Here is a 224344-nt window from a genome sequence, read left to right on the forward strand (position 1 = left end):
ACCGACGATGCGTTGCTGCGCTGCCTGGAGAACCATCCCCATCTGCTGCTCACCTGGGGCGAGGACCGTTATCTGCTGGGGGCGCCGGAGTTGGCGGATGCGGTCGGTGAGCTGCCGGACGTGGCAGCCGGGATGAGCCGCACCTTCCAGCCCGGCGCCGCGCTGAGGGTCGCCCAGCGCGAGGCGCTCTGGGCGGTCTCGAAGGCCGTGGAGTCCGGCCGCCCCGTCGTCCGGTACGGCGACGACTCGACGGGCCGGTGGCTGCCCGACGACCCCGGCGTCCTGACCGCCCTGGTCGAGCACGTGCTCGGTGAGGTGCTGCGCTACGACGCGGCCCACGACTCGCAGCTGCTGGTCTCCGCCCGTACCTGGATGGAGCGCGACCGCCGCACCGAGACGGCCGCGGCGGCGCTGCACATCCACCCCAACACGCTCTCCTACCGGTTGCGCCGCTTCGGCACGCTCGCCGACCGCGATCTGACCTCGACGGGTGCGTTGGCGGAGGTCTGGCTGGCGATCCAGGCGGCGGGGGCACTGGGTCTCACGGACTGACCGGCCCCGCGGCGCACCGGAACGTGAGGACGGCCGGCCGAGTCCGTTCCGAGATCCTTGGTCAACAGGCTGGCATCCCCAAATGCCCTTTGCCTAGGATGTATTGTCTGTCAAGCCAAGCCACCTGAAGCAGCTTGGAGCTGGGGGAACGATGCAGGCTGGAAAGCAGTTGTCCACGAAGATCGACGCCACGGTGCCCACCGCCGCTCGCATGTACGACCACTATCTGGGCGGCAAGGACAACTACGCTGCGGACCGGACGGCCTGCGCCGAGCTGGACAAGGTCGTGCCGAGCACCCGCGCCCTGGCGCTGAACAACCGGCGCTTCCTGCAGCGGGTCGTCAGGACGCTGGCAACCGACTACGGCATCCGGCAGTTCCTCGACCACGGGTCAGGCCTGCCCACCCAGGACAACGTCCACCAGGTCGCCCAGCGCGTCGACCCCGAGTCGCGGGTCGTGTACGTCGACAACGACCCGATGGTGCTGGTGCACGGCCGGGCGCTGCTGGACCAGAACGACCGCACCACGGTCATCCACGCGGACCTGCGCGAGACGGACAAGATCTTCTCCCACCCCGACACCCAGCGCCTGATCGACTTCTCGCAGCCGGTGGCCGTGCTGTTCAACTCGGTCTTCCACTGCATTCCGGACAGCGAGACCGACGGCCCTCTGGCCGTGTCCCACCGGGTGGCCGAACGGCTGGTGCCCGGCAGCTGCATGGTGATGTGTCAGCTGGTCAGCGAGGACGCGAAGGTCCGGGAGTTCGTCACCGATTTCATGGACCAGGCGACCCAGGGGCATTGGGGCAGGGTCCGTGAGGAGAAGGACGTGGCCGAGTGGTTCGAGGATCTCGACGTCCTTGACCCCGGCCTGGTGGAGGTGTCCACCTGGCGGCCCGACAATGAGGTGGCGCCCCGTCAACTGACCCAGGAGTGGGTCGAGTTCGGCGGCGTCGGACGACTCAGGTAAGAAAAGACAGGTCCTACACGCTTCGGCTCCACCGGCTTCGCGGCCGGTGGAGCCGAAGCGCTTTCACGAGGCGGAATACCGTTCGTCGGCCGTCTTCTGAAGCAGCGTCAGCGTTTCCCGCGGGGTGAGAGCCTCGTCTCCCAGCCGGTCCAGGGCCAGGCGGTACTCCTCGGTCTCGTCCCGGTCCTCCAGGAAGTTCGCGCTCCTGATGTGCTCCAGGTACACGATGTCGGGCAGGTCGAGACCGCCGAAGCGCAGGTAGGTGATGGGGATGGCGGGCGCGGACGCGTTCGTCACGTCCAGGGGAACGATCTGCAGCGTCACGTGGGGGCGCTGCGCCATTTCGACGAGGTACTGCAGTTGCTCGCGCATCACCTCGCGGCTGCCCAGCACACGCCACAGGACCGACTCGTCGATGACCGCCCACAGTTGTGGGGCGTCCTCACGACGCAGCAGTTCACGGCGGCGCGTGCGCAGCTCCACCCGCCGCTGCACCTCACCGGCCGGTGCCGTGGGCAGACCTCGTTCCACAACTGCCTTGGTGTAGGCCGGAGTCTGGAGCAGCCCGGGGACGTACTGGATCTCGAAGGTACGGATGGCGGCAGCGGCCTCCTGCAGCCCCACCAGCCGGTCGAACCACTCGGGCATCAACCGCTTGTCGTAGCGCTGCCACCATCCCGGCTCGCCGGCCCGCTGCAACAACTGGAGCAGGACCGACGCCTCGTGGCCGTCGGTGTCATAGAGGTCCAGCAGTGCGCGGACGTCCCCCTCCGTCGGAGGCCTACGGCCTTTGCCCGCCTCGATGCGCGACAGCTTCGCGGGACTGAATCCGATGGCACGAGCGGCCTGATCCTGCGAGAGGCCGACATCCTCGCGGATACCCGCGAGTTGGACGCCGACCAGCATCTTCAGCAGGGTCGGAGCCGGCTCGGTCCGCTTCAGATACGGTTCGAGGCGGGAGATACGAGGTGACTCGGCGGACATCCTTACTCCCTGTGGACCGGCAGACGAGAAGACCCATCCTCGCATCCTCAGGCCCTCTGCCGCATACTCCGGCAGAAGTGGAACCGTATGCCTCCGCTTCACACCAGGTGATCGAACTCCCCGTCCTTCGCTCCGGCCAGGAACGCGGCCAGTTCGGCGGCCGTGTAGATGAGGGCCGGTCCGTCCGGGTCGCGCGAGTTGCGCAGCGCCACCTCTCCTTCGTCCAGAGGTGCCACCTCGACGCAGTTGCCCTCGGCGTTGCTGTGCCGGCTCTTCACCCAGCGGACCCCCAGCGAACTGGCCCGCGTTCCGTTTCGCACTGATGGCACCGGACTCTCCTTGCTCACGTTCCACCACGGTGTACACGTCGGCCGCCCTCAGGGTCGGACCGATCCCGCGCGGTCCTGTTCCAGCCACACCCGTGCAATTTCCCGTGAAATTGCACGACGGGCGTCGACAGGATGGATAATAGCTCGGGCGTCAACCGCACCGTTGGCGCACCGGACCTGACGTCAGATCAGGGAGATGTCGTGTCGTTATCCGCACGCCAAGCACCAAGTCCCGCAGGCGGAACGGCCACGCCGTGGGCGGGTCGGACAACTCCGTCCGGTTCGCCCTCGGACGGAGCGGCCGCCCGCGTCCAGGGACAGGAGCAGCCCGGGAGAAGCGATCCCGCGGGCAACGTGCCCAGATCCGCGAGCCTGCGCATCAGTGAATCCCCCCAGGGGTTCACCCAGGCGCGCGACTTCACCCGCCGCACGCTTGGCCGCTGGGCGCTCGGCGACCGCAGTGACGACGCCATCCTCGTCGTCACCGAACTGGCCACCAACGCGGTGCTGCACGCGGCTCCGCGGGCCGGTGCCGGGCAGACGGGAGTGTGGCTGAAGCTGACACTTCGCCGCACCCACCTCGTGTGTTCCGTCACCGATCAGAGCGACAGTCCGCCCATGTGTCCCCGCACGGACGGCGCTCTGGAGGTCCACGGCCGCGGACTGCGGATCGTCGAAGCGCTGTCCGAGCACTGGGGCTGGACCCGCTCGCCGGCGGGCAAGACCGTCTGGGCCATGCTGCCGACACCTCCTCGGCCGACACCGCCTGCCTGGCAGGGCCCGGTATGACACACGTCGCGGCGGAGCGTCCCGCCAAACCTCATCACGGAACTCCTCGCGCGGGAGCGGACATGGAGACAGCTCTGAAAGACCTCGAACACGTTCCCTGGCGCGAGCTCCAGGACTCCACCGGAGCGGCCACGGCCATCCCCTCCCTGCTCACCGCCATCACGTCGGGCGATGAGGCCACCGCCGTCGACGCACTCGCGCGACTGAGGCAGCGCATCTGCCAGTACGGCTTCGTCGTGGACCAGGCGACCGCCGCGACGGTCCCCTTCCTGTGGGAGCTCGCGCAGCTTCCCCAGGTCGCCTGCCGCGTGCAGATCCTCCGGCTGTTGAAGAACATCGCCGACGCCCGGCAGTGGGAGAGCACGGCCATGGCCTACCCCAAGCTGCTCAACCGGCGGGAGAACTACGTGGGTTGGGAGCGCGAGGCGCGCCGCGCCGTACGGGACCACCGCGGGACCATCCAGCGCCTGCTCGCGGAGCCGGACAAGGAAGTCGTGCAGGCGACGAGGGAACTCGCCTCCGCCCTGACCGACTGACACGCCGTTCGCGTGACGACCCCACTGATCACTGCACGTCGGGGCTCAGCGGACCCTGTCGCCCGGCGCCATCCGGTACGTCTCCCGTACTCGGGCGGCCGGCGGCCACGCGATCAGCAACCGGGAGCCACCGACGCAGGTGCCCACCGGATCCGCGTCCCGGCTCGGGCATCGGGCGCCAGGCACCAGGCACCAGGCACCAGGCACCAGGCACGGTCCTGCGTCCACCACGGGTCCGGCGACTCGGCGAACTCGCGCTCGCCCCAGAACCCGGGCAGACCGTGCTCGGCGGCGTTGTGAAGGTCACCGTCAGCTCCGGTCGGCTCGTGTCGGTCCGTGCCGGCGCCATGAGGCGAAAGCCGTCCCGCAGTGACTCCGCCTGGTCGCAGCCCGGCGTGCGCCGGCACACCGGGCGTTCCCGCTCCGGGTCACAGGCCCTCGGCCGCTCGATGCGTCAGCGCACGACGACGACGGGGGCGATGTCGATCGTCCCGTCGTGGTTGTCATAGAGACAGAAGGTCGTCTTCGTCGGGATGTCGAAGACGACGCCCCCGGTCGCCACACACTCGGCCTTGGTGACCGCGGGCCGGGAGGCGGCGTCGGCGGCCGCCCCCGTGGCGAGGATGAGCCCGGCAGCCCCGAGAGTCGCCGCCGTGGCCGGGGCGGCAAAGCGAGAGCGCATATCTGTCTCCTTCTCCTGATGATCCGTACTTCGGCAGGAGACAGCCTGCGGCACCCGTCACGATGAATTCCCTCGTGTGGGAGCACGCGGGGCGGCCGGGCACGTCATGCCCGGGAGCGACCGCTTCCGCCCGTACCCGGCCGAGGGCCGTCGACAAGCGGGCCGCCGACAGCCGGAGCGGGCCGGGTCTGTGACGCGTGTCCAACAACGCGGACACCAGCCGGTCGACGGCAAGGCACCGTCGTCCGCACCCGGACCATCGCCACCCGCACGATCGTCGACGGCACCGAGCAGACCCCGGCTCGGGCCGGCTGAGCCGGGGGGCTCGCTCCTGCCGTCGGCGTGGTGCACCGGGTCGTCGGTACCCGGTGCACCACGTCATGGCCGGCGGCGCGCCCCGCCGCCGGTGCGGGTCAGTGTCCGGACGCCGAGGTGAGGGCTGCCCGAGCGGCTCTCTCCACCAGCGCGACACCGTCCTTCATCGAGGGGCTGCCGTCCGAGAGGACCGCGACGAGATAGTGGTGTCCGTCCACGACGATCCGTCCCACGCTGTTGACGTCCCAGAGCCCGGACGTGCTGCGCTGCAGCCAGCCGTTCTTCAGAGCCCACCCGGAGCCCCCGGCCGCCGAGACACCCCACGCCTGCTCGGTCGCGACGCCGGCCATCAGAGTCCGGACATAGGTCCGGGACTCCTGGTTCAGCGCGGTGGCGCCCCCGTCCGGCTTCCCGCCCGTGCCGAACACCGCGCGCAGCAGGCGGATCTGGTCACTCGCCGTCGTGCGGGTCAGTCCCCAGCGAGTGCCGGATCCGCCCTTGGTCTCGGTCAGGCCCAGGCGCCTGTTCGCCGCCTCCAGACCCGGTGCCCGGCCGATCTCGCGCCACAGCGCGTTCGCCGCCGCGTTGTCGCTGTGCCGGATCATCGGTTCGGCATGCGCGCGTTCCTGCGCGGTGAGGCGGCGTCCCGCGTCCTGCGCCTGAAGCAGCAGTGTCGCGAGGATGTCGACCTTGATGATGCTCGCGGTGTCGTACGTGACGTCGTCGCCGTAGACCGTGGGCACCCGGCCCGTGCCGTCGAGGTCGAGCACCGCCGCCGTCACGCGTGTCGTGTTGCGGGGTTCGGCCGCTGCCGGAGGTCCGGTCTCGGCTCCGGTCTGTGCGGAAGGCCTTCCGACGGCGGCGGCCGCGGGTGCCGCGTGTGCCGTGCCGCCCGCGAGAAGCGCCGTCGACAGAGCCAGGAGGACACCGGCGCCGGCGAAGGCGCGCCTGCCTCGGTGTCCCGCCGGGGACTCCGGGTGCTGCGGGGGGCGCGGTTGGTTGGGCATCTTCAAGCGAGCCTCGACAAGTGGTGTGGAAGGGTCACTGAAGAGCGAACATAAACAAATCGCGCACAACTCGGGGTGACCGGGGTCACCACGGGCCTCTTCCCGGCCGGAATGTGAAAAGAGCCATAGGGGCGCCATCGCCTCGGGCGGTCGTCAGGACCGAGCGCCCCGCCCTTGATCCTGAACGCGCCCTGCGGACCGCCCTGGCCTGCTCACGCCACCCCGCCACCTGTGGAGAGCGACGCGGCTCCCGCCCCTCTCAGCCCGAAGACGCCGCGTTCCGCGCGCGGGCCGGCAGAGCCTGCTCCCCGGTGCGGCGGATGGCGATGAGGGCGGCGTCGTCGCCGAAGCGTCCGCCCGCGTGGGCGAGCAGATCCCCCTGCACGTCCTGGAGCAGAACGTCGGGCGGATGACCGACCCACTGGGCGACCCGTTCCATGAGCGGATAGAAGACACCGCGGCGGTCACGGGCTTCGACCACACCGTCGGTGAACAGGAGCAGGGTGTCGTCCACGGCGAACGGCAGCACGGCGACCGTGACCTCGCCGGGATCGGTGAGACCGACGCCGAGCGGAGGCGCGGGGGCCAGATCCGGGGCGCTCACCGCGCGGCCCGGCCGCAGCAGCAGCGGCGCCAGGTGGCCACAGCTGACCATCCGGACGACGGGATCGTCGTCCGGGATCTCCAGCAGGAGCGCCGTGACGAAGCGTTCCCCCGCCTCGTCCGTGGGCTCGAAGTCGTCGAGGTATCTGCTGAGGCTCCGCTCCAGGGAGCCGGCCAGCGCGGGCAGCGCGGCGTTCTGGTGCACGGCCTCGCGGAAGGCGCCGAGCAGGAAGGCCGCCTCACCGATGGCCGGCAGACCCTTGCCGCGCACGTCGCCGATCACGACCCGGGTGCCTTGCGGACTGCGGGCGGCCGCGTAGAGGTCACCGCCGATCTCGGCCTCCTCTTCGGCGGGCAGGTAGACGCAGGAGAGCCGCAGGCTGCCGAGTCGGCTCGGCAGCGGCCAGAGCAGTACCCGCTGCGCGGCTTCGGCGACCGACCGTACCCGGGCGAGCTCACGGCTGTGCCGGTCGCGGACCACGGACAGGATGACGATCAGCGCGGAGAGCACGGCCAGGGCGAACAGCTGCACCAGCACGTTCCGGGAGAGGAGCAGGCCCGAGCGCCAGCCGATGAACGCCTGGGCCGCCATCGCCGCGGCCCCGACACAGCCCGTGACCAGGGGGCCCTCGCCCCATGCGGTGATCGCGGGCGCGATGACCAGCAACGGCCCCAGCACGATGTCGGAGGGAGCGACGATGTCGGCGACCGTGATGAGGACGATGAGCGCCACCGGAATCAGCAGCAACAGACGGCTTGTCCGGCCCGCCTGCGCAAAGCCCCGATTCCACGCCGTCATGGTTTCCACAGTGCACCGCGGCGGGCGGGGTCGCGAACCCGAAGGGCACTTGAAGCCGACGATGTCTTCCTGACTTCTTACCTGACGTGACCGCCCCTCTCACGTGGCGTGACCGCTCGTCGCCCGGCACGACCACTCGCGGTCGTCGCCACACCCTCCACACCACGAACGCGGCGCTCGCCCGGGGCGGACGACTCCGATCCCGTCCCTCCGGACCTGAAGGTAAGAGTCGGGTGAGGGACGATGCCGGCAGCCGGGCCGGACCTCCCGATTTCGTACGCGGCCGCGCCGTCCTCGTTGACGCCGGTGGTGGCGCATGGGCGCGCGCGTGGAGTTCCGGCCGGCCCCGGGACACCGGCCGCTCCCCCAGCCGGACGGCCCCCGGACCACCACGAGCGCGATCAGCGTGTCGACGGCAGGCGGCGGGGGCGTACCCCTCATCGGCGCGGAGCAGGCGTCGGCTTCCTGGCGGCAGTCTCAACCCGCATCTCCAGCAAGGGCGTTGCGGACGCCGTTACCCCGGGATCCGGACCGGCCGGGCAGTTGCCGTGCGCACCGGGGCGCGAACTCCGGTTGCGTACGACGGGGCAGCCGCGTCGTCGGCCCCTGCCGTCATGGCACAGCGGCGCCGTCTGCCCTGCGGAGCCGTACGGCTCGTCCCGTTCCGACCCCTGTCGGGATGCCCGCCCGGGATGGCCCGCGCCCGCCGGCGAGCTGCGGGCCATCGACGTACGACTTCGCGTGGGCGGGTCATGTCGTCACTGGTGCCGACGCACCCCGTTGACGACCGTCCCGCTTCCCGATTCCCCATCCCGGCTCCCGGCTCCCGGCGCTCAGGCTCCGGGCTGCCGCGCGGAGAGACGGTACGCGCGGTGCCGTCCGGCTCAGCCGCCGCTCTTGCGGCGGAACGACCGCTGGCTGGATGCCGGTCCGTGTGCTCCGCGGATCTTCGACGCGTCCGGTTTGCCGTTGCCCCCGGTGCCGTCCGTCTGGATCCCGCGCTTGCGCGCCAGAGCCTCCCGGAACTTGCGCTTCAGGTCGTACTGGCCGTCGTCGTCGGGCGTCAGTGCGGGGCTCTCGGCCTCGGTGGGCTCCGAACCTTCTTGTGGCTGTGACTCGGCAGTCATGCTGACCTCCTGGGTTCGGGCGCTTGAAGGTACAGCTTGTCATGCCGACACCGCGCGGACCGCCGCCGCCGATACCGGAGCCCGGCCGGCCGAGCGTGCGTCCGCTCTCCGGGCTAGCACGTCGGGTCCCGGCGCGTCACCCGGGGAGGTGTGTGCCATCGGAGAACGAAGAGATGTGAGGATGTCTTCATGAGCGACAACGTCTACTTCGACATCACCATCAACGACGAGCCCGCGGGCCGGATCGTCTTCAAGCTGTTCGACGAAGAGGTTCCCAAGACCGCGAGGAACTTCCGCGAGCTGGCCACGGGCGAGCACGGCTTCGGCTACGAGGGTTCGAGCTTCCACCGGGTCATCCCGGACTTCATGCTGCAGGGCGGCGACTTCACCCGGGGCGACGGCACGGGCGGCAAGAGCATCTACGGCGAGAAGTTCGCCGACGAGAACTTCCAGCTCAAGCACACCAAGCCCGGCCAGCTGTCGATGGCGAACGCGGGGCCGAACACCAACGGCTCGCAGTTCTTCATCACCACCATCGTGACCGACTGGCTGGACAACAAGCACGTCGTCTTCGGCGAGGTCGTCGAAGGCATGGACATCGTCAAGCAGGTCGAGTCCCTCGGCTCCCGCAACGGTTCCACCAAGGCGAAGATCACCATCGCGAAGTCCGGCGTCGTCGGCGCCTGACCACCGCCGTTCGCCGTCTCCCCCGAACCCGGCCCCGGACAGCCCGTCTGTCCCACACGGGCGCCGGGTTCGGGGGCCGCCGAACATCAACCGGTCGCGCGGTCAGGTGACTTCGCCGACCCGGCCAAGGACGACGTCCGCGCCCGGGAGGGCTCGCGGGAGCGGGCCGGCGTGTTTCAGGACTCGACGGGATGACCGCCGTCGCCGTCGACGACGATACGGTCCTCGCCCGGCTCTTCGGCTCGTTCGACCATCGTGACGTCCACCTCCCCGTCGCCCGTCGTGTCGAACTGGTAGAGGTCGGCCTTGCCGTCTCCCGTGGTGTCGGTCATCCACACATCGGGCTTCCCGTCACCATTGGTGTCGGCACTGAGGACGACATGGTGTTCGTCCCCCCGGGTTTCGATCACTTCCGCCTGATCTTCGCCGTTGTTCATAGCGGCCGGTTGCCCGCACCCGCGCATCCGAAACAGCCCGCGCCGGAACGTGGCCCGCGGCTCACGGCGGACACCGACGACGACGAAGGCACGTGCGCGGCCCGCGACCGGGGACCCAGGGATTGAAACCGTTCAATCGGTCGCGTCGCGAGCGCCTCAGGAACCACCCCAAGCCCGTTCCATGGTGATGGCCCGTCAAGAAAATCCCTGCACACTCATTGACCCTCACACCGTGCACCCCTACGTTCGCCTCAGTCCACCGATGTGAATCGATTCATCATTCCTACGTGAGGGGCCGCAGTGATCAGTAGGAGGAACATCCTGGCGGGCGCGGCGGCCACGGTGGGTGCCGTGGTCTCCGGAGCCGGACCAGCCCTGGCCGCACCGTCCTCGTCCGCCGCGACGGGGGCCCGACACGGCGCCCCGCACGTCACGGTGCCGACCGTCGAGTACGTTCAGCACCCGTTGGGCATCGACGTGCAACACCCCCGGCTGAGCTGGCCGGTGGCCTCGGACGAGCCGGACATGCGCCAGAGCGCGTATCAGATCCGCGTCGCCTCCAGCGCCTCGGGCCTGTCGCACCCGGACGTCTGGGACAGCGGAAAGGTCGTCTCCGGCGACTCCGTCCTCGTCCCCTACGCGGGCCCCCGACTCGAGCCGCGGACACGCTACTTCTGGAGTGTGCGCGTGTGGGGCGCCGATGGCCGGGCCTCCGGCTGGAGCGAGCCGTCGTGGTGGGAGACCGGTCTCATGGACGCCGCGCAGTGGTCCGCGGAATGGATCTCCGCGCCCCCGGTCCTCACCGACGCTCCGTCCCTCGAAGGCGGCGCCTGGATCTGGTTCCCCGAGGGCGACCCGGCCAACAGCGCCCCGGCGGCGACCCGTTGGTTCCGTCGTACGGTCGATCTGCCGGCCGGGATCACGGCGGCGACACTGGCCATCACCGCGGACAACGTCTACGCCGTGTCGGTGAACGGCACCGAGGTGGCCCGCACCGACCTGGAGACGGACAACGAGGGCTGGCGCCGTCCGGCCGTCGTCGACGTGCTCGCCCAGCTGCGTTCCGGCCAGAACGTCCTCGCGATCGCGGCGACCAACGCGAGCGAGGGACCCGCCGGTCTGGTGGCCGTCCTCGCTCTCCACACCGCGTCCGGCGAGCAGCGGATCCTCACCGACGCCTCCTGGAAGTCGACGGACAAGGAGCCCGCCGGGGCCTGGCGCGACGCCGGTTTCGACGACAGCGCCTGGCCCGCGGCGAAGGAGGCGGCCGCGTGGGGAGCCGGACCGTGGGGCAGGGTCGTCCCCGCGTCGTACGCCGCCAACCAGCTGCGGCACGAGTTCAGGCTGCCCCGCAGGAAGGTCGCCCGCGCGCGCCTGTACGCCACGGCTCTCGGCCTGTACGAAGCCCACCTCAACGGCCGCCGCGTGGGCCGCGACCACCTCGCCCCCGGGTGGACCGACTACCGCGAACGGGTCCAGTACCAGGCGTACGACGTCACCACGCTGCTGCGGTCGGGCGGCAACGCCCTCGGCGTGTACGTGGCGCCGGGCTGGTACGCCGGCAACGTCGGCATGTTCGGGCCCCACCAGTACGGTGAACGTCCCGCGCTGCTGGCCCAGTTGGAGGTCGAGTACGCCGACGGGACGAGCGAGCGGATCACCTCGGGCGCGGACTGGCGGGCCGCCTCCGGACCGATCGTCGCCGCCGACCTGCTGGGCGGCGAGACGTACGACGCGCGCAAGGAGACCGCCGGCTGGACCTCTCCCGGCTTCGACGACCGGGCCTGGCTCGCCGTCCGCGGCGCGGGCGACGCCGCTCCCGCCCGGATCGTCGCGCAGGTGGACGGCCCGGTCCGGGTGGCCGAGGAACTCGCGGTCAAGAAGGTGACCGAACCCCAGCCGGGCGTCTTCGTCCTCGACCTGGGCCAGAACATGGTCGGCTCCGTACGGCTGCGGGTCTCCGGCAAGGCGGGGACGACCGTACGTCTGCGGCACGCCGAGGTCCTCAACCCGGACGGCACCCTCTACACCGCCAACCTGCGAACCGCCGCGGCCACCGACTCGTACACCCTCAAGGGCGGCGGCGAGGAGACGTACGAGCCCCGCTTCACCTTCCACGGGTTCCGCTACGTCGAGCTGACCGGATTCCCCGGTACTCCCTCGGCGAAGGCCGTGACGGGACGGGTCATGCACACGTCCGCCCCGTTCACCTTCGAGTTCGAGACGAACGTCCCGATGCTCAACCAGCTGCACAGCAACATCACCTGGGGTCAGCGCGGCAACTTCCTCTCCGTCCCGACGGACACACCCGCGCGCGACGAGCGGCTGGGCTGGACCGGTGACATCAACGTCTTCGCGCCGACCGCGGCCTACACGATGGAGTCGGCCCGTTTCCTCAGCAAGTGGCTCGTCGACCTCCGCGACGGGCAGACCTCGGACGGCGCGTTCACGGACGTGGCGCCCATGGTCGGCACGGTCGGCAACGGCGTCGCGGGCTGGGGCGACGCGGGCGTCACGGTTCCCTGGTCCCTGTACCAGGCGTACGGGGACCGGCAAGTGCTGGAGGACGCCTGGCCGTCCGTCCGGTCCTGGCTGAAGTACCTCGAGAAGAACAGTGACAGCCTGTTGCGGCCGGCCAGTGGATACGGCGACTGGCTGAACGTCGGCGACGAGACGCCGAAGGACGTCATCGCCACCGCGTACTTCGCGCACAGTGCCGACCTCGCGTCCCGGATCGCCCGGGAGATCGGCGAGGACGACGCCCCCTGGCTCGATCTCTTCGGCCGGATACGCGAGGCGTTCCGGAACGCCTACGTCACCGCCGACGGCAGGGTGAAGGGTGACACGCAGACGGCGTATGTCCTCGCCCTGTCGATGAACCTGCTGCCGGACGCGCTGAGAACAGCCGCGGCCGACCGTCTCGTCGCCCTGATCGAGGCCAAGGACTGGCATCTGTCGACGGGCTTCCTCGGTACGCCCCGGCTGCTTCCCGTCCTCACCGACACCGGGCACACCGACGTCGCCTACCGGCTGCTGCAGCAGCGCTCCTTCCCCAGCTGGGGCTATCAGATCGACCAGGGCTCCACCACGATGTGGGAACGCTGGGACTCCATCAAGCCCGACGGAAGCTTCCAGACCCCGGACATGAACTCCTTCAACCACTACGCCTACGGCTCGGTCGGCGAGTGGATGTACACGAACATCGCGGGCATCGCGGCGGGCCGGCCCGGGTACCGCGAGATCGTCGTACGGCCCCGCCCGGGCGGTGACGTCACCTCCGCCCGCGCCACGTTCACCTCGGTCTACGGCCCGGTCTCCACACAGTGGCGCACACGGTCCGGCCGCTTCGCCCTGACCTGCAGCGTGCCTCCCAACACGACCGCGGAGGTGTGGATCCCCGCTGCCGACCGGCGGGCGGTCACCCACGACCACGGCACCTTCCTGCGCGAGGAGGACGGCTGCGCGGTGTACCGGGTCGGTTCCGGCACCCACCGCTTCAGCGCGTAGCGCGCGGGACCGGCCGCGCCGCGGACAAGGTGGCTCCGGCCCTTCACACCCCGGTCGATCGACCGGGGTGTGAAGGGGTACGGGGAGGGCTCGGGGTCGTCGCACACAGGAACGGCACGTTGCCACCGAACGCCTGGTGTGTGCAGCTGAACCACTGGTCGCCGTTCCCGCGCATGCCCGCGACGCGGTCGGACTCGGTCAGGGTTCCGTCGAGGATGACCTGAGTCATGCCCTATCTGCGGTCGCGTCGGGCGACGGTGGTCGACCAACCCTGGTCGAGCAGGAGACAGGCCTGGTCGACGGCTGCGACGGGGTCGGGGCGGGAGTCGGCGAACGCGAGGATTTCGAGGGTGAACCGGGCGTAGGCGGCGCAGACGAGGTCGCCGTGCGGCAGCCCTGTCTGGTCGGCGAGAGCGCGGGCCAGAGCGTGTTCATGGCGCAGCCACATCGTGCGGGAGTACTCGCGCAGCGCCGGGGTCTCCTGGACGAGCCGCTGGAAGTCGGCGAAGCGGGGGTCCCTGGTGTGGGCCGAGTCGACGAAGCCGGTGAGGTGGGCGCGCAGAGCCTGGGGGACGGTCTGACCTGGTGGTCGGTCGGTGACCGCGCGGACCAGGGCGGCCTCGTTGCGGGCGTCCTCATCGAAGACCAGGGCCTCTTTGCCTCGGGGGAAGTAGTTGAACAGGGTCGACACTGACACGTCGGCGCCCTCGGCGATCTCGCGGACGCCCACCTGCTCGTAACCACGTTCCAGGAACAGTCGCAGCGCCGTGTCGGCGATCGCCTGGCGAGTGGCGGCTTTCTTGCGTTCGCGCCGCCCGCCCGTTCCTGCGCGGTCGATCGTCTCTGCCATGTCTTCAACCCTACCCGGCGTCGAGCAAACTTGGAATGGTTGTATGTTTGTATCGGTTGCAAAAAATGGCGGTGCCTGACGGGTCCGCGGCACAGGGCCGCGCCCATGATCCGGCGCCGGCGAGAGGAACACCATGAACCACGTAGCACCCGCCCAGGCCAGGATCAGCATCATCGGCGCCGGACCCGGCGGGCTGACCTGCGCCCATCCTCCAGCGACACGGCATCGCGGTCACCGTCCACGACCGCGCACCGGGTCCCGACGCCCGCGATCAGGGCGGCACCCTGGACCTGCACGCCGACAACGGCCAGATCGCCCTGCGCGAGGCGGGCCTGCTCGAGGAGTTCTTCGAGCTGGCCCGCCCCGAAGGGCAGGAGATGCGGCAGATGGACCCGACCGGCACGATCACGTCCCACACGGTCCCGGAGGCCGACGAGCTCTTCAAGCCGGAAATCGACCGCGGCCAGCTGCGCGACCTGCTGCTCGACTCCCTGCAGCCGCGAACCGTGCACTGGGGACAAGCCCTTGACACGATCAGCGGCCCCGCCGACGGGCCCCGACACCTGCACTTCACCGACGGCACGACCATCGAGACCGATCTGGTCATCGGCGCCGACGGCGCCTTCTCCCGGGTACGCCCGGCCGTGTCCCCCGCCGTCCCCGAGTACACAGGGGTGAGCTTTCTGGAGGCCTGGTTCTCCGACGTCGAGAACCGCCACCCCGACATTGCCGAGCTGGTCGGCCCGGGCGGCGCCCATGCCGCTGACGGCGATCGCGGCCTCTTCGCCCAGCGCAACAGCGGAGAACACATCCGCGTCTACATCATCCAGCGAGTCCCGGTCGACTGGATCAGCCGGAGCGGCCTGACCACCGACGACACCGACGGCATCCGCGCCCTGCTCCTCGACAGGTACGCCAACTGGTCGCCCCGGATGCGCCAGATGATCACCGACAACGACGGCCTCTACGTCGACCGCCCGATCTTCGCCCTGCCCGTCCCGCACACCTGGGAGCACGACCCGACCGTGACCCTGCTGGGCGACGCCGCCCACCTCATGCCCCCGCTCGGCGTCGGCGTCAACCTCGCCATGCTCGACGCCGGCGAACTCGCCCTCGCCCTCGCCGACTCCGCCACCGTCGACGACGCCGTCCGGACCTACGAGAAGACCATGCTCCCCCGTTCCACCGGAACGGCAAGGATCCTCGAAGGCGGCGCCGAGCACCTGCTGTCCGCCGACATCCCCGACTTCGGCGAGGACCACGACGCCCAACCCTGAGCCCCCGTCCGCGGGAACAAGCGCACCCCGGAGAAACCATCGGGCGGTCAAGCCGCGGGACTGAGTGGTTGGTCCGGATCGGCGACATCGCCCGCGCCGCCGTCGTCCTCAACGGTCGACGGAAGGGACAGTCAACCCTTCGGCGCCCGGCGCCCTTCGCAGGATTCCGAGTTCTCCACCGTGGGGCTGTGTTCATCGGGGCGTCGACGCACACCTCGCATCGGCGACGGGGCGGACGAGCGCCTGGCGTTCCAGGCGTCCTCCTCACCGTGGTGGCGCGTGGAGTGATCCCGGAGCCCCAGCCGAGACCAAGCACTGAGCAGTCACCGAGATCGATGGCGCCGGCCGGGAGCCGGTGTTTCCAACCGGCTCGGTTGAATCGGTGGAAGTCGGTCTGGGCGTCGCCGGAGACCATTCGCAGGAAGGGAACTCGGCGGCAGCGGGGGCCTCTTGTTCCCCAGAGTCTCGACGAGACCGTTCGTCCCGGCGAACCCGGCGAACACGCCGAACCCGCTCCCCCGGGGACCACTCGGAGGTCGAGTAGCCGTCCACCCCGCACACAAATAGCCTGGTACCAGACGTTCCGACCGGTCTGGGCGCCACGCGCACCGCAGGGGGATGCCTTCTCGTCAGGAGTCCAACGTGATGTCCACGCCCCGCTCGCACACGGCCCGCGCGCTCGCCGCGGGTGTCCTGTCCGCCGCTCTGCTGTCGGCCGGCACGGCCGGCGCCTTCGCCGCCGGACAGGCCGCCGCCTCGAACCCCGCTCTCACCAGAACCAGTAGTACGAAGGCCACACCGTCCGACAAGAGCTCGATCACCATCAAGGCCGACAAGACTCAGGTGAGGGCGGGAGAGTCGGTCACCTTCACCGGCCACTCCAAGGGCCTGAAGATCCACACCAAGGTGACGCTCCAGCACAAGAAGGACGGCAAGTGGAACTCGCTGAAGGCGAGCACCACAATCAAGAACGGCAGCGGGTACACCCTGAAAGCCAAGCTCAACGCCAAGGGCAAGGAACAGCTGCGCGTCAAGGCGGGCAAGACCGTCTCACCGGCTGTCACCGTCACCGTCACCGTCACCGTCAGCAACCCGGTCCGATAGCACCGTTCACTCCGCTGACCTATGATCCGAGGCGCCGATTCCCCCGCCGCGCTGCCGCAGTGCGCGCCGCCCGCGAAAAGTAGGTCTCCCCGTGACCAGGCTCGCCAGTACGCCGCCATGGCTCCTTGCCCGCTTCGCACAGGGCGCGATAGCCGTCGCAGGTGTCGCGGAGGTGTTCCGGGCAGTGACTGTCCGGGCCCACCACCTGCATCCCTCGGACGCTCCGTCGAGGGACTCGGGTCGATGGTGTTCGTCTATGTCATGACGGGGACGTTCGCCGTCTTCCTGACGTGGTTCAGCCGCTGCTGGGCGAACGCGCGGGCACTCTCGTCCGAAACCGGAACCGGAACCGGAACGGGCACGGGCACCGCCATGGGGGCCGTCACCGGGTCCGGCACCTGGGCCGTGGTCGCCTGGCTCGTCCCGGTGGTCAACCTGTGGGCCCCGCGCCGACTCGTTCTCGCCGTGGACCACGCGAATGCCGCGCGCGGGGCCGATCGGGGACGAAACGATCTCCTGGTGAACGTCTGGTGGTCGGCCTGGACCGGGTACGCGGTGGTCACCGCGATCTCGCAGACCGGTCAGGGAACCTCGATGCCCCTCCTCGTCGCTTCGGGAGCGCTCGACATCGCCGCGGCGGTCCTCGCGATCCTCGTCATCCAGCGCATCACCGCGGGACAGCGCGCCGCGCTCCGGGCCGACTCGGCCGTCGAACCACTCACCCCCGCCTGACCGCACCGGCGACGATCGCGCCGGTGGGTCACGGGGCCGCGAGGCGCCGGTCGGCGCGTCGTGCCGAAGTCCTGGGTCCAGTAGCTGCCGGGCTGCGCGAGGCCGACGCCGATCTCCCTGAACGCGCACGTCAGGATGTTGTGTCGGTGGCCGGGGCTGGACATCCAGGCCGCCATGACCGCCGCGGAAGTGGCGTATCCGTAGGCGACGTTCTCGTCGTACGCACTCCAGTCGTAACCGGCACGCGTGATCCGCCGGCCAGGACCAGAACCGTCGGATCCCCTGCGCGACATGTTCCGGTGGCGCGCCATGTCCGCACTGTGGTGTCGCGCGGCCTTCGAGAGCTTCGCGTTCAGGGCCACCGGGGAGCAACCGGCCCTGTGACGGGCTCTGTTGACCAGGGCCACGAGGTGAGCCACGGCCACGTGAGCCGGGGCCGCCGCGCCAGGGGCGCTCAGGGGCGCTCCACCCCTGGCCCCCGGGGCGGACGGTATCGCCAGCGCGCTCAGCGCGATCGCGGCGATGGCCGCCGTCCGGTGGCGCGACTTCCTGCGGTACTTCCTCAAACGGACCTCGCCGGGTGGTCACGGGGCGTCTCCCGGCGAGATCTGCGCCGCGTGGACGCCGTGTCCGAGCCGCGGGGACACCTGGTGGGACGTGCTGGTCGGAACCTGTGGGAGTGAGGGTGACGAGCATCAGCACTACCCGCCCCCGTGGCGCACGGCGACGTCGGCATCGGGTGCGCTGGTGCGCGGGCCCGGCTCGCGGGAGCGTGACGCCGACGGGGGCATCCAAAGGACGCCCTGTACACGCGACGAGGAGCGTGATCCGGTACAGCCGGCCAACCTGGGCGGAACACAGGCCTGTTGAGGAATCACGGCGCCGGGAGGCCTCTGCGGCGCCGCGGGTTCTCATCGAGGAGGACGCGCGGTCACCGCGTCCCCGACGGCACGGGGTGGAGCGTGGCCGGGGTGAAGTCCGGTCGGCCGGCCGGTCGGAGGCGGGACGCGAGGGAGGGGTGGCCCCCCTCGCAGGCTCGCCCGGGTCGGGGGTGAGGACCGCTGCGCTGCCCTCACCCCCGGCCCCGGGCGACGCCCGTCAGACGTTGACGCCGAAGTCGGCGGCGATCCCGGCCAGACCGGAGGCGTACCCCTGACCCACGGCGCGGAACTTCCACTCCGCGCCGTTGCGGTACAGCTCTCCGAAGACCATCGCGGTCTCCGTCGAGGCGTCCTCGGACAGGTCGTAGCGGGCGAGTTCGGTGCCGCCGGCCTGGTTGACCACCCGGATGAAGGCGTTACGGATCTGTCCGAAGCTCTGTCCGCGGGACTCGGCTTCGTGGATCGACACGGGGAAGACGATCCTGTCGACGTCGGCGGGTACGGCGGCGAGGTTCACCTTGACGCTCTCGTCGTCGCCCTCGCCCTCACCGGTCAGGTTGTCGCCGGTGTGCTCGACGGAACCGTCCGGGCTCTTCAGGTTGTTGTAGAAGACGAAGTGCTGGTCCGAGACGACCTTGCCCGACGCGTTCAACAGGAGCGCGGAGGCGTCCAGGTCGAAGTCGGCGCCGGTGGTGGTCCGAACGTCCCAGCCCAAGCCCACCAGCACCGCGGTCAGACCCGGCGCCTCCTTGCTCAGCGAGACGTTGCCGCCCTTGCCCAGGGAAACACCCATGGCTGATCCCTCCACGTAGTCGGTCGGTTCGGGCCCGCAGAACGGACCCGGTCAGAATCTACAACACTGTAGAAATCGCAGCTGGGGCAGCGTGTGCCACCGCGACGACAGTGCGGCAGCGAGAGACCCGAGGTGGCGGCCGGGTGTTGAACGCCGCACCGTCCGGGAGCGTAACTCCCTCGACAAATGCGTAGAGTTCAAGGCTCACGTGGCAGGACGGTCGTGAACAGCGTGGCAGCGGAGCGGGCGATCGGGCCGGAGGTGGTCGGGGTGGGGCAGCGGGGCGTACAGCGATCGGGGGGTACGCGCAAAGGACGGCGCCGAACACTGCTGTGGGTCACGGGAGTTCTGTCGGCGATACTCCTCGCCGTCGCCGGCGTCGGCGCGTGGGTCTACAAGGATCTCAACGACAACATCCAGGCCGCGGACCTCGACAACAAGCTCGGTGAGGGCCGGCCCGCCAACCTCAGCCCTGGCTCCAAGAACATCCTGCTCGTCGGTTCGGACACCCGCGCGGGCGGCAACGCCAAGTACGGCAAGGATCTGACGACCATGCAGTCGGACACCCTGATGGTGCTGCACATCGCCGCCAACCGGAAATGGGCCACCGCCGTGTCCTTGCCCCGCGACTCCTGGGTGCGGATCCCGGCCTGCGACAAGGGCGACGGCAGCACGTCCACCGTCCACCGCTTCAAGATCAATGAGGCGTTCGCGATCGGCGGGAGCAAGGGGAAGGTCGCCGACGCCGCCGCCTGCACCATCAAGACGGTCGAGCGGAACACCGGACTGCGCATCGACCACTTCATGTCCATCGACTTCCAGGGCTTCAAGGGCATGGTCAACGCGCTGGAGGGTATCGAGGTCTGTCCCAAGCAGGCCATCCACGACACCAAGGCCCATCTCGACCTGAAGGCCGGCTGCCAGACCGTCAAGGACGAGAAGGCGCTCGGTTACGTCCGCGCCCGCTACAGCGTCGGCGACGGCTCCGACCTCGGACGCATCGGCCGCCAGCAGGAGTTCATGCAGGCCCTCGCGGAGAAGGCGCAGTCGAAGCTGACCAGTCCCGGTTCCCTGTACGGCTTCCTGCAGTCGGCGACCAAGTCGCTCACCACGGACAAGGACCTGGCCGGCATCAAGCCTCTCTACGGCCTGGCCTCCCAGGTCAAGGGCATCCCGAGCGACCGTCTCGCCTTCCTGACCGTGCCGAACTACCCGCGCGAGGCCGACGTGCCCACCGACCAGGCCAACGTCGTGTGGCAGTACCCGCAGGCCGCCGACCTGTTCACCGCGCTGGCCAGGGACCACGAAGTCCGTAAGAAGCAACTCCAGGCGGACACCAGGGACTTGGTGTACGCGTCGTCCGTGCGCGTCCAGGTCCTCAACGGCACGGGTGTCGGCGGGCGAGCCGCGGCCGTCGCGGAGCAGCTCCGCGAGGTGGGCTTCACCGTCGTCGCCACCGGCAACGCGCCCTCTCCCGTCCGCACGACGACGGTCAGCCACCCGCCGGGACTCGACCGGCAGGCCGCCGTGCTCGTCTCCCGGCTTCCCGGGGTCTCCGCGGCACGGAACAACAGCACGGCGACGGGCGGCGCGGTGACCCTGGTGGTCGGCCCGGACTTCGAGCTCGACACCGTCCGATAGCGGCCCCGGGCCGTGTGAGACAAGCCGGATCAGCCGTACGGGACGAGCCGGATCAGCCGCGTGGGACGAACCGGATCGGCGGAGACAGCTCGCCCGGCGGGGGCGGCAGGTCGCGCATCCTGGGCCTCGGTCAGCTGCCGACGTAGTTCGCGAGGTGCTCGCCCGTGAGCGTGGAACGGGCGGCGACCAGATCGGCGGGGGTGCCCTCGAAGACGATTCGGCCGCCGTCGTGACCGGCGCCGGGACCGAGGTCGATGATCCAGTCGGCGTGCGCCATGACCGCCTGGTGGTGCTCGACGACGATGACCGACTTGCCGGAGTCGACGAGTCGGTCGAGCAGGCCGAGCAACTGCTCGACGTCGGCGAGGTGAAGGCCGGCGGTCGGCTCGTCGAGGACGTACACACCGCCCTTGTCGGCCATGTGCGTGGCCAGCTTGAGCCGCTGCCGTTCACCGCCGGACAGGGTGGTGAGGGGCTGGCCGAGGCTGAGATAGCCGAGCCCCACGTCGGCGAGGCGCCCGAGGACGCGGTGCGCGGCCGGTGTGCTCGCCTCGCCGGCGCCGAAGAACTCCTGGGCCTCGGTCACCGACATCGCGAGGACCGCGCTGATGTCGCGGCCACCGAGGTGGTACTCCAGCACCGACGCGTCGAACCGCTTGCCCTCGCACTCCTCGCAGGTGGAGGTGACGCCGGCCATCATCGCCAGGTCGGTGTAGATGACGCCGGCTCCGTTGCAGGTGGGGCAGGCGCCCTCGGAGTTGGCGCTGAACAGGGCCGGCTTCACGCCGTTGGCCTTGGCGAACGCCTTGCGGATCGGGTCGAGCAGTCCGGTGTACGTCGCCGGGTTGCTCCGTCGCGAGCCGCGGATCGCGCCCTGGTCGACCGACACCACGCCCTCACCGTCGGGGATCGATCCGTGCACGAGCGAGCTCTTGCCGGAGCCCGCGACGCCCGTGACGACGGCGAGCACGCCGAGCGGGATGTCGACGTCGACGTCCCGCAGGTTGTGCGTCGTCGCGCCGCGGATCTCCAGCGTCCCGGTGGGCTTGCGCACCGTCTCCTTGACCTGGGCCCGGTCGTCGAAATGGCGGCCGGTGATGGTGCCGCCCGTCCGCAGGCCCTCGACGGTGCCCTCGAAGCACAGGGTGCCGCCCGCCGTACCGGCGCCGGGACCGAGGTCCACGACGTGGTCGGCGATCGCGATCACCTCCGGCTTGTGCTCCACGACGAGCACCGTGTTGCCCTTGTCCCGCAGGCGCAGCAGCAGGCCGTTCATGCGCTGGATGTCATGCGGATGCAGCCCTGTGGTGGGCTCGTCGAAGACGTAGGTGACGTCGGTGAGCGAGGAGCCGAGGTGGCGGATCATCTTGACGCGCTGCGCCTCGCCGCCGGACAGGGTGCCCGAGGGACGGTCGAGCGACAGGTAGCCGAGGCCGATCTCGGCGAACGAGTCGAGGGTGTGTCCCAGCGCGGCCAGCAGCGGCGCGACCGACGGTTCGTCCACTCCTCGTACCCACTCGGCCAGGTCGCTGATCTGCATCGCGCAGGCGTCGGCGATGCTGATCCCGGCGATCTTCGACGAGCGGGCCGCCTCGCTCAGCCGGGTGCCGTCGCACTCGGGACAGACGGTGAACGTCATCGCGCGCTCCACGAACGCGCGGACGTGCGGTTGCAGGGCGTCGACGTCCTTGGACAGCATCGACTTCTGGATCTTCGGGATCAGTCCCTCGTACGTCAGGTTGACGCCGTCGACCTTGATCTTGGTCGGCTCCTTGTGGAGGAGGTCGTGGAGCTCCTTCTTGGTGTACTTGCGGATCGGCTTGTCCGGGTCGAAGAAGCCGCAGCCCTTGAAGATGCGGCCGTACCAGCCGTCCATGCTGTAGCCGGGGATCGTGAGGGCACCCTCGTCGAGGGACTTGCTGTCGTCGTACAGCTGGGACAGGTCGATGTCGGTGACCGTGCCCCGGCCCTCGCAGCGGGGGCACATGCCGCCGAGGCGGTTGAAGGTCGCCTTCACCGCCTTCTTGGCACCCCGCTCGACCGTGATCGCCCCGCTCGCCCTGACCGAGGGCACGTTGAAGGCGAACGCTCCCGGCGAGCCGATGTGCGGCTGCCCGAGCCGGCTGAAGAGGATGCGCAGCATGGCGTTGGCGTCGGTGGCGGTGCCGACCGTGGAGCGGGGGTCGGCGCCCATGCGCTGCTGGTCCACGATGATCGCGGTGGTCAGGCCTTCGAGTACGTCGACCTCGGGCCGCGCCAGCGTGGGCATGAAGCCCTGGACGAAGGAGCTGTAGGTCTCGTTGATCAGGCGCTGCGACTCCGCGGCGATGGTGCCGAACACCAGGGAGCTCTTGCCCGAGCCGGAGACACCGGTGAACACGGTCAGGCGCCGCTTCGGGATCTCGACGCTGACGTCCTTGAGGTTGTTCACGCGCGCGCCGAGCACGCGGATCAGGTCGTGGCTGTCGGCACCGTGCGGCGCAGGCGACTGCGTGCCCGTCCTCGTGACCTTGCTCATCGTGTCTCCATCTGTTGCGCGGGGCCGCGCTCACGGTCCCGGGCGGCGTCGCCCGGCTCGATCTAATCACCTTCGAGCACTACGTCTGGATCGGTCCCGCTCCGGCCCGTGGGCCCCGGATCCCGGCCGCACGGAGTGCCGTTTTTTCGTGGTGTCCGGGCCGCCCTCGGCCGATGCGTCGTCCGGGAGGAAGCCCGCGCGAGGGGTGCCGTCCAGGACCGTCACGCTAGCCGCGGCTCAAAGGTCCTGGCTTCTCGATTCCTGATCGATCCGGCCGCACGGGGCCGAGGGGCCGGTGCCGCCGGTGCGGAACACGTACGAGCGCCACGGCGTCCCGGGCCGGCCTGTCTCCCCGGGCGACCGGCGACCGGCCGGTGCGCGGCGGGCGAGGTGTCGCGACGGCAGGGTGGACGCGGCAGCGCGTGAGACGGACGCGCCGCCCGGCGGACCCGCGGACGGACCGTGCGGAGGCCGGCCGGACGACCGGTCACCGGGTGCGGCGGTCAGCTCTGCGGACCGCCGCCGGTGATGCGGTCCCACAGGGACCGGGTGGCGCCGAAGCCGCTCTCGTGCACCCAGACATGCGTGCACGACGGGCACTGCAGGTGGAGCAGGCTGCCGGTGTTGGTGAGCAGGTAGCGCCAGTGCTCGGAGCACGTGCGCCGCTGCTCGCACGGCTCGCATCCGCGGCTGTCGTCGCAGTTCGGGCAGGCCACCCAGGCGCGGCGCCCGAGGTCCGCCTGCGGGTCAAGCGGCAGCATGGCCGTCGCCTCGCCGGGGCAGCACACCGGCGGCGACGAGTTCGTCGTACGCCCGTTGCTGCTCGTCGTCGAGACCGGAGTACAGGAGGTCGTACGCCGCCTCCTCACCGTGCAGCGCCTCCACCGGGCTCCAGTCGGAGCCGAGCGCGTCCAGGACGTGGGCCTGCCGGAGCACCTCCTGCGAGGTGAGGTCGACGGCGAAGTCCACCAGCTCGGGGTTCTGCGATCGTCCGGCTTCGGGCGTGGGCCGGCCGGCGGCCTCGTCCGGGCCGTGCGGATGCGGGGGGTTATGTGAAGCCATGACACTGAACTTAGGGTTGCCTTTCTTCCTACGGCAAGAGGGGGTGGGGGAAGTCACAGCAGGTCAGCGACGCCGGCGGTACTCCTCGTCACCCACGGCGACGGGCCCGCCGACGCCTCGCGGCGCCCGCGACGCCGACGGCCGATCGGCTCCCCGCGCCGCCAGGGGCTGAGGTCAGGCTGCTCCGCACACCGCCGCTGCCTGCCATCGACGACAGGGCCGGAACGCTGAGCAGCCGTCAGAAAGCCGCGCCACGCGACCTCTTCCGGTTCCGGGACGGGCGGGACCGTGCACCTGGGGCGCTCCGTGCCGTACCGGCACCCTCCCGGTCCCGCGGCAACCGGCATTGTCCGACGCGGACGTGCTCTCGTGACAGGGAACCGGCCGAACGACCAAAAGATATGAGAAGAGTGCTAGGTCACAGCCGCGCCCTCTGCTGCCCGTTTGTGGGTCTGCCCTAGCATCCGAGCATGACGGTCCTGCCTGACGACGAGTTTTCGCTGGCCGCCGAGTTTCCTGAAGCGACTCATGAGCAGTGGCAGCGCCTCGTGGCAGGCGTACTGCGCAAGTCGGGGAAGGAAGTCTCGGGCTCAGCGGCCGAAGACGCCCTGTCCACCACGGTGGAGGACGGGCTCACGACGCGTCCCCTCTACACCGCGCTCGACTCCGCGCCCGATCCCGGCTTCCCCGGCTTCGCTCCCTTCGTACGCGGAGGCCGTGCCGAGGGGAACACCGTCGGCGGCTGGGACGTACGCCAGCGGCACGGGGCGGTCTCGGACGGCGCGGTGCTCGCGGATCTGGAGAACGGCGTCACCTCGCTCTGGCTGCTCGTCGGTGAGAGCGGCGTTCCGGTGTCGTCGCTCCCGCGTGTGCTGGACGGCGTCTACCTCGATCTGGCGCCCGTCGTCCTGGACGCGGGGCCCGAAACCGAGTCCGCGGCACAGGAGTTGCTGGCGCTGTACGAGAAGCGTGGTGTCGCGGCCGGAGACGTGCGCGGCAATCTCGGTGCCGACCCGTTGGGCCACGAGGCCCGTACGGGGAAGGTGTCCGGCTTCGCGCCGGTGGCCGAACTCGCACGGCGGTGCGCCGCGGAGTACCCGGGACTGCGGGCGCTCACCGTGGACGCGCTGCCGTACCACGAGGCCGGTGGCTCCGCCGCGCAGGAACTGGGCTGCTCACTCGCCACCGGCGTCGCCTATCTGCGGGAGCTGACCGCGGCGGGGGTACCCGTCGAACTCGCCTCCGGCCAGCTGGAGTTCCGCTACGCGGCCACCGCCGACCAGTTCCTGACCATCGCCAAGCTACGGGCCGCACGCAGGCTCTGGGCTCGCGTCGCCGAGGTCTGCGGGGCGCCCGGAGCGCAGCTCCAGCACGCCGTGACCTCACCGGTGATGATGTCGCGCCGCGACCCGTGGGTGAACCTGCTGCGCACGACGGTCGCCACGCTGGCCGCCGGAGTCGGCGGCGCCGACGCGGTCACCGTGCTCCCCTTCGACGACGCGCTCGGCGTGCCGGACGCGTTCGCCCGGCGCATCGCCCGCAACACCTCGACGATCCTGGTCGAGGAGTCGCATCTGGCCCGGGTGATCGACCCGGCGGGCGGGTCCTGGTACGTGGAGCGGCTCACCGACGAACTGGCCCACGCGGGCTGGGAGTTCTTCCAGCAGATCGAGCGGTCGGGCGGCCAGGCGGCCGCTCTGCGCTCGGGCCGGGTCGGCGAGGACCTGGCGAAGACCTGGGCCGCGCGCAGCGCGAAGCTCGCCAAGCGGCGCGAACCCGTCACCGGTGTCAGCGAGTTCCCGCACCTCGCGGAGCGGCTCGTCGAACGCGCACCCGCGCCCGCGCCGCCGTCCGGCGGCCTCCCCCGAGTGCGGCGCGACGAGGCGTACGAGACGTTGCGCGCCCGCTCCGACGCCCATCTCGCGGCCACCGGCAGCCGGCCGCGGATCTTCCTGGCAACCCTGGGCCCCGCCGCCGCCCACACCGCTCGGGCGACCTTCGCGTCCAACCTCTTCCAGGCGGGCGGCATCGAGCCGGTCACCGGAGAGCCCACCGCCGAGGCGTTCCGCGCCGCCGGTGCCACCGAGGTCTGCCTGTGCTCCAGCGACGCGCTGTACGAGGAGCAGGCCGAAGCGGCGGCCGAGGTGCTCAGGTCGGCGGGCGCACGGCATGTGTTCCTCGCCGGGCGCCCCGGGCAGTACACCGATGTCGACGCGTACGTGTTCGCGGGCTGCGACGCCGTGGACGTACTCTCCACCACCCTCGACCGCATGGGAGTGTCCTGATGGGAATCCCCGACTTCTCCGGGATCGAACTGGGGACGCCCACCGCCGAGGGCGGCTCCGACGAATGGCGCGCCGCCGTCAAGGGCGCGGCCGGAGGTGACGACCTGCTCTGGGAGACGCCCGAGGCCATCGCGGTCAAGCCGTTGTACACCGGCCGCGACCTGGAGGGCCTGGACTTCCTGGGCACCTACCCGGGCATCGCGCCGTATCTGCGCGGCCCGTACCCGACGATGTACGTCAACCAGCCCTGGACGATCCGCCAGTACGCGGGCTTCTCCACCGCCGAGGAGTCCAACGCGTTCTACCGGCGCAATCTGGCGGCCGGTCAGAAGGGCCTGTCCGTCGCCTTCGACCTGCCGACCCACCGCGGCTACGACAGCGACCACCCCCGGGTGACCGGTGACGTCGGTATGGCGGGCGTCGCCATCGACTCGATCTACGACATGCGTCAGCTCTTCGACGGCATCCCGCTGGACAGGATGACGGTGTCGATGACGATGAACGGCGCGGTGCTGCCCGTGCTCGCGCTGTACATCGTGGCCGCCGAGGAGCAGGGTGTCCCGCCCGAGAAGCTGGCCGGGACCATCCAGAACGACATCCTCAAGGAGTTCATGGTCCGCAACACCTACATCTATCCGCCGAAGCCGTCGATGCGGATCATCTCCGACATCTTCGCCTACACCTCCCAGCGGATGCCGCGCTACAACTCCATCTCCATCTCCGGCTACCACATCCAGGAGGCGGGCGCGACGGCCGACCTGGAGCTGGCCTACACGCTCGCGGACGGCGTGGAGTACCTGCGGGCCGGGCAGGAGGCCGGGCTGGACGTGGACGCGTTCGCTCCCCGCCTCTCGTTCTTCTGGGCGATCGGCATGAACTTCTTCATGGAGATCGCCAAGATGCGGGCCGCCCGGCTGCTGTGGGCCAGGCTGGTCAGGCAGTTCGACCCGCAGAACGCCAAGTCCCTGTCCCTGCGCACGCATTCACAGACTTCGGGGTGGTCCCTCACCGCGCAGGACGTGTTCAACAACGTGACGCGTACGTGTGTGGAGGCGATGGCCGCCACCCAGGGCCACACGCAGTCGCTGCACACCAACGCCCTCGACGAGGCGCTCGCCCTGCCCACCGACTTCTCGGCGCGCATCGCCCGTAACACCCAGCTGCTGATCCAGCAGGAGTCGGGCACGACGCGGGTGATCGACCCGTGGGGCGGCAGCGCGTACGTGGAGAAGCTGACGTACGACCTGGCGCGCCGGGCCTGGCAGCACATCGAGGAGGTCGAGGCGGCGGGCGGCATGGCGCAGGCCATCGACGCGGGCATCCCGAAGCTGCGTGTGGAGGAGGCCGCGGCCCGCACCCAGGCCCGGATCGACTCGGGCCGTCAGCCGGTCATCGGCGTCAACAAGTACCGGGTCGACAGCGACGAACAGATCGACGTCCTCAAGGTCGACAACTCCTCCGTACGGACTCAGCAGATCGAGAAGCTGCGGCGGCTGCGCGCGGAGCGCGACGAGTCCGCGTGCCAGGACTCGCTGCGCGCGCTGACGGCGGCCGCCGGGGGCACCGGCAACCTGCTGGAGCTGGCGGTGAACGCGGCCCGCGCCAAGGCCACCGTCGGTGAGATCTCCGACGCTCTGGAGAAGGTGTACGGGCGGCACGCGAGCCAGATCCGTACGATCTCGGGTGTGTACCGCAACGAAGCAGGCGAGTCGCCGTCCGTGGAGCGCACCCGCACCCGGGTGGACGCCTTCGAGGAGTCCGAGGGCCGCCGGCCGCGCATCCTGGTGGCCAAGATGGGCCAGGACGGCCACGACCGCGGGCAGAAGGTCATCGCCACCGCCTTCGCCGACCTCGGCTTCGACGTGGACGTCGGCCCGCTGTTCCAGACCCCGGCCGAGGTGGCACGGCAGGCCGTCGAGGCCGACGTGCACATCGTCGGGGTGTCCTCGCTGGCCGCCGGGCACCTCACCCTGGTCCCGGCGCTGCGGGAGCAACTGGCCGAGGAGGGGCGCGAGGACATCATGATCGTGGTGGGCGGGGTGATTCCGCCGCAGGACGTGCCGACGCTGCTGGAGATGGGCGCGGCGGCCGTCTTCCCACCCGGAACGGTGATCCCGGACGCGGCGTACGACCTGGTGGAACGGCTGGCCACCGGTCTCGGACACGGCTGAGGCCCATGGCGATCGACCTCGACTCCTATGTGAAGGGCGTACTCGACGGGAAGCGTGCGTACATCGCACGGGCCATCACCCTCGTCGAGTCGACCCGGGCCGACCACCGGTCCCTGGCGCAGGCCCTGCTGACCCAGTTGCTGCCGCACGGCGGCAACGCCCGGCGCATCGGCATCACCGGGGTGCCGGGTGTGGGCAAGTCGACCTTCATCGACGCGCTCGGCACGATGCTCACCTCGCTCGGGCACCGGGTCGCGGTGCTCGCCGTCGACCCCTCGTCGACCCGTACGGGCGGCTCGATCCTGGGTGACAAGACCCGGATGGAGCGCCTGGCGGTGGACCCCGCCGCTTTCGTACGCCCCTCCCCCACCGCCGGCACCCTCGGCGGCGTGGCGAAGGCGACACGGGAGTCGATGGTGGTGATGGAGGCGGCGGGCTACGACGTGATCCTGGTGGAGACGGTGGGCGTCGGCCAGTCGGAGACCGCGGTGGCGAACATGGTCGACTCCTTCCTGCTGCTCACGCTGGCCCGCACCGGCGATCAGTTGCAGGGCATCAAGAAGGGGGTCCTGGAGCTCGCGGACGTGATCACCGTCAACAAGGCGGACGGCCCGCACGAGCGCGACGCGCGTTCCGCGGCACGGGAGTTGGCGGGCGCCCTGCGTCTGATGCACCCGGTGGACGCGGCCTGGACTCCCCCCGTGCTGAGTTGCAGCGCCCGCGAGTCGACCGGCCTTGACACCGTCTGGGAACGCCTCGAACAGCACCGCGTCCTGCTCGACTCGACGGGCCGCCTCGCCGCCAAGCGCCGCGACCAGCAGGTCGACTGGACCTGGACGATGGTCCGCGACGAGCTCCTCGGCCGGCTGCACGCGGATCCGGCGGTACGGGCCCTCACACCCGCCCTCGAACAACAGGTCCGGGACGGGGAGTTGACGGCCACACTGGCGGCGGAACGCATCCTGGGCGTGTTCGGCGGCGTGGCCGACTGACTCGTCGCGACACTCCGGCCGTCCATGGCGGGAACCGGCACCGTGTCCGTCGGGCGGACACGGTGCCCACCCGGGCCGCCGAACGGCTGTGGGTCAACCCCGACTGCGGCCTGAAGACCCGCGCCTGGCCGGAGGTGCGGGCCGCGTTGGAGAACCTGGTGACGGCGGCCCGCGAAGTCCGCGGCGACCTGGCGCCGACGGTTTCCTGACACCGGTGTGGCCGGGGCAAACCATCTCGGTCCGCCCCGGCCGTCCGCCGTTCCCGCAGGACGCTCGCCGGGATCACCAGCCCGTTCACGAACCCGCGTTGAGGCTGTCGGCCCACTCCTCGACGGTGGTGACCTCGCCGCGCCGGCTGAGGACGTCGTTCACGAGCGTGTGGTGCAGTGCGGTGTCGGGGTCGGCGCAGGCGTCGGACAGGACCGTGACCTTGTAGTCGAGGTCGGCTGCCTGCAGGGCCGTGGACAGGACGATGCCGCCCGTGGCGATGCCGGCCAGGACGAGATGGTCGATCTCCTGGACGGCCAGGATCTGCTGGAGATTGTTGCCCGCGAAGGCGCTCACGCGGTTCTTGTGGACGACGATCTCGCCCTCCGCGGGGGCGACATCGGGATGGATGGCGGCACCGGGGTCGTCCGCGGTGAAGAGGTGCGACGGAAGGGAGCCGAAGATCTTGTTGCGGGGGTGGGCGTCCAGGTGACCGGGACGCAGTCGCAGTGCCACGTGGATGACGGGGACGCCCGCGGCGCGCGCGGTGCCGAGTGCCCGTACGGCGTGCGGCAGGTAGTCGTCGGGTGTGTGGGCGACGTGGTTGAGCTGGAGATCCATCAGGAGGAGGGCGGTGCGGGGCATGGGTCTGCGCTCTCGTTCAGGTGTGGTGGGAGTCAACGTGTGGACTACGACGTCCGCGGCACTTCGGCCGAGGTGTCCCCGGCCGTCGCGCGGCCGAGCGTGCGGTCGAAGGCGGTCAGGAGGAGGTAGAGCACGCCCGCGCCGAGCATGACCCAGGCGAGGTGGTGCATGCCGCCGGTGTCCGCGCGCCGCCCGAAGGAGGCGGCCGTCGTGGAGGAGGCGACCATCGATCCGACGTAGGCGAAGGTGCGCAGCAGGCCGGCCGAGGAGGCGGTCCGCTCGGGATCGGCCTGGAAGTAGACGGAGTTCTGCAGGGCCAGGCTGTTCAGGCCCTGCGGGACGCCGAAGACCAGGGCGACGAGAACCAGCGCCCACACGGGGCTGTCCCCGGTGAGTGTAAGCATCACCACACACGCGACGACCTGCCCCAGCCCGCCGACGAGCAGCTTGCCGCGCACGCCCTTGCGCCGTCCGGAGACGATCGAGACACCGATGGCCACCAGGAACATGGGGATCTGCGCCAGCCCGGCATGGAAGGGCGAGAGCCCGAAGCCCTCCTCCGTCCACTGGGTGAACCCATAGAGGAAGGCGTAGGAGACGACGTAGGCGACCAGCGCGCGCCCGTAGGTGGCCAGCAGGGGTGTGTTGCCGCCCAGCACCCGCAGGTCGATGAAGGGGGTGGGGGCCCGTAGCTCCCGGGCCACGAACACGGCGCTCGCGGCGACGGCGGTCACCAGCAGGTACCAGTCGCGCAGGTGCAGGTTCATCAGGAACAGCAGCAGCGAGATGAGCGTGACGGCGAACAGTGCCATGCCGGGCAGGTCGAGCCGGGCCGCGAGGCGCCCGCGCTGCGGGGACTCCCCCGTACCGGTCTCCTTGGGCAGCCGGAGCAGCCCCAGCAGCACGGCCGCGGCGGCCAGCGGCACGTTCAGCGCGAAGGTGGCGCGCCAGCCGCCCAGACCGATCAGGAGGCCGCCCAGCAGCGGGCCGATCACGGCGATGGTCTGGTTGGTGACCGCGAGCGCGGTCAGCACCCCGCCGGGGCTGTCCCGCCCGGTGCGCGTGGCCTCGCTGCGCAGCAGCGCCATCGCGGCGGGATACCCGGCGCAGGTGCCGAAGCCGAGCAGGACCCGGGAGGCGATCAGCACGCCCAGGTTCGGCGCGAGGGTGCCGACGACGCCGGCGACCCCGACGAGACTCGTGCTGAGGAGGAAGAGCCTGCGCGGCCCGAAGACGTCGATGAGCCGGCCGACGACGGGCTGCCCGAGAGCGGTGGCCAGGTAGAGGGCGGAGACCAGCCACGCGGTCTGGGAGGGCGGTGCGCCCAGCGCGTCGCCGATGGGTACGAGCGAGACGGCGATGATCGTCGAGTTGACCGGGTTGAGGACGGAGCCCAGCATCATCGGCGGCAGCAGCCGCCGGTCGAAGCCCGCCGTCGCCGCCGTGCTCCGCGCCTCTGTCCTCGGTTCACTCATGGGTGAGGCGCTCCAGCACCGTCATGGCGGCCATCACGGTCCGTCGTTCCTCTTCCGTGCACTTCTCCTGGAGTTGACCGGCAAGCCATTCCTGCCGGACCTGGCGCCCCTCCTCCACCCGCCTGTGCCCTTCCTCGGTCAGCGCGATCAGCAGACGGCGCCGGTCGTCGGGGTCGGGGTGCCGTTCCACCAGTCCCAGGGCGGTCAGCGACGCGATCGTCGTGGTCATCGACTGGTGGCGCACCCCCTCGGCCGCGGCGAGCTCGCTGGCCGTGACGCCCGGCTTGCCGGACAGGTGAGTGAGTACGGACGCCTGCCCGAAGGTGATGTCCTCGGCTTCGGCGGCGTTCAGGATGCGGCGCCGCAGGCGGCTGATGACCGTTCGGACCTGTCGCGAGGCCTGAACCGCCGAGGGCGTGGGGCGCGGGGTCTCCTTCATGCGTTCCACAGTAGAACCCGCAGCTTGAGTTGTACAGTTTCAGCTGTACAGCTCAGGCTGCTTGAGGGGCTCAACTCCGCGGGGCAGTTCGGGCCGGGCCGTTCGCGCCTCCGGGCCGCGTCCTTCTGAGATGCGGCGGCGTCCCTGGAGGTGGAGAGTGGGAACATGTCACAGCCATTGGTGCCACCGGGCGAAACCCCTCCGGTCGAGGGTTCGATCGCCGAGGCACATCAGGAACGGCCGGACGGCGGGATCTGGGAGCACCCCCTGTGGTGGCTCGGACTGATTGTCATCGGGGCGATCATCGTGGCGGCCTATTTCGCCGCTCGCATCATCGGCTACTGAGGCCACCGGGACCCGCCCCGCGTGGAGCGCGCTCCGTGCGGTGCGGGCGCTCCAGGTCCCGGGAGTCCGCGTGTCCGACGCGTGGGGCACGCGGCGTCCTCACTTCCGCTCCGCTCCTCACTCCCCTCGCCCGGGCCGGCCTCGGGTGTGGCCACCTTCGCGTGGCTCGACCGCACCTGTGCGACGCCACTCCCTGAGGCATCCGCTCCTCCCTTGGCGCGAACAACCGCTGGAGGCCAACAAGGGATGCGCATCATGACATCTGAACCCGATGGTTTCGTCTGCGACCCGACCCTCGGCACGAGCGCCGCACGCCGGAACGTGCGCAGCCGTCTCAGTCAGTGGCACGTCGAAGGGCTCGCCGACGACGCCGCGCTGGTACTCAGCGAACTGCTGTCCAACGCCCTGCGCCACGGAGCACCGCCCGTCCGGGTCTCCGTGACCCTTCGACGTACGCGCCATGACGGCCCCACCGTGCACATCGAGGTCGCCGATGCGGGCCACACCCTCAACTGCGGTGTCACGCGGTACCGTTGGGGACACCCCGCTTGCACGATGGACGAGAACGGCAGGGGCCTGTGCCTCGTCGACGCGCTCTCCTGTCGCTGGGGCGACGAACCGACGCCACAGGGGCACACGGTCTGGGCCGATCTCGCCTGCGATGCCGGGAGGGCCACCTGAATCCCGTGGAGGAAGGCCGACACCGGCCGCGGCGGCGTCGCCCGCTGCCTCATCGTCGTCAGGGACGTGAAGGACGGCCGCAGTTCCTTCGAGGTCGTCATCGGCACCAGGACGACCTGCCCCCCCCGATGACAGGGGGGCTCCGCTCGCGCGTGACGCGTCGTCGGCACGGGCGGACCCCGGTCGTGCCCGCCACCCGACCTCGGTCAGCGAGGTCGCGCGCTCGGGCCGGGCAGGACCGTGACCTCCGCCGGGGTGAGCGCGACGTGTTCGTCGGCGCACTCCACCACGACCCGCACCGGTGCCGCGCACTCACTGTGCCGGATGTCGAGAACCGGGCCCTCCGGATCCGCGACGTACGCCTCGCCCCACTGTCTGAGCGCCACCAGGACGGGCCACAGGTCCCGGCCCTTGCGGGTCAGGCGGTATTCGTGCCGCGTACGGCTGCCCGCTTCCCGGTACGGCTCGGTCCGCAGGATCCCGGACGCCACCAGCTTGCGGAGCCGGCCGGCCAACACCGCCTCCGAGAGCCCCACATGACGGCGGAAGTCGTCGAATCGGCGGACGCCGTTGAAGGCGTCGCGCAGGATCAGCAGCGTCCACTTCTCGCCCACCAGGTCGAGCGTGCGCTGGACCGTGCAGTTCTCCGTGCTCACTTCGAGCCAGTCCATACCCGCATCATAGGCGCGCTGGCTTCGCCATTGACAGTCAGCTGCGGCCCCGGCTAGCTTCGATTTACGCAGTCAGATGAGGAGCGCGGACATGGGCCGGTCACGTACGTACGAGTGGGAAGACCCCTCGGTCTCGGCCTCAGAGGTCGGACGGACCAGCGGGCTCGACTTCCTGCGCGCGATGATCGCCGGGCGGCTGCCCAGCCCTCCCCTCGGCGCCACGCTCGGGTTGGTGCTCGAAGAGGTCGATCACGGGCACGCGGTGTTCTCGCTGGAGCCCGGCGAGGAGCACTACAACCCCATCGGAAGCGTCCACGGCGGGATCTACGCGACCCTGCTCGACTCCGCGGCGGGGTGCGCCGTCCAGACGACGCTTCCGCAGGGCATGGCCTACACCTCGCTCGACCTGACCGTGAAGTTCCTGCGCCCGATCACGGTGGACACCGGCAAGGTCCGCGCCGTGGGCACCGTCCTGAACGGCGGCCGCCGCACCGCGCTGGCCCAGGCCGAGCTGTACGACTCCACCGACCGGCTGCTCGCCCACGCCACCAGCAGCTGTCTGCTGTTCCCGGCGCCGGCGGCCTGAACCGCGTACGGCGCGTCGGGGCCGTCTTCGCTGGAAGGCCTCCGGAAGCGGCGAAGGCGTCGTCCTGAGGTCCTCGCGAGCTGTCTCGGCATCGCCGCCCGGCTCCCCCGGTCCGCTCGGGGTGCGGGACTCGCTCTGGCCTGCACCGGAGGGCGCTCTGGCCGGGACCGGCGGGCGCCGTGGCCCAGGTTGGCCGCGGGCCACGCGATCACAGCGCGAGTCGTTCACGGCTGCTCGGAGGCCGGTTCGCCGTGCCGGGAAGTCACCGCGACCCGGATACCGTTCGCCGCGGCCAGGAAGTCACCGCGACCCGGATACCGTTCGCCGCGGCCAGGAAGTCGCTCTCCCCTCGGTGAGGGAGTCGACTCACCGCGGCCCGGAAATCGGTCCGGAAGCGGCGGGTCGGGGGCCGTAGGCGGCCTGGGCGCGTGTCGCGCCCCTGGACCAGCCGTGTCGCCCCTGAACCTGCCTCCGGGACCGGGACCGCCCGTGCCCGCGGAGTCTGCGCTCCGCAGGCACGGGCATGCCGCCCTGCCGTAGGTCAGGCGGGGGTGATGTTCTCGGCCTGGGGGCCCTTCTGGCCCTGGGTCACGTCGAACGTGACGGCCTGGCCTTCCTGGAGCTCACGGAAACCACTCGAGTTGATGTTCGAGTAGTGCGCGAAGACGTCGGGGCCGCCGCCGTCCTGCGCGATGAAGCCGAAGCCCTTTTCCGAGTTGAACCACTTCACGGTTCCGGTGGCCATGTCAATGCCTCTCAGTCGATTTCGGATCCGCACCGCGCGAATCCGGAGGTGATCGCCCTGGTCCTCAGGCACTGCACAGCAAAAAGCCCGCACCGGAGCGCGGGCAGGTACTGCGAACCACGACATCTGCGAGCGACGCTACACGGCGAATCCGCGTACCACCAGAGAGCAACGGCCATCAGGAGATGGAGCCGCCCCGGCCCGGGCGTGGCAAAGGCCCGCAGTTCGGGCCGTTTCACACCAGGGGGTGACGGCCGAACGATGGGCGGCACGCGCCTCCACGACGGGCGGCACGGGCGTCCGCCACCTCTTCGCACCCCCGGCCGGGTGAGCGAGCCGCTCGGAATCCCCGCGCGCTCGCCCCCCGGCGACTCCATGGCAAGGCGACCGCGGCCCGAGTGGTTCAGGAGGGCGCGCCGGTCAGGACTTCCACTTTGCCGGTGTCGAGCGAGTAGTAGGCGCCGACCACGGCGAGGGTGCCCTTCTTCACGAGCGGCGCGAGGTCCTTGTTGGAGCCCAGGTCGTCCGCGGTCAGCTTCACCTGGGCGCGGGCCATGGTCTCGACCGGGTCGGACCCGCCTTCCCGGGCCGCCCGGTCGTACGCCGGACGCAGGGCCTCGACGATCGCCTGCAGATTGCCGGGCAGTGGTTTGCTGTCGCGAATCGACTTGTACGCCGCCTCGACCGCTCCGCACCGCTGATGTCCGAGGACCACGATGAGCGGAGTGCCGCTCGTCATGGGCCCGTATTCGACCGAACCGGTGACGACCGGGCCGATCGCCTCCCCTCCCGTGCGCATCACGTAGAGGTCGCCCAGTCCGGTGTCGAAGAGCAGTTCGGGCGGCACCCGGGAGTCGATGCACGAGAGGACCGAGCCGAAGGGCACCTGCTCCTGGGCGACGAGTTCCCGCCGGTCGGGATCCCGGTCGGGGTGCTCGAGCTCTCCGCTCACCCAGCGCCTGTTCCCGTCCATGAGTCGCGCGAAGGCCGCGGCGGGCGTCGTCGGCCGTGCCGCGGGCGAAGTGCCGGTCGCCGGCGAGGTCCCGGGCGCCGACACCACGGCCTCCGTGGCGGAGGAGCAGCCGGCGACCGCGGCCGCCGCCACCGCGAATCCGCCGGCGAGAAGCACTCTGCGTGCCGGGCGTTCCGGACGTCCGGTTCTGTCCATCGTCTTTCCCCTCGCCGCCACTCGGACACGTCTCCGCGTCTTGACCAGGGCGATTGTTCAGCGCGGCGCCAGTATCCCGGCGGCAGGCGCAAGCGGGCACGGACCGCATTGCCACCAACGGCCCACACATCCGGGTCGGACCGCGGCCTGGGCACCCCCTGCCGACGCCGCGCCTCGCACGGAACGGCACCTCACTGCCGCGCCGGCACCACCCGGCTGTTCGCCCAGCTGTGCGCCTGGCATCGACCGGCGAACGCCGGTTTCCGCCCGGGCCGCGGTCACCGGCCGGGCGATCCGCCGCCCGGCACGGCCGGGTCACCAGGGTGGCGGTGCGCGCCGACGGGACCTGTCCGGGCCAGCAGCAAGGTCGTGTCGTCGGACGGCGAGGGGGTGCGGCGGGCGGCGAAGGCCCTTTCGCCCAGTTCCTCCAGGGGCAGCCTCGGGTGGGACAGCGCGGCGGCGAGGCGACGTATCCCGAACTCGATGTCCTCGGTGGGGAATTCGACCAGTCCATCGGTGTACAGGGCGATCAGACTGCCGTCGGGGATCTCGATCCGGACGGATTCGAAATGCCCCAGACCCAGGCCGATCGGGACTCCGGCGGGAATCTCCGTGACGGTCGCCGTGCCGGCGGGGCTGACCATGATGGGTGGAAGGTGTCCGGCTCCGGCGATGTCGACGTGCCGTCCGGCCGGGTCGTAGACGACGTACAGACAGGTCGCGCCCACGCCGGAGACGGTGGCGCCCGGGGAGTCCGCGTCCTCCTGCGTCAGGCGGCCGACCGTGCGGTCCAGGCTCGTCAGAAGCTCGACGGGCGGCAGATCCATGTCCGCGAGCGTGCGCAGCGCGGTGCGGAGCCTGCCCATCGCGGCCGCCGCCTGGATGCCGTGCCCGACCACGTCGCCGACGACCAGGGCGACCCGGTCGCGGGGCAGCGCTATCACGTCGTACCAGTCGCCCCCCACGCCGTGGTCCAGGTCGGCGGGGACATAGCGCGAGCTCACCTCCAGGGCGGGCCCGCCGGACAGGCGGGCCGGGAGGAGGTTGCGCTGCAGGGCCAGGGCCGCGGTGTGTTCGCGGGTGTAACGATGGGCGTTGTCGAGGCTCAGCGCGGCACGGTCGACGAGTTCCTCCGCGAGGACCAGATCGTCCTGCTCGAACGGGGCGGGATTGTCCGTCCGCACGAAGACGGCGATACCCAGTGCGACGCCCCTCGCCTGGATCGGCACCATCATCACGGTGTGCATGTCGGTCATACGGATGACCCGGGAGCGCTGCGGGTCGCACTGCAGCCAGGTGGCCAGGGATTTCCGCAGCAGCGGCTCGATGTAGGACTTCCCCGTGGTCAGTACCTGGGTGAACGGCGAGGCCGGCGGGACGAAGACGGGCTCGCCGCGGCCCCACAACGCCTCCGGGTTGCCTTCGTGGATCGACGCCAGCCCCGCCCGGCGGAAGACGGGGATGCGTCCGGCGTCCCTTCCCAGCCGCGCGAGGGGCTCCTCGCCGAGGGGTACGGACTCCGCCAGGTCCACGGTGACGTAGTCGGCCAACCGCGGGACGGCGAAGTCGGCCAGTTCCTGCCCGGTCTGCATGACGTCGAGAGTGGTGCCGATCCGGGTGCTGGCCTCGCTCAGCAGGGCGAGGCGCTCGCTCGCGAGCCGTCGGCGGGCGTCGGGATGAGCGTCGAACGCGGCCAGCCACCGGGGCGCGCCGTCCCGTGCGGCCAGTCGGGAGATGCGCAGTTCCACCTCCAGCCGGTGCCCGCGGCGGTGCCGCAGCTGAGCCGAGCCCGTGGGCGCCAGCAAGTCCGCGAACGGCCGGCCGATCACCTCCTCGGCCGCGTAGCCCAGGAGTCGTTGGGCGCCCAGAGTCCAGCCCGCGACGGCCCCGTCCGCGTCGATGACCGCCGCTGCCATGCCCTCCGTCTCGACGGGCGTGCCCCACAGTCCGTCGCGGCGGTCGTCGGCGGCTCCCTCGTCGGTGGTCATGGCATTCTCCCGGTGAGCGGACCGGTCACTGCCCCGACGGTGCCGGACCAGCGTCTGCCGTGGTCACCGTGACGCGGGGGTCGTGAAGCCGAACTCGGCGCCGTGTACGCGTTCCTGAGGCAGCCGCGCTCATGGAGGGCCTGCGGTGATCAAGGGGTGAGACCGAGCTGGCGCAGCATGCCGAGCTCATCGCTGCTGCCCCAGCGCTCGACCATTTTCCCGTCGGCGAACCGGCTGATCTGCATGCCCCGGTAACTCACCGTCCTGCCGGTCGCGCTGTGCCCCATCAGTTCACCGAGATGTGTGCCCGTGATCGTGTACGCGAAGGCGATCTCGTCGTCGGTGGCCATGACGTGCTCGACCTCGACGTGCAGATCGGGGAAGGCCCGTCTCATCGTGGCGAACATCTCCTCATAGCCCTCGGGTCCCGGAACCTGGCCCGGCGCCGGGTCGTGGTCCACCGAGCCGGGTGCGACGTATTCGTCGAGCTCGCCGAGGTGGTCACTGTTCACCGCTGATCCGAAGTTCTCCAGGACGGCGAAGTTGCTGCTGCGCGACATGACGCGCTCCCTGAGGTCGGGGTGGTCGGTCTCGGGCGCACACACTCGCGGGGTGTGCGGTCGCATGTTCCTCCCCTCCACGATAGGTCTGGCGGACTGGGGTGGCCTGCTGGAACCGGCGGCGACGACCCCCTCGCGCGTCCGGCGGCACGGACGTGGAGGACACCGAGCCGGGCGACGCCGCCGAGCGGCCCGGCGGCATCCGGCTCACCCCCGAGTGCCCTGCGCCGCCGTGCTCCGGAAACGGGCCCGGTAGACCGTGGGTGCGATGCCGATGATGTGCTGGAAGCTGCGTCGCATGGATTCGGCGGAGCCGAAGCCGGACCGTTCGGCGACGGCGTCCACCGAATCGTTGCCGCTCGTGAGGAGCGCCCGCGCGGCCTCGACGCGCACCAACTCCACGTACCGTCCAGGTGTCATGCCGACCTCCGTGCGGAAGAGCCGGCTCAAGTGCCGGGTGCTGACGCCCGCCTGCAGCGCGAGCGCGTCCATGTGGTGGGCCTCCGCCGGGTCGGCCACGATGGCGTCCATGACCCCGCGCAGCACGGGGTGTCCGGAGCCGCGGGGGGTCATCCGGGCACTGAACTGGGACTGACCGGCCGGCCGGGCCATGAAGACCACGAGTTGCTGGGCGACGGCGCGTGCCAGGTCCGCCCCGTGATCCGCCTCGACGAGCGCGAGCGCCAGATCGATGCCGGTCGTGACGCCCGCCGAGGTCAGGACAGGGCCGTCCTGGACGAACACGGGATCGGCCTCGACGCGCACGCGGGGGTAGCGCGCGGCGAGTTCGCCCGCGAGCCGCCAGTGCGTCGCGGCGCGGCGGCCCTCCAGGATCCCGGCCTCGGCCAGCAGAAAGGCGCCCGCGCAGACGGACGCCGTGCGGGACGAACGCGTGGAGAGCTCCGTGACCAGGTCCACCAGTTCACGGTCGTCGACCGCCCGCCGCCAGTCCGGGCGGCCGGGCACCACGAGGGTCCCGAGCCGCTCGGGCAGTTCGGCTGCCGACGTGTCGGCGCTGAGCCGCACCCCGGAGGAGGTACGGATGCCCGCCCCGGTCTCCGACACGATGTGTACGTCGTAGTCGGCACCGTCCTCGTTCGCGGTGGTGAACACCTCGGCGGGACCGGCGACATCGAGCAGCTGCACTCCGTCGAAGGCGAGCACCGCCACCGTGTGAGGCGAACTCGGGCCGCCCGTGCGGGGATCGGCACTCACTCGGGCCATGGAGAGTCCAGGATGGTGCTGACGAAGTCTCCGCGCTCGAACCCGGGGACGTAGTGGGCGAGGACGTCGGCCTTGACGTTGCCGAAGGTGGTCTCCGGCTTGTTCCGGACGCCTTGGGTGAAGGAGTCGAGGATGCGGCGCTTGAAGTCGGGCCGGGGATGCAGGGCGGTGATCGCCGCGCGGTCCTCGTCGGAGACGTCGGCGTAGCCGATACCGAGCACGTCGTACTCGACCCCCGCGGTCACCAGGGCGACCTCGGGTTCCATGAACTGCGGTACGCCCGGGGTGGTGTGCAGGGCGATGGCCGTCCAGACCCTGCGGATGCTGTCCTCGGGCACGTCGTGCGTGCGCAGGAACCGCCGGGCCTCGTCGGCGCTGTCCACCTCGAACCGGCGGCCGCTGTGGTGGAAGCGCTCGCCGAGTCCGAGGTCGTGGAACATGGCCCCGATGTACAGCAGCTCGGGATCGAAGCTCAGGTCCCGGTTGCGCCCCTGCAGGCTGCCGAACCAGAACACCCGGCGCGAGTGGTGGAAGAGGAGCTCGGTCGAGGTGTCGCGCACCAGCTCGGTGGCTTCGCGCGCCAAGCGCGTGTCGGGCACCGTCACCCCTGCCGCTGTGTCTGTACGACTCGACATCACATCCGCCTCCTTTTTGCCGTCCACCGGTCCGGGCCGGGGATCTTCCGTGTTCCTCGTTCCTCCTCAAGGTTCCGCTCGGATCGCGGGAGCCGCCATGGCGCTGGAGCCATATGCCCCACAGATCCGGACACCGGCGTCCGGGACACCACGGACGATCCGATCCGGGGACTTTGCATGATCATGCGTTTCAATGCATACTCTTTCTATGTCTAAGGTCCTCACCTCCCTTCCCGCCGACGAGCGCGTCGGCATCGCCTTCTCGGGCGGTCTCGACACCTCGGTCGCGGTCGCGTGGATGCGCGACAAGGGAGCGATCCCGTGCACCTACACCGCCGACATCGGCCAGTACGACGAACCCGACATCGCCTCGGTGCCCGGCCGCGCGAAGACCTACGGTGCCGAGATCGCGCGCCTGGTCGACTGCCGCGCGGCACTGGTCGAGGAGGGCCTGGCGGCGCTCACCTGCGGGGCGTTCCACATCCGCTCGGGCGGCCGCGCCTACTTCAACACCACCCCGCTCGGACGTGCCGTCACCGGCACCCTGCTGGTCCGGGCCATGCTCGAGGACGACGTACAGATCTGGGGCGACGGCTCGACGTTCAAGGGCAACGACATCGAGCGTTTCTACCGGTACGGCCTGCTCGCCAACCCGCACCTGCGGATCTACAAGCCCTGGCTGGACGCGGACTTCGTGACCGAGCTCGGCGGCCGCAAGGAAATGTCGGAGTGGCTCCTCGCCCACAACCTGCCCTACCGCGACAGCACGGAGAAGGCGTACTCCACCGACGCCAACATCTGGGGTGCCACCCACGAGGCCAAGACGCTGGAACACCTCGACACGGGCGTGGAGAGCGTGGAGCCGATCATGGGCGTCCGGTTCTGGGACCCCTCGGTCGAGATCGCCGCCGAGGACGTCACGATCGGTTTCGACCAGGGCCGCCCGGTGACGATCAACGGCGAGAAGTTCGCCTCCGCCGTCGACCTGGTGATGGCGGCCAACGCGATCGGCGGCCGGCACGGCATGGGCATGTCGGACCAGATCGAGAACCGGATCATCGAGGCCAAGAGCCGCGGCATCTACGAGGCACCCGGCATGGCCCTGCTGCACGCCGCGTACGAGCGCCTGGTCAACGCGATCCACAACGAGGACACCGTCGCCCAGTACCACAACGAGGGGCGGCGCCTCGGCCGGCTGATGTACGAGGGCCGCTGGCTGGACCCGCAGGCACTGATGGTGCGTGAGTCGCTGCAGCGCTGGGTCGGCGCGGCCGTCACCGGCGAGGTGACCCTGCGGCTGCGGCGTGGCGAGGACTACTCGATCCTCGACACCACGGGCCCCGCGTTCAGCTACCACCCGGACAAGCTGTCCATGGAGCGCACCGAGGACTCGGCCTTCGGTCCCGTGGACCGGATCGGCCAGCTCACCATGCGCAACCTCGACATCGCCGACTCGCGCGCCAAACTGGAGCAGTACGCCGGGCTCGGCCTGATCGGCACCTCGCCCGCCATCGGTGCCGCGCAGGCGGCCGCCACCGGACTGATCGGCACCATGCCGGAAGGCGGCGCCGAGGCCATCGCCTCCCGTGGCGAGGTCTCCGAGGACGAAGAGATGCTGGACCGGGCCGCGATGGAGTTCGGCACCGACTGACCCGGCTGGTCGAACGCGGCGTCAGCACCCCCTGGGACGCCGCGCGTCGGGAGGGACGGGCCGGGCCCGCCCCTCCCGACGATTACAGCGGGACGGCACAACGGCGCGGCGCACCGGGCGGGTTGGCGCTCCGATCGAAAACTCCTGGCGCATCGCCGACAGGGAACGCTACGATCCCGGCGATGACGACTCACTCTGTTCACAGATTGGGGGCCCCGTCCGCGCAAGGTGAGTGCTGATGCTCACTCGGACCGCGAAATGGGATTCCCGCCTTTCCCTCTGGCTGCGCGTGCGCGAGTTCGCCGTGCCGCCCTCCATGATCGAGACGTCGACCGCCCGCCGCCGTGCCGGCGACTGGGCGGGGGCCTGTGCCGCCGCGCGGATCGACATCGAGTTCAGTCCCCGTTCGGTGGCACGCACCCATGGCCGGGACCTCGCCGCCCGGATCCGGGCCGATCTGCGCCATCTCGCTCCAGACCTGCTGCGCTGGCACATGCCGAGGATCGCCCCCGACGGCCTGTTGCGGCCGGGTCTGACCATCGCTCTGGCGCGGTACGACGAGTCGGGGCGGCACGGTACGGGCCCGGTGCACCTGGTCGCACGGACGCCGCCGGCCTGGGCGGACGCCGGTCAGCGGATCAGCCTCGCGCTCTGGGACGGCTCCCGCTCCGACGTCAGCGCCCGTCGCCACCCCCACCCCCATCCCGACCGGCGGTTCCGTCTCGACCTCCACCGGCATCTGTGGGACGCGCGAAGGACGGACGAGCTGCGGATCCGTTCCGGCGCCGAGCAACCGCCGCCGGACACCCGCCTTGTGGTGGATCCGGACGCGTGGGCGAGGGTGCCGCAGGGACACCGGTGCGCCGTCGACCGATGGGCGGCCGAGGCGGCGATCGTGCTCCGCGCCGAAGGGCGACCCGACGACGCCGTCGTCGCCGTGCGGATCGGGGCCCGGCACCGAGTGGTCCTGAACCTGGTCACGGACGGGGACGGCGCCGGCCCACCCGCGTTGCGGATCACGTCAGTACCCACACAGGCTGACACCTCCACGCTGCCGGTCCTGCCCGACGCGGCGACCTGGGTGCTGCCCGACCTGGAACTGGTCCGCGCCGGCGCGATCGAAGTGGATCGGCTGCACCCGCTGGTCGCCTCGGCACTGGCGCCGGGGGCACCGGGCCGGTCGGCGGTCCGCACGTCCCTCACCGTGGACCGGCCAGGACAATCGCACCTCGTCGACTGCCGGGGAGCCCGGCACCGGATCGGCCTCGTCGACGGAGCCCTGGCCCCACTGGACCACGACCCGGACGAGATCCGCCGCGAAGAACTGCTGGCCGCGCTGACCGGTACCCCACTCCCCTGCCTGCGGGCCATCGATGTGGCGCACCGTCATCCGGACTGCATCGCCGGCGTCCGTGAGCGGCTGGACCACGGCGACACCGCCGGTGCGCTGACCGTCGTCGAAGATCTGCTGGGCCCCGACGCGCTGCTGCGCAAGGGCGCCCTGCGGGACGAACTGGAGGCGGCGGCGCGGCGGCGGATCACGTACGGGCTCTACAGAGCAGGGCTCATCGGCCCCGGACCGGACACCGGCGCCGCGCCCGGATTCGGCACGGGCGCCGGCACCGGCACCGGCGGTATCCGCCCCGACCGTCGTCACACCCACTCCCGCCGCCCGCACCCGCGCCACGCGACCTTCCGCTGACCCGGGCGTTCCTCCTCCGCACCTCCCCGCCGCCCCGGTCTCCGTCCTCTGCGCCCTCTTCGGGCCGTCACACATCCCAAAGGTGATCACACACATGTCCACACACACCCGTTCCCGGACAACCGACATCCGCACGACCCCGCCCCCTCCCGCCCAGCTCGATGTCGCCGGCGCGTTGCTGACCCTGCTGCGCGACACGTCGACCGAACCGCGCCCCGACATCCAACTGGAGGCCCTGACCCTGGCCGTGGCCGCCGACCTGCCCGTACTGCTGTGGGGTGAACCGGGGATCGGCAAGACCGCGGCGCTGACACAGCTCGCGGACGCCCTCGACCTGCCGTTGACCACGGTGATCGCCAGCGTGCACGAGCCGTCCGACTTCTCGGGGCTGCCCGTCATCGGCGACGATCCGGCGGAACAAGGGGTGCCCATGGCCCCGCCGGACTGGGCGGTGCGGCTGGTCCGGGCCGGCCGGGGACTGCTGTTCCTGGACGAACTGTCCACCGCGCCGCCCGCCGTGCAGGCCGCCCTGCTCCGCCTCGTCCTCGAACGGCGGATCGGCGCCCTGCAACTGCCGCCCGGGGTCCGGATCGTGGCCGCCGCCAACCCGCGGGCCTCGGCGGCCGACGGCTGGGAGCTGAGCCCGCCGCTCGCCAACCGGTTCGTCCACCTTCAGTGGACCCACGACCACGAGGTCGTGGTCCGCGGCCTCGGTGGGACCTGGCCCCGGGCCACACTGCCGCGGCTCGACCCCGAGCGGTTGCCGGCAGCGGTGGACTTCGCCCGCCGTGCGGTGTGCGGACTCCTCGCCGCCCGCCCCGGGCTCGTACACCGGCTGCCCAGCAACGAGACGCGCAGGGGCGGCGCCTGGCCGTCTCCCCGGAGCTGGGAGATGACACTGTGTCTGATCGCTTTCGCGACCGCGGCCGGCTCTTCCCGCGAAGTGCTTTCCCTGCTCGTCAGGGGCACCGTGGGGGACGGTCCGGGGCTGGAGTTGCTGGCCGGCCTGGACCGGATGGACCTCCCGGACCCCGAGGTCCTGCTGGCCGACCCGGCCAGTGCCGCCCTGCCGGAACGGGGGGATCTGCGGCAGGCCGTGCTCGACGGCGTGGTGGAGGCGGTCCGCAAACGCCCGGAGAGGTCGCGCTGGGAAGCGGCCTGGGCGCTCCTGGTCCGGGCGGTGGAGGCCGGAGCACCCGACCTGGTGGTCGTGCCCGCGAACACACTCGCCTCGCTGCGCCACGAGGACTGGGACGTTCCGGCGTCGATCGAGAAGCTCGCCGGAGCGGTCTCCCTGTCCCGGCGGGCCGACCGCGCGGCGGCCCGGACCGCGGTCGCCGCATCGGCCGGCCGATGAACGCGGACACACCGAGGACGCCGCCGGCCGTACCGGAGCCCCCGGGCACGCCTGCGGCACCGGACGCACCCGGGACAGCGGACGCACCCGGGGCGCTGGACCGCGACAAGCTCTTCGCCGCCCGGCTGCACGCCGCCCGGGTCCGGCCCTACCTGGCGACGGCGCTCTTCGCCCTGCAGACCGTGGAGTCGCGGCAGGTGCCGACGATGGCCGTCGACCGGTACTGGCGGTGCTATGTGTCGCCGCCGTTCGTGGACCGGATGTCGGTGGAGGAGCTGGCCGGAGTTTGGGTGCACGAGGTGTCGCACCTGCTGCGCGACCATCACGGGCGCAGTGACCGGGTCGCGCGCGAGCGCGGGCTGACCGGCCCGGGGGAACGGCTGCGGATGAACATCGCGGCGGACTGCGAGATCAACGACGACGTGTTCGGCGAAGGGCTCCTCCAGCCCGAAGGCGCTGTCACACCGGAGGCCTTGGCGCTGCCCGAGGGTGAGCTCATGGAGGACTACCTGCGCCGGTTCCGGCTGGGGCCGCGCACGCAGAGTCTGGTCTGGCTCGACTGCGGCAGTGGCGCCGACGGACTGGACCGGGAATGGGAACTCGGACCGGACGGAGCGTACGGCCTGAGCGACCAGGAACGGGACGCCGTTCGGTTCCGCGTGGCGCAGGGCATCACCGCGCGTCCGGGAGACGCCCCCAGGGGGTGGCGGCGATGGGCGGAGGAGGCGTTCCAGCCGCCGCAGCCGTGGCGGAACCTGCTGGGAGCGGCCGTCCGTTCGGCGGCCTCCGGCTCCGGAGCGGGTGAGGACTACACCTACGGCAGGCCGTCGCGGCGCTCGGCCGGGGTACCCGGCGCCGTGCTGCCGAGCCTGAGGCGCAGACCGCCTCGGGTCTCCGTGATCATCGACACCTCCGGGTCGGTCAGCGACGCCGAACTGGGCAGCGCGCTGCGCGAGGTTGCGGCGATCTCCCGTGCCGTGGGCGGCCGTCGTGACCTCGTCACCGTACTGCCGTGCGACGCGTCGGCCCAGATCGTGCACTCGCTCTGCCGAGCCGAGGGAATACCGCTGGTGGGCGGTGGGGGCACCGACCTGCGTACGGGCTTCGCCCGAGCCCTCCGAAAGGGACCCCGACCGGATGTCGTCGTGGTACTGACCGACGGTCAGACGCCCTGGCCGAGCAACCGGCCACCGTGCCGGACGGTGGTCGGCCTGTTCCCCCGACACCACTCGTCCTCCTCGTGGGACGAGGAGGATCCCGACTACGTCCCTGACGCACCGCCCGAGTGGGCGCGGGTGGTCGTCATCGAATCGGATCCCGCCGCTCGGTGAGTTCTTCGAGGCCTCTCAGGACGGGAGGAGGCAGGAAGAGGCCTGCCGGAGCGTTCTGACTCGGGCGGCCGGCGTGGGTTCGAGGGTCGCGAGGGGTCAGCGGGACCTGATCTCGTCGGCGTCCAGACCGCGGTCGACGCCGTGGGGGACGACGTTCTGGCCGGGCTCGATCTCCAGCCGCCGGCCGTCGAGACGGACCTCGACCCGGTCCGGCTCGAAGGAGACCATGTCGGCTATGCGGCCGACCTCGCCGTAGGCGTTGCGGTACGACCAGGCGGCGCGGTGTGCGGTGCCGATGTCGTAGTAGTCGCACAGCCCCTTGTACGGGCAGAAGGTCTGCCCTTCGACGGGGCTCAGGCGGCTCTCGTCGATGTCCGCGCGCGGGACGTACCAGCGCGGGGCGAAGCCGGACTCGTAGAGCACGACCGGGTGCTCGGAGCGGGCCACCACGGTGTCGTCCAGGCGCACTTCCAGCGTGCGGGAGGTGTCGCGGATGTCGATGCGGTGGTACGGGTCCGCCGCGTGTCCCAGGATGCGTTCGTCCTCCTCGTAGAAGGCGTCCATCGCCCGCCAGGCGAAGGCGATACGGTCCTCGAACGCGGCGGCGTGCCCGGGCGGACCGGTGAACTCCCAGGCGGCGCGTTCGGTGGTGCGGTCGCCCACGCGCGCGGCGTACCAGATGGTTTCACCGAGATCCTGATGCCGGGTGACCTTGTCGCTCCTGACCAGGACCTGCGAGTCCACGTCGGCGCGGGGATAGTAGGCGACCGGGTAGCGGCCCGGCTCGTGCAGCAGCAGTACGTTCTCGCTGTCGGCGATCCAGGTCCCGTTGAACCGCACGCGCATACGGCGGCGCAGCGGCTCGGCGAACAGCAGGCGCTGCGGCAGGGGTTCGGGAGTGAGGAAGCGTCCGATCGCGCTCGCCGAGAGGGGCCCTTGTTGCCAGGACAGTCCCATGGCTCGTTCCTTCCGGGTGCGGGGTGGCAGGGTGCCGGGCGCGGCGGACACCTGTGCCCCGAGGGGGTGTTGTCGCGGTCCGCTCCGGCTCTGCGGGAGCGGCGCATGCCCGCGGGAGGTGCCCACGGGAGCAGGGGCCGGCCGTGGCCCGCGCGGCGCCCGCGCCGCTCCGGTCGCCCCGGCCCTGGCGCGTCAGGCGACGACGCGGCCGAGGAAGTCGCGGATGTACTGGGTGATGTTCTCCAGGTGGCTCTCCAGCGCGAAGTGCCCCGATTCGAGCAGATGGACCTCGGCCTCGGGCAGGTCCTGGCGGAACGCCTCCGCGCCCGCGGGACCGAAGATCTCGTCGTTGGCGCCCCAGACCGCGAGCACCGGCACCTGGGAGTCGCGGAAGTACTGGTGGACCTTCGGGTAGAGGTCCACGTTGGTGGGGTAGTCGCGGAAGAGTTCGAGCTGGATCTCGTCGTTGCCGGGCCGGTCCAGCAGGGCTTGGTCGTGGACCCAGTTGTCGGGGCTGACGAGGCTGGGGTCGGCGACGCCGTTGACGTACTGCCAGCGGGTGATCTCGGGTGTCAGGGCGCCGCGCATCGGGGCTTCTGTCTCCGGTCCGGGCGCCTCGGCATAGGCGAACACGCCGTCCCAGAAGGGTTTGACGAAGCCCTCGACGTAGGCGTTGCCGTTCTGGGTGACGATCGCGGTGACGCGGTCCGGGGCCTGCAGCGCGAGCCGCCAGCCGATGGGAGCACCGTAGTCCTGCACGTACATCGCGAAGCGGTCGACACCCAGTTGTTCGAGCAGGTCGGAGGTGACCTGGGTGAGGGCCTCGAAGGTGTAGGGGAAGTCCCTCGGAGAGGGCATCGCCGACTGGCCGAAGCCGATGTGGTCGGGGGCGATGACGTGATAACGGTCGGCGAGCGCCGGGATCAGGTGACGGAACATGTGCGAGCTGGTCGGGAAGCCGTGCAACAGGACCAGGGCCGGCGCCTGCGGGTCGCCGGCTTCCCGGTAGAAGACCTCGAGGCCACTGACGGTGGCGGTGCGGTGATGGACTACGGAAGTCATCTGTCTAACCTCTCACTTCACCTTTAAGGGTTACGTGATCAGTCGACCACGCTTCGCTCTAACCTGTCAATGCACTTTTACCGGCTAGATTGACGCGGGTCCGCCCTCCGGGGCTGGAGCCGGCCGGGCCCTCACCTCAAGCGTCCGCCCGCGAGCGCCCCCGGGCCACCGAGCCGGTACGGGAGCGGACGAGGAACTAAAATCGGCCATGGCGCAACAAGAGCCACAGAGGAGTTGCTCCCAGCCGGCCACCCACGCAGGAGTACCGCAATGGCGACGCTGCTGTCCGTGAACGTAGGGAAACCCAAGGACGTCCCGTGGCAGGGAAGGACCGTCCACACGGGCGCGTGGAAGGCACCCGTGCACGGCCGCCGGATGGTGCGGCACCTGAACATCGACGGAGACGGCCAGGGAGATCTGGCAGGGCACGGAGGCGAGAACCGGGCGGTCCTCGTCTACCAGCTGCAGTCCTACCAGTACTGGGAGAACGAGCTGAGCCGCCGGGACCTCACGCCCGGCAGCTTCGGAGAGAACTTCACCGTCGACGGGCTCCCCGACGACGAGGTGTGCATCGGCGACCGCTACCGCATCGGCGAAGCGGAGTTCGAGGTCACCCAGCCCCGCGTCACCTGCTACCGCGTGGGGATGCGCCTGGGCGAACCCGCCATGGCCTCCCTCCTGGTCGCCCACCACCGCCCCGGCTTCTATCTGCGCGTCATCACCGAGGGGCATGTGCAGGCCGGCGACGACATCACCCGCACCCGGCGGGGCCCGGAAGTACTCAGCGTCGCCGACATCGACGCGCTGCTCTACCTCCCCGGCCGTGATCCCGAGAAACTGCGCAGAGCGCTGAGCATCCCCGCCCTGAGCCCCGGATGGCAGCAGTCGTTCCGTGAACTCGCGCAGGACGAGTCACCGAAACAGGAGGAACCGGGATGGCCCGGCTTCAGGACCCTGCGCGTGGCCCGCGTCGTCCCCGAAACCCCCAGCGTCACGTCGTTCCACCTCGACGCCACCGACGGCACTCCGCTGCCCGAGGCCCGGCCCGGTCAGTACCTGTCCGTCCGGCTCACCACGGGGAAGGGCGCCCCCGCCGTACGAAGCTACTCCCTGTCCTCCGCGCCGGACGCCGGCACCTACCGCATCAGCGTGAAACGCGAGCCCCACGGCCAGGTCAGCGGCTACCTCCACGCATGCCTCCACCCCGGGGACCTCGTGGACATCGCGAGCCCCCGCGGTACGTTCGTACTCGACGAGGGCACCGGCCCGGTCGTCCTCGTCTCCGCGGGGATCGGCGCCACCCCCGTGCTGGCGATGCTCCACCGGCTCGCCGCAGCCCGGGACCCCCGCCCGGTGTGGTGGATCCACACAGCCCGGGACCACACGCAGCATGTCTTCGCGGCCGAGACCCGGGTGCTGCTCGCCCGGCTCCCCCACGGCCGCGCGTACATCTCCTACACCGCGGCCGGCGAAGTCACCCAGGGCGACGATGCCGCCCACATCCGCCAAGGGCGGCTGACCGCCCGAGCACTGGCGGACATGGCCATTCCCGCGGACGCCGACGCCTACCTCTGCGGCCCGCCCGCCTTCATGGACACCCTCGGAGGCCATCTGCGCGCGCAGGGGCTGAAGCCCGAGCGGATCCACACCGAGGTGTTCAGCGCCCTGCCCGCCATCAACCCCGGCGTCACGGCCACGCCGGCGGTCAGGCCGCACCAGCCGGCCGATCCCGTGGCCACCGGATCCGTGGCGACCGGACCGCTCGTCACCTTCGCCCGCAGCGGCATCACCACCCCCTGGTCACCGCAGCGCGCGTCTCTCCTCGACCTCGCCGAGGCCTGCGACGTCCCCACCCGCTGGTCCTGCCGCACCGGGGTGTGTCACACCTGTGTCACCCCCATCGTCTCGGGCGACATCGCCTACACCGCCCAGCCCCTCGAACCTCCCGAGGCCGGCACCGTCCTGATCTGCTGCAGCCGACCGGCCACCGAAGTCGTCCTCGATCTCTAGGACTTGGGTGCGGTCCGGGCGGTGTGCGAGGTGCGGCACGCAGCCGCCTCGCGGGCGGGGTGTCCGCTCGAAAGGCCCTGAACGGGTCACTCTCGGTCACCGGCCACGACATGCGTGCTACGCCATACGGGCCCATACTCGAATAGCGGCACCACGGCGGCCCACAGCTTGACTACCCCCTGGGGAGGTCCTGTGATCATGCTTGCTTTGCTAGCGCCGGGTCTCATGATGGCGTTCCTCTTCGGGATGGACGCCCTCGAAGATCGGCTCATCCCGCGACCGGTCCCGCTCCCGAGCGACGACGGGGACGGCACTCCGGTCCCGGACGACGTACCACCGCCCTCGCCCTCGCCCTGACGGCATCCCCCGAGGTGGGGGCCCACGACCGCGGAGACTCCGCGGGAAGCGGCCCCACCGCATTGGTCCACCGCACCTCCGTCCCAGGCCGTCGAGCGGGCGCGCTCCACGCGCCCGTGCCGGGCAGAGACGAGGAGGCATCCCCATGGCGAAACTTCTGTTCGTGATGACCGGAGCGACGTACTGGACGCTCAAGGACGGCACCCGGCACGCGACCGGTTACTGGGCCGAGGAGTTCGCGGCCCCGTACAAGGCGCTCACCGGAGCCGGACATCAGGTCACCGTCGCCACCCCCGGCGCGGTGGTGCCGAACGTGGACATGATGAGCCTGCGGCCCGAGATGGCGGGCAGCGCGCAGACCGCTCTCGATCTGGAAGCGATCATCCGCTCCGCGGAGGAGATGCGGCGGCCCATAAAGCTGGCCGATGCCCGCCTGGAGGACTACGACGCCGTCTACTTCCCCGGCGGTCACGGTCCGATGGAGGACCTGTGTGTCGACGCCGACGCGGGCCGGCTGCTGACCGCGGCGCTCGCCTCCGGCAAACCCCTCGCCGTGGTCTGCCACGCCCCGGCCGCCATGCTGGCCACCAGGATCCGCGGCGTCTCGCCCTTCGCCGGTTACCGGGTCTCGGCCTTCACCAACGACGAGGAGAACGCCGTCGGGCTCGCCTCCAGGGCCAGGTGGCTGTTGGAGGACGAACTCAACGACCTGGGCGTCGAGTTCACCCGCGGCGAGATGTGGAAGCCGTACACGGTGGTGGACCGCAATTTGTTCACCGGGCAGAACCCCGCTTCGGCCGCCGTCCTGGCGGAGCGGTTGCTCAAGGCCCTCTGACAACCCGGAGGGCGACGCTCGTGGCGCCGCTGACTCGGACGGCGGGGCGGCGGGCGGCGGCCGGGTCCGTCAGCGGCGCAGGACGCCCTCGGCCGCGAACGGCGCGAGGGTCGGACGACTGACCGGTACGTCGCCGAGCGCCGCGTCGACGGCGGCCAGCACGTCGTCCGTGAGGTGCACGCCCGCGGCCGCGGCGTTGGCGCGCACCTGCTCGGGTCGCGAGGCTCCGGTGATCGCCGACACCACCTCACCGCGGCGCAGCACCCAGGCCAGCGCCAGGGTCGGCAGGCTCACCCCCGCGCCCTCGGCCACGGGAACGAGCCGCTGCACGGCCTCCAGGGCGGCGTCGTTGAGGACGAGGTCCTTGGAGCCGCTCATCGCGTCGTTGGCGAAACGGCTGTCGGCGGGGAGCGGCTGTCCCGGCTTGTACTTGCCCGTGAGCACACCCTGTGCCAACGGGGACCAGACGATGTGGGAGATGCCGTTGGCCCCGCACACCGGGAACACCTCCGCCTCGGGCGCCTGCCACAGCATCGAGTACTGGGGCTGCGACGAGACGAACAGCTCCGGCCCCGCGATGTCGACGGCCGCCTGGATCTGCTCGGGAGTCCACTCGCTGAAACCGAGGTAGCGGGCCTTGCCCTGCCGCACGACCTTCTGGAGCGCCTCGACCGTCTCCTCGATCGGCACCGTCACGTCGAAACGGTGGGCCTGGTACAGGTCGACATGGTCGGTTCGCAACCGCTTCAGCGAGGCGTCGATCTGCTTGCCGATCTGGTCGGCGGACAGGCCCTGGTCGGTGTCCGACATCTGCCCCCAGACCTTGGTCGCCAGGATGTACGAGTCACGGGGGTGCTCGGAGAGGATCTCGCCCCAGGCCGACTCGGCCGCGCCCCGGCCGTAGACATTGGCCGTGTCGAAGAAGTTGGGGTCTTCGAAGTTAGGCGGGGTGGGTGAGCCTTCGTCCTCCGGGGTTCTCACGGAGGGTAAGCGTGGGGGTGGTCGGCTCGTGGGTGCAGGGCGTCCGTGGTCATCGGCGATCATGACTGTTCTCCGGCAGTTTGATCACCAGAAACCACGGGCTTGGACAACGATACGGCGGTGCTGCTCGACTTGGACGGCCTTGCCGTCGAGAGCGTTGAGCGGCTGATGGACGGCACCCGGCGGGTGCATCTGACCACAGCGGACGAAGCCGCCCGGGCCTGTCCCTCCTGCGGCGTGTTCGCGTCACATGTGAAGGGCCTCGTGTACACCCGTCCACGTGATCTTCCTTACGGAGAACGGGGATTGGAGTTCGTGTGGTGCAAGCGGCGTTGGTATTGCCGGGAGTCCGGATGCGAGCGGAAGTCGTTCACCGAGCAGGTTCGGCAGATACCGGCCGGGGCCCGGATCACCGGCCGGCTGCGCCGGGCTGCCGCCCTGCGGGTGCGGGATGCTGCTTCCACCGTGGTCCAGGCCGCCCGTGACCTGCACGTGTCCTGGCCGACGGTGATGGACGCCTTCCGCGCGGCCGCCCGCGAGGTCACCGAGGCGCCGCTGCCGGAAGTGGAGGTGCTGGGCGTCGACGAGACCCGGCGCGGACGGCCGCGCTGGGAACAGGATGCGGACACCGGCAAGTGGCACCTGGTGCGCGAGAGGTGGCACACCGGGTTCGTCGACGCGCTCGGGGCCGGTGGCCTGCTCGGGCAGGTCGAGGGCCGTGCCGCCGCCGACGTCCTGGCCTGGCTGTCCACCACCCCTTTGGAGTGGAGAAAGAACATCCGCTACGTCGCCATCGACATGTCAGCCACCTACCGGGCCGCGATCCGCACCGGCCTGCCCGATGCCATCGTGGTCGTTGACCACTTCCACATCGTCCAGCTCGCGAACAAGATGCTCTCTGCTGTACGGCGTCGCACCACCGCCGAGATCCGGGGCCGGCGTGGACGCGCCACCGACCCGGAATGGAAGGCCCGTCGACGGCTGCTGCGCAACCGTGAGGACCTCACCGACCAGCAGTTCGCCACGATGTGGAACGCGCTGCTGGACGAGGGGCCGATCGGGCAGACGCTGCTGACCGCCTGGATCGCCAAGGAGAGCCTGCGCACCCTCCTCGCCCTGGCCCGAACCGGCGCCGACCGCGAAGAAGTAGGCCACGCCCGATGGAAGTTCCTCACCTGGTGCGCGGACTCAGACATCCCCGAAGCCTGCACCCTCGCCACCACCGTCGACCGCTGGTGGCCCGAGATCGCCGGGTTCATCGACACCGGCCACAGCAACGCCAAGAGCGAAGGCATCAACCGCGTCATCAAGCTCGTCGCCCGCAACGCATTCGGCTTCCGCAATGCCGACAGCCAGCGCCTACGCACACGCTGCGTCACCACCCGCCGAGCCCGCGGACACCTCAACCCCGCCTAACTTCGAAGACCCAGAAGTTGATGCCCGCGTCGAACGCGGCCTCGGTGCAGGCGCGCGTCTGCTCGGCCTGGATGCCTCCGGAGTAGGTGAGCCAGGACCCCAGGGAGATCTCCGAGACCTCCAGGTCCGAGCTGCCGAGTTTCCGAAAACGCATGACGGTTCCCTTCCGTGGTTCCTTCGACGAAGTGGACGATCACCATGTAATGCGCAAACGTCCTGGCGTGGAAACCGCGCCCGACACAGGAAGGGCGGCCGGCGGTGCTCTCCTGCCCACGCGCCCCGTTCCGCACGTCCGTCGTTCACTCGGCGGCGTCGTACCAGGAGTTGCCCGCCGCCCAGTGTCCGACCCAGCCCGCGAAGCCCGGATCGGCGGTCGTGTGACCGAACGGTGCGCCGAAGGGGTTCGCGCCCTCGCCCATGACGTTCCAGATGTGTCCCCGGTGCGGACCGGTGACGACCAGGTGCCAGTTCATGCCGCAGCCGTCGGTTCCCAGCACGATCGAGCCGTGCCTGAAGACCTGGTCGAGGATCGGTTCGAGCTCTTCGGCGGGACGGGGGTCGTCCTCCCACAACCACGCCTCGGTCAGCGGGAACGGCCGGCCGAGGACCTGCCCGCGCCCCTCGTCGGTCCCTTCGCCGTCGGGGTGGTCGGCAAGCCCCACCAGTCCGTGGTCCGGTGGACCGGCGTAGGACCCGTCGGTCACCTCGGCGACGAACGTCCGGTAGGGCTCCGGCAGCACGATGCCGTGTTCGTTCTCGAAGGCATGCACCGCCGGCCAGCCGAGCGCCGACGCGCCGTCGTCATCGACGTCGAAGGCCGCGCGAAGCGCCTCGATCTCCTCAGGGGCGGCATGATCCGTGTTCATGCCGTCCATGGATATCACTCGCCTGCGACAGCGGGACCTCTCGGTGGCGGCGTGGAATCTGGAGTGCTTCTCGGCGGCGGCGGGGGATGTGCGGAATCAGGAGTCTTCTCGGCGCCGGCGCCGGCGCGGAATGCGCGGAATCAGGAGTACTTCTCGGCGGCGGCGCGGCGCTGCCGCTTGCCCAGGGGTGCCAGGGAGAGGTCCTCGGCGGTGGACCGCAGGTTCTTGTAGGGATAGCCGCGCTGGGTCAGCCACGCCTTCGCCGCCTCTTCGGCGCGTTCGGTCGCCTCCAGGATGTCCTCCTCCTCTTCGCCCGAGTCCAGGAAGCGGAAGGTGAAGGCGGACCGTGCGGCCAGGTCGTAGCTGAGGTGCCCCTCCGCGGTGAACGCCGCGCGCAGCACGTCGTGCTCCGCCGCCCGGGCCAGGAGCTCGGAGCGCTGATCGGTGCCGAGTCCGTCGAAGACACCGCGCACGGTGACACGGAAGGTACGAGTGCTCATTCCGCGACCCTAGCCAGTGACGCCCCCGGGGCTCCAGCGCATTTCCGTCCGCAGCGCCCCGCGGGCCGGGCGCCGTCGCGCGGTGTCGAGGGCGGGGCGCCGGCCGAGTACGTCCCGGGTGTCGTGGACGCCCGTGCACCGCCGCGGCGAACTGCCGCAGCCTGCGCCGGGACGGCCCGAAACCCTAGATGGCCTGGGCCGAATACGGCTATGGGGTCAACCTCCGCCTGGCGGACTTCACCGCCGAGCGGACCCTGTTGGCCACCCACCACAACGGTGAGCCACTCACCGCCGAGCACGGCTTCCCGCTGCGCCTGGTCGTGCCGCACCTCTACGGCTACAGGAGCGCCAAGTGGCTGCGCGGCATCGAGTACATGACCGAGGACCGGCGCGGTTTCTGGGAGCGCGGTTACCACAACCTCGCGGACCCCTGGAAGGAGCAGCGCTACTCCCACCAGGAGCAGGAGGGCGACGGACCGGCCGGGCGGCGCCCGCGACGCACGGCCGGCGGAACGCCGCCGCACCCCGCCGACAAGGCTCACGGTGGGGGCGCCATCGGCGGGAGGACATCATCATGGGGAGATGATCCGCGGCGTCGGGAGAGCACATGGATCTGCGGCAGATGGAGGTCGTGGTCGCGGTGGCGGAAGAGGGCGGCTTCACCGCGGCGGCGCAGCGGCTGCACGTCGTGCAGTCCGCCGTGTCGAGCACGGTGCGCGCGCTGGAGCGTGAGCTGGGGACGGCGCTGTTCGACCGCACCACGCACCGGGTGTCGCTGACCCCGGCCGGCGAGGCCTTCGTACCGGCGGCGCGGGCGACCCTGCGGGCCGCCGAACAGGCCCGGTCGGCGGTCGACGTGGTCCAGGGACGGCTACGGGGACGGGTGACGGTCGGCACGATGCAGGGCGTGTGGGCCGATCTTCACCTCCCGCTGGCCGCGCTGCGGGCGGAGCATCCGGAGGTCTCGGTCCGGCTGCGGCAGGCGGCGGTGACCGACATCCGGCAGGCGCTGCGCGAGGGCACGGTGGATCTGGCCGTGGTCGCCCTCGACCGCCAGCAGCAGCGCGGGCTGGTCACCCGGTTGCTGTCCCGCGAGGAGATGGTCCTGGTGTCCGCGCCGGAGCGGGCACTCGCCGGGTCCGGCGCGGAGGGGACGGTCACGCTCGCCGAGGCCGCCCGGCTGCCGCTGGTGGACTTCACGCCCGGCTGGGCGATCCGGCTCTCCGTGGACCGGGCGTTCCGTGCGGCCTCCGTCGAGCGCGAGCCGACCTTCGAGGTCAACGACATCGTGGCGGCGTCCGAGCTGGTCCGCAACGACCTGGGCGTCTGTGTCATGCCCGGCTCGATCGCCGCCCGGTTCCCCGACCTGCGGACGCACCGGTTCGACCGGCACGCGCCGAGCTGGAAGGTGATGGTGGTCCGGCCGCGGGGCGAGGCGCCGCCGGCCGTCGCCGCACTGCTGCGGCACATGACCTGAGCGGAGCCGGCGGCGCGCGTCCCGCCGTGCGCGCTCGTCCCTCGCCGCACCCTGGGCACACCCATCTCTCTTCGAGATGACAGACATCTTCGATCATCGCCATGACGGGGGAAGCAATGAGGCTGCTGCGGCGCTGAGGCAACCATGCGAACGACATGGAAGCCGTTCCGCCGCCACCCGGTCCGTCCCCGAACCGCCCACCCGGTTCCCCTTTCCGAGAAGGTGCCCGTGTCCGTATCCCCTGAACTCAAGCGCTCGGACCCGACCGCCACCGGTACGACCGCGCAGGGCGTGCCGGGATGGCTGGTCGCCCTCTTCGCCGTCGCCTCCGGCATGACGGTGGCCAACCTGTACTACGCCCAGCCCCTGCTGTCCTCACTGCGCGACGTCTTCCACGTCGGCACGGCGGCCGCCGGCGGACTCATCACCCTCACCCAGGTCGGTTACGTCCTGGGCATGCTGTTCCTGGTGCCGCTCGGCGACCGGCTGGAGAAGCGCAAGCTGATCACCGTGCTGCTGACGGTCACCACGCTCGCGCTGGTCGCGGCCGGTCTCGCCACGAACTTCCCGATGCTGCTGATCGCGTCCCTGATCAGCGGAGGCACCTCGGTCGTCGCCCAGATCCTGATCCCCTTCGCGGCGAGCCTCGCCCCGGATCACGCCCGCGGCCGGATCGTCGGCCGGGTGATGAGCGGCCTGCTCACCGGCATACTGCTCTCCCGCACCCTGAGCAGTCTGGTCTCCGACGTGGCCGGCTGGCGCGTGGTCTACCTCGGCTCCGCCGTCCTGATGGCGCTGCTGGCCCTCGCCCTGCGCGCCGCCCTGCCGCGGCACGCGCCGACCACGACCATCCCGTACGCCCATGTCCTGCGCTCGACTCTGCAACTGGTGCGCACCCACCCCGTGTTGCTGCGCCGCGGTCTCTACCAGGCGGCGATGTTCGGTGCGTTCAGCGCGTTCTGGACGACCGTGTCCTACGTCCTGACGGGCCCCCACTTCCACTACTCCCCCGTCGGGGTCGGCCTGTTCGCCCTGGTGGGTGCCGCCGGTGCGGCCGTCGCCCCGCTCGCCGGGCACTGGGCGGACCGAGGGTACGTACGTCCCGTGACCGGCATCGCGTTCGTCGTCGCGGCCCTGGCCTTCGCGGTCGCGGGCTTCGGTCAGGGCTACGTGGCCCTGCTCGCGGTGGCCGCGGTCCTGATCGACATGGCCGTCCAGACCACACTGATCCTCGGCCAGCACACCATCTACCAGCTCGACGCGAACGCCCGTGCCCGGCTCAACAGCGCCTTCATCGCCACGTTCTTCGTCGGAGGCGCGCTCGGGTCCCAGTTCGGGTCGATCGCGTACCACGCGGCGGGCTGGACCGCAGTCAGTGTCCTGGGCACCGCACTGCCCGTCCTGGCCCTCCTCTACTGGACGACGGAGCGCCGTGCCGCCCGCCGTGCCGCCGCCGCGGCCTGACCGGCAGGCTCAGGACGACCCGACGGACCGGGCCGACCGGACGAGCCCCGCGACGCTCGCACCGCCTGTCAGGATCCGGCTTCCTTCCTGAGGAAGTTGCTCACCTGGCAGGCGAGGCTGTCCCCGCCGAGGTCGGCGCGGGTGTCGGCGTCGGCGGAGCCGTCGGACAGATCGATACCGCCCGCCCAGAGGTACCGGTCGGTCCACTCGTCGTCGACCTTCAGCTGGATCTGGATGTCCACGCGGGGCAGTGAGGCGTCCGGGCCCGCGGCGTAGAGGACCGCGGTGGCCCGGCGCAGCGGGTAGACGTCATAGCCCTCGATGAACTGGGAGTTGCGCCAGTCCAGGAGGGCACTCTCGCCGTCGGGGCCGATACGGATGTCGATCTGGCCGTCTTCGAGGTGGATGCCGAAGTGTTCGCCGGCGCGGTTCTCGACGGTCACACGGCAGCGGAAGTAGGTCAGTCCTTCGGCGGCGTCGTCGCGTCCCCGCGGCGGTTCCGCCGTCTCCACGCCGTGGACGCGGACACGCAGGCCGGCATGCTCGTCGTACTCCTGCCAGTCCCCGACCACGTTCGGCTCGTGCACAGTCCACCTCTCCACCTCAGAGAGCTGTTTCCTATCTGTGCCCTCAACTGGGTGTCAAATGAGCGGAACATGCCGTGGCCAGCGTTTTTGCCCTCGTTGATCGGCGATCAAGCCGTGCCCAGCCAGAACCCGGGCCCGTGCCGTCGAGGGACATTTCCGCGCGTGCTGCACATCACGTTTCTCAGGCGTCGCGCGGCGCCGTCCGCATCCGCTCGTCGAGCGGAACCGGACCGACGTCGCGACGCCGCTCGTCCGCGCTCTTCCATGATCGAAGATCGTCACCCGCGACGGTCAGCGGGACGCGGGGAAGCCCAGGTCCGGACCGGCCGCGGTCTCGGCGGGGTCCGGCCAGTGGCTCGTGATGACCTTGCCTCGCGTGTAGAAGTGCACGGCTTCGCCGCCGTACATGCGGTGGTCGCCGAAGGCCGAGTCCTTCCAGCCACCGAAGGAGTGGTAGCCCACCGGCACGGGCATCGGCACGTTCACCCCGACCATGCCGGTCTCGACCTCCAGCTGGAAGCGGCGGGCCGCGCCGCCGTCGCGGGTGAAGACGGAGCCGGCGTTGCCGAACGGGGAGCCGTTGATGATGTCCATGGCCTCCTCGTAGGTCTCCGCGCGGACCACGCACAGGACGGGACCGAAGATCTCGTTCCGGTAGGCGTCCGAGTCGGTGTTCACCTTGTCGAGGAGCGAGATGCCCATCCAGTGTCCGTTCTCGAGGCCCGGGACCGTGAAGTCCCTGCCGTCGAGCACCACGTCGGCTCCCTGGGCGGCCGCGCCCGCGACGTAGGCGGCGACCTCGTCGCGGTGTGCCCTGGTGACGAGCGGGCCCATCTCGGACGTCGGGTCGTTGCCCGGGCCGATCTTGACCTTCGTGGCCCGCTCGGCGATCCGGGGCACCAGCGCGTCGCCCGCCGAGCCGACCGCGACCACCACGGAGACCGCCATGCAGCGCTGGCCCGCGGAACCGAAGGCGGCGGTCGCGGCGGCGTCGGCGGCCGCGTCGAGGTCGGCGTCGGGCAGGACCAGCATGTGGTTCTTCGCGCCGCCGAGGGCCTGGACCCGCTTGCCGGCGGCGGACGCCCTGCCGTAGACGTGGCGGGCGACCGGCGTGGAGCCCACGAACGACACGGCCGCCACGTCCGGGTGGTCGAGCAGCGCGTTCACCGCGATCTCGTCGCCGTGCACGATGTTGAGCACACCGTCGGGCACCCCGGCCTCGGCCGCGAGTTCCGCGAGGAGCATGGACGCGGACGGGGCTTTGCTGCTCGGCTTGTGGACGAAGGTGTTCCCGCAGGCGATCGCCATGGGGAACATCCACATGCTGATCATCGCCGGGAAGTTGAACGGTGAGATGCCGACGATCACGCCGAGCGGCTGACGGACGGACGCCACGTCGATGCGGCCGGACACCTCCGTGGACGTGTCGCCCTTGAGCGCCGTGCCGAGCCCGCAGGCCAGTTCGACGATCTCCAGGCCCCGGGCCACCTCGCCCAGCGCGTCCGCGTGGACCTTGCCCTGCTCGGCGGTGATCAGCGCGGCGAGGTCGCCGCGGCGCGCGTTCAGCAGCTCCCGGTAGCGGAAGAGGATCGCGGTCCGCTGCGCGAGCGAGGACGTGCGCCAGGTGGCGTACGCGTCCTTCGCCGCGGCCACCGCCGCGTCGACCTCGTCGGCACCCGCCATCGCGACCAGCGTGGTGACCTCACCGCTCGCCGGATCGGTCACCGGGCCCCAGGTGCCGGCGGCCGTCGATCCATCCCCGTAGGGCTTGCCACCGATCCAGTGGGTGACGGTCTTCATCGGCGGAACTCCTTCGCTGAGGGTGGGGGGCTGCGAGGTCGTCGGTGGACCTCGCGGGCCTCGACCGCGGCCGGACGGTCTCGGCCACGGGCACGTCCCACCAGGTCTGCGGGCGGGACTGCTGGTTCAGCATCCCTCCGCGCAGAGGCCGAAAGCGGCTCCGGAGCCCCTCGCAGCCCGAAGTGCCTCACCCAGGTCCCGTTCCGTCGTGGTGCGGATCACGCGTGCGCCGGGGGGTGCCGTGTGGCCTGATGACAACGGACAAAGGCCCACTTTCTTGCGCAAGTCTTCCCTCGGTCCTACCCTTGGCCGGAATGAGGCTCCGCTCACCAGGGCATACCGAGTCGCCGGCATCCCGGCGCCCCGGACAGCGCAGGCTCACCCTGCGGCCCCTGATGCTCGGGTGCCTCGTTACGGGCGCTCGCCCCCACACCGGAGTCCCGACGACTGTTTCGTGGGTCATCGACCGTGCGGGCCGAACGCAGCGGCCGCGGTCGAGCAGCGCGCAGGAAACGCTGCCGCTCCTCCGGTCGCCCAGACGTACGGCCATGCGTACGCGATTGTCCGCGCAGGCCAGTCGTCCCATTGATCGCCGTAGCGGAGATACAGATGGTGGACCATGCCGGGCCTCGTCGCACCAGAGCCCACAAGAGCCGCTCTGAGTACCGCCAGAGCCGCGCCGGGACTGCTCGCTTCGACGAGACCCCACGGTTTCCGACACGTACCGCCCGACTCCTGCGCCTCGCGTACACGGAGCGCCGCACGGCCCCGCCCCGCACGGCGCGATCGGCTCGCATCAGGGCCGCCGGGCACACCGTGACCGCCAGCCGCTACGGGCCGTTCCTTTTCGCGATCGCCATGATCGCCGCGATTCTGGGCTTCGGCTTCATGCTGCCCACGTCCGAACACCTCGGCTCACTCATGGCCACGGTTCCCGCGGCAACGGCCGCGCTCGCCGGAGCGCGAGTCACCGCCACCGTCGCCGGCCTCTCCTGTGCGGCGTGCGTCGTGCTCGACGCGCACGACGGGCTCTTCGGCACCTCCACGTTCGTCGTGCACCTCGTGTCGATCGCTCTCGTCTCGCTGTGCGTCATCACCTTTCGCGCCCTGCGGGAACGGTCCACCCGTGAACTGCTCGGAGTACGGGCCGTCGCCGAGGCGGTTCAGCGAGTCCTGATACGTCCGATGCCACCCTCCATCGGTTCGCTGCGCATTCGGGCGGAGTACCAGGCCTCCCACCCCCAGGCGCGCGTGGGGGGCGACCTGTACGCCGTCGCTTCCGCCGACGGCGCGGTCCGCTTCCTCATCGGAGACGTCAAGGGAAAGGGCCTGGCGGCTGTCGACGACGCGGCCGCGCTTCTGGGGGCATTCCGCAGTTCATCGCGCCGGACACCGTCTCTGGCCGAGCTCATGGCCCTCCTCGATGAAGCCGTGCAGGCTCACTTCGAAGAAGTGGCCGCCACCGACCCCGACGTCGCGGAGCGCTTCATCACCGCGCTCCTGCTGGAGATACCCGCGGACGGTTCGTGCGTGAGGATGATCAACTGCGGCCACCCTCCGCCCCTCCTCGTCGAGGGAGGCACCGTCCGGTCCGTTCCGGCGCAGCGGCCCGCGCCGCCCCTCGGTCTGAACAGCAGCGGCACACAGGACTACGCCACGACCGTGCAGCCACTGGCGGAGGAGGCGCTGTTGCTCCTCTACACCGACGGCGTCATCGAAGCCCGTGACCCGAAAGGCAACTTCTTCGACCTCGAGGGCCGGATCGCCGCCTGGCCGGGCAGCGACCCGGATGCGCTGCTCCCGTACATTCTCGACGGTCTGACCGCCCACGTGGGCGGGAACATGCGCCTGAACGACGACGCCGCCATGGTCACGGTCCGGCGTCTGGGCAACAGCATCGTTCGGCGGCAGCACGACGGCGGGAACGTCGACCTGGCCACCCTGGTGAACCCGGCCCGGGTGGGATGCCGCTGACCGACCACAGCAGGCGGTCCCACCGCTGACGCGTCGGGCCGCGTGCCCGCGTGCACGGCCCCGGCCGGGGCGGTGTCGGCGGTGCGTGCGACGGTGATCGACGCGGCGTGGGCCTGCGATGCTGAGATCATGCTGAGAGTCCAACTGCAGCCCTTGAGCACCGTGGTGGGGCAGGTCGTCGTGTGCGAGGTCGACGGACCGGGCAGTGCCCCGCACACCCATGTCTACGTGGCCGTGGTCACCAAGCCCGAGCTTCACTACCGGGGCGGGCGGCTGGCGATGATCCTCACGATCCATCATCCGAACGAGGCCCCGCGGTGGTTTCGTGAGGACCCTCCGCCGGGTGTGACCTGGCTGCGTGATCCACCGGACCCCACCGTCGCGAACGTTTATGCCCGCCCCCCCTTCCGGGTGCCAGGAGTCCCACAGGACCGGCCCGCCGTGCGGGTCGGGTGCCAACTCGTCGGAGAGGGACTGCTCGGACGGCATTCGACGTCCCGGTCGGTCCGGGGAAGTCAGTGGGCCGAGGCGGTCGGCGGGAAGATCCCGCCTGTCGAGGACGACGCCGTCGCCCCGGGGTTCGACTCCTGGGCGGAACGCGAACTGGACAGGCTGGAACGGCAGTCGTGGTGGCATGACCTGTAGGACGGAGACGGAGGGGTCGCCCCGTCTCTTCCCGGGAGAGGCCGGCTCGCTTTTCCGGAGAGGTCGGCGCCGCGCCGATCGCGGGCACCCACGGCGACTTGGGGGGCAGGGCAACCGTGGTTCTCGTCCCGGCACGAGCACAATGAAGACGCCGTCGAAGGACGCCCGACTACCGCTGTGCGGCCCCGGATCCCCGTCGACGCCTACATGGCAAGAATGGAGAAGGAATGACCAGCGACAAACGTGACTGGCTGTTCTTCACCGCCTGGCTCCTGACCGGGTCCGGCTACTTGCTCGCCCTGCTGACCGTGCTGTCGATCGGGGTGTTCATCCTGCCGATCCCTCTGATCGCCACCGTAGTGCTGGCGACGCGACGCGGTGCCCTTCGATGCCTGCCCGGCCTGGTATCGAGTGCGAGCCTGCCGCTGTTCCTTCTCACCTACCTCAATCGGCACGGTCCCGGTACCTACTGCACCGCCTCTGCCGGCGGCGGGAGCTGCACGGAGGATCTCCTCAGCCCGTGGATCCTCCTCGCCGCCGGCCTACTCGTCCTCGCCGCTGGAATCGCACTGTTCCTCAGGATTCGGCGCCGGCCGGTCACCACCCACGTGCCGGGCACCTCTGCGTGACGTGGCGAGCAGGTCGGTCGAGGGTGTGCTGTTCCCCCGTGTCCGCGTGCGAGTCGGGCGCGTCAGCGACTCCGTCGGCGCCCTGGTGGTGCAGGCTGCCGTGTCGCCGAGGGGAACCCGCCCGAAGACGATGGGGTTCTACAATCGCGGTTCATGGCGACTCCCGACTGCTACCCATGCAGCATGGAAGCGGGGTTCGACGGCCTCCCCCCACGCGAGTGCGTGGCACACGACCAACTCTGGCGGGTGGCCCACGTCTTCGACACCACGGTGCGCGGCTGGCTGGTACTGCTGCCTCGACGCCACGTCACCGCGGTTCATGACCTCACCGACGCGGAGGCATCCGCCCTGGGGGTGTGGCAGGTCAGGCTCTCCCGGGCTCTGCGAAGCGTGACTGGTTGCGCCAAGACGTACGTGGTCCAGTTCGCCGAAGCGGAGGGCTTCGCGCACGTGCACTTCCACATCGTGCCGCGCATGGCAGATCTGCGGCCAGAGCATCGCGGGCCGGGTATTTTCGAGCTGCTCCGAGGACCGGAGCAGGAGCGGGTGACGGCTGAGCAAGCAGACCAGATGGCCCGCTCACTGCGAGCTCACCTTCACGAGCACCCGAACGCTCGGTAGACCGGTCACATGTCGAACCGGGGCCCGAGAGCGGAGATCAATCGCAGGTCGGCTCGTTAGGGTCGGAGGCATGACGACATCCCTTGCCGGCAGTTCCTTCGACTCGCTCCGTCTCGACGCCGTACCGGACCAGGAGGCGTTGCGCCGGGTCTACGAACTCCCCGGCGACGCGGCCGTCCGGAAACAGATGACCGAACTCACCGAGCAGACCCGGCGGTTGATCGGCTGCTCATCGCTGGTCCTGGTCGCCAGCACGGACGCCGAGGGCAACTGTGACGTCTCCCCGCGCGGCGGCCCCGCCGGTTTCGTCGCCGTCCTGGACGCACGCACGGTGGCGATACCGGACGCGACCGGCAACAAGCGTCTGGACACCCTGCAGAACGTCGTCGCCACCGGACGGGCCGGGCTGCTGTTCCTCATCCCGGGGCGCACCACGACGCTCAGGGTGAACGGCCGGGCCTGCGTCTCCACCCGCCCGGAGCTGCTGTCGCAGCTGACCGCCGTGGGCAGGCCGCCGGCCAGTGCGCTGGTGGTGGGGATCGAGGAGGTCTACCCGCACTGCCCCAAGTCGCTGCTGCGCAGCGGGGCCTGGAAGCCGGAGCAGTGGCTGTCGGCGGACGCCCAGCCGACCTCGGCCGAGGTGACGCTGGCCCAGCTGCGGATGCCGGAGCTGACGATCGCCGACATCGAGCAGGCGGAGGCGGACTCGCTGAAGTACCGGTACGAGTAACGGCCGACCCGCGATCACTGAGCCATCAGCCGGCCGAACCCCGGGTCGAGTGCGTGGCCGGCGAACGAGCTGTCGTCAAGGCTCCACGTCAGGACCGGGGGGCGAGGACGCAGAACTCGTGGCCCTCCGGGTCGGCCAGGCACGTCCACGGCACGTCGCCCTGGCCGAGGTCGAGGTCGGTGGCGCCGAGGGCCCGCAGCCGGGCCACCTCCGCCGCCTCGTCGTCACCGGGGTACGGCAGCAGGTCGAGGTGGACGCGGTCCAGCGCGGTCTTCCCGCCGGGCGTGCGGAGGAACTCGAGATACGGGCCGACGCCCTGCGCGGAGCGCCACACCGCATGATCGTCGGTCACCTCGTGCAGGTTCCAGTCCATGGCCCCGTCCCAGAACCGGGCCATGGCCCGCGGATCCGCGCAGTCGACCACCACCGCGGCGATCGGCCCGGTGTCCCGGTAGATCTCCCGCGGCTCCAGCACGCAGAACTCGTTGCCCTCCGGGTCGGCGAGGACCGTCCACGGCACATCGCCCTGGCCCACGTGAGCGGGCGTCGCACCGAGAGCCTGGAGGCGCGCGACCAACTCCCTCTGATGGGCCGCGGAGGTGGTGGCGAGATCGAGGTGCACTCGGTTCTTCGTTGCCGTCTTGGGTTCAGGGACGGTGACGACGTCGACGCAGACGGCGACCGGGTCCGGCCAGACGAAGCCGCCGCCCGGTTCGACGTTGGTCACGCCGGTGCCCTCGCTGGAAACACTCCAGCCGAGCGCCTCCGCCCAGAACCGGCCGACCGCCGAGTCGTCAAGAGCCTTGATGTTCACCTGCACGGGTCGCAGCGCCATGCCGGCAATCCTAGGTTCGCGGCGGGACCGCACGGCGTCCGGGACCCCCGCAGTCGGAGGACCACCGTCTGTTGACGGCGCTCCGTGCGGTCACCGGGAATCGACGCCCGTTACGACCCGCCAGTTTCCCGCGGGGCCATGACTCACCGCTGTTATCTCCATCATCGAACCACAGTTGTCACAACGCTACTTGCTCTGATCACGACCGGGTCACTAGAGTTCACATCCGAACCTTTGCTCGGATGTTCGCTCGTTGGGAGTGACGGCGGAGGGGGCACCGCCCGTCGGCGTCTCGGCAGGCGGGCGGAGGAAGAAGGAGCTCGCCTTCGTGGCGTCCCACCGTCGACCCAAGCAGCCGAGCCGCACCCGTGTGACCGTGCTCACCACCGTCGCCGCGGCCGCCGTGGCCCTCAGCGCCAACGCCGCCAACGCCGCGCCCAGCGAGAAGCCGGGCAAGGACGAGGTCAAGGCGAAGGTCGACGCCCTCTACGAGCAGGCGGAGCAGGCCACCGAGAAGCTCGACGGGGCCAAGGAGAAGCAGGACAAGCTGGAGAAGCAGATCAGCACCCTGCAGGACAACGTCGCCCGCGGCCAGGAAGACCTCAACGAGCTGCGCGACGCTCTCGGTTCGATGGCCAGCGCCCAGTACCGCACCGGCGGCATCGACCCCTCCGTGGCGCTGTTCCTCTCCTCGAACCCGGACGACTACCTGGACAAGGCGTCCGCGATGGACCAGCTGAGCGGTCAGCAGGTCGAGGCGCTGAAGAAGGTCCAGGAGAAGCAGCGCGAGCTCGCCCAGCAGCGCCAGGAAGCGTCCGAGAAGCTCAAGGACCTCTCCGACACCCGCGCCGAGCTCAAGAAGAAGAAGCAGGAAGTCCAGGGCAAGCTCGCCTCCGCGCAGAAGCTCCTCAACTCCCTGACGGCCAAGGAGAAGGCGGCTCTCGCGGCCCAGGACCAGGAGCGTGCCACCCGCGCCAGTGAGCGCGTCGATCTCGGCAACTCCAAGGCCGCCTCCGGGCGCGCGGCCGCCGCGTTCGCCGCCGCGCAGAGCGTGATCGGCTCCCCGTACGACTACGGCCACGCCGGTCCCAGCACCTTCGACTGCTCAGGCCTCACATCCTGGGCCTACGCCCAGGCCGGCGTCTCCATCCCGCGCACCTCGGAGGTCCAGGCCAACGCGGGCACCCGCATCTACTCGCAAAGTGATCTGCAGGTCGGCGACCTGGTCATCTTCTACGGGGACCATCACCACGTCGGGCTCTACGCGGGCGGCGGCCAGGTGCTGCACGCCCCGCACAGCGGCGCGCTCGTCCGCTACGAGTCGATCGGCAACATGCCTTTCCAGTTCGGAGTCCGCATCTGAGCCGTACCGCTCGAGCGGATGCCACCGACGACCGTCGCCTCGCACGGCGAACCGTCAGGCGTCGATGGCGAAAGAGAGCGGCCAGGGTGAGCTCCCGAGGAACCGTTCGCGGTCGGGGGGCCCGGCCCGCGAGGTTCAGCCGCTCAGGTCTGGCATTGCTTCGTGGACGCGGGAGACCAGTTGCTCCAGGCGGCACCGTCGGCCCGGGCGTGTACACGGATCTCCACCTTCACGGGGCCGCAGACCCGGGTGGTGCTTCCCACTTCGGCAGGGCCGATGGCTTCGCCCGCCCTCACATAGGAGCGACCGCTGCCCAGTTTCACCCAGTGGCCGCCGTCGACAACCCGGAAAAACGCCTCGTACGAGACATTGAGCCCTCTGGTTCCCGTGTTGCGCGCCTTGATGTGTGCCGTGATCTCTCGGGTGGGGATTCTGCCGACAGATCCCCGCTGGGCGCTGATGCAGCCATTGATGGCCACACGTCCGGTCGACACGCCTCCGCCGCAGGCGACTGATGCGGCGTGAGCGTCGGCGGGGACTGCCGAGATGATGAGCGCCACTGTGCCCAGAATCGTTCCGATACGCCTCAACTGCAATGCCCCGTTTCCTCCGTCAAGCCTTGCTTCCTTGAAGAGACCATGGCTCGCCCCGGGGCACCGTGAGCGATTTCATCGAGCTTTTCACCCTAATGAGCAGCCGTAGCCTTTGATATGACAGGCGTTTCCGCGCTCGACGATGGCATTCGTCCCGCCGCGGGAAAGGGACGGCGCGATGACCATGGCTCGGACCGCCCCGAGTGCGGCCATGACCCTGACCGGAGGGAGCGGCATGCGCACCGGCCCCTGTTCCGAGGTGCGGGGATGACCCTCCACCAGGCTCCGCATCAGGCCCTCCACGAAGCGCTCCGCCAGGCCCTCGCGGCGTGCCGGACCCTCGTCGTCGAAGGCCCCGACGGCATCGGCCGTGGCGCCCTGATCACCCAACTGGCCCGCCAGGGATTCCTCGTCCGGCGCGCGAGCGGACCGCTGCACCATGTGGACCCCACCCAGCCGTACCGCGAACTCCTCGCCGCGCCCGGCCGGTTGGCCGTCGACGCCAGCCTCGTCCATGAACTGGTCTACGGTCCGCTGCGCCGCGGGCGCTCCCGGGTGACCTGGATCCAGGCCCTCGATTTCGCCCAGGCGGTGGCGGAACGCGACGGGGCCCTCCTTCATGCGACGGGAGAGACGGACGACGCCGAGGCCGTGGAGGGATTCCGACGCGCTCTGCGAACCCTCGGCCAGCACATCCCCGTCATCACCCTCGACGCCCGGGACGTCGGCCTCCCGGTCCGCGAAGCCGCCCGCACACCCACCGGCAACCAGGTGCGCCCGCAGGCGAATTGACGGCTGGGCGGCGACCGATCGCGTGGCGAACGGCAGGAGGCACCGCGTGGCGGACAACCGGCCCGGCTCCGGTCGGGAGGGTGCGGCCCCCGAGCCGTGCGTCAGGACCCCCGCACCGGCTGGATGTTCTGGTTGACCCGGAAGAGGTTGTCCGGGTCGTAGGCGGCCTTGGTCCGGGCGAGGCGGAGGTGGTTCCCGCGGTAGCCGGCCCGTACCCTCTCCTGACCTTCGTCCATGATCATGTTCACGTAGGCGCCGCCCGCCGAGTACGGGTGCAACGCGTCGGAGTACTCGACACTCCACCGCTTCACGAGTTCCGCGTTGGCCGGGTCGGAGTCGACGCCCGCGAAGACGGAGGCCCAGCCCGTGTCGCGATAGGCCCAGGCGGTGTCCGTCGGCGCGAGGTCGTGGACGGCGCCGTCGATCGGGTACAGGTGCATCGTCGATTTCCAGGTCGGCGGCGCGGCACCGAACCTGGCATGCAGCTCGACGGCCTCGTCGGGGATGTCGTCGACGAAGTCCGCGCGCCAGTACCACTGGTCACCGGGGGGATAGACCGCGTCGAAGGCGGACTGCAGCGCGGGGTGGGGCATCGGCGCCGGCGCGTGCAGCAGCGGCGCGGGCAGCGCGGCGAGCAGGGGTGCCATCTCCGCCGCCGCGAGTTCCGTGTCGTCCCCGACGCGGCACCACATCACGCCGCAGATCCTGCGCAGACGGATCTCCTCGGGGAACGGCGGGCCGGGCGGGACGGATCCGAACAGGAAGAAGCCGTTCAGCTCGCGGGGGGCGTGCGGGATGAAGTCGCGGTAGGCGGCCAGGACGTCGGCGCCGAGTTCGGCGGGCCAGAACGTGGGGCCGGCGACGACCGTGCTCACCTCGTGCAGCCGGAACAGGAACGAGGTGACGACGCCGAAGTTGCCCCCGCCCCCGCGGATCGCCCAGTACAGGTCGGGGTTCTCGTTGGCACTCGCCCGCACCCGCTCGCCGCTCGCCAGGACGAGGTCGGCCTCCAGGAGGTTGTCGACGGTCAGCCCGTGGGCGCGGGTGAGATGGCCCAGACCACCGCCCAGCGTGAGGCCGCCGACGCCCGTCGTGGAGATGATGCCGGCGGGCGTCGCCAGGCCGTGCTCGTGGGTGGCGCGGTCGACCTCGCCCCACACACAGCCGCCGCCGACGCGTGCCGTGCGGGCCTTCGGGTCGACCTCGACGTCCTTCAGCGGTGCGAGGTCGAGCACCACGCCGTCGTCGCAGACTCCCAGACCCGCGCCGTGATGGCCCCCGCCGCGCACGGCGAGGCGCAGCCCGTGACGGCGGGCGAAGCCGACGACGGAGGACACGTCCTCGGGGTCGGCGCAGCGCGCCACGAGGGCGGGCCGCCGGTCGATCATCGCGTTGTAGACGGTGCGCGCCCGGTCGTACCCGGGGTCGTCGGGTCCGGTCAACCGACCCTCGAATCCGGTCAGCTCCTGTCGCGCTGCCTGTGCCGGCGTGATGGACATGTGCATCCCCCGGGTCCGGGGACGGGTACGGGGACCCCGGTGGCCGGGGGCCTCATTTCCAGTGTCCCTCCGCTGGGCGCGCCGCGCCCGTTCTGCTCGGGCCCGCCCCTCAGCTGTCGGCGGCGGCCCGGGGGGACCTGGACAGCAGCAGCAGGCTGCGGGCTTCGAGCCGGACGTCGGTGTCGGCCTTGCGCTCCCGCTCGTCGGGGAGGCCCGCCGGATCGGCGGTGTCGATCCGTGCCGTCCATCGCTCGCCGTAGTCGGCACCCGGAAGGCGGAATACGACCGGCTCCCAGTAGCTGTTCAGGAGCAGCAGGAAGGAGTCGTCGACCACCGGGCCGCCGTACGGGTCGGGCTCGGCGATCGCGTCACCGTTGAGGAAGACGGCGACGGCGTGTGCGTCGGCGCGCTGCCAGTCCGCGTCCGTCATCTCGCTCCCGTCCGGCCGCAGCCACACCAGGTCGGGAAGCGGCTGACGCTCGTGCGTGGCCGTGTCGCCGAGGAAGAAGCGGCGGCGACGCAGAACGGGGTGGGCGGCGCGCAGCGCGACGGCACGCCGGGTGAAGTCGATGAGTTCGCGCTGCTCGTCGTCCAACCGCCAGTCGATCCAGGAGAGTTCGTTGTCCTGGCAGTAGGCGTTGTTGTTGCCCCGCTGGGTGCGGCCCAGTTCGTCGCCGTGCGCGAGCATCGGGATGCCCTGGGAGAGCAGCAGGGTGGCGAGCAGGTTGCGCTGCTGACGGGCGCGCAGTTCGAGGATTCCTTCGTCGTCGGTGGGACCCTCGGCACCGCAGTTCCAGGAACGGTTGACGCTCTCGCCGTCCCGGTTGCCCTCGCCGTTGGCCTCGTTGTGCTTGTCGTCGTACGAGACGAGGTCGCGCAGGGTGAATCCGTCGTGCGCGGTGACGAAGTTGATTCCCGCCCGCGGCCTGCGCCGGTCGTGCTGGTAGAGGTCGGCGGAACCGGTCAGGCGGGAGGCGAACTCACCGAGCGTGTGTTCGCCGGAGCGCCAGAAGTCCCGTACCGCGTCCCGGTACTTGCCGTTCCACTCCGACCACAGGGGCGGGAAGCTTCCGACCTGGTAGCCGCCGTCGCCGAGGTCCCAGGGTTCGGCGATCAGTTTTACCCGTCCGACGACCGGATCTTGCTGGATCAGGTCGAAGAACGCCGAGAGCCGGTCCACGTCGTGGAACTGCCGCGCGAGTGTGGCCGCCAGATCGAACCGGAATCCGTCGACGTGCATCTCCGTCACCCAGTACCGCAGCGAGTCCATGATCAGCTGCAGTACGTTCGGGTGCCGCGTCAGCAGGCTGTTCCCGGTACCGGTGGTGTCGTAGTAGTGTGCCGCGTCCCCCTCCACCAGACGGTAGTAGGAGGCGTTGTCGATGCCGCGGAAGGAGAGAGTGGGGCCGTTCTCGTTGCCCTCGGCGGTGTGGTTGTAGACGACGTCGAGGATCACTTCCAGGCCCGCCTTGTGCAGCGCCTTGACCATCGACTTGAACTCGGTGACCTGCTCTCCGCGGGTGCCGTGCGCCGCGTAGGCGTGGTGCGGGGCGAAGAAGCCGATCGTGTTGTAGCCCCAGTAGTTGGACAGTCCCCTGTCCCGCAGGAAGCCGTCCTGGGTGAACTGGTGGACCGGCATCAGCTCGACCGCGGTCACACCCAGCGAGGTCAGATGCCCGACGATCGCCGGATGGGCCAGGCCCGCGTACGTGCCGCGCAGTTCGACGGGAACGTCCGGGTGGGTGCGGGTCAGACCGCGCACATGGGCCTCGTAGATCACCGTCTCGGCGTACGGCCGCAGGGGTGGCCGGTCCTCACCCCAGTCGAAGGCCGGATCGGTCACCACGCCGAGCATGGTGTGCCCGGCGCTGTCCGCGGGATCGGGCCCGTCGGCCGCCCGCTCGTAGAGCGAGGCGTCGTTGTCGATCTGTCCGTCGACCGCTTTCGCGTACGGGTCGAGGAGCAGTTTCGCCGGGTTGCAGCGGTGTCCGGCCCCCGGGTCCCACGGTCCGTGGACCCGGTAGCCGTAGCGCCGGCCCGGCCCGACGTCGGGCAGTCGGCAGTGCCACACGTATCCGTCGACCTCGGTCATCGTGACGGTGCGCGAGGCACCGTCGTCATCGACGAGAACGAGGTCGACCCGTTCGGCGGCTTCGGTGAACAGGGCGAAGTTGGTGCCTTCGCCGTCGTATGACGCCCCCAGCGGGTACGGGCGTCCGGTCCAGGTGCGCACGTGATCACCGTACGGCGGTCACGGCCTCGGTGTCCTCCCGTGCCGCCGCGAAGGCGGGTACGGGCAACGACAGCGCCCGGGGCATCCGGCACGCCTCCCGCAGGCTCGGCACGGGGCCGGCCGGGACCAGCGGAGCGCGTTCGGCGGAGCGGGCCCGCCAGGAGAACCAGATGATCTTGCCGCCGGCGCCCGTGGCACAGCAGCCCCAGTTGTCACTCAGGGCGGCGATTCGTGCGAGACAGCCCTGGGGTGCGTTGTGCGGGCGGATGTCCTGGTCGTTGTCCGAGACGGCGGTGATGAGGTGCTTGCCGTTCCACCACATCTCGACGGTCGTGTTCTTGTCGGCCGAGTGCTGGGCGATCGTGTCCAGCAGCGCTTCGGCGCAGTGGCAGACGGACTCGACGAGGAACTCGAGGTTCCAGTACCGGAGATGGGCGGCCAGAATGCGTCTGACCTGTCCCACTCGGTCCGGGCTGACCTCGACGTCGAGGTGGTAGTAGCAGGGAACTGCAGGTTTCATCTTCGTTGGCTCCTCACCGGCGAAGCTCCCGCTCCCTCTCTCGCCCTTTCCGGACGAGCCCCGAATACGAAGCGTGAGTGTTGGTCGCTCCTGAGTAAGTTCAAGGATGCGAGTGCTACTCCGTTCGTGCAACACGAGAGCACTCCTGACCGCTCCTGGTGTAGTTGAAGAGCCAACAAGACGCTTGGTGATGACACAGGCACCATGGGTGAGGGCGCCGGCCTCGATGACAGGTCGGTGCCCCTCTGTACACGCCCGCCCCGCACCAGCCGGACGGGCCCGTGCGCAGTCCTGGAGAGTGGAAAGGTGACCAGCGCCATGCTGCTGCCTGCCAAAACCGAGGTCGCCAGGCATCTGGAGCAATACCGGGCCTGGGAACGTCTGCTGCTCGTGGCCCCCATGGACCACGCGGTGCGGGGAAACTTCGAGAACTCGGGGTACACCCTGTGCGTACTGATGGGGAAGCGCTGCGCGCGGGAGGCCGTGGACGCGGCCGAGCAGTATCTGCGCGGCGGTGCGCGGGCTTCGGGCGCTTCGAAGGCGTCGCCCGCCCCCTCGTCGGCGACGGCCTCGGCCTCGGCCACCACGTCCGTGGCGGGTGCACGACGTCCGCGAACTCCCGGCGCGGTCACGGCCTTCCGGCCGGCCGAACAGGCCGTACGGCCCGGGGGTGTCCCTGAAACGGGACAGTGATGGGCAGGTTCCGGAACAGCTCTGAACGGCAGGCGCGATCGAGAACGGCGGAGGCGAAGGACATGGACGCACACCCGGCCGACGGCCGTGACCCGATCGACCCCACTCCGGTCGACCGTATCCCGGTCGTCGACGTCCGCCCGGTGGTCGAGTGCGGGCGTCGCCCCGCCAAGGCCGTCTGCGGGGAGAGCTTCCAGGTCACCGCGACCGTCTTCGGTGAGGGCCACGACCTGGTCGGCGCCAACGTCGTCCTGCGTGATCCGACGGGGCTGGCCGGTCCCTGGACCCCGATGCGCGAACTCGCCCCCGGGACCGACCGCTGGGGCGCCGAGGTCACGCCGGATTCCGTGGGCCACTGGACCTACCTGGTGGAGTCCTGGAGCGACCCCGTGGCCGCCTGGCGCCTGGCCGCCGGCATCAAGGTCCCGGCCGGCATCGACACGGACCTGATCCTGGAAGAGGGCGCCGCGCTGTTCGAGCGCGCCGCGGCCGGCGTACCGGACCCGGACGGACGGTCGGCGGTACGGGCCGCGGCCGAAGGACTGCGCGACGCGTCGCAGCCACCGTCCGCCCGTCTCGCGGCCGCCCTGACCCCGGAGGTGACCTCCGTTCTGTCCGCGCACCCGCTGCGCGAACGGGTGTCGCACTCGCTGCCGCTGCCTCTGCTCGTGGAGCGCGAGCGGGCGCTGTACGGCTCCTGGTACGAGTTCTTCCCGCGCTCGGAGAGCGGCCTGCAGGATCCGTCCGCCCACGGCACGTTCCGTACCGCCGCCGAACGCCTGCCCGCCATCGCGGAGATGGGCTTCGACGTCGTCTACCTCCCGCCGGTCCACCCCATCGGCACGACCTTCCGCAAGGGCCCCAACAACAGTCTGTCGGCGAGCCGTCGGGACGTCGGCGTGCCGTGGGCGATCGGTTCGCCGGAGGGCGGGCACGACGCGGTCCACCCGGATCTCGGCACCATCGACGACTTCGACGCGTTCGTACGCCGGGCGACGGATCTGCGTCTCGAAGTCGCCCTCGACTTCGCGCTCCAGTGCTCTCCCGACCACCCGTGGGTGGAGAAGCACCCGGAGTGGTTCCGGCACCGCGCCGACGGCACGATCGCGTACGCGGAGAACCCGCCGAAGAAGTACCAGGACATCTACCCGATCGCCTTCGACGAGGACATGCCGGGGCTGATCGCCGAGTGCGTGCGGCTGCTGCGATTCTGGATGGACCACGGGGTCCGGATCTTCCGCGTGGACAACCCGCACACCAAGCCGGTGGTCTTCTGGGAACGGGTCATCGCCGAGATCAACCGCAGGGATCCGGACGTGATCTTCCTGGCCGAGGCGTTCACCCGGCCGGCGATCATGGAGAGGCTGGCGACGGTCGGCTTCCAGCAGTCGTACACGTACTTCACGTGGCGCAACACCAAGGACGAGCTGACCGACTACCTCACCGGGCTGTCGGGCGAGACGGCCGCCTTCATGCGGCCCAACTTCTTCGTCAACACCCCGGACATCCTGCCCGGCTACCTCCAGCACGGCGGCCGGCCCGCCTTCGAGGCACGGGCCGTACTGGCCGCCACCCTGTCGCCCGCATGGGGCGTCTACGCCGGATACGAACTGTGCGAGAACACCGCGGCCGCGCCGGACAGCGAGGAGTACCTCGACTCGGAGAAGTACCAACTGCGTCCGCGGGACTGGGAGTCCGCAGCCCGTGAGGGCACGACCATCGCCCCGCTGATCACGCGCCTGAACCGGATCCGCAGGCGCCACACCGCCCTGCACGCACTGCGCAACCTTCACTTCCATCAAGCCGACAACGATGCCCTGATCGCGTACAGCAAGCGCACGGGCTCGGACACGGTGGTGGTCGTGGTCAACCTCGACCCCCACCACACCCAGGAGGCCACCGTCTCGTTGGACATGCCGCAACTCGGCCTGGACCGGGACGAGTGCGTGCCGGTGCATGACGAGCTCACCGGCGAGACGTACTACTGGGGCAGGACCAACTTCGTCCGACTGGAGCCGGGCAGTGCACATGTGCTCGCCGTCGGACCGGCACCGCAGATCGGAGGGTCACCCACCATATGATCGTCAACGAGCCCGTACCGGACACCTTCGAGGACACTCCGGCCAAGGACCGCGACCCCGAATGGTTCAAACGCGCCGTCTTCTACGAGGTCCTGGTCCGCTCCTTCCAGGACAGCAACGGCGACGGCGTCGGTGACCTCAAGGGCCTCACCGCGAAACTCGACTACCTCCAATGGCTCGGCGTCGACTGCCTCTGGCTGCCCCCGTTCTTCAAGTCCCCCCTGCGGGACGGCGGCTACGACGTCTCCGACTACACCGCCGTGCTGCCCGAGTTCGGCGACCTCGCCGACTTCGTCGAGTTCGTCGACGCCGCCCACCAGCGCGGCATGCGCATCGTCATCGACTTCGTCATGAACCACACCAGCGACCAGCACCCGTGGTTCCAGGAGTCCCGCTCGAACCCCGACGGCCCCTACGGCGACTACTACGTCTGGGCCGACGACGACAAGCAGTACCAGGACGCCCGGATCATCTTCGTCGACACCGAGGCCTCCAACTGGACCTTCGACCCGGTCCGCAAGCAGTACTACTGGCACCGCTTCTTCTCCCACCAGCCCGACCTCAACTACGAGAACCCGGCCGTCCAGGAGGAGATTCTCGCGGCCCTCCGCTTCTGGCTGGATCTCGGCATCGACGGCTTCCGCCTCGACGCCGTGCCCTACCTCTACCAAGTGGAAGGCACCAACTGCGAGAACCTCCCGGCGACCCACGAGTTCCTGAAGCGGGTGCGCAAGGAGATCGACACGCACTACCCGGACACGGTGCTGCTGGCCGAGGCGAACCAGTGGCCCGAGGACGTCGTCGACTACTTCGGCGACTTCCCCTCCGGCGGCGACGAGTGCCACATGGCCTTCCACTTCCCCGTCATGCCCCGCATCTTCATGGCCGTCCGCCGCGAGTCCCGCTACCCCGTCTCCGAAATCCTCGCGAAGACCCCCGCGATCCCGAACAACTGCCAGTGGGGCATCTTCCTGCGCAACCACGACGAGCTCACCCTCGAAATGGTCACCGACGAGGAACGCGACTACATGTACGCGGAATACGCCAAGGACCCGCGCATGCGCGCCAACATCGGCATCCGCCGCAGGCTCGCCCCCCTGCTCGACAACGACCGCAACCAGATCGAGCTGTTCACCGCCCTGCTGCTGTCCCTGCCCGGCAGCCCGATCCTCTACTACGGGGACGAGATCGGCATGGGCGACAACATCTGGCTCGGCGACCGCGACGCCGTCCGCACCCCCATGCAATGGACCCCCGACCGCAACGCCGGCTTCTCCTCCAGCGACCCCGGCCGCCTCTTCCTCCCCACGATCATGGACCCCGTCTACGGCTACCAGGTCACCAACGTCGAAGCCTCCATGTCCTCACCCTCGTCACTGCTGCACTGGACCCGCCGCATGATCGAGATCCGCAAACAGAACAAGGCCTTCGGCCTCGGCACCTACACCGAACTCCCCTCCTCCAACCCCGCCGTCCTCGCCTTCCTGCGGGAGTACAAGGACGACCTGGTGCTGTGCGTGCACAACTTCTCCCGCTTCGCCCAGCCCACCGAACTCGACCTGCGGACCTTCAACGACCGCCACCCCGTCGAGCTCATCGGCGGAGTCCGCTTCCCCGCCATCGGTGAACTCCCCTACCTGCTCACCCTCGCAGGCCACGGCTTCTACTGGTTCCGGCTCCGCCGCGCGGTCGCCCCGGGCGCCGTCAAACGGTCCTGAGCCATCGCCCGGCAAAGATCGCCTGCCTCTGAAAGGACGTGTCGCCATGCCGAAGACCGCGTTGCACCGTCCGGGCCGCCACGCCCCCGCCGCGCTGCTCACCTCCCTCGGTGATCTGCTGCGGGAGTGGCTGCCGCGGCAACGTTGGTTCGCGGGCAAGGGACGCCCCGTCACCGGCCTGAGCGTGGCGTCGTCGACCGAGCTGTACCCGGGCTGCCTGCATCTCCTGGTACACACCGAGCACCTGGGCCGGACCACCCACAGCGGATCCGGCACTCCCCCGCCGGACGACTGCTATCAGCTCCTCCTCGGCGCGCGGAAGGTCCTGCCGCCCCGGCTCGCCCATGCCTTCATCGGCCGCGCGAGCGCGGGACCCCTGGCCGACATGAGCGTCTACGACGCGCTCCACGACCCGCGGGCGACGGGGCTGCTCCTGGAGCGGCTGCGTACTCCGGGAACAGCGGGGCCGCTGCTCTTCGAGCGCGACCCACGCGTGACGGTCCCGGCCGGCCTCGCTCCCCGGCTGCTCGACGCCGAGCAGTCGAACTCCTCGCTGGTGTACGGGGACTCCTTCATCCTGAAATTCTTCCGCCGCGTCCAGCCGGGCATCAACCCGGACCTGGAACTGCCGTGGGCGCTGGCCCGTCAGGGCTGCACCCGGGTACCCGCCCCCGCGGCATGGTTCGGCACCTCGCAGCCTCGGGAGGCGACGCTGGGAGTGCTCCAGCCTTTCCTGCCGGACGCTGCCGACGGCTGGACCCTGGCACTGCAGTCACTCGCCTCGGAACGGGAGTTCACCGAGGAGGCCTACGAACTGGGACGGGCCACCGCCGAGGTTCACCTGGCACTGGCGACAGCCTTCCCCGTCGACGCGCCGAGTCCGCTCCAGCACGAACAGCTCGCCGCCGCGATGACCGAGCGCCTCGACGCCACGGCCCGCGCGGTACCCCAACTCGCACCGTACGTAACGGGGTTGCGTTCCGCCTTCGACGCCCTCGCCGCACTCGACGTCGCGGCGCGCCCGTCCCAGCGGATTCACGGCGACCTCCACCTCGGCCAGGTGCTGAGGGCCGGGCGCCAGTGGTCCGTCATCGACTTCGAGGGCGAGCCGGCCCGTCCGGTCCTCGAGCGGCGGCGTCTGCAGTCGCCCGTCCGCGATGTCGCGGGCATGCTGCGCTCCTTCGACTACGCCGCGCGTTCCCGCCGCCCCTGGCGCCCGGAGTGGGCGCACCGCTGCAGGGAGGCGTACGGCGCCGGCTACGCCGCCGCGGCCGCCTGGGATCCGCACGAGGATCCCGAGCTGCTGCGCGCGTACGAGACGGACCGGGCCGTGTACGAAGTGCTGTACGAGGCGCGGCACCGGCCCGACTGGCTGCCTGTCCCGATGGCGGCGGTCGCTCGTCTCGCCGAAGGTCTCTGAGAACCAGCCCCGTTCCGTGTTCGCTCTTGAGGAGGATGAAGCCGTGGCCGTTTCCACCACTGCTGTCGGCGCGGGGCCGGTGGCCCCGCTGGACGCGGCGGACCGCGCGCGCCTGTTGTCGGGTGCCCACCACGATCCGCACGCCCTGCTCGGCGCTCATGAGGTGCCGGGTGGTGTCGTGTTCCGGGTGCTGCGTCCGTACGCCGAGGCCGTGGCCGTGGTGGTCGACGGGCGGCGTACCGCGCTGACGGACATCGGCGACGGACTGTTCGCCGCCGTGCTTCCTCTCGACACGATCCCCGCGTACGCGGTGTCGGCGACGTACGCGGGCCGCGAGTTCGAGGTGCAGGACCCCTACCGATTCCTGCCCGCGCTGGGCGAGACGGACCTGCATCTGATCGGCGAGGGGCGCCACGAGGAACTCTGGCGAGCGTTGGGCGCTCACCCCATGACCCATCAGGGCGTGACCGGCACCCGCTTCACGGTGTGGGCCCCGAACGCCCGGGGGGTGAGGGTCTGCGGGCCGTTCTCGCACTGGGACGGCACGGGGTATCCGATGCGCTCGCTCGGCTCCAGCGGCGTCTGGGAGCTGTTCGTGCCCGGCATCGGCGAGGGCGAGCTCTACAAGTTCGAGATCACCCGCCCCGACGGCTCCCGTACTCTGCGCGCCGACCCGATGGCCCGCCGCACCGAGGTCCCGCCGGCGACGGCCTCGATCGTGACACGGTCGTCTCACGTGTGGGAGGACGACGCGTGGATGGCGAGCCGCGGGGAACGTCCCGTGCACGAGGCGCCGTTCTCCGTCTACGAGGTGCATCTCCCGTCCTGGCGACCGGGCCTGACCTACCGCCAGCTCGCCCAGCAACTCCCCGCCTACGTCTCCGACCTCGGCTTCACCCACGTCGAACTCATGCCCGTCGCCGAACACCCCTTCGGCGGCTCCTGGGGATACCAGGTCACCGGCTTCTACGCCCCCACCGCCCGCCTCGGCACCCCCGACGACTTCAAACACCTCGTCGACGCCCTCCACCAGGCCGGCATCGGCGTCCTCATGGACTGGGTCCCCGCCCACTTCCCCCGCGACGAATGGGCCCTCGCCGAATTCGACGGACGCCCCCTCTACGAACACGCCGACCCCCGACGCGCCGCCCACCCCGACTGGGGCACCCTCGAATTCGACTTCGGACGCCGCGAAGTCCGCAACTTCCTCGTCGCCAACGCCGTCTACTGGTGCCAGGAATTCCACATCGACGGACTCCGCGTCGACGCCGTCGCCTCCATGCTCTACCTCGACTACTCCCGCCAACCCGGCCAGTGGACACCCAACGAACACGGCGGCCGCGAAGACCTCGACGCCGTCGCCTTCCTCCAGGAGATGAACGCCACCGTCTACCGCCGCAACCCCGGCGTCGTCACCATCGCCGAGGAATCCACCGCCTGGGACGGCGTCACCCGGGCGACCTCGGACGGGGGGCTGGGGTTCGGGCTGAAGTGGAACATGGGGTGGATGCACGACTCGCTGGAGTATCTCCAGCACGAGCCGGTGCACCGCAAGTACCACCACCACGAGATGACGTTCTCCATGGTCTACGCCTACAGCGAGAACTACGTCCTGCCCATCTCCCACGACGAGGTCGTCCACGGCAAGAGGGCACTCGCCTGCAAGGCACCCGGCGACTGGTGGCAGCAACGCGCCACCACCCGCGCCTACCTCGGCTTCATGTGGGCCCACCCCGGCAAGCAACTCCTCTTCATGGGACAGGAGTTCGCCCAGGGAGCCGAATGGTCCGAAGCCCAGGGGCCCGACTGGTGGCTCCTCGACCCCGCGTACGGGGCCGAAGCCGACCACCGGGGGATCAGGGACCTGGTCCGCGAGCTCAACACCGTCTACCGCCAGGAACCCGCTCTCTGGCAGCGCGACACGGACCCCGCCGGCTTCGCCTGGATCACCGGTGACGCCGCGGACGACAACGTCTTCGCCTTCCTGCGTCACGACGGGGACGGCAACCCGCTGCTCGCCGTCAGCAACTTCTCCCCCGTCGTCCGCCACGCCTACCGCCTCGGCGTCCCCGACTCCGTCCCCGCCTGGCGCGAGACCCTCAACACCGACAGCGCACGGTACGGCGGAAGCGACGTCACCAACCCGGACGTCGTCAAAGCCGAATCCCGCCCCGCCCACGGCCGGTCGGCGAGCATCCGGCTCACGCTCCCCCCGCTCAGCACCCTCTGGCTCCGGCCCGCCTGACTCCGGCCGCGCCACCCGCCCACCCGAAGACTCGCCGCCCGACGCCGGACGGGACAGGAGCCTTCAGGGTGGGGGAAACGCGGTTCAGGGAGAGGACGGCTTGCCCGCCGTACCGATCCAGGTGTGGAACAGCGCGTGGAGGTCCTTGCCGGACAACCGCTCGGAGAGCCGGACGAACTCGGCGGTGGTGCCGTGCCCGGCACGGTGCTCGGTGGCCCAGGTGCGCAGGACGCGGAGGAACGTCCTGTCACCTACGGCCGTGCGCAGCTTCTGCAGGGCCATGGCCCCACGCGAGTAGACGGGCGTCTCGAAGATGTGCTCGCCACTGCCGGGATCGGCCGGCGCGAACGCCCACAGGTCGTTGCCGGCCGGCTTGGCGTACAGGGCGTCGAAGGCCTGCTGCGCGGTCCTGCCGCCGTGCTGCTCGGTGTAGAGCCACTCCGCGTACGTCGCGAAACCCTCGTTGAGCCAGATGTCCTTCCAGGTGGTGAGGGCGACGGAGTCCCCGAACCACTGGTGGGCGCTTTCGTGGACGAGCGTGCTCAGGTCCGGCGCCGAGTCGTACAGGGGCCGCGTCTGGGTCTCCAGCGCGTACCCGACCTGCGGAGCCCGGTCGACGATGGCCCCGGCGGCGCGGAACGGGTAGGGGCCGAAGACGGCGCTCTCCCAGGCGAGCACGGAAGGCAGCTTCTTCAGCACGGGCGCCGCGGCGCTCGCCTCACGGGGGTCGACGGCGTTGTAGACCTTGAGGCCGTCGGCGGTGGTGTACTGCTCGACCTTGAACTTTCCGACCGTCGCCGTCGCGAGGTAGGCGGCCATCGGCTCGGACTGCCGCCAGCGGAAGGTGGTACGGCCGTGGCTCGTCGTCCGCCCGCGCAGAACGCCGTTGGCCACGGCGGTCGTTCCGTCGGGGACGGTGATCGTGAAGTCGTAGGAGGCCTTGTCCTTGGGGTGGTTGTCGGCGGGGAACCAGGTCATGGCACCCTGCGGCTCACCGGCCACGAACGCGCCGTCGTCGGTGGGGATCCAGCCGTCCGGGGAGCCGTCCGGGTCGGTGACCGGCTTGGGGGTGCCCGAGTAGGTGACGGCGACCCTGAACTCCTGGTTCCCGCGCAGGGCGTGGCGCGGGGTGATCACCAGTTCCTGTCCGGCACGACGGTAGGACGCCTTGACGTGGTCGACGGTGACGGCGGTGACCTTCAGCCCCGAGAGGTCGAGGTCGAAGCGGGTCAGCCGTTCGGTGGCCCGGGCGGTGACGACCGCAGTGCCGTCGAGGTGGCGGCTGTGGGGGTCGTAGCCGAGGGTCAGGCCGTAGTGCCCGACGTCGTAACCGCCGTTGCCCGCGAGCGGGAAGTACGGATCCCCCGCGCCGGAGGTGCCCACCGGACCGGCCGCCGCCGGTCCGGCCGCTACGAGCAGGGCCGCGACGGCGGCCGGGATCGCGGCGACGACGGCCTCCCGGCGAAGGACGCTGCTGCGTCTGGTGACCTGCTGCGGGCGTGACGTCACGTTGACTCCTCCTGGGCGACAGTGATCACTGGCGCACAGCCTATGAGGCCGCCCGGCCGTAAACCCTCTCCTTCTGGTCAAGTTACCTGGCGTGGCCGCCCGTCAGAGGCCCCGGTGCCCATCCGGTCAGCGGGCCAGGCGGCCCAGCAGCGACGAGGCGGACAGGATGCCGAGGGCCGCGGCCACGACGAGGACCCCGTAGTCGAGGGCCAGGTGCGCATGGGTGCCGAGCAGCAGGCCCCGCAACGCGTCCACCTGGTAGCTCAGGGGGTTCACCTTGCTGATGGCCTGTAGCCAGCCGGGCATGACGGCCACCGGGTAGAGGGCGTTGGAGCCGAAGAACAGCGGCATAGTGATCGCCTGGCCGATCCCCATCAGCCGGTCCCGGGTGAGCACGATGCCCGCGATGGTCATCGAGAGGCAGGAGAAGAAGGCGGAGCCGAGGACGACGGCCACCGCGACGCCGAGCAGCCGCAGCGGGTTCCAGGTCATCGCGACGCCGAGCAGCGCGGCGATGACGACGACCACGAGCGCCTGGATCAGCGCCTTCACCCCGGCGGCGAAGGCCTTGCCCGTGATGAGCGCCGAACGCGGAGTCGGTGTGACGAGGAGTTTGGTGAGGATCCCGGCGTCCCGTTCCCAGATGATCATGATGCCGTAGAAGATGGCGATGAACATCGCGGACTGGGCGATGATGCCAGGTGCCAGGTAGTCGAGGTAGGGGATGCCGCCGGTGGGTATCGCCTTGATCCGGGTGAAGGTCTCGCCGAAGATCAGCAGCCACAGCGCGGGTTGCACCGCCCGGGTGTACAACTCGGTGCGGTCGTGCCGGAGTTTCTGCAGCTCGACCGCGCACATCGCGCCGACCCGGGCGGGCAGCACCCGCCATCCGGTACGGGCCCGGGGCGGGACCACGAGCAGGTCGAGACCGCCCGGGTGAGCCAGGTCAGCCGACACGGGACGCGGTACGGCGGGTGCTTCGGACATCGCTGAAGTCTCCTGACTTGTCGTCGAGGCCGCTGCCGGCGATGTCACGGAAGACGTCCTCCAGCGTGGGCTGTTCACCGCTCCCGGCGCCGCGACGTTCGGCGAGGCCCGTCCTCAGTTCGTCGGGGGTGCCGAGAGCACGGACGCGGCCGCGGTGCATCAGCGCGACCCGGTCGCAGTACTGGTCGGCCTCGTCCATGTAGTGGGTCGTCACGAGGACGGTCATTCCGGTGGCGGCGCGTACGGCGTTGATGTGCTCCCACACGCTCGTCCGGGCGATCGGGTCGAGGCCGATGGTCGGCTCGTCGAGGATCAGCAGCCGGGGCGCGCTGACCAGCGCCTGGGCGAGTTCGAGACGGCGGACCATGCCTCCCGAGTACGTCTTGGCCAGCCGGTCGGCCGCGTCGACGAGGTCGACCGCCGCGAGCGCCTGACCGACGCGTGCCGCGCGCTCCCGGCGGGAGACGTCGAAGACGCGCGCGAACAGCTCCACGTTCTCCCGGCCGGTGAGTCCGGAGTCGGCGGAGAGCTGCTGCGGTACGTAGCCCAGCAGGCGGCGTACCGCCATGCGTTCGCCGGCGGCGTCGTGTCCGAAGACACGGACCGTGCCGGCCGGGACCGGCAGCAGGGTGGTGATGCAGCGGATCGCCGTGGTCTTGCCGGCGCCGTTGGGCCCGAGCAGTCCGAACACCTCGCCGTCGCGGACGGAGAGTTCGAGTCCGTCGACCGCTGTCGTGTCGCCGAAGGCGTAGGCGAGCCCCGTGCAGGTCACGGCGTCCGTCCGGGACGCCTCCACGGTGTCCGCCACGGCGTCCGTCACGGCGGCCTGCGGGCCGGGCCCGCCCGGCCCGGCCGGAGTGCGTCCGGCGTCCGGTCCCGCGGTGGGCGCGTCCCCGCCGTGCCCGGGATCCTCGCCGTCCGTCGTGTGGCGCGTCATGTCTCCTCGGCCTCCTCGTGCAGGTTCGCCGCCAGCTTGCGCAGGGCAGGAAGAGCGGCCTCCAGGGCCGCACGGTCGGCTTCGTCGAGACGGGCGACCTGGTTCCGTACGAGGACCGCGCGCCGCTGTCGCCAGTCGCGCAGCCGTGCGTCCGCCGCCGGTGTGGGCATGAGCCGCGCGGCGCGCCGGTCGGCCGGGTCCGTCTCCCGGATCAGATAACCGTCCCGCGCCAGCTGGTTGACCAGCGTCGAGACCGAATTGCCCGCCAGGTACAGCTCCTTGGCGGCCTCGGACACGCCGATGCCCGGGCGGGCCATGACCAGGCGCAACAGGTCGACCTCGGCGCCGCGCAGCCGCGGGGCGGTCATGCCGCCGCGCAGCCGTCGGCGGATCAGCCGCTGCACCCCGGCCAGGGTGTCGGCGAGTGCCTCGGGAAAGCTCTCCGGTTCCACATCACGAGAATAGCTCTGTGTTAGAGGTAATTCGCCCAAAGGGAGGGTCAAGAAGAGGCGTACAGGGGTGCGCCGTGTCCTGGTCCGGCGCACCCCTGCCTCGCGGGCGACCCGACGACCGTTCCCCTCTGGTCGAGACGGCGGACCTCGTGATGGAGTTTCCCCACCCGACGCCGGGCACCAGCCGAAGGAGAACCACCGTGACCGCGACAGCAACCGGCCCCTCGCTTCCGTGGACCCATGAACCGGTCAGGGTCGGTCTGGTCGGCGCCGGGCCCTGGGCGCGGGCCGTGCACGCCCGCGTCCTCGCCGCCGGCCCCGAGACGCGTCTGACGGCGGTGTGGGCGCGGCGTGCCGAAGCCGCCCGCGAGACGGCGTCGCCCTACGGAGCCGACACGGTCGCCCGTTTCGAAGAGCTGCTAGACGGCTGCGAGGCGGTCGCGTTCGCCGTTCCGCCCGCCGTGCAGGCGGAACTCGCGCCCCTGGCCGCGAAGGCGGGCAAGGCGCTGCTGCTGGAGAAGCCGCTCGGGGTGGACCTCGCGTCGGCGCGGCGGGTCGCCGACGCCGTCGCCGAGGCGGGCGTCGTCTCCCAGCTCGTCCTGAGCAATCGCTATCACCCGGCCACCCGGGAGTTCCTGAGCGCGGCGCGGGCGATCGAGGTCACCGGAGCGCGTTCGTGTCTCCTGCACGGAGCCTTCCTGGGCGGCGAGTTCGCCACGTCCTGGCGTTTGGAGCACGGCGCCCTGCTCGACCTGGGTCCCCACCTGCTCGATCTGCTGGACGCGGCCGTCGGGACGATCGTCCGGGTCCGCGGTACCGGCGACCCCCGCCGCTGGATCGAGCTGACCTGCGAGCACGCCAGTGGGGCCGTCAGTCAGGCGTCGCTGTCGGGGTCGGTCGACATCGAGCGCGGCAGCACCCGGATCGAGCTCTTCGGGCCGCAGCCTCCGCTGGTGTTCGACGCCGCCGGACTCGACGGTGAGGAGATCTGGCCGGTACTGCGCCGGGAGTTCGCGACGGCCGTGCGTACCGGGGTGTCGGGAGCGCTCGACGCCCGCCGGGGGCTGCACCTGCAGACACTGATGGACCAGGCCACGCCGAGCTGACGTTGCTCCGCCTGCCCACCCCGGGGCGCGGACCGACCGGGGTGCCCGGCCGAAGGACGGGCCCGGGCACCCCTGCGCCCTTGCCGGTCAGGCCGTGTACCGCCGCAGCGCCGGCGTCGCGGCGGCCAGGCCCAGCGTGGCGACGATCACCAGCAGACCGCCGCCCGCGACGGCCGCGCGGGCCCCCAGGAGGGAACCGGCCGTTCCGTGCAGGACGTCGGCGAGGCGCGGGCCGCCCGCGACCACCACGGTGAACACTCCCTGCATCCGGCCGCGCATCTCGTCGGTGGCGGCCGACAGCAGGATCGCCCCGCGGAAGACCATGGAGACCATGTCGGCGACCCCGGCGACGGCGAGGAACGCCACGGCCACCCACAGGCTGCCGCTGAGACCGAACCCGGTGATGGCGGCGCCCCAGGCCAGCACCGCGACGATCACCATGAGGCCGTGCCGGCGCGCGCGGGAGAACGTGCCCGACATCAGTCCTCCGATCACCGCGCCGATGGGGATCGCCGCGAACAGCAGTCCGAGCGCGAGGCCCTCGCCGTAGGGCGCGTACGTCTCGGCGGCGAGCTGCGGGAACAGCGCCCGGGGCATGCCGAAGACCATGGCGATGATGTCGGCGAGGAAGGACAGCAGCAGCACCTTGTGCAGGGCGATGTAGCGGAACCCCGCGACGACCTCGCGCCAGCCCGCGCGGCGGCCCACCGCTCCCGTCAGAGGCGGCAGCGAGGGCAGACGTACGACCGCCCACACGGTGACGCACAGCGCCAGGGCGTCGATCAGATACAGCTCGCTCAGGCCGATCACCGGAATCAGGGCACCGGCGAGCAGGGGTCCGGCCACCAGGCCCGTCTGCATGACGGTCGAGCCGAGCGCGTTCGCCGCGGGCAGCTCGTCCTCGGGGACCAGCCGGGCGATCGAGGCGTTGCGGGCCGGTGCGTTCAGGCCGAAGAAGGCCTGCTGGAGGGCGAGCAGGACCATCAGGACCAGTACGGAGTCGAGTCCGATGACGGCCTGTATCCAGAAGAGCAGCGAGGTGACGGCTATTCCGGTGTTGGTGACGAGGAGCAGCTTGCGCCGGTCCATGCTGTCGGCGATGGCGCCGCCCCAGAGGGCGAAGACCACGAGCGGCAGCAGACCGGCGAGGCTCGCGTAGCCGACCCAGGCCGAGGACCCGGTGATGTCGTAGATCTGCTTGGGGACGGCGACGGCGGTGAGCTGGCTGCCCACCGACGTGACGATGGTGGAGGACCAGAGCCTCCGGTACGCCGGGCGTCGCAACGGGCGGGTGTCCATCGTCCAGCGGCGCCAACCACTGCGGTCCGGCCGGCCGGGGTCCGCCGCCCCGGCCGCCCCGGCCCGCGGTGCCGGTGCGCCGTCCGTACTGCTCTTGCTCGTGTCCACGACCGTCCTGGCTGCTCGATACATCTTTCGGTGTCAGGGTTCACTATCGCGGAACAGGAGCGTGCGGAATCCCCGTGGGTCCCCCGCGGTCGGTCGCACCGGTCCCCCAGGGGCCGTCCCGGCGCGTGGCGTACGTCGCTCAGGCACCGGCGATCAGCAGTGTCCCCATGCCGATCATCGTCGCGGCGACCAGGGCGTCCAGCACCCGCCACGACGAGGGCCGGGCCAGGAAGCGGCCGAGCAGCCCGGCGCCGAAGCCCAGCGCGGCGAACCAGCACAGGCTCGCCAGCGCCGCCCCGAGTCCGAAGGTCCAGCGGAGCGGGCCGCGGTCGGCCGCGAGGGAGCCGAGCAGGAAGACGGTGTCGAGATAGACGTGCGGGTTGAGCCAGGTCAGCGCCAGACAGGTGAGCACGGTCCGCCGCCGCGAGCCCGTGGAACCGCCCGCCGCCTCCAGCGCCGAGGGACGGAGCACCCGCCGGGCGGCGAGGACGCCGTACACCAGGAGAAATCCACCGCCGATCAGTCCGACGACCGTGAGCGCCTCCGGTCGGGCCACCACCAGCGCGCCGACGCCGCCCACCCCGAGCGCGATGAGCGCCGCGTCGGACACCGCGCAGATGCCCACCACCGCGAGCACCGTGTCGCGGCGGATGCCCTGGCGCAGCACGAAGGCGTTCTGGGCGCCGATGGCGACGATGAGCGAGAGACCGGTGCCGAACCCGGCGGCCGCGGCGGTGAGGGCGTTGGTCATGGCGACGACGTTAGGAAGGCGACTGTCAAGAGTACAGCTAAAGATTCTTACGTATCATTAGCGCCCGTGATGGCAGAACTCCCTCTCGACCAGGTCCGGACCCTGCTCGCGGTGGTCGACGAGGGCACCTTCGACGCGGCGGCCGCCGCTCTGCATGTGACGCCCTCGGCCGTCAGCCAACGCGTCAAGGCGCTCGAACAGCGCACCGGCCGTGTCCTTCTGACGCGGACGAAACCCGTGCGCCCGACCGAGTCCGGCGAGATCGTCGTGCGGTTCGCGCGCCGGCTGGCCCGGCTGGAGCGCGATGCCCGGGCCGAGCTCGGCATGAGCGACTCCGGGGAGCCGACGCAGCTGTCGATCGCGGTGAACGCCGACTCGCTCGCCACCTGGTTCCTGCCCGCGCTCACCCGCGTCCCGCGCGAGCTGCGGCTCTGCTTCGAACTGCGGCGCGAGGACGAGGACCACACGGCCGCCCTGCTGCGCGAGGGGGCGGTGATGGCGGCGGTGACCTCGTCCCCCGACCCGGTGGCGGGCTGCTCCGTCCGGTCCCTGGGCCGGATGCGGTACCTGGCGGCGGCGAGTCCCGGCTTCGCCGGGCGGTGGCTCGGCGCCGGGACGGAAACGGCCCTGCACGACCTGCTCGCCCACGCCCCGGTGGTGGTCTTCGACCGGAACGACGACTTCCAGGACGACTTCGCCGCGCGTCTGCTCGGCGGCCGCGGCGCGAGCCCGCTGCGGCACTCCGTGCCCACGTCGGAGGGGTTCGTGGACGCCGTCGTCGCCGGGCTCGGCTGGGGCATGGTGCCGCAGGCGCAGGCCGGGCCGCTGCTGCGCGCCGGGCGGCTGGTCGGCCTCGCCCCGGACCGGGCCGTGGACGTGCCGCTGTACTGGCAGCAGTGGAAGCTCGACTTCCCGGCGCTCGCCGTGGTGGCCGAGGCCGTGGCGTCCGCCGCCGCGGACGCGCTGGAGCCCGCGCCGCGCTCCTGACCCCACCCGGCCGCCCGACCCCTCGACCGCCCAACTGCCCAACCGCCCAACCCTCCTGGCCGACCGAGCGCGTGCCCGCCCGACCACCTGGCCGCCCAACCCTCCTGGCCGACCGAGCGCGTGCCCGCCCGACCACCTGGCCGCCCAACCCTCCTGGCCGACCCAGCGCGTGCCCGCCCGACCACCTCGGCGGGGACCACCTCGCCGCCAGGGACCGGAAAACCGCCGCTCCTGACCGAGGACGCGTGGCACATCGGTCAGGAGCGGGCCGGCGACATCGTCCCGGGACTCCTCGCCGGGGCGCGGGCGCGGTATCTTTCGCGCTGGGTGAAGCCGATACGGCTGAGTGAAACCGAGGCCAACGAAAGGCGACCGGCGCGCGGGAGGCGCCGACGTGCGGGCGGGTGCCGGTGAGGCGCAGTCTTGCTGTGGTCACCTGACGGCGGGCGGACGAGGACAGACCGATGACTGGGAGCGCCGAGCAAGCGGAGCGGGCGCTGGATGGCCTGGCCGTCCTGCTCAGCGGGGCTGTGGCGGACGCGATCCGCGCGGCCCGCGGCTTCGCGGGGGGTGTGTATCTGCGCACGTCCACGCCCGGACTGCTGAGACTGGCCGTTCTCGCGGGCCTGCCCGACCAGTTGTTCCGTTCCTGGTGGCGCCTGCCCCTGGACCGGCCCTTCCCCGCCGCCGACTGCTACCGGCAGGGCACGGAGGTGCTGCTCGCCGACGCCACGGAGACGATGCGCCGCTATCCGCAGCTCGCCGCCGGTCTGCCGTTCCAGTTCGGCTCGTTGTACGTGCCCGTGACGGGCTCCTCGGCCTCCTACGGCGTCCTGACGGTGCTGCGCCCCTCGGCCTCGGACGCCACCGACGTCCTGCCGGACCGCGACCGCATGACGGCGGTCGCGGAAAGTCTGGGCACCGCTCTGGCCGCCCGGGAGAAGGACGGATCCGCGGTCACGTGGGACAGCGAGCCGTTGTGCGTGCGGCCGCCCGCCGACGGTCCTGCCCCGCTGTGCGCCGGACGGTTCACCTGGGATCCGGTCGGCGGCACGGTCACCGCAGACGAGGCGTTGTGGTCCCTGCTCGGTACCGGTGCCGGGGCGTTCCCCGGGACACCGGAGGCGCTCGCCCGAGGGCTGTCCCCGGGTGATCCGCACACTCTGCTGGCCGCGCTGCACGAGACGGCCGCCGGCCACCCGCCCGCCCATTCGCTGCCCCTGCACACGTCGGGCGGCGGCCTGTGCCTGCTGCACCTGGCACCCGGAGACGACGCGCCCGACCCGCCGTTCCCGGTCCGCGGGACGGTCGTCGACCCCGGCCCGGGACCGGCCGCGGCCGGTGCCGCGGACCTCCTCCCGGAGGGCGTGTTCGCGCTGGACCGGCTCGGGCTGATCACCTACGTCAATCCGCGCGCCGCCGAACTCCTCGGCCGGCCGCACGGGGAACTGCTCGGGCGACCGCTGTGGCAGGCCGTGCCCTGGCTGGACCAGCCGTCCTACGAGGATCATCTGCGCGGCGCGCTGCTGTCGCCGGAGCCGGTGCACTTCCAGGTCGCCCGCCCGCGCGAGGGGCGCCGGACCTCCCTGGCGGGCCGCGGGGACACCTGGCTGACCCTGTCGGTGTATCCCGGCCCGCGCGGGCTGACGTGCAAGCTGATCCCGATGGGGCGCCTCGCCGACACCACCAGGGCCGCGGAGGCCGCACCGGCCGACGTGGGTCGGCGGGCGGAACCGGCGCCCCGCCTCGGAACATCCGTGTCGAGCGTCACCACGGCGGGGCTGTACCACCCCATCGTCCTCGCCATCGCGCTGTCCGAGGCCGTGACCGCCCGTCAGGTGTCCGAGGTGGTGATGCGCGAGCTGCTGCCCGCGTTCGGCGGACGGCAGCTCGCCATCTACCTGTTGCAGGAGCGGCGGCTGTACCTGGCGTGGGAGACCGGCTTCCCCCAGGGATTCCTCGCCCCCTTCGACGGGGTGGGGCTGGACGCCAAGCTGCCCGGAGTGGAGACCCTCACCTCCGGACGAGCCCTCTTCTTCGAGTCGATGCCCCGGCTCGAGTCCGCCTACCCCGGTATCGCCCTGGACGCCAAGGTGGGCGCGCGGGTCTTCCTGCCGCTGATCGCCTCGGGCCGGCCGGTCGGTTCCTGCATCCTGGGCTTCGACCGTCCGCGCGACTTCAGCACCGAGGAGCGTGCGGTGCTGACGGCGCTAGCCGGACTCGTCGCGCAGGCCCTGGAGCGAGCACGACGGTACGACTCCGAGGCCGCCCTCGCGCGTGGCCTGCAGGAGGCACTGCTCCCGCACCGGCTGTCGGCGCACCCCCAGGTGGAGACGGCCGGGCGCTATCTGCCCGGCACCGAGGGCATGGACGTGGGCGGCGACTGGTACGACGTGGTGGAGGCGGGCGACGGACTGGCCCTGGTGATCGGCGACGTCCAGGGACACGGTGTCCAGGCGGCCGCCACCATGGGCCAACTGCGCAGCGCCGTACGGGCGTTCGCTCTCGGCGACCACGCTCCGGACGAGGTGATGAGCGGCACCAACCGGCTGCTCATCGACCTCGATCCCGGACAGTTCGCCAGTTGTTGCTACATCCGGCTCGACCCGGTGACCGGCGTCGCCCGTGCCGCGCGCGCCGGACATCCGCAGCCCCTGCTGCGCCACCCCGACGGCCGCGCCGAGGTCCTGAACCTGCCCGGCGGTGTGGTGCTCGGCGTGGACCCGCACGCCCGCTACCCCGTGACGGACCTGCGCCTGGAACCCGGCGCCGTCCTGGCCCTCTACACGGACGGCCTTGTCGAGAAGCCCGGCACCGACATAGACGACGGTATCGAGAGGGTGCGCGCGAAGCTGTCCGGCGCGGGTACCCCGCACGCCCGTCCCGGCGCCTCCTCGCTGTCCCGCGCGGCCGACCTGCTGACCGAGGAGGCCCGGCAGGCGGCCGAACGCCCCGACGACATCGCGCTGCTGCTCACCACCCGCCGCAGCGGTCCCCGCCCCTGACGCGGCCGGGGCGGTGGCCGCCTGGCCGCTCTGACCCGGCCGGGACGACGGGGCACCTCAGTGCGCCGTGTCGAGTCGATCCCGCTGATCCGGCGTCAGTTCCAGGTCCACCGCCGCCAGATTCTCCTCCAGCTGCGCCACGGACGACATCCCGACCAGCGGGATCACCGGGAAGTCGGCGCCCAACTGCCAGGCGAGCACCACCTGGTTCGGACTCGCTCCGGTCTCCCGCGCGACCTCCCGCACCGCGGCGAGCCGGGGCGGTGTTCCCGGGTGGTCGTAGTCCGCGGGCAGCGGCTTGTCCGCGCGGCCGTAGGCGCCGCGCAGCAGCGGCGAGTAGGCGACCAGGGTGACGGCGGGCTCGGCGCGCAGATAGCTGAGGAGTTCCCCGGTCGCACCGCCGAGGCTGCCGTCCCGGAAGAGCGCGTCGGGTACGTCCGTACGGGGCCGCAGCAGACTGTGCTGGTACTGCAGCACCTCGTAGCCGGGCAGCCCCGCGGCAGCGGCGACGGCGCGGGCCCGCTCGACCCGCCAGACGGCGTGGTTGCTCGCGCCGAGCAGGCCCACGGTCCCCTCCGCCACCAGCGCGCCGAACCCCTCGACGGTCTCCCGTATGTCGACGGTCCGGTCCTCGATGTGCGCGTACAGCAGATCGATCCGCTCCAGGCCGAGCCGTTCCCGGCTCCGCTCGGAGGCCTCCCGGATCGTCTTGGCCGACAGCCCCTCCGGGTTGTCGGTGTACCCGGTGCCGGGGGCCAGCGGCCTGGCACCGAGCTTGGTCGCGAAGACGATCTCGTCGCCGACGCCGCGGCTGCGGCGCCAGCGTCCGAGCAGTTCCTCACTCTGGCCGCCCTGGCCGCCGTCGACCCAGAAGGCGTAGTTGTCGGACGTGTCGATGAAGTTGCCGCCGGCCTCGACATAGCGGTCGAGTACGGCGAACGAGGTCTTCTCGTCCGTCACCGAGCCGAACAGCATCGCGCCGAGCGCGAGCACACTCACCTCACGGCGGTGGTCCGGATCGGCGCCGATGGAACGGTACTTCATGCTGGTCCCTCCAGTCCCGGCCCGGCGTCCGCGGGGCCCGAAAGGGAGTCTGGAACTTGAAGAGCACTCCAGGTCAAGGGCTTGCGAACGGTCCCTCCAGGGCGGCCCACTGCAACAGCATGATCGTCTTGGCATCGGCGATCCCCCCGCCGCGGATCATGGCCAGGGCGTCATGGAAGGGCAGTTCGACGATCTCGATGTCCTCGCCCTCCTCCTCCAGCCCGCCTCCCTCGTGGGTGCGGGTGGACGGCCCGTAGGGGGCGGCGTAGAAACTCACCCGCTCGGTGACCGAGCCCGGACTCATGTAGACGTCGAAGACGTGCTGGACCTCGCCGACGGTGTGCCCGGTCTCCTCGACCACCTCGCGGCGCACCGCGACCTCGGGGTGCTCGTCCGCCTCGTCGAGCAGGCCGCCCGGTGTCTCGACGAGCATCCCGTCCGGGTGCCCGTTGGTGTACACGGGGTAGCGGAACTGCCTGGTCAGCAACACGGTTTGGCGCTCGGTGTCGTACAGCAGGAGGGTGGCTCCGTTGCCGCGGTCGTGCGTCTCGCGCTCCTGGGTGCTCCAGGTGCCGTCGGCGTGCCGGAAGTCGAAGGTGGTGGTGCGCTCCACGTACCAGTGGCTGGACAGGAGTTTCACGTCCCGGACCCGGACCCGGGGGTTACCGCTCAGGCCCAGGCCCGTCCGGTCGAGCCCGGTACGGCCACGGCGGTCCGGGGTGTCGATGCCCGCGGTCATCGTGCGCGGTCCGCGTCGGAGAGGTCGTTCATGGCCACTGTCTATCACCGCGGCACGAACATCGAGGCCACAGCGGGGCTTCGCCCGTCTAGGCTCACGGCATGGAACAGACGGAGATCATCCTGCGCGCCATCGGCGTGCTCACCGAGACCAACGCGATGGTCCGCAGGATCGCCCAGGACGAGGACGCCGAGGCCGAATCCACCGAGACACAGCTCGGCGCGCTCGTCACCGAGGTCTTCCCCCGCGTCGAGGTGCCCGCGGACGCCGGACCCGCGGAGGCCGGACAGGCCGTCGCGGATGCCTATCTGCCCGCCACGATCTCCCTCGTCGGTGCCTTCGCCTTCCTCTTCTCGGAACTCGCCGACGTCCACGACTCCGGACAGACCGACATCAAGACGGCCGATCTGCTCCAGGACCTCGCCCTGCGGATGTCCAGGGCCGACAACGAGTAGCCGCCGGCGGCCTCGCCGTGGCGCCGGCGGCACGGCGAGGCGGCAGCCGGTCCTCGGGCCTCCAGCGTTCAGGAGTGCGGGACCACCGCCACCGGACACGGGGCGTGGTGGATCACCGCGTGCGCGACCGAACCGATCCGTGAGCCCAGAGCGGAGCGGTGCGCGCGGCGCCCGACCACGATCAGCTGGGCGCCGGCGGTCTGCGCGAGGAGGACCTGGCCGGCGCTCCCCATCTCGACGTGCGGGGTGACGGGCACGTCGGGAAACCGCTCACGCCACGGCTGCAGCGCCTCGGCGAGCGCCTTCGTCTCGTACGGTTCGAGGCCACCGGCCTCGTCCAGCAGCCTCAGCGAAGCCGGGCTGTAGGCGAACACCGGCGGCAGACTCCAGGCCCGTACAGCGCGTACCCCGGCGCCTCGGGCCGCCGCGGTCTCGAACGCGAACTCCAGGGCCGCCGCGCTGTCGTCGGGCTCGCCCTGCTGGCCCACGACGATCTCCCGGCCCGCCGCCTCGGGCGCCGCCCGGTCGTCGGCACGCACCAGCACGACGGGGCAGCCGGCCTCGGCGATCACCTGCTGTCCGACCGAACCGAGCAGGAACCCGACGACCGCGCCGTGGCCGCGCGAACCGAGTGCCAGCGCGCGGGCACCGGCCGCCTCGGCGACCAGGGCGTCCACGGCCGTCACGTCCACCACCTCGTCCGATATCGCCAGGTCCGGGTGCGTGTCGGCGATCGTGCGGGCGACGTCGCGGACCATCTCCCCGGCCCAGCGGGCCTGCTCGTCCCGGTCGCCGGCGTCCGCCGTGCCGTGAGGCGGCCAGTGCCACGCGTACATCACCCGCAGGGGCACGCCGCGGCGGACGGCTTCCCTGCCCGCCCAGGCCGCCGCGGCCCTGCTCTCGGGTGATCCGTCCACGCCCACGGTGATCGGGTGGATCATTCGCCTGCCTTCCCGCCGCCGGCTGGTCGTCCTGCCGGCTCGCTCCGCAACCTGACCGCTCCAGTGTCCGTCATCGTCGCGGAAGGGGGTCCCTACGCGGACTCTCTCACCACCAGTTCCGGGTCGAAGATGACCGAGGTGGGGTCGGTGCGCAGTCCCTGGATGTGCTCGTCGAGGAGACCGGCCATCGTCGAGGCCATCTCCTCGACCGGCTGGCGCACGGTGGTCAGCGCGGGCCTGCAGGTCGCCGCCACGCTGGAGTCGTCGAAGCCGACGACCGCGACATCGTCCGGCACCCGTCGGCCCCGCTCCCGCAGCACCTGGCAGGCGCCCTGGGCCATCAGGTCATTGGCCGCGAACACCCCGTCAACGTCCGGGTGTTCGGCCAGCAGTCCGGACATGGCGGCCATTCCGCTGTCCAGGGTGAACCCGCCTTCGGCGACCGGCACGTACGGATGCCCGCTGCGTGCCATGGTGTCGCGGAACCCGGCGAGCCGATCCTGGCTCGCGCCCACCCCCAGCGGTCCCGTGACGGTGACGATCCGTCGGCAGCCCCGCTTCAGCAGATGCTCGGCGGCCCGCCGCGCGCCGTCCCGGTGCGCGAGGTCGACGTAGCTCAGCGGGACGGGCCGCGACGGCCGGGCGAAGAGGACGGCGGGCACACCGGCGTCGGCGAGCAGCGCGGGCATCGGGTCGTCGGCGTGGGTGGAGACGACGAGGGCGCCGTCCGCGCTGCCCTGCCGCAGATCCGACAGCACCTGCTGCCTGGCTTCCGGGGACTCGGCGAACATCAGCAGCGGATGCATCGAGCGTGGTCGCAGATAGCCCACCACGCCGGCGACGACCCGTCCGAAGAACGGGTCCGCGAACACCCGTGCCGTGAAGGCGCTCTGTTCGCCGTCCGAGGTGTCGCCCGCGCCGGAGACGATCAGCGCGACCGTCTGGGTCCGCCGGGTCACCAGTGATCTGGCGGCCCGGTTGGGGGCGTATCCGGTCCGCTCTACCGCCTGGCGCACCACTTCCTGAATGCCGGGATCGACGTTGCGGACGCCGTTGATGACCCGGGAAACCGTCGCGCGGGAGACACCGGCCTCCCGCGCGACATCCTCCAGCGTGGGGGCCTGTCTGCTCATGCCCCGCACCTTAACCGCCGCGTACTGCGCCGGGATAGAGCGCTCTCCCATCGAGCTCCGAATCAGCTGTAGACACCGAACTCGTAGAGCGAGTAGCCCCATCCGGTCCCGCGGGCGGTGCCGTTGACACGCACGTAGCGGCCGGTGCCCGGAACGTCGAGGTCGTCGACGCCGCCGTTGCCGTCGGTGACGGAGCGGACGGTCGTCCAGTTCTGTCCGTCGTCCGAGGTCTGCACGGTGTAGGCCTTGGCGTACGAGGTCTCCCACACCAGTTGTACGTGCCGGAACGAGGTGCGGGTGCCGAGGTCGACGCGGAGCCACTGGGGGTCGCTCCAGTCGCTGGCCCAGCGGGTGGTGAGGTTGCCGTCGACGGCGCCCGCGGCGGTGCAGGGGCAGTCGCCGCCGCCCGCCTGGGACGAGGACGCGGTGGCCGGCCTGCCGAGGGCGACGTTCGTACCGCTCGGGACGGGCGGCACCACCCGCACGGAGCGGGTCTCGACACCGACGTTGCCCTTGCCGTCCTTGGCCTTGACGTAGATCTTCCAGACGCCGGGCCGGTCCGGTGCGGTCACCCTGAGCCGGCCGCCGCCGAGATCGGTGGAGGGCAGGGAGGTCAGCTGCTTGCCCTGGTCGATGTACATGCTGTTGTCCAGGACCTCGTAGGTGATCGGATCGCCGTCGGGGTCCGTGGCCTTGACGGAGAGCGTGAGGTCACCCCCGGCGGGCACCTTGGCGGCGTCGCCCTCGACGGTCAGGTCGGAGATGACGGGCGGGGTGTCGTCGTGGGAGGTGTCCGCGCCGTACGCCCTCTTCACGGCGTAGTACGACAGCCTCTTCTCGCCCGCGGGCAGCAGGTTGAACCAGATGCCGCCGAAGTCGTACTCGGTGCCGTAGTGGAACATCGTGGCACCGAGCGCGACACCCGTGTGCCCGGTGACGCAGTTCCACGCCCGGGTGTATCCGTCGGCCTTGGCCCGGTCGGTGGGTTCGGCGGGGACGCCGTTGGCGTCGTCCGGGACCTCCCACTCGCCCGCCGGGCCGGTCTCGGTGACGATGTACGGTTTGGTGTAACCACCCTGCTGCCAGGCCGACTTCACGTCGCAGACGGCGTTGTAGGCGTTCACCGCGTACAGGTCCAGGTCGGGCGCGTTCTTCTTGTAGTAGGGCCAGGCCCCCGTCCACGCGTCGGTGGAGGTGACCGGGTGGTTGGGGTCGACGGCGTGGATCTTCTTCGTGATGTCGTTGACGAGCGTGGTGTAGGCGTCGCGCTGGCGCTCCAGCTCGTCGCCGCTGTAGCAGTTCTGCAGTCCGAGCACGGACTCGTTGCCGACGTTCCACATCAGGACACCGGGGTTGTCCTTGTAGGTGGCGGCCCACTGGGGGAACTCGCTGAGGACCTGGTTCTTGTAGGCGGTGTCCGTCAGGTAGTTCACGCAGCCGCCGCTGCCCGGGCCGCCACCGGGCTGCAGCCAGAAGCCGGCGATCACCTTGATGCCCTGGGCGGCCGCCGCGTCGAAGAGCGGCTTGCTGGAGGCGTCGGTGCCCCAGGTGCGGACGGTGTTGACGCCCATCGACCTCAGGTCGGGCATGTAGCGCCCGGCGTCGGCGGCGGACGGCCCCCAGGTGAGGCCCTTGATCTGGTACGGGCTTCCGTCGACGGTCAGTCGCCAGTTGCCCTGCGAGCCGGTGACCTTGACGACGCTGCCCGCCGCCTGCGCGGGATGGGACGGCAGGGCGAGGGCCCCCGCGGCGAGCAGGCCCGCGGTGACGGGCGCCGCGATACGGCGCCGGGTGGTTCGGGATCCGGTCATGGGTGTCCGTCCGGTGTGCGGGTGAGGGAGAGTCAAAGGGGGTGAGGCGGGGGCGTCCCGCCGGCCGGGCCGTGTTCCGGACCGGCGGGACGCGACCGCGTCAGGGGAGCCGGTAGTCCGCGTCCAGCGCCGCGCCCGCCTCGGGGTGCGTCTGGTCGTAACCGCGGGCGTCGCACTGGAGGCCGCCGACGACGCAGTGGTCGACGAGCGCCTTGAGGGTCGGTGCGTCCCACGCGTTGAAGAAGTCGTAGTGGAACGAGTAGCCGGCGCCGCTCGCCAGCGTGACCTGGGACATGTCACCGTTGACCGGGAAGGCCATCTTGAACTCGATCATCGGCAGGGCGACGGGGTGGTCGTCCGGGCAGATGTTGTTGTTGGTGCCGGGGTTGACGACCGGATACGCCATGTGATTTTGGTGGTTGGGTGTGTCCAGGTACTTGCCGTCCCAGCAACTGGGCGCCTGGAAGCGGATGTTGAGCTGGACGTCGGCCCTGTTCGGGCACTGTTGCGGGAAGTCGACGTTGAAGAAGCTGTCGCCGCACTCCCACCCCTCCACGAACCCGTGGTGGTTGCGGAAGTCGGCCGCCGACTGCATGGGACTGCCGACGACGAAGCGCAGTCCCTTCGGGAAGGGCCGCACGCTGGTGTAGTCGGTGACCCCGGCCTTGTAGTAGATGACCTGGGGACCCACCGGAAGCACGGGGGTGTCGCCCTTGAGCAGGGTCGGCATCCAGTAGGCCGACTTGTCGCCGGGCGCCTTGCAGGTGGTGCCACCGGCGTCGAGCGAGGCGGTGGTGCTGGCCGCGTTCGTCGTGGTGTTGCCCATGAAGGTGTGGTCGTGGGACTTGCCGGGCTGGCCCGGGTAGACGATCGGGTCGTCGGGCCGGGTGTGGGACACCGAACAGTTCGCCTGGAACTCGTGGAAGTAGCGGTGCGTCGGCTCCGCCTTGGAGGGGACGACCCCGGTCACCTGCGGGTTCGCCGGGATGTAGCCGTCGCCGTCCGGGTCCTCGGGCGAGGCGAGCGTCGAGGCCGGCATCGCATGACCCGTGTGCACGGTCGTCGACGCGGCCACGGAGGATGCGGGGCCGGCCGCCGGATCGGCGCTCATCGCCACTCCGGCCAGGCCGAGCGAGGTCAGAACCAGCGCGCTGGACATCAGGATTCCTGAGACGATCTTCGATCTCCGTGCCATGGAGACCCTCCTGCCACATCGGTGGGGGCGGTGGGGGCCGGGCGGCCGTGAGCGGCGTGGGGTGCACGAAGCTGCCGCGGTCGCCCGCGTGACGGACCATCACATGTGCCGGGATACATGGGAGAGCGCTCTCCCAGCCAGGAGTGTTGTGGCGGTGACACAGGAGTGTCAAGGGAAATGGACGGAGGATCACTCCCGGCCCTTCGCGCACCTCTTGAACGCAATCACGTACTGGAGCGCGTACCAGCGAGGGTTCATAGGACCCTGAACCAGTGCATAAGCAGGGCGAGTTGACCGTTCACTCCGCAACAACATCCGGGACTGCGGTCACAACTCTTGACGCGTCGTTCACCTGGATGAAGCATGCATCGGCAAGAGAGCGCTCCCCCATACCTCCCACCGTTCACTTCCTGAACCAGGAGAGTCGCCCCCATGCCTTCAACCCCCACAGAGGCCCAGGACTCGGGCCGGTCGCCGGTGGCTCGGCGTTCCGTACTCGGCGCGATGGCCGCCGCTGCCGCCGCTCCCGGGCTGCTCGGACTGTCCTCGCCCGCGTCCGCGGCCCCCGCCGCGCCCGTGAAACAGCCGCAGGCCCTGCCGGGCGGCGGCGACCTCGGCCCGAACGTGATCGTCTTCGACCCCTCCACAGCGGGTATCCAGTCCAGGCTGGACCAGGTCTTCGGGCAGCAGGAGTCGGCCCAGTTCGGCACCGGACGCTACGCGCTGCTGTTCAAACCGGGCACCTACAACGGGCTCAACGCCCAGCTCGGCTTCTACACCTCGATCGCGGGCCTCGGGCTGTCCCCGGACGACACCACCATCAACGGCGACGTGACCGTCGACGCGGGATGGTTCAACGGCAACGCGACGCAGAACTTCTGGCGCTCGGCGGAGAACCTGGCCCTCAATCCGGCCAACGGCACCAACCGGTGGGCGGTCGCCCAGGCCGCTCCCTTCCGTCGGATGCACGTCAAGGGCGGTCTCAATCTGGCGCCCAGCGGCTACGGCTGGGCCAGCGGCGGCTACATCGCCGACAGCCGGGTCGACGGCTCGGTCGGACCGTACTCGCAGCAGCAGTGGTACACCCGCGACAGTTCGGTGGGCGGCTGGGCCAACGCCGTCTGGAACATGGTGTTCTCCGGCGTCCAGGGCGCGCCCGCGCAGTCCTTCCCCAACCCGCCCTACACCACGCTCGACACCACACCCGTCTCCCGGGAGAAGCCGTTCCTCTACCTGAACGGCAGCGAGTACCGCGTCTTCCTGCCGGAGAAGCGCACCAACGCGCGTGGCACCACCTGGGGCAGCGGAACCCCGCGCGGCACGTCGCTGCCGCTCAGCCAGTTCTACGTGGCCAAACCCGGCGTCTCCGCCGCCACCCTGAACGCCGCGCTCACCCAGGGACTCCATCTGCTGCTGACGCCGGGGATCTACCACCTCGACCAGCCGATCCAGGTCAACCGGGCGGGCACCGTGGTCCTGGGCCTCGGTTACGCCACCCTGATCCCGGACAACGGCGTCACCGCGCTCAGGACGGCCGACGTCGACGGGGTGCGGCTGGCCGGCTTCCTGATCGACGCCGGATCCGTCAACTCCTCCACGCTCCTGGAGGTCGGGCCGGCCGGGGCCTCGGCGGACCACTCCGCCAACCCGACCACCGTGCAGGACGTCTTCGTCCGGATCGGTGGCGCGGGCGCCGGCAAGGCGACCACCAGCATGGTCATCAACAGCCGTCACACGATCATCGACCACACCTGGGTCTGGCGCGCCGACCACGGCACCGGCGTCGGCTGGGAGACCAACCGGGCCGACTACGGCATCCGCGTCAACGGCGCCGACGTCCTGGCCACCGGCCTGTTCGTCGAGCACTTCAACAAGTACGACGTCCAGTGGTTCGGCGAACGCGGGCGCACCATCTTCTTCCAGAACGAGAAGGCGTACGACGCGCCGAACCAGGCCGCCATCCAGAACGGCGGGATCAAGGGGTACGCGGCCTACAAGGTCGACGACTCCGTGACCACGCACGAGGGATGGGGCCTGGGCAGCTACTGCTACTACAACGTCGATCCGTCAGAACTTCACCCAGACGCACGTCTGGTCGCGTAACCTGACCGCATGACCCAACGACGCAAGCGCGCAAGCCTGTACGTGCGACTCAGCCGCCAGGCGGACGCAGAGAACGTGTCGCTGGACGGCATGGTGGACGACATGCGTGCGCTGTGTGCCAGCGAGAACCTGGACGAAGTGGCGCTCCACATTGACGACGGTCTGACCGGAGGGTACCGCGACAGGGACGAATTCCAGGCCTGGTTGGGCGATGCCCGAAGCGGCCTCGCGGAAGTCCTGGTCCCCTACAACACGGACCGCCTGACGCGCGAGGGCCTGAACGTCGCCGCGTCGATCCTGGACACGGTTGAAGGCAAGGACCCCACCAGTGGTCGCGAAGCACACCGTCCTGTCCGCCTGGTCGATTGCTTCGGCCTGGACAGCCTCCACGGTGACGCCTTCCGATTCCGCTTCGTGATCCAGGCTGAGGTAGGCCGCGCCGAACGGGAGCGCATGCGCCAGCGGAGCAAGGACCGCGCTCGCAGGCTCCGCAACGCTGGTCGCTGGGCAGGCGGACCGATCCCCTTCGGGTACCGCGTGGTAGACAACCCTGACGGCCCAGGCAAGGCCCTGGACGTGGAGCCAGCGGAGGCCGAAGCCGTCCGTCAGGCCGCGGAGGAGGTCCTGGCAGGCGACTCCCTGGGTAAGGTGGCCCGCCGTATGAACCATGCCGGCGTCAAGCCCAGGCGCGCCCATCAGTGGTCCAGGGTGACCCTGCGTCGTGTCCTGACCGGCGACCACATCACGGGCCGCATGACGGTTAACGGGAGGCTGGCCAGGGACGCGGACGGCCAGATCCTGGCCCCGTTCCCGCCTGTCCTGTCCGTGGCCCAACTGACCGCCCTGCGCGCGGCTCTGGCCGATGGAAAGGCGCCTGTCCACACTGGCCGCGCCCTGGCGCATCTGCTGTCCGGCCTCCTGTACTGCCACTCGTGTGGCCGCTCCCTGTCCGCGTCATCACGGAAGGGCGGTTACCGCTTCTACCGCTGCTACAGCCGCGCAGGAGGCGGCCTCTGCGAAAGGCCAGTAGTGGTGTCCGCGGGAGCGATTGAGCCGTACGTGACTGACCGCTACCTGGCCGCCGTTGGCCACCTGCCGATGTACAAGGAGCGGACAGTGGTGTCCGGCCTGGAGGAGCTGGCCGCGGTCGAGGAGGACATCAGAGACACGCTGTCCGACCTGGCCACGGACGCCAACGCGGACACGTTCGCCCGTCTCCAGCGTCTTCAGGCACGTCAGAAGGAGCTGTCCGAGATGGACACGGACAGGCGGACAGAGCTGGTCCCGACCGGACAGACGATGGCGGAGTACTGGGCGGGCGCCATGTTGGCCGACCGCCGCGCGCTCCTCGCGGACGCCATAGACGAACTGATCGTGCGGCCTGGGCGCCAGGGCCAGCGGAAGTTCACGGAGGACCGCCTGGTGTGGATCTGGGCGGATGACCCGGACGCGGGCGAGGAGGAGGACGCCCTGGACGGCTGAGGAGCGGCCGGAGGCCGAACAGCGAGCGAGTTGTTTCTATATTTTTGTTTCGTCTCACTTAAAAAATAACTCTCCATAAGGCTCCGCTTTTTCGGGCTTACCCCAGGAGCTGGGACGTTTCAATCGTTCCGCAACACTCCAGCTAGGGGACCTCCTCCCCGGTCAGGTGACGTACCCGCCCGCCCGGACCCGAGGAGGCCCCATGGTCCAGTACGAGACCCATTGCGCTCACTGCGGCGACGCCCTGACTGGCCGCCAGCGTAAGACGTGCTCCGCCCGATGCCGGAAGGCGGTCCAGCGCACTTCGCCTGGCCTCCGCACCTGCCGGCTCTGCAAGCAGCCCTTCCAGCCGTCCGGCCCTGGCCGCCGCTCCGTCTGCCCCTACGACGACGCGGACGACTACTGCCAGGGCCTCCAGGACGACGCGGAGGACGCGGAGGCCATCCGCCAGGCCGCGCGCCAGGAGGCCGCCTGCGAGGCGCCTGGGTGCGGTCAGCCGCTGTCCTACGCCGGCCGTGGCCGTCCTCCTCGTTTCTGCGGTCCCGCCTGCAAGACGCGCACGTACCGCAGGGCGGCACAATCGTGAACCCAGTCTCCCCAGCCTCTCCCCTGGCCGCCCGCCAGACCCGCGGTCGCGTGAACACCCGTCTCGCTGTCCTGGGCGTGCCTGCGAAGGCTTGCAGCGTCTGCCTGGTCGTCCTGGGCCTGGACGCCTTCCCCGTTCACCGCACGGGCCTTCAGGGTCGCGCTTCGCGCTGCAAGGGGTGCCATCGTGAACGCCAGGCCCTCCTTCGCCGCGATCCTGCGTACAAGGCCGCGGAGCGTCGCCAGCAACGCCCCTACGATCGCCAGCGTGCGCGCCAGGAGGACCGCAGGGCGTACATGCTGGGCCGCTCCCAGCTCCGCCGTGCCCTGGAGGCTGGCGCGGAGTACGACGGTCACCAGCCGGAGGACCTCCTGATCCACTGGGATGACGAGGACCTGTACGCCTGTATCTGCTGTGGCGGACCGTATGAACACCTGGACCACAACGTCCCGTTGATCCGCGGCGGCTCCCACACGCTGGACAACCTGGTCCCCCTCTGCCAGGACTGCAACCTGGCGAAGTCTGGGAAGTGCCCGTACCGGTTCTACGCGGAGCGCTTCCCCTCGCTGAAGCCGTTCCTGGAGCCCTTCTTTGACACCCATGAACGGCTGACGGAGGAGGAGCTGGCGGAGCGCCAGGGAGGCACGGCGTAGCCGCGTCTCGGCCGGCGTCACGGCATAGCCGCCTCAGTTGAGTCGCCTACTTGACTCGACTCAATTGAGTCGGTAGTCTGGCATTCCTGCCAGGGTGGCAGGGACGAGAGGGGTTCACGATGTCGTACCGGGTCACCGCATACAACGCTGCCGGCCAGATGCTGTACATGGTCCCGGACACGGACGCGGTGATGGACAAGACGGTGGCCACGGCCGGCGAAGCCTTCGACCTGATGGAGTCCCTGAAGTCGGCTCACCGCTGGGACAGCGAGCGCCACTACGACACGGGTAACGGCTTCGTCCGCAACCGCATCGCCTCCTTCCGGATCCTGAACGAGACGGGTCATGCGGAGTTCTGGACCCGCGCCCAGGTTGCGGAGTACGCCGTAGTGCGCGCCGCCCGTAAGGCCGCCGTAGCCGCCCAGGCCACGGAGGAGGCTCCCCAGCCGGCCGCGGAAGCCGTTAACGACGAGGAGCTGGTCACGGTCGCTACGGATGCCGCGTACTGCGTCCGCTGCCACAAGGACGACCTTCCGGCCAGCCTCCTGTGCGACCGCTCCGCGGTGAACGATCTGGGCGCGGACCGTGACCCCGAACTCCTGGCCCGCTACGAAGGCCTCTGCCTCCGCTGCTGTAACCACAACCACGGCTGACGACCATGGCCCTGGCTTCGGCTGGGGCCTTCGTCATGTCCGCACGCTGCCCGCACGCTACGATGACCTCTCTTCAGGGAGGGGAACCCATGAATCAGCCGCAGCAACCGAACCGCCCTCAGTGGCCCACCGCTCCGCAGGGCGCGCCGTACCAGGCCCAGCCGCAGTACCAGGCTCCGCAACAGCCGTACGGCCAGCCTCCGCAGTACCAGGGCCAGCCGCAGTACGCCCAGGCGCCCCAGACAGTCGTCACGAAGCGAGGAGCAAACCATGGCCTTCACCTGGTCCTGTCCATCCTGACGGGCGGCCTGTGGGCAATCACTGGCTGGCCTATCGCTGCGATGATGGGACGGAAGACTAAGACGCGCTACCGCTGACCGTTAACGCTTGACCTGCGGCCCCTGGCTCCTCGCTGGGGGCCTTCGTCGTACCTCCAGGCCGTTACCTTCCCGTGATCAAACAGGGGACATCCTCCCCGGTCTAGTAGTAGGGAAGGAAGACCCCCTGGAGTGCCTCGCACTTATGACCACTACGGCTGGGCGGAATGAGCGCCAGGGCCGGTCCCTTCCCCCAATCAGCGTTCCCCGTGGCCGTCCTCCTCTCCGGCCTGGGTAGAGCGCTACGGGGCCCTGTTGCGACGCCTGCGGGCGGGAGACAGGGCCCCTACAGACTTCGTTAACGCAGCGAACACGGCCCCCAGTAGCCAGTCCGGCGGGACATGGTGAAACGGGCCCTAGTACCTGCCGTTAACGGCCCCTGGTCGCCGGCTCGCAACCGCCGGCCAGGGGACAGACTTCCCCGCCCTGGGTGGCCTTCAGAGCCTTCGCCAGGTCGGGGAACGCAACTCCCTGCCTCGCTGTAGGACGCGCCCCGATCGGGCCAGTCCCATGACCAGCGAGGCAGGGCCATGCATGCGGGTAGCTCCCGCAGGCTCCGCGCCAGGGCCGATCCCCCGAAGCGCGTAGCGGTGCCGGTAGTTCAGCGGACAGAACTCCCCCGTGGAGGGGGCGACGCAGGTTCGAATCCTGTCCGGCACACAAGGTCCCGCGCGGACCAGGGTAGGGGCGGACGCGCCCGAACGGCTGAAGTGCTGGCGACAGCGCGAGGGGTTCAAGTCCCAGCTACCCGCTAGGGCGTGAGGCGCCGGAAACGGGGCTACTTGCCACGCCCAACCCTGTCGTTAACGCCCCACGACCCGCCTGGAGGCCCCGCAATGGCCATTGTCGTAACTGACTCTGCCTCGCCGAAGGGCCAGGTCCGTGTCACGAACACGGATACCGGCCAGGCCGTCCAGGTCCCGAAGCAGCGCGACGCGATCGCGGACGCTACGGCCAGCCTGAAGGGCCCGAAGTGAGTCCCTGGACCCTCTCCTGGGCCGTCTGGCTGGCCGCCTTCGGCGTGATCGAGGGCCTGGCGCTGGCCAACAAGCGACCTGACGACACCCTGTCTGAGCACGTCTGGCGATGGTTCGCCGTGACGCGCCACGACCCGCAGCCTGACGGCTGGACCAGGCTTCGCCGGTTCGCCCTCCTGGCCGGCATGTCGTGGCTGGGTGTGCACTTCCTGACTGGCGGCTGGGTGTGAGCAGGCGTCGCGCCCTGTCCGTGTGCAGTACCCATGGGTGCCCCACGCTGACCCAGGGGGGTCGCTGCGATGAGTGCAGCGCGAAGGCCCAGCGTTCACGACGTGGCTCTTCAAGGGCAGGGTATGACGCACGCTGGCAGCGGACCCGCAGGGACTACCTGCGCGACCATCCGATGTGCGAGTGTGCTGAGTGTGAGGCCATGCCCTCGCCGCTTCGTCCTGTCGCTACCGAGGTTGACCACCTGGACGGCCTGGGTCCCCTGGGTCCCCGGGGCCATGACTGGTCCAACCTGCGGGCCATGACGAAGGCTCATCACTCGCGGGCCACGGCCCAGGCCCAGCCTGGCGGCTGGAACGATCGTCACTAAATGTGATGGCCGGCCTGGGGGGTGACCCCGACGATCATGGGGACCCTGAACGCGGGGGAGGGCTCCGCCCGGTCCGCCCGGTTCAAACACCTGATGTGACCCACCCCACACGCACGCATCGTGACTCCGCCAGGAGGTGATCACCCATGCCCAGTGGAGGCGCACGCGCCCGGTCCGGCCCCGCGCCGACGTCAACCGAGCGAAGCCACAAGGCCCAGACGGACGCCCAGGGCTGGGTGACCCTGCCGGCCGAAGGTCGCGACGGGCCGGAGCCGGCCTTTCCCCTCGTCTCCCCCAGCGATCGCGAGATGGATCTCTGGGCCCGACTCTGGGAAACACCCCAGGCGGTCATGTGGGACCAGCTCCGCCAGGAGTTCGAAGTAGCTTCCTACATCCGTCTCCTGGTCCGCGCTGAGGCCCCCCGATCGTCGGCCATCATCTGGGGCCAGGTCAAGCAACTGGCGGAGTCCCTGGGTCTCTCCGTGTCGGGCATGCAGCGAAACCGCTGGGTGGTCGGCATCGTGAACGACGACTCCGGGTCTGGCTCCTCGCCTTCCGCTGTCTCCGCTGTCTCGTCCCTGACTGCGCGCCTGCGGGCGGTCCAGGGTGAGTGACGGTAAGTGCCTGGTCGTCGCCCTGGCGTGGATCGAGACTCACGCTGTCGTGCCTGACGGCTTCAGTCAGGGCCAGCCGTTCACGATGCTGCCCTGGCAACTGAAGGTCGCTAGCAACTTCTACATGGTGCGCGAGGACGCGGAGCTGGGCCAGCGGTCAACAGCCTTCGTCTTCCGGCGCGGCCAGGTCATCATGTCCCAGAAGTCGGGCAAGGGGCCCTTCGCTGCCGCGGTAGTCCTCCTGGAGGCCGCCGGCCCGACCGTGTTCGATGGCTTCGCCCAGGGTGGCGAGGAGTACCGCTGCCGTGACTGGGGTTGCCCCTGCGGCTGGTCGTACGTGTACGCGCCCGGGGAGCCTATGGCGGTCCCCCAGCCGACTCCGCTCATTCAGCTCCTGGCGACGTCTGAGGACCAGGTGGCGAACGTCTACCGGCCCCTGGTCGCCATGGTCAAGCACGGCCCGTTGAAGGCCTTCATGAAGCCGTTGGAAGGCTTCGTCCGGGTCGGTGACGAGGGCCGAATAGACGTGGTCACGTCGTCGGCTCAGTCGCGCCTGGGTAACCCCATCACCTTCGCGGTTCAGGACGAGACGGGTACGTACACAGCGACCAACAAGATGATCAGGGTTGCGGAGACGATGCGTCGCGGCCTGGCCGGCATGTCCGGCCGGAGCCTGGAGACGACGAACGCGTATGACCCGTCAGAGGATTCGACCGCGAAGCGGACCCACGAAGGTCACGCGCCGGACGTCTACCGCTACTTCCCGCAGGCGCCTGCGAACCTGTCCTACGGCAACAAGGTCGAGCGACGCCGGATCCACAAGGTCGTTTACGGGGACTGCCCGCATATCGACCTGGACGCGATCGAGGCTGAAGCGTCGGAGCTGGCGGAGACGGACCCTGCGCAGGCGGAGCGATTCTTCGGAAATCGGATCGTGGCTGGCGCCGGAGCGTGGATCGATCACGCGCGGTGGCTGGACCGCGAGGCCCCCAGGGACGTGAAGGCGCGCACGCGCATCGTCCTGGGCTTCGATGGCTCCGACCTGGACGACTGGACCGGCTTCCGCGCTGAGACCCTGGACGGCTTCCAGTTCACGCCTACGTACGGGCCTAACCAGCTCCCGACCGTGTGGAATCCCGCGGACTACGGCGGCCAGGTTCCGCGGCTGGAGGTGGACGCAGCGCTGGCGGAGGTCATGGGCCGGTATGACGTGGTCCTCCTCTACGCGGACCCCCCGTACTGGGAATCCGAAGTTGACGGCTGGGCCGACAAGTACGGGGACCGCGTGGTCATCCGCTGGCACACGCGCCGCGTCGTCCAGATGCACGCTGCCGCGGAGCGGTTGAAGACGGACGTCCAGAAGTCGAATACGCCCTTCGAGCATGACGGGTGCCCGATCACTTCCGCGCACGTCCGTAACGCTCGCGCCGCTGCCCGTCCGCAGGACCGGTACGTCCTTCGCAAGGCAGCGCAGGACCAAAAGATTGACATGTGTGTGACTTCCATCCTGGCCCACGAAGCGGCCATGGACGCGGTGGCCGCCGGTAAGGCGTTCCGCCGGAAGTCCTACTTCTATTCCGCCTGATGAAAGGAGGCCCCCCAGTGGCGACTGAAGCTGAGGCCCTGCAACTGGTTGGCCTCCTGGAGGACGAACTCCGGAGCCGGCGACCGGCTATCGACCGGAACGAGGCCTACTACCGGGGGAAGCAACCCCTGAAGTTCGCCTCCGATGAGTTCCGCCGGTATCACGGGGACCGCTACCGGGAGTTCACGGACAACTGGGTTCAGGTGGTCAGTGACTCCCCGGTGGAGCGGCTGACCGTTAACGGTGTCCTTCCCATGGGGATGACGGAGGCTGACAAGGAGTCCTGGCGTGTCTGGCAGATGAACGGCCTGGACGCGGACTCCCAGCTCGGCTTCCTGGGCGCGGTGAACTCTGGCCGCTCCTTCGTCCTGGTCTGGGGCAACCCTGACGACCCGGAGACTCCGGAGGTCACCTTCGAGGACGCGTCACAGTGCATCGTCGCGTACATGCCTGGGTCGCGCCGGAAGCGCAGGGCCGCGCTCAAGCGCTGGGAGGACGGAGGCGACGACTTCGCCACCCTGTACCTCCCTGACGAGGTCTGGAAGTTCAAGCGTGGCCGTATGGGTGCGGCCCAGAAGAGTCTCCACATGCTGGACGTGGACTCCGAAATGGCGAAGTGGGAGGTCCGGGAAACCGGCGACGAACCGAACCCCCAGCCGAACCCCATGGGCGTCGTCCCGATGGTCGAGTTGCCGAACAAGCCGACGCTTGTAGGGGACCCGATCAGCGACGTAGCCGGCGTGGTCGCCATGCAGGACGCTGTGAACCTTTTGTGGGCCCAGCTCTTCACGGCCAGCGACTACGCGTCGTTCCCTCAGCGGCTGGTCCTGGGCGCGGAGCGTCCGGTGGTCCCGATCCTGGACGAAAATGGCCAGGTGGTCGGGGAGCGACCTATCGACCTGGAGAAGTTTGCGGTTGACCGCGTCCTGTTCATCACGGGCGAGGACGCGAAGGTGGCGGAGTGGACCTCTGCCAACCTGGACGCCTATACGTCCGTGATCGAAGTCGCCGTTGGCCACATCGCTGCACAGACGCGTACGCCCCAGCACTACCTCATTGGCAAGATGGCCAACGTTTCCGGCGATGCCCTCCTGGCCGCTGAGACTGGTCTGGTCAAGCGGGTCGAGGAGAAGGAACTCTGGTTCGGCCAGGCCCTCCGGGAAGTCTTCCGGCTGGTCGCGCTGGCGCAGGGCGACGAACCGAAGGCCCTCGCCATGGCGGGCGGTCGCGTGCTGTGGGCAGACGCTGAGTCCAGGTCCCAGGCCCAGCTCGCGGACGCCCTGACGAAGCTGAAGCAGATCGGCTTCCCCTTCGAGTGGCTGGCGCTCCGGTACGGCCTGACGCCTACGGAGGTCGCGGACCTCATGGTCATGAAGGACAAGGAGCTGGCCGCGGACCCGATGGGCGCTATCACTCAACTGATGGCGCACGATCCGGCCCAGGGCGCAGCCGCCCCGACTGAGGCGCCTGGTGGTGTCGATGGCGTTCAGCCGGCTGTCGCGTAAACACCAGGAGCGACGCGCGGCCCTGGCTGAGGCTACGGCCAGGAGCGTCCTCGCTGAGTGGGCGAAGGTCCGGCCGGAGTCCGTGGCGCGAGACTGGGCGCGACTCCTCCCCCGCGTGACCGCGTATGTCCAGGCTGGACAGCTTCACGCGGCGGAGGGCACACACACGTTCCTGAAGGAACTACTGGGGCCCGACGCTGAGGGCGCCCCGGAGATCGTCCCTGAACAGTTCGCATCCCAGACGCCGGACGGGCGGGACGCAATGGGCCTCCTGGCCCGAGCCATCCCGACCGCCATCAGGTCCAGGTCTGCCGGCCTGTCCCCGCGCGCCGCAATGGCGAGGGGTGCCGCGTTCCTGGACATGGTCGTCCGGACGGTGGTCGCTGACACGGGTCGACAGGCAGACCAGGCCGCAATGGTCGGGAACGTCAGGGTGACCTCGTACGTGCGCGTCGTGGAGCTGCCCGCATGCTCCCGTTGCATCATCCTCGCCGGCCGCGAATACAGCGTCTCGCAGGGCTTCCTGCGGCATCCTCGCTGTGACTGCACCATGGAGCCGGTAGTGAAGCGCCGGAAGGCCCCGGTCCTGGACGCGGAGGACCTGTTCCAGTCCATGACTCCGGACCAGCGTCACCGCACATTCGGCGAGGCCGGTACGAAGGCGATCGAGGACGGCTCACGTATCTCCTCTGTCGTGAACGCTCGCAAGTCCATGGACCAGGTCGAGATGTTCGGCCGTACTGTCCAGGTCACGCATGTGGGCACTGGCTCCCGCAAGAAACCTAGGCGGCCTCCGCGGCTCATGCCGGAGGAGATCTACCGCCAGGCGGAGTCGCGCGAACACGCGATCCGACTCCTCTACAAAAACGGCTACCTGAAGTAGGGCGCAACGCTCCTTCGCTGCCACTCCCCTGACCACGCGCGCAAGGCGCCAGGTCTCCCTTTGTCGATTCCGCAATGGAGGACGCATGCCCGAGAACGATGAGACCCAGACTCCGCAGACCGGAGAGGACACGAACACTTCCGGTACCGGAGAGGAGGTCCCCCAGGGCGACGCTGGCACGGCTGGCGACGATGGCACCCCTGAAGGTGCCGATGCCCTGGGCGACGCGGGCAAGCGCGCGCTGGACTCCATGAAGGGCAAGTGGCAGACGGAGCGCGACAGGCGTCGTGAGCTGGAGGCCCGTATCGCCACGCTGGAGGCCCCGCAGGCGTCCGGCGACAGCGACCAGCCTGACCCGGACGCGATCCGCGCTGAGGCTGCGCGAGAGGCCACCACGAAGGCCAACACTCGCATCCTGAAGTCGGAGATCAGGGCCGCTGCCGCTGGCAAGTTGGCCGACCCTGCGGACGCCCTGGCGTACCTGGACGTCGCCTCCTTCGAGGTGAATGAGAACGGCGACGTGGACGCGGAGGAGATCAGCGACGCGATCGCGGACCTGTTGACCCGCAAGCCGTACCTGGCCGCGAAGGGTGCTCCTCGCTTCCAGGGCTCCGGCGACGGTGGCGCGGCCCGTAAGGCGGCTGGGCCCTCCCAGCTCACGCGCGCGGACCTGAAGGGCATGTCGCCCGACCAGATCCACAAGGCGAAGGCCGAAGGCCGCCTGAACACGGTGCTCGGCATCGGTAAGTAACCCCCCTTTCCCCATACGAACGGAGGCCCACCGTGGCCGTCGACACTTTCATTCCCGAGGTCTGGGCCGCTGACCTGTTCGTCGCCCTTCGTGGCGTCCAGATCTTCGGCCAGGGTGGTCTCATCAACCGCGACTACGAGGGCGACATCGCGCAGTCCGGCGACACTGTCCACATCGGCTCGCTGACCCGCCCGACGATCAGCAACTACGTCAAGAACTCCACGGTCATCGACCCCCAGACCCTGGCCACCACTGACCAGGCCCTGGTCATCGACCAGTCGAAGTACTTCGCCTTCGAAGTGGACGACGTGGACGCGCGCCAGGTGAAGGACTCCGGCCAGCTCCTCAACAAGGCTGCGGACGACGCTGCCTTCGGCCTGGCGGACGGTGCTGACCTGTTCCTGGCCAGCCTCATGACCGCGGGTGCGGGCAGCGTCCTGACCCCGGGTGCGGCTACGACCCCGGACGCTGCGTACAAGATCGTGCTGGCCCTGAAGGTCAAGCTGGACAAGGCGAAGATCCCGACGCAGGGCCGCTTCCTGGCCGTGGCGCCGGAGTTCCACGCGCTCCTCCTCCAGGACAATCGCTTCCTGGACGCTGCGGCCTACGGCTCCAACACCCCGATCCTGAACGGTGAGGTGGGCCGCGTCCTGGGCTTCCAGGTCATGGTGACGCTGAACCTTCCGGCCGGCACCGCGGGCACGCTTCCGGCGGTCTCCAACTTCGTCGTCGCGGGTCACTCCATGGCGACCACGTTCGCGGAGCAGATCAACAAGGTCGAGGCCTACCGCCCGCAGAACTCCTTCTCCGACGCGATCAAGGGCCTGTACCTGTACGGCGCGAAGGTCGTCCGCCCGGAGGCCCTGGCCGTCATGGACGTGGACGTTACGACCGGTCTGCCGGCCTAGTCGTGAACTCTGAGGGTGGTCGCTGGGCCTAGTTCCTGGCGGCCCCCTCGGGTCCCTCCCTGACACACCTACCTACGAAGGAGGCGCCCCGTGGCGCTCGTTCCCGTCGAAATTGTCAACGGCTCCAGCCAGACCGTACGCCTCTCCCTGGAGGAGGACGGCGACACGCTGGCCTACTTCCGGAAGCTGGCCAGGCGCGAGGACCTGGAGTCAGTCACGGTCCTGACTCCGGCACCCGCGCGCAAGTCTGCCGCGAAGTAAGGGCGGTGACGTCTCATGGCCCTCGCTTCGCTGGCGAGTGTCGCTGACCTGGCGGCCAGGGGCGTTACCGTCGCGTCTGAGGAAGTGGCCTTCGTGGACGTCTCCCTGGACGTTGCGTCCGCCATCGTGCGTGACGCGGCTGGGTCCCCCATCAGCGAGACGGCTTCGGCCGTGACTCTGGAGGGGGACCGGGGCCAGCGGCTACGGCTACCTGGCCAGCCTGTCCGCTCCGTGTCTGAGGTTCTCCTGGACGGCCGTCTGGTCACTGACTGGAAGCTGGTGTCCGGCGCCCTGTACCGGACGGCCGGCTGGCGCCTCACGTCGGTGCCTTCCCTTGTGGACGTCACGTACGTTCACGGACTGGCCGCTGTCCCGGTCGACATCGTGGACCTGGTCTGCCGCATGGCGGCCCAGGCCCTGGTGAAGTTCCGGGAGTCTCCCGACGCGATCGCCTCGAAGCCGGTCATCCAGGAGCGTATCGGTGACTACTCCGTGACGTACGCGTATGAGCTGGCGTACTCCGACATGGAGTTGCCGAAGTATCTCCGCGCACGCCTAGCTGCCCGCTTCGGTGCTGGTGGCGGCCAGGTGGTGAAGTCCAGGTGAGCCGTGTTGATCGTCTGCTGAACGCTACGGCGGAGGTCTGGCGGTCGGCCCGTACGCCTGACGGTATGGGCGGCTGGACGGACGGGTGGGCCAGGACCAGTACGGTCCGCGCCCGCCTCTCCCAGCCGTCTGCCGCGGAGCGTGTGGTGAACGACCGCGCGGAGGCCCGCCTGACGCACATCGTCTTCCTTCGTGACGACGCTGATGTGCGTCGCGGGGACCAGCTCCGCACGACTGGCCGGACCTTCCGTGTCCTGGCCGTCTATGAACCGTCCGTTCCTGGCTCGTACCTGCGCGCTGACTGCGAGGCACACCAGGCATCCCCGTAAGGAGGCCGCCGCATGGCTGCCATTTCTGCCCAGCGCGTTGCCGTGGCTGGTACCGCTGTCACCTACCAGTCCGCCGCTTCGGGCGGTGACACGGCCCCCGTTGGTGGCGGCCTGAAGCTGCATGTCGCGAACGGCGGGGCGTCCCCCATCACGGTCACCGTTGTGACCCCGGGAACCCTGGACGGCCTTGCGATCGCGGACGCGGCCCTGTCCATCCCTGCCAGCGGTAACGGCTTCATCCCGCTGACCAGCGTCTACCGGGACCCCGTGACTGGCCGCGCGAACATCACGTACAGCGCGGTCACTTCGGTGAACGTGGCCGTCATCTCCGACTGATGGCTTCGAGCATGAGGGGCCTGCGTACTGCGCTTGCTCGCCTGCGGCTCCTGCCCGTCCGCGTAAACGAAGCGCGTGCGGACGCCCTGCGCGACTGGGCCCAGGACCTGGAGAAGACAGCCAAGGAACTGGCCCCGGTCCGGAAGGGCACCCTTCGCGACTCGATCGAGGCGAAGGTGAACGCCAGCTCCGGTAAGGCCTGGGTCCAGATCGCCCCTGGCAAGGCGCGCAAGTACGCGTACTACGTGGAGAAGGGGACTTCCAAGATGGCTGATCAGCCGTTCCTGGGCCCCGCTGCCCAGATCCACAGACGCACGGGTGAGCGCGCCATGCAGCGTGCGGCCAGACGTCGTCTGGGCAGGTGGTGACGTGGCTACCGCCCTGCGCCCCCTCCAGGCCGCTGTCTACTCGAAGCTGGTCGGGAGTTCTGCCCTCCTCGCCCTGGTGTCCGGCGTATACGACGAGGTCCCCGAACCGGCCCCGTACCCGTACGTCTCGATCGGCTCCCTCAGTGAGTTCCCCGCAGACGCGCACGACGCCCAGGGCCTGGACGCCACCGTGACGATTCACGTCTGGTCTAGGGCCCCTGGCTTCGCCCAGGCGTACGACATCTTCGCCGCGCTGGACGCTGCCCTGGACCGCGTACCTCTCGCGGTCGCCGGCTTCCGAGACGTCTCGATCCGGCACGACCAACACCAGGCATTGAAGGACCCGGAGCCTGGCGTGAGACACATCAACGCCCAGTACCGGGTCTCCCTCACACGTGATTCCTGACCCTAGGAGGTAACCCAATGGCTGGACTTGACGCCTTCGGCATCGCCCTCAAGCGCTCCGACATGGCCACTCCGACCGCCAGCTTCACCACGATCGGCAACGTCACCAGCGTGTCCGGTCCCGAGATCGAGCGGGAGACCTACGACGTCACCGCGCACGACTCCACCAGCGGCTGGCGGGAGTTCATCGGTGGTCTGAAGGACGGAGGCGAAGTCTCGCTGGACGTCAACTACGACCCGCGGAAGCACGACGTCTACGTGGCCGACTTCGAGGACATCGCGCCGCGCGACTACAAGCTGACCTTCCCCGGGACCATCGGGGAGTGGGCGCTGAAGCTGATCCTGACCGGCTTCAGTCAGGAGGCGCCCGTGGACGACAAGTTGGCCGCGTCGCTGAAGTTCAAGGTTTCCGGCAAGCCCGTCATCACCCCTGGAGCGTGACCCTGATGTACCTGTCTGCTGACGACATCCTGAACGCCGACGACCTGGCCCGCGAGGACGTCTCTGTCCCGGAGTGGGGCGGCGTGGTCCTCGTCCAGGGCATGACTGGCACGGAGCGCGACCGCTTCGAGGCCGCCATGATGAACTCCGAGATGACGGGTGTCTCGAAGGACAAGGCCCTGGACATGTACCGCGCCCGGCTGGCCTCCGCGTGCATCGTGGACGAGAACGGGAAGCGACTGTTCCAGGGCGCCGCGGTCAAGCGGCTGGGCGAGAAGTCGGCCCAGGCCCTGACTCGCGTGGTCGAGGTCGCCTCCCGCCTGTCCGGCCTGACGGATGAGGACGTGGAGGAGCTGACGGGAAACTGATCGCCCGCCCAGAGCGACAGTTCTACTTCCGCCTCGCCGGTTTCCTGGGTATGCCGGTCCATAAACTCCTCGCCAACACGTCCTCCCGTGAACTCACGGAATGGATGGCCTACGAGAGGGTCACGGGCCCGCTGGACTCCCGCCTACGCACTGACATCGCTGCCGGAATCGTGGCCGCCACGGTCGCCAATTCCCAGGGCGCGAAGCGTAAGGCGAAGCCGTCCGACTTCATACCGACGTGGTTCAAGCGTCGCAAGTCCCCCTCTGAGATCTGGCAAGACGTGCTGAAGGCGAACGCTGCCCTGGGCGGGTCAATCCGTTACCGCGATGAATAGGAAGGAGGTCCGCCCATGGCCACGCTGGCATCGCTCACTGTGGCACTCGGTATCGACACTGACCGAATCGACCGCGGAGTACGCTCGGCACAACGCCGGCTAGTAACCCTCGGCATCGAAGCGGACCGCGTTGGCCGGCGCGTTGCCGGGTCGTTCCGTTCGATCGGCTCACGCGCTGCCTCAGTCGGGTCCTCTGTGGGATCCGCCCTGGGCTCCGCGTTCAGCACGCTGGGAACGGTCGGCCTTAAAACGCTGGGCGGCCTCACTAAGGCATTTGCCGTGATGAGCGTCGGAGCCATCGGCGCGGCCGGTGTGCTCGCTGCTGTCCCGCTGGCGGTCATCGGTCTAGGCGCGTCTGTTGCTGCACAGAGCAAGCAAGTGCAGTCGGCCTTCGGTGACCTGAAGACGCACGTCACCAAAACCATGCAGTCCCTTGCGAAGCCTCTGGTCAAGCCGATGGCCGACGCAGCCAAGCAGATCAGCGGGATCTTTGATGACATCGCCCCGCAACTGGGCCAGTTGTTCAAGGCTGCGGCCCCGATGATCAAACCCCTGGTCGAGGGAATCGGGGGCCTCGTAAACGGCCTGGTCAAGGGCCTCGTGCCCGTCATGCAACAGGCTGGCCCCCTTGTCGAATCGCTGGGCGCGCTGTTCACCACAATTGGCGACGGCCTGGCCGGATTCTTCAACGGCCTGACCATCGGTCTGGGTTCGGCCGCCGGAGTGTTCGATGGCCTGGGAACCGTGATCGGCACGATCCTGCCGGTACTCGGCGCGCTCCTGGGGCAGATCCTTGCGGTTGCCGGTCCGGCCCTGGGCAAGTTGCTGACCGCACTGGGCCCCGTGATTCAGGCGCTCGGCGATGCGCTGATGCCGATCATTGCCGCGCTCGGCCCTGTGCTGGACGCCTTCGTTAACGCTGTGATCGCGCTCCTTCAGTCTGTGCTGCCGCTCCTGCCGCCGCTGGCGCAATTGATCGTTGGGCTACTGCCTGCGCTCACTCCGATTCTCGTCGCGTGCGTCCCGCTGTTCCAGGCGCTCGGCGATGTGATCCTGGCCCTGATACCGATCCTCACACCGATCATTCAGCTTGTCGCATTCCTGGCAACGGCGCTCGGTAATGGGCTGGCGCTCATCATCACGTCGATCGTGGTCCCGGCGGTCCAGGCCATAGCGGCACTCCTCCGGGGCGACTTCTCCGGGGCGCTGGGGTTTGCCAAGACGGCCGTAAAGGGCGTCGCGGACTTCTTCGTCCTGATCTTCGTGAAGCTGCCTTCCCGTGTGTGGACGGCCATTTCTCCTCTCGCCGGCAGGGTGTGGCAGGCGGTGAAGGATGCGGGCAACCGCATGTCGGACGGTGCGAAGCATGGTGTAGCAACCGCGGTGACATGGTTCAAGTCGCTGCCTGGTAAGGCTAAGTCTGCCCTGGGCAACCTCGCCGGGACTCTGGTCAGCGCGGGTGCGTCGCTGATCGCCGGATTCGTGACGGGCATCGTGTCCAAGATCGGGTCTGTCAAGTCGACGCTGGGCAGCCTGACTTCCAAGCTGACTAGCTGGAAGGGCCCCGCGCCTGTTGACCGGAAGATCCTGACGCCGGCCGGCCGCATGGTCATCGGTGGTTTCCAGAAGGGGATCGCAGCGCAGACGCCACACCTTCGGCGCCAGCTCCAGGGCCTGACTTCGGATCTTCCGGGGATGGCCATGGACATCTCGCCGAAGGGTGTCATGTCTGCCTCTGTCCGCCAGGCCCAGGCCATCACGTTCAACGTGACTGGCGCGGACGAGGACATGAAGCGGTTGATCCGCCGAATCGTAAAGAACGACGGTCGAGGGTCCGTGCAGACGGCCTTCGGCACCCGATAAAGGAAGGGGGTCAGCGGTGACGTTCCCGCTCGACATTCGCACTGAGCTGAACCTGGCTGGTCTGTGGACGGACATTAGCCCTGACGTTTACGTTCGGGACCAGAAGCAGATCACGCGCGGCCTGCGCGATTTGGGATCCACCGCTGACCCCACTTCCCTCTCGCTGACCCTGAACAACAAGGGCGGGAAGTACTCCCCCCGGAATGCCATGTCCCCCCTGTTCGGACTGATCGGCCGGAACACTCCGATCCGCGTGTCCGTTCCCCAGGCTGGTGACCACTTCCTTCAGCTTGACGGAGGCACCAGCCACTTCGCCTCCACGCCGGACACTGCCGCGCTCGATATCACGGGCGACATAGACGTGCGGATCGAAGCCGAACCTGGCTGGTTTTCCGGCCGTATTCAGCTCCTCATGGGCAAGTGGACGGACGAGGGAGATCAACGCTCCTGGGTCGTCCTCACCTACAACGGCTCCCTGTACTTCCGGTACACCACAGACGGAACCGTTAACACTGACCTTTTCCACACGGTCGCCCTGCCGGTCATGCCGGAGCGCGCTGCCGTGCGCATGACCCTTGACGCTGACAACGGAGCCGGGGGACGCACGGTCACGTTCTACTGGGCGGAGTCCCTGGACGGACCCTGGACCTCGCTGGGCGCAACGACGACTAGCGGCGGCGCTGTCTCCGTGTTCAACTCCACGGCACCGCTGACGATCGGCCCGTACGACTTCCGCGACGGAATCGGCACTCCCCGACTTCCGTTCATCGGCCGGTTTTACAGGGCGGAGGTCCGCAACGGGATCAATGGCACTGTGGTCGCCGCTCCGGACTTCCGGGGCCTGGCCGCCGGGACGACGTCGTTTACGGACTCCGCGTCCAGGAGCTGGTCCCTGACGGCTGGCGCTGAGGTACGGGACCGCGCGGACCGCTTCATGGGGGAGGTCAGCTCCTGGCCTCTCCAGTGGTCGCCGGACGACGCGGATGTGTGGTCAACGGTCCAGGCTTCGGGCGTCCTTCGCCGTATGGGCCAGGGCGCGAAGCCTCTTGACTCCACGCTGCGCAGGCGCATCCCTTCGGGGAAGCCGGTCGCGTACTGGCCTATGGAGGAGGCGCAGGACACGACGCGTGCTTACTCCCCGATCGCTGGCGTTCAGCCGGCCACTGTGTCGGGTGTGGAGTGGGCGGCCTGGGACACGCTCCCTTCGTCGGCTCCGCTGCCCAGCCTGACGGCCTCAGCGAGCCTGACCGCCTGGGTAGCGCCAGTGTGGTCCTCCTGGCTCACCCCTGCCGCGGCATCAAATGCGTGGCAGGTGGAGTTCGTCTACAACGCGGACAACAAGATCCCGCCCGCCTCCGGTAGCTATGCGGAGATCATCAGGTACTTCTCCACGAACGGCACTGTCCGCCAGTGGATCGTGAAGATGAAAAAGGGCATCTGCTACGTGAACGGCTACGACGACGAAGGCGTGGTCCTGGTGGATCACGCGATCGCCATCGGAGACGACGTCTTCAACGGCTGGACGCGGCTGCGTTTTTGGGCCGCGAACAACGCGGACGGCCGTACCTTCAACTGGCGCATCGACTGGCAGGATGTTGGCGGGAGCGCCGGCGGCCTGACCGCCACTGAGACGGGCAAGTGCGGAAGCGTGTCCCGCGTGGCCGCGCGCTGGGGCGCCCTGACCGAAGGCTGGGGGTTCGGCCACCTGGCCGTGTTCCCCGACTCCGGCAACACCACCTTCAACGGGTCGGACAACGCGTATTCGGGTGAGTCTGCCTGGACGCGCATGTCCCGCCTGGCGCTGGAGGAGGGGTTCAACATCACGCGCCAGCCTGGCCCGCTGACTCCGGAGTCCATCGGCTTCCAGCGAATGGACACGGTCCTGGACCTGGTCGAGGCCGCTGCCGATGCTGACGGCGGAATGTTGACGGAGGACCCGAACCGTCTGGGCCTGCGCTACCGGGACCGTTCGTCCCTCTACGCCCAGGACCCTGCCCTGACCCTGTCCTACGTGAAGCCTGGTCTGGGCCCTGATCTGGACCCCGTGGACGATGACGCGCAGATACACAACGACGTGACGGTGTCGCGTGATGCTGGCGCCTCCGCGCGTGCCGTGCAACAGGACGGCCCGCTGGGTGTCGACACGATCGGCAGGTACGACACGGCTTACACGCTGTCGCTGGCCGACGACTCCCGTCCGGAGCCGATCGCGTTCTGGCGCCTCCATCTGGGGACGTTCGACGGAGCTCGGTATCCGTCCGTAACGGTCATGCTCCACAAGCCTGGCGCGGAGGCCTTCATACCGGCCATCCTCGCCCTGCGCGAGGGGGACAAGATCCGGCTTACGGACCTCCCCCAGTGGGTCAGCAATGAAGACGTTGACCTGATCGTTAACGGCTGGTCCGAGGTCCTGGACCTGTACCGCTGGGAGGTGACGTTCACCTGTTCGCCTGGCGGTCCGTGGGATGTCGCGATGCTCGACCCAGGCTTGCGTGCGTCTGGTGGTGACAGCGTCCTTACCGCGGCGGTCAGCTCCTCCGCGACGAAGCTGACTGTTACTCCTCCCCTGGGTGTCGGCTGGACGACCGATCCGGGAGAGGCACCGTTCGCGATCCGCGTCGCTGGCGAGGTCATGACCGTGACGAAGGCTCTGTGGGCCGTTGACGATGGTTTCGACCGGACTGTCACCAGCGGCTGGGGCACTGCCGATTCAGGCGAAACGTGGTCCCTTACCGGTACCGCGTCCGACTTCAGTGTTCAGGGGGTGTGACTGTGGCTGACCTGTACCCCTCGTACTCAGCCCTCGCTGCGGCGGAGACTGAGAACGTCACCTACGCGCGGCGAACGGTCCCCGTAACCGGCGCCACCTGGTGTGCCATCGCCATCCATGGCGGAGGGATCGAGGTAGGCAGCGGCGAGGTAGCACGCGCGGTGGCCGCCGGCCTGATGAACCACTACGAATTCGCAGGCCTGAAGTCCTCCAACAACGTGTCCTTGCATGTGACCAGCACGAACTTTGACGAGCCGACATGCCTGGGCATCGTCACGTCGTCTCGCCGCTGCCTCTCCCTCCACGGCTACGTCGGAACTGCCGGCCTGGCAGAGACCTCCCTCGGAGGCCTGGACACGGACACTGCCGAGCGGGTCCGTGATGAGCTGACGCGGGCCGGCTTCTCCGTCATCGACGCGGCCCAGGAGATCAACGGCAACGACCTGACGAACATCGCCAACAAGACGACGCTAGCGGCCGGCGTCCAGATCGAGATGAGTAACGCCCTCCGCACGTCGTTCTTCCCCAACGGCGACACGTCCCGTGCGATGCGGGACAGCGGGCAGCGCACTCCCGCGTTCACTGCGTACGTGGCCGCCCTTCGCCGCGCATTCTCCGGCCGTGCGCGCATGTCCCTGGGTGCCGTTAACGTCAGCCGCTGGGCGACGGTTCCGTGGCCGTCCGCTGATCTGGACGTTGCGGTATCGCTGGGTACCGACAAGCTAGCCACTGGCGGGTCGCACTTCCTGCATGTGGCTGGTCGGGTCGCGGACACGAACAATTGCTACCTGGCCCGCCTGGCGCTCAACACGGACCAGTCGGTGACCCTGACCCTGCGCAAGCGTGTCGCCAGCACGGAGACTCTGTTGGCGACCGCGCCCGCTACCTTGACCCAGTTCACGCATGCCGCGGGTCGCATGTTCCGCCTGCGCCTGAAGATCACGGGCAGCACGCTGAACGCGAAGATGTGGCTGGACGGCAGTCCCGAGCCTGACGGCTGGTCTGTCACCACCACTGACACGAGCCTGTCCGCGGCTGGCGCTGTCGGCATGCGCTCCCTCCTGTCGTCCGCGAACACAAACACGCTGCCCGTGGCCTGTTCGTATGACGACTTCCGCCAGATCTCGTACCAGACGATGACGGTAACCCGTGGCGTTAACGACGTGGTCAAGCCCCAGGCGTCTGGCGCCCCTGTCGATATCGCGTCTCCCGCACCTGTTGCTCTGTAGGAAGGGGCCCTCCTGATGACCATGTGGCAACCTGGCATGGCTGTATCTGCTGACCGCCTGAACGACGGCCCCCCGACAATCGTTGAAGCGACTGGGTTCACGATCGCCAGCGGCTGGGACCTGAACGACTTCAGCATGGCGCGGGCCGGCTCCGTCGTGGAACTGAACCTGTACGTCCACCGCTCCGGCACAACGCTGACCATCACGGGCACGGCGAACCTGAATGACACCCTGGTGGGGACCGTTCCCGCTGAGTGGTGCCCGACCCGCGGCACGATCAATGGCACCTGGGATGACGGCACGGCGGAGGGCGGTTTCGTCATCGGCACGGACGGCATCGTGACCCTGCGCACGTCCAACGGTGAGGCCATCGTGGGCGACGCGACCAGCGCCGGCAACGGCCGGAACCTACGGCTGCACATCGTCTTCATTCAGTAGCCGCCCAGCCTCTCCCCCTCTCTCCTCTGGCCCCCGTGTCTGGCATCGCTGCCGGCCCGGGGGCCTTCCCATGAAAGGACGTTTACGCATGTCTGCTGTCTCGAAGGTCGTCTCCATAGCGAAGGCGGAAGTCGGCTACAAGGAGGGCCGGTCCGGCGGCCACTGGAACAACAAGGAGAAGTACGCCGCGGAGGTCCCCACCATGGCCTGGGTGTCGGCTGGCGGCTACCCCTGGTGTGCCCTGTTCGTCTCCTGGGTGGCGCTCAAGGCTGGCGTAGCTGCCCTGTACCCGCGCTCCGCGTCGTGCGAATACGGCGTGTCTTGGTTCAAGTCCCGGAAGCGCTTCAGCGAGTACCCCGCGATCGGCGCCCAGGTGTTCTACGGTCCGGGCGGCGGTACCCACACGGGCATCGTCGTGTCCTACACGGACAGCACGATCACTTGCGTGGAGGGCAACACGAACACGGACGGCTCCGCTGAGGGGGACGGTGTGTACCTGAAGACGCGTGCCCGCAAGTCGGTCAACGTTTACGGCTACGGCTACCCGGACTTCCCCGAGGGCATCGTGTCCGCTGACCCTGCCTGGGCGGACAAGGCTCCGAAGCCTGCGGACAAGCCGTCCGCTCCGTCCGCTCCGGCCACGAAGCCGGCCACTCCGGCGAAGCCGAAGGTCTCCCTGGCCGCGCTGGTGTCCGCCGCGAAGCGGAACCCTTCCGCGAAGGGGACCCCGGTCACCTACTCGGGTGTCCGCACCGTGGAGGCCGCGCTGGTGAAGGCTGGCCTCCTGTCCGCGCGCCTGTCCGATGGTCACTTCGGCACTGAGACGGTGTCCGCGTACGCGGCCTGGCAGCGCAGGTGCGGCTACTCCGGCACGGGTGCGGACGGTGTCCCCGGCATGGCCACTCTGCGGAAGCTGGCCGACAAGTACGGCTTCAGCGTCACCGCGTAGCCGGACAGGAGCGGGCAGCATGAGTGACGACCTGGGGTCAGTGACCATCGGCGCGCGCGAGATCTACGACGAACTGGTGGCCATGCGGGGCGATGTCCGCGTGTCCACTGACCGCCTGACCGCAGCGGCGGACACCCTGTCCGACCACGAAGGCCGCTTGCGGTCACTGGAGCGGCGGACATACGCCGTGCCTGCCGCGCTCGTGACCGCTGTCCTCTCCGCGGCCACCACGATTACAACCGTCGTACTGAAGATGTGAGGCAGCTATGGGTGAGCACAACGCGCCGGACAGTGGCGTGACCGCGAAGGCCATGGACGTGGCCCGCTGGGTATGGCGCAACCGCCGGAAGGTCGCGGCTGTAGCCCTTGTGGCCGTGCCGGTCGTAGCGCGCTGCCTGCCTGGCTTCCCCGCTGAGGAGGCCGTGTCGGTCCTCCGCGCCTTCCTGGGCGCCTGACACAGGGGACGTCCTCCCCGGGGCGGTAGGGACAGACCCGCCAACCTGGGGAGGACCCCATGAACGACATCGCGATTACCGGCCTGGCCCGCGCAGGCAAGGACTCCGTGGCCGCCCGCCTGGTCGAGGCCCACGGATACGTCCGTGTCGCCTTCGCTGACCGGCTGAAGGAGGCGGCCCTGAAGGCGGACCCGATCGTTTCCGCGTACGGGAACAACGAAGACACGATGGCGGAGACTGTCCGCCTGTCGGAGATCGTTAACGACTACGGCTGGGAGGCAGCGAAGGACCTGTATCCGGAGGTCCGCCGCTTCCTCCAGAACTACGGCCAGACGGTTCGGGAGATCGATCCCCAGTTCTGGATTAAGGCGGCCGGCGACGCGGTCAGGGCAGCGCATGCCGCGGGCCAGCCGGTCGTGTTCACGGACGTGCGGTACAGGAACGAAGCTGACTACCTGGCAGCGAACGGCTTCCGCATCGTCCGTGTCATCCGTCCCGGCCAGGAGCCTGGGGCGCATGTCAGCGAGCGTGACATGCTCCGCTACCCGGCAACGCGCACGATCGTTAACGACGGCTCGCTGGAGGCACTTGCGGCCTGCGCTGACACACTGACCGCCGGCTGACCATGGCCAAATTGGGGTCCCTTCGGGGGCCCCTTTTTCGTTGTAGGTGCCACATTTGAGGCGCCTGCGCTACGCTCCTGGTACCCCCCATAGGAAGATCAACTAGGAGTGATCGCGTGACCACGAAGCGGGCAGCGGCCCAGGACCTTATCAACCGCGTCAGGACACTCCGACTGGCAGGCCAGGCCGACGACGCGGAGGCCCTGCGCGAGGAGGCAGAGGCAGCGGTGAAGGCCACAGCGCCACGGGACAGGAAGGCCCTGGGCGAGGAGCTGGCGGACGCGTTCACGGTGGAGTCCTCGGCCTCTACTGCGCTGGCAATCGCGTCGTACCACGAAGTCGAGGGCATTGACCCGATCGTGAACGCAGCGGTCCGGCGCGTGAGGGACGCGGTGGACGCCGGCCTGAAGGCTGCCGATATGGCCCGCTCGATCGCAGAGGACCTCCTGGAGGCGCGGCTGAAGATGCGCACTAAAGAGGGCTTGCCCGATGTCGTCGCGGAGCGGAAGTTCACGAAGGACATCGCCCATGACACGTTCGTGAAGGCACGCGAGGGAGTGACGGAGTCGGACGTCCACCGCTGGGCCACTCACAAGTCGCTGGCGAAGGCGGTCCGTAACCGCATGTCCGACGTGGTGGTAGCGCGCCTCCAGAGCCTGGACGAACACCCAGAGAACTTTCCGGCCGACGCCCTGGCCCAGGCGAAGGCGGCCTTTCCGAAGCTGTCCAACACGGAGGCCGTTTACGCACTGTACGAGGCGAAGGGCACGAAGCTACCGCGCAAGGGCCGTACGCAACTGGCACGCGAGGACGCCCAGCGCAGGGCCGCCCTGGTGAAAGCCGCCATGGCTGGTGAGCTGACGTCCTCCGACGACGAGGAGCCTGACGAGGAGGAGCTGGCGCGCGACATGGCCGCCCTGGAGCGAGTGGAGCGTGGCTTCCTGCGGACGACGAGGCGCGCGGCCAGCCTCACGAACGACCAGCGGAACGCGCTGAAGGCCCGCATTAACGAGATGATCACGAACCTGGCCGCTGCGGCGGCTGGCCTGTAGCGCGCAGGCACGGACGAGGGTCGGCCCCTGGCTGGGGGCGACCCCTTTCTGTTTTCAGCGAAGGGGAGGAGCCGAGGGGCCTCTAGTTGTTTCTATATTTTTGTTTAGTCCCGTTAAGAAAAATAACTCTCCATTCGTTTCGCTTTTTCGGCCTTACCTCAGCAACTGGGACAGTTCAGCAATTCCGCTCCTCCATTCCTGGGGACCTCCTCCCCGGTCAGTAGTGAAGGCAATCCCGCCCGCACTACCGGAGGCCCCCATGTCCAATCCCATCAGCACCGTTAAGCGTGCCGGCTCCCGTTTCTACGTGAACGAGACTCGCCCCAACGTCACCGTCCCCGGCGTGACCTCCATTGTGGGCATGCTCCCGAAACAGGACTTCCTGGGACCGTGGCAGGCTGGCATGGCCGCTGACCTGGCCATCGACTCCTTCGACTACCTGTCCCAGATGGCAGAGCGCGACCGCGCTGGGGCACGTCGGTACATCTCCGGCGCCGCCCGCCGCTACACGGAGACCCGGTCCAAGCTGGGGTCCCGCGCGCACGACGTCTTCGAGCGGCTCATGAACGGTGAGGACGTCGACTACGTCCACCCCGACATCGTGAACCACGTCGAGCACTTCCGTCAGTTCCTGGTCATGGTGAACCCGGAGCTGGTCCGCGCTGAAGACGTGGCCTGGTCGTACCAGCACGAGTACGCCGGCTCCTTCGATGCGATCCTCCGGGTCTGGGTGAATGTCGACGCGAAGGGCAACGTCACGATCACGCCCGACCGCTCCGGCACTCCCATCCTGGTCATGGTCGACTACAAGACGAGCAAGAACACCTACACGGACGTCGCGCTCCAGCTCGCTGCCTACCGGTACGCAGACGTCATCATTGACCCGGAGGGCAATGAGGAGCCGATGCCGGACATCGAGTCCGCCGCGGTCCTCCACGTCACCGACACGGAGTGGTCGTTCAAGGGCGTGCGCGCTGACCGCATGGTCCACGACTACTTCCTGAACCTGCGGAAGACGTTCACCTGGGTGCGCGAGGACTCGAAGGACGTCATCGGCAAGGCCCTGTCCTCCTCGAAGGGCCGCATGGTGACGGGTACGCAGCGACGGGGGAAGTGACCGCATGACTGCCTACCGCGACCGTGACGGGGATGTCTGGACCCGGAACGAACACGGGCAGTACGTGTCCCCTGGTCTGAACACACGAGCCCTGGATGAACTGCGGGACGCGTACGGCCCGCTGACTCCCCTTACCGACGACACGGAGGAGGCGCCCCGCATGACCCGTGAAGAGGCACTGGCGAAGGCCACGGAACACGTCAACTCCCTGTCCACGAACAGCCGCGGGTACCAGGACGGTGTCCGCTTTCCCGACAAGGTGGCCGCTGTCGAGCGGCTGGCCCGCTTCCTGGCCGGCGACGCTGCGACGGACGAGGAGGCCTGACCATGGTCCTGTCCGCGACTGAGGAAGAGATGCGGGACCCGGAGTTCTGTTGGACCTGCATGCGCAAGTGCGGGTCGCAGCCTCACCGCTGATCCGTTAACGACTGACTCTCGACTGGCCCCCTGGCCTGGCTTCGCGCCTGGCTGGGGGGCCTTTCTCTTTTCCGGCCGGAGCCGCGGGGGACGTCCTCTCCGGACCAGTGGTGACAGCCACCACTGAGAGGGTTCACGATGTCCGCTGACTTTCGCGAGACAGTCCTGACGCTTATGAAGGTCCGCCACGTCGTCCGTACGGAGCGCGGGAACGGCACCGTCGCGCAGCTCGACAAGGCGCACACGAAGGCCGTGAAGGCGTACCTGGAAGACGACTACAGGCGCGTCGCCGACGCTGCCCACGCGGAGCGCATGGCGTACCTGAAGGCCGCGGACTACCCGGACCCCGAAGGCTGGGGTGACAACGGCAAGGGTCTGGGTGAGCACCGCCGTGCCCGTGACATTGCGCATGAGGAGAAGCAGCACGCGAAGTTGCCGAAGCCGGGACGGCGGTACCGCTTCCCCGCCTGCAACTGGGATGCCGCCAGCCGGCCGTTGCGTGCGCTGCCGACCACTGACCCGCTGACCTACCTGACCGAAGTCGGGCCTGGCCACTACGCCACGGCGGAGGCAGCGGAGGGCCTGGCCGATCAGGGGACGTCCTCCCCGGACCAGTAGCAGAGGGACAGCGAAGCGCCAGGTCAGGGCCCGATCGAGGGCCTGGGGGACGTCCTCCCCGGACCAGTAGCAGAGGGGCGCTTCACCCCATCTTCAGCCACTTGTCAGCCATGCCCAGGAGGTACCCCCATGCTCGACATCTTTGCGACCGACCCGGAGGCGAAGGCCGCACGCGAGGAGCGTGAGGCGAAGTTCGAAGCCTCGAAGCGTCCGGACTGGTCCTTCCAGCTCCGTTCTGGCAAGCGCAACGGCAACCAGCCGGTCAGCCTGCGGGAGTGGCGCATCACCACTCCGAAGCTGGAGACCGTGAACGCCCTCAAGGAGTTGTTTGGCGGCGTGATCACGGAGGCCCCGAACGGGGACTACGCCCTGGACACGGACAGGGACCGCCTGGAGGTCATCGTGGACGCCTCCAAGATCGAGTCCAAGCTGATTCAGTGGGCGGACGGCCTCCCGATCCATGAGTGCGACGGTTCCAACTACCTGTCGCCGGAGGCGGACAAGGGCAAGCCGTGCGACTGCCCGCGGCTCCTGGACGACCGGAAGGAAAAGGCGAAGCAGCGTCGGGGCCCGAAGCCGAACATCGTCGTCCCGCTGCGCTTCCCGCAGGACGAGGACCTGGGCACTGGCAAGTACACGGCCACCGCCTGGTCGTTCGCGGAGGACCTCCCGTACGTCATGGCCCAGCTCTCCCGCATCGACGGAGAGGCCCTCTGCGCCCTCCGCCTGGACCACATCGAGTACGAGAAGAACGGCAAGCCCCAGTCGTTCACGAAGCCTGTCCTGTCCGTCATCGGCTCGTACCAGGACGCCATCGCCGGCGACCCGGAGAACTGACCGTGAACGCCATGTGCGCCACGGCGGTCCGCCTGGCCCCGGACGACCGGATCCGCGCTCCGCTGTGGACCTGGCCTCCGCTCCTGGCGAAGGCGGTCCTGACGCAGCGTCGGCGCCGCTTCGGGATCGAGGACGAACGGATCCTGCCCGCTGAACTGACGGAGGAGGACGACACCCCCTGACCCTTTGGTCCGGCCCTTGACGGGGTCGGGCCTTCGGGCGTGACAAAACTCCCTGACGAGAGGTCACGCTCGTGCGCTACGTAGGCGGAAAGAGCCGACTTGCTAAGTCCATCGCTGAGGCGGTCCAGTCGCGACGCGCAGGCCGGAGCAAGTACATAGAGCCATTCATGGGCGGCGGTGCCACGTTCGCGCGCATGGCCCCGATGTTCGACCAGGCAAGCGCTGGAGACGTGGTGGAGGACCTGGTCCTACTGTGGACGGCCGCACGCAACGGCTGGGAGCCGCCCACGGACGTTGACGACACGCTGTACAACACCCTTCGGGATGCCGGCCCGTCGCCTGTCCGTGGCTTCGTGGGATTTGGCTGCTCATTCGGAGGTAAGTGGTTCGGAGGCCGCGCAAAGGGCGGATACAACGCGGACGGCACGCCCAGGAACCACGCGGCGGAGTCTGCGCGCGCTGTCCTGCGCCTGGCACCCAAGATGCATGGCACTGACATCCGTTTGCGCGGTTACCAGGACTGGACGCCTGACGCGGACACGGTCGTCTACTGCGACCCCCCGTACGCCGGGACGCAGGCCTACGGCGCGGCCGGCGCGTTTGACAGCGCGATGTTCTGGAAGACCGCAGAGTCATGGGTCGCTGACGGCGCGCTGGTCCTGGTGTCGGAGTACGAGGCGCCGGACGGCTGGGTCCCCGTGCTGACCCGCGAACACCGCCAGTCCCTCCAGCACGGTAAGGAGGGCCGCCCCAAAACCACAGAGACCCTGTGGGTTCACGTCTCCCAGCTCTGACCCTTTGGTCCGGCCCTTGACGGGGTCGGGCCTTCGGGCGTGCCAAGACGTCTTCAGTGAGAGGACTTCCTGATGACGTTCACGATGCGTTCCGGTCACCGCGTCTGCGCCCTTCCCCTGGGCAGCGGGCAGATGGAGTTCACGACCCGCAACCCTGACGGAGAGGTCATCTCCACTGTCACGCTGTCCGACGCGTCCGCCTCGCTCACCCTGCGGAGCCTGGAGGTGAACGCCCGTTAACCCGCTGCCTGGCCTCCTGACGGGGGTCAGGCCTTCGGGGCGCAAGGACCAACACGACGCCCAGGAGGCACCCATGGCCGAAGCCACGAAGTCGACCCGCACCGTCACGACCACTGAGGAGTCGTTCACGCTGACTCTGGCCCCCGCTGAGTTCGACTGGCTGAAGGGCGTGGTCGGCAACACGGTCTCCGTCAACGGCGACCCCGGCGAGCGCGTGTGGGCGGCCATGAAGTCGCCGGCCGCAGTCGAAACGGGCACGTACACGCACAAGGGCGTGACCTACGACCTGAAGGCGGAGTACCTGGACACATCGCACGACGTCTGGGAGTTCACGGGTGAGCGCGACAGCGCTGGTGTACCGCTGATGTCCTGCGCCATCGGGGGCGACACGTATGAGAACTGGCCGCTGACCCGCGTGGCCGACCACTACCGCACCCTGCGCAAGATCTGACCCGCTGCCTGGCCTCCTGACGGGGGTCAGGCCTTCGGGGCGCCCAGACATTCCATGAAGGCACGGCTTCGCCGCGCTTTAGCCGCCCCTACTGGGGCGTTTGCGAGAGGACACACCCATGGCTGAGACGTTCAAGGCAGGCGACAAGGTCACGACGACCCGCCCCAGCATGCCGCAGGGGACCATCGTGTTCGGTCCGTACCGGTCAGCCGTGAGCAACGGGGAGTGGGCCCTGGTCCAGGCTCCGGACGGTACGGCCGTGTCGGTCCCCGCCAGCTCCCTGACCCTCGCGCCTGCGTTCACGATCGGCGAGACCGTTGAGGAGCGGGCCATGGGCCGCACGGTCACGATCGAGGCCGGCCCGTTCAAGGGCCTCGCGGGCAAGGACCAATACGTGGTCAAGTTCGTGAACGTCGGCCACCACGCGTGGGTCTCCGCCACGGGCCTGCGTAAGCGTCCTGCCCCGACCACCCAGCTGGCCTCCTGGGAACGGGAGCTCCTGGACGGTCGCTCCTCGCGCTCCGTCACCTACGCCGGCCGCCCCTACAGCCTGGACGGCGAGTACACGGACCGCCAGGGCGACGTCTGGAAGTTCAACGGCCGGATGTCCTCCGATGGCACGCCGCTCATGGAATGCGCCCTGTACCCCGTTTTCGATGCCACGTCGCTGGCCGAAGTCGTCCGTTCCTACGGTCCCCTCTCCCGCGTCTGACCCACTGCCGAGACGCGGCTACGCCGTGCCTGCCTGGCCTCCTGACGGGGGTCAGGCTTCGGCCGTGCCTAAACCGTTAACGACTGGAGGCACGCGTGTTCGTAACCTTCCGAACCATTTCGAAGGCTGGCGCTCCCGCCCTGGGGGACGTCCGGCAGATGGGCAGCGGGGACACCCTGGTCATCCTTCCCAGCGCGACACAGCGCAGGGACTGGGGGCGTTACCAGGACGCGATCGGCCAGGCCGTGGCCCGTGGCGCTGAGGTACACCGCACTGCCCAGGAGGCCCAGGCATGACCGCCTGGTCCGTCCTGGTCCGTGTCGCTGCCCTCGCTGCGTACGTCGTTGCCCTGGCCTGGGCCCTGGGCCTCCTCCCCTGGCAGAGGGGGAAGCGGTGAACCGTACCGGCATCCCCGAAGGCTTCCGTCCCGTCCGGCCTCTGCCTGACACGGAGCCTGTCGACGTCGCTGCCCTCTCCCCCGCTGTCCGCTCCACGTGGATCACGGCGGACCTGATCGCAAGCCTGGAGGACTGATGCGAGACCGAATGAGCCGATGTACCTGCGACCAGGCTTCAGGCCAGTACCAGGGCCCTGACGAGGACTGTCCCGCGCACGGTGACCCGCTCCTGTTCGCGGACGAGGTTGACCGCCTGCGCGCTGAGCTGGAGCGTGTACGCGCTGTTGTCAATCAGTACCCCAGTGCTGTCTGGTATCACGGTCCGACCCTCCGCGCTGCCCTGGGTGGTGGCCAGTGAGCAACCCTTCGAAGGCCCGCGGAACAAGGTGGGAAAGCACCATACGCGACTACCTGAACGGGACCCTGGGCTACTCCCACCCGACTGACTGGCGGCTGGTCAAGCGCCAGGCCCAGGAGGGCGCGAAGGACGTCGGGGACCTCCACGCCTGGCCCTTCATCCTGGAGGCGAAGGACGTCAAGTCGCCGGCCGTGCCTACCTGGTTGCGCCAGGCCGAAGCGGAGGCCGTTAACGCTGGCTTCCCGTACGGCGTGGTGATCCACAAGGTTCGCGGCAAGGGTCCGGCCCTGGCGCGCGTGCACATCACGGACGTGACCTTCCAGCGGCTGATCGGCAGTGGGACCCTGCCTGACGGCTTCCGTGGCATCTCCTTCCCCACGCTGAACACGCGGGGCCAGTACTGGACGTGGACCCTGGCCGACTTCGCCCAGGTCCTCCGCGCTGTCCGCGCCACCCTCCCGCCTGTCTGACGCCTGGCCCCTGCCCTGACGGGTGGGGGCCTTCGTCGTGCCTCCCTGGGGACGTCCTCCCCGGTCCAGGGGTGACAGACCCCCGATCGAGAGGAGACCCACCCTGTGGACGTGAACGAGATCCTGGCCCGCTTCCAGGACGTTGACGATAAGCCGGACGGCGGGTACATCGCACGCTGTCCTGGCCACGGTGACAGCCGTCCCTCCCTGCGTATCTGGTTCGGCGAGGACGGCCGTGTCCGCATGACGTGCCGTGCCGGTTGCGAGACTGGCGACGTCATCCGCGCCGTGCGCCTCCCCTGGTCCGCCATGTTCAACGCGACTGGCGCCGCCAGGACCGTGACGTCCGTGAAGCCGGAGACGGTGGGCACGGCGGAAGTGGCCGCCCTGCGCGTGTACCTGGACGCTGCGGCGAACGACCTCCAGCGCGTTGACACGGAGTACTCGGGCATCGCCGCGGACTATGCGGTCCGCCGGTTCGGCATGACTCAGAACCTGGCCGCCAGCCTGGGCCTGGGGTTCGATGACGGGTCGCTGGCGGGTCTGCGCTACACAGACGAGGAGGGTCGTCCCAGGAACTACCGCTCCCCCGGCTTCCGCCGGTTCCCCCGCCTGATCGTCCCCCTGGTCGGATTCGACGGAGTGGCCCGCGGCCTCCAGGGGCGTGACGTGTCCGGCGACTGTCCCGCCCGTTGGATGTCCCTCAGCAACCCTGACGGCCTCCGCTGGGCCCCGTATGGCGTCCTCCTCGCTGAGGCCCAGACGGACACGTACATCGTCACGGAGGGCCCTGGGGACGGCCTTACCGTCGTGGCCGCCGGATACAACGCGGTCATCATCCGCGGGGCCTCCCTCGTTAACTCCCCCGACCTGTTGGCGGAGCTGGCCGCCGGCCTGAAGGGCAAGCGGGTCATCCTCGCCGGAGACAACGACAAGGCCGGTAACGGCTTCACCCAGCGACTGGCGGACGGCCTGGCCGCTCACGACGTCCCGACCCAGGCCCTGGCGATTCCGCACGAGGGCGACGACTTGACCGACTGGAGGGCCCGAGACGTGGCCAACTTCCCCGCTGCCCTGGCCGATGCCGTTAACGCTCCCGCTGCGGAGCCTGCGCCTGCCTTGCCGGCTGGTCTGCCGGACGTGGACGTGGAGGACGTGGCCCCGACGCGGGACCAGGTCGGCCGGATCACGGACCTGTACTACGACACGCTTCGTGAGTACGGCGCGTCCGACGTCCAGGCCGCGTACCTCCTGTCCACGTTCGCTGAGGGCCAGATCAAGTACGCCCCTGGCCTGGGTTTCTTCACCTGGTCGGGTCGCGTCTGGGAGCGGAGCGACTCGAAGGTACGCAACATGGTGCACTTCATCGGCCGTGCCCTGATGGCCGCCGCGAAGCGCAAGACGGACGACAAGGCCCCCGACGCGAAGGAGGACCCCGGAGAGGGCCTGCGCAAGGCTGCGAAGGGGTTCACGACTCGCCGCAAGATTGACGACTGTCTGGCGGAGCTGGCGTCCATCCCGTCAGTTCACGTCTCCCCGACCGACTTTGACAGTCAGCCGGACATCCTGTCCTTCCGTAACGGAACGGTGGACCTGCGCACGGGCGCCATGCGTGAGCACCGTAAGGAGGATCTCCTGACGTACTGCCTGGCCGTGAACTACGACCCGGAAGCGAAGTGCGGACGCTGGGAGTCCTTCCTGGAGGAGGTGTTCCCGGATATGCCGGAGATGCCGTCCTACTTCCGGCGGCTGGTCGGCTACGGCGCGACGGGTCATACGTCGGAGCAGTGCTTTGCTGTCCTCTGGGGCCAGGGCGCCAACGGCAAGTCCGTTGCCACGGACACGCTGACTTCGATCTTCCGGGACATCACGGAGACGACCCCGTTCAGCACGTTCGAGGAGAAGTCCTCCGGCGGGATCCCGAACGACATCGCTGCCCTGCGCGGTAGCCGCTTCGTCATGGCCTCCGAAGGCGAGTCGGGCAAGCCGATGTCGGAGGCGGTCCTGAAGCGCGTCACGGGCAAGGACGAGATTTCCGCCCGCTTCCTGCGCCAGGAGTTCTTCACCTTCAAACCGACCTTCCTCCTCATGCTGGCGACGAACTTCAAACCGAAGTTCCGCGGCCAGGACGAGGGCCTGTGGCGTCGCGTCAAGTTGATCCCGTTCACCAGGTTTTTCGCGCCGGAGGAGCGGGACCACACGCTGGACCGCAAGCTCCTCGCGGAGGCGGAGGGCATCGCGGCCTGGGCCGTGAGGGGCGCGATGGAGTGGTTCCGGTCCGGCCTCCAGGACCCGCAGCACATCATCGACGCGACGAAGGACTACCGCCGCACGTCGGACGCCCTGGCTGGGTTCTTCCCCGGGGTCCTGGAGATGGCGGAGGACGCCAACGAACTGACCGCCGGCCAGGCGTACCAGGCGTACACGCACTGGTGTGAAGCGGAGGGCCTGCCTGCGCGTGAGCGGTGGACCCGACGCACGTTCCTGGACGCCATGGCGGAGCGCAAGGTCCAGCGCAGGAACACGGCTAAGGGCGTCGCCCTGGTCGGTGTCCGCATCGCTGCCGACCACGCGGACGCCCCGGACGGTCCGGGCATCTTCGGCGAGTAGCGGGACCGGGGGACGTCCTCTCCGGACCAGTAGTGCAAGGGCCTGGCCTCCTGACGGGGGTCAGGCCTTCCCCCTGTCCAACAACGGAGAGGGGACGTCATGCGCTACATGGGCGGCAAGGCGAAGATTGCTAGGCACGTAGTAGAGGCCATCATCAGCGACGGCGCACCGACTGACCGATGGTTCGAACCGTTCGTCGGCGGAGGGAACGTGACGGTTCACGCGGCCCCGCTGTTCAGTACCTGCGTAGGCATGGACGCACATCAGGACCTGATCCTGATGTGGCAGGCGGCCACGGCAGGTTGGCGACCGGAGGACGTAACGCGGGAGTCATACGCGGAGCTTCGGCATGCTGACCCGTCGCCGCAACGTGGATTCGTCGGCTTCGGGGCGTCCTTCGGCGGTCGCTGGTTCGAGGGGTATGGCGTCTGTCCTCGGTCTGGGGACGTTTGGCGCGCTTCAGCGCGAGCGCTTCACAGACAAGCAACCGTGTTCACGGAGCATGACGTTCGGTTCCGTCATTCTGTGTTCGGTGCGCACGTGCCCCCGGCGGGGACAACGGTGTATTGCGATCCTCCGTACGAAGGTACGAAGCCGTACAGCAGGATGCCCGCGTTCGATCACCGAACGTTCTGGCAGACGGCCACCACGTGGGCGCGCTCGGGGCTGTCGGTTTACGTGTCGGAGTACCAGGTTCCCCGCGACGTGCCGCACACCATCGTCTGGGAGCGGGAGAAATACAACTCCCTGAACAAGGACAACAACACCCGCGTAGCCGTGGAGCGGCTGTACCGCATCGGCTGATCAACTCCGCTGGCCAGGTCCCTTGACGGGGGCCTGGCTTAGGGCGTGACCACTCCCCTATCGAGAGGGCACGATCATGCGCCACTTCAGCGGAAGTCTGAACGGCCAGGACTGGGACGGCTACGTAGTAGAGCGGCGGGAGGACCTGGGCCCGTTCCGGACCTGGGTCAGGCGCCAGGCGGAGACCCGGACCCCGGTCGCTGTCGACACGGAGACCTGCGGCCTGAAGATCTTCGCCTGGGGTCCCGGCTTCCTGCGCCTCGCCCAGTTCGGTAACGAGACGGAGGCCTGGGCCCTCACGATCGAACACGGCTCCGTATTCGCTGACGCTGCCGCCTGGGCCCTGGAGCTCCTCCCCGACATCACGGGGCACAACTGGGCAGGCTTCGATGCCCTGGTCTGTGACGAACACCTGGGCGTGCCGCTGGAGGCCACCTGCGCGAAGGCCACGGACACCCAGATCCTGGCGAAGCTGGTCGACCCGCGTCAGCAGATGGAAGGCGGGATTGGTTCCGGTCTGAAGGCGAACTCCGCTCGGTACATCGACCCTGCGGCCCCTGACACCCAGGACGGCCTGAAGGCAGTGTTCAAGTCGCTGAAGCTGAAGATCGCCGAAGGCTTCGCGAAGGTCCCCCTGGACCACCCGACGTACCTGGAGTACGGCCTCCTGGACGTCATCCTGACCAGCCGCCTGCGGCCTCGCCTGGAGGCGACGCTGGAGAAGTTGGGCGTGCCGAAGCGGCTGTCCGTTTACGAGCACCGTGTGGCCCGCATCTGTGCCCAGATGGTTCGTGCCGGCCTGGTCCTGGACGTCCCGTACGCGGAGGGCCTCCAGTCGGATCTCTCGTACGACGCGTACCACTGGGGCGAGACAGCCCAGGCCTACGGCGTGACGTCCGTGAACTCCGCCCGCCAGGTCGCCGACGCCCTTATGAGCATGGGCGAGACCCTCACGGAGAAGACGGCTTCCGGCGCCTGGAAGGTGGACAAGGCCGTACTGATGGCCCTGGCGGACCTGGACCGCGACTGGAAGCCGATCCGGTCCCGCACTCCGAACCCTCTCGCTGAAGCGGTCCTCCGCTCGAAGCGGGCGGGGAAGTGGCGCTCTGCCTACGCGGACAACTTCCTGGAGAACGTGGACGCCCGCGGCCGGATCCACCCCAACATTCAGTCCATGCAGGCGCGGACCTTCCGCATGTCGGTGACCCAGCCGGCGGTCCAGACGCTTCCCAGCTCGGACAAGATGATCCGCCGCGCGCTCCTCGCCGACGAGGGCCACGTGATGATCAGTACCGACTTCCAGGCCGTGGAACTCCGGGTCCTGGCGGCCCTGGCCGACGTGAAGCGGATGAAGCTGGCGATCGCCAACGGGGAGGACCTCCACTCCTTCACGGCGCGCCTGGTGTTCGGCGAGGGGTTCACGAGCAAGGACCGGAAGGTATCGAAGGGGATCGCCTTCGGAAAGGTGTACGGCGGTGGCGCTGCCACGGTGTCCCGCCAGACCGGCGCCCCTCTCGACGCCGTTCAGCGGGCCATGGCGAAGTACGACCAGGTCTATCCGGAGGTTGGCCGCGCGGCGAAGGACTGGCGGATAGAGGCCTTCAACAACCGCATGGTTGCCATCTCCGTGACGGGTCATCGTCTGCCGCTGGACCGGGACCGCACGTACGCGGTGACGAACTATCTCGTCCAGTCGACGGCCCGTGACTGCCTGGGCCAGGCCCTGATCCACATGGACGAAGCCGGCCTGGTCCCCTACCTGCGCCTGCCGATCCATGACGAGGTCCTGGCCAGCGTCCCGAAGGCGGAGGCGGAGGACATCGCGCGCGGCATCGCGAAGGCCATGACCTTCAGCCTGAAGGGCGTCCCGATCGAGGCCGAACCGGAGATCGGGAAGCGCTCCTGGGGCTCCCTGTACGGCGCTGACTACTGATCCTGGGGCCCTCTGGCATCGCGCCAGGGGGCCTTCGGGTGTGCTGGCGCTCGACTCGCTAGATACCGCTGCGGCCTCGCGCAGGCGCCTCAACTGGGGCGGCTACAAGATTCTCGATCAAAGGTCCCCTACACATCACGGCCACATCTTCGCCGGGTGAACACATTCCGCTCCCTCCTTCCTACGGATGACCCGCACGTTTCGCCTTCATCTCGAAGGCCAGAGCGGACTCCTGACCATGTCATCGTTGAAGAACGAAGTTGACGCGCCTCAATTGAGTCGTCTACTTTCACATCACGCTCACAAGTGGTCGGAAGCGATCAGCCGACCCGCTTGAGGCGCCTTCCTCCCTCACACCCATTTACCGGCTTCGCCATGCCGTGGCCCCGCCATGCCCTGGCCCAGCCGTGCCCGAGAGGACCTCACCGTGTCTGTCACCACCCGTCTCCAGGTCATCGGCTCCGTCATATCTGAGGAGGTCACGGACGAGACGCTGGCCGCCGCAAAGGCCGGCGACCGTGACGCCGCTGCTTCGATCCTGGCGGACCTGGAGTCCCGCTTCAGCGCGATAGCCCGTCGCACCGTGGCCCGCACTGAAGGCGACGCGTCTGACGGCCTGCGCGCCGCGTACACGGAGGACTTCCTCCAGGAGGCCCACCTGATCGCCCTGGAGTGCCTGTCCGGCTACGAGGGCGACAGCGTTGACGACTTCCGCGCCTACTCCTTCCGCTACGTGGAGCGTGAACTCCCCGCGCGTGGCCGCGACATGCTGAACGGCACGGACGATGACACGGACGGAAAGAAGCTGTTCGCCCAGATGGTCAAGCACTTCCGCGCCGCGGATGTGAACCACTCAACGCACGAAGCCGACTACGTGAACCTTGCCGAATCGGCCGTACAGGACCGGGGCCTGGTCGCCACGCTGAACGGGGGCGCGTACAAGTCCCGCGTTCGCATGTCGCCGGAGGCCGCGTATGCCGCGCGTCTGGCGTACCAGGGCATGGTCAGCATCCTCACTCCGACCGCCGGAGACGACGCTGACACGACCATTGCGGACACCCTGGTGGACGCTTCGTCCGTGGAGGCTGCGGCGGATGAGACCCAGGCCGGATACCGGCCGGTCCAGTGGGTCATCCCCGCCCGCGCGCTTGAGGAGACCCTGACCCTCCCCCGCGATGAGGAGACCCGCGCTGCCCTCCTCCTGGCCGTGGACCGCTTCCGCGCTGGCACCGTGACGGACGAGGACCTGGACCTGGTCGAGGGTCTCCCCTGCCGCTCCGCGGAGCTGGGGGCCGCCGTGGACATGCTCCGCGCCCTGCACACCCAGCGCCAGGAGGCCCCTGCCGCGTCCTCCGCGGAGACCCAGACTGCCGCTGCCCTGGGCCGTGGCTCCGTCGCCCTGAACGCCCAGCGGGCCATCCTGGAGAAAGCCACTGAGGACGCCGTGAAGCGCGCCCTGGTCCGCCGTGTCCTGGGCATGCTGTCCCCGCGTCAGGCGTACATCCTGGCCGCCTCCTTCGGCTTCATGGGCAAGTTCAAGGACGACGCCCAGGTGGCGCGTGAGATGGCGAAGGCCGGCATTGCTGAGGTCGAGGCCGCCCGCGTCCGCAAGGACCGTGACAAGGCCCGTGCTGCGTTCACGAAAAAGTGGGCGGACCTGGTCGCGAAGGCTGGTTCCGAGCGTCACGCCCTGGAGGCCGCCGCATCGAAGCAGGGCGTGTCCCTGGAGGACGCGCTGGCGGAGGACTGACCCGCAGGGGACACACTCCCCGGTCAGTCGCAGAGGGGCGGTACGGAGTGTGCGTCAGGGCCCTGTGGGTCGACGTGGCCGCCCGCCCCTCTCCCGTGTCTAGCCGCCTCAACTGGGGCGTTTACGAGAGGACTCCCCGTGTCTGACCTGGAATCCCTGGGCAATCCGGAGCACAAGTGCAGCGACGCATGCGGCCCGTACGAACCCCTCGCTGACCGTGACCTGGAGTCGCTGGAGGAGTCGGCCCACATCGACACCCTGTACGCGGAGCTGAACCTGGTCCGTGAACACGCGGCCCTGATGTTCCTGGCCCTCCAGGCGCACGCCCCGGACCTCCGCGTCCCGGTCCGCACCCTGTCCGTCCTCCTGGACCTGTCGGAGGTAGAGGCCGTCTGCCTCCTCACCTCCGAGCCCCAGACGCCGGAAGTCGTCGTCCAGCACGCGGTGAACGTCGCCGGCGAGGACGGCTACGTGGGCCAGGCCATGGCCGCAGTGTTCCGGGTCCAGATGCTCGACATGGAGGCCCTGGACGACGAGGACGAGTGACCCGCCGGCCCCTGCCCGTGACTGGGTGGGGGCCTTCGGAGTTGACGCGACTCAATTGAGTCGACTACCTTCAGCACTCCCAGCCGCCCCATCTGAGGCGCCTACCGAGAGGACCCACCCGTGAACGCCGTTCGTACCCGCCTCACCCTGGCCGCCGGCCTGGTGATCGTCGCACTGACCGCTGCCGCTTTCTGGCTCTCTTACGCGCACCTTCACGACGTGGCCGCAGCGTCGGGCCTGGGCAACTCCCCGGAACGCGCCTGGGCCTGGCCTGCAACCCTTGACCTGTTCATCGTGGCCGGAGAGATCATGATGCTGGTGGCAGCCCTGGCGAAGCGTCGGGACCCGTGGGCCATCGGCCTGACGGTTGCAGGGTCGGTCGGCTCGATCGGCCTGAACGTGTTCGGGGTCGGCGCGCACGCTCCGCTCATTCAGTACATCGTCGCCGCTGTCCCTCCGTCTGCCGCGCTCCTGGCCTTCGGCGCCCTCATGCGCCAGGTCCACCACGCGGTCGCCGGCGAGGAGGAGGCCCAGGAGGCGCCTGCCGTTAACGACACGGCGGAGCACCGCACGGACCTGGTGATCCTGGAGGGCGGCCCTGCCCTCTCCCCCGACAGCGGCCTGAAGGAGGTCCTGGACGAGGAGGACCAGACGGAGGACGCCCCGGAGCCTGACGAGGAGGAGACGGCCGTGTTCACGATCACGACGAAGCCGACCATGGCGGATATCCAGGCCGCCGTGTCCGACATCGACCGCGAGGGGACTCCGCTGTCCGGCAAGGCCCTGGCCAGCTACTTCGGTGTGAGCGACCGCTCCGGCCGTCGTTACCTCACCGACTGGAAGGCCGCCCAGGAGGCCGCTGCCTAGGCCAACTGCAACCCTCTGCAACCTTTCTGACATGACGGGTCCCTTCGGGGGCCCGTTTCTTTTTGGTCGTGTTGGTAGCAGAACCGTGACCGAAAAACAGGGCCCACACCCGTAACTCTGGCCCCGACTTGACCTACGATTTACTTGAACTTCACACGAACACCCTGGGGGGGGTTGTTACCACCATGCTGACTATCGCTCTGCATGCTTACGTGCCCATGACAACGTCGTTCGGCTGGGCCTGGGGAGCCTGGCGAGGGGAAAGCCTCCTGGCGGAGGAGCGGCTGGACTCCCTCCTGGAACTCCCTCGCGTGCTGCGGTCGTACGCAACCACCGTGTCAACGCTCCTTCGAGGGGAGGCCGCCGGGGACCGGTTCAACGTGACCGCCTTCGGCGCGCTGTCCGGCCTGGTGTACGGCCGCGACGTATGGGCCTGGGACGCCCTGTCCGGCCTGTACAGGGCCAGCGGTGAGCCCTGGGTCCCGCGCACGAAGGAGGCCCGCCAGGATGTCCCCCAGCGGGCCTCTGTCACTCTTCTGTCCGGCCGTCAGGTCACTGTGCCGCACGCCTCCGTGCGTCCTGTCGCCGCGTAACCTCCGCAGCCGCGAGGTCCAACTCCCTCTCCAGGCGACGCCCCAGGATGGACTTTCTGAGACTCCTGGCCTCCTCGCACGACGACTTCCCGTGCATGCATTCGCCGCACGCCTGGAAGTGGCCCCTGTACCGCTGGCAGGCGCACTCCAGACAGAAATTGATGTTGTACCCCGGTCCGCTGCCTGCCTCCTCGAAGCTGACCAGGACCGGATAGATCGTCAGGCCCCCGCACCTGTAACACGGGACCACCGGACGGGTAGTGTCTTCCACGGCTGCACTCCTCGCAGTGTCGGCCACGGCCTCCGACTGGACCTACTCCGGTCGGGGGCCTCTTTGCGTCCCCCAGCCTACGCGCAGGGTGCACAGTGTGCACAGTGCCCACAGTGTGCTGGTCAACGCGCGGAGCGCACGCCGTGCCCAGAGACTCGAAGCATGGAGATCCAGTACGAGTACGCCCGGATCGCGGACGACCTGGCCCGACAGATCGAGGCTGGCGAGATCCCTGCCGGCGGACGACTCCCGAATGAGCGGGACCTGGCCGACGTCTATCACGTCTCCGCTGGCACGATCCGGCGGGCGGTACAGGAGCTGCGGGAGCGCGGCCTGGTCGCCACCCTGCCCGCTAAGGGGACGTACGTCCTGGCGCGGGACTGACCCCACAACACAAAAGCCCTGGTCGTCACCAGGGCCTAATGTGCGTCTGGGGGGACTTTGGATCCGACGATCGTCCAGCACCACGGGTTCGCGGCACCGAACAAGCCGGGGGTGAAGTTCCACGACCTGCTGGTCGTCTCGCTGGGCGGCAACGGGCAGTACGAGCGGGTCGTCAACGACACCGGGTCACCCACCTCGGGAACCTCCACCGTACCGTCCACGGTGGTCTCCTACCCCTGACCGTGCCCCCGGGGGCCCGCTCTCAGCAGGAGGTGAGGCTCCCGAGGTCGACCGCGTCGGCCATCGCCTGCATCCCCTTGTCGTTGGGGTGCAGGTGATCGCCGCCGTCGAAGAACGGCAGGATGCGCTGCGGGTCGTAGGGACTGCGGGTGATCCGGTCGAAGTCCGTCACGGCGTCGAGCGCGCCGCTGGTCCTGATCCACTCGTTGACGCCCTGACGCACCGCCTCGGACGCGGCGTCGTACTCGGACCAGTCCTTGAACGGCATGACGGTCGCTCCGACGACGCATTTGCCGGCCGCGTGCGCCCGGTCGATGATCTGCCGGTAGCCGGCGATCATGTCGTCCACCGTGACGCCGGTGTGGGCCTTGATGTCGTTGATCCCTTCGAACAGGAACACCGTCCGCACCCCGGGCTGGGAGAGCACATCACGGTCCAGCCGGTTCAGCGCGGCCTGTCCGGCACCGTCCGCGAGCACCTTGTTGCCCGAGATTCCCTCGTTCGCCACTCCCTTCACGGGGATGCCGGGCGCTGCCTGCAGCCGCTGGGCGAGATAGTCGGGCCAGCGGCGGTTGCCGTCCGTGGTCGACGCCCATCCGTCGGTGATGGAGTCACCGAGGGTCACCACCGAGCCGACCGCCTTGGGCGTCTCCACGTCGACGGCGTCCAGCCAGTACCAGGAGCCCATCGGATCGGTCCAGTTGGCCGCGCCCTCCTCGGCGGCGTGGTCGCCCGCGGTCGCGTAGTTGGTCTGCATGGCCATGCCGTGACCGGTCGTCGGTCCCTCGGCGCCCGTCACGTACAGGCTGATCACCAGATCGCTCCGGGCGGCCAGCTTGCCGGGCAGCGGATCGCTCAGCACCACCTGTCCGGCCGGGACGGTCACGGACGGGGCTCCGCCGTTGAAGGAGAGCCGCCGGTTGGAGCCGTGGACCAGTTCCGCACCTTGCTTGCGCAGTCCGGCGTACGCGCTCGCGAAGGTCACCGGGTGCTCGCCGAAGGCGTTGGACAGCCGGATCCGCAGGTCGGTGCCTCCGACGCTGGTGCGCACGATCAGGCGGTAGCTGCGGTCGGCGGGCCCGGCGCCCTGCCGGTCGGCGCTGGCACCCCAGGTGACGACGGAGTGCCTGCCCTTGGCGGCGGCCGGGTTCGCCACCGCTGTCGGGACCTGGGCCCGCGGCTGGGCCGCCTGCTGCGCCTGCGCCGTCGACGAAGCGGTCAGGGGCCCGCACAGGGCCAGGACCAGGGCAGAGAAGACGCCCACCGCGCGGCGGCGGTACGAGGCGGCGCTCATCCGAGGTTCCGCAGCGTGACGGACTCACCGGGCGTGAGCGTGATCTTCCGTGCGGTGCCGCCCGCGACGACCGTGGTGGCACGGCCGCCGACGCTCTTCAGTGTCACCCGGGTGACCTTGCCGTTCTTCCAGCCGAGGTCGGCGACGAAGCCGCCGCGGACGCCCACGCCGGTCACCGAGCCGGATGCCGACCACGCGGCGGGCAGCGCGGGCAGCAGTTCGACGTGGCCGGGGCGCGAGTAGACCAGCATCTCCACCATCGCGGCCGGGGTGCCGAAGTTCGCCTCGATCTGGAAGATGCCGCGGCCCTGCTCGACCTCGTAGATGTCGAAGAGGTTCATGGCGCTGCCGTTGCTCCCGTCCGACGACGGCTTGAGGTTGTTGACGACGAGCTGGTAGGCCTTCTCCGCGTCCTTGAGCCGCGCCCAGCACAGACTGCGCCAGGCGTTGGCCCAGCCGAAGCTGTTCATCCCGCGCGCGGTGAGCAGGGCGGTGGCGCCGGCGACGATGTCCTTCGGCGTGGAGTCGTCCGGACGGATCCGGTCGCCGGGGAAGAGCCCGATGAGCGGGGAGAGGTGCCGGTGCGTGGTCTCGCCGAGGTTGTCGGGCGACATCCACTCCTCCAGCCAGCCGGTCTTGGGACTGACCACGGGCAGGTACAGGCGCTTGCGGAGGCCGTCGACGGTCCTGCTGTAGGCGGCGTCCCTGGCGAGTACCTCGGTCGCGGTGCGGAAGTTGCCGAAGAGGTTCCACACGAGTTCCTGGGCGTATGTGATGCCCTTGGCGTCCAGCGGACCCTGCTCGGGCGACCAGTCGCTGTCGGCGACCAGTACCTCACGCGAAGCGCCGGACGCGTCGGTGACGGTCGTGGGGACGAGACGCGCCTCCCAGAACTCCACGGCGCCCTTGAGGAGCGGGTAGATCTTCTTCAGGTAGGTACGGTCCTGAGTATACTCGTAGTGCTCGAACAGGCTCTGGCAGAGCCAGGCGTTGCCCGCCGGGTGCCACCACCAGCCGCCCCCGCCGTACGGGTTGGTGGAGATCGCCACGGTCCACCCGGCGATCTTCCCGCTGGAGTTCCGGTAGCGGTTGGACGGGTCGTTGAACAGCCGCTGGGTGACGTCCGTCCAGGAGGACAGCTGCGCGAGGCAGTAGTCCGTGAGGGCGTCGAAGCAGTCGGACAGTCCCGCCCGGTCGGCCATCCAGTAGTTCATCTGGATGTTGATGTCGGTGTGGTAGTCGGCCATCCAGTCCGGGTCGTTGCCGTCCAGCCAGGGACCCTGAAGGCCCATCGGCAGGCTGCCCCGCGACCCGGAGATCATCAGATAGCGGCCGAACTGCAGGTAGGCGGCCTCCAGTTCCGGGTCCGGGATGTCGTCGCGGTGACGTGCCTGTATCCGGCCCCAGGTGTCCAGTTCACGCTGCGCGGCGGACGACGTACCCAGGTTGATGTCCAGCTGTCCGAACACGCCCCGGAAGTCGGCGACATGGGTGTGCAGCAGGGTGCTTGCCGAGTGACCCGCCGCGTTCAGGACCTTGGTCCTGGCGAGACGTTCCGGGGCCAGGGACGGGTCGCGGAACTTCTTCGCCGCGTCGGGCGCGTAGTTGGTGCCGCCGCTGACGACGACCGTGAGGTCCTTGCAGCCGTCGAAGGCGATCGACGTACCGTCGACGCGGACCCGGCCCGTGCTGCTGTACGCGGTGACGGCGGCGCCGTACTCGAGGCCGTTGGCGAGGGAGGCGCCGAACGACGCGTAACGTCCGGCGCTGTTGGCGGTGGTGGACTCGCCATGGGTGCCGGCGAGGGTGACGGTGCCGGTGTAGGACCCGCCGCCCCGCTGGGAGAAGTACAGGACGACGGCGTCGTCGGGGCGGCTGGCGAAGATCTCCCGCCGGTAGGTCACGCCCGCGACGTCGTACGAGGTGGTGACCAGGCCCTGGGCCAGGTCGAGGGTGCGGCGGTAGTTGTCGACGCCACCCAGGTCGTGGTCCGGGATGGCGACGTCGAGCCTGGCCAGCAGGGTGAGGGAGCCGAAGTCGTCGCGCCCGTAGGGGAACTGGCCGTCGCTCTGCAGCTTGTCGTTGAGATGCCCGGTCCACAGGGTGGCGTCGGTGATCATCACGAGTTCGTCGGCGGGGTCGTTGCTCACGAGCGCCCCGAGGCGTCCGTTCCCCACTGGCAGCCCCTGCTCGATCATCGAGTGGGCGGAGCCGGGAGCCTGCCACCACAGCTGGTTCCGCGCGGCGTCGGCCGGGGACAGCAGAGGTGACTCGGTGGGACGCCCGGGTGCCGCCGAGGCGGTGAAGGCGGGCAGAGCTCCGAGGGCGGTGACCGCGCCGGCGGCGGCGGCGAGGGCGAGAAAGCCCCTGCGACTGGGCGTGTTGTCGCGGGGTTCGGTGTGCTGGATGTCCACGGTGGTGCACTCCATATCCGAGAACGGCTCGTGCGGGAACGGCTCGTGCGGGAACGGCCCGTGCGGGAACGACGGCTGCGGACCGTCGGCGTCGGGCTGGTCCCCGCGGGGCCCGGGACGTGTCACCGGGCCCCGCGGGAAGCCGGTCAGGCGGACTGCGGAACGACGATCCTGTCGATGTCGGGTGCGTATCCGCTGCCGCTGTCGAAGGTGATGGTGTTGGACCCCGCCTTGAGCGCCAACTGCAGGCTGACGGTCTCGGCCGTACCCCAGTCACCCGTGGACGGGAACTTCAGACTGGTGCCGTTGCCGCTGTTGGAGAGGACGGTCACCGAGCGGGGGTCGCCGCTCACGTAGGCCACCTTGACGGTGTAGATCCCGTCCTTCTTCACCATGACGTCGTTGATCCGCAGCTTGCCGCCGGTGTACAGGTTGCCGACCTTCTTGCCGCCGGAGCAGGCGTCGCACCCGGCGACGGAGGCGTTGCCCGACAGGGTGTTGGCGGTCGCCTCGGCCTCGTAGCTCGTGGTCGTGAGCGCGCTGCCGGCGGGCTCGACGGTGAACAGCCGCGAGCCGTGTGCCGGAAGCGCCTCGGTGATCCTGTTCTTGTGGGTCCCGAGGTTCGCCTTGTTCCACAGGTCGCGTACGGAGGCGTTGCCGGTGAAACCGAAGGACGCCCAGTCGGCGGTGACGGAGGCCGGCGAGTCGCCGAGGTTGAACAGGGCGACGGTGTAGCTGCCGTCGGGGTTCTTGGTGCCCCAGACCTGCTGGTCGCCGACCGGGGTGACCGGACGCGCGACGGGCGAGTCGTTCTGGTCGACGGCGATGACCTCCTTGTTGGTCAGCAGGGAGACGCCGTAGCTGTCCAGCTTGGTGATGTCGTCACCAGTGAACAGCGGCGACTTGTTGATGGCCCACAGCGTCATGTAGCTCTGCCGCTCGGCCTTGGTGAGGCCGTCCATCTCGCCGTTGCCGACGTCGATGGCGTCCAGGTCGTTCCAGCCGCCCGGGGCCGCCTTGCGGCTCCACGCCGGTGCGTCGTCCCACCGGTCGTTGACCGAGTTCTCCCAGGTGACCAGGGTGTTGCAGTAGCACTCGACGTCGGTGTCGATGCGCCAGCCGTTGGAGTACTGCTTCCAGTCGGCGGCGTGGCCTATGTCGAGCGACCAGGAGAGTTCGAGGTGGATCGGGCGCCCGGCGGTGGCGATGGCCTTCTGCCAGGCGGCGACGTCGGCGACGTTGTTGTAGTTGTCACCGGACTTGAACGAGCCCGGGCCGACACCGTCCAGCTTGAGGAAGTCGTAGCCCCAGTCGGCGAACTGCTGTGCCTGCGAGTCGATGTACTTCTGCGCGCACGGGTTGTCGAAGTCCAGCTTGTAGGCGTTGTCCCAGCCGTTGGTGGTGCGCAGGTCCGGGTAGACGACGTCGGCGGTCGTGCAGCCCGGGGCGTTCCAGACCGGCACCTTGCCGTCGCCGTAGGCCCCCTTCTCCAGACCGACGGGCAGGTAGATGCCGGCCTTGAGGCCCTTGGAGTGGATGTGGTCGGCGACCGACTTCATGCCGTGCGGGAAGCGGACGGGGTCGGGGGTCTGGCGGCCGTACTGGTCGAAGCCGGTCTTCCAGCTCTTGTCCATCCACCAGCCGGCGTCGATGTTGACGTGGTCGTAGCCGTACTTCTTGAGCTTGGCGGCGAGGGCGTCCGTCTGCTTCAGGACGTTCGCCTCGGTGAGGTAGCTGTAGTCGCCGTCCGGGTTGAGTCCCGGGTACTTCGACGACTGCATGCTCCAACTCGACCAGCCCATATACGGCTTGGCGGCCACGGCGGGGGCGGCGTCGGCGGGAGCGCTACCGGCGGCTGCCGGGCCGGCGTGCGCGGCCGGGGCGGTGGTCGCGATGCCCGCGGTGAGGGCGAGGACGACCAGGGCTCTCAGGGCGCGGGTGGGCAGGACGGGGTACGAGGGTGACCGCATGGGTCGTGCCTCCTGGGAGTGGGTTCAGGGTGGGGCGGCTCAGCCCTTGCCCGAGCCGATGGTGAGTCCGCTGATGAACTGGCGCTGGAGCGCGAAGTACACCAGCAGCGTGGGGATCGCGGTCATCAGGGCGCCGGCCGCGATGAGGTTGGGATTGGTGAAGTACTGGCCCTGCAGGTTGGCCAGGGCGGACGTGACGGGGCGCTTGTCGCCGGTCTCGATCAGCGCGAGCGGCCAGAAGAAGTCGTTGTAGATCCAGATCGATTCGAGGGTCGCCAGGGCCGCGAACGCGGGGCGGCACAAGGGCAGGACGATCTGGAAGAACTGTCGCCAGACCGGGGCGCCGTCCACGAGCGCCGCCTCGGAGATCTCCTTGGGGATCGTCTTCATGTAGTTGCTGAGGACGAAGGTGCAGAACCCCGACTGGTAGGCGATGTGAATGGCGATGATGCCCCACACCGAGTTGTAGAGCAGCAGTGAGTCACTCATCCACTGCGGCAGTGGGACCAGGAGGTAGAGGCGGTACAGCGGGGTGATGAGAACCTGCGCCGGGAGCAGGTTGCCCGCCGTGAACAGCATCAGCAGGACGATGTTCCAGCGGAAGTCGAAGCGGGAGACGAAGAAGGCGACCGCCGCAGAGAACAGCAGTGTGCCCAGGACCGCGGGGACGGTGATGAGGACGGAGTTCCAGAAGAAGTGCGGCATCCCGGACTGCTGCCAGGCGTCCGTGAAGTTTCCGAGGCTCAGGCTGCGCGGCCAGGACAGATAGCCGTGCTTCGCGGTGTCCGAGTAGGGCCGCAGCGAGGTGTAGACGGCCCAGAGCAGCGGGACGAGCCAGAGCAGGGCGATGCCGGCGAGCATCACGTGGCGGCCGGTCTGACGGCGGGGCCCCTTGCCGGTCCGCGGCGGCTCGTGCCGGGCCGTGGTCCCAGCGCCCGGCCGCGTCATGGTCGTGGTCACTGGTCCTCCTTGCGGAAGGTCTGGACGAGGAAGGTCCCGATGGCGGCGAGGGAGACCAGGAGCAGCACGACCGCGAGGGCGGAGCCGTAACCGATGTGGCTGGACTCACCGATGATGTTGTCGGTGATGAGCAGGGAGAGCAGTTCCATGCCGGGTTTGCTGCCGACGCCGCCGCCGAGGACGTAGACGATGTCGAAGGCCCGCAGGGACTCCATGACCGTGACGACCAGGATGATGATGTTGACCGGTTTCATGGCGGGGAACACCACCCGCAGGAAGGTCTGACGGCCGTTGGCGCCGTCGAGTGCTGCGGCCTCCTTGAGCGCCGGGTCGAAGCCCTTCAGGCCGGCCAGGTAGAGGATCATGATGTAGCCGGTGTGCCGCCAGCCCGAGGCGACGAGGACGGCCCACAGGTTGAGGTCGGCGTTGCCGAGCCAGTCGATGTGGTGACTCGAACCGGCCGCGCTCAGAAGGCCGTTCAGGAGTCCGGTGTCCGGGTTGTAGATGATCTCCCAGATGAAGCCGACGACGGCCAGGGAGAGGACCATCGGCAGGAAGATCGCGGTCTGGTAGATCCTGGTGAAACGGATCTTCCGGTCGAGCTGGTAGGCGAGGAAGATGCCGAACGGTGTCGGCAGCAGGGCCGTGAACAGCAGCCAGATGACGTTGTGCCGCACCGCGGGCCAGAACGGCGGGTAGTTGGTGAAGATCTGCTGGTAGTTGTCCAGGCCGATCCAGTGGATGTCGGCGAGGTCGATGCCGTCCCAGGTGGTGAAGGACAGCCCCAGGGAGGCCAGCGCGGGCAGCCAGACGAAGAAGAGCAGGGCGGCGAGCGGGATGCCGATGGCGACGGTCAGGAAGAGCCGGTCGCCGGGGCCGAGACGGCGAGGACGCGTGGGGCGACGCGTGCGGGGACGTGGCGGCACGTCGGGCGTGACGGGTGCCGCGGGCGCGACGGGGGTGGAGGACACGGTGCGGGAGACCTTTCCGGTCCTGGTCAGGCCGTGAAGAATCGCGAGCGCTGGGATTCGATCTTCTTCAGCATTCCCGAGCCGTCGTCGGGGTGGCCGAGCCACTGCGTCAGGCCGGGGAGCACGACGGTGGAGATGAATCCGGGGTCGCTGTCGCGGTCCGCGAACTGGCTGATGTGCTTGGCGGAGGCGATGAGTTCCGCGGACTTCTTCTGGAGCGCGTTGTACGAGCCGGTGTTCGCCTGCTCGTTGACGGCGAGGTTGCTCGGGTCGACACCCATGTACAGCTCCTCGGCGTGGGCACCCCCGAGGAACTCCAGGAACTTCTTGGCGCCGTCCGCGTTCTTGGGCCTGCGGCTGAGCATGAAGCCGTCGGTGGGGGCCTCGACGGCGTCCTGGCCGTGGGCGGAGTCGATCTCGGGGAAGGGGAAGAAGTCGATGTCGGCGCGGATCGCCTCGTCGGTGATCTGCTGGCCGAGGAAGAGCCCGATGACGGCCATGCCCGACTTCTTGTCGAGCAGCGACTGTGCGGCGTCCTGCCAGGAGCGGCCGCCCGCGCCCTGCTGGTAGTAGGGCGTGAGTTCGCGCCAGTGGTCGAGGGTGGCGACGGCACGCGGGTCGGTCCAGGAGACCTTGCCGCGCATCAGCGACATGTGGAAGTCGTAGCCGTTGGTGCGCAGGTTCAGGTAGTCGAAGGCGCCGAGGATGCTCCAGCTGTCGCCGCCGCCGTATCCGGAGGCGATCGGGGACAGGCCGTCCCGCTTCATGCGCTTGGCGAGCGCGACGAACTCGCTCCACTTCTGCGGGACTTGGTAGCCGCGTTCCTTGAAGAGGCTCTTGCGGTAGAAGACCGCCCACGGGTAGTTGTACAGCGGAACGAAGTAGTACTTCCCGTCCTCGCCGCGGGAGAGCTGCTTGGTCGCGTCGCTGAAGCCGGCGCCTATCTTGTCCCACACGTCGTCGAGCGGCGTGCAGAGCTTCTTCTTGGCGAAGTACTGCATGCGGTATCCGGCGAACCACGTGAAGACGTCGTCCGGGGTGCCCTGCAGATAGGTGGAGATGCTCTTCTGGAAGGTGTCGTGGTCGACGGTGTTCGTCTTCACCGTCAGGCCGCTGTCCTTGCCGAACGCCTTGGTCAGGGCGGCGTAGGCGGACTTGGGGGTGGCGTCGGCGCCGTTGGAGCCGAAGGTGACCGTCTTCGGGTCGGCCCCCGCTCCCTCGCCGCACGCGGTCAGTACGGGCGCGGCCAGTGCGGCGGCGCCGAGTCCGAACAGCCCGCCGACTACTCTGCGCCGGCCGGGGTCACGCGCAGCCAGGGGATTGCGGCTCTGCTGCGTCATCGTCGCTCCTCATGCGTGTCAGTACGTGGTTGATCTTCGGTGCGTGTCTGCGATCGAACGGTCGGGGCCTGATGCGATTTCGTGGCCGATGCGGGTGCGTGGTCGGTGCGGGTGCGTGGCTGATGCGGGGGACGGCGCGTACGGTGCTGGTCCTCGGTGCGCTCTCCGTCCTCAGTGCGCTTCCGATGTGATGAAGGACTGGATCGCGGTGGCCGCGGCCCCGCGCGCCCACTCCTCGAAGGGCAGCGGGCGGGTCTGTACGTCGCACATCGCGGCCGACCCGAAGGCGGCCGCACCGAACGCGTCGCGGATCTGTTCGGCGAACAGGTCGTACGCGGCGAGTCCTTCGCCGGAGATGATCACACGCTCGGGACCGAGGAGATTGGCCACGGTCGCGATGCCGCGACCGATCGCCTCGCCCGCGCGGGCGTACACCTTGCGCGCTCCGGGGTCGCCGTCGTGGGCCAGGTCCAGCGCCGCGGCGGCGTCGGCCACCCGCACACCCGTCGCCTCCCGGACCTGGGCGACGATCGCCGAGTCGGAGGCGATCGCCTCGACGCAGCCGCGGTTGCCGCAGTGGCAGAGCGGACCGGCCGGGTCGATGGCGACATGCCCGATCTCACCGGCCACGCCGTGGGCTCCCGCGACCACCTGACCGTGCACGACCAGGCCGCAGCCGATGCCCGCGCCGACGGTCACCACGGCGAAGTCGGACAGACCCACGCCGGCGCCGAACCACTGCTCGGCCACGGTCAGGGCCCGTACGTCGTTGTCCACGGTGACCGGAAGTCCGGTGGTCATCCCGGCCAGTTCGGCGAGCGGCACGTCGCGCCATTCCAGGAACGGCGAGTAGCGCACCACTCCGGCCGAGCGGTCCACGTCGCCGGAGACGGCGATGCCGATGCCCTGGACCCGCACCCCGAAGCCGTCCGCCTCCGTCAGCAGCTCCTGGACGAGCGCCGCGGTCGAGGCCAGCACCGTCCCGGGCGCCCGGGACGTGAGCGAGACGTGCCGGGCGACCCTGATGCGGCAGCACAGGTCGGTCAGGACGGCGATGAGTTCGTCGCCCGTGACCTTGATCCCGATGAACAGGGCCCTTCCTCCGTCGACCCGCACCGGGTTGGCGGGCCGTCCGAGAGCGGGCTGCCGCGCGTCCTCGGCGACGTCCTCGAGCAGATAGCCCGCCTCGATGAGGGGACGGACCGCCTTGGTGACCGCCGCGGCCGACAGCCGGGTCCGCCCCGCTATCTCCGACCGCGTGAGCGGGCCGTGGGACAGCACGGTGGTGAAGATCTGGGAAGCGGCCGGCGTATGGGCCGGGAACGCCTCGGGGGGAGAGGTCGAGCGCATGGCCGGAACCTAGGGTCATTATTTTCTGCTGTCAATGAAAGAAACAGGATTCGCCTGAGGATGCTTGAGGAGGTGCCTGTGACCTGCGAATGCAAAACCTGGATGGGGCATTGACACGTGATCCATGGTCGGGGTTGGCTTTCGCTCGTCTCGTACGTGGCACCGTCTGAACGTGAGGACCCATGTCGCCGATCTCCTTCGCCCCGGACACCGGGGTCTGGCTGCTCTCCACCCCGCGCACCTCGTACGCGCTGCGGGTCGACGAGACCGGGACGCCGTGCCACGTCGCGTGGGGCCCGCGGCTGACCCTCGAAGAGGCCGAGCGGATCGCCGCCGTTCCCCCGGCCGTCGCGGCCAGCAGCTTCGAGGGCAGACCCGGGGTCGGGGAGGAACTCCCCGTCGACGGCGGGACGCGTTACGGACCGCCGTCCCTGCAGGTCCGGTTCGAGGACGGGTCCCGTGCCTTCGAGTGGCAGCCGCCGGGCCACGACGTACGCGAGGGCGAGGGCGAGGGCGAGCTGACCCTGTCGTTCCGTGACCGCCGCTACCCCCTGCGGGTGGAGCTCCACTACCGGGTGCGCGACGACACGGACGTCATCGAGCGCTGGACCGTCGTGCGCAACCTGGGTGACGAGCCGGTCACCCTGCTGCGGGCCGACTCGGCCGCGTGGGCCCTGCCGCTGCTGCGGGACTACCGGATCGCCCATGTCACGGGCCAGTGGTCCGCCGAGAGCCGGCTCCACCGGGACCGACTGGCCCACGGTGAAACGGTGTTGACCAGCCGCCGCGGGATCACCAGCCATCACGCGAACCCTTGGGTGATGCTCGACTCGGGCGAGGCGACGGAGGACCACGGCCGGGTGTGGAGCGCCGCCCTCGCGTGGAGCGGGAGTTGGCGGATCACCGTGCAGCGCACCCCTGACGGACGGGCCGGATTCACCGGTGGCCTCGGCCAGGACGGTACGACCGTGCCGCTCGCGCCGGGCGAGGAGTTCACCGCTCCCCCGTTCGCGGGCCTGTGCACCGACGGCGGCTTCGGCGCCGCCAGCCGTGCGTGGCACGCGTACGTCCTGACGCATGTGCTGCCGCACGCGCGGGAGGACGCGCCGGTGCTCTACAACTCCTGGGAGGCGACCGGCTTCGACGTCGACGAGGTCGGACAGAAGGCACTGGCCGAACGGGCCGCGGCGCTCGGGGTGGAGCTGTACGTCGTCGACGACGGGTGGTTCGGGGCGCGCCGCAGCGACCACGCGGGACTGGGCGACTGGACGCCGGCGACCGACCGGTTCCCGGACGGGCTCGCGCCCCTGGTCCGCGCGGTGCACGGTCTCGGGATGCGGTTCGGCCTCTGGGTGGAGCCCGAGATGGTGAACCCGGACAGTGACCTGTACCGCCGGCACCCCGACTGGGTTCTGCACTTCCCCGGCCGGCCCCGCTCCGAGCTGCGCAACCAACTGGTCCTCAACTTCGCCCGCCGCGAGGTCGCCGACTGGGCCTACACGTGGCTGACCCGGCTGGTCGGCGACCACGGCATCGACTTCCTCAAGTGGGACATGAACCGCGCGTTCAGCGAGGCGGGCTGGCCCGGGCAGCAGGACGGCACGGACCGCCTCGGACCGCAGTACGTGCGCAATCTCTACGGTGTTCTCGACCGGCTGCGCGCGGATCATCCGGCGCTGCGGATCGAGTCGTGCAGCGGCGGGGGCGGGCGGGTCGACCTGGGCATTCTCGCCCGTACGGACCAGGCGTGGGCCTCGGACAACACCGACGCCGCCGACCGGATGTGGATCCAGCACGGATACGGCCAGGTCTACCCCGCGCGCACCATGGGCGCGTGGGTGACGGACGTGCCCAACCAGCTCACCGGCCGTACGGTCCCGCTGCGTTTCCGCTTCCATGTCGCGATGGCCGGGGCGCTGGGCGTCGGCGGTGACCTCACCCGCTGGTCCGAGGACGAACTGCGGGAAGGTGCGGCCCTGGTGGCCGAGTACAAGAAGGTGCGCCACCTGGTGCAGCACGGCGCGCTGGACCGGCTCGCGCCGCCCGCGGAGGACTCCGTCGCCGTGCTGCAGTACACCGCCGCGGACGCCTCGGAGACGCTGCTGCTGGCGTATCGCCGGGTGGCGCGGCACGGCAGCCCGAATCCGCCGGTCCGGCTGCGCGGCCTGGCCCCCTCGGCCCGCTACCGCGACGCGCGCACCGGCGCCGTGCACCACTCGACCGTGCTCGGGGAGTACGGACTCGTTCTCGATCTGCCGGTGGGCGACTGGTCGAGCACGACGGTGCACCTGGTCCGGGAGGCCTGAGCCGGCAGTGCCGAGCCGGTGATCCCGCCCCGTTCGCAAACGGATCCGGGCTGGATCACCGGCGGGGCCGGAGAGCGCGGGAGCGGCGGCCCGTGTGCCCGGTCAGTACCGCTGGGCCTTCGTCAGGCGCGGGGTGAGCTGGGGCGTGGTGGGCTGTCTGCTGATGGCGACGGGCTGGGCGCGCTTGCCCGGTCCGAGGTTCTCCGCGCCCACGAACCGGGTCTCGACGACCTTGCCCTTCGCGTCCTCGAAGTCGACCTGAACGGCGTACGACGCCTTCTTGTCCGTCTTGTTGGTGATGCTCACGAGCACCGCGAGCAGCCCGCCGGTCTGCTCCCTGGGCAGGCCGGTCATCGCGACCTCGGACCTCGCGTTCCCGCCGCCCTTCACCTTCTTCAGCTCGGCCTCCGCCGCCGCGCTCGCGCGGGCCGTGTCGGCCGAGACGGACGCCGCGAACTCCGACGCCGCGGCGGACAGGGACGAGGCCGCGGCCGAGGCCGAGGACTGGGCGGACGCCACGGCCGAGGAGGCGGCCGACGCCATGGCGGACGGCGCGCTGCCGGAGAACGAGGACGTGACCGGCGCCGTGGGGCGGGCGCTCGCGGAGGCGGCACCGCTGCCGTCGCCGCTGTCCGAGCCGCACGAGACGAGCGCGGCGCCGCAGGTCAAAGTGGCCAGGAGGGCCGCGGCCGGATGGATTCGGCCGTTCCGTCGTGGGTCCCCGTAGGTGCGTCTGCTCATGAAGCTCGTCCTCTTCCTGCTGGTCCGGAACCCGGTCCACGGGCCTTTTCCATGCTCGGTGGCCGCCTCCGCGTCCGCGATCGGTGCTGACCCGTTGGGGTGCTCCGCCCACCGGAGGTCCGGGGCCCGTCCGTCTGCGACTGGACCAGACCAGTTCTGCGTGAATCGTTGACATGTACTCCACCCGACGCAATTCTGAGAGCGCTCTCAGAGAATCCGGACGACTTCCGTCCGCACCGATCCACCTCGTTGGAACCCCCACGTCAAGGAGGAAGAGAGTGCCCAGAAAGCGCACATGGCGGGCCTTGGCGGTGGCCGCGGCCACCCTCACCGCGGCGCTGTTGACATTCGGAGCGCCGTCCGGGGCCGAAGCGGCCGTCCCGGAGACGATCCCGCTGAAGGTCACCAACAACTCGGGGCGCGGCGACGCCGTCTACCTCTACGATCTCGGCACCCTGCTGTCGACGGGACAGCAGGGCTGGGCCGACGCGAACGGCACCTTCCACGCGTGGCCCGCGGGGGGCAATCCGCCGACGCCCGCCCCGGACGCGTCGATCCCCGGACCGGCGAACGGCCAGTCGAAGACGATCCGCATCCCCAAGTTCTCCGGCCGGATCTACTTCTCCTACGGCCAGAAGCTCGACTTCCGGCTGACCACCGGCGGTCTGGTTCAGCCGGCCGTGCAGAACCCGAGCGACCCCAACCGCAACATCCTCTTCAACTGGTCCGAGTACACGCTCAACGACTCGGGGCTGTGGATCAACAGCACCCAGGTCGACATGTTCTCGTCCCCCTACGCCGTGGGGGTCCAGCTCGCCGACGGGAGCACGAAGACCACCGGTCACCTCAAGGCCGGCGGCTACACCGGGTTCTTCAACGCCCTTCGGGGGCAGCCGGGCGGCTGGGCGAACCTGATCCAGACCCGTTCCGACGGCACCGTCCTGCGGGCTCTCGCCCCGGGCCACGGCATCGAGTCGGGCGCGCTCCCCGCGACCGTCATGGACGACTACGTCAACCGCGTGTGGCAGAAGTACAGTTCGTCGACGCTCACGGTGACTCCGTTCGGCGACCAGCCGAACACGAAGTACTTCGGGCGCGTCTCCGGCGACGTCATGAACTTCACCAACAGCGCCGGAGCGGTCGTCACCAGCTTCCAGAAGCCGGACTCCGACAGCATCTTCGGCTGTTACAAGCGCCTCGACGCCCCCAACGACCAGGTGCGCGGCCCCATCTCACGCACCCTCTGCGCGGGCTTCAACCGCTCCACGCTGCTGACCAATCCCAACCAGCCCGACACCGGTTCGTCCGGCTTCTACCAGGACACGGTGACCAACCAGTACGCCCGCAAGATCCATGCGCAGATGGCCGACGGCAAGGCTTACGCGTTCGCCTTCGACGACGTCGGCAACTACGAGTCGCTCGTCCACGACGGCAACCCCCAACAGGGGTACCTGACGCTGGATCCGTTCAACTGACCGCGCTCCGGGCGGCCGGTGGCCCACGAGCCGCCGGCCGCCCGGGAGTTCAGTCCTGCTCCACGCACAGGACGGGCACGTCCTGGACGAGGTTGTTGGCGAACCCGCCGCGGTTCCAAGTCTGCCGCAGTGGCTGTGTGTTGCCCTCGGCGTCGGTGGCCCGCGCGCTCAGCGTGTGCCGGCCCGGCGTGGCCGCCCAGGCGAACCACCAGTGCCGCCAGGCCCAGCGGTGGCCGCCGGCCGGTTCCAGGTCCGCCTCCCGCCACTCCCGGCCCCCGTCCGTACTCACCTCCACGCCGGTCACCGGCGCCCACCCCGACCAGGCCCGCCCCTCCAGCGGCACGGCTCCCTCCCGGACCACCCGGGCCCGGGACATGAAGTCGGGAAAGCCGGGCGGAACCAGCAGGGCCCGCGGGGCGATCCGGGAGACCGGCTCCCCCACCTCCCCGGCGTCCTGGCGCAGCCGGTGAGCCGCCATCTGCTGGAAGCCCTCGAACGGTATGTCGATCACCGTGATCCCGCGCAGCCACTTCACCTGCGCCATCCCGTACCAGCCGGGTACGACCAGCCGCAGCGGAAACCCGTGCTGCGGCGGCAGCGGGGCGCCGTTCATGCGGTACGCCACCAGCACCTCGGGGTCGTCCCCCAGGGCCGCGGCCACGGGCAGCGCCCGCTGGTAGTCCTGCTCCACCCCGCACTCGACCCCGTGGTCGGCGCCGGTGAACACCACGTCCACGGCACCGGCTCCCACCCCGGCCTCGGTCAGCAGCACCCGCAGCGGCACGCCCGTCCACTCGGCCGTGCCCACCGCCTCGACCAGCCACGGCTGGCTCACCGGCCGGGGGGTCAGCAGCGCCCGTCCGTTGCCCTCGCACTCCATGGTCACTCGTTGGGTGACGGCGGGATACGAGGTCAGCTCGGCCGGCCCGAGCACCCGCGGCCTCCGTACCCGCCCGCCGACCGAGAGCTGCCAGGGGGAGCCCTCGGCGTACGGGATGTCGTAGTGCGTCAGTACGTAGTGCAGGCCGGGCGGGGTGACGTCATAGCGCAGGGCCTCCAGGGGCAGCCCGTGGTTCCGGGCGGCGAGAGCCAGCTCCTGCCGGCTGATGTCCTCACCGGGGCCGGCCACCCTCGCGGGTCCGCTCACCTCGTCAAGGTGATGTCCCATGCCCGTATTCTCCGCCCGGACGCCGGGTGGGGCCAGGTCATGCCCGGCCCGTCACCTCCGGCGGACGCGAAGGACCGGACTCGGCCCGCGACGGCACCGGGCGGGTGCTCCGCTCCACCAGATCGTGCCAGCCCGACTCCAGTCGCTCCACCGTCATCCCGCGCTGCCGGGTCAGATGGAGGATCAGCGCGGGTTCGAGATAGCCCATGAGCGTCTGCGCGAGCAGTTCGCTGTCCGCGGCCGGGACGGCCTCGCGCAGCAGCATGGCGACGTGCGTGAAGCGCACGCGGTACGGAGCGGAGTTGAAGCGGCGGGAGGCGTCCGGTTCGGCGGCGATGTACAGATCAAGCCGGTCGCGGGTCTGGCGGAGCGCCCCGCAGCCGAAGGCGTGGAGTCGGTCCACCGGTGAGGCTCCGGGGCCCAGCGGCGGGGGGCCTGCGAAGAAGGCGGCCTGGAACTGCTGCTCGGTGTGGTCGAGCAGGGCCATCAGAAGGCCGGTGCGGTCGCCGAAGCGCCGGAAGACGGTCCCCTTGCCCACGGACGCGGCAGTGGCGACGGCCTCCATCGTGACATTGGTGACCCCGCGCTCCTCCACCAGGCGGGCCGCCGCTTCCAGCAGTCGGGCGCGGTTGCGCGCCGCGTCGGCGCGCAGTTGCGGGCCCCCGGGCCCGGAAGTCAGCTCCAGCAGCACGGGCTCGATGGCGGGTTCCGGTCCCTTCGGGAAGGGCGGCAGCGGGGTGGACATGAACACAGCGTAACGGCAACCGGGGACAACTGGACCCCGGTCCGCTTGAGTGATACAACCTTGAACAGACCAATAAGCGGACCTCGGTCCGGTTCATTACGGCATTGTTTCGTCCCCGGGAGTCACCCATGTCCGTACGTATCCTCGCGCTCGTCGGCAGCCTGCGCGCCGGCTCGCACAACCGTCAGCTCGCGGAGGCGGCGGTCAAGCTCGCCCCCGAGGGCACGGAGATCGAGCTGTTCGAGGGCCTCGCCGAGGTCCCCTTCTACAACGAGGACCTCGACGTCGAAGGCGGTGTCCCGGCCGCCGCCGTGACGCTGCGCGAGGCCGCGGCCCGCGCCGACGCCTTCCTGCTCTTCTCCCCGGAGTACAACGGCACGATCACGGCCGTGCTGAAGAACGCCATCGACTGGCTGTCCCGCCCCTACGGCGCCAGCGCCTTCACCGGCAAGCCGGTCGCCGTGATCGGCACCGCTTACGGCCAGTTCGGCGGCGTGTGGGCGCAGGACGAGGCCCGCAAGGCCCTGGGCATCGCCGGAGCCACCGTCCTGGAGGACGTCAAGCTCTCGGTTCCCGGCTCCGTGATCCGCTTCGCCGAGACCCACCCGGTCGACGACGCCGAGGTCGCCGGCCAGCTCGCCGGGGTCATCGAACACGTCACCGCCGCGGTAGCCACCGCCGACGCCGCCTGACGACCCGCCCGAGGGGCCGGTCCGGCAGCGCCGGGCCGGCCCTTCGCGCGTCCCCGGCCGGCGGGCCTGTCCACGATCTTGGCGGAACGGAACCCTCCGGGCCAAGATGCCCGCATGAAGGGTGATCTTTTCTCCAGTGACCACATGGTGCAGCCCGCCGTCGCGCCGGGCATGACCGTCCAGAACGCCAAGTCGATCAAGTACGCCGTCAACGGTGACATGCTCGCGCGCCAGGGGGCGATGATCGCCTACCGGGGCAACCTGCAGTTCGAGCGCAAGGGCCAGGGCGTGGGGGGCATGCTCAAGCGCGCGGTCACCGGCGAGGGACTCCCGCTGATGACCGTGCGCGGGCAGGGCGAGGCCTGGTTCGCGCACGAGGCGCAGAACTGCTTCATCGTCGACATCGAGCCGGGCGACGTCTTCACCGTCAACGGCCGCAACGTCCTGTGCTTCGACTCCACGCTGTCGTACGAGATAAAGACCGTGAAGGGTGCGGGCATCACCGGCGGCGGCCTCTTCAACAGCGTGTTCACCGGGCACGGCCGACTGGGACTGATCTGCGACGGGAACCCGCTGGTCATTCCCGTCTCCCCGCAGCAGCCGGTGTTCGTCGACACGGACGCGGTCGTCGGCTGGACCGCCCATCTGCACACCTCGCTGCACCGGTCGCAGTCCATCGGCTCGATGATCCGGGGCGGCTCCGGCGAGGCCGTCCAGCTGAAGCTGGAGGGCGAGGGCGTGGTCGTCGTGCGCCCCAGCGAGGTGACACCGCAGAAGGCGCAGCAGCACTGAGACCTGGACGGTGCAGGGGCCCCGCCGGGCGGCCGGGCCCCTTCCCTTGCTCCGTCAGTGCCTGGCGGCGGGGGTGTTGGCGGTCGTCACGTCGACGGCGGCCCACGCCCTGTCCACCGCCCGGTACTCCGCACCGGTCGCGCCGTACATGTCGGCGGCGGCCTTGAGCGTGGCGGTCCGCGCGTCGTGGAAGTCGGTCGTGGACACCATGTAACGGGTCAGCGCGCGATAGAAGATCGCGGTGGCCTTGGCCCGGCCGATTCCGGTCACCGACGAACCGTCGTACGTCGGCGACTCGTACTTCACGGTGCCGATCGTCTTGCGGCCGCTGCCCTCGGCGAGCAGGTAGTAGGCGTGCGAGGAGACACCGGAGCCCGCGTGGACCTCGGCGTCGTAGGCGGCCGGCGACCAGTAGTCGATGGTGCCCTCCAGCTTGTCCAGGGAAGGGTGGTCGAGACGGCGCAGGAACTTCTGGGCGAGACCCAACTTCTCGCCCATGAGGTAGTTCGGCGGGTTCTTCGGGTTGTTCGCGGTGAACTCGACGTTCGAGCCGAAGATGTCGGCGAGCGACTCGTTGAGGGCGCCCGGTTCGCCGTACTGGTTGCCGTCGCGGTCCACCCGGGTGGGTTCGAGGGCGGCGGTGGCGTCGACGACGCCGTGGGTCAGTTCGTGTCCGGTGACGTCGAGGACGACCAGCGGCTTCTTGAACATGGCGCCGTCACCGTCGCCGTACAGCATGCAGCCGCACGTCGAGTCCCAGAAGGCGTTGCCGACCTTCCTGCCGAAGTGGACCATCGCGCGGGCGCCGGTGCCGTTGTTCTTGATGCCCTTGCGGCCGAAGGTCTTCTTGTAGAAGTCCAGCGTCTTGGTCACGCCGTACTGCGCGTCGACCGCGACGGTGGCCCGGTCGGCGGTCGTGCCGGTGCCCCACTTGTCGGTGGTGCTGGTGAACTTCTTGCCCCGCGCGAAGGATTCCAGCTCATGGCCGCCTGCGTCCCGGGTCTCGGTGTTCCACCGAGTGGGGTCCTTGAGGAGGTAACTGGTGCGCGCGGTACGGGTGGTGGTCAGCGTCACCTTTCCGGCGAAGAGGGACGCGCCGCTGCCGGTGGCGGTGACCGGGTAGTGGACCGCCCCTGCCGCGGTCGCCGCGAAGAGGCTGGTCGGCTGCGCGGCCACGCCCGTCGCGGGGTTCACCGTCTCGCCCCGCTCGCGCAGCTTCTCCCGCAGGGACGGCGAGATGAACTCGTCGCTGTCGGGGTTGTTGCTGCGGATCCGGCCGGTCCGCGCGTCCACGACGACCGTGCGGGAACCGCCGGCCGACGCGGTGCCGGCGTCCGACACCCGCACCTGATAGGCGAGGGCGGCGGCGCCGTCCCGGGCGTCCACGACCAGTTGAGCGGTGCCCGCGTCGCCCCCGGCGGCCGCGGCGGCCTTCCGCTCGGCCTGCCCCGCCGTGAGCTTCGCCTCCGTGGTGGACGGCTTGACGCTGTGGTCGGCGGCCCGGGTCACGCCGAGATAGGCGGACTGCCCGCCGAGATGGATCACGAGGTCGCCGCCGAGCACCGGGAGACCCTGATGACTGCGGACGAAACGGACGTGCCGCTTGCCGTCCGGGTCCGTCATGACGTCCGTGGCCCGCAGGGTGTCACCGGGGCCGACCCCGGTGGCCGACGCGTGGGCGAAGGCGGCGGCCCGGGCCACGTCGACCGGCGAGGATGCCGAAGTCGCCGGGTGGGCGGGTGAGTCCGCGGCCGCCGCGAAGGCGGGGCCCGCCGGGAGCGTGACGGCCGTCGTCACCACGACGGCGATCGCCGTGCGGCGTATGTGGGGTCTACGCACTGAGTTCCTTCGAACAGGGGCGGCAGGCATCGCCAACCGCCCTGGCACACGGCGGAGTTGAACGCCGTGGGGACTGTCGGGCCCCGTGGCGAAACCCTCACCGATTCACCATGTCCATGTAAAGGAAGAAGATCCCTTTCACGAACTTCGAGGTGATCTCTTTACGAATGTTCACTTCTCGGTGACCGGAGCGTGACCAACCGTGCGTCTCCCGAACAGATGGGCCAAAGCGGGGAACGGTTGCCTCGCGAGAGGCGCCGACCGGCACATGTGACCGACATCGCAGCGCCTCCGGCTCCGCCCGCGGCGGGCGGAGCCGGAGGCGACCAGGTGTCAGATCGCGCGGTGGGCGAGCGAGGAGAGCACTGTGCGCAGATCCCCGGCGGGGCGCGGAGCCAGCGACGCGCCCGCCAGGAGGGTGTCCGCCGCGGCGAGGTGCCGGCGCGCCTCGCGCAGCGCCGTCGAACGACCGCCGGCCTGTTCTACGAGGCTCGCCGCCCGGCGCAGGGCGGCGTCGTCCAGGACGTCCTGGGCGGCGAGGAGTTCGGCGAGCGCGCGCTGCCCCGGAGCGGCGAGGGCGGTGAGGACCGGGAGGGTCTTCTTGCCCTGCCGCAGATCGCCGTGGACCGGCTTGCCGGTGACGGACGGGTCGCCCCAGATGCCCAGCAGGTCGTCGGCGATCTGGAAGGCCACCCCGAGATGGCGCCCGGCGCGGTCGAGCGCGGCGGCCGTCTCCCCCGGCGCCCCGGCGAGTTGGGCTCCGACGGCCAGCGCGCACCCGAGCAGGGCCCCGGTCTTGTGCTCGGCCATCACCTCGTACTCCCGCACCCCTACCGCGTCGGGCCCCGTCCACGGACGCCGGGCGAACAGCAGGTCGTCCGCCTGTCCCCGGACCAGGTCGCGCAGTGCGGTGGTCAACTGCCGTACGGCCGCCCCCGAACGCGGGGTCGAGGGCGCCGCCGTCAGGGTGTCCACGGCCAGCGCGAACAGCGCGTCTCCCGCGAGGACGGCTGGTCCGGTGCCGTACGCCTTCCACACCGCGGGGCGCCCGCGGCGCAGCGCGTCGCCGTCCATGATGTCGTCGTGCAACAGCGAGAAGGTGTGCACCAGTTCCACGGCGACCGCTCCCGGCACGCCCGTCTCGGCGGAGCCCCCGACCGCCTCCGCCCCGAGGACGGCGAGCGCCTGTCGTACGCCCTTGCCCTGGCGGTGGGCCGCCGGCGCGCCACCGACCTCGCAGCGCCCCAGCGCGTAACCGGCCATCTCGCCCACCCAGGGATGCAGTCCACCGATCGCGTCCGCGAGGGCCGGGGCGACCAGTTCCCGGCAGCGGTCGAGGATCTCCGGCGCGGCGGGCGGCGACTGCAGGGTCGTGGAGTGCGTCATTCGGCGGCCGCCTCGTCCGCGCCGGCCTCGTCCGCGGCCGCCGCCGGTCCGGTCGTACAGCCGAGTTCCGTCCGCGCCCGCTCGACCATCTCCCGGGCGTGCCGCAGACCGATGCGCTCCAACGCCCCGGCGAGTTCGGTGAGTTCCGCCTCCGTCTCGGCGCGGTCGCGGCCGAGGCGGGCCAGCGACTTGACCAGTCCGAGCCGGGAAAGGGCCTGTCCACGCGGCTCACTCATCGCCTCGAACTCCGCCAGCGCCTGTGCGTAGACGTCCCGGGCCTCGTCGTGACGCCCCGCCCGGTAGAGCACGTTGCCGCGCATCTTGTGGTTGTAGGCGAGGGCGCCGGACAGGTTCATCGCGCGGCAGGAGACCTCCGCCTCGCTCAGCAGCTCCAGCGCCCGGTCCGGGTCGCGGTCGCGTACGGAGACGATGTCCGCGAGGCCGCGCAGGGCCCAGGCATGGCCGCGCCTGTCCTCGGCGCCGGCGGCGATCCCCGCCGCCTCCTCGAACAGCGCGTACGCGGTGTCGTAGGCGCCGGTGTTGCGGTGTATCTGCGCGATGCCCTCCAGCGCCCACACGGTGTGACGGGCCTCGCCGCGCACCCGGGCCTCGGCGAGGAGCTGTTCGTGCAGGGTGGTCACGGCGGCGTAGTCGCCCTGGATGCGCCCCGTCTCGGCCAGCCCCGCCAGGGAGTAGCCGCGCACGACCACATCCCCTGCCCGGCCGCCGAGTTCGGCGGCCAGCCGCAGCAGCCGCCACGCCAGCGGGAAGGCGCCGCGCTGCCGGGCCAGTGTGCCGCCGCTCCACAGCGCCCACGCCATGGCGCCGGTGTCCCCGGCCTCGCGGGCGGTGCGATAGCTCGCCTTCCACGCCCGGTCGGCGTCCGCGACCTGCCCGAGCCTGCGGTGCGCCTCGGCGACCGCGAGACCCGAGCGGGCCGCTTCGGCGGGGGATCCCGCGCGCTCCGCCGCACGCAACTGCTCGGTGCCCGCGGCCAGTACATCGGTCAGCGATGAGTTCACGGACAGGGTGGTCAGAGCGCCCTGGTACTCGGGGGCGAAGGCCTTGCCGTACATGAATGCCTTTCGGTCTGCCACCGGTGGGCCCGGCCTCTGCCCGGCCGCCTGGTGGGACGGAGTGTGGGGGGCGGCGGCGCGCGGTGCCTTGGCTGCAGCCGTTACGTATACACACGGTGTATACGCCGAGCGTATAGTGGACCGGTTCTCCACTCGTGAAATCCCCGGCCCACCGCGGTCGGCGCGCCGCCTACCCGTCGTCGATCAAGACGGCGCCCGCGCGGGCAAGGTTGCCTGCGGCCGGAAAGAAGAACGAACCGGGTGCGGCCGAGCCTCGTTGCGGACGGCGCAGGGGGCAGGAAGCACACCGTCCGCACGGCCCCTGCGCAGGCCGGGACGGAGGTCCGACCGGTGCCATGAAACCGCACAATGGAACGCACATTCGATTCCGGAGTACGCTGGACGCATGTCCACGCATCTCCAGGGCTCGCTCTTCGACCAGACCGACGAGCTCCACCTCGCTCCGCTGAACGGAACGCACCGGACCGCACTGGGCGCCGGGGCCTGGATCGACCTGCTGCCCGGGTGGCTCGGCGGGGCCGACGCGCTCTTCGAGCGGCTCGTCGCCGAAGTGCCGTGGCGCGCGGAGCGCAGGCAGATGTACGAGCACGTGGTGGACGTGCCGCGGCTGCTCTCGTACTACGGGGCGGGCGACGCGCTGCCCCACCCGATCCTCGACGAGGCCCGGGCCGCGCTGTCGGCTCACTACGCCGACGAGCTCGGCGAGTCGTTCACCACCGCGGGCCTGTGCTACTACCGGGACGGCCGGGACAGCGTGGCCTGGCACGGGGACCGGATCGGCCGGGGCGCGCGGGAGGACACCATGGTCGCGATCCTCTCCGTGGGCGCCCCACGCGACCTGCTGCTGCGCCCGCGCCACGGCGGGGACACCGTGCGCCGCCCCCTCGGCCACGGCGACCTCATCGTGATGGGCGGCTCCTGCCAGCGGACCTGGGAGCACGCCGTACCCAAGACGGCACGCGCGGCCGGACCACGGATCAGCGTCCAGTTCCGCCCGCGGGGGGTGAACTGAGACCGCGCCCGCTTCCGGCTCCCGCACGGGAACCGGAAGCGGCCCTGCGGCGGCAGCGGCCCTACGGCGTCAGCAGCGCCTGCACCGTCGGGCCGTACCGTTCCACGATGTCCTCGACCGCGGTCGCCCGCAGCCGGGAGCCGCGCGCGATGCCGTACATCACGCCGAGTCCCAGCAGGGTGCCGACGGCGAGTTCGGCGCGCAGGCCGGCGTCGGGGCCGGCGAGGCGCACGGCCAGGTGATCGCTGACCTGCGTACGGAAGTTGGCGCGCAGTATGTCGCCCTGCTCGCCCTGGAGCGGGGCGAAGACGATCCGCAGGATGGGGTCGGCGCCGCGTTCTGTCTGGCCGATCAGCAGATGGCGGACCATGTGCCGGCCGAGGTCTTCGAGCGGCGCGTCCAGCAGGGCGGCGGCGTCCGTCTCGAACGACATCACCCGCGCGAACAGCGCGTCCTTGTTCCCGAAGTACTTGAGGATCAACGGCGCGCTCACACCGGCCCGGTCGGCGACCGCCTTGAGGGTGATGTCCGTGTGCGCGTGACGTGCCATGAGGTGACGGGCCGCGCGCAGGATCGCCGCCTTCGTGGCCTCGGCGTCACGGCGCTGGACGGCACCCGGGGCCCCCGAAGGTCCGGGAGTCGGGACGGACACGGCGCTCACGCTCCTTCCAGTGCCCCGTCCCTGGACGCCTCCGTACTGCCCGGGGTCCGACGGGTGCCGTGGGACGGAGGGTCCGCGGGGATGGCGAGGGAGGCGGCACAGGCCACCAGGGCGACCGTACCGGCCATGGCGAAGGCCAGCAGATAGCCGTGCAGGGTCGGGATGGGAGCGCCGCCGATCAGGCTCGTGTGGTGGACGAGGATCGCGGCCACAGCGGCACTGCTCACGGCCTGGCCGATGGTGCGCATGAGCACGTTGACGCCGTTGGCGGAGGCGGTCTGCCCGGCGGGGACGGCCCGCAGGATCAGGGTGGGCAGTGCGGAGTAGGCGAAGGTCGTGCCCGTCGCGCAGACCGCGGACCCCAGGACGACCACCCACAGATCGCGGCTGTCGAGGATGCGGATGCCGTAGCCGAAGGCGATGATCACGGTCCCTATCGCCAGCGTCACCCGGGCGCCACGGGCGGCCGAGACGCGGGCCGACACCGGGGAGAGCAGCAGCATGGTCACCCCGCCGGGCAGCAGGCACACGCCCGTCGCGACGATGGACAGGCCCAGCCCGTAACCGGTCGCCTTGGGCGCCTGCACCAGCTGCGCCGTCACCAGGGAGTTGGCGTAGAAGGCGAATCCGGTGAGGAGCGCGGCTATGTGGGTCAGGGCGACCTTGGGGCTGGTGGCCAGCTTCAGGTCGACCAGCGGCCGTTCGGCGCGCAGCTGCTGCGTCCACCAGAGGGCGAGGACACAGACGCCGCCGGCGAACAGGCCCAGGATCGTGGGGCTGGTCCAGCCCCACTGTCCGCCCTGCGACACGCCCATCAGCAGGCAGGTGAGTCCCACGGCCAGGCCCAGCGCGCCGACACTGTCGAAGCGGCCCGGTTCGCGGACGGGCGACTCGCGCACCGCCCACCAGGCCAGCACGGTGCCGAGGGCGCCGAGGGCGGTCGTCCCCCAGAACATGACGTGCCAGTTGGCGTACTGGACCACCATCGCGGCGAGCGGCAGCCCGAGGGCGGCGCCGATCCCCACGGTGGAGCTCATCAGCGCGACCGCGGAACCCGTGCGCTCGGGCGGCAGTTCGTCCCTCAGGAGGCTGATCGACAACGGCACGACGGCGGCCGCCGCACCCTGCAGGGCGCGCGCCACGATGAGCACCCGGATGTCGGACGTGAGCGCGCACATCAGCGAGCCGACCGTCATCATCCCGAGGGCGATCAGCAGGACGCGCTTCTTGCCGTACATGTCGCCGGCGCGCCCCAGTACGGGGTTCAGGACGGCTCCGGTCAGCAGCGTCGCCGTCACCATCCAGGACACCGCGCCCGCCGACGCGCCCGTCAGCCGGGGCAGGTCGGGGAGCAGTGGCACCACCACCACCTGCATGACGGCCATGAGGCTCCCGCCGAGGGCGAGGACCGGCACGGTCAGCCGGTCACGCAGTGCCGCCATGAACACTCCAGGAGTAGAGGCGCGGAAAAGCAGGTGAATAGTAATTCACCATAATGGGTGAATCATTATTCACTCAACGCGCGTTCGTCTCCCGGCGGGCGGCTACCGGCGCGAGCGGGCCTGCACCGTGCGCGCCACGCGCGGTCCCAGCCAGCGTTTGAACCGGCGCAGCGCCTCCAGCCGCCCGGCCGCGCGGTCGATCCGGTAGTACAGCTGGGGCGGGACGTACGGGAGCAGCGGAGAGTGCCGCTGGCCGAGCAGGGCGAACATCTGCGCCGCCGGGAGGCGGACGTACCGTGGCAGGTTCTCGTACCACTGGGCACTGTGCCGGGCGGCGCTCTGGACCGACAGGAGCGCGGACCTGCGCTCCTGTTCGTAGCGGGTCAGGGCCGCGGACAGTTCCCGATGCTCGCCCAGGGCTCCGGCCAGGGCGATGGCGTCCTCCAGCGCGAGCGTGGTGCCGGCACCGATCGAGTAGTGCGTGGTGTGGGCGGCGTCGCCGAGCAGGACGAGGTTGCCGCGATGCCAGGTGCGGTTGGTCAGGGTGCGGAAGTTCAGCCACTGGGCGCTGCCGTCGGCGTGCTCCCGCCCGATCAGGCCGTGCCCGTCGAGGAGGTCGGCGAAGATCTTCTCCAGCAGGGCGAGACCGTCGGCCTCGCCGGTCCGGTCGAGACCGAGGCCGGTCCAGGTCTCCGGTGAGCACTCGACGACGCAGGTGCTGAGGTCCTCGCCGAACCGGTAGGCGTAGCACCAGATCCAGCCGTGCTCCGTCTCCACGAAGCCGAAGGTGAAGGAGTCGAAGACCTTGGTGGTGCCGAGCCAGATGTAGGTGTTGCGGCCGAGGGCGACGTCGCTGCCGAAGTGGCCGGCATGGGCTTCGCGCAGCGCGCTGTTGACTCCGTCGCAGGCGACGACGAGATCGGCCTCGGGCATCCGGTCGGCGGTGATCTCGTGCTCGTACTCGATGCGCACCCCCAGGGATCGCGCCCGCTCCGCGAGCAGGTCGAGCAGCAGTCGGCGACCGATCCCGAACCCCTCGTCGCCGTGGTGCACCGTCGTCTCGCCGCCGATGTGGGCGACCCCGTCGCTCCAGCGGACCGAGTTCGCCCGGACGGCGCGCGCGGACTCGGGGTCGCCCTCGTGGAGCTTGTCGAGCAGGGCCGCCCAGTACGTCACCCCCCAGCCGTAGGTCGACCCGGCCGGGTTGCGTTCGTGGACGGTGATGTCGTGGGACGGGTCCTGGCGTTTCATCAGGATCGAGAAGTAGAGGCCGGCCGGTCCACCGCCGACGCACGCGATCTTCACGCGCACTCCCATATGTCACACAGAGCGGTCAATTGGACACGAAGAGTAGCAGGGGCATCCAGGGGGCCCGCCTCACGGTTCACGCCAGCTTGAGGGGGTGAGCCGCGCCACTCGACACTCGGCGGCCCGGGAAGATCGCCGACGGCGCACGGGCCGACAGGAGGAATTCCCGCTTCCGGTCGACCGCGAGGGCCTCGACAGCAAGATCATCTTCGTTCAACCTTGGACGACATCACATCAATTGTCCGGATCGCAGCCAACCGACATTCGGCGATTTCTCCCCCTCTCCTACGAACCGATAGGCATGTCGGGTCATCAACAGAGCTGATCCCAGGAGGAATCCGCATGCCGGAACTCACTCGTCGCCGTGCGCTCGGGGCCGCGGCCGCCCTCGCCGCCGTGGCCGGTGGCCAGGCACTCACCGCCACCTCGGCCACGGCCTCGGCCTCGGCGTCCGCCGCCGGACACCACGACGGGCCCGAACCCTTCGACGAGGTCTACCGGGGCCGCCGGATCGAAGGCCGCGCCGGGGGCGGCGGCCACCATCACGGCGCCGGGTACGGCGTGTTCATCGACGGGATGGAACTGCACGTGATGCAGAACGCGGACGGCAGCTGGATCAGCGTCGTCAGCCACTACGACCCGGTGGCCACCCCGCGTGCCGCGGCCCGCGCCGCGGTCGTGGAGCTGCAAGGGGCGCCTCTCGTCCCCCTCGCCTGAACCCACCCGGCAACCGCACCCGCACCCGCACCCGCACCCGCGAACAGCGACGCCAGCAGCACGTCAGCACCGCACAGCAGACCGTGGAGTCCCGCACATGACCGTACGCAAGAACCAGGCGAACCTCTCCGCCGACGAGAAGCGGCGCTTCGTCGACGCGCTCCTCCAGCTCAAGCGCAGTGGCCGGTACGACGCCTTCGTCACCACGCACAACGCCTTCATCATGGGCGACACGGACAGCGGTGAACGGACAGGTCACCGTTCGCCGTCGTTCCTCCCCTGGCACCGCAGATTCCTGCTGGAGTTCGAACGGGCCCTGCAGTCCGTGGACGCCTCGGTCGCCCTGCCGTACTGGGACTGGAGCACCGACCGTTCGCCCCGCTCCTCCCTGTGGGCCCCGGACTTCCTCGGCGGCACCGGCCGCAGCCTGGACGGCCGGGTCATGGACGGTCCCTTCGCGGCCTCCGCCGGCAACTGGACGATCGGTGTCCGCGTCGACAGCCGCACGTACCTGAGGCGTTCGCTCGGCAGCGGCGTCCGGGAGCTGCCGACCCGTGCGGAGGTGGAGTCCGTGCTCGGGATGGCCACGTACGACATGGCGCCGTGGAACAGTGCCTCGGACGGCTTCCGCAACCACCTCGAAGGCTGGCGCGGCGTCAACCTCCACAACCGGGTGCACGTATGGGTCGGCGGGCAGATGGCCACCGGCGTCTCCCCCAACGACCCGGTGTTCTGGCTCCACCACGCCTACATAGACAAGCTCTGGGCCGACTGGCAGCACCGCCACCCCGACTCCGGTTACCTGCCGCTCTCCGGTACGCCCGATGTGGTCGACCTCGGCGAGACGATGAAGCCCTGGAACGACGTACGGCCCTCGGACCTGCTGGATCACACCGCGTTCTACACGTTCGACGTCGCCTGACCCGAGGCACCGGCGCTCCCGGCCGAGGCACTCCCCTGCCGACGCCGGGCACGGTGCGGTGGCCCCTGGCACGACGGGGCCACCGCATCGCCCGTCCCGCGCGTCGCCCGTCGTGCGCGACGCTCGTCCCAACGGCGGTCAGCGCGTCACCGTGGGCCCTGGAGCCCTGGAGCCCTGGAGGCCTGGCCGGCGTACCGGACGTCGCTCTAGACGTCGCTCGTCTCGGGCGTACGGCACTCGGGGTGCCCCCAGCCCTGACCGTTCTTGGCGATGGACTCACCCGCCGCGTACGAGCGGCCGCAGACGCAGCGTCCGGGGAACTTGGCCTTGATCGTACGGGCCGACGCGCCCTGCCGTGCGGCCGCCGAGCCCTGCCGGGGCGTCTTGGCCGGGGCGCGGCGTCGGACGGCGCCCGAGGCGGGGGTGTCGGGAGACGCCGGAGGCTCCGGAGAGCCGAGGTCGCTGCCCGCGGGCTGCTGGACGACGGCGGCCTGGCTCGCGGCCCGGTCGGCGAAGTCGTTCAGCCGGTCACCGTCGACCTGGTGGGCGGGGACGTAGCGGAACTCCACGGTGCGGCCGTCGAGGAGTTCGTCGATGCGCGCGACGAGCTCCTGGTTGGCGACCGGCTTGCCGGAGGCCGTCTTCCATCCCTTGCGCTTCCAGCCCGGCAACCACGTCGTGACGGCCTTCATCGCGTACTGCGAGTCCATCCGGATCTCGAGCGGGACCTCCGGCGCCATCGCCGTCAACAGGCGCTCCAGTGCGGTGAGTTCGGCGACGTTGTTCGTCGCCTTGCCCAGCGGACCGGCCTCCCAGCGGGTCGGCGTCTCCTCGTGGTCGGCGACGACCCACGCCCATCCGGCCGGTCCCGGGTTTCCCTTCGAAGCCCCGTCACAGGCGGCCACAACGCGTTCAAGCATGGCACCGATCATGCCACGCCCCGGCGACCGCTCACCGCACGGGGCGCGGCTCCCTCGGCCGGATCCGCGGGCTGTTACCGAGCAGCCGCAGGCCCAGCAGGGTGGCCGTGTGCAGGACGTACTTGCCGTCGCGGTGGCTGGCCACGAGACCCCCGTCACGCAGTACGCCGATCTGGTAGCTGGCGCTGGGCAGCGCGATCCCCACGGCCCCGGCGACCTCGGAGGTGGTGCGGGCGCTCTGCCCCGCGACCTCGGTCAGCACGGCGGCGCGGGTGCGGCCCAGCAGGCGTTCGACCCCGTCGTCCGTACCGTCCGCGAGGGCGAGGGGTGCCTTCGCCACCGGGTAGACGAGGACGGGGTCGAGACCGGGGTCCGCCAGGGCGGTGGGCCGGCGCCAGCAGAAGTAGGAGGGGACGAGAAGCAGTCCGCGGCCCTCCAGATACAGGTCCCGCTCGATCGGGTAGTTCACCTCGAGCACCGGAGCGTTCCAGCGCGCCATCGGACGCAGACCCTCGAGCAGCGCCTGGGTGCCGCCGTCGAGCAGGGCGCGGGAGCGCACCCCGACATCGTTGCCCACCGCCGAGCGGATGTGCGGCCAGTGCGGTTCGAGCAGGCCGCGGAAGTAGATGCCCAGGGCGTTCGCGAGCGACTTGAGCGCGTCGCCGCCCGGGCGGCCCAGTGAGGCGGCCCAGGTCGGGAGGGGGCGGGACTCGGCCAGCCGGGACATCTCACGGACCAGTTGCACGCGCGGGGTGCGCAGCAGCTGGTCGAGGCCCGCGGACAGTCCGCCACCGGTGACCGGAGGGGTGAGGAAGTCCGGAATGTAGCCGGTCGAGGGAATCAGGGCCCGTAAGGGGCGCAGCGCGCGGCCGAGGGTCGAGTCACCGGCGAACCGTTGGGAGACGGAGCGGCGCCAGTGTCCGAATTCCAGTGGTCCCTGGCCGGCCTCCAGTCGGCACACGCTGCACATCAGTTCCCACAGGGGATCGGGTTGACGGGCCACTCGGATGTTCTGGAGGTCGTACGACGTGAAGTGGATACGGAGCATGCGGTCTCTTTCGCTCGCCATGCCTGTGGGGGGTTCGGCCGCCCGGACGTGCACAGCCACAAGGTGGGACGAATACCGCATGCGCATGGTTGCCCCCGGCCGAAGGGGGCGGGCCCGCCCCGGAGAGAACGCGTCATTCTCTCCGGGGCGGGCCGAGGGCTCGCGACGCCGACCGTCCAGCGTGCGGCGCGTGAGCGTGCGCCCCGGCCACGCGGGGTCGAGGCCGATCACGAGGCCGCTCGAACGGTGCCGTGCCAGAGGTGACACCGGGTATGAACCCGGGTGCTGACCTGCGGTGCCACCCCGGAACGCGGTGGGCCGGCCGCGCCCCGGGACGACGCCGTCCCCGGGGAGCGGCCGGCCCGGCCCGCGGTTGTCGATCAGCAGTACAGGTTGGCGCCCGCCGAGGTGCCCAGGATCTGTACGAACCGCTGGTAGGCGTCCACACGGCTCTGTACCTGCGCGGGGTTCCTGCCGTCGCACTCCAGGGAGCCGTTGATGCTGCGGATGGTCTGGCCGAATCCGGCACTGTTGACCATCGCGTTGTGCGGCGTCATCGTGCCGGGGCCCGACTGCGTGTTCCAGTACCAGAGCCCCGTCTTCCAGGCGACGGAGGCGTCGGTCTGGACGAGATTGGGATTGTTGAGCAGATCGATGCCCAACGCATCGCCCGCCGCCTTGTAGTTGAAGTTCCAGCTGAGCTGGATCGGGCCGCGGCCGTAGTAGGCGGACTGACCTGCCGGGCAGCCGTAGGGCTGGCTCCAGTCGCAGTAGTGGGGGTAGTTGGCGGTGTTCTGCTCCACCACGTAGACCAGCCCGCCGGTCTCGTGGTTGACGTTGGCGAGGAAGGCCGCGGCCTCCTGCTTCTTGACGGTGTCGCTCCCGGTGTTGGCGAAGCCCGGGTAGGAACTCAGGGCGGCCTTGAGCCCGTTGTAGGTGTAGAAGGAGTTCCGGTTCGGGAACATCTGGTTGAACTGCGCCTCGCTCACGACGAAGCCCGAGGGGTTCGTGGAGCCGCCGTCACAGGCGTAGGGCTCCCAGTACCAGGTGCTGATGACGGGGTCGTAGCCCGGGTTGTCGTGCTCGGCGATGTAGGCCTTGCCGTCGGTGTAGCGGACGATGTTGCCGGTGACGTACGACGTGCCGGCCACCCAGTTCGGATAGCTCGAACAGGACGCGGCGGACGCGCCGGCTGCCGGCAGCAGTACCGGTGCGGCGGTTCCGACCACGAGGGCGGCCAGGAGGGCGGAGAGGCGGCGCTTCGACAAGGGATCAGTTCCTTTGCGGTGCCAGGCCGCACCGGAGGCAAGGTCGGAGCCTTGTGCGCACGCGCCGAGGGGGTCGGTCACGGCATCCGGGGCGGCCACGGTGGGGGGTGTGGGCCCACACTCAACCGCCTTGGTCTGTACCAGTCAAGGGTGTAGACCAGTCGGATCTGACAACGTTGGCGCGGAAGTGCCGTGAGCTGCGGGGAAGTTGGCGGCCGCGTCCGCCGGCCGGGACGCGGGGCCCATCGACACCGGCGCCTCGCAGGGCCGGAACCCTGCTGCCGCGCGCGGCCGGAACATCTGCGCCGGCCTTTTCAGCCGGCTGCGAAGCCGCGGCCCCGGCCGTCCCCACGGCCGGGCCGCGCACGGTTCAGACCAGGACGCCACCGCCGTCCACGACCACGACGGATCCCGTGCTGTAGCCGCCGCGGATCAGGTACAGGTACGCCTCCGCGACGTCCTCCGGAGTGCCCACCCGGCCCACCGGAAGTGACTCGGCGGAGGACTGGAACAGTGCGTCCCGTTCCTCTTCGGCCAGGTCACGCCAGAGCTCGGTGCGGACCACGCCGGGCGAGACCGCGTTCACCCGGACCGGCGCCAGCTCCAGGGCGAGAGCCCGCGTCAGCGCCTCCATCGCGCCGCACAGACTCGCCGCCACGCTCGTGCCCGGCAGGGGGCGCCGCCCCGCGGTCCCCGTGGTCAGCACCACCGAACCGCCCGGCCGCACGGAGGCGGCGCCGTACTTCACCGCCGCGTACGCGCCCCACAGTCGCGTGTCCAGAAAGCGCCGGGCCCGCCCGAGATCCGCCTCCGCGAGGCTCCCCATCAGCAGGGACTCGCCGGCCGTGTAGACGAGGTGGTCGAATGCCCCGACCCCCTCGAAGAAGGCACGCAGCGCGTCCTCGTCGGTGGCGTCGAGGGTGTGCCCCTCGGCACCCTCCGGCAGCCGCTCCAGTGCCGCGTCCACGCTCTCCCGCCGCCGCGAGGCGACGACCACCGCGGCGCCTTCCCGCGCGCTCGCCGCGGCGACCGCGAATCCGATGCCGGCCGTACCGCCGATGACGACGACGCGCTGTCCTCGCAGGTCCATGACGTGTCCCTTCACGTTGATCCGATGTGATCCAGCCTGCGCCCACCTCCCCACGGCCGTCCAAGACCTCTTTCGGCGTCGGCGATACCCTGGAGGCATCGCCGTCGGCGGGCTCGTACGACGAAAGGGACGGCCATGGACCTCGACCTGCGCAAGGTCCGGTACTTCGTGACGGTCGCGGAGCTGCTGCACTTCGGACGCGCCGCTGAGCGGCTGCACATCTCCCAACCCGTGCTCAGCCGTCAGATCCGGGCGCTGGAGAAGGACTTGGACGCCGAACTGTTCGTCCGGGACAGCCACACAGTGAGGTTGACCCGGGCGGGTATCCAACTCCTTGACGACGCACGCCTGTTGCTCGCGTCCGCCGATGCCGCCCGGCAGCGCGCGCACCTGGCGTCCCGCGGCCCCAGCCGCCTGGTCGTCGGTTTCCGCGCCGGGATCGTCGTCACCCGGGCGCTGCGTGCCTTCGGTGCCCGGCACCCGGAGGTGGAGGTCAAGGCACGCCGTGTCGAATGGGACGACCAGGAGCAGCTGATCCTGGACGGATCGGTCGACCTCGCCTACGTCCGCCGGCCGATCCGGGACGAGGGACTGACGCTGCTGCCGCTGTACACCGAGCCCAGGGTGGCGATGCTGCCGGAGGGCCACCGGCTCGCCGGCAAGCAGGAACTCGCCCTCGCCGACCTCGACGACGAGACCTGGCTGCGCTACTCCGACCCGCGGCCCGGCGACGTACCGATCCGCACCATCGAGGAGAAGTTCGAGTCCGTCGCCGCCGGGAGCGGTATCACGCTGGTCCCGCACTCGGTCGCCGAGCAGTACTCACGGCCGGACATCACCTACGTACCCGTACCGGACGCCGAGCCCGATCAGGTGCTGCTGGCCTGGGAGTCCGGCCGTCGTTCACCCCTGATCGCGGCGTTCGCCGAGGTCGCGGCCGGCTCTCCACTCGGCGGCTGAGCGCTCTGCCGCCGGCGGCCCGAGGGGCACGACGAACTGCTCCACCGCAGGCATGCGGCGGCGGCGCGCTCCCGCGAGGACTCCTGTCACCAGGGCGGCCACGAACAGGGTGATCCCCAGGAAGATCACGGGATTCACCCAGCCCGGCACCAGCTCGGTCCCCACGCCGCCCGACGTCACGCACTGCGCACTGACCGGCAGCGACTCCCGCGTCACGATGTGATCGCCCGGTACGCCCTTCGCCGCGCACATCTGGTCCGGGTCCAGGATGTAGAAGCCCGACATCACGCCCCGCGCGTACGCGCCGCACGCCGCCGCGCCGGCCATGACCGCGGCCAGCGCGCACGTCGACGCGCTCGGCAGGTGCCACCCGCCGCCCGGTAGCCGCTGGTGGGCCCGTCGGGCGAGCGCCACGGCGGCGGCCAGGAACACGCAGGGCGCCAGCATCGGCGCCAAGGCCAGGAACAGGAACAGAAGGCTCGCCATGCCTGCCCAGACAGCGCGGGCGGGAGATCGGTTCCGCCGGGTGACGTACGGGGCCGGCCCCTCGCGCGGGCCGGCCCCGGTTCCCGTGCCCGTCCGGACTCAGGACACCTCGGTCGCCCTCGGCATCGAACCCTCGGTCGTCCTGACGTCGATCACGGAGAACGCCGCGCCCTGTGGGTCGCTCAGCGCGGCGAACCGGCCGAACGGGCTGCTCATCGGACCGAAGCGGAGGATGGCGCCGCGCCCGGTCGCCTTCGCGACCGCCGCGTCGCAGTCGTCGACGGTGAAGTAGACGTTCACGTACGACGGCACCTCGGGCGGGAAGTCGTCCGTCATCCTCATGCGGCCCAGGACCGGGTCCTGACCGAGGTCGTAGAGCCTGAAATCGATCGCGGAGTCGTCCAGTTGCTTCGCGTGGTAGCCGAAGACGGCCGGGAAGAAGGCGTCCGTCTTCTCCGGCTCGCGGGTGAAGATCTCGGCCCAGCAGTAGGCGCCGGGCACGGCGCGCGCCTCGAAGCCCTCGTGGCGGCCGCCCTGCCACACCCCGAAGACCGCGCCGGCCGGGTCACGGGCGATCAGCATCGAACCGAAGTCGCCGACCTTCATCGGGTCCATCAGGACCTCGCCCCCGTGCGAGCGGATCTTCGCGGCGGTGGCGTCCACGTCCGGCGACGCGAGGTAGAGGCACCAGGCGGACTGCCCCTCCTGGCCGGGCATCGGCGGGACGACGGCGGCCACCGCCTTGCCGTTCGCGTAGGCCTGCGTGTAGTTGCCGTACTCCGAGGACGACTCGCCGAACGTCCAGCCGAGCACGTCACCGTAGAAACTCTTCGCTCCCTCGACATCACTGAACATCGCGTCCGCCCAACAGGGCGTTCCCTCGGGCTCTACGGCCATGGCGATCCACTCTTCCTGGTGCGGCGGGTACCGGGGTCGCGTCTCGAACTCTCTGCAGCCCCCTGCCACGCTAAGGGCTGTCCGTAATCCCCGGTGGATCAGCGCGCGGCGTCGGATGCGGTGCATCGCAAGGCGGAGGGTCGTCCTCATACTGGACGTATTCGGGCGATCCGACAACGCGGCGAGGTGCCGTAGCTGTCGTCGTGCGCCCGCCGGGGATTACGGGACAGCCCTTGGCCAGGCTCCGGGGCCGCCGCGCGCCGGGCGACGCCGCGTGGACCACACTGGAGAGGGCACTCCGGTGGTCGTCGAGGGGACGGAACACGTGATGATGCACGCGTGGGAAGTGGCCCGCCCCGGGCCGATCGAGCGGGAACCGCTGCGCTTCGTGGAACGGCCGGTGCCGGTGCCCCGGTCCGACGAGCTCCTCGTGCACGTCCGGGCCTGTGGGGTGTGCCGCACCGACCTGCACGTCAGCGAGGGCGACCTGCCGGTGCGGCGACCGCGCGTGACACCCGGCCACGAGGTGGTCGGAGTGGTGGCGACGGCGGGCGAGGAGGTGCGCGGCTTCACGACCGGCGACCGGGTGGGCGTCGCCTGGCTGCGCCGCACGGACGGCACCTGCCCGTACTGCGCACGGGGAGCCGAGAATCTCTGCCCGGCCTCGGAGTACACCGGCTGGGACGCCGACGGCGGCTACGCGGAGTACACGACCGTACCGGCGGCGTACGCGTACCGCCTGCCCGACGGCATGGACGACGTGGCGTCGGCACCGCTGCTGTGCGCGGGCATCATCGGCCACCGCGCTCTGTTGCGGACCGCGCTGCCGCCGGGCGGCCGGCTCGGACTGTACGGCTTCGGCGGCAGCGCCCACCTGTGCGCCCAGGTGGCCCTCGCGCAGGGCGCCACCGTGCACGTCCTGACCCGTGACCCCGCCGCCCGACGGCTCGCGCTCGAACTCGGGGCCGCCTCCGCCCGCGGCGCGTACGACGAGCCGCCCGAGCCGCTGGACGGCGCGATCCTGTTCGCGCCGGTCGGCGACCTGGTCCCGGTCGCCCTGCGCGCGCTCGACCGGGGCGGGATCCTGGCGGTCGCCGGGATCCATCTGAGCGACACCCCGCCGCTGCGCTACGAGAGCGAGCTGTTCTACGAGAAGGAACTGCGCAGCGTCACCTCCAACACCCGCGAGGACGGGCGCGGCTTTCTGGAGCTCGCGGCCCGGCACGGGGTCCGCGCCACGACGCACACCTACCCGCTGTCCGAGGCGCAGCGGGCTCTGCAGGACCTCAAGGCGGGCCGGTTCGACGGGGCGGCCGTCCTGGTGAACGACCTGCCGGCGCGCCACTGACGATCCGGGCCGGCTCGCCGCGGAGCATCCGGGCCGGCCGCATTCCGGCGCCCTCCTCCGACCGGCCCACCGGCGTCAACCGGTGACGTCGACCCGTACCGTCATCAGTCCCGCGCCCATCGCGCGCACCGCCGCGCTGTTGAACCGGGGCAGACTCCTGAGGCGCGCACGGGTGTCGTCCTCGGGCATCAGGTGGGCGACGCCGTCGTGCCACCGGCCCCTGACCCGGATCCGCACCCGTGGATCCGCCTTGATGTTCCGCACGTACTGCGACCGCTCGCCGTACTCGCTGACGAACCAGAACTCCCGACCCGTCAGGCGCCCGCCGACCGGTGTCCGGCGCGGCAGCCCCGAGGTGCGCCCCGTGGTCTCCAGCAGGGTCTGGAACGGCAGCCGTCGCAGCAGCGGATTGCCGATCCACCGCTGGAACGTGGTGACCGTCCGGTACTTCAGCTCGGGATTGCGGGACATGTGTGGCCTCTCCTGTGCGGTGCCGGTCACGGTTCCGGGTGGTCCGGCAACCGTCTCACGACCGCCGTGCGCATTCCGTGCCGACCAGGCCGTTGAGGTGGCGGCGCCTCGAACTCGCCGTTCGTCAGGCCTCGTTCGGCACGTCCGCGGACCTGACGGTGCCCCCTCGTGTCGCCCCGGGCGAAGACCCGGACCGGGTGTACTCCGGTACGGGACGGGAAGAAAGCGCTCGCCCTGTATCCGGCCACTGGGGAGGACCACCGCCGATGGCGTCGTCCGAGAAGCCGCTCCACGATCCGGGGTGCCGACCGCATCGTGGTGATGGACGACGGTCTCGTCCGGGAGGTCGGCTCGCACGAGGAACTGCTGCGCCGGGAGGGCGCGTACACGGCCCTGCACAGCGGTCGGCCCGCCTGATCCCCGGGAGAGGAGCGGACCGCCCGCCGCACTCGTGGGCTACTCCCCCGCGTACGCCTTCTCCAGGGCGGCGATGTCCAGTTTGGACATCCGCAGCATCGCCTGGGTCGTGCGGGCGGCCTTCTCCTGGTCCGGGTCGCCCATCAGGTCGATGAGCCGGGAGGGGACGACCTGCCAGGACAGGCCGTACTTGTCCTTGACCCAGCCGCAGGGTCCGGCCTCGCCGCCGTCGTCGATGAACCTGTTCCAGTAGTGGTCCACCTCTTCCTGGTCGTCGCAGTGGATCTGGAACGAGATCGCCTCGTCGAACGTGAACTGCGGGCCCCCGTTCAGTGCGACGAACCGCTGGCCGTTGGCCACGAACTCGGCCACCAGCACGGAGCCGGCCGGCCCCGGGCCGGCCTCCGTGTAGCGGCCGATCCTGCCGAGCCGGGAGTTCTTGAAGATCGATACGTAGTAGTGGGCGGCCTCTTCGGCCTGGCCGTCGAACCACAGACACGTGGTGAAACCCTCGGCGGACATCCGTACCTCCTCGAACGGGGAACATCGGTCATCTGTCCAGACCGATCGTCGCCGCAAAACTCATCGGCGGCACGCACCGAACGGCCTCCGTACGGAGAACCCGTCGGGCACGCGCCGACGCGTCCCCCGTACGGCGGTGGCACGGCCGTCTGCGGCCCCGGGAGCTGCGGCGCGCCGGGCGAAATCCAACGGCGCGCGCGGGCGGCCCGGCGTTAGCATGCGCGGACATGACCTCTTCGGACGCCCCCCGCATCGAACCGTTCACCGTCGACTTCCCGCAGAGCGACCTCGACGACCTGCATCAGCGCCTCGACCGCATCCGCTGGCCCGACGAACTGCCCGGGGTCGGCTGGGCCTACGGCGTGCCCCGGGACTACCTGCGAGAGCTCGTACGGTACTGGCGGCACAGCTACGACTGGTGGGAGGCGCAGAACCGGCTGAACGCGTGGCCGCAGTTCACGACGGAGATCGACGGCGCGCGGGTCCACTTCGCGCACATCCGCTCGCCGGAACCGTCGGCGACCCCCCTGATCATGACGCACGGCTGGCCCGGCTCGATCGTCGAGTTCACCGACGTCGTCGGCCCGTTGACCGATCCGCGCGCGCACGGCGGCGATCCGGCCGACGCGTTCCATCTGGTCGTGCCGAGCATTCCCGGATTCGGACTCTCGGGGCCGACCCGGGAGACCGGCTGGGAGTTCCAGCGGGTGGCCGCCGCGTTCGCGGAGCTGATGACGCGGCTCGGCTACCCGCGGTTCGGCGCCCAGGGCGGCGACTGGGGCGGCGCCATCTCCCGTGAGCTGGGCCGGGCCTTCCCCGAGCGGCTCACCGGCGTCCACCTGAATCTGCTGCCCGGCTCGTCCGCGCACACCGAACCGACCGACGGGGAACTGGCAGCGCTGAGTCCCGAGGAGCGCGAGCGCACCCTGACCTCGTGGCGGCGGACCCAGGAATGGCGCCGGGACGAAGTCGGGTACGCCGAGATCCAGTCGACCCGCCCGCAGACGCTCGGCTACGCGCTCACCGACTCCCCGGTGGGCCAACTCGCCTGGATCGTCGAGAAGTTCAGGCAGTGGACGGATGCCGAGGACCGCCCGGAGGAAGCCGTGGACCGGGACCTGATGCTGACGAACGTGATGCTGTACTGGCTCACCGGCACGGCCGGATCCTCGGCCCGCATCTACTACGAGCGGGCGCACGCGGACTACCAGGGCACCCAGCCCGGCACCTCGACCGTGCCGACCGCGCTGGCGGTCTTCCCGCACGAGTCCTTCGTACCGCTGCGGCACATCGCGGACCGCACGAACAACATCGTGCGGTGGACGGAGTTCGACCGCGGCGGCCATTTCGCCGCGGCCGAGGAACCGGAGCTCCTGGTCGACGACGTCCGGGCCTTCTTCAGGTCGCTGCGCACCTCTGCCCACAGCGAATCTGCCGGGGGCCGAGAAAGCTGACCCGGGCGGGATCTCGGTCCGATGGTGGAGAGCGCGGCAGCACCCGCCGCACCACCACGAGGAGGACCGATGACCGCATTCGTCAACGGCTGGAACCCGTCGCGCGCGCCGCGCGCCGAGGAGGGCGACACCCCGCCGACACGCTTCGACGACCATCTGTCGGCGCAGCTGCTCGTGCAGCGGATCGTCCTCCTCGGCACCCAGGTCGACGAGGTCTCCGCGAACCGGGTCTGCGCCCAGCTGCTCATCCTGTCCGCCGAGGACCCGCGCACCGACATCAGCCTGTACATCAACAGCCCGGGCGGATCGGTGACCGCGGGCCTCGCGATCTACGACACCATGCGGCTGGTCCCGAACGACGTGTCGACGCTCGCCATGGGGTTCGCCGCGAGCATGGGGCAGTTCCTGCTCAGCGTGGGCACGCACGGCAAGCGCTACGCGCTCCCCAACGCGCGGATCATGATGCACCAGCCGTCGGCGGGCATCGGCGGCACCACCGCCGACATCGAGATCCAGGCACAGAACCTGGAGTTCACGAAGAGCGCGATCGAGCGGATCACCGCGGAGCACACCGGCCAGAGCGTGGAGACGATCTCCCGGGACGGCGACCGCGACCGCTGGTTCACGGCCGAACAGGCCAGGGAGTACGGCATGGTGGACCGGGTGGTGGAGTCGCTCGACGACGTCCGCCCGGCCGCGTCGCGACGGCGGATGGGGCTCTGACATGGGTACGTACACGATTCCGAACGTCGTCGAGCGCACCCCGCAGGGTGAGCGGTCCTACGACGTCTTCAGCCGGCTGCTCTCGGAGCGGATCATCTTCCTCGGCACCGAGATCGACGACGGGGTCGCCAATGTCGTCATCGCCCAACTCCTCCATCTGGAGTCGTCGAGCCCGGAGAGCGAGATCGCGCTCTACATCAACTCGCCCGGTGGTTCGTTCACCTCACTCATGGCGATCTACGACACGATGACGTTCGTCCAGGCGCCCATCTCGACCTTCTGCGTCGGGCAGGCGGCCTCCACGGCCGCGGTGCTGCTGGCCGCGGGCGATCCGGGGCGGCGGTTCGTGCTGGAGCACGCGCGGGTGCTGCTCGGCCAGCCCGCGAGCGGGGGCCGCCAGGGCACCGTCTCGGACCTCGCGCTCCAGGCCAGGGAGATGCTCCGGATCCGCTCCCAGGTCGAGGAGGTCCTGTCCCGGCACACGCACCACGACGTCGCGGCGCTGCGCGCGGACATGGACCGCGACAAGGTCTTCACGGCACGGGAGGCGGTGGCGTACGGAATGGCCGACGAGGTACTGAGCCGGCGGCTCGCGGCGGTCTGAGACGGCCCGCCGCGAGCGTCCGTTGCGCGTCAGGCGGCCAGGCACATGCCGTCGTGACGCGGGGACGACGGGGTGTGGCGGCGGGCCGGGCGCACCTGGGCCGGGCGGGTGAGCTCGTCCTGCGCCCGTGAGAGCAGGTCGGTGAGACCGAGGCCGAGGGCGCGGGCGGCGGCCGCGAGGACTTCGGACGAGGCCTCCTTGCGGCCCCGCTCCAGCTCGGAGAGGTACGGCATCGAGATCCGGGCCGCGTCGGCCACGTCCTTGAGCGTGCGCTCCTGCGCCAGCCGCTCCCGGCGCAGGACGTCACCCACGAGGTCGCGCCACAGCGGCTCCCTGCGTCCGGAGGAGGGCGGCGTGGGCCGGGGCGTCAGGGCCGGAAGGGGCCGCCGCGGCGTGCGGTCCGCGGGGACGCCGGCCCCTGGCGGCCGACGGGTGGCCTGATCCGGCGCGGTGGCCGGGCGCAGCGGGATGACACGGGCTTCGTTCGAGGCTTGGTTGCTCACCCTTTCAGCCTAGGAGTCCCAGACGGCACGGGAAGGGATCGGCATTCCGCTCTCGGGGGAATCGGACCCCGTGAGCCAATAGGGTGGCGGCGGACCGGTGGAGGTGTGGACGGTGCTGCGGGACACGTTCGACGAGGCGGCGGAGCTGTACGACCGGGCCCGCCCCCGCTATCCGGCTGCGCTGGTGGACGAGCTGGCCGGGCGGGTGGGCCTCGGGCCCGGTGTCCGCGTCCTGGAAATCGGGCCGGGCACGGGGCAGCTCACGGTTCCACTGGCGCGGCTGGGATGCGACGTGACGGCCGTGGAGCTGGGGCCCGCGCTCGCGGCGGTGGCCCGGCGCAACCTCCGCGACTTCCCCCGGGCGCGGGTGGAGGTGGCGGAGTTCGAGCGGTGGCCGCTGCCGCGTGATCCCTTCGACCTCGTGGTGTGCGCCACCGCGTTCCACTGGCTCGACCCCGCGGTACGGGTGGCCAGGGCTGGGGACGCGCTCGGCCCGGACGGGGTCCTCGCGCTGGTCACCACGCACCACGTCGCGGGCGGCAGCACCGACTTCTTCGCCCGGGTCCAGGCGTGCTACGAGCGCTGGGACCCGGCCACCCCGCCCGGACTGCGGGCATCGGACGAGGCGGACGTCGCCACGGACACGGGTGAGCTGGAGCGGTGGGGCCGGGTCACCTCGTACCGCTTCGCGCAGGAGATCACCTACTCGACGCGGGAGTACATCGACGTGCTGCTGACCTACTCGGGGCACCGCGCGCTGGACGCGCCCGCGCGCCGCGGTCTGCTGCGGTGTGTGGAGGACCTGATCGAGACACGCCACGCGGGGTCGATCACCAAGCGCTACCTGCACGAACTCCTGCTGACGCGGCGGAAGTCGGCCGGTGACGACTGACCGGGTCGCTCACTGGCCGACCTTGCCGTCGATCCGCTCGCGCAGGAAGTCCGCGTGGCCGTTGTGCCGGGCGTACTCCTCGATCGTGTGCACCAGGACCTCGCGGAGCGAGATCGGTTCGTCGCCGTTCGCCCCGGTGACGTCGAAGTCGCGGGCCTCCCCGACGAACCGTTCGGCGAAGGCCGCCTCGGAGCGCCAGGTGGCCCAGGCCTCGGCCACCACGTCGGCGTCCGGCACCGCGCCGTCGAAGTCGCCGTTCGGGTCGTCCTTCGACCGGTAGTGCCGGGGCACGTCCTGACCGGCCATCACCCGCCGGAACCAGGTCTGTTCGACCCCGGCCAGGTGGCGCACGAGGCCGAGAAGGGAGAGGTTCGAGGGCCCGACCGAACGCCGGGCCATCGCCGCGGCGTCCAGACCGGCGCACTTCATCTCCAACGTCAGCCGCTGGTCGCGGAGAAACCCGACGAGGGTGTCCCGCTCCCCGGCGAATCCCCCGTCGGTGCGTGGATCGTCGTCGGGGTGAACGGACATGTCCCACCAGCCGAAGTTCCGATCGGGTCGGGTGCTCCCGGACTGCGCAGAGGCGGTATCGGCCATGCGCAAGGGCATCGCCCCGCCGGCGGGGCATCCGCCACCGGATTTCCGGCCCTCGGACCCGGGTCGACTACGCCCGGAGGGAGGGGGTATCCGACGGCGGAAACTCACCGACATGTCGGCCCACCCGTCCGGAGGACACCGTGCTGATGGCCCACCCCGTGGTTCTGCGCAATCTCGTCGAGCAGTACGTCACCCTGCGCACGCTCCACGCCGAGAACGGCGGCGCGGAGGTCCGCCGGCGCATGGACGACCTGGCCTACACGCTCTGTGTCTCGACCGGTACGAAGGATGTCGACACCGCACTGGTCGCGGCCCGCCACCGGCTGCCGGGAGCCCGGACCGCCGACGACTCCGTACTCACCGGCTGAGCACGCCTCACCCGTCAACGCGATTGCGACAGGAAGGAGTTGACGCCCTCCGTCCCGAGGGCGTCAACTCCTCCTCGTCCCGGCCGCTCACGCGAGGAGACGCGTACCCTGAGCACGCCTCAGCGCAGCCACTGGTCCTTCTCCGCGGGCCGGTACAGCGTCACGGCCCGGGTCAGCTTGTCCAGCACCAGCCGGCCGGCCGGAACCCGGGTGACCTCGCCGTCGTACGAGAACTGCGGGTCGCCGTGCAGTGCTTCGAGGCGCAGGCTGCGTACCTGTGCGGTGGTGAGGACCCGGCTGTTGTGCAGGGTGCCGGTCAGCACCGCCAGCAGCAGACGTGTCCTGGCCAGCGGGGTGCCGGCGTCGACGGCGCGGACGTCCAGCAGGCCGTCGTCGAGCTGGGTCCGGTAGGTGGGCGCGAACCCGGCCGGGTGGTAGATGCCGTTGCCCGCGAAGAGCAGCCACAGGCGCTTGGGACGGCCGTTCACGGAGACGTTCACGGGGCTGCCCTTGGCGAGGACACCGGCGAGGCCGACCACGAGCGCCGGCCACTTCCCGATCCGTTCCTCGAGCTTCGCGCGGGCGCCGACCAGCTCGGAGTAGACACCGAGGCTGAAGGTGTTGAGGAACACGTGCTCCGCTCCGCCCGGCGCGCGGGCACGCCCGAGGTCCGCGACCACCGCCTCGCCGGCCTGCACGGCACCCACCACGTCCTCCAGGGACTGGTTGCCCAGGTCCACGGCGAAGTGGTTGAACGTGCCGCCGGGGAACACCGCGAGGGGCACGCCGAGCCGGGCGGCGACCTCCGTCGCGGCGTTGATCGTCCCGTCACCGCCGCAGGCGCCGAGCGCGCCGCCCCGCTCCTTCGCGCGGCGGCCGGCCTCCTCCAGTAGTTCCACGAGGTCCTGTCCCTGGAGGGCCACCGTGATGTCGGCCTTGGGCAGCGCCGCGCGCAGATACTCGCTCGCGTCGGGGCTGTCGGCGCTCCACGACAGGCCCGAGGCCGAGTTGACCACGATGTGCAGCCCGGCGCCGCCGGGCAGTGCGGGCGCGGGGCGGCGCGGCGGTGCCGCGGCGGCGGCGGCCTCCGGTTTGACCGGCCACCAGCGGGCGGTCAGCGCGGCGGCACCGGCGCCTATCGCGACCCCCACGGCCACGTCGCCCGGGTGACGGACCTCGGCACGCATCCGTGCCGCGGTCAGCGCGGCGGCGCCGGGCACCACGAGGAGGCCGTACCGGGGTGCTTCGAGGAGCACTCCCGCCGCGAAGGCGGCCGCGGAGGCGATCCGGCCGGCCGCGTCCAGTGGCTGCGTCCTGCGCACCGCGGGGCGGGCGACGGCGCGGGTCACGGCCGAGGCGATCGCGACGGTGCCGATGCCCCGGAGGGCCGCCCGGCGCGCGGTCCGGTCCCCGGACGCGCCGAGGGCCGCGGCCGCGCCGCCCCACAGGAGACCGCCCGCCAGGGTCCGCCGCCACCCGGAGGGGCCGGCCCGCAGCAGGGTCTCCACGTTCGGCAGACGGGCCGTCCCGGCGCCTGTTCGTCGCCCTGTCCTGCGCCTTCTCATGGAAGCCCACCCTCGCGTCTCGGCAACTGATCTGCTGGTCGGCAAGGTTGGTGCCGCCCCTGTCCCTGTTCCCCGACTTCGCCCGTTCATGGACGCGCGGGGCCGGCGGTGGTCAGGAGCTCTTCGGCAGCTTCACCACGGACACGAAGAAGTCGTCGATCTGCCGGACGGCGGCGATGAACTGGTCGAGGTCGACCGGCTTGGTGACATAGGCGTTGGCGTGCAACTTGTAGCTGCGCAGGATGTCCTCCTCGGCGGAGGAGGTGGTGAGGACGACGACGGGGATGTGCGCCAGATCACTGTCCGACTTGATGCGCTCCAGCACCTGACGCCCGTCGTACTTGGGCAGGTTGAGGTCGAGCAGGATCAGGTCGGGCCGCGGCGCGTCCACGTACTGGTTGACGCGGTACAGGAAGTCGAGGGCCTCCTCGCCGTCCCGTACGACGTGCAGGGCGTTGCGGATCTTGTTGTCCTCGAACGCCTCACGGGTCATGAGCTCGTCGCCGGGATCGTCCTCGACGAGCAGGACCTGGATGGGTTCGACGCGGGTGGTCACGTGCGTACTCCTTCGGGTGGGCGCGCTGGTTCGTCGACCCGAGGATCGGGTTCGGGCCGCGCCATGGGCAGGGTGAAGGACACGTCCGTACCCTCGCCCGCGACGCCGTCCAGGGTGATGGTGCCCCCGTGATGCTCGACGATCTTCCGGCAGACGGCAAGCCCGATCCCCGTGCCGTCGTACTCGTCACGGCCGTGCAGCCGCTGGAAGATGACGAAGACCTTCTCCTTGAACTGGGAGTCGATGCCTATCCCGTTGTCGCGCACCCCCAGCCGCCACTCCCCGTCCGCCGCGTCGCAGTGGACGACGATCTCGGGTACCCGCCCGGGTTCGCGGAACTTCACGGCGTTGCCGATCAGGTTCTGCCAGAGCATCGTCAGGGTGGTCGCGTCGCCCGTCACGGTGGGCAGCGGTCCCTCGCGCACGACACGGGCGTCGGTCTCGTCCAGGGCCACGCTGAGGTTTCCCAGTGCCCGGTCCAGTACGTCGTCGAGCGCGACCGGCACCAGCTTCTCGCCCACGCGGCCGACCCGGGAGAAGGTCAGCAGGTCGTTGATGAGGGTCTGCATGCGCTTGGCCCCGTCGACGGCGAAGTCGATGTACTGCTTGGCGCGGTCGTCCAGTTGGCCGCCGTAGCGCTTCTCCAGGAGCTGACAGAAGGACGCGACCTTGCGCAGGGGTTCCTGCAGGTCGTGGGAGGCGACGTAGGCGAACTGCTCCAGTTCCGCGTTGGAGCGCTTCAGCTCCAGCGTCTGGGCGTCGAGTTCCGCGGTCCGCTGTTCCAGGAGCGTCTCGCGGGCCATGGAGGCGGAGAGCTCCTCGACGATGCGGCGGCGCATCTCCTCGACGGCCCGTGCCACCGCCTCCAGGTCCCGTGGCCCGTCGAGCCGGATCCTGCGCTCGAACGCTCCGCCGCTGACGTCGACCGAGGCCGCTTCCAGGGTCCTCAGCGGCCGTCCGACGATGCGGTGCAGCAGCAGGGTCAGTGCCAGTCCGCTCGCCAGGAAGGCGGCGAGCGTGCAGCCGAAGAAGAGGTTTCGGGACTGCCGGCTTTCCTCCGCCGACGCGCGGGTCCGGTCGCGCAACTGCCCGAGGTCCGTCTCCATGGTGGAGAGCAGCTTCCGGGTCACGTCGAACTGGGCCTTGCTGGCCTCCAGTCCGGGCGCGCCGCGACCGCCCGTACGGACCGACTCGATCAGGGGCTTGGCGTAGTCGCGGCGCCAGGCGTCGCCGGCCCGCTGCACCGCGTGCAGGTCGGCCGCGATCCGGGGCTGGCCGGTGAGCAGCGTGCCCAGACGGGTGCGCAGTGTCGCCTCGTCGCGCACCCCGGACTCGTACGGCTCCAGGAAGCTGGTGTCCTTGCTCAGCACGTAGCCCCGTACGCCCGTCTCCTGGTCCACCAGCGAGGTCTCCAGCTGGAAAGCGGTGGAACGGGCGGGCTGGATGAGGTCGGTGAGCAGGTCGGTGCGGTCGTCGGCACGGGCCTGGAGAACTCCGCCGGACACCGCGAAGACGATCACCAGCAGTACGTTGACGGCCAGTACGACGTGGATCCAGCCCTGCACGGTCAGCCGGGCGACTCTGCTGGACCTGCCCGCCGGGGCGTCGACGGTGGGCCCGGGGGTCACTGTGGTACGGGTCACGAGCCGCCGTCCGTCGCCAGGTGCAGGACCGCCACGTCGTCGGCGAGTCCTCCGTGGAACGTGCTCTGCGCCGCGACGTCCTCGACCACCGCGTCGACGAACGGACGACCGTGCAGGTCCATGTGTTTCCTCGCCACCTCGAGCAGTCCTTCCTCACCCAGCCGCCGGTCCGGTCCCACGACGCCCTCGAAGAGTCCGTCGGTGAACAGCGTCACCGCGCTGATGTCGTGCGCGGGCAGCTCGGTCTCCGGCCAGTGCGCCCCGCCCGGGACCAGCCCCAGCGCGGGTCCCACCGGCGGTTCGAACAGTTCGATGCCCTGCGAGGTGCGGACGAGCAGCCCCGGGTGTCCGGCACGGATCACGGTCAGCCGGCTGTGGTCCCTGGACAGTCGCAGGATGGTGAGGGTGGCGAAGATGTAGTCCTCGGCGCGCTCGGCCTCGAGGATCTCCTCCAGGAGACGGACCTGGGGCGGCCCGACGCATCCGGAGAGCACGGCGGCCCGCCAGGCCACCCGCAGACAGACACCGAGGGCCGCTTCGGCGGCGCCGTGGCCGGAGACGTCCCCGATCACCGCGTGCACCGTGCCGTCCTCGCTCTCGACGACGTCGAAGAAGTCGCCGCCGAGCAGCGCGTGGTCGCGTCCCGGGCTGTAGCGGGAGGCGACCTGGCACCGATCACCGCGCAGCAGGGGCGTGGGCAGCAGCCCGCGCTCCAGCCGGGCGTTCTCCTGTGCCAGCAGCCTGCTCGCCTGGAGTTCGGCGCTCGACCGCTCCACCTGCTTGCGCTGGAGGGCGTACCGGACCGCCCGGCTCAGCTCCTCCGGGTTCAGACCGTCCTTGGAGAGGAAGTCCTGGGCCCCTTCGGCCACCGCGGCGAGACCCGCCTCGTTCTCGGCGAGTCCGGTCAGTACCACCACGGCCGCGTCCGGTGAGGCGTCGCGCACCAGCCGCACCGCGCTCAGTCCGTGGGTGTCGGGCAGGTGCAGGTCCAGCAGCACGCACACCGCGTGCTTCGAGGCCTGCAGAAACGCCCGCGCCTCGGCCAGGGACTTGCACCAGGTGACGTCCATCGGCAGACCGCTGTCGGCCAGCACCTCCCGCACCAGGAGGGCGTCACCGGCATCGTCCTCGACGAGGAGCAGCGCCGCGGTGGCATCCAGGCCCCAGCGGGGGTCGGAACTCACCTGGCGCGGTACCGCGGTACGTTCACCGATCCGCGGCGTGCGCTCCGCCACGTTCGTCCCCCTTGAGTGACCGACGCCGACCATCGACTGTGGCGAGCCTACTGGTATTCCGCCTCGGTCCATGCCCGGGGCGGCCGACTCGACGGCCCTGCCGCCCCCTGCCGTGCCGTCGCCACCGGTCCGTCCCCGCTGCGCGGGCGGCCGGGTCAACGGCGCAGGTCGAGCTGTGCCTTGACGCACTTGCCGACCGGAACGCGCCCGACGGTCACCTCCGTCGCCAGCGCGTGAACGATCTCCAGTCCGTGCCGCCCGATGCGTTGCGGATCACGCGGATAGCGCCGGGGCAGGGTGGCGCTGCTGTCGTAGACCGTGACCGTCACGGAGACGTCGGTCCCCTCCAGCTCCAGGATGTAGGGCCCGTGGCTGTGCCGGTCCGCGTTGGTGACCAGCTCGCTCACGACCAGCAGGAGGTCGCCGTCGGCCCGCGCGTCGATCTCGGCACACCACTCCGACCGGAGCTGTTCGAGGAACAGTTCCGCGAAGGCGCGTGCGTCCGCGATGCACCCCGGCTCGCCGGTGTAGTGCGCCGCTCGCCGAAGCGGGTCCACGGGCACGTCGAAGCCAGGCGGTATCACTGCTCCGTCCAAGGGCTCGATCATGTGGTTCTCTCTCGGATGCCGATACGTCCGCGGACTGCGTGTCCGGACGCCGCTGCACAAGAGCGCATACCCAGTGGCGCCCTCCACATTCACCCCGATGTCCACTCGGGTCGCACCGGGTCCGGAGCCGGCGCCGCGAGCCGCCCTCACCCCCTTCGGCACACGATCCCCACACGGTACCGGTGTCATCCCGGCTCGGACGGGCAGGGCCACCAGTCGGAGGGCCTCACGGGTCACCGAATCTCCGGTACGAGCAAAGGGTGCGGACGGATGGATGGACAGACCCCCGAAGGCCGGGACGGCGCGTCGCCCGGGGGACCGCACGACGCTCCCCTCGGGGAGACGTACGAGCACGGGGGCTTCCGCCGCGGACCGGACACGGACGGGAACGGGGGCGGGGACTCCGCCGTGGCACGCGAAGGGGGGACATTCCGGGGACCGGACGAGGGTTTCCTCCCCGGGCCGGACGACCGGCCCCTGCGACTGACGGCAACGGACGCCGCGCCTCCTCGGGTACGGGACGACGCGCTGCTCCGCGCGGCCGATCAGCTGGCGGACGTGGCCGAGATCCTGGTCTCCGTGTCGGCCCGTACGGCGGTCGCCGTCGACAGCCGGCTGTCGCCGCCGCTGCTGCGTGCGCTGACCCTGGTCGGTTCGTCTCCCGGTCTGAGCCTCGCCGCGCTCGCCGACCGGGCACGGATCAGCCGCTCCCGGGCGAGCCGCGTGTGCGACACCCTGGAGGGGGCGGGACTGCTGACCCGCGCGCCACTCGCCGCGGACCGCAGGGGCGTCGGCCTGAGCCTGACGCGACACGGCCGTGCCGTGCTCGACCGCGTACGCGCGCACCGCAGCAACTGGATCACGGACGCGCTGCGGCGGATGCCGGATGCCGACCTGGACGGTCTGCTGGCCGCGTTGCGCTCGCTCGGTCCGTCGCTCGCCCACGGACATCGGGCGCATCGCCCGTCGCCCGACCCGTCCCTGTGAGCCGCTCTCAGACCGCATCGTTCTCCAGCGCCTCCGCCACGGTCCGGAAGACCGGCACGACCTCCGAGACCCCGGTCACGCCCAGCACCCGTTCCACGAACGGGGTGAGCGCGGCGAGTCTGAGCCGGGGACCGAGGACCCCGTAGGCGCGCAGGACGACGTTGATCGTGGTCGAGTCCGCGAAGGTCAGCTCGGCCAGGTCCAGGACCACCGGCCCCTCGGGGGTCCGCGCCGCCGCGTCGAGGGCGGCGCCGAGGCTCCCCACGTTGTCGAGATCGGCCTCGCCTGCGACCGCGATCACGGTCGCCGGACCGACCTCGCGCGTGGACAGCGAAAGGGCCGCCTGACCTGGACTCCGGCCTGAATGCACAGCGATCCTTCGGGATGTCGTCGGAACGTGCGGTATAGAGGAATACGCGCACGGGGCGGTACACCGCAGCGCCGCAAGGGAGCTGCGCCAGGTCCCACCGTATCCGATCGTTGTCATTTGACAACAATTGCTGTCAGGCAACAATCTGGTCCCCCTGCGACCCCGAGTCAGGCGTCCCTGGGGGCTGGTCGTCGCGGTGGAGGGACCTCTAATGGAGCTAACCGGTACGCAAAGGAACCTAACCGGTACCGGTCGCGCGCCCCGGCTCCCGGCCGGAGCCGCCGCCCCGCTCGTCGAGCTGGTCCAGCGCGGTCGCCCGGAACGCTTCGAGCCCCTCGGTGAGCCGGGCGACGTCCGCCGACGACATCCGCTCCAGGACGGCCCGCACCTCGCGCGCGCGGTGGTCACGGAGTTCGCGCAGCACCTGCTCGCCGAGCGGGCTCAGCGCGACCTCGACCTCGCGCCGGCTCGTCGTGCTCGGCGCCCTGCGGATCAGCCCGACGGCCTCCATCCGGTCACACAGACGGCTGACCGAGGAGGGACGCGAGGCCAGAGCGTCGCCGAGCGAGCGAAGATTCATCGAACCGCCCTGCTCGATCACGATCAGGGCCCGTAGCTGTGAGGGCGGCACCGGGCCGGACGGCGCGGCCTCCTGCCCTCGGCCCCACAGAAGTTCGAGAAGTTCCGCGACGGCGTCCAGCGTTTGCGCGGCATCGTCTCGGGACACGGGTGGACGGATCGAGCGCGGCACCGGACCACCTTGTCATCTCCTGAGGGGCTTGGCCAGCCATGACGGCCCACCCGGCCGGTCTCCCCGCCCGGCCCTCCGCACCCACCACACCACCCGCACGCGAACCGCACGAGAAAGCCACCACGACCGTGACCTCTGTGAACGACGTCGACCGAGCCCTGCGCGCGACCCCTCCGCACGCGCTGCTCGACACCCTGCGCACTTTCCTGACGGACGTCTGGGGAGCGACCGGCGCCGATCTGCGCATGGCGGACTACGGACTGACCGTGCTCCAGCCGGTCGAGGCACCCGGCGACCCCTCGCGCGCCGTCTCCCTGCACAACAGCGCCGAGGGCCGGGCGTTCGGGAGCCAGGCACCGCACGAGGAACACCCCCGGCACGGGGAGTACCTGCTTCTCCACCTGCCGGTCACCGCCCGCGGCGAGCGCCTCGGCGTGCTCACGGTGCGGCTGCCGCCGGGGTCCGTGGGCCTCGAGCTGACCGACGAGCTCGCTCAGGTGGCCGAGCTGCTGGGCCACGAGATCGTCGTGGCCGAACGCGACACCGACGTCTACCGGCAGGCGCGCCGGGTCGGCCGGCTGACCCTGGCCGCCGAGATGCAGTGGGAGCTGCTCCCCGGCCGGGCCAGCGCCCGCGACGAGTTCTCCATCGGCGCGCAGCTGGAGCCCGCGTACGCGGTGCGCGGGGACAACTTCGACTGGTCCTCGGACGCGGACCGGCTCACCCTCTCCATCCTCAACGGCATGGGGGACGGCATCCACGCCTCCTTGCTGACCCAGCTGGCCGTCGGCGCCCTGCGCAACGCCCGCCGTGCCGACCTCCCGGTCGCCGACCAGGCCAGGCTCGCCGACCAGGCGATCTACGCCCAGCACCACGGCGACCAGCACGTCTCGGCGCTGCTCCTGTCGTTCGACCTCGCCACCGGCAGGGTGCTCGCCGTGGATGCCGGCTCGCCGCGGCTGTGGCGCAGACGGGGGACGGCCGTCGAACGGATCGAATTCGAAGCACAGCTGCCGCTCGGCATGTTCGAGGAGTCCGACTACCTGCCGCAGGAGTTCGCCGTCCTGCCCGGCGACCGGCTCCTGGTGGTCAGTGACGGTGTCTACGACGCCCTGTCCCCGCTCGGAGAGGCCTTCGGGGAACGGGCGCTGGCCCGGGCGGTGACCGCCACGGCCCTGCTGCCCGCGGCCGACGTACCGCGTGCCGTCCTCGACGAGCTGGATGGCTACCGCGTCACCGAGCCGCTGGACGACGCGTTGATCGTCTGCCTCGACTGGTCCGGCAGGAAGCGCCGCGAGGGGAGCGGGCCGCAGACCCGCTGAGCGGGGTCGTCCCCCGCGGCCGGCGCCGCGCATGTCGTCCGGGAGGGAATCACCGCACGGGGCATTGTCCCGTCCTGCCGGGGCACCCGGACGGAGCCGAATCCGGTCGACGGCGGCCGGGCCTGGAAGTCCGGAGGTGGACGATGGTCTGGTGGATGTGGCCGGTCGTCGTGGTCGCGGCCCTGGCGCTGCTGGGCGCGACGGTGGCCTGGGTGCAGACGAGCAGGCGGTCGGGGACCGTCATCGCCGTGCAGCGCGGGCGGCGGTTCGGGAAGCGGGACGTGCGATGAGCGAGCTGACCGCCGCGCGCAGCCTGGGCGGACGACCGGTGGTCACCCTGGGGGGTGACGTGGTGGCGCAGCTCAGGGACACCGTTTTCGACGGACCGGCGGGACGCGTCACCGGATTCACGCTCAGCGGCCGGGGACTGTTCGCGGGACCGCTGAAGGCGAGCCTGCCCTGGAGCGCGGTGCACTCGGTCGGCCACGACGCCGTCATGATCCGGAGCCGGGAGGTCCTCGCCGAACCGGCCGCGGTGGTCGCGCGCGGCGAGGCCGCGCACGGCCGGGTGGTGGGCGCCAAGGTCCTCACGGACGCGGGCACCGAGGTCGGCACCGTACTGGACCTGGTCGTGGAGGCGGGTACCAGCGGACGTGTGGTGGGGTTCCGGATCGCCGCCCGCGAGACACCGAAGTCGGGTTCGGCACGCCGTCGCCGCAAGGTGTTCGTCCCGCGGGGCGAGACCCTCGCCGTGTCCGGGCAGGCGCTCGTCATTCCCGCGGACGCGACCCGGTTCGTCGCTGACGACCTGGCCGGTTTCGCCGCCCAGGTCGACGCGTTCCACGCGACGGGAGAGACACCGTGACGCTGTTCTCCGAGATCAACGGGCTGCCGGTCGTCACCCTCGGGGAGGCCACCGAGATCGGTGTGGTCAAGTCGCTCACGATCGACGCCGAGGCCGGGCTGGTCAGCCGGCTGCGGATCGCGCGGGCACGCGGCCGCAAGGAGACCTCACTGGCCTGGGACGTGTTGCACGCGGTCGGTCCCGACGCCGTCCTGGTGCGTTCGGAGACCGTCCTGGACACCCTGCCGTCCACGGCTCCGCCGCATCGCGAAGCCCTCGGCGCGCGGGTCCTGACCGAGAGCGGCGACGAACGCGGGACCGTGCGGGACATCGCCTTCGACCCCGCGACCGGGCGGATCGAGGGGATCCGCACGACGTCCGGCGAGTTTCCCGGTGAGCTGCTGATCGGGCTCGGGGACTACGCCCTCGTCGTGCGCACGGACTGAGGCGTCTCCCCTCTGCGAACACCGGAGATCCGGCGGAGGCCGCGGGCGACTCCGTGACGCCGGATCCGCCACGCACGCCGAATGGCGCTCTGGGAACCCGTCGGTGAGGGGTCCCGGTCGTCGCGCGGGGAGCGGTCGATCCGGAGCGGCCGGCGTCGACGCCGGTACCGGTGCTGTTGCCGGTGCCGGTGCTGGTCCTCGGTGCGGCGCGGGCGGCGAACCGGCCGCCGGCGCGGTCAGGCGGCGGAGGTGCCGAGTACGGCGGCGGTCCGCTGCATGCGCAGCGCGTCCACGGATTCGGCGAGCAGTTCGTACTCGGTGGTGTCGTCGCTCGTGGCGATGCGGACGAGCTTCCCGGCGGCCAGCTCCTCGGCGACAAGCTCCTGTTGACCGCTGTCCCCGCACCAGGCGCGCAGCATGCTGGGCACGTCCGGGACGGTGTCCGACACCGGGGCGATCGAGTTCGGCGGGAAGGTGGGGTCCTCGGGCTGCGGGTCGAGCCGTTCGGCCATCCACGAGGCACGGTCCCGCATCCACCACAGGGCAAGCGCCAGGGTGGGCGCGCGGTATGTTCCCAGGGGGACGCCGACGCGTCTCCCCCCGCACACTCCGTATGCGGTGACGTGGCACAGGAATTCGTCGTGCACGATCGCTCCCCCATTGCAACGCTCGCTGCCGGGCCGTCCTCACTTTCCCTGCGGCTCGTTCACTGCACGCGGCTCGTCCGTGGTCGACGGTCGTACCGGGCATCCGTGGTACACAGTGGTGCTGCACTCGGGCGTGGCCGAATCGCCCTCCTCATCGAGTATCGCCACTCCTGACACTCTGTCACCATGCCATTCCAGCCAGTCTCTTGGCATATTCACCTACCCCTTTGGCCGAAACGCGACCCGGCGCCCTTACCCGGGAGGTAATCGACGCTCTCAGGGGCCGCCGGGCATGGTTCCGGTACCGGATGACGGCGTGCCACCGCGCCTCCGCATCCGGCCCTCGACCAGTCCGTATCCCCTTCGCCGGAGGCCGATCAGCCATGTCCGAGAACACCGACCGTTACGAATCCGCCGTCGCCCGCTACCTGGAGGCCTGGAACGCGGCCGAGCCGGACGCGCTCACCAAGGCGGTCGCCGCCGCCTGGAGCGCCGACGGCCGCTACACCGACCCGCTGGCCGACGTGCGCGGGCACGCGGGGATCGCCGCCGTGATCTCGGCGGCGCACGAACAGTTCCCGGGATTCTCCTTCCGGCTCGCGGGGACGGTCGACGGGCACCACGACATCGCCCGCTTCGGCTGGGAACTGGTCGACGAGACGGACGGCTCGGCTCCCGTCGCCGGATTCGACGTGATCACCCTGGACGACGACGGCCGGATCCGCGGCGTGCACGGATTCCTGGACCGCGTGCCGGCGTAGGCCGACGGTTCCGTCTTCGGCCCAAGGTGGTCCGTGTCCCTTCGGACGGCACGGCCGCGATGAGTTCCGCCGCTTCCGGTGGTCTCCTTAACAGGAGACTCACCAGAAGCGGAGGATCACATGGGCACGGTCGGCGGGGCGGGCAGGCTGAACCGGCACTTCACCGAGGTGCTGCGCAGGAGCCCCGGCAAGGGCGGCTGGACCTACGTGGTCTGGCCCGAGTCGGTGGCCTTCTTCGGTACCCGCGGACTCGTCAAGGTCCGCGGCACGATCGACGGCCACCCCTTCCACGGTTCCTTCATGGCCCTGGGCGACGGCACGCACAAACTGCCCGTGAACGCCGGGATCCGCAGGGCGATCGGCAAGGAGGAGGGCGACACCGTCACGGTCCGCCTGGAGGAGCGGCTCAGCCCGTGAGAGCCGCCCGCGCGACATCCCGGTAGCGCCTGGGCGCGACGCCGGTCGTCCGCTTGAAGGCGTTGCTGAACGCACTCTCGGAGGTGTAGCCCACCTTCTGCGCGAGGGCCGACACGGACGTCTCACCGTCCCGCAGCGCCCGCCTGGCCAGGCTCATGCGCCAGTCCAGCAGATAGGTCAGGGGCGGGACGCCGGCCACCGTCCGGAACCGCTGGGCGAAGCTGGTGCGGGACATGGCCGCCGCTCTGGCCAGTTCCTCCAGCTGCCAGGGGCGGGCCGGGTCGGCGTGCATGAGGCGCAGCGCCGGGGAGATGCGCTCGTCGGCGAGGGCCCGCAGCCTGCCGGCGGGCAGGGCGTCGGCGTCCGCGAGATAGGCGCGCAGCACCTGGACGAACATCAGCTGGGCGAGCTGGTCGGCCGCGAAGTCGGCACCCGCCCGGCCGGCCGTGAGTTCACGCAGCAATTGGTCGAGCAGCCAGCGCAGCACGGGGGCCTCCTCCGCGGCGGCCCGCACATGCAGCAGCGGCGGCAGGGCGTGCAGCAGCAACTCCTCGCCTGCCCGGCCCAGTTCGACATGGCCGCCGACGAAGACGACGTCCTCGCCACCGCCGTAGCGGATCATCGGCCCGGGGGTGTCGGCGAAGAGCCTCGTCGCGTCCACCGGGTCCGGCGTGGGATCGCTCGCGACCACGAACGCCCGGCTGCCGTCGAACACGGCGACGTCGCCGCGCTCCAGCCGGACGGCGTCCGGCATGCCCTCGACGGCCACCCACATGCTCCCCTTCACCACCGCGGTGATCTTGAGCCGGTCGGGCCGGGGGAAGCGCAGCGCCCAGTCACCGCCGGCGGTGAAGCCGCCGGAGACGATGCAGCGGGCGTCCATCAGGCCGAGGGTGTCGGAGAGCGGGTCGACAGGCATATCCGTACTATCGCGCAAGTTATGCGGACTCTCAAGCATTCATCGTACGGGCGGCCGGTCCTACGGTGGTCGGGAAGGCACAGACAAGGAGACCCGAGCCATGACCACCGTCCAAGTACCCCTGCACTCCGGCTTCGACGCCGCCTCCACCGCCGAGGACGTCATCAAGGGAATCGACCTGACCGGAAAGGTCGCCGTCGTCACCGGAGGCTATTCCGGCATCGGCCTGGAGACCGCGCGCGTCCTGCGTGCCGCGGGCGCCGAGGTCGTCGTCCCGGCGCGGGACACCGAGAGGGCCGAGGCCGCGCTGAAGGGCATCGACGGCGTCGAGATCGAGACCATGGATTTGCTGGATCCCGCCTCGATCGACGCCTTCGCCGAGCGTTTCCTCGCCTCCGGGCGCCCCCTGCACATCCTCGTGAACAGCGCGGGCGTCATGGCGACCCCGCTGACCCGGGACGCCCGAGGCTACGAGGTGCAGTTCGCCACGAACCACCTCGGCCACTTCCAGCTGGTGGCACGCCTGCGGCCCGCGCTGCGCCGGGCGCACGGGGCCCGGGTCGTGTCGGTGTCCTCCTGGGGCCACCGTTTCTCGCCCGTCCTCTTCGACGACCCGCACTTCGAGCACCGCGCGTACGACCGCTGGGTCGCCTACGGACAGTCGAAGACGGCCAACATCCTCTTCGCGCTCGCGCTCGACGAGCGGGGCAGGGCGGACGGGATCCACGCCTACTCGCTGCACCCGGGCAGCATCGTCGACACCAACCTGAAGAAGTACCTCGCCGAGGAGGACCTGAAGGCGGCCGGTGTCCTCGACGCGGACGGCCGGACGGTCCTGGACCCGGAGCGGCAGCTCAAGACCGTCGAGCAGGGGGCGGCCACCAGCGTGTGGTGCGCGACCAGCCCCCTGCTGGAGGGGAGGGGCGGTGTCTACTGCGAGAACAGTGACATCGCGCCCCCGATGTCGGTGGAGGAGGGCCGCGAGTGGACGCTCAGGAACAGGACACCGAAGCCCGGCGTCGTGCCCTACGCCGTCGACCCGGTCGCGGCCGACCGCCTCTGGGAACTCAGCGAGCGCCTCACGGCCTGACCGGCCGGACCCGGGGCCCGGCCGGCGCGCGCGTCACGCCTTGATGATCGCGTCGATCCGGGCCAGTTCCTCGTCGTCGAAGTCCAGGGCGCGGGTGGCCGTCACGCTGTCCTCCAGCTGCTGGGTGCTGCTCGCGCCGATGAGGGCGGAGGTCACCCGACCGCCGCGCAGCACCCAGGCCAGGGCCATCTGCGCCAGGGACTGACCGCGGGCCTCGGCGATCTCGGCGAGCGCGCGCAGCTGCCCCACGAGGTCCTCGGTGACCGTGTCGGCGCTCAGGAAGGGGCTGTCGCTCGCGGCGCGCGACCCCTCCGGGATGCCGTCGAGGTAACGGCTGGTGAGCAGGCCCTGCTCCAGCGGGGAGTAGGCGATGGAACCGACCTGGAGCTCGTCCAGCGTGTCCAGGAGTCCGTCCTCGGGACGGCGGTCGAGCATCGAGTAGCGCGGCTGGTGGATGAGGAGCGGGGTGCCCAGCTCACCGAGGATGCGGGCGGCCTCCCGGGTCTCCTCCGGCGAGTAGTTGGACACGCCGACGTAGAGGGCCTTGCCCTGCTGGACCGCCGAGTGCAGGGCCCCCATCGTCTCCTCGAAGGGGGTCTGCGGGTCGGGACGGTGCGAGTAGAAGATGTCCACGTAGTCCAGGCCCATCCGGGCGAGGCTCTGGTCGAGCGAGGACAGGAGGTACTTGCGCGAGCCCCATTCGCCGTACGGGCCGGGCCACATCAGGTATCCGGCCTTCGTGGAGATGACCAGTTCGTCGCGGTAGGGCGCGAAGTCGGCCTTCAGGGCGTCACCGAGGGCCGACTCGGCGGCGCCGGGCGGCGGGCCGTAGTTGTTGGCCAGGTCGAAGTGGGTGACACCGAGGTCGAACGCGCGGCGCAGGATCGCACGCTGGGTCTCCACCGGCCGGTCGGGGCCGAAGTTGTGCCACAGACCGAGGGACAGCGCGGGAAGTTTCAGGCCGCTGCGTCCGGTGCGCCGGTAGGGCATGTCCGCGTAGCGGTCGGGATGTGCGGTGTACAACGCGTGCTCCTGGAAGGCCGGGAAAACAGATCCCCACTCTCGCGCGCGCCCGGCGCAGAGGTCCAACGGGAGAATCGGATCGGATTCAGCGACAGGGACTCTCAATCGGCCAGTACGCTTGTGCCCCATGGAACTGCGCCATCTCCAGCACTTCGTCGCCGTCGCGGAGGACCAGCACTTCACCCGGGCGGCCGAGCGTCTGATGGTGTCACAGTCGGGGCTGTCCTCCTCGATCCGTGCCCTGGAGCGCGAACTCCAGGCCCCGTTGTTCGTACGCACCACCCGGCGGGTCACGCTCACGGAGGCCGGTCGTGCCCTGCTCGGCGAGGCGGAGCGGGTGCTGGCCCAGGTCCGCGCGGCCCACGACGCCGTGGCGGCCGTCCAGGGCCTGCTGCGCGGCACGCTCTCGCTCGGCACCGAGCAGTGCATCGCCGGAGTGCACGTGGCCAAGCTCCTCACCGCGTTCCGGCGGCGCCATCCCGATGTCGAGATCCGGTTGCGGCAGGCGGGCTCCGGCGCGCTCGCCGAGGAGGTCGCGGCCGGGCGGCTCGACCTGGCCTTCGCGGTGAGGACGCAGCCGGACAGCGACCAGCTGCGTTCCGTCCCGCTGACGAGCGAGCCGATGACGGTGCTCTGCCATCCGACGCACCACCTCGCGACCTCCGCGGTGGTCACGCCGGAGGAACTGGGCGGCGAGGCCTTCGTCGACTTCCACCCCGACTGGGGACCGCGCCGCATCACCGACGCGGCCTTCGCCGCGGCGGGTGTCCAGCGGACCGTGACGCTCGAGGTCAGCGACGTGCACAGTCTCCTGGAGCTCGTCGGCGCGGGCCTCGGTATCGCCGTCGTGCCACGGCACTTCGGTCTCAAGCGCGAGGCCGGCGGCCTCACCTCGCTCCCGCTGAAGGGCGCGGGCGACGCGCCGTACGAGACCGTCGCCATGCTTCCGCCGCCGGATGCCACCAGCCCGGCGGCCCGCGCCCTGATGGTCCTGCTCGACTCGACCGAGGCCGAACGCTGACGGAAGCTGACGGACACCGGCGTACGCCGGCGGACCGGCGCCTGCGGACGAACGCTGACAGACTGGCGCCGGCCGGGCAGGTGCCGGGCGCGGCTCTGCCAGGCGTCTCGGCACCGGCACTTCGGCCCCGGTCACGCCAGCGGCGTGCGTGTGGCATCCCGGAGCGGGGGCAACCGGACTCCGGGAGGTCTACATGAACGCGAGTACGACGACACGGACCGGACGGACGGAGGCCCGGCGCGCGGCGCGGGGCCCGGTGACGGAGTACGCCGCCAGGGCCGGTCTGACCGCGCGGGGCGTGATCTATCTGCTGGTCGGAGCACTGGCGTTGCAGATCGCCTTCGGTGACAGCGGCAAACAGGCGGACCGCGGCGGCGCGCTCGCGGAGATAGCGCAGAAGCCCTTCGGTGCCGTGCTGCTGTGGGCGCTTGGCATCGGACTGGTGGGCATGGCGCTGTGGCGCCTGTCCGAGGCGGTCTTCGGTTCCGTGGGGCAGGACGGCGGCAAGGCCAAGAAGCGGCTGCTGGCGGCCGGCCGGTGCGTCTTCTACTCCTTCACCGCCTACTCCGTGCTGTCGTTCGCGGCGGGCTCGCGCGGCAGCGGGAGCGGATCCAGCGACCGGCAGTCCCAGGACGTGACGGCGAAGGTCCTGGGCCTGCCCGCGGGGCAGTGGATCGTGGGCGCGGCCGGGGCCGGCATCGTGGTGGCGGGCGTGTGGATCGGCACCCGGGCCGTCCTGCGGAAGTTCCACAAGAAGCTGAAGCTCGGTGAGATGTCGGCGCGGACCCGACAGCTGGTGGACGTCACCGGAGTGGGCGGCGGCGGGGCGCGCGGGCTGGTGTTCGCCGTGGCCGGTGGCTTCGCCATCCGCGCGGCGGTCGAGTTCGAACCCGACAAGGCCAAGGGGCTGGACAACACGATCCGGTCGTTCGCCGACACCCCGGCGGGGCCGTGGCTGCTGGTGTGCGTCGCGGTCGGACTCGTCCTCTTCGGTCTGTTCTCCTTCGCCATGGCCCGCTGGCGCAGGGTCTGAGAGCGACATCCTGGCGGTACGGGTAGGTGCGCGGGCCTCGCGCACCTACCCTTTCTGCGTCAGGGCCCCGGCTGTCGCGGGATCACACGGGAACCGGTTTCCGGGCGCAGGGGGCGGGGGGATGCGCCATGGTGGACGCATGCATGCAAAGGACATCCTCGTCGACGCGTTCGGCCGTATCCAGGAAGACGTCCATGCCGCCGTCGAGGGACTCCCCCCGGAGACCCTCAACGCGCGGCCGGCGCAGGACGCCAACTCCCTGTCTTGGCTGGTATGGCATCTCACCCGGGTCCAGGACGACCACGTCGCCGATGCCGCCGGGCTCGACCAGGTCTGGCTGACGCAGGGCTGGGAGAAGCGGTTCGGGCTCGATCTGCCCCGCCAGGACACGGGGTACGGTCACACGCCCCGGAAGGTGGCCGAGGTCCGGGTGGAGTCGGGTGACCTGCTGCTCGGGTACTACGACGCCGTGCACGATCAGACCCTGGCCTTCCTGCGCGGGCTGACCGCCGCGGATCTCGACCGTGTCGTGGACGAGCGCTGGACCCCGGCGGTCACCCTCGGCGTACGGCTGGTGAGCGTCCTGGCCGACGATCTGGAGCATGTCGGCCAGGCCGCCTACGTCCGCGGGCTCCTTCAGAGCGCGGCTTCGTAACCGGGCAGGACGACGTCCCGGATGAGCGCCGCACGCTCGTCGAACGGGATGAACGCGCTCTTGAGGGCGTTCACCGTGACCGTGCGCAGGTCCTCGACGCTCCAGCCCGCCTCCTCGACGAGCAGCGACATCTCGCGGGTCATCGTCGTGCCCGAGACCAGCCGGTTGTCGGTGTTGAGGGTGACACGGAAGCCGAGGTCCCGCAGCGCGGTGATGGGGTGGTCGGCGATCGAGGTGGCCGCACCCGTCTGGAGGTTGGAGGTGGGGCACATCTCCAGGGCGATACGGCGGTCGCGGACCCAGCCCGCGAGGCGGCCGAGCTTGCCGTCGACGATGTCCTCGGTGATGCGCACGCCGTGGCCGATGCGCTGGGCGCCGCAGACCTGGAGGGCCTGGTGGATGCTGGGCAGTCCGTGGGCCTCGCCGGCGTGGATGGTGAAGGGCACGCTCTCACGGCGCAGATGCTCGAACGCGGCCAGGTGGTCGGCGGGCGGGAAGCCGTCCTCGGCGCCGGCGATGTCGAAGCCGACGACCCCGCTGTCCCGGAACGCCACCGCGAGGTCGGCGATCTCGCGGGTGCGGTCGAACATGCGCATCCCGCACAGCAGCGTGCCGACCCGGACCGGGGTGCCCGCGGTGGCGGCCTTGGCCATACCGGCGGCGAGGCCCTCCTGCACGGTCTCGACGACCTCGGGCAGGGTCAGCCCGCCGCTCACCATCAGCTCGGGCGCGTACCGGACCTCGCCGTAGACAACGCCGTCCTCGGCCAGGTCGAGCACGTACTCCTCGGCGGTGCGCAGCAGGCCCTCGCGGGTCTGCATCACGGCGAGGGTGTGCTCGAAGGTGGCTATGTAGCGCACCAGGTCACCGGAGTTGGCGGCCTCGTAGTACCAGGCGGCGAGCGCGCGCGGGTCGGTGGTGGGCAGCGTGTGGCCGACGGTCGCGGCGAGCTCCACGAGGGTGTCCGGGCGCAGACCGCCGTCGAGGTGGTCGTGCAGCACCGCCTTGGGGAGACGGCGGATGGTGTCGATGCGGGGCGCGGTCATGCGTGTCTGTTTCCTCGGCAGGTCGGTTCCGGGCGATGGAGCGGTGGGGCGGTACGGCGGTGGGAAGGCCGGGGCACTACTCGGCGGGCTGGAGAAGGTCCCAGCGGTTTCCGTACAGGTCCTGGAAGACGACGACCGAGCCGTACGGCTCGTGGCGCGGCTCCTCCAGGAAGGTCACTCCGGCGGCACGCATGCGCGCGTGGTCGCGGGCGAAGTCGTCGGTGTGGAGGAAGAAGCCCACGCGGCCCCCGGTCTGGTCGCCGACCCGGGCGCCCTGTGACGCGTTCTTGGCCCGGGCCAGGAGCAGTCCGCTGCCGGCGCCCTCCGTGCCCGGCTCGACGACGACCCACCGGGAGCCGTCGGGTCGGGACTCGTCCTCGGCCAACCGGAACCCGAGTGCTTCGGTGTAGAAGCGGATCGCCTCGTCGTAGTCGTCGACGACGAGGGTGACCAGGGCGATGCGTCTCATCAAGGCCTCTCCTGGGATGCGTGCGTTATACGTAACACGTAGGGTACGACATCCCGCTCCGCCCTCGTCCCGCACGACCACGTGGACCACCTGCGGCGCGAGTCCCGAAGGGCGCGCCGACTCATTCGGCCCCCTCGGGAACGATCCCCGCCACCCTTACGTCTACAGTTATGTAGACCGTCTTCGGGTTCACAGTCGGCGCGGACAGTCGGCGCGGACGGCGTCCTCCCGCGTGTCCGCGCCCCGCCAGGGAAGGGACCTCCCACCATGTCCGCAGCGCCGCGCACCGTGCCCGCGTGGGCGGTCGGCGTTCCCGGGGCGCCCTCGTGAAGCGCGCGGACACGGCCGACCTCGCGGGATCGACCGCGGTGGGGAGCCTGGTCGCCTTCGTGCTGCTCACCCTGGTCGTCACCGGCCGGGACGGCGGCACGCTCTTCGGCGACGACGCCCTCGGCACCTGGTCGGCCGGCCACCGCCCGGCCGTCGCCCTGGCCCTGGCCCGCGCGGTCACGTACACCGGGACGGGCCTCGTGCCGTACGCCCTGGTCGTGCTGGCCGGCGCCGTCGCGGGGCGCACGGCGCGGGAGCGGATCCTCCGCGCCCTCGCCTGTCTCGGCTGCCTCGCCACCGCCCAGACCGTGCGGTACGCCGTGATGACCCTGGTCGCCCGCCCCCGTCCCGCCGCCGCGGGGTGGGCCACGCACGCGTCCGGCTGGTCCTTCCCCTCGGGGCACACCACCACGTCCGCCGTCAGCGGCGGGCTGCTGGTCCTCGCGCTGCTCGCGAGGGCCCCGCGCAGCGGACGGCCCCTCGCCCTGGTCGTGGGCTGCTGGTCCGTCCTCGTGGGGCTGAGCCGGGTCTATCTGGGCGTCCACTGGTTCTCCGACGTCCTCGGCGGCTGGCTGTTCGCCCTGTGCTGGCTGAGCCTCACCGTCTACGTCGTCGCCCGCTTCGTCCCGCCCAGGCACTCCTCCATAGCGGCACTCCGTCCCCGCCCCGATGCCCTGACGACGGAAGAGCGCCGCAATGAGCCCCACCCCCGCCGCAAGATCCCCCCTCGGTCTCCTCCGTAGCCACCTCGGCTGGGCCGTCGGGGCCGCCTACCTCGCCGCCGCGACCGTGTCGGCGCCGGGTCTGTGGCTGCGCCGCCCGCACACGATCGGCGACGGCGGAATCCTCGAGGTCGCCTTACGGGCACCGCACTGCCTGCTGTCCCTGGTGCTGTTCACCGCCGGCCTCCAGGTGCCGGTCCACGGACTGCGGGCCCTGCTCACCCGGCCCACCGCGCTGCTGACCGGCCTCGTCCTCCACCTGCTCGCACCCCTGCTGATCATCCCGGGCGTGGCCTTCGCGCTGCACCGGACCCCGGACAGCGACGGCGGCAGCGGACTGATCGCGGCGATGATCCTGATCGTCTCGATGCCCGTGGCGGCCGGTGCCACCGTGTGGACGAGCAGAGGCGAGGCCGACCAGCCGACCACCGTCGGCCTCGTGCTGGTGTCCACGATCGTCGGCCCGCTCACGATCCCGGTCACCATGACGGCCCTGTGTCCCCTGCTGCGCGGCGGCTACGCGGAAGCGCTCGCGGGGGCCGCCCGGACCGCCGGGCACGGCTTCGCGCTGACCGGGGTCCTGCTCCCGTGCGGTGCCGGAATCCTGTCCCGGCTCGTCCTGCCCGCCCGCCCCCTGCGCCTGCTGCTCGCCGCGGCACCCCCCGCCTCCCTGCTCGGCTCGCTGCTGCTCACGTACATCAACGCCAGCGGCGTCCTCGGCCCCTTCGTCGCCCGTCCGGAGCCGGTGCTGATGGCGGCCGCGCTGGTCGTCGCCGCCCTCGTGTGCGGACTGTCGTTCGGCCTCGGCCGGATCACCGCCCGCGTGATGCGCCTGGACACTTCGGCGGGTGCCTCGGTGACGCTGGCCTGCGGGATGAACAACAGCAGCGCGAGCGCGGTCCTCGTCACCACGGCGCTGCCCGACCGGCCCCACGTCCTGCTGCCGGTGCTGGCCTACAGCCTGCTGCAGAAGGTGGCCGCGGGCCGCGTCGTGCGGGCCGGGGCCGGGAAGCGCGCCCGCCCATGACATCGTTGGCAGTGATCCGGGACCGGTTCCGCCGGCCCCTTGACGAGCGCTGTCCTTACAGGAGTTGAGTGCCATGTCCGAGCTGCCGAAGCCGACCGGAGCCCCGGCCCGTCAGAACGTGACCTTCCCCAGCGCCGGAACCACCGCCCACGGCTATCTGGCGTTGCCGCCGTCCGGTCAGGGGCCGGGTGTGATCGTCATCCAGGAGTGGTGGGGCCTGACGGATCACATCGCACAGGTCGCCGACCGGCTGGCCGCGGAGGGCTTCGTCGCCCTCGCACCCGACCTGTACGGCGGCAACGTCGCCCATGACAGCGGGGAGGCCTACCGGATGATGCAGGAGCTGCCCGTCGCGCGAGGTGTCGAACTGCTCTCCGGCGCTGTCGACCATCTGCTCGGCCTGCCCGAGGTCACCTCGGACACGGTGGGTGCGGTCGGCTTCTGCATGGGCGGCGGCTTCGTCCTGTACCTGGCCGCGGCGGACCCGCGGGTCAGCGCGGCGGTGCCGTTCTACGGCGTCATCCAGGGCGACATGCCCGACTTCTCCGGCCTCAAGGCCGAGATCCTCGGCCACTACGGCGAGCTCGACACGAGCATCCCCAAGGAGAACCTGGAGCAGCTGAGCGAGGTGGTCCAGCGGCAGTCCGGCATCACCCCGGACCTCCGTCTCTACCCCGCCAACCACGCCTTCTTCAACGACGGCCGCCCGGAGACGTACGACGCCGAGTCGGCCGAGCGCGCGTGGGAGAGCACGCTGTCCTTCCTGCACGCCCGGCTGGGCTGAGCCCTCCGGCCGCGACCGCACGGGCCGGGGAGACCTGGACGGTGGCCGGCCGGCCTTACCGCCTGTGCCGCGAGAGGCTCGGCACGACGGTGGGCCACCGGTCTCACTCCCCCGGCCGGTGGACCCCGTCCAGCCGGGCCACCTCGTCGTCGGTGAGCCGGAGCGCGCCCGCGGCGACGTTCTCGGTGAGGTGGTCCGGGTTGCCGGTGCCGGGGATGGCCAGTACGTGCGGACCCTGCCGCAGCGTCCACGCCAGACGCACCTGCGCGGCGGTGGCGCCATGGGCTCGCGCGACGTCGAACACCTCGGCGCCGGTCCCGTCGTGCGAACCGTCCGTGCCGCCGGGGCCCCGCGCACCGCCCTTGCCGGCGATCGCGAAGAACGGCACGAACGCGACGCCCAGGTCCCCGCAGATCCGCAGCACCTCGTCGGTCCCGGGTTGCGCGGAGCCGAGACCGTACCGGTTCTGCACGCACACCACGGGCGCGATGGACCGTGCCTCCGCCAGGTGCCGGGGTTCGACGTCGGAGACACCGAGGTGCCGGATCAGGCCCGCGTCGCGCAGTTCGGCGAGCGCACCGAAGTGCTCGGCGATCGAGTCCTGCCCCATCCGGCGCAGGTTCACCACGTCGAGGTGGTCGCGCCCGAGCTGACGCAGGTTCTCCTCGACATGGGACCGCAGTTGGTCCGGCCGGGCGGGGGTGCCCCACTCCCCCGCGTAGTCGCGGTACGGGCCCACCTTCGTGACGATCACCAGATCGTCGGCGTACGGGGACAACGCACTGTTGATCAGCTCGTTCGCGGAGCGCAGCGACGAGAAGTAGAAGGCGGCGGTGTCGATGTGATTGACACCGAGCTCGATCGCACGGCGCAACACGGCGATCGAGCGGTCGCGGTCGCTCGGCGTACCCAGATGGAAGGCCGCGCTGCCCGTGAGCCGCATGGCACCGAACCCGATGCGGTTGACGTCGAGATCTCCGAGTCTCCAGGCACCCGCGGCCGCCGCGCTGATCATCTCTGAGGTCATCGTGGCAGTTTGGCATACGGACGTACGAGGCCACGTCGGCGGTCTGTGAGGCGACCGGGCCTCCGAGAACGTCCCGCCGCGGGAACCTGTACCCGTGCTCTGGCGACCGCCAGGTCCGGCCCGACTCCCCACGCCACGGCGGTCAGGGGTGGTCGTACCAGGCGAAGGCGGAGATGCGCCAACCCGCGGAGGTGCGGACGAACTGGATGGTCTTGACCCCGCCGCCCTCGAACGGTTCACCGTCCAGGATCCCGGACTTGCGGTACTCGCCGAACCGTGAGGCGACATCGCCGGCGATGTCGGTCCGTTCGGAGGTCTCCCACTCGGAGAACTCGACCAGCCGGCCGTCGCCCAGCAGCGTCCGGCGGGGCGCGATGAACTCCTCCACCGTGTAGACGGTGAAGTCCGGGCCCGTCTTGACGATCACCCCGCCGGGGATGACGAGTCGACGGATACGTTCCAGGTCGGCTGTCCTGCCGCCCCGGTTGTCGAAGGCGCCGAAGAACTCGGCGGTCACCAAGTCGATCTCGCTCTGGGACACGGCGCGACGGTAACACGGGCCCGCGTGACTCCGTATGGTCACGCGGGAGCCTCTGCCCAGACGCGGAGTCGGCGCGGCCCGGCCGGAGGCGCCGGGGCCGCCGATCGGTGTGCACCGTGCTCGCCTCAGCTCAGCGGCTTCTCCAGTACCGCCTTGCGGTGGCTGAACGTCTCGATGGAGTAGCGGCCGTGGTAGCTGCCCATGCCGCTCTCGCCGACACCGCCGAACGGCAGGTCGGAGACGGTGAGATGGGCGAGCGGCAGTCCGAGGCCGAGCCCTCCGGACGAGGTCTCGGCGGCCAGCCGCTCCCTGGTGGTGTCCGACTCGGTGAAGGCGTACAGGGCCAGCGGCTTGTCGCGGTCGTTGATGAAGTCGACGGCCTCGTCCAGTCCCGACACCGTCACGATCGGCAGGATCGGACCGAAGATCTCCTCACGCATGACGGGTGCCTTGGGGTCGACGTCCGCCAGAACGGTCGGCGCGAGGTACTTGGTGGCACGGTCGCCGGTGCCGCCCGTGACGGTGCGGCCGGAGTCGAGCAGGGAGCTGAGCCGGTCGAAGTGGCGCTCGTTGACGATCCGCCCGTACTCGGTGGACTGCCGCGGTTCGGTGCCGAAGAGTTCCTCGACGGCGCGGACGAGTTCGGGCTCCAGGGCTCGGGCGGTCTCCGGGTCGGTGAGGACGTAGTCGGGCGCTACGCAGGTCTGACCGGCGTTCAGGAACTTGCCGCGGGCGAGCCGGTCGGCGACGACGGCCAGATCGGTGCCGCGGTCGACGAACGCCGGGGATTTTCCGCCCAGTTCGAGCGCGACCGGGGTGAGGTGCTCGGCGGCGGCCCGCATCACGATGCGGCCGACGGTGCCGTTGCCGGTGTAGAAGATGTGGTCGAAACGCTCGGCCAGCAGCGCGGTGGTCTCCTCGACGGCGCCCTCCACGACCGCGACGGCATCGGTGTCGAGGTACCGGGGCAGCAGCCGTGCGAGGACCGCCGAAGTGGCGGGGGCGAGCTCGCTGGGCTTGACGACGACCGTGTTGCCCGCGGCCAGCGCGCCGAGCATCGGCGTCAGCAGGAGCTGGACGGGGTAGTTCCAGGGAGCGATGACCAGGACGACGCCCAGCGGGTCGAAGCGCGTCCACGCGGTCGCGTCCGCGCCGAGGTGCGCCGGGACCGGAGCGGCCTGGGGGCGCAGCCACTCGTCGAGGTGTTCCAGGGTGTGGTCGATCTCCCGGACGGTGAAGTCGATCTCGGTGCGGTGGGCCTCCGTGGAGCTCTTGCCGAGATCGGCGTGGAGCGCTTGCGCGAGGTCGTCGCCGTGCGCGGTGAGCATCTCGCGCAGTCCGCGCAGCTGCGCCGTGCGCCACTCGACGGGCTTGGTACGGCCGGAGCGGAAGGTGGCGCGCAGCCGGGCCACGAGGTCGGCGGGCTGCTCGGGGATGGGGTGGGTCACGGTGCTCTCTCGCTGGTCGGAGCGGACCGGGTGATCCGCGTGCTGGGGCCGGTCGCACGGTCTCTCGGGCGCGCACCGGCCTTCATCGGGACAACGGGCTCGATGTAATTGCCAACCTTTCAGGTACCCAAGTACATTCCGGCTACACAGGAGTCGCCTTCCGTCACCGGTCGGCCACACTGGGTGGAAGCGGGGCCCTTCGCAGACACGGCCGACGCGAGGCAGACTCTGGGCGGACGTCCACCGGCCCCTAGCCCCGCCTCGTCCACCTCACCAACCCTGCCGGATACCGTCCCACCCCTGCCGCGTCCCTACCGCGTCGCGCTGTCGCGCAACTGCTGGATGCCCAGATCGAGCGCGGCCTCCAGATGGGTCGTCCGCCCGGTGGAGAGCAGCACCACGACACCACCCTGAATGCCTGCCAGCAGCGCGGCCGCCGAACGGTCGGCGTCCACGCCCGGACCGATCTCCCCCTGGCGCTGCATCGCCCGGACGCCCTCGGCGATCTCGCCCTCCCACTTTCCCAGCAGCTCGGCGACGACCGCCCGGGCACCCGGGGTACTGCGCCCCAGCTGGGACATCAGCATGTTCAGCGGACACTGCTGCCCCTGTCCCCGATAGCGGGCGATCACCGTGTCGCGCCAGGCCAGCCAGGCGCCCCACGACGTGAGGTCGCCCAGTTCGGGCCGCTGGTCGGCCAGCACCTGGTCGGCCTCGAAGCGGGCCACCGCGAGCAGCAACTCCTCCTTGCCGCCGGGGAAGTAGTGGAACAGCTGACTCTTGCTGGTGCCGGTCCGTGCCCGCACGTCGTCCAGTGTCGTCACGGCGACGCCCCGCTCCCGCATCTCGGCGGCCGCTCCCTCGATGATCCGCCCGCGCGTAGCCGCCCCCTTGGCGGTGAGTTTCACGATCCCTCCCTCTTCCGAACCTGCCCGTTCCGGAACCTGCCGGTTTTCTGAACCTGCCGGTTTTCTGAACCTGCCGGTCCATTTCCACGGTGCCAGCTTCGCATGCCGTGCGGTCGTCCCTCACTCGCTCGTGAGCGCCGCCCGGCTCCGTTCGAGGTGGGCGCGCTCGGCCGGGCTCGCGGTCAGCGCGATGGCCGCCCCGTACGCCCGTACGGCCTCGGCGGTCCGGCCGAGGCGGCGCAGCAGATCGGCCCGTACGGCGTGGAAGGCGTGATATCCGTCGAGGTCCAGCACGTCGACCAGGGCGAGGGCCGCCTCGGGGCCTTCGACCTCGCCGACGGCGACGGCCCGGTTGAGCGCGACCACGGGGCTCGGGGTGAGCTCCGTCAGCTGGTCGTAGAGCCGGAGGATCTGGCCCCAGTCGGTGTCGGCCGCGGTCCGGGCGTCGCTGTGCACCGCGTTGACGGCGGCCTGGATCTGGTACGGGCCCGGCCGGCCGCGGCGCAGACAGCGGCGCACCAGGTCCTGCCCCTCGGCGATCAGGTCACGGTCCCACAGGGAGCGGTCCTGGTCCGGGAGCAGGACGAGGGCGCCGTCCGGTGCGGTGCGGGCGGGCCGGCGCGACTCGACGAGGAGCATCAGCGCGAGCAGCCCGAGGGTCTCGGGCTCGTCCGGCATCAGCTCGGCCAGCAGACGGCCGAGACGGACGGCCTCGGCGCAGAGGTCCTCCCTGCCGCCGTACCCCTCGTTGAAGATGAGGTAGACGACCGCCAGCACACCCCTGACGCGGTCCGGGAGGTCGGCGTCGCGCGGGATGCGGTACGGGATACGGGCGTCGCGGATCTTGGCCTTGGCGCGGACGATCCGCTGGGCCATGGTCGGCTCGGGGACGAGGAAGGCACGGGCGATCTGCGGTGTGGTCAGACCGCCGAGGAGACGCAGGGTGAGGGCGACCTGGGCGTGCACGGCGAGCGCCGGGTGGCAGCAGGTGAAGATCAGACGGAGCCGGTCGTCGCGCACGGGGCCCTCCTCGTCCGGTTCGTCCCGCGCGTGGAGCCGTTCGGCCTCGGCGTGCCGGGCCTCGCGCGTCGATTCGCGGCGCAGCCGGTCGACCGCGCGGTTGCGGGCGGTGGTGATGATCCAGCCGGCCGGGCTCGGGGGTATGCCGGACTGCGGCCACTTCCGCAGGGCGGTCGTGAAGGCGTCCTGGACCGCTTCCTCGGCGAGGTCGATGTCGCCGAGGAAGCGGACGAGGACGGCGACCGCGCGGCCGTATTCGGCGCGGAAGACTCCCTCGACGTCGACGTCCAGGGGCATCAGGCCTCGCCCATGAAGGGCCGCACCTCGATGGGGAGCGTCGTCGCCAGCGTCGCCCTGCGGCCCCACTCCAGTGCCGCGTCCAGGTCGGGAGCCTTGATCAGGCAGATTCCGCCCAGGTACTCCTTGCTCTCCGTGTAGGGGCCGTCCGTGACCAGGACGTCTCCAGCCTCGGCCCGCACCACCGTGGCCGTCTCGGGCCCGTGCAGTCCCCCGGCGAACACCCAGGCCCCGGCCTCCCGCAGATCCGCGTGGAAGACCTCGAGATTGTGCATGATCTCTTCGAGTACCTCGGGCGCGGGCGGCTCTCCCTGCGGCTGCATCACGCTCAGCAGGTAGTACTTCATGGTGTGCTCCTTGTTCCTCGGGGGGCTCTCGCTCCTGGGGTCTTCACTGACTACACGAACGGGAGAGCCCCGGATCGACACACGCCACGACGACCGAGGGAGATTCCTTCGATGACCGCCCCACCGCACCCTCTCGTCTCCCGGGCCCGACGGCTGGCGGCCGAGGTGCTCGCGCCGCGCGCGGAGCGCGTCGACCAGGAGGGCGTGCCCGCGAGCAGCATCGAGGCGGTCAAGCGGTCGGGGCTGCTCGGGGTGAGCGCGCCGGTCGCGTACGGCGGATCGGCCGCGCCCGCCGCGGTGGTCCGCGAGACGGCCGAGATCCTGGCCGGGGCCTGCTGCTCGACCTGGTTCGTACAGGCCCAGCACCACACGCCGGTCCTGACCCTGGCCCTGGCCGAGGCCGGCCTCCCGGTGCGGGAGCGGCTGCTGGGTCCGCTGGCGCGCGGGGAGCTGCTGTCCGGAGTCGCCTACGCCCAGCTGCGCGCGTATCCACGCGTCCCGGTGCGGGTATCACGCGAGCGGGGCGGCCGGCGCTTCGACGGGACGGTGCCCTGGTACACCGGCTGGGGGCTCAACGACGTGATGCTGCTGGCGGGCGTGACGGACGACGGGGAGGCTCTGTTCGCCTTCACCGCGGCGCGTGAGCAGCCCGGTCTGCGGCCGTCGCCCCCGCTGCGGCTCGCCGCGCTGACCGCCTCCCGGACGGTCTCTCTGGAGCTCGACGGTCTGTGGCTGCCCGACGACGCGGTGGCCCTGTGTACGCCGTACGAGACCTGGGCGGCGGCCGACCGGCCGAAGAACACCAACGCTTCTCCCGCGGTGTTCGGGGTCACGGCGGCGGCCCTCGACCTGCTGGACACCGATCCGCCGGCGAAGGAGACCGCGCGGGTGCTGCGCGCCCGCCTCGACGCGGTGCGGCGGCGGGCGTACGAGCTGGCCGACCATCCCGTGCCGGGCGAGCGGATCGAGGAGCGGCTGGCGGCCAAGACGCTGGCCTACGACCTGATGCGGGCGGCCACGACCGCGGCGGTCGTGGCCGGCGGCGGCCAGGCGATGGACCTGCGCAGCCCGGCGCAACGACTGGCCCGGGAGGGGATGTTCCTGCTGATCCAGGGGCAGACCTCGGCGGTGCGCACGGCGCACCTGGGTGCGCTGGGTGCGGCGGGTCCGGCCGGCGCGACGGGGTGACCCGGGGCCCGGGATCAGGCCGGTGCACCGGGCCTGGTGCGAGGGGTCCGGTCAGCTCTACGAGTGCGCCGGGTCCGACCGGTGCCGCCGGCCCGCTCGGCGCGAGGGGGCCGGTCCGTGCGGGGACCGTCCGTGCGGGGACCGTCCGTGCGGGGGCCCGTCCGTGCGAGGGGGCCGGTCCGTGCGGGGCCGGTCCGTGCGGGGACCGTCCGTGCGGGGACCGTCCGTGCGGGGACCGTCCGTGCGGAGACCGTCCGTGCGCGGGGGCCGGTCGGCGCGAGGGGGCCGGTCGGCGCGAGGGGGCCGGTCGGGCGCTGCGGGTGCGCCGGGTCCGGCCGGAGCGTCCGGCGCGACGGGTGCCCAGGGCAACACCCGTCCGCCCGGCACGACCGATGCCCAGGGCGAGGCCGGAGCGCCCCGCGGCGTCCGCTTCGTCGCGGCGACGGGCACGTCAGGTCCACCAGGTCCGTCCGACCTGTCACGCGCCAGATGCCGGGCCCACCGGGGGTCCGGCGCACCAGAACCGCGATGCCCTCCCGGCGGTCCCGGCCGTCCCGGCCGTCCCGTCCGCTCAGCTCGTGAAGGGCACCTGTGCCGCGGGCACGGGTGCCGTCGCGAACGGGTGCTGCCACAGGCCCCGCGCGGCGAGGCGGGGCAGGACGCCTTCGCCGAACCAGTAGGCCTCCTCCAGGTGCGGGTAGCCGGAGAGGACGAACTCGTCGATGCCGAGGGCGTGGTACTCGGCGACGCGCTCGGCGACCTCGTCGTGGCTGCCGACCAGGGCGGTGCCCGCACCGCCGCGGACCAGGCCGATCCCGGCCCACAGGTTGGGGTGGATCTCCAGACTCTCGCGGCTGCCGCCGTGGAGTGCGCGCATGCGCCGCTGCCCCTCCGACTCGCTGCGGGCGAGGCCGGCCTGCACGGACTTCACGGTCTCCGGGTCGAAGCCGTCGAGGAGCCGGTGGGCCTCGGCCCAGGCCTGTTCGGAGGTGTCGCGGGTGATGACGTGCAGGCGGATGCCGAACCGGAGAGTGCGTCCTTCGCGCTCCGCGAGCCGCCGTGCCCACGCGATCTTCTCGGCGACCTGGGCCGGCGGTTCCCCCCAGGTCAGATACACGTCCGCATGCCGGGCGGCGACCTCGCCCGCGATCGGCGAGGACCCGCCGAAGTAGATCTCGGGCACCGGGTCGGGGAGATGGGCCAGCCTGGCCTCCTCGACCCGCAGGTGCTCGCCCGACAGGTCGACGGTCTTGCCGTCCCACAAGTCCCGGACGATCTGGAGGAATTCGCCGGTACGGCGGTAGCGGGCGTCCTTGTCGAGGAAGTCGCCGTAGGCGCGCTGTTCGTGGCTCTCGCCACCGGTGACCACGTTGAGCAGGAGCCGGCCGCCGGTCTGCCGCTGGTAGGTGGACGCCATCTGCGCGGCGAGCGTCGGCGAGACGAAGCCGGGCCGGAAGGCGACGAGGAACTTCAGGCGCTCCGTGTTCTGGCTGACCATCGCGGTGGTCAGCCAGGCGTCCTCGCACCAGGCGCCCGTCGGGGTGAGCGCGCCGACGAAGCCCAGGTCCTCGGCAGCGCGGGCGATCTGGCTCAGATACCCGACCGTCGGCGGCCGGTCGCGGCCTGAGCTGGTGGCCGGGGTGCCGTGGCCGCCGCCGACGACATGCCGGCTGTCTCCGTTGGTGGGCAGGAACCAGTGGAAGGTGAGGGACACGTGGGGTCTCCGTTCAGAGCAGGCCGTGGCGGGGAGGGTTGGTGCCGTTGAGCGCGTGGCGGCCGATGTGCTGGATCTTCCAGCGGGCCGGGTCGTGCAGGGTGTGGGTACGGGCGTCCCTCCAGTGGCGGTGCAGATTCAGGGAGTCGAGTGCCGAGCGGGTTCCGGCCAGTTCGAAGAGGGCGCCCGCCACCTCCACGGCGGTGGCGGAGGTGTGCACCTTCGCGGCGGCCACGGCGATGGACGCCTCGGCAGCCGAGTCCTCGGTGAGGTCGTCGCGGGCCGCGTCGACGGCGCGGGCCGCGGCGCCGAGCAACGCCTCGGACGCCCGCACCTGGACGGCGAGTTCACCGAAGCGCTGGATGAGGAGCGGATCCTCGGCCGCGCTGTCCACACCGCTCTCGAACCACGGCCGGCTCTTGGTACGGACGAACTCGGCGGCCTCGGCGAACGCGCCGGCCGCGATCCCCGCGTCGATGGCGGCGTGCAGCAACTGGGCCACCGCACCGTGGAGCTGGGGTTCGCGGAAGGTGAGGTGGTGCGGGACGACGCGGTCGGCGGGGACGGGGACGGCGTCCAGGCGTACGGTGCCGCTCGCCGTCGTACGCTGCCCCATGCCGTCCCAGTCGTCGACGACCGTGACCCCCTCCGCGTCCCGGGGGACGTAGGCGACGTGCAGGTTGTCGTCCTCGGCCCGGGCCAGGACGGGGATCCAGTCGGCGAAGAGCGCGCCCGTGGAGTAGTGCTTGACTCCGGTGAGGAGGTACGAGCCGTCGGGCCTCGGATCCAGACGGGTGCGGATGTCCTGGACGTGCCGGGTGCCCGCCTCCGACTGGGCGTTGCCGAAACGCCGTCCCGCCAGGACCTCGCCGAAGAAGAACGCCCGCTGCTCCGCAGTGCCCTGACGGCGGATCACGTTGACGTACACGAAGTGGTTCTGCGGGATCTGGGCGAGGCTGGCGTCGGCGGATGCCAGCAGCCGGAAGATCTCGGCGAGGGTCTCCTGCCGGACATCCGCCCCGCCGTACTCCGCGGGCACGGTGACGGCGAGCAGCCCGGAGGCCGAGAGACGCTCCAACTCGGCGCGTGGCAAACGTCGTTCGGAGTCCCGCTTGGAGGCTCCGGCGCGGAACTCCGTGGCGAGCGCGGCGGCGACGGCCAGGGCCTCGTCGTCGCCGGCGATCACTTCGGCGGTCGTGCGGCCCGGCGTCCTGTCCTCCTGCCCGTCGAGATCACCCTGCCCATCGCGGGGTGCCGCCCCGCCGGGCACGTCGCCGGGCGTCGTCCGGGCGGACACGTTTTCGGGCGTCGTCTGCGCGGTCACGGGTCAGCCCGCCGCGGCCAGCAGCGGGGTGCGGCCCAGGGCCGCCGAGAACTGGTCGACCACCTGGGCCAGGGCCTCGGCCGTGCCCGGTGCCAGGATGACGCCGCCGTCCTCCCCGGTGGTGATGTCCTTGTCCAGGGTGAACCAGCCCTGGACGATGTGCGCGGCGCCCATGGAGTTGAGCACCGGCCGCAGGGCGTAGTCGAGGGCGAGGACATGCGCGGTGCTGCCCCCGGTGACGAGCGGCAGCACGGTCTTGCCGGTGAGCGCGTACTGCGGGAGCAGGTCGAGGAGCGCCTTGAGGACGCCGGAGTAGGCGGCCTTGTAGACGGGGGTGCCGATGACCACACCGTCGGCGCGGGCGAAGAGTTCGGTCGCCTCGACGATGGCGGGATGCTTGAAGTCCGCGCCGAGCAGCGCCTCGGCGGGGATCGTACGGACGTCGAGCGGGATCACCCGGTGCCCCTGCGCGACCAGGCGGCCGTCCAGGTGGCGCAGGAGTTTCGCGGTACGGGACGAGACGGAGGGACTGCCGGAGACGGACAGGACGGTGGCCATGGGCCCTCTTTCGTGAGCGGCGTACGGGATGGGTGTCAGGCGTGCGCGGGGACGGACTCGGGCTCGGTGTCCGGCAGCCCTGCCTCCAACTCGCGTACGAGGGGCAGCACGCGGTGGCCGAAGTACTCGACCTCCTCGTGGTAGTGCAGGAAGCCGAGCAGGAGGAGGTCGACACCGAGGCGCTTGTAGGCGACGATCCGCTCGGCGATCTGCTCCGGGGTGCCGATCAGCCCCGTACGGAAGCCGTCGTTGTACTGGATCAGGTCCTCGAAACGGGAGTCCTGCCACATGCCCTTGCCGTCGGCACTGGACTGTCCGGCCTGCTTCACCGCGGCACCGAAGCCCTCGACGGCCTCGGTGTCGGCCCGCGCGACGATCTCGCGCAGGGTGTCGCGGGCCTCGGCCTCGGTGTCCCGGGCGATCAGGAATCCGTTGAGGCCGAACCGGGGTGGCCTGCGGCCGGCCTGTTCCGCCGACGCCCGTACGTCCGCGATCTGTTCGACGACCCCGTCGAAGTCCTTGCCGTTGGAGAAGTACCAGTCGGAGACCCGGCCCGCCATGGCGCGGGCGGCGGTTGAGTTGCCGCCCTGGAAGATCTCCGGGTGCGGACGCTCGGGAGTGTTGAGGGGCTTGGGCTTCAGCGTGAAGTCACGCAACCGGTAGAAGTCACCGGCGAGTTCGGTGTGGTCCTCGGTCCAGATCTGGCGCAGGGCGCGGATGAACTCCTCCGAGCGGCGGTAGCGCTCGTCGTGCTCCAGCCATGGTTCACCGAGCGCGGTGAACTCCCCCTTGAACCAGCCGCTGACCACGTTGACGGCGAAGCGGCCGTTCGACAGGTGGTCGGCGGTGGCGCCGAGTTTGGCCAGGACACCCGGGTGCCACAGGCCCGGATGGACGGCGGCTATGACCTTGAGCCGCTGGGTGGCCAGCAGCAGGGCGAGGCTGAAGCTGGTCGACTCGTGCTGGAACTCGGCGCCGTAACTGGCCATGTAGCGGACCTGGCTGAGCGCGTAGTCGAAGCCGTTGTTCTCGGCGAGGACGGCCAGTTCGCGGTTGTAGTCGTAGCCCCAGTCGGTGCGCTGCTCGATCGTGCTGGTGACCAGGCCGCCGCTGACGTTGGGGACCCAGTAGGCGAAGCGGACGGGTTCGGTTGCGGACACGGAGGACTCCCGGTGTGCGGAGAGAGGGCATGACGAATGGAGGCCCGGCGTGTCACGGGGACCGCGGGCGGACAACGGCATGCGGCAGGGAGCGGAGAAGGCGGCGGAGTGCCCCGCGGGGAGAGTTCACCTGCGGGCGGGCGGCCTGTGCGAAGGGGACCCTACCGTCGGGATCGTCAGGCTTCGCGACAACAGAAGGCGCTGGAGACACGCGCGAGGTCGACGTGGCGTCGTCGCGTGAGGTCCGGCTGCTTCTTCATGTGGCCGATCGTGGCAGCCGCCGGTCCGGACCGTCAAGGAACGGCGGGCCGGTCTCGCATCCCGGACCGGCGAATTTCACGAAGGCGTGACAGGGCATCCCTTGAACCGCCCGCGGCGGCGGCTGCATTCTGCTGGGATGCGCACGGAGCAGCTGGAATACATCGCGGCGGTCACCCGGCTCGGTTCGTTGCGCCGGGCCGCCGAGGAACTCCACCTCTCGCAGCCCGCGCTGAGCGAGACGGTACGGAATCTTGAGCGGGAACTCGGTGTCGACCTGCTGGAGCGCAAGCGGTCCGGCGCCCGGATGAGCGCCGAGGGGCGCGAACTGCTGCCGCACATCATCAACGTGCTCGACGCGGTCGACCGGCTGCGCGGCGCGGCGGGCGAGCAGCACCGCATCAGCAGAATGGTCCGGGTCGGCACCGTGAACGCGGCGACGGTGCCGCTGCTCATCCCGGTCGTCCGGGGGTTTCGCGCGACGCACCCGCAGACACAGGTCGAAGTGGTCGGCGCCCAGCAGTCGGACATCCACCGGGGCCTCTCGGAGGGTGGTTTCGACCTGGGGCTGGTGAACCACCTGGACGGCGACGACATGCCCGCCGACTTCGAGACCACCGAACTGCTGCGCGGACGGCCGGTGGTGTGCGTACGCCCGGACAGTCCGCTGGCCGCGTCGACCGCCGTGTCGCCGGCCGACCTCCTCGACGGGGGCGAGCCCCTGATCGCGATGCGCTCCGGCTATGTCATGCATCGCTACCTGCACCGGTTCCTGGAGGGCCGGGGGCCGTCCCCGTCGTACTCGACCGACGGCGCCGAGATGGGAAAGCTCATGGTCGCCGAGGGCCTGGGCGCCACCGTGCTGCCCGACTTCAGTGTCATCGGCGATCCCCTGGAGCGGTGCGGCGCCCTCACGTACCGGCCGCTCACCGACGGCACGACACGGGTCCTGCTGATGCTCCGGCGCCGCAGGACGGACTCCGTCCCACGCGCCGCGGGCGACCTGCACGACGCGTTCGTGCGCAGGTCCGCGGAGCTCGGCGGCGGTGCGGCACCACCGGACTGAGCCGACCGCTCCCGCCCGGGACGGCCCAGGAGCGGGGAGCGCCCGGGAGCCCCAGGGAGCGCTCGGGGCGCAGTGCTGTGACCATCCGACGAGTCCCTCGTTTGACGGATCGGCGTGACAGGACGCCGGCTCCTTCGGAAGGCATTCGTTCCATGCCCCTCCCTCCGTTCGCCCGTAGCGTCCGCCACGGCAGGACCGGACTCGACCGGGCCGAGGCAGCCCTGGTCGAGGAGTACAGCGACCTGGTGCGGCTGGCGTATCTGACGCTGCCGTCGTCGCTGAGCAGGCACCGTCGCATTCTCGTGGCGCACTCCCTGGTGCAGCGGTCGCTGCCGGGCACCCGGAGCGGACGGCCGGGCCCCCTGGTGCCGGCCCCGCGGGGGACGGCGCGGCGGCCCGTCGCGGAGAAGGACCGCCTGCGCGGTCAGGTCGTGCGCTCCGCCCTGGCGCACGGCCGGTCACCGCGCGGCTGGCCCCGCGGGCTGCCGCCGCCCCGTACGGTCCTGCCCACGCTGCCCGTCGTCTGGGGACTGCGGCTCTTCCCGCGCGCGGGCGGGGCCGAGGAGATCGCCCTGAGCCAGGCCCTGGCGGGTACGACGTCCGCGGGGCGCGCGGCGTTCGTGCTGCGCCGGGCGGACGGGCTCGCCGACCCGGCGGTCGAGGCGTTGCTGCGCGCGGCGGGCGTCCCCGATCCCGAGGGCGCCCTGCGGTCGGCGAACCGTCTCGACGAATCGGCGGGCGCGGCGGCGCGGACCCTGCTCACGTCGAGGGAGTTCGACGCCTGCTCGGTGCGGACCCGGCCCACCGATCTGCTGCGCCGCAGACGCCGTGTGCGGTTCCTGTGGGCCGCGCTGACCGCCGCCGCGATCACCGGGTTGATGCTCTCGGTCGCCCGCCAGGAGGCCGCGCCGCCCCGGCCGGCCACCGGCTCCCGTACCGGCGTGGGACTTCCCGGACCCGAGGACCTGGTACGCACCGCCGGGGACGTCTGGGCCGACACCTCCCGGGTCGACCTCACCGCGTGGCCCGCGCGGGGCGCCCGCGCGAACGACCGGGCGCTGCTGGCCAGGGCGCTGTCCACGTGGAGCCGGCCCGCACCCGCGCTGCGGGTCACCACGACGCCGGGCACCCCGACGGACCCTCCGCCGCGCTCGCCCCAGCTGCTCTACGCCGGGAACGTCGACGGCGACGCCGTGGTGCTCCTGTACGACGGCCGGCGGGTGGTGCGCTACAGCGAGCCGCTCGGTGCACCCGGGCGCGGTGCTCTCGCCCTGGCGCGGGCCGACGACGCGGATGTGACGACCGCCGCCGCCCTGGTCGTCCACCGCGGCGCCCGAGGCGCGCGGTATCTCCTCGCTCCCTGGATCGCGGAGGCGCGCAGCCGCGACCTGTTGCGCCCCGATTCCCCCGCGCGGCCGGTCGGCGTCGCCCGGGACGGCGTCACCGTGCCCGTCCCCGCTCCCACCAGGAGAGCGGCATGCGACACCCGGCCCGTGCTGCAACTGCGTTCCTCCGCCCGCGTCGTGGAGAAGCACACGTTCCTGCTGACCGACCTCGGCGAACTGTCGCCGGTGCACCTCACGTACACCCCGCTGCCGGGACACGGGAGCCCTCCGGCACGCCTGCCTCGCGAGGCGACCGGCGGTCCGGCCCTGCTCGCCTGGGCCCACCTGGCGTGCGGACTCGAGGAGTTGCGGGGCACGGGCGTCCGGGCGGTCAACGTCTGGGACTTCGCCGAGCAGGAACTGCCCGAGCGGGGCGGACACGCGGTGTGGGCCTGCACGCGGGCCTCGACCTGGCGCGGGCCCGGTGACGTGGAGCTGGTGCTGCGTGCCCCGGCCTCCTCACCGTCCGCTCCCGCCGAGGTGGTCGGCCGGGCCCGGTCCACCGCGGCCTGCGGCAGATTCGGCCGGCACGTGGTGGCCGACGTCCACTGGCGTGCGCGCTCCGGTCACTGGTATCTGCTGGCGGCCGGCAGCCGGGCGGTCACCCGTATCGACGTGACCGGCGAGGTGACGGCCCGGCAGCAAGGCCGGACGCTCGCCGTCCGCGCGCCGAGGGACTCCCGTGTCCGGGTGTCGGCCCGTCTGCGCGACGGCACCTCACTGGAACCGGTCGGTGGCCCAGGCCGGTGAGGGGCGACATCGTGAACGCGACGCGGGCCGCCGACCGGGCGTGCCGGGTCGCTCAGTCCTCGTCCCCGGTCGGCACGACCACGAGGAACGCATCCGACTTCAGGTCCATCACCACGGTGGCCGGCTGACCCTCGGTACGGCGTCGGGCGGCGTATTCCTCCGCCGTCCAGGAGCCACGCGGGGACCCTGCGGGAAATCGTTCCAGCACCTTCGCGCCCATAACGGCGGACACCTCCAGCTCCGGCTTTCGACTCGGACCGCCGAGTCGCCTGGAATTCACTTGCCCGTGATTTCCGTGGACATGCCCAGGAGGCCCGGGGCGACTTCAGGGGTGCGGGCGGGCCGGTAGCAGGCGGCCCGCCTCGCGCGCTGACGCGCTCCTCGACCGGGGCAGCGGAGCGGGCCCGCGGCCGAGC

At 70.4% G+C, this 224344-nt stretch carries 219 protein-coding genes, 1 tRNA gene and 8 pseudogenes (2 of these 228 running past the window's edge); 127 read left to right on the forward strand and 101 right to left on the reverse strand.

What is annotated here, in order from left to right; all coding sequences use genetic code 11:
* A protein-coding gene (locus OHB41_RS03080) for a PucR family transcriptional regulator (protein ID WP_266696387.1) crosses the window boundary here: on the forward strand, positions 1–552 show its final stretch. 900 nt of this gene lie to the left of the window's left edge; 552 of the gene's 1452 nt are visible here — the last part of the coding sequence; its start codon lies beyond the left edge, outside the window; the stop codon is at positions 550–552.
* A 151-nt stretch (positions 553–703) separates the two neighbouring features.
* Positions 704–1522 carry an SAM-dependent methyltransferase gene (locus OHB41_RS03085; RefSeq protein ID WP_266696388.1) on the forward strand — a complete coding sequence of 273 codons (819 nt, stop codon included), beginning with the start codon at positions 704–706 and terminating at the stop codon, positions 1520–1522.
* Between the two features lie 63 nt (positions 1523–1585).
* Here the strand turns inward: OHB41_RS03085 and OHB41_RS03090 are convergent, their stop codons facing one another.
* Both OHB41_RS03090 and OHB41_RS03095 read right to left on the reverse strand, forming a co-directional pair.
* On the reverse strand, positions 1586–2506 hold the full coding sequence (locus OHB41_RS03090) for a helix-turn-helix domain-containing protein (RefSeq protein ID WP_266696389.1): 921 nt from the start codon (positions 2504–2506) through the stop codon (positions 1586–1588).
* Positions 2507–2604: 98 nt separating this feature from the next.
* Positions 2605–2835, reverse strand: a complete 231-nt coding sequence (locus tag OHB41_RS03095; protein WP_266696390.1) for a DUF397 domain-containing protein — start codon at positions 2833–2835, stop codon at positions 2605–2607.
* A gap of 354 nt (positions 2836–3189) precedes the next feature.
* Between OHB41_RS03095 and OHB41_RS03100 the strand changes: the two genes are divergently transcribed.
* Entirely contained in the window at positions 3190–3624 is a 435-nt protein-coding gene (locus OHB41_RS03100) for an ATP-binding protein (RefSeq protein WP_266696391.1), read from the forward strand.
* A 62-nt stretch (positions 3625–3686) separates the two neighbouring features.
* Positions 3687–4160 carry a hypothetical protein gene (locus OHB41_RS03105; protein ID WP_266696392.1) on the forward strand — a complete coding sequence of 158 codons (474 nt, stop codon included), beginning with the start codon at positions 3687–3689 and terminating at the stop codon, positions 4158–4160.
* Positions 4161–4614: 454 nt separating this feature from the next.
* On the opposite strand, the gene OHB41_RS03110 is transcribed toward OHB41_RS03105, so the two are convergent.
* The 4 genes from OHB41_RS03110 to OHB41_RS03125 form a co-directional block, all read right to left on the reverse strand.
* Positions 4615–4842 (reverse strand): hypothetical protein, encoded by a 228-nt coding sequence (locus tag OHB41_RS03110; protein ID WP_266696393.1) that lies wholly within the window; start codon positions 4840–4842, stop codon positions 4615–4617.
* A gap of 413 nt (positions 4843–5255) precedes the next feature.
* Entirely contained in the window at positions 5256–6164 is a 909-nt protein-coding gene (locus tag OHB41_RS03115) for a serine hydrolase (protein WP_266696394.1), read from the reverse strand.
* Positions 6165–6423: 259 nt separating this feature from the next.
* Positions 6424–7566: a PP2C family protein-serine/threonine phosphatase gene (locus tag OHB41_RS03120; protein WP_266696395.1), complete on the reverse strand. Its 1143-nt coding sequence runs from the start codon at positions 7564–7566 to the stop codon at positions 6424–6426.
* 884 nt (positions 7567–8450) lie between these two features.
* Positions 8451–8693 carry a DUF5302 domain-containing protein gene (locus OHB41_RS03125; RefSeq protein ID WP_266696396.1) on the reverse strand — a complete coding sequence of 81 codons (243 nt, stop codon included), beginning with the start codon at positions 8691–8693 and terminating at the stop codon, positions 8451–8453.
* Between the two features lie 189 nt (positions 8694–8882).
* Here OHB41_RS03125 and OHB41_RS03130 point away from each other — a divergent pair, with 189 nt between their 5' ends.
* On the forward strand, positions 8883–9380 hold the full coding sequence (locus OHB41_RS03130) for a peptidylprolyl isomerase (protein WP_266696397.1): 498 nt from the start codon (positions 8883–8885) through the stop codon (positions 9378–9380).
* A gap of 176 nt (positions 9381–9556) precedes the next feature.
* On the opposite strand, the gene OHB41_RS03135 is transcribed toward OHB41_RS03130, so the two are convergent.
* Positions 9557–9817, reverse strand: coding sequence for a hypothetical protein (locus OHB41_RS03135; protein ID WP_266696398.1), 261 nt, complete (start codon positions 9815–9817; stop codon positions 9557–9559).
* Between the two features lie 300 nt (positions 9818–10117).
* Between OHB41_RS03135 and OHB41_RS03140 the strand changes: the two genes are divergently transcribed.
* Positions 10118–13324 carry an alpha-L-rhamnosidase gene (locus OHB41_RS03140; RefSeq protein WP_266696399.1) on the forward strand — a complete coding sequence of 1069 codons (3207 nt, stop codon included), beginning with the start codon at positions 10118–10120 and terminating at the stop codon, positions 13322–13324.
* 232 nt (positions 13325–13556) lie between these two features.
* Here OHB41_RS03140 and OHB41_RS03145 read toward each other — a convergent pair whose 3' ends face one another.
* Complete coding sequence (locus tag OHB41_RS03145) at positions 13557–14174, reverse strand: TetR/AcrR family transcriptional regulator (protein ID WP_266696400.1); 618 nt, start codon at positions 14172–14174, stop codon at positions 13557–13559.
* A 133-nt stretch (positions 14175–14307) separates the two neighbouring features.
* On the opposite strand from OHB41_RS03145, the pseudogene OHB41_RS03150 reads away from it, so the two are divergent.
* The 3 genes and pseudogenes from OHB41_RS03150 (at position 14308) to OHB41_RS03160 (ending at position 17287) form a co-directional block, all read left to right on the forward strand.
* Positions 14308–15451, forward strand: a pseudogene (locus tag OHB41_RS03150) (FAD-dependent oxidoreductase).
* 618 nt (positions 15452–16069) lie between these two features.
* Positions 16070–16555 carry a hypothetical protein gene (locus OHB41_RS03155; protein ID WP_266696401.1) on the forward strand — a complete coding sequence of 162 codons (486 nt, stop codon included), beginning with the start codon at positions 16070–16072 and terminating at the stop codon, positions 16553–16555.
* 117 nt (positions 16556–16672) lie between these two features.
* Positions 16673–17287: a DUF4328 domain-containing protein gene (locus OHB41_RS03160; protein ID WP_266696402.1), complete on the forward strand. Its 615-nt coding sequence runs from the start codon at positions 16673–16675 to the stop codon at positions 17285–17287.
* A 125-nt stretch (positions 17288–17412) separates the two neighbouring features.
* On the opposite strand, the pseudogene OHB41_RS03165 reads toward OHB41_RS03160, so the two are convergent.
* Positions 17413–17712: pseudogene (locus OHB41_RS03165) on the reverse strand (CAP domain-containing protein); the annotation flags it as partial.
* Positions 17713–18385: 673 nt separating this feature from the next.
* Entirely contained in the window at positions 18386–18961 is a 576-nt protein-coding gene (locus tag OHB41_RS03170; protein WP_266696403.1) for a TerD family protein, read from the reverse strand.
* 270 nt (positions 18962–19231) lie between these two features.
* Here OHB41_RS03170 and OHB41_RS03175 point away from each other — a divergent pair, with 270 nt between their 5' ends.
* Positions 19232–20602, forward strand: coding sequence for an LCP family protein (locus OHB41_RS03175; RefSeq protein WP_526025028.1), 1371 nt, complete (start codon positions 19232–19234; stop codon positions 20600–20602).
* Between the two features lie 130 nt (positions 20603–20732).
* On the opposite strand, the gene OHB41_RS03180 is transcribed toward OHB41_RS03175, so the two are convergent.
* The 3 genes from OHB41_RS03180 to OHB41_RS03190 all read right to left on the reverse strand — a co-directional run bounded on the left by OHB41_RS03180 (position 20733) and on the right by OHB41_RS03190 (position 24182).
* Positions 20733–23120, reverse strand: a complete 2388-nt coding sequence (locus OHB41_RS03180) for an ATP-binding cassette domain-containing protein (protein ID WP_266696404.1) — start codon at positions 23118–23120, stop codon at positions 20733–20735.
* A 503-nt stretch (positions 23121–23623) separates the two neighbouring features.
* Positions 23624–23881 carry a hypothetical protein gene (locus OHB41_RS03185; RefSeq protein WP_266696405.1) on the reverse strand — a complete coding sequence of 86 codons (258 nt, stop codon included), beginning with the start codon at positions 23879–23881 and terminating at the stop codon, positions 23624–23626.
* Entirely contained in the window at positions 23868–24182 is a 315-nt protein-coding gene (locus OHB41_RS03190; protein WP_266696406.1) for a DUF6400 family protein, read from the reverse strand. Before OHB41_RS03190 ends, OHB41_RS03185 begins: the two co-directional genes overlap by 14 nt.
* Before the next feature lie 470 nt (positions 24183–24652).
* Here OHB41_RS03190 and OHB41_RS03195 point away from each other — a divergent pair, with 470 nt between their 5' ends.
* From OHB41_RS03195 to OHB41_RS03210, 4 genes and pseudogenes are all read left to right on the forward strand, one after another.
* On the forward strand, positions 24653–26467 hold the full coding sequence (locus tag OHB41_RS03195) for a methylmalonyl-CoA mutase subunit beta (protein WP_266696407.1): 1815 nt from the start codon (positions 24653–24655) through the stop codon (positions 26465–26467).
* Positions 26467–28638, forward strand: coding sequence for a methylmalonyl-CoA mutase (gene scpA / locus OHB41_RS03200; protein WP_266696408.1), 2172 nt, complete (start codon positions 26467–26469; stop codon positions 28636–28638). The genes OHB41_RS03195 and scpA overlap by 1 nt, the downstream gene beginning before the upstream one ends.
* 5 nt (positions 28639–28643) lie before the next feature.
* The gene (gene meaB / locus OHB41_RS03205; protein ID WP_266696409.1) at positions 28644–29630 is read left to right on the forward strand and encodes a methylmalonyl Co-A mutase-associated GTPase MeaB; all 987 of its coding nucleotides are present in this window, start codon (positions 28644–28646) and stop codon (positions 29628–29630) included.
* 2 nt (positions 29631–29632) lie between these two features.
* Positions 29633–29839, forward strand: a pseudogene (locus tag OHB41_RS03210) (hypothetical protein); the annotation flags it as partial.
* Positions 29840–29924: 85 nt separating this feature from the next.
* Here the strand turns inward: OHB41_RS03210 and OHB41_RS03215 are convergent.
* Genes OHB41_RS03215 through OHB41_RS03225 form a run of 3 tightly spaced genes read right to left on the reverse strand, consistent with a single transcriptional unit; the run spans position 29925 to position 32396 of the window.
* Positions 29925–30482, reverse strand: coding sequence for a cysteine hydrolase family protein (locus OHB41_RS03215; RefSeq protein WP_266696410.1), 558 nt, complete (start codon positions 30480–30482; stop codon positions 29925–29927).
* 44 nt (positions 30483–30526) lie between these two features.
* Entirely contained in the window at positions 30527–31957 is a 1431-nt protein-coding gene (locus OHB41_RS03220; RefSeq protein ID WP_266696411.1) for an MFS transporter, read from the reverse strand.
* A complete protein-coding gene (locus OHB41_RS03225; protein ID WP_266696412.1) occupies positions 31950–32396 on the reverse strand; it encodes a MarR family winged helix-turn-helix transcriptional regulator in 447 nt (148 codons plus the stop codon). The genes OHB41_RS03220 and OHB41_RS03225 overlap by 8 nt, the downstream gene beginning before the upstream one ends.
* Positions 32397–32561: 165 nt before the next feature.
* Here OHB41_RS03225 and OHB41_RS03230 point away from each other — a divergent pair, with 165 nt between their 5' ends.
* Positions 32562–32741 carry a DUF6480 family protein gene (locus OHB41_RS03230; RefSeq protein ID WP_168526039.1) on the forward strand — a complete coding sequence of 60 codons (180 nt, stop codon included), beginning with the start codon at positions 32562–32564 and terminating at the stop codon, positions 32739–32741.
* A gap of 255 nt (positions 32742–32996) precedes the next feature.
* Entirely contained in the window at positions 32997–33422 is a 426-nt protein-coding gene (locus tag OHB41_RS03235) for an ATP-binding protein (RefSeq protein ID WP_266696413.1), read from the forward strand.
* A 206-nt stretch (positions 33423–33628) separates the two neighbouring features.
* Here the strand turns inward: OHB41_RS03235 and OHB41_RS03240 are convergent, their stop codons facing one another.
* The gene (locus tag OHB41_RS03240) at positions 33629–34093 is read right to left on the reverse strand and encodes a winged helix-turn-helix transcriptional regulator (RefSeq protein WP_266696414.1); all 465 of its coding nucleotides are present in this window, start codon (positions 34091–34093) and stop codon (positions 33629–33631) included.
* A 91-nt stretch (positions 34094–34184) separates the two neighbouring features.
* On the opposite strand from OHB41_RS03240, the gene OHB41_RS03245 reads away from it, so the two are divergent.
* Positions 34185–34679, forward strand: coding sequence for a PaaI family thioesterase (locus OHB41_RS03245; protein WP_266696415.1), 495 nt, complete (start codon positions 34185–34187; stop codon positions 34677–34679).
* Between the two features lie 541 nt (positions 34680–35220).
* On the opposite strand, the gene OHB41_RS03250 is transcribed toward OHB41_RS03245, so the two are convergent.
* The 6 genes from OHB41_RS03250 to OHB41_RS03275 form a co-directional block, all read right to left on the reverse strand.
* On the reverse strand, positions 35221–35424 hold the full coding sequence (locus OHB41_RS03250; RefSeq protein ID WP_148009846.1) for a cold-shock protein: 204 nt from the start codon (positions 35422–35424) through the stop codon (positions 35221–35223).
* Between the two features lie 403 nt (positions 35425–35827).
* A complete protein-coding gene (locus OHB41_RS03255; RefSeq protein ID WP_266696416.1) occupies positions 35828–36592 on the reverse strand; it encodes a carbonic anhydrase in 765 nt (254 codons plus the stop codon).
* Between the two features lie 278 nt (positions 36593–36870).
* Entirely contained in the window at positions 36871–38580 is a 1710-nt protein-coding gene (locus OHB41_RS03260; protein WP_266696417.1) for a SpoIIE family protein phosphatase, read from the reverse strand.
* Positions 38581–38729: 149 nt separating this feature from the next.
* On the reverse strand, positions 38730–39140 hold the full coding sequence (locus tag OHB41_RS03265; protein ID WP_266696418.1) for an ester cyclase: 411 nt from the start codon (positions 39138–39140) through the stop codon (positions 38730–38732).
* Positions 39141–39347: 207 nt separating this feature from the next.
* On the reverse strand, positions 39348–40364 hold the full coding sequence (locus tag OHB41_RS03270; protein WP_266696419.1) for a GlxA family transcriptional regulator: 1017 nt from the start codon (positions 40362–40364) through the stop codon (positions 39348–39350).
* Positions 40352–40999 carry an HD domain-containing protein gene (locus OHB41_RS03275; RefSeq protein WP_266696420.1) on the reverse strand — a complete coding sequence of 216 codons (648 nt, stop codon included), beginning with the start codon at positions 40997–40999 and terminating at the stop codon, positions 40352–40354. The genes OHB41_RS03270 and OHB41_RS03275 overlap by 13 nt, the downstream gene beginning before the upstream one ends.
* 208 nt (positions 41000–41207) lie before the next feature.
* Here OHB41_RS03275 and argG point away from each other — a divergent pair, with 208 nt between their 5' ends.
* From argG to OHB41_RS03295, 4 genes are all read left to right on the forward strand, one after another.
* Positions 41208–42650 carry an argininosuccinate synthase gene (argG, locus tag OHB41_RS03280; RefSeq protein ID WP_266696421.1) on the forward strand — a complete coding sequence of 481 codons (1443 nt, stop codon included), beginning with the start codon at positions 41208–41210 and terminating at the stop codon, positions 42648–42650.
* Positions 42651–42888: 238 nt separating this feature from the next.
* Complete coding sequence (locus tag OHB41_RS03285) at positions 42889–44352, forward strand: hypothetical protein (RefSeq protein ID WP_266696422.1); 1464 nt, start codon at positions 42889–42891, stop codon at positions 44350–44352.
* 94 nt (positions 44353–44446) lie between these two features.
* Positions 44447–45709, forward strand: a complete 1263-nt coding sequence (locus OHB41_RS03290) for an AAA family ATPase (RefSeq protein ID WP_266696423.1) — start codon at positions 44447–44449, stop codon at positions 45707–45709.
* Entirely contained in the window at positions 45706–47040 is a 1335-nt protein-coding gene (locus OHB41_RS03295; RefSeq protein ID WP_266696424.1) for a vWA domain-containing protein, read from the forward strand. Before OHB41_RS03290 ends, OHB41_RS03295 begins: the two co-directional genes overlap by 4 nt.
* Positions 47041–47136: 96 nt before the next feature.
* Here OHB41_RS03295 and OHB41_RS03300 read toward each other — a convergent pair whose 3' ends face one another.
* Both OHB41_RS03300 and OHB41_RS03305 read right to left on the reverse strand, forming a co-directional pair.
* A complete protein-coding gene (locus OHB41_RS03300) occupies positions 47137–47997 on the reverse strand; it encodes a DUF427 domain-containing protein (RefSeq protein ID WP_266696425.1) in 861 nt (286 codons plus the stop codon).
* Between the two features lie 192 nt (positions 47998–48189).
* The gene (locus OHB41_RS03305; RefSeq protein ID WP_266696426.1) at positions 48190–49059 is read right to left on the reverse strand and encodes an alpha/beta fold hydrolase; all 870 of its coding nucleotides are present in this window, start codon (positions 49057–49059) and stop codon (positions 48190–48192) included.
* Between the two features lie 270 nt (positions 49060–49329).
* Here OHB41_RS03305 and OHB41_RS03310 point away from each other — a divergent pair, with 270 nt between their 5' ends.
* Both OHB41_RS03310 and OHB41_RS03315 read left to right on the forward strand, forming a co-directional pair.
* Complete coding sequence (locus OHB41_RS03310; protein ID WP_266696427.1) at positions 49330–51069, forward strand: MOSC and FAD-binding oxidoreductase domain-containing protein; 1740 nt, start codon at positions 49330–49332, stop codon at positions 51067–51069.
* 502 nt (positions 51070–51571) lie between these two features.
* Positions 51572–52261 carry a type 1 glutamine amidotransferase domain-containing protein gene (locus OHB41_RS03315; RefSeq protein WP_266696428.1) on the forward strand — a complete coding sequence of 230 codons (690 nt, stop codon included), beginning with the start codon at positions 51572–51574 and terminating at the stop codon, positions 52259–52261.
* A 69-nt stretch (positions 52262–52330) separates the two neighbouring features.
* Here OHB41_RS03315 and OHB41_RS03320 read toward each other — a convergent pair whose 3' ends face one another.
* Entirely contained in the window at positions 52331–53242 is a 912-nt protein-coding gene (locus tag OHB41_RS03320) for an aldo/keto reductase (RefSeq protein WP_266696429.1), read from the reverse strand.
* A 102-nt stretch (positions 53243–53344) separates the two neighbouring features.
* Between OHB41_RS03320 and OHB41_RS03325 the strand changes: the two genes are divergently transcribed.
* Complete coding sequence (locus tag OHB41_RS03325; RefSeq protein WP_266696430.1) at positions 53345–54658, forward strand: ISL3 family transposase; 1314 nt, start codon at positions 53345–53347, stop codon at positions 54656–54658.
* On the opposite strand, the gene OHB41_RS03330 is transcribed toward OHB41_RS03325, so the two are convergent.
* The 3 genes from OHB41_RS03330 to OHB41_RS03340 all read right to left on the reverse strand — a co-directional run bounded on the left by OHB41_RS03330 (position 54645) and on the right by OHB41_RS03340 (position 56024).
* A complete protein-coding gene (locus OHB41_RS03330) occupies positions 54645–54812 on the reverse strand; it encodes a hypothetical protein (protein ID WP_266696431.1) in 168 nt (55 codons plus the stop codon). The genes OHB41_RS03325 and OHB41_RS03330 overlap by 14 nt on opposite strands.
* Before the next feature lie 145 nt (positions 54813–54957).
* On the reverse strand, positions 54958–55524 hold the full coding sequence (locus OHB41_RS03335; protein WP_266696432.1) for an SMI1/KNR4 family protein: 567 nt from the start codon (positions 55522–55524) through the stop codon (positions 54958–54960).
* Positions 55525–55664: 140 nt separating this feature from the next.
* Positions 55665–56024 (reverse strand): DUF6204 family protein, encoded by a 360-nt coding sequence (locus tag OHB41_RS03340; protein WP_266696433.1) that lies wholly within the window; start codon positions 56022–56024, stop codon positions 55665–55667.
* Between the two features lie 188 nt (positions 56025–56212).
* On the opposite strand from OHB41_RS03340, the pseudogene OHB41_RS03345 reads away from it, so the two are divergent.
* The 3 genes and pseudogenes from OHB41_RS03345 to OHB41_RS03355 all read left to right on the forward strand — a co-directional run.
* Positions 56213–56503 (forward strand): annotated as a pseudogene (locus tag OHB41_RS03345) (molybdopterin-dependent oxidoreductase); the annotation flags it as partial.
* Positions 56504–56631: 128 nt separating this feature from the next.
* Positions 56632–57501, forward strand: coding sequence for a LysR family transcriptional regulator (locus OHB41_RS03350; protein WP_266696434.1), 870 nt, complete (start codon positions 56632–56634; stop codon positions 57499–57501).
* Between the two features lie 291 nt (positions 57502–57792).
* The gene (locus tag OHB41_RS03355; protein ID WP_451289631.1) at positions 57793–58965 is read left to right on the forward strand and encodes an MFS transporter; all 1173 of its coding nucleotides are present in this window, start codon (positions 57793–57795) and stop codon (positions 58963–58965) included.
* A gap of 68 nt (positions 58966–59033) precedes the next feature.
* Here OHB41_RS03355 and OHB41_RS03360 read toward each other — a convergent pair whose 3' ends face one another.
* Positions 59034–59552, reverse strand: a complete 519-nt coding sequence (locus OHB41_RS03360) for a hypothetical protein (protein ID WP_266696436.1) — start codon at positions 59550–59552, stop codon at positions 59034–59036.
* Between the two features lie 291 nt (positions 59553–59843).
* A complete protein-coding gene (gene mmsA, locus OHB41_RS03365; protein ID WP_266696437.1) occupies positions 59844–61352 on the reverse strand; it encodes a CoA-acylating methylmalonate-semialdehyde dehydrogenase in 1509 nt (502 codons plus the stop codon).
* Between the two features lie 816 nt (positions 61353–62168).
* On the opposite strand from mmsA, the gene OHB41_RS03370 reads away from it, so the two are divergent.
* The 5 genes from OHB41_RS03370 (at position 62169) to OHB41_RS03390 (ending at position 65951) form a co-directional block, all read left to right on the forward strand.
* Positions 62169–63326: a PP2C family protein-serine/threonine phosphatase gene (locus OHB41_RS03370; RefSeq protein ID WP_266696438.1), complete on the forward strand. Its 1158-nt coding sequence runs from the start codon at positions 62169–62171 to the stop codon at positions 63324–63326.
* 129 nt (positions 63327–63455) lie between these two features.
* Complete coding sequence (locus OHB41_RS03375) at positions 63456–63971, forward strand: hypothetical protein (RefSeq protein WP_266696439.1); 516 nt, start codon at positions 63456–63458, stop codon at positions 63969–63971.
* Between the two features lie 227 nt (positions 63972–64198).
* Complete coding sequence (locus OHB41_RS03380) at positions 64199–64600, forward strand: hypothetical protein (RefSeq protein WP_266696440.1); 402 nt, start codon at positions 64199–64201, stop codon at positions 64598–64600.
* A gap of 153 nt (positions 64601–64753) precedes the next feature.
* Positions 64754–65221, forward strand: coding sequence for an HIT family protein (locus OHB41_RS03385; protein WP_266696441.1), 468 nt, complete (start codon positions 64754–64756; stop codon positions 65219–65221).
* Between the two features lie 70 nt (positions 65222–65291).
* On the forward strand, positions 65292–65951 hold the full coding sequence (locus tag OHB41_RS03390) for an MSMEG_1061 family FMN-dependent PPOX-type flavoprotein (protein ID WP_266696442.1): 660 nt from the start codon (positions 65292–65294) through the stop codon (positions 65949–65951).
* A gap of 88 nt (positions 65952–66039) precedes the next feature.
* Here OHB41_RS03390 and OHB41_RS03395 read toward each other — a convergent pair whose 3' ends face one another.
* The gene (locus OHB41_RS03395) at positions 66040–66786 is read right to left on the reverse strand and encodes a VOC family protein (protein ID WP_266696443.1); all 747 of its coding nucleotides are present in this window, start codon (positions 66784–66786) and stop codon (positions 66040–66042) included.
* 328 nt (positions 66787–67114) lie between these two features.
* Here OHB41_RS03395 and OHB41_RS03400 point away from each other — a divergent pair, with 328 nt between their 5' ends.
* The gene (locus OHB41_RS03400; protein WP_266696444.1) at positions 67115–68149 is read left to right on the forward strand and encodes a C40 family peptidase; all 1035 of its coding nucleotides are present in this window, start codon (positions 67115–67117) and stop codon (positions 68147–68149) included.
* 143 nt (positions 68150–68292) lie between these two features.
* Here the strand turns inward: OHB41_RS03400 and OHB41_RS03405 are convergent, their stop codons facing one another.
* Positions 68293–68709 carry a hypothetical protein gene (locus OHB41_RS03405; protein ID WP_266696445.1) on the reverse strand — a complete coding sequence of 139 codons (417 nt, stop codon included), beginning with the start codon at positions 68707–68709 and terminating at the stop codon, positions 68293–68295.
* A gap of 300 nt (positions 68710–69009) precedes the next feature.
* Between OHB41_RS03405 and OHB41_RS03410 the strand changes: the two genes are divergently transcribed.
* On the forward strand, positions 69010–69534 hold the full coding sequence (locus OHB41_RS03410) for a hypothetical protein (protein ID WP_266696446.1): 525 nt from the start codon (positions 69010–69012) through the stop codon (positions 69532–69534).
* A 101-nt stretch (positions 69535–69635) separates the two neighbouring features.
* On the opposite strand, the gene OHB41_RS03415 is transcribed toward OHB41_RS03410, so the two are convergent.
* The 3 genes from OHB41_RS03415 to OHB41_RS03425 form a co-directional block, all read right to left on the reverse strand.
* Complete coding sequence (locus tag OHB41_RS03415) at positions 69636–71033, reverse strand: FAD-binding oxidoreductase (RefSeq protein WP_266696447.1); 1398 nt, start codon at positions 71031–71033, stop codon at positions 69636–69638.
* A 109-nt stretch (positions 71034–71142) separates the two neighbouring features.
* Positions 71143–73266: a glycogen debranching protein GlgX gene (gene glgX, locus OHB41_RS03420; RefSeq protein WP_266696448.1), complete on the reverse strand. Its 2124-nt coding sequence runs from the start codon at positions 73264–73266 to the stop codon at positions 71143–71145.
* Between the two features lie 4 nt (positions 73267–73270).
* Positions 73271–73786: a pep a2 gene (locus OHB41_RS03425; protein WP_266696449.1), complete on the reverse strand. Its 516-nt coding sequence runs from the start codon at positions 73784–73786 to the stop codon at positions 73271–73273.
* 306 nt (positions 73787–74092) lie between these two features.
* Here OHB41_RS03425 and OHB41_RS52540 point away from each other — a divergent pair, with 306 nt between their 5' ends.
* The 5 genes from OHB41_RS52540 (at position 74093) to glgB (ending at position 81943) form a co-directional block, all read left to right on the forward strand.
* A complete protein-coding gene (locus OHB41_RS52540; RefSeq protein ID WP_526024884.1) occupies positions 74093–74479 on the forward strand; it encodes a DUF5133 domain-containing protein in 387 nt (128 codons plus the stop codon).
* Positions 74480–74541: 62 nt separating this feature from the next.
* On the forward strand, positions 74542–76560 hold the full coding sequence (locus tag OHB41_RS03435) for an alpha-1,4-glucan--maltose-1-phosphate maltosyltransferase (protein WP_266696450.1): 2019 nt from the start codon (positions 74542–74544) through the stop codon (positions 76558–76560).
* Positions 76557–78278 carry a maltose alpha-D-glucosyltransferase gene (treS, locus tag OHB41_RS03440; protein ID WP_266696451.1) on the forward strand — a complete coding sequence of 574 codons (1722 nt, stop codon included), beginning with the start codon at positions 76557–76559 and terminating at the stop codon, positions 78276–78278. The genes OHB41_RS03435 and treS overlap by 4 nt, the downstream gene beginning before the upstream one ends.
* 46 nt (positions 78279–78324) lie before the next feature.
* Positions 78325–79698: a maltokinase N-terminal cap-like domain-containing protein gene (locus tag OHB41_RS03445; protein ID WP_266696452.1), complete on the forward strand. Its 1374-nt coding sequence runs from the start codon at positions 78325–78327 to the stop codon at positions 79696–79698.
* Between the two features lie 43 nt (positions 79699–79741).
* Complete coding sequence (glgB, locus tag OHB41_RS03450) at positions 79742–81943, forward strand: 1,4-alpha-glucan branching enzyme (protein WP_266696453.1); 2202 nt, start codon at positions 79742–79744, stop codon at positions 81941–81943.
* 84 nt (positions 81944–82027) lie between these two features.
* Here glgB and OHB41_RS03455 read toward each other — a convergent pair whose 3' ends face one another.
* The 4 genes from OHB41_RS03455 to OHB41_RS03470 form a co-directional block, all read right to left on the reverse strand.
* The gene (locus OHB41_RS03455; RefSeq protein WP_266696454.1) at positions 82028–83452 is read right to left on the reverse strand and encodes a M1 family metallopeptidase; all 1425 of its coding nucleotides are present in this window, start codon (positions 83450–83452) and stop codon (positions 82028–82030) included.
* A gap of 126 nt (positions 83453–83578) precedes the next feature.
* On the reverse strand, positions 83579–84439 hold the full coding sequence (locus OHB41_RS03460; RefSeq protein WP_266696455.1) for an ABC transporter permease: 861 nt from the start codon (positions 84437–84439) through the stop codon (positions 83579–83581).
* Complete coding sequence (locus OHB41_RS03465; RefSeq protein ID WP_266696456.1) at positions 84399–85376, reverse strand: ABC transporter ATP-binding protein; 978 nt, start codon at positions 85374–85376, stop codon at positions 84399–84401. Before OHB41_RS03465 ends, OHB41_RS03460 begins: the two co-directional genes overlap by 41 nt.
* Positions 85373–85828, reverse strand: a complete 456-nt coding sequence (locus tag OHB41_RS03470) for a MarR family winged helix-turn-helix transcriptional regulator (RefSeq protein WP_266696457.1) — start codon at positions 85826–85828, stop codon at positions 85373–85375. The genes OHB41_RS03465 and OHB41_RS03470 overlap by 4 nt, the downstream gene beginning before the upstream one ends.
* A gap of 200 nt (positions 85829–86028) precedes the next feature.
* On the opposite strand from OHB41_RS03470, the gene OHB41_RS03475 reads away from it, so the two are divergent.
* A complete protein-coding gene (locus OHB41_RS03475) occupies positions 86029–86934 on the forward strand; it encodes a Gfo/Idh/MocA family protein (RefSeq protein WP_266696458.1) in 906 nt (301 codons plus the stop codon).
* A gap of 87 nt (positions 86935–87021) precedes the next feature.
* On the opposite strand, the gene OHB41_RS03480 is transcribed toward OHB41_RS03475, so the two are convergent.
* Positions 87022–88341 carry an MFS transporter gene (locus tag OHB41_RS03480; protein WP_526024885.1) on the reverse strand — a complete coding sequence of 440 codons (1320 nt, stop codon included), beginning with the start codon at positions 88339–88341 and terminating at the stop codon, positions 87022–87024.
* A gap of 139 nt (positions 88342–88480) precedes the next feature.
* Complete coding sequence (locus tag OHB41_RS03485) at positions 88481–89092, reverse strand: LysE/ArgO family amino acid transporter (RefSeq protein WP_266696460.1); 612 nt, start codon at positions 89090–89092, stop codon at positions 88481–88483.
* Between the two features lie 69 nt (positions 89093–89161).
* Between OHB41_RS03485 and OHB41_RS03490 the strand changes: the two genes are divergently transcribed.
* Both OHB41_RS03490 and OHB41_RS03495 read left to right on the forward strand, forming a co-directional pair.
* A complete protein-coding gene (locus OHB41_RS03490) occupies positions 89162–90079 on the forward strand; it encodes a LysR family transcriptional regulator ArgP (RefSeq protein ID WP_266696461.1) in 918 nt (305 codons plus the stop codon).
* A 464-nt stretch (positions 90080–90543) separates the two neighbouring features.
* Positions 90544–93084 carry a SpoIIE family protein phosphatase gene (locus tag OHB41_RS03495; RefSeq protein WP_266696462.1) on the forward strand — a complete coding sequence of 847 codons (2541 nt, stop codon included), beginning with the start codon at positions 90544–90546 and terminating at the stop codon, positions 93082–93084.
* A gap of 57 nt (positions 93085–93141) precedes the next feature.
* Here the strand turns inward: OHB41_RS03495 and OHB41_RS03500 are convergent, their stop codons facing one another.
* Positions 93142–94128 (reverse strand): aldo/keto reductase, encoded by a 987-nt coding sequence (locus OHB41_RS03500; RefSeq protein WP_266696463.1) that lies wholly within the window; start codon positions 94126–94128, stop codon positions 93142–93144.
* A 73-nt stretch (positions 94129–94201) separates the two neighbouring features.
* Positions 94202–94867 (reverse strand): NUDIX domain-containing protein, encoded by a 666-nt coding sequence (locus tag OHB41_RS03505; RefSeq protein WP_266696464.1) that lies wholly within the window; start codon positions 94865–94867, stop codon positions 94202–94204.
* A 101-nt stretch (positions 94868–94968) separates the two neighbouring features.
* Here OHB41_RS03505 and OHB41_RS03510 point away from each other — a divergent pair, with 101 nt between their 5' ends.
* On the forward strand, positions 94969–95322 hold the full coding sequence (locus tag OHB41_RS03510) for a hypothetical protein (protein WP_266696465.1): 354 nt from the start codon (positions 94969–94971) through the stop codon (positions 95320–95322).
* A 68-nt stretch (positions 95323–95390) separates the two neighbouring features.
* Here the strand turns inward: OHB41_RS03510 and OHB41_RS03515 are convergent, their stop codons facing one another.
* The 4 genes from OHB41_RS03515 to OHB41_RS03530 all read right to left on the reverse strand — a co-directional run bounded on the left by OHB41_RS03515 (position 95391) and on the right by OHB41_RS03530 (position 100402).
* Complete coding sequence (locus OHB41_RS03515; protein WP_266696466.1) at positions 95391–96263, reverse strand: universal stress protein; 873 nt, start codon at positions 96261–96263, stop codon at positions 95391–95393.
* 92 nt (positions 96264–96355) lie between these two features.
* Positions 96356–97396, reverse strand: a complete 1041-nt coding sequence (locus OHB41_RS03520; RefSeq protein WP_266696467.1) for a LacI family DNA-binding transcriptional regulator — start codon at positions 97394–97396, stop codon at positions 96356–96358.
* A gap of 62 nt (positions 97397–97458) precedes the next feature.
* On the reverse strand, positions 97459–99207 hold the full coding sequence (locus OHB41_RS03525) for a discoidin domain-containing protein (RefSeq protein WP_266696468.1): 1749 nt from the start codon (positions 99205–99207) through the stop codon (positions 97459–97461).
* 100 nt (positions 99208–99307) lie between these two features.
* Positions 99308–100402, reverse strand: a complete 1095-nt coding sequence (locus OHB41_RS03530) for a DUF1996 domain-containing protein (RefSeq protein ID WP_266696469.1) — start codon at positions 100400–100402, stop codon at positions 99308–99310.
* A 432-nt stretch (positions 100403–100834) separates the two neighbouring features.
* On the opposite strand from OHB41_RS03530, the gene OHB41_RS03535 reads away from it, so the two are divergent.
* From OHB41_RS03535 to OHB41_RS03550, 4 genes are all read left to right on the forward strand, one after another.
* Complete coding sequence (locus OHB41_RS03535; protein WP_266696470.1) at positions 100835–102505, forward strand: pectate lyase-like domain-containing protein; 1671 nt, start codon at positions 100835–100837, stop codon at positions 102503–102505.
* A 9-nt stretch (positions 102506–102514) separates the two neighbouring features.
* Positions 102515–103987: a recombinase family protein gene (locus OHB41_RS03540; protein WP_266696471.1), complete on the forward strand. Its 1473-nt coding sequence runs from the start codon at positions 102515–102517 to the stop codon at positions 103985–103987.
* A gap of 636 nt (positions 103988–104623) precedes the next feature.
* Positions 104624–105226 carry an HNH endonuclease gene (locus OHB41_RS03545; protein WP_266696472.1) on the forward strand — a complete coding sequence of 201 codons (603 nt, stop codon included), beginning with the start codon at positions 104624–104626 and terminating at the stop codon, positions 105224–105226.
* 119 nt (positions 105227–105345) lie between these two features.
* Entirely contained in the window at positions 105346–105879 is a 534-nt protein-coding gene (locus tag OHB41_RS03550) for a hypothetical protein (RefSeq protein ID WP_266696473.1), read from the forward strand.
* 118 nt (positions 105880–105997) lie between these two features.
* Here OHB41_RS03550 and OHB41_RS03555 read toward each other — a convergent pair whose 3' ends face one another.
* Positions 105998–106132: a hypothetical protein gene (locus OHB41_RS03555; RefSeq protein ID WP_266696474.1), complete on the reverse strand. Its 135-nt coding sequence runs from the start codon at positions 106130–106132 to the stop codon at positions 105998–106000.
* A gap of 714 nt (positions 106133–106846) precedes the next feature.
* On the opposite strand from OHB41_RS03555, the gene OHB41_RS03560 reads away from it, so the two are divergent.
* From OHB41_RS03560 to OHB41_RS03735, 37 genes are all read left to right on the forward strand, one after another.
* Positions 106847–106916 (forward strand) — tRNA-Pro (locus OHB41_RS03560).
* 176 nt (positions 106917–107092) lie between these two features.
* Positions 107093–107233 carry a hypothetical protein gene (locus tag OHB41_RS03565; RefSeq protein ID WP_266696475.1) on the forward strand — a complete coding sequence of 47 codons (141 nt, stop codon included), beginning with the start codon at positions 107093–107095 and terminating at the stop codon, positions 107231–107233.
* A complete protein-coding gene (locus tag OHB41_RS03570) occupies positions 107230–107463 on the forward strand; it encodes a hypothetical protein (protein ID WP_266696476.1) in 234 nt (77 codons plus the stop codon). The genes OHB41_RS03565 and OHB41_RS03570 overlap by 4 nt, the downstream gene beginning before the upstream one ends.
* A 514-nt stretch (positions 107464–107977) precedes the next feature.
* Positions 107978–108445 carry a hypothetical protein gene (locus tag OHB41_RS03575; RefSeq protein ID WP_266696477.1) on the forward strand — a complete coding sequence of 156 codons (468 nt, stop codon included), beginning with the start codon at positions 107978–107980 and terminating at the stop codon, positions 108443–108445.
* On the forward strand, positions 108438–110030 hold the full coding sequence (locus OHB41_RS03580) for a terminase large subunit domain-containing protein (RefSeq protein ID WP_266696478.1): 1593 nt from the start codon (positions 108438–108440) through the stop codon (positions 110028–110030). Before OHB41_RS03575 ends, OHB41_RS03580 begins: the two co-directional genes overlap by 8 nt.
* Positions 110031–110047: 17 nt before the next feature.
* On the forward strand, positions 110048–111535 hold the full coding sequence (locus OHB41_RS03585) for a phage portal protein (RefSeq protein WP_266696479.1): 1488 nt from the start codon (positions 110048–110050) through the stop codon (positions 111533–111535).
* Positions 111536–111950: 415 nt separating this feature from the next.
* Complete coding sequence (locus tag OHB41_RS03590; RefSeq protein ID WP_266696480.1) at positions 111951–112418, forward strand: hypothetical protein; 468 nt, start codon at positions 111951–111953, stop codon at positions 112416–112418.
* A gap of 85 nt (positions 112419–112503) precedes the next feature.
* A complete protein-coding gene (locus tag OHB41_RS03595) occupies positions 112504–113169 on the forward strand; it encodes a hypothetical protein (protein WP_266696481.1) in 666 nt (221 codons plus the stop codon).
* 32 nt (positions 113170–113201) lie between these two features.
* The gene (locus OHB41_RS03600; protein WP_266696482.1) at positions 113202–114077 is read left to right on the forward strand and encodes a phage major capsid protein; all 876 of its coding nucleotides are present in this window, start codon (positions 113202–113204) and stop codon (positions 114075–114077) included.
* A 90-nt stretch (positions 114078–114167) separates the two neighbouring features.
* On the forward strand, positions 114168–114338 hold the full coding sequence (locus OHB41_RS03605; RefSeq protein WP_266696483.1) for a hypothetical protein: 171 nt from the start codon (positions 114168–114170) through the stop codon (positions 114336–114338).
* Positions 114339–114569: 231 nt separating this feature from the next.
* Positions 114570–114944 carry a hypothetical protein gene (locus OHB41_RS03610; RefSeq protein WP_266696484.1) on the forward strand — a complete coding sequence of 125 codons (375 nt, stop codon included), beginning with the start codon at positions 114570–114572 and terminating at the stop codon, positions 114942–114944.
* Positions 114941–115273, forward strand: coding sequence for a head-tail adaptor protein (locus tag OHB41_RS03615; RefSeq protein ID WP_266696485.1), 333 nt, complete (start codon positions 114941–114943; stop codon positions 115271–115273). Before OHB41_RS03610 ends, OHB41_RS03615 begins: the two co-directional genes overlap by 4 nt.
* Before the next feature lie 12 nt (positions 115274–115285).
* Positions 115286–115609, forward strand: a complete 324-nt coding sequence (locus tag OHB41_RS03620; protein WP_266696486.1) for a hypothetical protein — start codon at positions 115286–115288, stop codon at positions 115607–115609.
* A complete protein-coding gene (locus OHB41_RS03625; protein ID WP_266696487.1) occupies positions 115609–115977 on the forward strand; it encodes an HK97-gp10 family putative phage morphogenesis protein in 369 nt (122 codons plus the stop codon). The genes OHB41_RS03620 and OHB41_RS03625 overlap by 1 nt, the downstream gene beginning before the upstream one ends.
* A gap of 1 nt (position 115978) precedes the next feature.
* The gene (gene gp17, locus OHB41_RS03630) at positions 115979–116383 is read left to right on the forward strand and encodes a DUF3168 domain-containing protein (protein ID WP_266696488.1); all 405 of its coding nucleotides are present in this window, start codon (positions 115979–115981) and stop codon (positions 116381–116383) included.
* Positions 116384–116400: 17 nt separating this feature from the next.
* On the forward strand, positions 116401–116823 hold the full coding sequence (locus OHB41_RS03635; protein WP_266696489.1) for a phage tail tube protein: 423 nt from the start codon (positions 116401–116403) through the stop codon (positions 116821–116823).
* 5 nt (positions 116824–116828) lie between these two features.
* The gene (locus OHB41_RS03640; RefSeq protein WP_266696490.1) at positions 116829–117191 is read left to right on the forward strand and encodes a phage tail assembly chaperone; all 363 of its coding nucleotides are present in this window, start codon (positions 116829–116831) and stop codon (positions 117189–117191) included.
* A 50-nt stretch (positions 117192–117241) separates the two neighbouring features.
* On the forward strand, positions 117242–117526 hold the full coding sequence (locus OHB41_RS52545) for a phage tail assembly protein T (protein ID WP_526024886.1): 285 nt from the start codon (positions 117242–117244) through the stop codon (positions 117524–117526).
* A gap of 15 nt (positions 117527–117541) precedes the next feature.
* A complete protein-coding gene (locus OHB41_RS03645; RefSeq protein ID WP_266696491.1) occupies positions 117542–119389 on the forward strand; it encodes a phage tail protein in 1848 nt (615 codons plus the stop codon).
* 16 nt (positions 119390–119405) lie between these two features.
* Positions 119406–122159: a hypothetical protein gene (locus OHB41_RS03650; RefSeq protein ID WP_266696492.1), complete on the forward strand. Its 2754-nt coding sequence runs from the start codon at positions 119406–119408 to the stop codon at positions 122157–122159.
* Between the two features lie 2 nt (positions 122160–122161).
* A complete protein-coding gene (locus OHB41_RS03655; protein WP_266696493.1) occupies positions 122162–123388 on the forward strand; it encodes a poly-gamma-glutamate hydrolase family protein in 1227 nt (408 codons plus the stop codon).
* A 15-nt stretch (positions 123389–123403) separates the two neighbouring features.
* Positions 123404–123826, forward strand: coding sequence for a hypothetical protein (locus tag OHB41_RS03660; RefSeq protein WP_266696494.1), 423 nt, complete (start codon positions 123404–123406; stop codon positions 123824–123826).
* An 88-nt stretch (positions 123827–123914) separates the two neighbouring features.
* Complete coding sequence (locus tag OHB41_RS03665; RefSeq protein WP_266696495.1) at positions 123915–124775, forward strand: CHAP domain-containing protein; 861 nt, start codon at positions 123915–123917, stop codon at positions 124773–124775.
* Positions 124776–124794: 19 nt separating this feature from the next.
* Positions 124795–125034 carry a hypothetical protein gene (locus OHB41_RS03670; RefSeq protein ID WP_266696496.1) on the forward strand — a complete coding sequence of 80 codons (240 nt, stop codon included), beginning with the start codon at positions 124795–124797 and terminating at the stop codon, positions 125032–125034.
* A gap of 7 nt (positions 125035–125041) precedes the next feature.
* Positions 125042–125230: a hypothetical protein gene (locus OHB41_RS03675; protein WP_266696497.1), complete on the forward strand. Its 189-nt coding sequence runs from the start codon at positions 125042–125044 to the stop codon at positions 125228–125230.
* A 59-nt stretch (positions 125231–125289) separates the two neighbouring features.
* Positions 125290–125853, forward strand: coding sequence for a deoxynucleotide monophosphate kinase family protein (locus tag OHB41_RS03680; RefSeq protein ID WP_266696498.1), 564 nt, complete (start codon positions 125290–125292; stop codon positions 125851–125853).
* Between the two features lie 116 nt (positions 125854–125969).
* Complete coding sequence (locus OHB41_RS03685) at positions 125970–126905, forward strand: hypothetical protein (RefSeq protein ID WP_266696499.1); 936 nt, start codon at positions 125970–125972, stop codon at positions 126903–126905.
* A gap of 259 nt (positions 126906–127164) precedes the next feature.
* Complete coding sequence (locus tag OHB41_RS03690) at positions 127165–128022, forward strand: PD-(D/E)XK nuclease family protein (RefSeq protein ID WP_266696500.1); 858 nt, start codon at positions 127165–127167, stop codon at positions 128020–128022.
* Positions 128023–128026: 4 nt separating this feature from the next.
* A complete protein-coding gene (locus OHB41_RS03695) occupies positions 128027–128347 on the forward strand; it encodes a hypothetical protein (RefSeq protein WP_266696501.1) in 321 nt (106 codons plus the stop codon).
* A gap of 230 nt (positions 128348–128577) precedes the next feature.
* The gene (locus OHB41_RS03700; protein WP_266696502.1) at positions 128578–129057 is read left to right on the forward strand and encodes a hypothetical protein; all 480 of its coding nucleotides are present in this window, start codon (positions 128578–128580) and stop codon (positions 129055–129057) included.
* A 129-nt stretch (positions 129058–129186) separates the two neighbouring features.
* Positions 129187–129894, forward strand: a complete 708-nt coding sequence (locus tag OHB41_RS03705) for a recombination directionality factor (protein ID WP_266696503.1) — start codon at positions 129187–129189, stop codon at positions 129892–129894.
* An 11-nt stretch (positions 129895–129905) separates the two neighbouring features.
* The gene (locus tag OHB41_RS03710; protein WP_266696504.1) at positions 129906–130076 is read left to right on the forward strand and encodes a hypothetical protein; all 171 of its coding nucleotides are present in this window, start codon (positions 129906–129908) and stop codon (positions 130074–130076) included.
* 71 nt (positions 130077–130147) lie between these two features.
* Positions 130148–130870, forward strand: coding sequence for a DNA adenine methylase (locus tag OHB41_RS03715; protein WP_266696505.1), 723 nt, complete (start codon positions 130148–130150; stop codon positions 130868–130870).
* Between the two features lie 72 nt (positions 130871–130942).
* Positions 130943–131110 (forward strand): hypothetical protein, encoded by a 168-nt coding sequence (locus OHB41_RS03720; RefSeq protein WP_266696506.1) that lies wholly within the window; start codon positions 130943–130945, stop codon positions 131108–131110.
* A gap of 73 nt (positions 131111–131183) precedes the next feature.
* Entirely contained in the window at positions 131184–131561 is a 378-nt protein-coding gene (locus OHB41_RS03725) for a phiSA1p31-related protein (protein WP_266696507.1), read from the forward strand.
* Positions 131562–131679: 118 nt separating this feature from the next.
* Positions 131680–132273, forward strand: a complete 594-nt coding sequence (locus OHB41_RS03730) for a phiSA1p31-related protein (protein WP_266696508.1) — start codon at positions 131680–131682, stop codon at positions 132271–132273.
* Positions 132274–132368: 95 nt separating this feature from the next.
* On the forward strand, positions 132369–132569 hold the full coding sequence (locus OHB41_RS03735) for a hypothetical protein (protein WP_266696509.1): 201 nt from the start codon (positions 132369–132371) through the stop codon (positions 132567–132569).
* Between the two features lie 276 nt (positions 132570–132845).
* Here the strand turns inward: OHB41_RS03735 and OHB41_RS03740 are convergent, their stop codons facing one another.
* A complete protein-coding gene (locus OHB41_RS03740; protein WP_266696510.1) occupies positions 132846–132989 on the reverse strand; it encodes a hypothetical protein in 144 nt (47 codons plus the stop codon).
* Between the two features lie 35 nt (positions 132990–133024).
* Here OHB41_RS03740 and OHB41_RS03745 point away from each other — a divergent pair, with 35 nt between their 5' ends.
* The 11 genes and pseudogenes from OHB41_RS03745 to OHB41_RS03790 form a co-directional block, all read left to right on the forward strand.
* Positions 133025–133498 carry a hypothetical protein gene (locus OHB41_RS03745; RefSeq protein WP_266696511.1) on the forward strand — a complete coding sequence of 158 codons (474 nt, stop codon included), beginning with the start codon at positions 133025–133027 and terminating at the stop codon, positions 133496–133498.
* Positions 133499–133609: 111 nt separating this feature from the next.
* Positions 133610–136108, forward strand: a complete 2499-nt coding sequence (locus OHB41_RS03750; RefSeq protein ID WP_266696512.1) for a phage/plasmid primase, P4 family — start codon at positions 133610–133612, stop codon at positions 136106–136108.
* 108 nt (positions 136109–136216) lie between these two features.
* Positions 136217–136432, forward strand: a pseudogene (locus tag OHB41_RS52255) (DNA adenine methylase); the annotation flags it as partial.
* Positions 136433–136714: 282 nt separating this feature from the next.
* Positions 136715–136912 (forward strand): hypothetical protein, encoded by a 198-nt coding sequence (locus OHB41_RS03755; RefSeq protein WP_266696513.1) that lies wholly within the window; start codon positions 136715–136717, stop codon positions 136910–136912.
* 76 nt (positions 136913–136988) lie between these two features.
* Complete coding sequence (locus tag OHB41_RS03760) at positions 136989–138845, forward strand: DNA polymerase (protein WP_266696514.1); 1857 nt, start codon at positions 136989–136991, stop codon at positions 138843–138845.
* Between the two features lie 427 nt (positions 138846–139272).
* Entirely contained in the window at positions 139273–140595 is a 1323-nt protein-coding gene (locus OHB41_RS03765) for a hypothetical protein (RefSeq protein WP_266696515.1), read from the forward strand.
* 138 nt (positions 140596–140733) lie between these two features.
* Positions 140734–141141 carry a hypothetical protein gene (locus OHB41_RS03770; protein WP_266696516.1) on the forward strand — a complete coding sequence of 136 codons (408 nt, stop codon included), beginning with the start codon at positions 140734–140736 and terminating at the stop codon, positions 141139–141141.
* A 120-nt stretch (positions 141142–141261) separates the two neighbouring features.
* The gene (locus OHB41_RS03775) at positions 141262–142008 is read left to right on the forward strand and encodes a DUF2637 domain-containing protein (RefSeq protein ID WP_266696517.1); all 747 of its coding nucleotides are present in this window, start codon (positions 141262–141264) and stop codon (positions 142006–142008) included.
* Positions 142009–142226: 218 nt separating this feature from the next.
* The gene (locus OHB41_RS03780; RefSeq protein ID WP_266696518.1) at positions 142227–142601 is read left to right on the forward strand and encodes a hypothetical protein; all 375 of its coding nucleotides are present in this window, start codon (positions 142227–142229) and stop codon (positions 142599–142601) included.
* A gap of 433 nt (positions 142602–143034) precedes the next feature.
* Positions 143035–143256 carry a winged helix-turn-helix domain-containing protein gene (locus tag OHB41_RS03785; protein ID WP_266696519.1) on the forward strand — a complete coding sequence of 74 codons (222 nt, stop codon included), beginning with the start codon at positions 143035–143037 and terminating at the stop codon, positions 143254–143256.
* 57 nt (positions 143257–143313) lie between these two features.
* Positions 143314–143496, forward strand: a pseudogene (locus tag OHB41_RS03790) (coagulation factor 5/8 type domain-containing protein); the annotation flags it as partial.
* Between the two features lie 22 nt (positions 143497–143518).
* Here OHB41_RS03790 and OHB41_RS03795 read toward each other — a convergent pair.
* From OHB41_RS03795 to OHB41_RS03825, 7 genes are all read right to left on the reverse strand, one after another.
* Positions 143519–144790 carry an SGNH/GDSL hydrolase family protein gene (locus OHB41_RS03795; protein ID WP_266696521.1) on the reverse strand — a complete coding sequence of 424 codons (1272 nt, stop codon included), beginning with the start codon at positions 144788–144790 and terminating at the stop codon, positions 143519–143521.
* Positions 144787–147204 carry a glycosyl hydrolase family 95 catalytic domain-containing protein gene (locus tag OHB41_RS03800; protein ID WP_266696522.1) on the reverse strand — a complete coding sequence of 806 codons (2418 nt, stop codon included), beginning with the start codon at positions 147202–147204 and terminating at the stop codon, positions 144787–144789. The genes OHB41_RS03795 and OHB41_RS03800 overlap by 4 nt, the downstream gene beginning before the upstream one ends.
* A gap of 146 nt (positions 147205–147350) precedes the next feature.
* The gene (locus tag OHB41_RS03805) at positions 147351–149174 is read right to left on the reverse strand and encodes an alpha-galactosidase D (protein ID WP_266696523.1); all 1824 of its coding nucleotides are present in this window, start codon (positions 149172–149174) and stop codon (positions 147351–147353) included.
* 39 nt (positions 149175–149213) lie between these two features.
* A complete protein-coding gene (locus OHB41_RS03810; protein ID WP_381329580.1) occupies positions 149214–150122 on the reverse strand; it encodes a carbohydrate ABC transporter permease in 909 nt (302 codons plus the stop codon).
* 8 nt (positions 150123–150130) lie between these two features.
* A complete protein-coding gene (locus OHB41_RS03815) occupies positions 150131–151105 on the reverse strand; it encodes a carbohydrate ABC transporter permease (RefSeq protein WP_266696524.1) in 975 nt (324 codons plus the stop codon).
* 26 nt (positions 151106–151131) lie between these two features.
* Positions 151132–152445 (reverse strand): ABC transporter substrate-binding protein, encoded by a 1314-nt coding sequence (locus OHB41_RS03820; protein WP_266696525.1) that lies wholly within the window; start codon positions 152443–152445, stop codon positions 151132–151134.
* Positions 152446–152616: 171 nt separating this feature from the next.
* Entirely contained in the window at positions 152617–153795 is a 1179-nt protein-coding gene (locus tag OHB41_RS03825) for an ROK family transcriptional regulator (RefSeq protein ID WP_266696526.1), read from the reverse strand.
* A gap of 182 nt (positions 153796–153977) precedes the next feature.
* On the opposite strand from OHB41_RS03825, the gene OHB41_RS03830 reads away from it, so the two are divergent.
* Entirely contained in the window at positions 153978–156101 is a 2124-nt protein-coding gene (locus OHB41_RS03830; RefSeq protein WP_266696527.1) for an alpha-galactosidase, read from the forward strand.
* A 102-nt stretch (positions 156102–156203) separates the two neighbouring features.
* Here OHB41_RS03830 and OHB41_RS03835 read toward each other — a convergent pair whose 3' ends face one another.
* Positions 156204–156842, reverse strand: a complete 639-nt coding sequence (locus OHB41_RS03835; protein ID WP_266696528.1) for a hypothetical protein — start codon at positions 156840–156842, stop codon at positions 156204–156206.
* A gap of 278 nt (positions 156843–157120) precedes the next feature.
* Between OHB41_RS03835 and OHB41_RS03840 the strand changes: the two genes are divergently transcribed.
* The gene (locus OHB41_RS03840; RefSeq protein WP_356800300.1) at positions 157121–158317 is read left to right on the forward strand and encodes a glycoside hydrolase family 64 protein; all 1197 of its coding nucleotides are present in this window, start codon (positions 157121–157123) and stop codon (positions 158315–158317) included.
* 49 nt (positions 158318–158366) lie between these two features.
* Here OHB41_RS03840 and OHB41_RS03845 read toward each other — a convergent pair whose 3' ends face one another.
* A complete protein-coding gene (locus OHB41_RS03845; RefSeq protein ID WP_266696529.1) occupies positions 158367–159485 on the reverse strand; it encodes a sulfite oxidase in 1119 nt (372 codons plus the stop codon).
* 37 nt (positions 159486–159522) lie between these two features.
* The gene (locus OHB41_RS03850; RefSeq protein WP_266696530.1) at positions 159523–160230 is read right to left on the reverse strand and encodes a TetR/AcrR family transcriptional regulator; all 708 of its coding nucleotides are present in this window, start codon (positions 160228–160230) and stop codon (positions 159523–159525) included.
* A 128-nt stretch (positions 160231–160358) separates the two neighbouring features.
* Between OHB41_RS03850 and OHB41_RS03855 the strand changes: the two genes are divergently transcribed.
* Positions 160359–160922 (forward strand): NADPH-dependent FMN reductase, encoded by a 564-nt coding sequence (locus OHB41_RS03855; RefSeq protein WP_266696531.1) that lies wholly within the window; start codon positions 160359–160361, stop codon positions 160920–160922.
* Positions 160923–161036: 114 nt separating this feature from the next.
* Positions 161037–161714: an AIM24 family protein gene (locus OHB41_RS03860; RefSeq protein ID WP_266696532.1), complete on the forward strand. Its 678-nt coding sequence runs from the start codon at positions 161037–161039 to the stop codon at positions 161712–161714.
* 54 nt (positions 161715–161768) lie between these two features.
* On the opposite strand, the gene OHB41_RS03865 is transcribed toward OHB41_RS03860, so the two are convergent.
* The 3 genes from OHB41_RS03865 to OHB41_RS03875 all read right to left on the reverse strand — a co-directional run bounded on the left by OHB41_RS03865 (position 161769) and on the right by OHB41_RS03875 (position 166015).
* Positions 161769–163553 carry a M4 family metallopeptidase gene (locus OHB41_RS03865; protein ID WP_266696533.1) on the reverse strand — a complete coding sequence of 595 codons (1785 nt, stop codon included), beginning with the start codon at positions 163551–163553 and terminating at the stop codon, positions 161769–161771.
* Between the two features lie 333 nt (positions 163554–163886).
* Positions 163887–164939 carry a polyprenyl synthetase family protein gene (locus OHB41_RS03870; protein ID WP_266696534.1) on the reverse strand — a complete coding sequence of 351 codons (1053 nt, stop codon included), beginning with the start codon at positions 164937–164939 and terminating at the stop codon, positions 163887–163889.
* Entirely contained in the window at positions 164936–166015 is a 1080-nt protein-coding gene (locus OHB41_RS03875; RefSeq protein WP_266705632.1) for a tetratricopeptide repeat protein, read from the reverse strand. The genes OHB41_RS03870 and OHB41_RS03875 overlap by 4 nt, the downstream gene beginning before the upstream one ends.
* A gap of 406 nt (positions 166016–166421) precedes the next feature.
* Here OHB41_RS03875 and OHB41_RS03880 point away from each other — a divergent pair, with 406 nt between their 5' ends.
* Complete coding sequence (locus OHB41_RS03880) at positions 166422–167048, forward strand: alpha-ketoglutarate-dependent dioxygenase AlkB (protein WP_266696535.1); 627 nt, start codon at positions 166422–166424, stop codon at positions 167046–167048.
* Positions 167049–167109: 61 nt separating this feature from the next.
* Here the strand turns inward: OHB41_RS03880 and OHB41_RS03885 are convergent, their stop codons facing one another.
* The 3 genes from OHB41_RS03885 to OHB41_RS03895 all read right to left on the reverse strand — a co-directional run bounded on the left by OHB41_RS03885 (position 167110) and on the right by OHB41_RS03895 (position 170456).
* A complete protein-coding gene (locus OHB41_RS03885; RefSeq protein ID WP_266696536.1) occupies positions 167110–167709 on the reverse strand; it encodes a TetR/AcrR family transcriptional regulator in 600 nt (199 codons plus the stop codon).
* On the reverse strand, positions 167706–169151 hold the full coding sequence (locus OHB41_RS03890) for an MFS transporter (protein WP_266696537.1): 1446 nt from the start codon (positions 169149–169151) through the stop codon (positions 167706–167708). The genes OHB41_RS03885 and OHB41_RS03890 overlap by 4 nt, the downstream gene beginning before the upstream one ends.
* 102 nt (positions 169152–169253) lie before the next feature.
* The gene (locus OHB41_RS03895; RefSeq protein ID WP_266696538.1) at positions 169254–170456 is read right to left on the reverse strand and encodes an FAD-dependent monooxygenase; all 1203 of its coding nucleotides are present in this window, start codon (positions 170454–170456) and stop codon (positions 169254–169256) included.
* A 345-nt stretch (positions 170457–170801) separates the two neighbouring features.
* Between OHB41_RS03895 and melC1 the strand changes: the two genes are divergently transcribed.
* The gene (melC1, locus tag OHB41_RS03900) at positions 170802–171176 is read left to right on the forward strand and encodes an apotyrosinase chaperone MelC1 (protein ID WP_266696539.1); all 375 of its coding nucleotides are present in this window, start codon (positions 170802–170804) and stop codon (positions 171174–171176) included.
* Between the two features lie 97 nt (positions 171177–171273).
* Complete coding sequence (melC2, locus tag OHB41_RS03905; RefSeq protein WP_266696540.1) at positions 171274–172098, forward strand: tyrosinase MelC2; 825 nt, start codon at positions 171274–171276, stop codon at positions 172096–172098.
* A gap of 206 nt (positions 172099–172304) precedes the next feature.
* Here melC2 and OHB41_RS03910 read toward each other — a convergent pair whose 3' ends face one another.
* The 4 genes from OHB41_RS03910 to OHB41_RS03925 form a co-directional block, all read right to left on the reverse strand.
* Positions 172305–173030, reverse strand: coding sequence for a ribonuclease H family protein (locus OHB41_RS03910; protein WP_266696541.1), 726 nt, complete (start codon positions 173028–173030; stop codon positions 172305–172307).
* Between the two features lie 19 nt (positions 173031–173049).
* Positions 173050–174066 carry an ArsR/SmtB family transcription factor gene (locus tag OHB41_RS03915; protein ID WP_266696542.1) on the reverse strand — a complete coding sequence of 339 codons (1017 nt, stop codon included), beginning with the start codon at positions 174064–174066 and terminating at the stop codon, positions 173050–173052.
* A gap of 380 nt (positions 174067–174446) precedes the next feature.
* Complete coding sequence (locus tag OHB41_RS03920) at positions 174447–175334, reverse strand: glycoside hydrolase family 19 protein (protein WP_266696543.1); 888 nt, start codon at positions 175332–175334, stop codon at positions 174447–174449.
* Positions 175335–175704: 370 nt separating this feature from the next.
* Positions 175705–176424, reverse strand: a complete 720-nt coding sequence (locus tag OHB41_RS03925; protein WP_266696544.1) for an SDR family oxidoreductase — start codon at positions 176422–176424, stop codon at positions 175705–175707.
* Positions 176425–176559: 135 nt separating this feature from the next.
* Here OHB41_RS03925 and OHB41_RS03930 point away from each other — a divergent pair, with 135 nt between their 5' ends.
* Positions 176560–177384 (forward strand): LysR family transcriptional regulator, encoded by an 825-nt coding sequence (locus tag OHB41_RS03930; protein ID WP_266696545.1) that lies wholly within the window; start codon positions 176560–176562, stop codon positions 177382–177384.
* Here OHB41_RS03930 and OHB41_RS03935 read toward each other — a convergent pair.
* The gene (locus OHB41_RS03935; RefSeq protein ID WP_266696546.1) at positions 177328–177870 is read right to left on the reverse strand and encodes a hypothetical protein; all 543 of its coding nucleotides are present in this window, start codon (positions 177868–177870) and stop codon (positions 177328–177330) included. The genes OHB41_RS03930 and OHB41_RS03935 overlap by 57 nt on opposite strands.
* A 99-nt stretch (positions 177871–177969) precedes the next feature.
* Positions 177970–178767, reverse strand: a complete 798-nt coding sequence (locus OHB41_RS03940) for a VOC family protein (RefSeq protein ID WP_266696547.1) — start codon at positions 178765–178767, stop codon at positions 177970–177972.
* A 331-nt stretch (positions 178768–179098) separates the two neighbouring features.
* On the opposite strand from OHB41_RS03940, the gene OHB41_RS03945 reads away from it, so the two are divergent.
* Positions 179099–180115, forward strand: a complete 1017-nt coding sequence (locus OHB41_RS03945; RefSeq protein ID WP_266705634.1) for a zinc-binding alcohol dehydrogenase family protein — start codon at positions 179099–179101, stop codon at positions 180113–180115.
* Positions 180116–180190: 75 nt separating this feature from the next.
* Here the strand turns inward: OHB41_RS03945 and OHB41_RS03950 are convergent, their stop codons facing one another.
* On the reverse strand, positions 180191–180586 hold the full coding sequence (locus tag OHB41_RS03950; protein ID WP_266696548.1) for a nitroreductase/quinone reductase family protein: 396 nt from the start codon (positions 180584–180586) through the stop codon (positions 180191–180193).
* Positions 180587–180874: 288 nt separating this feature from the next.
* Between OHB41_RS03950 and OHB41_RS03955 the strand changes: the two are divergent.
* Positions 180875–181003, forward strand: a pseudogene (locus OHB41_RS03955) (ABC transporter ATP-binding protein); the annotation flags it as partial.
* A gap of 39 nt (positions 181004–181042) precedes the next feature.
* Here OHB41_RS03955 and OHB41_RS03960 read toward each other — a convergent pair.
* On the reverse strand, positions 181043–181525 hold the full coding sequence (locus OHB41_RS03960; RefSeq protein ID WP_266696549.1) for a VOC family protein: 483 nt from the start codon (positions 181523–181525) through the stop codon (positions 181043–181045).
* A gap of 227 nt (positions 181526–181752) precedes the next feature.
* Between OHB41_RS03960 and OHB41_RS03965 the strand changes: the two genes are divergently transcribed.
* From OHB41_RS03965 to OHB41_RS03975, 3 genes are all read left to right on the forward strand, one after another.
* Positions 181753–182979, forward strand: a complete 1227-nt coding sequence (locus OHB41_RS03965; RefSeq protein WP_266696550.1) for an epoxide hydrolase family protein — start codon at positions 181753–181755, stop codon at positions 182977–182979.
* A 69-nt stretch (positions 182980–183048) separates the two neighbouring features.
* Positions 183049–183702 carry an ATP-dependent Clp protease proteolytic subunit gene (locus OHB41_RS03970; RefSeq protein WP_266696551.1) on the forward strand — a complete coding sequence of 218 codons (654 nt, stop codon included), beginning with the start codon at positions 183049–183051 and terminating at the stop codon, positions 183700–183702.
* Position 183703: 1 nt separating this feature from the next.
* Positions 183704–184306: a ClpP family protease gene (locus tag OHB41_RS03975; RefSeq protein ID WP_266696552.1), complete on the forward strand. Its 603-nt coding sequence runs from the start codon at positions 183704–183706 to the stop codon at positions 184304–184306.
* 29 nt (positions 184307–184335) lie between these two features.
* On the opposite strand, the gene OHB41_RS51980 is transcribed toward OHB41_RS03975, so the two are convergent.
* The gene (locus OHB41_RS51980) at positions 184336–184809 is read right to left on the reverse strand and encodes a helix-turn-helix domain-containing protein (RefSeq protein WP_323138350.1); all 474 of its coding nucleotides are present in this window, start codon (positions 184807–184809) and stop codon (positions 184336–184338) included.
* 112 nt (positions 184810–184921) lie between these two features.
* Here OHB41_RS51980 and OHB41_RS03985 point away from each other — a divergent pair, with 112 nt between their 5' ends.
* Positions 184922–185701 (forward strand): class I SAM-dependent methyltransferase, encoded by a 780-nt coding sequence (locus OHB41_RS03985; protein WP_266696553.1) that lies wholly within the window; start codon positions 184922–184924, stop codon positions 185699–185701.
* A gap of 9 nt (positions 185702–185710) precedes the next feature.
* On the opposite strand, the gene OHB41_RS03990 is transcribed toward OHB41_RS03985, so the two are convergent.
* Positions 185711–186232, reverse strand: coding sequence for a DinB family protein (locus OHB41_RS03990; protein WP_266696554.1), 522 nt, complete (start codon positions 186230–186232; stop codon positions 185711–185713).
* Between the two features lie 206 nt (positions 186233–186438).
* Here OHB41_RS03990 and OHB41_RS03995 point away from each other — a divergent pair, with 206 nt between their 5' ends.
* On the forward strand, positions 186439–186666 hold the full coding sequence (locus OHB41_RS03995; RefSeq protein ID WP_266696555.1) for a DUF5133 domain-containing protein: 228 nt from the start codon (positions 186439–186441) through the stop codon (positions 186664–186666).
* A 119-nt stretch (positions 186667–186785) separates the two neighbouring features.
* Here the strand turns inward: OHB41_RS03995 and OHB41_RS04000 are convergent, their stop codons facing one another.
* The 5 genes from OHB41_RS04000 to OHB41_RS04020 all read right to left on the reverse strand — a co-directional run bounded on the left by OHB41_RS04000 (position 186786) and on the right by OHB41_RS04020 (position 192273).
* Positions 186786–188231, reverse strand: a complete 1446-nt coding sequence (locus tag OHB41_RS04000; protein ID WP_266696556.1) for a diacylglycerol/lipid kinase family protein — start codon at positions 188229–188231, stop codon at positions 186786–186788.
* A gap of 112 nt (positions 188232–188343) precedes the next feature.
* Positions 188344–188787: a response regulator gene (locus OHB41_RS04005; RefSeq protein ID WP_266696557.1), complete on the reverse strand. Its 444-nt coding sequence runs from the start codon at positions 188785–188787 to the stop codon at positions 188344–188346.
* The gene (locus OHB41_RS04010) at positions 188784–190430 is read right to left on the reverse strand and encodes a sensor histidine kinase (protein ID WP_266696558.1); all 1647 of its coding nucleotides are present in this window, start codon (positions 190428–190430) and stop codon (positions 188784–188786) included. Before OHB41_RS04010 ends, OHB41_RS04005 begins: the two co-directional genes overlap by 4 nt.
* On the reverse strand, positions 190427–191698 hold the full coding sequence (locus tag OHB41_RS04015) for a PP2C family protein-serine/threonine phosphatase (protein WP_451289319.1): 1272 nt from the start codon (positions 191696–191698) through the stop codon (positions 190427–190429). The genes OHB41_RS04010 and OHB41_RS04015 overlap by 4 nt, the downstream gene beginning before the upstream one ends.
* A gap of 122 nt (positions 191699–191820) precedes the next feature.
* Complete coding sequence (locus tag OHB41_RS04020; RefSeq protein WP_266696559.1) at positions 191821–192273, reverse strand: ATP-binding protein; 453 nt, start codon at positions 192271–192273, stop codon at positions 191821–191823.
* A 270-nt stretch (positions 192274–192543) separates the two neighbouring features.
* On the opposite strand from OHB41_RS04020, the gene OHB41_RS04025 reads away from it, so the two are divergent.
* Positions 192544–193260: a MarR family winged helix-turn-helix transcriptional regulator gene (locus OHB41_RS04025; protein WP_266696560.1), complete on the forward strand. Its 717-nt coding sequence runs from the start codon at positions 192544–192546 to the stop codon at positions 193258–193260.
* A gap of 7 nt (positions 193261–193267) precedes the next feature.
* Here OHB41_RS04025 and OHB41_RS04030 read toward each other — a convergent pair whose 3' ends face one another.
* A complete protein-coding gene (locus OHB41_RS04030) occupies positions 193268–193747 on the reverse strand; it encodes an STAS domain-containing protein (RefSeq protein WP_266696561.1) in 480 nt (159 codons plus the stop codon).
* A 121-nt stretch (positions 193748–193868) separates the two neighbouring features.
* On the reverse strand, positions 193869–194381 hold the full coding sequence (locus tag OHB41_RS04035; protein WP_266696562.1) for a MarR family winged helix-turn-helix transcriptional regulator: 513 nt from the start codon (positions 194379–194381) through the stop codon (positions 193869–193871).
* Positions 194382–194509: 128 nt separating this feature from the next.
* Between OHB41_RS04035 and OHB41_RS04040 the strand changes: the two genes are divergently transcribed.
* The 4 genes from OHB41_RS04040 (at position 194510) to OHB41_RS04055 (ending at position 196993) form a co-directional block, all read left to right on the forward strand.
* On the forward strand, positions 194510–195703 hold the full coding sequence (locus OHB41_RS04040) for a PP2C family protein-serine/threonine phosphatase (RefSeq protein ID WP_526025029.1): 1194 nt from the start codon (positions 194510–194512) through the stop codon (positions 195701–195703).
* Positions 195704–195846: 143 nt separating this feature from the next.
* Positions 195847–195993, forward strand: coding sequence for a hypothetical protein (locus OHB41_RS04045; protein ID WP_266696564.1), 147 nt, complete (start codon positions 195847–195849; stop codon positions 195991–195993).
* Positions 195990–196568: a PRC-barrel domain-containing protein gene (locus OHB41_RS04050; RefSeq protein WP_266696565.1), complete on the forward strand. Its 579-nt coding sequence runs from the start codon at positions 195990–195992 to the stop codon at positions 196566–196568. The genes OHB41_RS04045 and OHB41_RS04050 overlap by 4 nt, the downstream gene beginning before the upstream one ends.
* Entirely contained in the window at positions 196565–196993 is a 429-nt protein-coding gene (locus OHB41_RS04055; RefSeq protein ID WP_266696566.1) for a PRC-barrel domain-containing protein, read from the forward strand. The genes OHB41_RS04050 and OHB41_RS04055 overlap by 4 nt, the downstream gene beginning before the upstream one ends.
* Positions 196994–197229: 236 nt before the next feature.
* On the opposite strand, the gene OHB41_RS04060 is transcribed toward OHB41_RS04055, so the two are convergent.
* A complete protein-coding gene (locus OHB41_RS04060) occupies positions 197230–197640 on the reverse strand; it encodes a hypothetical protein (protein WP_168526199.1) in 411 nt (136 codons plus the stop codon).
* A gap of 383 nt (positions 197641–198023) precedes the next feature.
* Between OHB41_RS04060 and OHB41_RS04065 the strand changes: the two genes are divergently transcribed.
* Both OHB41_RS04065 and OHB41_RS04070 read left to right on the forward strand, forming a co-directional pair.
* Entirely contained in the window at positions 198024–198401 is a 378-nt protein-coding gene (locus tag OHB41_RS04065; RefSeq protein WP_266696567.1) for a nuclear transport factor 2 family protein, read from the forward strand.
* Between the two features lie 120 nt (positions 198402–198521).
* A complete protein-coding gene (locus tag OHB41_RS04070; RefSeq protein WP_266696568.1) occupies positions 198522–198818 on the forward strand; it encodes a DUF1905 domain-containing protein in 297 nt (98 codons plus the stop codon).
* Here OHB41_RS04070 and OHB41_RS04075 read toward each other — a convergent pair.
* Positions 198808–199737: an AraC family transcriptional regulator gene (locus OHB41_RS04075; protein WP_266696569.1), complete on the reverse strand. Its 930-nt coding sequence runs from the start codon at positions 199735–199737 to the stop codon at positions 198808–198810. The genes OHB41_RS04070 and OHB41_RS04075 overlap by 11 nt on opposite strands.
* Positions 199738–199837: 100 nt before the next feature.
* On the opposite strand from OHB41_RS04075, the gene OHB41_RS04080 reads away from it, so the two are divergent.
* The gene (locus OHB41_RS04080) at positions 199838–200827 is read left to right on the forward strand and encodes an oxidoreductase (RefSeq protein ID WP_266696570.1); all 990 of its coding nucleotides are present in this window, start codon (positions 199838–199840) and stop codon (positions 200825–200827) included.
* Positions 200828–200860: 33 nt separating this feature from the next.
* Here the strand turns inward: OHB41_RS04080 and mgrA are convergent, their stop codons facing one another.
* Complete coding sequence (mgrA, locus tag OHB41_RS04085; protein ID WP_266696571.1) at positions 200861–201850, reverse strand: L-glyceraldehyde 3-phosphate reductase; 990 nt, start codon at positions 201848–201850, stop codon at positions 200861–200863.
* 127 nt (positions 201851–201977) lie between these two features.
* Between mgrA and OHB41_RS04090 the strand changes: the two genes are divergently transcribed.
* From OHB41_RS04090 to OHB41_RS04100, 3 genes are all read left to right on the forward strand, one after another.
* Entirely contained in the window at positions 201978–202871 is an 894-nt protein-coding gene (locus tag OHB41_RS04090; protein WP_266696572.1) for a LysR family transcriptional regulator, read from the forward strand.
* Between the two features lie 193 nt (positions 202872–203064).
* Entirely contained in the window at positions 203065–203904 is an 840-nt protein-coding gene (locus OHB41_RS04095) for a DUF1206 domain-containing protein (protein WP_266696573.1), read from the forward strand.
* Positions 203905–204043: 139 nt separating this feature from the next.
* Positions 204044–204559, forward strand: coding sequence for a mycothiol transferase (locus tag OHB41_RS04100; RefSeq protein ID WP_266696574.1), 516 nt, complete (start codon positions 204044–204046; stop codon positions 204557–204559).
* Here OHB41_RS04100 and OHB41_RS04105 read toward each other — a convergent pair.
* Both OHB41_RS04105 and OHB41_RS04110 read right to left on the reverse strand, forming a co-directional pair.
* Positions 204541–205605, reverse strand: coding sequence for an adenosine deaminase (locus tag OHB41_RS04105; RefSeq protein WP_266696575.1), 1065 nt, complete (start codon positions 205603–205605; stop codon positions 204541–204543). The genes OHB41_RS04100 and OHB41_RS04105 overlap by 19 nt on opposite strands.
* A gap of 76 nt (positions 205606–205681) precedes the next feature.
* Positions 205682–206074: a VOC family protein gene (locus OHB41_RS04110; RefSeq protein WP_266696576.1), complete on the reverse strand. Its 393-nt coding sequence runs from the start codon at positions 206072–206074 to the stop codon at positions 205682–205684.
* Between the two features lie 296 nt (positions 206075–206370).
* Here OHB41_RS04110 and OHB41_RS04115 point away from each other — a divergent pair, with 296 nt between their 5' ends.
* From OHB41_RS04115 to OHB41_RS04125, 3 genes are all read left to right on the forward strand, one after another.
* Positions 206371–207147 (forward strand): phosphatase PAP2 family protein, encoded by a 777-nt coding sequence (locus OHB41_RS04115; protein WP_526024887.1) that lies wholly within the window; start codon positions 206371–206373, stop codon positions 207145–207147.
* Positions 207101–208153, forward strand: a complete 1053-nt coding sequence (locus tag OHB41_RS04120; RefSeq protein ID WP_266696577.1) for a bile acid:sodium symporter family protein — start codon at positions 207101–207103, stop codon at positions 208151–208153. Before OHB41_RS04115 ends, OHB41_RS04120 begins: the two co-directional genes overlap by 47 nt.
* A 73-nt stretch (positions 208154–208226) precedes the next feature.
* On the forward strand, positions 208227–208937 hold the full coding sequence (locus OHB41_RS04125; protein WP_266696578.1) for a dienelactone hydrolase family protein: 711 nt from the start codon (positions 208227–208229) through the stop codon (positions 208935–208937).
* 103 nt (positions 208938–209040) lie between these two features.
* On the opposite strand, the gene OHB41_RS04130 is transcribed toward OHB41_RS04125, so the two are convergent.
* The 6 genes from OHB41_RS04130 to OHB41_RS04155 form a co-directional block, all read right to left on the reverse strand.
* The gene (locus tag OHB41_RS04130) at positions 209041–209964 is read right to left on the reverse strand and encodes an aldo/keto reductase (RefSeq protein WP_266696579.1); all 924 of its coding nucleotides are present in this window, start codon (positions 209962–209964) and stop codon (positions 209041–209043) included.
* A gap of 142 nt (positions 209965–210106) precedes the next feature.
* Entirely contained in the window at positions 210107–210505 is a 399-nt protein-coding gene (locus OHB41_RS04135) for a nuclear transport factor 2 family protein (protein ID WP_266696580.1), read from the reverse strand.
* Between the two features lie 125 nt (positions 210506–210630).
* Positions 210631–211953 carry an aldehyde dehydrogenase family protein gene (locus OHB41_RS04140; protein WP_266696581.1) on the reverse strand — a complete coding sequence of 441 codons (1323 nt, stop codon included), beginning with the start codon at positions 211951–211953 and terminating at the stop codon, positions 210631–210633.
* A gap of 311 nt (positions 211954–212264) precedes the next feature.
* A complete protein-coding gene (locus OHB41_RS04145; RefSeq protein ID WP_266696582.1) occupies positions 212265–212861 on the reverse strand; it encodes a TetR/AcrR family transcriptional regulator in 597 nt (198 codons plus the stop codon).
* A 120-nt stretch (positions 212862–212981) separates the two neighbouring features.
* A complete protein-coding gene (locus OHB41_RS04150; protein WP_266696583.1) occupies positions 212982–214178 on the reverse strand; it encodes an RNA polymerase sigma factor in 1197 nt (398 codons plus the stop codon).
* Positions 214178–214525 (reverse strand): YciI family protein, encoded by a 348-nt coding sequence (locus OHB41_RS04155; RefSeq protein ID WP_266696584.1) that lies wholly within the window; start codon positions 214523–214525, stop codon positions 214178–214180. Before OHB41_RS04155 ends, OHB41_RS04150 begins: the two co-directional genes overlap by 1 nt.
* A gap of 111 nt (positions 214526–214636) precedes the next feature.
* Between OHB41_RS04155 and OHB41_RS04160 the strand changes: the two genes are divergently transcribed.
* Positions 214637–215713 carry an acyl-CoA dehydrogenase family protein gene (locus OHB41_RS04160; protein ID WP_266696585.1) on the forward strand — a complete coding sequence of 359 codons (1077 nt, stop codon included), beginning with the start codon at positions 214637–214639 and terminating at the stop codon, positions 215711–215713.
* 571 nt (positions 215714–216284) lie between these two features.
* Here the strand turns inward: OHB41_RS04160 and OHB41_RS04165 are convergent.
* The 5 genes from OHB41_RS04165 to OHB41_RS52260 all read right to left on the reverse strand — a co-directional run bounded on the left by OHB41_RS04165 (position 216285) and on the right by OHB41_RS52260 (position 220729).
* Positions 216285–217427, reverse strand: coding sequence for an LLM class flavin-dependent oxidoreductase (locus tag OHB41_RS04165; RefSeq protein WP_266696586.1), 1143 nt, complete (start codon positions 217425–217427; stop codon positions 216285–216287).
* A 13-nt stretch (positions 217428–217440) separates the two neighbouring features.
* Positions 217441–218613, reverse strand: coding sequence for an SfnB family sulfur acquisition oxidoreductase (locus tag OHB41_RS04170; RefSeq protein ID WP_266705642.1), 1173 nt, complete (start codon positions 218611–218613; stop codon positions 217441–217443).
* Positions 218614–218754: 141 nt separating this feature from the next.
* Positions 218755–219309 (reverse strand): NADPH-dependent FMN reductase, encoded by a 555-nt coding sequence (ssuE, locus tag OHB41_RS04175; protein ID WP_266696587.1) that lies wholly within the window; start codon positions 219307–219309, stop codon positions 218755–218757.
* A gap of 35 nt (positions 219310–219344) precedes the next feature.
* Entirely contained in the window at positions 219345–220469 is a 1125-nt protein-coding gene (sfnG, locus tag OHB41_RS04180) for a dimethylsulfone monooxygenase SfnG (RefSeq protein WP_266696588.1), read from the reverse strand.
* A 176-nt stretch (positions 220470–220645) separates the two neighbouring features.
* A complete protein-coding gene (locus tag OHB41_RS52260) occupies positions 220646–220729 on the reverse strand; it encodes a putative leader peptide (protein ID WP_351720866.1) in 84 nt (27 codons plus the stop codon).
* A gap of 137 nt (positions 220730–220866) precedes the next feature.
* On the opposite strand from OHB41_RS52260, the gene OHB41_RS04185 reads away from it, so the two are divergent.
* Together OHB41_RS04185 and OHB41_RS04190 are read left to right on the forward strand one after the other, a co-directional pair.
* A complete protein-coding gene (locus OHB41_RS04185; protein ID WP_266696589.1) occupies positions 220867–221793 on the forward strand; it encodes a LysR family transcriptional regulator in 927 nt (308 codons plus the stop codon).
* Positions 221794–221945: 152 nt separating this feature from the next.
* Complete coding sequence (locus tag OHB41_RS04190) at positions 221946–223928, forward strand: hypothetical protein (RefSeq protein ID WP_266696590.1); 1983 nt, start codon at positions 221946–221948, stop codon at positions 223926–223928.
* A 52-nt stretch (positions 223929–223980) separates the two neighbouring features.
* On the opposite strand, the gene OHB41_RS04195 is transcribed toward OHB41_RS04190, so the two are convergent.
* Both OHB41_RS04195 and OHB41_RS04200 read right to left on the reverse strand, forming a co-directional pair.
* A complete protein-coding gene (locus OHB41_RS04195; protein ID WP_266696591.1) occupies positions 223981–224148 on the reverse strand; it encodes a DUF8839 family protein in 168 nt (55 codons plus the stop codon).
* A 105-nt stretch (positions 224149–224253) separates the two neighbouring features.
* Positions 224254–224344 (reverse strand): annotated as a pseudogene (locus OHB41_RS04200) (MMPL family transporter) (its annotated part continues 104 nt past the right edge of the window); the annotation flags it as partial.

The sequence above is a fragment of the Streptomyces sp. NBC_01571 genome (assembly GCF_026339875.1).
In the GTDB taxonomy this organism is placed as follows: domain Bacteria; phylum Actinomycetota; class Actinomycetes; order Streptomycetales; family Streptomycetaceae; genus Streptomyces.

What these genes read in the sequence shown, in the direction of transcription:
- OHB41_RS03265 (WP_266696418.1), bottom strand. Translation starts at nt 39,140, where the DNA reads ATGTCGCGCAGCAGCAACTTCGCCGTCCTGGAGAACTTCGGATCAGCG.
- OHB41_RS03785 (WP_266696519.1), top strand. Translation starts at nt 143,035, where the DNA reads ATGGAGATCCAGTACGAGTACGCCCGGATCGCGGACGACCTGGCCCGA.
- OHB41_RS03970 (WP_266696551.1), top strand. Translation starts at nt 183,049, where the DNA reads ATGACCGCATTCGTCAACGGCTGGAACCCGTCGCGCGCGCCGCGCGCC.
- OHB41_RS03695 (WP_266696501.1), top strand. Translation starts at nt 128,027, where the DNA reads ATGACTGCCTACCGCGACCGTGACGGGGATGTCTGGACCCGGAACGAA.
- OHB41_RS03195 (WP_266696407.1), top strand. Translation starts at nt 24,653, where the DNA reads ATGACGGTCCTGCCTGACGACGAGTTTTCGCTGGCCGCCGAGTTTCCT.
- OHB41_RS03870 (WP_266696534.1), bottom strand. Translation starts at nt 164,939, where the DNA reads ATGACGCACTCCACGACCCTGCAGTCGCCGCCCGCCGCGCCGGAGATC.
- OHB41_RS04050 (WP_266696565.1), top strand. Translation starts at nt 195,990, where the DNA reads ATGAGCGAGCTGACCGCCGCGCGCAGCCTGGGCGGACGACCGGTGGTC.
- OHB41_RS03525 (WP_266696468.1), bottom strand. Translation starts at nt 99,207, where the DNA reads ATGACCGGATCCCGAACCACCCGGCGCCGTATCGCGGCGCCCGTCACC.
- OHB41_RS03105 (WP_266696392.1), top strand. Translation starts at nt 3,687, where the DNA reads ATGGAGACAGCTCTGAAAGACCTCGAACACGTTCCCTGGCGCGAGCTC.
- OHB41_RS03270 (WP_266696419.1), bottom strand. Translation starts at nt 40,364, where the DNA reads ATGGCCCGAGTGAGTGCCGATCCCCGCACGGGCGGCCCGAGTTCGCCT.
- OHB41_RS03565 (WP_266696475.1), top strand. Translation starts at nt 107,093, where the DNA reads ATGGCCATTGTCGTAACTGACTCTGCCTCGCCGAAGGGCCAGGTCCGT.
- melC2 (WP_266696540.1), top strand. Translation starts at nt 171,274, where the DNA reads ATGACCGTACGCAAGAACCAGGCGAACCTCTCCGCCGACGAGAAGCGG.
- ssuE (WP_266696587.1), bottom strand. Translation starts at nt 219,309, where the DNA reads ATGGCCACCGTCCTGTCCGTCTCCGGCAGTCCCTCCGTCTCGTCCCGT.
- OHB41_RS03395 (WP_266696443.1), bottom strand. Translation starts at nt 66,786, where the DNA reads ATGGCGCTGCGACCCGTGCAGGTGAACATCAAGGCTCTTGACGACTCG.
- OHB41_RS03810 (WP_381329580.1), bottom strand. Translation starts at nt 150,122, where the DNA reads ATGACGCGGCCGGGCGCTGGGACCACGGCCCGGCACGAGCCGCCGCGG.
- OHB41_RS04195 (WP_266696591.1), bottom strand. Translation starts at nt 224,148, where the DNA reads ATGGGCGCGAAGGTGCTGGAACGATTTCCCGCAGGGTCCCCGCGTGGC.
- OHB41_RS03090 (WP_266696389.1), bottom strand. Translation starts at nt 2,506, where the DNA reads ATGTCCGCCGAGTCACCTCGTATCTCCCGCCTCGAACCGTATCTGAAG.
- OHB41_RS03295 (WP_266696424.1), top strand. Translation starts at nt 45,706, where the DNA reads ATGAACGCGGACACACCGAGGACGCCGCCGGCCGTACCGGAGCCCCCG.
- OHB41_RS04000 (WP_266696556.1), bottom strand. Translation starts at nt 188,231, where the DNA reads ATGAGAAGGCGCAGGACAGGGCGACGAACAGGCGCCGGGACGGCCCGT.
- OHB41_RS03240 (WP_266696414.1), bottom strand. Translation starts at nt 34,093, where the DNA reads ATGGACTGGCTCGAAGTGAGCACGGAGAACTGCACGGTCCAGCGCACG.
- OHB41_RS03350 (WP_266696434.1), top strand. Translation starts at nt 56,632, where the DNA reads ATGGATCTGCGGCAGATGGAGGTCGTGGTCGCGGTGGCGGAAGAGGGC.
- OHB41_RS03215 (WP_266696410.1), bottom strand. Translation starts at nt 30,482, where the DNA reads ATGCCCCGCACCGCCCTCCTCCTGATGGATCTCCAGCTCAACCACGTC.
- OHB41_RS04080 (WP_266696570.1), top strand. Translation starts at nt 199,838, where the DNA reads ATGACCACCGTCCAAGTACCCCTGCACTCCGGCTTCGACGCCGCCTCC.
- OHB41_RS03490 (WP_266696461.1), top strand. Translation starts at nt 89,162, where the DNA reads ATGGCAGAACTCCCTCTCGACCAGGTCCGGACCCTGCTCGCGGTGGTC.
- OHB41_RS03225 (WP_266696412.1), bottom strand. Translation starts at nt 32,396, where the DNA reads ATGAAGGAGACCCCGCGCCCCACGCCCTCGGCGGTTCAGGCCTCGCGA.
- OHB41_RS04100 (WP_266696574.1), top strand. Translation starts at nt 204,044, where the DNA reads ATGCATGCAAAGGACATCCTCGTCGACGCGTTCGGCCGTATCCAGGAA.
- OHB41_RS04070 (WP_266696568.1), top strand. Translation starts at nt 198,522, where the DNA reads ATGGGCACGGTCGGCGGGGCGGGCAGGCTGAACCGGCACTTCACCGAG.
- OHB41_RS03460 (WP_266696455.1), bottom strand. Translation starts at nt 84,439, where the DNA reads ATGTCCGAAGCACCCGCCGTACCGCGTCCCGTGTCGGCTGACCTGGCT.
- OHB41_RS03515 (WP_266696466.1), bottom strand. Translation starts at nt 96,263, where the DNA reads ATGATCCACCCGATCACCGTGGGCGTGGACGGATCACCCGAGAGCAGG.
- OHB41_RS03190 (WP_266696406.1), bottom strand. Translation starts at nt 24,182, where the DNA reads ATGGCTTCACATAACCCCCCGCATCCGCACGGCCCGGACGAGGCCGCC.
- OHB41_RS03485 (WP_266696460.1), bottom strand. Translation starts at nt 89,092, where the DNA reads ATGACCAACGCCCTCACCGCCGCGGCCGCCGGGTTCGGCACCGGTCTC.
- OHB41_RS03380 (WP_266696440.1), top strand. Translation starts at nt 64,199, where the DNA reads ATGACCAGCGACAAACGTGACTGGCTGTTCTTCACCGCCTGGCTCCTG.
- OHB41_RS03930 (WP_266696545.1), top strand. Translation starts at nt 176,560, where the DNA reads ATGGACCTCGACCTGCGCAAGGTCCGGTACTTCGTGACGGTCGCGGAG.
- OHB41_RS03375 (WP_266696439.1), top strand. Translation starts at nt 63,456, where the DNA reads ATGCTGAGAGTCCAACTGCAGCCCTTGAGCACCGTGGTGGGGCAGGTC.
- OHB41_RS03645 (WP_266696491.1), top strand. Translation starts at nt 117,542, where the DNA reads ATGGCCACGCTGGCATCGCTCACTGTGGCACTCGGTATCGACACTGAC.
- OHB41_RS03340 (WP_266696433.1), bottom strand. Translation starts at nt 56,024, where the DNA reads ATGAGCACTCGTACCTTCCGTGTCACCGTGCGCGGTGTCTTCGACGGA.
- OHB41_RS03910 (WP_266696541.1), bottom strand. Translation starts at nt 173,030, where the DNA reads ATGATCGGTGCCATGCTTGAACGCGTTGTGGCCGCCTGTGACGGGGCT.
- OHB41_RS03660 (WP_266696494.1), top strand. Translation starts at nt 123,404, where the DNA reads ATGACCATGTGGCAACCTGGCATGGCTGTATCTGCTGACCGCCTGAAC.
- OHB41_RS04095 (WP_266696573.1), top strand. Translation starts at nt 203,065, where the DNA reads ATGAACGCGAGTACGACGACACGGACCGGACGGACGGAGGCCCGGCGC.
- OHB41_RS03330 (WP_266696431.1), bottom strand. Translation starts at nt 54,812, where the DNA reads ATGCGTTTTCGGAAACTCGGCAGCTCGGACCTGGAGGTCTCGGAGATC.
- OHB41_RS03335 (WP_266696432.1), bottom strand. Translation starts at nt 55,524, where the DNA reads ATGAACACGGATCATGCCGCCCCTGAGGAGATCGAGGCGCTTCGCGCG.
- OHB41_RS03725 (WP_266696507.1), top strand. Translation starts at nt 131,184, where the DNA reads ATGGCCGAAGCCACGAAGTCGACCCGCACCGTCACGACCACTGAGGAG.
- OHB41_RS03435 (WP_266696450.1), top strand. Translation starts at nt 74,542, where the DNA reads ATGGACGCACACCCGGCCGACGGCCGTGACCCGATCGACCCCACTCCG.
- OHB41_RS03575 (WP_266696477.1), top strand. Translation starts at nt 107,978, where the DNA reads ATGCCCAGTGGAGGCGCACGCGCCCGGTCCGGCCCCGCGCCGACGTCA.
- OHB41_RS03805 (WP_266696523.1), bottom strand. Translation starts at nt 149,174, where the DNA reads ATGCGGTCACCCTCGTACCCCGTCCTGCCCACCCGCGCCCTGAGAGCC.
- OHB41_RS03880 (WP_266696535.1), top strand. Translation starts at nt 166,422, where the DNA reads ATGTCCACGCATCTCCAGGGCTCGCTCTTCGACCAGACCGACGAGCTC.
- OHB41_RS03620 (WP_266696486.1), top strand. Translation starts at nt 115,286, where the DNA reads ATGGCTGCCATTTCTGCCCAGCGCGTTGCCGTGGCTGGTACCGCTGTC.
- OHB41_RS03690 (WP_266696500.1), top strand. Translation starts at nt 127,165, where the DNA reads ATGTCCAATCCCATCAGCACCGTTAAGCGTGCCGGCTCCCGTTTCTAC.
- OHB41_RS03230 (WP_168526039.1), top strand. Translation starts at nt 32,562, where the DNA reads ATGTCACAGCCATTGGTGCCACCGGGCGAAACCCCTCCGGTCGAGGGT.
- OHB41_RS03760 (WP_266696514.1), top strand. Translation starts at nt 136,989, where the DNA reads ATGCGCCACTTCAGCGGAAGTCTGAACGGCCAGGACTGGGACGGCTAC.
- OHB41_RS03875 (WP_266705632.1), bottom strand. Translation starts at nt 166,015, where the DNA reads ATGTACGGCAAGGCCTTCGCCCCCGAGTACCAGGGCGCTCTGACCACC.
- OHB41_RS04015 (WP_451289319.1), bottom strand. Translation starts at nt 191,698, where the DNA reads ATGGTCGGCGTCGGTCACTCAAGGGGGACGAACGTGGCGGAGCGCACG.
- OHB41_RS03890 (WP_266696537.1), bottom strand. Translation starts at nt 169,151, where the DNA reads ATGGCGGCACTGCGTGACCGGCTGACCGTGCCGGTCCTCGCCCTCGGC.
- OHB41_RS03830 (WP_266696527.1), top strand. Translation starts at nt 153,978, where the DNA reads ATGTCGCCGATCTCCTTCGCCCCGGACACCGGGGTCTGGCTGCTCTCC.
- OHB41_RS03390 (WP_266696442.1), top strand. Translation starts at nt 65,292, where the DNA reads ATGACGACATCCCTTGCCGGCAGTTCCTTCGACTCGCTCCGTCTCGAC.
- OHB41_RS03700 (WP_266696502.1), top strand. Translation starts at nt 128,578, where the DNA reads ATGTCCGCTGACTTTCGCGAGACAGTCCTGACGCTTATGAAGGTCCGC.
- OHB41_RS03915 (WP_266696542.1), bottom strand. Translation starts at nt 174,066, where the DNA reads ATGCTCCGTATCCACTTCACGTCGTACGACCTCCAGAACATCCGAGTG.
- OHB41_RS03445 (WP_266696452.1), top strand. Translation starts at nt 78,325, where the DNA reads ATGCCGAAGACCGCGTTGCACCGTCCGGGCCGCCACGCCCCCGCCGCG.
- OHB41_RS03285 (WP_266696422.1), top strand. Translation starts at nt 42,889, where the DNA reads ATGCTCACTCGGACCGCGAAATGGGATTCCCGCCTTTCCCTCTGGCTG.
- OHB41_RS03245 (WP_266696415.1), top strand. Translation starts at nt 34,185, where the DNA reads ATGGGCCGGTCACGTACGTACGAGTGGGAAGACCCCTCGGTCTCGGCC.
- OHB41_RS03990 (WP_266696554.1), bottom strand. Translation starts at nt 186,232, where the DNA reads ATGTCCGTTCACCCCGACGACGATCCACGCACCGACGGGGGATTCGCC.
- OHB41_RS03385 (WP_266696441.1), top strand. Translation starts at nt 64,754, where the DNA reads ATGGCGACTCCCGACTGCTACCCATGCAGCATGGAAGCGGGGTTCGAC.
- OHB41_RS03495 (WP_266696462.1), top strand. Translation starts at nt 90,544, where the DNA reads ATGACTGGGAGCGCCGAGCAAGCGGAGCGGGCGCTGGATGGCCTGGCC.
- OHB41_RS03755 (WP_266696513.1), top strand. Translation starts at nt 136,715, where the DNA reads ATGCCCGCGTTCGATCACCGAACGTTCTGGCAGACGGCCACCACGTGG.
- OHB41_RS03180 (WP_266696404.1), bottom strand. Translation starts at nt 23,120, where the DNA reads ATGAGCAAGGTCACGAGGACGGGCACGCAGTCGCCTGCGCCGCACGGT.
- OHB41_RS03235 (WP_266696413.1), top strand. Translation starts at nt 32,997, where the DNA reads ATGACATCTGAACCCGATGGTTTCGTCTGCGACCCGACCCTCGGCACG.
- OHB41_RS03795 (WP_266696521.1), bottom strand. Translation starts at nt 144,790, where the DNA reads ATGAGCGCCGCCTCGTACCGCCGCCGCGCGGTGGGCGTCTTCTCTGCC.
- OHB41_RS03730 (WP_266696508.1), top strand. Translation starts at nt 131,680, where the DNA reads ATGGCTGAGACGTTCAAGGCAGGCGACAAGGTCACGACGACCCGCCCC.
- OHB41_RS03710 (WP_266696504.1), top strand. Translation starts at nt 129,906, where the DNA reads ATGTGCGCCACGGCGGTCCGCCTGGCCCCGGACGACCGGATCCGCGCT.
- OHB41_RS04065 (WP_266696567.1), top strand. Translation starts at nt 198,024, where the DNA reads ATGTCCGAGAACACCGACCGTTACGAATCCGCCGTCGCCCGCTACCTG.
- OHB41_RS04155 (WP_266696584.1), bottom strand. Translation starts at nt 214,525, where the DNA reads ATGAAGTACTACCTGCTGAGCGTGATGCAGCCGCAGGGAGAGCCGCCC.
- OHB41_RS03965 (WP_266696550.1), top strand. Translation starts at nt 181,753, where the DNA reads ATGACCTCTTCGGACGCCCCCCGCATCGAACCGTTCACCGTCGACTTC.
- OHB41_RS03170 (WP_266696403.1), bottom strand. Translation starts at nt 18,961, where the DNA reads ATGGGTGTTTCCCTGGGCAAGGGCGGCAACGTCTCGCTGAGCAAGGAG.
- OHB41_RS04030 (WP_266696561.1), bottom strand. Translation starts at nt 193,747, where the DNA reads ATGACAACGATCGGATACGGTGGGACCTGGCGCAGCTCCCTTGCGGCG.
- OHB41_RS03425 (WP_266696449.1), bottom strand. Translation starts at nt 73,786, where the DNA reads ATGAAACCTGCAGTTCCCTGCTACTACCACCTCGACGTCGAGGTCAGC.
- OHB41_RS03535 (WP_266696470.1), top strand. Translation starts at nt 100,835, where the DNA reads ATGCCTTCAACCCCCACAGAGGCCCAGGACTCGGGCCGGTCGCCGGTG.
- OHB41_RS03665 (WP_266696495.1), top strand. Translation starts at nt 123,915, where the DNA reads ATGTCTGCTGTCTCGAAGGTCGTCTCCATAGCGAAGGCGGAAGTCGGC.
- OHB41_RS03160 (WP_266696402.1), top strand. Translation starts at nt 16,673, where the DNA reads ATGGCTCCTTGCCCGCTTCGCACAGGGCGCGATAGCCGTCGCAGGTGT.
- OHB41_RS03085 (WP_266696388.1), top strand. Translation starts at nt 704, where the DNA reads ATGCAGGCTGGAAAGCAGTTGTCCACGAAGATCGACGCCACGGTGCCC.
- OHB41_RS04110 (WP_266696576.1), bottom strand. Translation starts at nt 206,074, where the DNA reads ATGAGACGCATCGCCCTGGTCACCCTCGTCGTCGACGACTACGACGAG.
- OHB41_RS03110 (WP_266696393.1), bottom strand. Translation starts at nt 4,842, where the DNA reads ATGCGCTCTCGCTTTGCCGCCCCGGCCACGGCGGCGACTCTCGGGGCT.
- argG (WP_266696421.1), top strand. Translation starts at nt 41,208, where the DNA reads ATGTCTAAGGTCCTCACCTCCCTTCCCGCCGACGAGCGCGTCGGCATC.
- OHB41_RS03410 (WP_266696446.1), top strand. Translation starts at nt 69,010, where the DNA reads ATGACCCTCCACCAGGCTCCGCATCAGGCCCTCCACGAAGCGCTCCGC.
- OHB41_RS03820 (WP_266696525.1), bottom strand. Translation starts at nt 152,445, where the DNA reads ATGACGCAGCAGAGCCGCAATCCCCTGGCTGCGCGTGACCCCGGCCGG.
- OHB41_RS03780 (WP_266696518.1), top strand. Translation starts at nt 142,227, where the DNA reads ATGACAACGTCGTTCGGCTGGGCCTGGGGAGCCTGGCGAGGGGAAAGC.
- OHB41_RS03255 (WP_266696416.1), bottom strand. Translation starts at nt 36,592, where the DNA reads ATGGACAGAACCGGACGTCCGGAACGCCCGGCACGCAGAGTGCTTCTC.
- treS (WP_266696451.1), top strand. Translation starts at nt 76,557, where the DNA reads ATGATCGTCAACGAGCCCGTACCGGACACCTTCGAGGACACTCCGGCC.
- OHB41_RS04150 (WP_266696583.1), bottom strand. Translation starts at nt 214,178, where the DNA reads ATGCCCCTGGACGTCGACGTCGAGGGAGTCTTCCGCGCCGAATACGGC.
- OHB41_RS03530 (WP_266696469.1), bottom strand. Translation starts at nt 100,402, where the DNA reads ATGGCACGGAGATCGAAGATCGTCTCAGGAATCCTGATGTCCAGCGCG.
- OHB41_RS03675 (WP_266696497.1), top strand. Translation starts at nt 125,042, where the DNA reads ATGGGTGAGCACAACGCGCCGGACAGTGGCGTGACCGCGAAGGCCATG.
- OHB41_RS03315 (WP_266696428.1), top strand. Translation starts at nt 51,572, where the DNA reads ATGGCGAAACTTCTGTTCGTGATGACCGGAGCGACGTACTGGACGCTC.
- OHB41_RS04025 (WP_266696560.1), top strand. Translation starts at nt 192,544, where the DNA reads ATGGATGGACAGACCCCCGAAGGCCGGGACGGCGCGTCGCCCGGGGGA.
- OHB41_RS03720 (WP_266696506.1), top strand. Translation starts at nt 130,943, where the DNA reads ATGACGTTCACGATGCGTTCCGGTCACCGCGTCTGCGCCCTTCCCCTG.
- OHB41_RS04120 (WP_266696577.1), top strand. Translation starts at nt 207,101, where the DNA reads ATGAGCCCCACCCCCGCCGCAAGATCCCCCCTCGGTCTCCTCCGTAGC.
- OHB41_RS03945 (WP_266705634.1), top strand. Translation starts at nt 179,099, where the DNA reads ATGCACGCGTGGGAAGTGGCCCGCCCCGGGCCGATCGAGCGGGAACCG.
- OHB41_RS03310 (WP_266696427.1), top strand. Translation starts at nt 49,330, where the DNA reads ATGGCGACGCTGCTGTCCGTGAACGTAGGGAAACCCAAGGACGTCCCG.
- OHB41_RS03850 (WP_266696530.1), bottom strand. Translation starts at nt 160,230, where the DNA reads ATGTCCACCCCGCTGCCGCCCTTCCCGAAGGGACCGGAACCCGCCATC.
- OHB41_RS52260 (WP_351720866.1), bottom strand. Translation starts at nt 220,729, where the DNA reads ATGAAGAAGCAGCCGGACCTCACGCGACGACGCCACGTCGACCTCGCG.
- OHB41_RS04075 (WP_266696569.1), bottom strand. Translation starts at nt 199,737, where the DNA reads ATGCCTGTCGACCCGCTCTCCGACACCCTCGGCCTGATGGACGCCCGC.
- OHB41_RS03220 (WP_266696411.1), bottom strand. Translation starts at nt 31,957, where the DNA reads ATGAGTGAACCGAGGACAGAGGCGCGGAGCACGGCGGCGACGGCGGGC.
- OHB41_RS03300 (WP_266696425.1), bottom strand. Translation starts at nt 47,997, where the DNA reads ATGGGACTGTCCTGGCAACAAGGGCCCCTCTCGGCGAGCGCGATCGGA.
- OHB41_RS03935 (WP_266696546.1), bottom strand. Translation starts at nt 177,870, where the DNA reads ATGGCGAGCCTTCTGTTCCTGTTCCTGGCCTTGGCGCCGATGCTGGCG.
- OHB41_RS03670 (WP_266696496.1), top strand. Translation starts at nt 124,795, where the DNA reads ATGAGTGACGACCTGGGGTCAGTGACCATCGGCGCGCGCGAGATCTAC.
- OHB41_RS03635 (WP_266696489.1), top strand. Translation starts at nt 116,401, where the DNA reads ATGGCTGGACTTGACGCCTTCGGCATCGCCCTCAAGCGCTCCGACATG.
- OHB41_RS03275 (WP_266696420.1), bottom strand. Translation starts at nt 40,999, where the DNA reads ATGTCGAGTCGTACAGACACAGCGGCAGGGGTGACGGTGCCCGACACG.
- OHB41_RS03595 (WP_266696481.1), top strand. Translation starts at nt 112,504, where the DNA reads ATGCCCGAGAACGATGAGACCCAGACTCCGCAGACCGGAGAGGACACG.
- OHB41_RS03860 (WP_266696532.1), top strand. Translation starts at nt 161,037, where the DNA reads ATGAAGGGTGATCTTTTCTCCAGTGACCACATGGTGCAGCCCGCCGTC.
- OHB41_RS52545 (WP_526024886.1), top strand. Translation starts at nt 117,242, where the DNA reads ATGCCGGTCCATAAACTCCTCGCCAACACGTCCTCCCGTGAACTCACG.
- OHB41_RS03640 (WP_266696490.1), top strand. Translation starts at nt 116,829, where the DNA reads ATGTACCTGTCTGCTGACGACATCCTGAACGCCGACGACCTGGCCCGC.
- meaB (WP_266696409.1), top strand. Translation starts at nt 28,644, where the DNA reads ATGGCGATCGACCTCGACTCCTATGTGAAGGGCGTACTCGACGGGAAG.
- OHB41_RS03520 (WP_266696467.1), bottom strand. Translation starts at nt 97,396, where the DNA reads ATGAGCAGACAGGCCCCCACGCTGGAGGATGTCGCGCGGGAGGCCGGT.
- OHB41_RS03925 (WP_266696544.1), bottom strand. Translation starts at nt 176,424, where the DNA reads ATGGACCTGCGAGGACAGCGCGTCGTCGTCATCGGCGGTACGGCCGGC.
- OHB41_RS03510 (WP_266696465.1), top strand. Translation starts at nt 94,969, where the DNA reads ATGGAACAGACGGAGATCATCCTGCGCGCCATCGGCGTGCTCACCGAG.
- OHB41_RS03590 (WP_266696480.1), top strand. Translation starts at nt 111,951, where the DNA reads ATGGTCGGGAACGTCAGGGTGACCTCGTACGTGCGCGTCGTGGAGCTG.
- OHB41_RS03120 (WP_266696395.1), bottom strand. Translation starts at nt 7,566, where the DNA reads ATGACGGCGTGGAATCGGGGCTTTGCGCAGGCGGGCCGGACAAGCCGT.
- OHB41_RS03260 (WP_266696417.1), bottom strand. Translation starts at nt 38,580, where the DNA reads ATGACCACCGACGAGGGAGCCGCCGACGACCGCCGCGACGGACTGTGG.
- OHB41_RS03290 (WP_266696423.1), top strand. Translation starts at nt 44,447, where the DNA reads ATGTCCACACACACCCGTTCCCGGACAACCGACATCCGCACGACCCCG.
- OHB41_RS03305 (WP_266696426.1), bottom strand. Translation starts at nt 49,059, where the DNA reads ATGACTTCCGTAGTCCATCACCGCACCGCCACCGTCAGTGGCCTCGAG.
- OHB41_RS04160 (WP_266696585.1), top strand. Translation starts at nt 214,637, where the DNA reads ATGACCGCCCCACCGCACCCTCTCGTCTCCCGGGCCCGACGGCTGGCG.
- OHB41_RS03625 (WP_266696487.1), top strand. Translation starts at nt 115,609, where the DNA reads ATGGCTTCGAGCATGAGGGGCCTGCGTACTGCGCTTGCTCGCCTGCGG.
- OHB41_RS03415 (WP_266696447.1), bottom strand. Translation starts at nt 71,033, where the DNA reads ATGTCCATCACGCCGGCACAGGCAGCGCGACAGGAGCTGACCGGATTC.
- OHB41_RS03950 (WP_266696548.1), bottom strand. Translation starts at nt 180,586, where the DNA reads ATGTCCCGCAATCCCGAGCTGAAGTACCGGACGGTCACCACGTTCCAG.
- OHB41_RS04090 (WP_266696572.1), top strand. Translation starts at nt 201,978, where the DNA reads ATGGAACTGCGCCATCTCCAGCACTTCGTCGCCGTCGCGGAGGACCAG.
- OHB41_RS03680 (WP_266696498.1), top strand. Translation starts at nt 125,290, where the DNA reads ATGAACGACATCGCGATTACCGGCCTGGCCCGCGCAGGCAAGGACTCC.
- OHB41_RS03465 (WP_266696456.1), bottom strand. Translation starts at nt 85,376, where the DNA reads ATGACGCGCCACACGACGGACGGCGAGGATCCCGGGCACGGCGGGGAC.
- OHB41_RS03130 (WP_266696397.1), top strand. Translation starts at nt 8,883, where the DNA reads ATGAGCGACAACGTCTACTTCGACATCACCATCAACGACGAGCCCGCG.
- OHB41_RS04190 (WP_266696590.1), top strand. Translation starts at nt 221,946, where the DNA reads ATGCCCCTCCCTCCGTTCGCCCGTAGCGTCCGCCACGGCAGGACCGGA.
- OHB41_RS03505 (WP_266696464.1), bottom strand. Translation starts at nt 94,867, where the DNA reads ATGACCGCGGGCATCGACACCCCGGACCGCCGTGGCCGTACCGGGCTC.
- OHB41_RS03855 (WP_266696531.1), top strand. Translation starts at nt 160,359, where the DNA reads ATGTCCGTACGTATCCTCGCGCTCGTCGGCAGCCTGCGCGCCGGCTCG.
- OHB41_RS03845 (WP_266696529.1), bottom strand. Translation starts at nt 159,485, where the DNA reads ATGGGACATCACCTTGACGAGGTGAGCGGACCCGCGAGGGTGGCCGGC.
- melC1 (WP_266696539.1), top strand. Translation starts at nt 170,802, where the DNA reads ATGCCGGAACTCACTCGTCGCCGTGCGCTCGGGGCCGCGGCCGCCCTC.
- OHB41_RS04020 (WP_266696559.1), bottom strand. Translation starts at nt 192,273, where the DNA reads ATGATCGAGCCCTTGGACGGAGCAGTGATACCGCCTGGCTTCGACGTG.
- OHB41_RS03185 (WP_266696405.1), bottom strand. Translation starts at nt 23,881, where the DNA reads ATGCTGCCGCTTGACCCGCAGGCGGACCTCGGGCGCCGCGCCTGGGTG.
- OHB41_RS03540 (WP_266696471.1), top strand. Translation starts at nt 102,515, where the DNA reads ATGACCCAACGACGCAAGCGCGCAAGCCTGTACGTGCGACTCAGCCGC.
- OHB41_RS03825 (WP_266696526.1), bottom strand. Translation starts at nt 153,795, where the DNA reads ATGCGCTCGACCTCTCCCCCCGAGGCGTTCCCGGCCCATACGCCGGCC.
- OHB41_RS04130 (WP_266696579.1), bottom strand. Translation starts at nt 209,964, where the DNA reads ATGACCTCAGAGATGATCAGCGCGGCGGCCGCGGGTGCCTGGAGACTC.
- OHB41_RS04125 (WP_266696578.1), top strand. Translation starts at nt 208,227, where the DNA reads ATGTCCGAGCTGCCGAAGCCGACCGGAGCCCCGGCCCGTCAGAACGTG.
- OHB41_RS03115 (WP_266696394.1), bottom strand. Translation starts at nt 6,164, where the DNA reads ATGCCCAACCAACCGCGCCCCCCGCAGCACCCGGAGTCCCCGGCGGGA.
- OHB41_RS03135 (WP_266696398.1), bottom strand. Translation starts at nt 9,817, where the DNA reads ATGAACAACGGCGAAGATCAGGCGGAAGTGATCGAAACCCGGGGGGAC.
- OHB41_RS03960 (WP_266696549.1), bottom strand. Translation starts at nt 181,525, where the DNA reads ATGTCCGCCGAGGGTTTCACCACGTGTCTGTGGTTCGACGGCCAGGCC.
- scpA (WP_266696408.1), top strand. Translation starts at nt 26,467, where the DNA reads ATGGGAATCCCCGACTTCTCCGGGATCGAACTGGGGACGCCCACCGCC.
- OHB41_RS03550 (WP_266696473.1), top strand. Translation starts at nt 105,346, where the DNA reads ATGTCGTACCGGGTCACCGCATACAACGCTGCCGGCCAGATGCTGTAC.
- OHB41_RS03705 (WP_266696503.1), top strand. Translation starts at nt 129,187, where the DNA reads ATGCTCGACATCTTTGCGACCGACCCGGAGGCGAAGGCCGCACGCGAG.
- OHB41_RS03155 (WP_266696401.1), top strand. Translation starts at nt 16,070, where the DNA reads ATGCCTTCTCGTCAGGAGTCCAACGTGATGTCCACGCCCCGCTCGCAC.
- OHB41_RS03125 (WP_266696396.1), bottom strand. Translation starts at nt 8,693, where the DNA reads ATGACTGCCGAGTCACAGCCACAAGAAGGTTCGGAGCCCACCGAGGCC.
- OHB41_RS03250 (WP_148009846.1), bottom strand. Translation starts at nt 35,424, where the DNA reads ATGGCCACCGGAACCGTGAAGTGGTTCAACTCGGAAAAGGGCTTCGGC.
- mmsA (WP_266696437.1), bottom strand. Translation starts at nt 61,352, where the DNA reads ATGAAGACCGTCACCCACTGGATCGGTGGCAAGCCCTACGGGGATGGA.
- OHB41_RS04045 (WP_266696564.1), top strand. Translation starts at nt 195,847, where the DNA reads ATGGTCTGGTGGATGTGGCCGGTCGTCGTGGTCGCGGCCCTGGCGCTG.
- OHB41_RS03145 (WP_266696400.1), bottom strand. Translation starts at nt 14,174, where the DNA reads ATGGCAGAGACGATCGACCGCGCAGGAACGGGCGGGCGGCGCGAACGC.
- OHB41_RS03940 (WP_266696547.1), bottom strand. Translation starts at nt 178,767, where the DNA reads ATGGCCGTAGAGCCCGAGGGAACGCCCTGTTGGGCGGACGCGATGTTC.
- OHB41_RS04185 (WP_266696589.1), top strand. Translation starts at nt 220,867, where the DNA reads ATGCGCACGGAGCAGCTGGAATACATCGCGGCGGTCACCCGGCTCGGT.
- OHB41_RS03500 (WP_266696463.1), bottom strand. Translation starts at nt 94,128, where the DNA reads ATGAAGTACCGTTCCATCGGCGCCGATCCGGACCACCGCCGTGAGGTG.
- OHB41_RS03975 (WP_266696552.1), top strand. Translation starts at nt 183,704, where the DNA reads ATGGGTACGTACACGATTCCGAACGTCGTCGAGCGCACCCCGCAGGGT.
- OHB41_RS04105 (WP_266696575.1), bottom strand. Translation starts at nt 205,605, where the DNA reads ATGACCGCGCCCCGCATCGACACCATCCGCCGTCTCCCCAAGGCGGTG.
- OHB41_RS03835 (WP_266696528.1), bottom strand. Translation starts at nt 156,842, where the DNA reads ATGAGCAGACGCACCTACGGGGACCCACGACGGAACGGCCGAATCCAT.